Raw genomic sequence first — 228,213 nt, 5'->3', positions numbered from 1 at the left:
GCACTGACATTCATCGACACACTGTTGAGTTCTCAAAGAACACGCACACACCACCACCACCCAAACGAAGCAGGAGGATCCGGGGCAACCGTTCCAGCCTAACCACACCGCAACACCCGAGTCAAACACCAGGCACCACGTTGATCAGGAAGTTGGACTGTACGCTCAGCCTACACGAGGTGCAGACGAACCTTTTCTGTCCGATCGGCCATGCGACTCCGTCCCACCTCGTTCGCCCAGCCCCTGAAGGCCTTCGGTCGGTGTCCGTGTCGCTCTGACTCGAAGAAAGTTACGCCTGCGGACCGCTCCATGCAAATCGGCAGGTGTTCCGCGGTCCACGCGGCGTCGGCCCAGGTCAACGCGTATGTCGGGGCCCGCGCCCGCTCACCCTGGAGCGACAGCCCGACTATGACGCCGCTCACATCGGTGGGGATGTCGCGCCGATCTCGTCCAGATCGGGCGCCGGGACGGGTTCGCCGACCTGCGTCGTCAACGGGAGGACGCCGGCCCACACTCCCCCGGCGGCGATGTCCCCCTCGTCGTCGTTCGGTCCGCCCGACCGTGCCTTCACCGACGCCTCGTACAGCGGCAGTGCCACCACGCGAGTCGCGGCCAGCTCCTTGCGAGTGTTGGCCCTGACCACATCGGTCCGGCCGGGGACCAGCTTGTTCACGATGAGATCGAGTGCGACGGCGCGCTCACCCTCGTCGTCCACGACACGGGGTGTCCCCCGCACCACGGCACTCCGGTAGTTCATCGAGTGATGGAACGCGGAGCGCGCCAGCACCAGACCGTCCAGCACCGTGATGCTCACGCAGACGTCACCGGGAGCGCCCAGGGTCGTCGCGGCCACCGAGCCGTGGAGGTACAACGTCCCCTCGGCATCGGGACCGTCCAGGTCGTAGGCGAACGCAGTCGGAACGACGAGGGGACTTCCCTGCACCACCACTCCGAGGTGACAGAGCTGTGCGGCGTCGAGCACGTCCGTCAGAGCAGCGCGATCCGCCTGGGCGCGAGCTCGGTTGCGTCGCAACGTGGTTCGGGGTGTCGGGGAGAGAGCTGTCGCCGTCGGCGAGGTGTCGGGCCGCCGGCCATGCGCATCGTGCATCGTCATGCGAATCAGTGTGCGGATCACAGTGGTCCGCCGTCACGGTCCACTTCGATACTGTTCGGCTGGACCACTTCGACCAGCGGGAAGGCATCGACGTCATGGCCTCACACGCGTTACCACTCTCCGTGGACCGATCCTCGACGCGTCCACTCCCGTTGCAGATCGCCGACGCACTACGCACCGCCATCGTCGACGGACTTCTGGTCGCCGGCGATCGTCTCCCGTCGACCCGATCGCTGGCCGCAGAGCTGTCGGTCTCCCGCGGCGTCGCCGATCAGGCCTTCGACCAGCTCGCCGCAGAGGGGTGGATCGAGGGCCGCGCCGGATCCGGCACGTTCGTCTCCCCCGACCTGCGGTCCGTCACACCGACCACCGCCGCCGTATCCGACGCGCGTCCACGCGCAGAGGCGGACAGCGCTCCCCCCACGCTCGCGCTTCGACCGGGCATCCCCTGGACACCGCCCTCGGCGACCGCGGCATGGCGGCGGGCGTGGCGTATCGCCGGCACGGAGCCCGCTCCCCCCGGTTACCCCGATCCGGCGGGGCCCGTCCATCTCCGCCGCAGCGTGTGTTCGCTGCTCGGCCGCGCGCGCGGAATGAGCGTCGATCCCGATCGCGTGGTCGTGACGACGGGTGCCACCCATGGGCTGACTCTGGCACTCGCGGCGATGCGCGCGGACCGTCCGGAACCGAGACCTGTTCTGGCGATGGAGGATCCAGGATATCGGACTGCGGCGTCCGCGGCGATCGCGATGGGCTGGGACCTGTACGACGTCCCCGTGGACGCCGGCGGCATGAGGGTCGACACGCTCGCGTCCACGCCCGAGACCACACGCGCCGTGTACGTGACACCGTCTCACCAGTACCCCACCGGCGGAACCCTCGACGTGGGACGTCGTGCCGCTCTCATCGCCCATGCGCAGAGCACCGACACCGTCGTCGTGGAGGACGACTACGACTCCGAGTACCGCTACGACGTCGCGCCGCTCCCCGCCTTGGCGCACCTTGATCCGGATCGCGTCGTCTACCTCGGCACCATCGCCAAGACCCTGGGCGCAGGCGTGCGACTCGGGTGGATGGTGCTGCCGTCGTACCTCGTCCGGCCGGTGCTCGACCACCGCCTGGCCACGGGCGACTTCCCGTCGACACCCCTGTGCTCGGCGATGACGTCACTGCTCGACGACGGCGAGTGGGATCGCACGGTGCGAGCGGCGCGGCGGCGCTACCGCGATCGCGATGCGGCAGTACGGGATTCGCTGTCGCCGTTCGGTGAACTCCGTGGCCTGGGCGCGGGTATGCACACGACACTCGTCCTGTCGCCGAGACGAGCGGAGGCGGTCGCCCGCGGCGCAGCACACCGCGGAATCGAGGTACCGACCGTCGCGCTGTCCACTCGATCGCACACCGACGTGGGCGGGTTGGTGATCGGCTACGGCCGACTGACCGACACGGAGCTCCGAACGGCACTCACCGTTCTGGTCGACGAACTCCGACGCCACGGCGACTGACGTGCAGCGACGCGAGCGTCACTGCACGCGTTCGATGTCTCCGCCGAGATCCTGCAGCTGCTCGACGAACCGCGGGTAACCACGGTCGATGTGATAGACGTCGTGCACCTCGGTGGTGCCGTCGGCCACGAGGCCGGCAAGCACGAGACCAGCGCCGGCGCGGATGTCCGAGGACCAGACCGGTGCACTCGACAGCCGCGACACTCCGCGGACCACCGCGTGGTGGCCGTCCGTTCGCGCGTCGGCACCGAGCCGGATCATCTCCTCGACGAAGCGGAAGCGGGCCTCGAAGACGTTCTCGGTGATCATCGACGTGCCGTTGGCCACCGAGGCGAGGCCGATCGCCATGGGCTGCAGGTCCGTCGGGAACCCGGGGAACGGGAGCGTGGCGAAGTTGACGGCCACCGGTCGTTCCTCCTGCACGACGCGGAATCCGTCCGGGCGCAGGGTGACGGTGCTGCCGGCCGCCTTCAGCTTGTTGAGCACGAGGGTGAGGTGTTTGGGATTGACCCCCGACACCGTGACATCGCCACAGGTCATCGCCGCGGCGATGCCCCACGTCGCGGCCACGATGCGATCACCGATGACGCGGTGTTCGGTGGGCTTCAGGCTGGGGACACCGATGATGGTCAGCGTCGGAGTTCCGGCACCCTCGACGCGAGCACCCATCTTGTTCAGCATCGCGCACAGATCGGCGATGTCCGGCTCGCGGGCAGCGTTGTCGATCACGGTCTCGCCGTCGGCCAGCACCGCCGCCATCAGGATGTTCTCGGTCGCGCCCACGGACGGGAAGGCCAGCCGGATCGTCGCGCCGTGCAGCTTCTCCGCTGTCGCGACCACACACCCGTGCTCGATCTCGCTGTGCGCGCCGAGCAGGCGGAGACCCGACTGGTGCATGTCGAGCGGACGCGAGCCGATGGCGTCGCCGCCGGGCAGTGCCACCACGGCCTTGCGACACCGCGCGACCAGCGGTCCCAGGACGCACACCGACGCACGGAACTGGCGTACCGCCGCGAAGTCGGCGTGATACTTCGGCTCTGCGGGGGTGGTGATGCGCACGGCATCCCCCTCGAGTTCGACGTCGCACCCCAGCCCACGGAGAACGTCGGCCATGAGGGGGACATCGAGAATGTCGGGGCAGTTGGTGAGGGTGGTCGTGCCCTCGGCGAGCAGCGCCGCGGCCATCAACTTCAGCACGCTGTTCTTCGCCCCACCGACCGACACGTCGCCGGAGAGACGACTACCGCCGGTGACCAGGAAACGTTCACTCACGACGTCAACAGTAGAGGCATCGGTCGTCGATCAGAGCATCGGCCGACTGCCAGTAGGGTTGATCCATGGCGGTTCACCTGACCTCGATCTACACCCGTACCGGCGACGACGGGACGACGGGTCTCAGCGACTTCTCCCGCGTCTCGAAGAACGACCCGAGGGTCGTGGCCTACGCGGAGTGCGACGAACTGAACGCTGCTCTCGGACTGGTGTTGGCGGTCGGATCACCGCCCGAGGGCGTGGCGACGGTGTTGCGCCGGATCCAGAACGATCTGTTCGATGCCGGAGCCGACCTGTCGACTCCGATCCAGGAGAACCCGAAGTACCCACCGCTGCGCGTCACGCCGGAGTACGTCACGCGGCTCGAGACGTGGTGCGACGAGTTCAACGACACTCTCGCGCCGCTGACCTCCTTCGTCCTTCCGGGCGGGACGGCTGCTTCCGCGTTTCTGCACCAGGCGCGCACCGTCGCGCGACGGGCGGAGCGGGCGGCGTGGGCCGCTGTCGAGGCACATCCCGAGACGACGGGGCCGCTGCCGGCGACCTATCTCAACCGACTGTCGGATCTGCTGTTCATTCTCGGGCGGGTCACCAACCCGGACGGCGACGTCCTGTGGAAGCCGGGCGGCGAGCGTTCGCGCGACTGACCACGGGCCCGAGCGAGCGACGTGTCAGGCCGGGCCGCTGCCCGGCATGTTGCGCTGCGACCGGTCGGACGGCCTCGACTCGAGCCACGATGTGAATGCAGTGAACGGGCCACGCTCCATGGCGATCTCGTAGCGGCGGTCCCCCGCGTCGAGTTCGACGATCGCGGTCTCGTCACTCATGATGTCGAACTCGGAGCTCTGCGGACTGCGCCGCTCGCCCTGGATCAGAGTCTGGCGGATCATGCGGCGGTCCGGACCCGGACGCAGACTCGACAGCTTGTAGAACACGAGCACGTTCTCGCCGTAACGGACGATGCCGTGACGCCACCCACTTCCCGCTGCGGCGGGAAGACTGCGCAGGATCACGGCAGTGCCCCCGCGGCGGAGAAGCACCAACCGATACAGAAAAGCCGCGGCGAGCCCTCCGAGCAGCACGACCAGAACGACAAGCACTGTCATCCAGGACGTCATCTCTTCGGAACCCGCCGCGGCTTCTTCTCGTGTACCTAGGCCCGCTCGACCGCGCGGACACGCCCGCGTGCGATCGCGAGCGCCTCCTCGTCGTCGGAGCCCTCGGACAGCACGGACCGCGCAGCCTCGACGTCGATGTCCTCCGCGAACTCGGCGGACTCGGCGAGGATGGTGACGGTCCGGCCGGTGACCGACAGGAAACCACCGTGCACGGCGGCGACGCGCCGTTCACCGTCGCCCGTCGTGATGGCCACGGTGCCGCCCTCGATCAACTGACCGAGAACCGGCTCGTGTCCGGCCATGATGCCGATCTCGCCCTCGGTGGTCTGAGCGCTGACCAGCGTGGCCGTTCCCGACCACAGGCGTTCCTCGACTGCGACCAGTTCGACGTCCATCTCAGCCATCTCGGACTACTTTCCGGAGATCTTCTTGGCTGCGGCCTCGACGTCGTCGAGTCCACCGCAGCTGTTGAAGGCCTGCTCGGGAAGGTGGTCGTACTCGCCCTTGGTGACCTTGTCGAACGCCTCGATGGTGTCGGCCAGCGACACGACCGAACCCTCTTCACCGGTGAACTTCTCGGCGACGATGAAGTTCTGGCCGAGGAACTTCTCCAGACGACGGGCACGGGAGACCGTGACCTTGTCCTCCTCGGACAGCTCGTCCATACCGAGGATGGCGATGATGTCCTGCAGCTCCTTGTACTTCTGCAGGATGCGCTTGACCTCGTTGGCGACGCGGAAGTGCTCGTCTCCGACGATCGACGCCTCCAGGATGCGCGAGGTGGACGTCAGCGGATCGACAGCGGGGTAGATGCCCTTCTGCGAGATCGGACGCGACAGCTCGGTGGTGGCATCGAGGTGGGCGAAGGTCGTCGCCGGTGCGGGGTCGGTGTAGTCGTCGGCGGGCACGTAGATCGCCTGCAGAGACGTGATGGAACGACCACGCGTCGAGGTGATGCGCTCCTGGAGCTCACCCATCTCGTCGGCGAGGGTGGGCTGGTAGCCCACGGCGGACGGCATGCGGCCGAGGAGAGTGGAGACCTCGGAGCCTGCCTGCGTGAACCGGAAGATGTTGTCGATGAAGAGCAACACGTCCTGGTTCTGCACGTCGCGGAAGTACTCGGCCATGGTGAGAGCCGAGAGGGCGACGCGCATACGCGTGCCCGGCGGCTCGTCCATCTGACCGAACACCAGGGCGGTGTCCTGCAGAACGCCCATCTCCTCCATCTCGAGGTGGAGGTCGGTGCCCTCACGCGTGCGCTCACCGACGCCGGCGAACACCGACGTGCCGGAGAACTCACGCGCGATACGGGTGATCATCTCCTGGATGAGCACGGTCTTGCCGACGCCTGCGCCGCCGAACAGACCGATCTTTCCGCCCTTGACGTACGGGGTCAGGAGGTCGATGACCTTGATGCCGGTCTCGAGGATCTCGGTCTTGCCCTCGAGCTGATCGAAGGCCGGGGGCTTGCGGTGGATGCCCCACTGCTCGCCGTCACGGCCGAGTCCGGGGCTGTCCAGGCAGTCGCCGAGGGCGTTGAACACGTGGCCCTTGACGACGTCACCGACGGGAACCGAGATCGGCTTGCCGGAGTCGACGACGGGGGTGCCGCGGACGAGGCCGTCGGTGGGCTGCATCGACACGGTGCGCACGAGGTTGTCGCCGAGGTGCTGTGCGACCTCGAGCGTCAGCGTCTTGGCGACGGCCTTCAGCTCGATCTCTGCGTTCAGCGCGTTGAACAGCGCGGGGATGGATCCACGGGGGAACTCGATGTCGACGACGGGACCGATGACGCGCACGACGCGCCCGTTCTCGGACGACTTGGCGCCGGAACCCGTGCTATCGGTTACTGCTGCGGTCATGTTCAGTCTCTTCCTGAGCTCGCGGCAAGCGCGTCGACGCCGCCGACGATCTCGCTGATTTCCTGGGTGATCTGAGCCTGGCGTGCCTGGTTGGCCTGGCGTGACAGGGCATTGACCAGATCGTTGGCATTGTCCGTGGCGGCCTTCATCGCGGTGCGACGAGCGGCCGACTCGGATGCCGCCGCGTCGAGCAGTGCGGCGTAGATGCGGGTGCTCACGTACTTCGGGAGCAGCGCGGACAACAGCGTGTCCGCCTCCGGCTCGAAGTCGTACTGCGCGGTGACCTCCTTCGACGACGGCGAGTCGCTGAGCATGTCTGCACCCAGCTCGATCTCCTCGTCGTCGTAGTCGATCTCCAGAGGAGCCATGCGGCGCACCGTCGGCTTGAGCGACAGCATCGACACGAAGGTGGTGTAGACGATGTGGAGTTCGTCCACACCCTCGACCGTGCCCTCGCCGTTCGGTGCCTCGATCTCCTCGCCGGACCCCGCCATGAACAGCTGGACGAGGTGCTTGGCGGCCTTCGCGGCATCGGTGTACGCCGGCTGCTGCGAGAAGCCCGTCCACGCGCCCTTGACGTCGCGATCACGGAACGTGTAGTACGTCAGGCCCTTTCGGCCCAGAACGTAGATGACCGGCTCCTTGCCCTCGGACTTGAGGAGCTGCTGGAGCTCCTCGGCCTCACGAAGGATGTTGGAGTTGTAGCCACCACACTGGCCCGAGTCGCTGGTCACGACGAGCACGGCGGCCCGCTTGGGCTCCGCACGCTCGGTGAGCAGCGGATGGTCCAGCGAACCCGAGGCACTGGCCAACGCCGAGAGCACCTTGGTGATCTCGGTGGCGTACGGCTTCGACGCCTCGACGCGGGCCTGCGCCTTGGTGATGCGCGAGGTCGCGATCAGTTCCTGCGCCTTGGTGATCTTCTTGATCGAGTTGGTCGACCTGATCCGGGAGCGCAGCTCACGAATGCTGGGCATCTGTCACCTCACTCCCTGTTCGACGTGCCACGGGTCCGCTCATCACTTGCTGACAGTCTTGCGAGTGACGGTGACCTTCTCCTGGTCGACGTCGCCCTTGTCGAGCGCGTCGGCCTCTGCCTCGTTGACGATCCGCTCGCCCGAGGACGTCAGGAAGCCCTGCTTGAACTCGTCGGTCGCCTTCGTGATCGCGTCGGCGGCCTCGTCCTTGAGAACCTTGCCGCCGGCGATCGCCTCGTAGGCGCTCGACGCGTTGCGGTGCAGATCCTCGAGGAGCTCGCGGTTGAAGCGACGAACGTCCTCGACCGGGACCGTGTCGTAGTAGCCGGCGTCGACGAGGTAGATCGAGACGATCTGGTCCTCGACGGACACCGGGGTGTACTGGTCCTGCTTGAGCAGCTCGACCCAGCGGGCACCGCGCTCGAGCTGCGCCTTGGACGCGGCGTCGAGGTCGGACGCGAAGGCGGAGAACGCCTCCAGCTCGCGGAACTGAGCCATCTCCAGACGGAGCGAACCGGCAACCTTCTTCAGACCCTTGGTCTGCGCCGCGCCACCGACTCGGGACACCGAGGTACCGACGTTGATGGCGGGACGGACACCCTTGTTGAAGAGGTCCGACTCGAGGAAGACCTGGCCGTCGGTGATGGAGATGACGTTGGTCGGGATGAAGGCCGAGATGTCGTTGGCCTTGGTCTCGATCAGCGGCAGACCCGTCATCGAACCGCCACCGAGCTCGTCGGACAGCTTCGCGCACCGCTCGAGCAGACGGGAGTGCAGGTAGAAGACGTCACCGGGGTACGCCTCGCGGCCCGGCGGGCGACGCAGCAGCAGCGAGATGGTGCGGTATGCCTCGGCCTGCTTGGTCAGGTCGTCGAACACGATGAGGACGTGCTTGCCCTGGTACATCCAGTGCTGGCCGAGGGCCGAACCGGTGTACGGGGCGAGCCACTTGAAGCCGGCCGAGTCGGACGCGGGAGCGGCGACGATGGTCGTGTACTCCATGGCGCCGTGCTCGTCCAGAGCGGACTTGACGCCCGCGATGGTCGAACCCTTCTGGCCGATGGCGACGTAGATGCAGCGCACCTGCTTGTCGGCGTCGCCGGTCTCCCAGTTGGCCTTCTGGTTGATGATGGCGTCGACGCAGACGGCGGTCTTGCCCGTCTTGCGGTCGCCGATGATCAGCTGACGCTGGCCGCGGCCGATGGCCGTCAGGGCATCGATGGCGGTGATGCCGGTCGCGAGGGGCTCCTCGACGGGCTGGCGCTCGAGCACCGATGCCGCCTGGAGCTCCAGGACACGCTGTTCGTTCGACTCGATGTCACCGAGACCGTCGATGGGCTTGCCCAGCGGGTCGATGACGCGTCCGAGGAAGTTGTCGCCGACGGGGACCGAGAGGACCTCGCCGGTGCGCTTGACTTCCTGGCCTTCCTCGATGTGCTCGTAGTCACCGAGGATGACGGCACCGATCTCACGGTCGTCGAGGTTCAGTGCCACGCCGAGGATGCCGCCGGGGAACTCCAGCAGCTCGTTCGACATCGCGGACGGGAGGCCCGTCACGTGAGCGATTCCATCGCTCGTGTCGGACACCAGACCGACCTCTTCACGAGAGGACTCCGGTGCGTAGTTCGCTGTGTAGCTCTCGATCGCGCTACGGATCTCGTCGGAGGAGATCGTCAACTCCGCCATGTTTTCCTGCTCTCACTGTCTGGTGTTTCGTGGCCGGACCGGCTGTGCGGTCGACGTCCGAAACGCGGGGTGGGGCTTGTTACCGAACTGGGCTTGCTACAGAACTCGGGTGCTGCGATGCGTACCGCTCACCGGAGCGACTTCCTCAGGGAGGCGAGACGACCCGCACCACTGCCGTCGATGACCTCGTCGCCGACACGGACCACCAGTCCGCTCAGCAGTTCCCGGTCCACCTCCACGTGGACGGTCACGGACTTGCCGTAGATACCTTCCAGCCTGGACGTGAGCCGAGAGATCTGATCGTCGCTCAGCTCGGTGCTGCTGCGGACGTGAGCGACCTCCTTGTCACGACGAGTGGCCGCGAGTGCGGACAGTTCGCCGAACACGGATGCCGGTGCAGCACCCTTCAGTCGGCCGACGGCCTGGATCGCCAGGGCCTCGGTGATCGCGGTGACCTTGCCGTAGAGCAACGTCGACAGGAGCGATCCCGACGCCTCGGCGGGCTTGCTTCGATCGGACAGCGCCTGCTCGAGGGCAGGATCGCCGGCGATGATGCGGCCGAGACGGAACAGCTCGTCCTCCACGGTGCCCAACTGATCCTGGTCCTGCGCCGCGCGCAGAAGTGCCTCACGGCCCAGGAGTACGAGCGAGTCGGTGAGGTCACGGGCCGACGACCAGTTCTGTGCGACGGCGGCCTGCAGTGCGGCGGTGGCCGCTGCACCGATCTTGCCGTCGAACAGGCGGCCCGCGAGCGCGCGTCGCGCGTCCGGAGCAGCCGACGCGTCCGCGAGTGCGGCGCGCAGTGGACGCTGTCCGTCGAGCACCGACACGACCCCGAAGAGGTCGGATCCGGCGCCGGCGGCAGCCGACGTCGCATCCGACGCCGCATCGAGCTCGGCCGTCAGGACGGTGCGGGCCTCGGCGAGGGCTTCACGACTCGCTGCGTACATGGTGCTCACTTCCCGCTAGCGGAATCTGCGCCGACAGAATCGAGTTCGTCGAGGAAACGATCGATCGTGCCGGCACGCTTGACGTCGTCGGACAGCTGCTCGCCGATGACCTTCTCGGCCAGCTCGACAGCCGTACGGCCCAGATCGGCACGCAGTTCGGTGACGATCTGCTGACGCTGAGCCGCGAGCTGCTGGTGACCGGAGGCCACGATGCGGTCGCTCTCCGCCTGTGCACTGGTCTTCATCTCCGCGAGGATCTGCTGACCCTGGGTGCGTGCGTCTTCACGGATCTTGGCGGCTTCCTGGCGTGCGTCGGCCAACTGGGCGCGGTACTGCTCGAGCGCCTCCTTGGCTTCGGCCTGTGCCTCTTCGGCGCGCTTGATCCCGCCTTCGATCTTCTCGGACCGCTCGGAGAGCACCGTCTGGAATCGCGGGAGCACGAACTTCCAGAAGAAGAACCCGATGACGGCGATGCAGACCGCAGACCAGACGATGTCGTAGGTCGCGGGGAGGAGAGGATTGATGTCCTCTTCCCCCTCCGCTGCTGCGAGGACTGCGAATGTCGACATGGCGATCAGAAAATGAAGCCGGCGACGAGGCCGATCAGCGCGAGGGCCTCGGTGAATGCGATACCGAGGAACATGTTGGTGCGGATCTGGCCGGCGAGCTCGGGCTGACGCGCGATGCCCTCGATGGCCTTACCGACCACGATGCCCACGCCGATGCCGGGGCCGATGGCCGCGAGGCCGTAGCCGATGGCTCCGTAGCCTGCGCCGGTGACTTCCTGTGCTTCCTGCGCGAGGTAGGTGAGGCTCATTGTGATGTGTTCCCTTTCTGTTGCCCACGACCGGTCGGCAGCGGGTCAGGTCTGTCTGGTGGCTGGAGAGTCGGTGGGTGGGTCAGTGCGAGTCGGCGTGCAGGGCGAGGTCGATGTAGACCGCCGTCAGCAGCGCGAACACGTAGGCCTGCAGGAAGATGACCAGCAGCTCGAACAGCGTGAAGCCGAATCCCGCGACGAGCGAGAACAGGCCGAACACCTTCATGCCGGTCGCCGCCTCGAAGAAGAAGAACTGCGTCGCGCTGAAGAACAGCACCAGCATGATGTGGCCGGCGAGCATATTGGCCATGAGTCGCACGGTCAGCGTGAAGGGCCGCAGGATGAACGTCGAGATGAACTCGATGGGGATCAGCAGCAGGTGCAGCGCGATCGGCACGTTCGGAACGACGATGCTGCTCTTCACGTACTTGAAGAACCCGTACTTCTTGACACCGACGTAGTTGAAGACGACGTACGCGAGGGCTGCCAACACGATCGGCATGCCCACTCGGGCATTCGACGAGATGTTGATGAAGGGGATGACACCCGAGAAGTTGAGGAACAGCACCGCGAAGAAGATGGTCGCGATGACGGGCAGGAAGCGCTTGCCCTGCTCCTTGCCGAGAACCTCGTCTGCGATCTGATCCTTGACGAAGCCCAGTGCGAGCTCACCGACGTTCTGGATACCGCGGGGCACGATCTTCGGGCTGCGCATCGCGAGGCTGAAGAACGCGAGAAGAACGACCGTCATGATGATGCGGACCAGCATCAGCCGGTCGAGCTCGAACGGGGTGCCCTCGAACAGGATGGCCGGTGGGAAAAAGTCGGACAGTGACGGCGGATGGAACTCCGCGGCCAAGTTGGTGACGCTCAGCGGTCTCTCCCGTGTTCGGCCGCAGGCGAAGGACACCCGCGGTTCGATCGGACATATGGCATTCGGGCACGATCGAGCTAGGACGATCTACAAGTCGACTCGGGTCGGCTCGAGTAGTCGTCAGCCGCGTCGGACCGTGCTCACGGTCCCGCGTCTGTCGGGTGTCGGCGACTTCGTCGACTCGGTGACGCGACGTCTCGAAACGGACGCTTCGTCGCGGTACACACTCTCACATGGCGTGGACTACGAGAAACAGCTTCGGTGACGTCGATCACCTGCAAAGACGGTTCCGGGCGGCGCGATGTGTCCGTTACGCCCGGTAAGCCCTCGCTCGAAAGGAACTTTATCAACACAACACGCTGAGTTGTGTCGGGGGTCGCTCCGCGGACGACACTACTACAAAATGTCGTACTACTGAACGTCCGAGTCGGGGTCGCCCGCGGGAGAATCGACGTACGGAACACGCTGCCGGAAGATGCCGTACATCTCGGCGCCCAGGACGATGACCAGGGATGCGAGCACCACGATGCCCAGTGTCGGGCGGTTGTAGAAGTCCATCCCCCGCAGCAGTCCCAGCACGATCACCGCGATCAGCATCTTCACGATCCACCCGCCCAGCAGGACGGCCCCGACCGCGGTCGGCGGCAACTTGGCCGAGAACAGGACGGATGCGGCGGTGGCGAGGATGAACAGACCACCGACCGCGGACCCGAGCAGCGCGCCCCACAGACCCTCGAGGCCGGCGACGAGCACCGCGATGATCGCGGCGACCACGGCGAGGCCGAGCAGGGCGATGACGCCGTACCGGACGGCGGCGCGGAGCGGTGCGGTGGAGGACGGGATCGGTGCGGGCGAGAAGGTCACGACACGCAGGTTACCGGCGGCCCGGATCCCGGAACGACGGCACCGCGGTGACCACCAGGGCGAAGACGAGTCCGCCGGCGAGCAGCAGCACCACGAGGCGGCGATCGAACAGGGACGCGCCGACCGCCCCGAACGCGAGCACACCGACCCACAAGTAGATGAGCAGCACCACGCGGCGATGCGAGTGACCGATCTGGAGCAGACGGTGATGCAGGTGCATCTTGTCCGGGCTGAAGGGGCTGCGGCCTGCACGCGTGCGACGCACGATCGCGAGCAGCAGGTCGAGGATCGGGATGAACATGATCGCGCCCACCAGCAGCAACGGGGTCAGCAGACCCAGGAGGTCCCGCGTGCCGTAGGCACTGAGCCCGATACGTCCGGATGCACTTGTCGCGACGGTGGCGAGCATGAGGCCGATGACCATGGAACCCGAGTCGCCCATGAAGATGCGCGCCGGCTGGAAGTTGTGCGGCAGGAACCCCAGGCACGCACCGGCGAGGGCCGCGGCGATCATCGCGGGCGGGTAGGCGCTGACGTCACCGCCCTGCTCGTGGAGCAGTCCGACGGAGAACAGACAGATGGCCACCGCGGCGATCAGGCCGACGCCCGCGGCGAGGCCGTCGAGACCGTCGATGAAGTTCATCGCGTTGATCATGACCACGGCGATGAGCACGGTGACGAGACCCGCCTGCAGCTGGTCCAGGATCAGCGTCGACCCCTCGCCCCACGGCAGATACAGCAGGTACCAGCTGACGCCCATCAGCACCAGGACACCGGCCGCGGTGACCTGACCGGCGAACTTGGTCAGCGCGTCCAGGCCCCACCGGTCGTCGACCACACCCACGGCCATGATGATGAACCCGGAGACCAGGGCCGCCTGGACGTCCGTGGTGAATTCGAACCCTCGGGTGAGGGCCGGCAACTTCTGCGCGAAGAGCAGCGCGACGAGCAGCCCCAGGTAGATGCCGATACCCCCGAGCCGGGGCGTCGGGGTGACGTGGACGTCGCGCTCACGCGGTACGGCCACCGCGCCGAAACGCAGAGCGCCGAGCCGGACGGCTCCGGTGACCAGGAACGTCACCACCGCTGCCGTGAGCATGACGAGAAGAAGCTCGCGGATGGGGACACCGGCGCCTCCGTCCGACTGCGCCAGGAGCGCACTCGCGTGCGCGGGCACGGCCGTCACCACGGTGACTCCCGCGGCGGAGCCGAGTGCGGCATTCGTCAGGCGCTTCCGGCGACGAGCGACTCGGCGGTCACGCCGAGGACCTCGGCGATCTCGCTCGTCGAGACCGCGCCGACGCGGAGAATGCGCGGGGTGTCCCCCGTCAGGTCGACGATCGTCGACGCGAGCGCATGCTCGGCCGGACCGCCGTCGAGATACACGGCCGCGGACCCGCCGAGCTGTACGCGGGCGTCCTCCGCCGTGACGGCGGGTGGGCGGCCGGAGATGTTCGCACTCGAGACGGCCAGGGGGCCCACCTCGCGCAGCAGTTCGAGAGCCACCGGATGCAGCGGCATGCGGAGCATGACGGTGCCGCGGGCGTCGCCGAGGTCCCACGCGAGCGACGGCGCCTGGTGCACGACGAGACTCAGCGCTCCGGGCCAGAACGCGCGGATGAGATCGCGCGCCGCCTGCCGCACTCCCAGCACGAGGCCGTCGATCGTGTGCCAGGACCCGACGAGCACCGGCACCGGCATGTCGCGGCCGCGCCCCTTCGCGCGGAGCAGATCCGTGACGGCGCTGCTGTCGAAGGCGTCCGCGGCCAGCCCGTACACGGTGTCGGTGGGCATCACGACCAGTCGGCCGGACGACAGCGCACGCTTGGCGGCATCGAGACCTGCCGCGCGAGAGGCGGAATCGGAGCAGTCGTAGACGGTGGACACCCGGCCCATCTTGCCACTGCGTGCACGGCACGCCTGCGCAGCGGTGGCGCGATCTCGCGTCCTAGGTGATCCGGCGCTGCCGACGAGCGACGACGAAGCGTGGGCGGTCCGCGAGATCCCGATGCTGGGACACGTCTCCGAACACCGCTCGCCCCTCCAGGAGGGCGACCACCCGGTCTCCGTGCGAGTCGTCGTGCTCGATGCCCACTCCCCCGTCGATCCGCAACCACCGGGCGATGTTCGCGATCATCGGCTCGATGACGGACAGCCCGTCCGGGCCACCGAACAGCGCGACGTGCGGATCGTGGTCGATCACCTCGGGATCGAGCCGCGCACTCGTCGGCACGTAGGGCGGGTTCGCCACGACCAGGTCGACGGTGCCGTCGAGCTCCGTGAGCACCGTCCTCTCGGTCACGTCACCGTGATGCAGATGCACGGGAGTGTCGCCGTCCGACGCCCGCAGGTCGGCGTTGCGCCGCGCCCACGCCAACGCGTGCGGATCCTTCTCCACCGCGTGCACCACGGCGTCCGGGCGAGCGTGGGCGATCGCGAGGGCGAGTGCGCCGCTTCCGGTGCACAGGTCGAGGACGACGGGCGGATGCCGCCCGGCGGACTCGAGGAACGCGAGTGCCCAGGCGAGCAACAGTTCCGTCTCCGGGCGGGGGACGAACACCCCGGGGCCCACCTCGACGTCGATCTCCCCCAGTGACGACGTTCCGATGATGTGCTGCAACGGAATTCGCTTCGCACGCTGCGCGACGGTCGCACGGTAGGCCTCGGCGACCTCGGGCTCCACCAACGGGGTCAGGCCGAGCCGCCCGCGGGGAACCGACAGCAGATGCGCGGCGAGCAACTCGGCGTCGACCCGCGGGCTGGGGACGCCGGCCTCGGTCAGGACGCGGGTTGCCTCGACGATGGCCAGACGTAGCGGGACGCGACTCACCGACACAGCTTCGCACTGCCGGTCGGCCCGGCGATCACGCGGAGGTCATTCCGCCTGGAGCCGCGCCTGTCGGTCGGCCGCGGCGAGCGCGTCGAGGAGCGCGTCCATGTCACCGTCGAGAACGGCGTCCAGGTTGTGCGACTTGAAGCCGATGCGGTGGTCGGTGATGCGGTTCTCAGGGAAGTTGTACGTGCGGATGCGCTCGGACCGATCGACGGTGCGCACCTGGCTCGCACGCCCGGCCGCCGCCTCCTTGTCGGCCGCTTCCTCGGCCGCCGCCTGCAGCCGCGAGGCGAGCACCTGCATCGCCCTCGCCTTGTTCTGCAGCTGGGAGCGTTCGTTCTGACAGGTGACGACGATGCCCGTGGGCAGATGCGTGATGCGCACCGCGGAGTCCGTGGTGTTGACGCCCTGGCCACCCTTGCCGGACGAGCGGTAGACGTCGATGCGCAGATCGGTCTCGTCGATCTGGACGGCTTCGACCTCGTCCTGCTCCGGGTAGATCAGGACGCCGGCCGCCGACGTGTGCACTCGTCCCTGCGACTCGGTGACGGGAACACGCTGCACCCGATGCACGCCGCCCTCGAACTTGAACCGCGACCACACACCGTCGGCGGTGTCGGTGCGCGCCTTGATGGACAGCGTCGCGTCCTTGTACCCACCCAGATCGGAGACGTTCGCGTCGAGGATCTCGACCCGCCAGCCGTGGCGCTCGGCGTACCGGACGTACATCCGAGCGAGATCGGACGCGAACAGGGCGGACTCCTCGCCGCCCTCACCCGACTTGACCTCCAGCACGACGTCGTCGGCGTCGTGAGGATCACGGGGCGCGAGCAGGTCGGTGAGGGTGGTGTCGAGCTCGGCGACGGTCGCCTCGAGCGCTGGGATCTCCGCGGCGAAGCCGGCGTCGTCGGCAGCGAGCTCGCGGGCCGCCTCGAGATCGTCGCGGGCGGCACTGAGCTTGGAGTACACACTCATGATCGGGGCCAGCTGCGCGAACCGCTTCCCGGCGCGGCGAGCCGCCGCCGGATCGTCGTGCAGCGAGGGATCGGACAGGTCGCGCTCGAGTCCGGCGTGCTCGGCGAGGATGTCGTCGATCGCGGACGGTGTCGCGGAGGCGGCCACGGTGTTCTCCCTGTCGAACCGAAGAATGTCAACGAACAATGGTGCAGAAACGACCGACGCCCGCCCCGAGACGAATCTCGGAACGGGCGTCGGCGGAAGAGCTAGCTGTCGGCGTCGGCCTTCTTGCCTGCGCGCTTGCCGTAGCGAGCCTCGAAGCGAGCCACGCGGCCGCCGGTGTCGAGGATCTTCTGCTTGCCCGTGTAGAACGGGTGGCACTGCGAGCAGACCTCGACGTTGATGCGCTCCGCCGAGTTGGTGCTGCGGGTCTCGAAAGTATGTCCGCAACCACACACGACTGTCGTCGCTGTGTAATCGGGGTGGATTCCTGCCTTCATGGTGTCCCTTTCATGGTCGCCGGGTCGCCTCGACTGTCGAGTGCGTGAACCGGAACCGGACTCGGCCGATCAGTATGCCAGAGCAGCTGTCCGCGCTGGTAATCGTCTCAACATCGGTGCCGAGACGTTTGTTCCGTCGATCCTCGGGGGTCAGTCCTCCGGCGAACCGGGCGCCGTCTTGGAGACCGACATGAGGAACTCGATGTTGTTCTTGCTCTTCTTCAGTCGGTCGATCAGCAGATCGATCGCCTGGTGCGAGTCGAGCCCGGAGAGCACCCGACGCAGCTTGTGCAGCACGGCCGCCTCGTCGGGACTGAGCAGGAGCTCGTCCTTGCGGGTGCCCGACGGATTGACGTCCACCGCCGGGAACACGCGCCGCTCCGCGATCTTGCGATCGAGCTTGAGCTCGGCGTTGCCCGTGCCCTTGAACTCCTCGAAGATCACCGTGTCACCTGTCGAGCCGGTCTCCACCATCGCCGTGGCGATGATGGTGAGCGATCCACCGTTCTCGATGTTGCGCGCGGCACCGAGGAAGCGCTTGGGCGGGTAGAGCGCCGTGGAGTCGACACCACCGGACAGGATGCGACCCGAGGCCGGCGAGCTGTTGTTGTACGCACGGCCCAGACGCGTGATCGAGTCGAGCAGCACCACCACGTCGCGGCCGTCCTCGACCAGCCGCTTGGCGCGCTCGATCGCCAGCTCGGCGACCGAGGTGTGGTCGCCCGGCGGGCGATCGAAGGTGGAGGCGATGACCTCACCCTTCACGCTGCGCTGCATGTCGGTCACTTCTTCGGGACGCTCGTCCACGAGCACGACCATCAGGTAGCACTCGGGGTTGTTCGTCGCGATGGCGTTCGCGATCGCCTGCAACACGCTGGTCTTACCCGCCTTGGGCGGGCTCACGATGAGCGCACGCTGCCCCTTGCCGATCGGCATGACCAGATCGATCACGCGCGTCGTCAGGATGTTCTGCGTGGTCTCGAGGCGCAGCCGCTGATTCGGGTACAGCGGCGTCAGCTTGTTGAACTCCGGCCGCTTGCGGTTGCCGTCCGGCGGCGCACCGTTGACCGTGTCGAGACGGACCAGCGGGTTGAACTTCTGCCGGGAGTTGTTCTGCTCCCCCTCGCGGGCCACTCGCACGGCACCGGTCAGTGCGTCACCGCGACGGAGGCCGTTGCGGCGCACCATGTTCATGGAGACGTACACGTCGTTCGGTCCCGCGAGGTATCCCGAGGTCCGGACGAACGCGTAGTTGTCGAGCACGTCGAGAATGCCGGCGACGGGCTGCACGACGTCGTCGTCGCGCAGTTCGGGCTCGCGCTCACGATCACGCTGGTTGCCGCCGCCCTCGGGAGCACCGTCACGATCGCGCCCACGGCGACGCTCGCGGAAACGACGTCCCCGCCTGCCGCGGCCCTCGCCGTCCTCGTCGTCGCGGGGACCGTTGTCACGAGGCCCGTTGTTGCGGTCACCCTGGTTGCGGTCGCCCTGGTTGCGATCGTTTCGGTCGCCCTGGTTGCGATCGTTACGGTCGCCCTGGTTGCGGTCGCCCTGGTTGCGATCGTTCCGGTCACCCTGATTGCGATCGCCCTGGTTGCGATCGTTGCGATCGCCCTGGTTGCGATCGTTGCGGTCGCCCTGGTTGCGATCGTTCCGGTCGCCCTGATTGCGATCGCCCTGGTTGCGGCCCTGGCGCTCGCGGCGCGGCCGGTCCCCGTTCTGACGATCACCCTCGCCCTGGTCGCGGTCGTCGCCACCGTCGGTGCGGGTGGTCTCGGCCGGAGCCGTCGTGGTGGACGCTGCCGCGTCGGTGGACTGGTGCGCGCGGCCGTCCTGCGTCGGCGCAGCGTCGTTCTGCGACTCGGCGGCGGTGTCGGTCGACTCCGCGGCGCCGGCACGGCGGGTCGCTCCGCGACGGTTCCGCGTGCGACGCGGGCCGTCGGGGTTCGCGCCGTCGGACGCTGCACCGTCGGAACCCGAGGTGTCGGCGCTGGGGGTACCGGCGTCGGAGCTGGAGGCGCCGGCGCTCGCACCGTCGGCTCCGGAATCCCGGGGGGCCACGGCGTCGGACACACCGGCGGACGGTGCGTCCGACGTGGCGGCGGGCGCGGACCGGCTCACGCGGGGTGCGCGCGACGGTGCCTCGGTGGCAGCCGCGGACGCGGGCACCTGCTTGGCCTCGATCGCGGACACGAGGTCGCCCTTACGCATCCCGGAGACACCCTTGATCCCGAGTTCGGACGCGAGTCCGCGCAGCTCGGTGAGCACCATCCCGGAGAGCCCGGCACCGCGGCGCGACGTGCGCGGGCGCGTGTCGGACTGGGTCGCCGGAGCAGCGATAGATTCCGTATCGGTCACGGAGGTCCTTTCCTTCCCTCGCGCGCCTGGTGCGCAGATCGAGGGTTCGTTCCGCCGTTCGACTCTCGTGTCGAACTCGGATGCCGCGTACGTTCGCGTCGTGCAGAAGAGCGAAGGCTGTTCCAGGATGCGACTTCCCTGGCGGCCGTGGCGCGCCGATCGACGACGGCGGCACCGCTGGAGCTCGAGGCCGGGAAGTAATGCCCTGGAGAAATCGGCGCGCTGACTGCGCACGATGTACGGACGCGTACCACAATAGCCGTGATGCGAGGTACGGGCAAGAATGTCCGCGTCAGCGCGTCGTGACGCCGTCCGCGATCTCCAGCTCCAGCACCGTCATCCCGTCGTCCCCGGCGCGGTCGGCCAACTCGCGCGCGATGCTCGCCGTTCCGAGCACGAGCACGGTGGGTCCGGCGCCCGAGACCGTCGCGGCGTGCCCGTGTGCGCGCAGGGTCTCGACCCATCGCGACGTCACCGGCAGGGCGGAGGCCCGGTAGGGCTGGTGCAGGCGATCCTCGGTGGACACCATCAACAGATCGGGTCGCGTCGTCAGGGCCACGACCGCGAGCGCGGATCGGCTCGCGTTGAACGCGGCGTCGCGGTGCGGAACGAGGTCGGGCAACAGTCCGCGCGTGTGCGCCGTGGACGACCGTTCGGTCGGGATGAGCACCGTCGCACCGATGTCCGGGTGCACGTCGAGACGGGCGGCCGCATAGGCCCGCGGCCCCTCCGGCGGGCCGGACTCGCGGCTCCAGGACACCACGGCGCCGCCGAGCACGCTGGCCGACGCGTTGTCCGGATGACCCTCGAACTCGGCGGCCAGCTGCACCATCTGCTCGGGCGACAACGCGAGAGCCGGATCCAGGGACGCCGCGAGGCAGTTGGCCGCGGCGAGCCCACCGACCACTGCCGACGCCGACGAGCCGAGGCCGCGAGAGTGAGGAATCCTGTTGTGGCAGCGTACTTTCAAGCCGTCCGCCCACACGCCGGCCGACTCGAGACCACGCTCGATCGCTCGCACGACGAGATGCGACGGACCCCACGGAACCTCGCGCGCACCCTCACCGTCGACCTCGATGTCGAGCCCGGACTCCGCCACGGTGACGACGACGTCGTCGAACAGACCCAGGGCGAGCCCCAATGTGTCGAACCCGGGTCCGAGGTTGGCACTGGAGGCAGGCACGCGGGCGTGCGCCACCGTCCCGGTGGTGAGTGTCCTCGTCACGTCGGCCGGCCCGGCCACTATGCCGACTCGGTAGCAGCCGGGTTCACCGACGACCCTGGCGCCACAGTCGATCCCGCGATCGAGATCCCGATCATTCGGACGTTCCCTCGAGTCGGAGAACGCTGGTGACGGCGGTGACGATGTCGAGTTCCTTCAGCGCGTCCACGGTGGCCGCCAGAGCCGAGTCCTTGGCGCGGTGCGTGACGACGACGAGACGGGCATGCTTGCTCGCGCCCTCCTGGCGCACCGTGGAGATGCTGACGTCGTTCTTGGCGAACTCGGCCGCGACGGCGGAGAGCACTCCGGCGCGATCCGCGACCTGCATGTTGACGTGGTACCGCGTGGGGGTGTCCCCCATGGGCGCGACGGGGAGCTTGGCGTACGTCGACTCCCCGGGTCCACGGCCGCCGTAGAACTTGTTGCGCGCCGCCATCACCAGGTCGCCCATGACGGCGGACGCGGTGGGAGCGCCGCCCGCACCCTGGCCGTAGAACATGAGCCGTCCCGCGGCCTCGGCTTCGACCACGACGGCGTTGAAGGCACCCGACACCGAGGCGAGCGGGTGCGACAGCGGTACGAGCGACGGGTAGACGCGGACGGAGATGCGGTCGTTGCCGTCGTCGTCACTCACACGCTCGCACAGCGCGAGAAGCTTGACGGTGCAGTCGAACGCACGCGCGGTGGCGATGTCCGCCGCGGTGATCGAGGAGATCCCTTCGCGGTGTACGTCGGCCGAGGTGACCCGCGTGTGGAACGCGAGCGAGGCCAGGATGGCGGCCTTCGCCGCAGCATCGAAGCCCTCGACGTCGGCCGTCGGATCCGCCTCCGCGTATCCCAGCCGTCCCGCCTCCGCGAGCGTGTCCGCGTAGTCCGCACCCGTCTCGTCCATGGCCGAGAGGATGAAGTTCGTCGTGCCGTTGACGATGCCGATGACACGGTTCACCCGGTCGCCGGCGAGAGACTGCATCAGCGGCCGGACCACCGGAATGGCCCCTGCCACAGCGGCTTCGAAGTACAGGTCGGCGCGGTGGCTCTCGGCGGCGTCGGCCAACTCACCGGTGTACTCGGCGAGGAGTGCCTTGTTGGCCGTGACGACCGACTTGCCGGCGTTGAGCGCGGCGAGGATCAGTTCGCGGGCCGGCTCGATGCCGCCGAGCACCTCGACCACCAGGTCGACATCGTCGCGCGCGACGAGTGCGCGCACGTCGGTGGTCAGCAGGTCGGGGTCGATGCCGCGGTCCTTGCCGATGTCGCGCACCGCGACTCCCCGCAGCACGAGCGGCGCACCGACGCGGGCGGTGAGATCGGTGGCGTGATCGAGCAGGATGCGCACGACCTCGCTGCCGACGTTCCCCATACCGAGGACGGCGACGCCGATCGGCTTGTCCACGGGACTGACGAAGGCCGCGGCCTCCGACGACACTGACGATTCTGGAGCGGTCACCGGTCTACCTCCAAGCTGAGCAGGTCGTCGAACGTTTCGCGGCGGAGTACCAGCCGCGCTTGCCCGTCCCGCACGGCGACGACGGCCGGACGGGGCAGAAGGTTGTACCGGGACGACATCGAGTAGCAGTACGCACCCGTCGCGCCCACGGTGAACAGGTCACCGGGACCGAGATCCTCGGGCTGCCACGTGTCGCGGATGACGATGTCGCCACTCTCGCAGTGCTTTCCGACGATCCGGGCCAGAACGGCCGGAGCCTCCGACGTACGCGACGCGAGGCGGCCGACGTACTCGGCCTGATAGAGCGAGGTCCGGATGTTGTCGCTCATGCCCCCGTCGACGCTGATGTAGCGGCGCGTGTGGGTGCTGTCGACGGTGACGTCCTTGACGGTGCCCACCTCGTACAGCGTCACGGTGCCCGGTCCCGCGATCGCGCGTCCGGGCTCCACTGCCAGTGTCGGAGTAGGGATCCCGGCGGCCGCCGACTCGGACTCGACGATGTGGGCGAGCTTGGCGGCCAGATCCTGCACGGGAGGCGGGTTGTCCCCCGGCACGTAGTGGATGCCCATGCCGCCGCCGAGATCGACCACGGTGATCTGCGAGGTCTTCTCGGTGCCGAACTCGGCCTTGATGTCGCGCAGCAACCCGATCACGCGGTGAGCCGCGAGCTCGAACCCGTCGACCTCGAAGATCTGGGATCCGATGTGCGAGTGCAGGCCGACGAGGCGCAGATTGTCGGTCTCGAACACCCGACTGACGGCCCGGAGTGCGCTGCCGTCGGACAGGCTGAAGCCGAACTTCTGGTCCTCGTGGGCGGTGGCGATGAACTCGTGCGTGTGTGCCTCGACCCCGACGGTGATGCGGATCAGGACGTCCTGCACCGTTCCCGCCGCGGCAGCGACCTCGTCGAGCCGGTCGATCTCGATCATCGAGTCCAGCACGACGTGCTCGACACCGGCGCGCACTCCCGCCTCCAGTTCGGCCCGTGACTTGTTGTTGCCGTGCATCGCGATCCGGTTCGCCGGGAAGCCCGCGTTCAGTGCGATCGCCAGCTCGCCGCCCGAGCACACGTCGAGTGACAGACCCTCGTCCGCGACCCAGCGAGCGATCTCCCCACACAGGAAGGCCTTGGACGCGTAGTGCACCCGCTCGGGGGCACCGAACGCCTCCGCCATCTCGCGGCAGCGCGACCGGAAATCGTCCTCGTCGATGACGAACAGCGGCGTGCCGTACGTGGCGGCGAGTTCCGTCACCGGAACTCCGGCCAGCGTCACGACGCCGTCGTCACCACGAGCTGCGTTGCGGGGAAACACCTTCGGATGAAGGTCCGTGAGTGCCGCGCTGTCCGCCGGACGCTCCGGGGTGCCGGGGCCCGACTGCTCAGCGTGCCGCGGCCCGGCGGGATGCGCGCTCACATCTTCTCCGGTGCACTGACACCGAGCATGGCCAGGCCGTTGGCCAGGACCTGCCGGGTGGCGTCGCCCAGGGCGAGCCGCGCTGTGTGGACGGGCATCGGATCCTCGTCTCCTCGGGGAAGTACTCGACACGCTCCGTAGAACCGGTGATAGGCACCCGCCAACTCCTCGAGGTACCGGGCGATCCGGTGGGGTTCGCGCAGCCCCGCCGCACTGGCGACGACGCGGGGGAACTCCCCGACGGTACGGACGAGGTCACCTTCCGCGGCATGGGTCAGCAGCGCGAAGTCGGGATCCGCGGCGGAGACGCCCAGCTCCTCGGCACCGCGGGCGAGAGAACACAACCGGGCGTGAGCGTACTGCACGTAGTACACCGGGTTGTCGTTGCTCCGGCTCGCCCACAGCGCGAGATCGATGTCGATCGACGAGTCGACCGACGACCGCACCATCACGTACCGCGCGGCGTCGATCCCGATGGCCTCCACGAGGTCGTCGAGAGAGATCACCGTGCCCGCACGCTTGCTCATCTTCACGGCGACACCGTCGCGGACGAGGTTGACCATCTGACCGATGAGCACCTCGACGGTCGCCGGATCGTCGCCGAAGGCTGCGGCAGCGGCCTTGAGCCGACCGATGTAGCCGTGGTGGTCCGCGCCGAGCATGTAGATGCACAGGTCGAACCCGCGAGATCGCTTGTCCTGGAAGTACGCGATGTCGCCGGCGATGTACGCGGCGTTGCCGTCGCTCTTGACCACGACACGATCCTTGTCGTCGCCGTACTCGGTGCTGCGGAGCCACCAGGCCCCGTCCTTCTCGTACAGGTTGCCCGAGGATTTCAGCGTCTCCACAGCGCGCTCGACCGCGCCGGACTCGAAGAGCGAGTTCTCGTGGAAGTACACGTCGAAGTCGGTGCCGAACTCGTGCAGGTCCGACTTGATCTTCGTGAACATCGCGTCGACGCCGAGGGCTCGGAACACCTCCTGCCGCTCGTCGTCGGGCAGACCCATCACGTCCGGTCGCTGCGTGACGACGGCCGCGGCGATCTCGGCGATGTACTCGCCCGCGTAGCCGTCCTCCGGAGCGGGCAGACCCAGCGCCGAGGCGACCAGCGAGCGTGCGAACCGATCGATCTGCGCGCCGTGATCGTTGAAGTAGTACTCGCGGGTGACCGCGGCACCCCGCGAGGTGAGGATGCGCCCCAGGGCGTCGCCCACCGCGGCCCAGCGGGCGCCGCCCAGGTGCACGGGACCCGTGGGGTTCGCCGAGACGAACTCCAGGTTGATCGAGGTCCCGGTGAGCTCGTCGGACCAGCCGTAGCGATCGTTCTCGCGCTGCACGCGCTCCACGATGGCGCCCTGAGCGGACTTCGCGAGCCGGATGTTGAGGAATCCGGGACCGGCCACGTCGACGGCCTCGACAGCGTCGGCACCGGCCAGAGCGTCCGCGAGCCAGGTCGCCAGGTCGCGGGGGCTGACGCCCGCCTTCTTGGCCACCTGCATCGCGACGTTGGTCGCGTAGTCGCCGTGCTCGGGATTGCGCGGGCGGTCCACCGTCACCGTCGCGGGCAACACGGCAGGATCGAGTCCGTGCTCGGTGAGCACGGCCGCTGCGGTGGCATGCAGCAGTTCGGCGAGGTCGGCGGGAGTCACGGGGCCTTATCCTATGGTCTCGCTGCACAGCACCCCGACCGCGGTCACCGGTGGGTCCGACGGGAGCGCTTCAGCGAGGGCTCAGACTCCCTCCGTACAGTGGGGCTGCCTCGAGTAGGCGGCCACTCATCTCCTCGATCGAAAGAGCGCTTCGACCATGCCAAGCGGTTCCGACAAGAAGTCAGCCAAGGCCATCAAGGCTGCCAGCAAGACCGGCACCCGGAACAAGGGTGGTGTCCCCTCCAGCGTGGGATCGGGCAAGCGGCGCCAGATCCCGTGGCTGACGGTCGCGGCATCCGTCGTGGTCATCGCGCTGATCGGCGCCCTGGCCTGGAACCTGGTGCCCAAGTACCAGGACCGCGCCGAGGCGCAGCGCTTCGCTCCCACCGAGGAGAACCAGGACCCGTCGACCGGCATCGACGGCGTGGTCATGCAGGACTATCCCGCTGCGCTGCACGTCACCGGCTCGCAGCGTGTCGCCTACGACCAGTCGCCGCCGTTCGGTGGCCCGCACGACCAGGTGTGGGCCAACTGCATGGGCACGGTCTACCCGGACGGTCTGCGCACCGAGAACGCCGTGCACTCGCTCGAGCACGGCGCCGTCTGGATCGCCTACAACCCGGACGACCTGAGCGAGGACCAGATCTCGACGCTGGCCGCCAAGGTCGAGAACCAGCAGTACATGCTCATGTCCGCCTACCCCGGACTCGACTCCCCGATCTCGCTGCAGTCGTGGGGCCACCAGCTCAAGCTCGACAGTGTCGACGACCCCCGGATCGACCACTTCATCGCCGCACTGCGCCTGAACCGCTACGCCTACCCCGAGGTCGGCGCGAGCTGCTCCACGACGCCGGAGACCTTCGACCAGGACAACCCGCCGCCGTTCGACGGCAGTGCACCGGGCCCCGACGCGGTGCCGATGAGCGGCGAGGGCCTGACCCCCGACGCCTCCGAGACGGGTGCGGGTCAGCTCCCGGGCGGGCTGGGCCTCCCCACCGACGGCCTGCCCACCGACGGCGCGGCAGTGCCCACACCGTGAGCGTGACGACGGAGGAGCGGCCCACGGCGCAGCGGAGTCAGCGGTCGGCGCTGCTGGTCCTGGGCGCGGTGGCCCTGCTCGTCATCGGATTCGCCGTCGGCTTCCTCGCGCAGACCCCGTTGCGGGACGATCCGGCACCCACACCGGGCGCCGATTCGGTCGACGTCGGGTTCTCGCAGGACATGACCGTGCACCACAACCAGGCGATCGAGATGGCGACCATCGCGCTCAGTGGCGCCTCCGATCCGCTGGTCAAGAATCTCGCGTACGACATCCTCACGACACAGCAGAACCAGGCCGGGCAGATGCAGGGCTGGCTGGCGCTCTGGGACGCCGCTCCGTTGCCGACGGGCGGCTACATGGGCTGGATGACGGAGGACGGCGGACACTCCATGTCCGGCTCGTCGATGTCGTCCATGTCCGGGTCCGGCTCGTCCACCGGTCCCGTGCAGACCATGCCGGGTATGGCGAGCACGCAGGACATGACGGCGCTGCGCGCCGCCACCGGTCCGGCACTGGACGTGCTGTTTCTCCAGTTGATGCTGCGCCACCACGAGGGTGGTCTGCCGATGATGGAGTACGGCGCGGTGCACGCGGAGACGCCCGCGGTGCGCAATCTCGCGCAGACGATGGTGAACACCCAGACCTCGGAGGCTCAGCTGATGACGCAGATGCTCACCGAGAAGGGTGCTGCTCCGCTCTGATCGCGTGATGCGCTACTGTTGGCACCGCCCGAAACGGCACATCGGAGTTCGCTCCGGTGCGCCCCCGTAGCTCAGGGGATAGAGCGTCCGCCTCCGGAGCGGAAGGCCGCAGGTTCGAATCCTGCCGGGGGCACCCATCACTCGCCCGGTGCGAGCACGTCAGTCGTTCGCCAGGAGCGCCGTCATCACGGCGTCGGCCGTCAGCCGGGCCGTCGGTTTCCTCGCAGGCGCCAGGTCGTGTCCCGCTGCCTCGATAGTCACGATGGTCACCGCTCCCCCGATCCGCGCCGTGTGCTCGCGCAGTTCGTCGCCGGTGGCGAACGGGTCCCGCGAGCCGTGCACGATCACGGTCGGCGCGGCGATGCCCGGGAAGTGCTCGGTCCGCAGGGTGTCCGGCTTCGTCGGCGGGTGCAGCGGATAGGACAGTGCGACAAGAGCGTCCGCGATGTCGGGGTTCTCGGCGAGGAGCATCGAGGCCTGACGGCCGCCGTACGAGTGACCCCCGACGATCACCGGTCCCCGCGCATCCAGCGCCCGCACCGCGGCGGCGATACCGGCACGATCCGCGGCGGCGCCCGCTCGGTTCGGAGGGCCCTTGGGCCGAGCCTGACGAAACGGGAGATCGATCCGCGCCGTCAGTACCCCACGGTCCGCGAGCTCGTTGGCGACGGCCACCAGAATCGCTGCGTCGCAGTTGCTTCCCGCACCGTGGGCGAGCACGGCCGTCGCGACGGGTGCGCCGGCAGGTTCGTGGACGACGCCGTGGATCCCGTCGGCTCGCCACTCCCGCACCGTTCCCTCCGTCATGCCGCGACCGTAACGCAGAACGGGCACCGACCACAGCGGTCGATGCCCGTTCTTCTCGTGCGTCCGGTGTCAGGGAACCTGCGTGAGCCCCACCGTCGGGAAGAACGCGCAGGTCTTGCCGTCGTGCGAGACCTGGCCGAAGATCGCCGACAACACGGTGCCCGAGCCCGTGGCGACGGGTGCCAGGCGCACACCGGCGTTGGGGAACTTCGAGAGGTTGTTCGTCAGCAGGTCGCGTCCGATGGAACGGAACGGCTCACCCAGTGGCTCGATGATCTCCGCGAGGACGACGTCGGTGAGACCACCCATGTCGGCGAAGCCACCCTTCAGCGTGTTGACGTTGAACCACGCCACCTGCATGCCGGACTTGTTCGCACCGTCGTTCACGATGCCGCCGGGCGCCGGAACGAAGGCGTACAGCGTCTCGCCCGGATCGGCGATCGTGGTGTCGATCCCGGGCAGTGTCGGAATGGTGACACCCGGCACCTTCGGCGTGTACGGGCCGGGAGCCGAACCGGCGACCGCGGGCACGATGCCGAGCGGCGCACCCGGGAGCGCGGAGCAGTTGATCGCGGCCGTCGGGTAGAAGAACGGCGTGAGACCGAAGCCGCCGAGCAGTCCGTTCGCAGCGTCCAGCAGCGCCAGCGGGTTCGTACCGGCGGGCTCCGCGACATCGACCGACGGTGCAGCACCCAGCACGGCGCGCGCCGCCTCGAGGGCGACGTCCCCCGGCTCAGCGGATCCCTCGAGAGTGGCCAGCGCCTGCTGGAACGGGTCCGGAGCGGGTGCCGGATCGGCAGAGGCGACGGCCGGCAGCGCGAGCGCTCCGGCGCAGGCGATGGCCAGGGCGGCCACCGTTCGACGAGGCCGACGGAATGTACGCATGCATGCTCCTGAATGGCTCGGGGTCGACGATCTCGGGATCGAGATGCGCGTGCGGTCCCGTGGGAACCGTGTGGTCCGATTCGATCACGGGTTTCGTCAGGTCACGGTCGTCGAGACTGCATTGATACCAAAGTGTCGCATGATGCAGATGTGACGGATGTGGCGATCGACTCGGTCGTGCGCCGAGTCGATCCACCGTGCGAACGTGGGAAGATCGACCCATGTCGTCAGCGCCGAAGCTTCCGCTGGACCCCATCGCGGAAGCTCACCGTCAGTGGATCCGCCACGGATGGTCGGACGCCGCCGACGGCATGGCCGCGGTCACGTCCATCATGCGCGTCCAACAGATCATGATGGCGCGCGTCGAAGAGGTCCTCAAACCCACGGGGCTGACCTTCGCTCGCTACGAGTTGCTCACCCTGCTCACCTTCACGAAGACCGGCGCCCTGCCGATGGCGAAAGCCAGCGCACGCCTGCAGGTCCATCCCACCTCGGTGACCAACGCCGTCGACAGGTTGGAGAAGGCGGACCTGGTCACGCGGGTACCGCACCCCACGGATCGCCGCACCACACTCGTCGAGATCACCGAGGCGGGACGGCAATTGGCGGTCAAGGCGACGGAAGATCTCAACGACCGCGTGTTCGGGCTCCCCGGAGTCGCGGGTGCGGATCTGGACAGACTGGTGTCCATCCTCGCAGGGGTCCGGCGGCGCGCCGGGGACTTCGACGACGAGGACACGTCCGGCTGGTGACAGCAGAGATCCGGTGCCACTCCCCTCGCTCGGGCGAGGAGTGTCGCACCGGATCTCGGTACGGCCGGATCAGCGGTGGCGGAACACCGGCTGACGCTTCTCGGTGAAGGCGGTCATGCCCTCGGTCTGATCGTCGGTGGCGAACGTCGAGTGGAACAAGCGACGTTCGAACCGAACACCCTCCGCCAGAGTCGATTCGAACGCCCGATTCACGGCTTCCTTCGCCATGACAGCGATGGGCAGCGACTTCGCGGCGATCGTCTCGGCCGTCTCCAGCGCATCGGCGAGCAGATCGGCCGCCGGCACGATCCGCGACACGAGCCCTGCTCGCTCCGCCTCCTCGGCGCCCATCTTGCGGCCGGTCAGACACATCTCCATGGCCTTGGCCTTGCCGACGGCACGGGTCAACCGTTGGGAGCCACCGATTCCGGGGATCACCCCCAGAGCGATCTCCGGTTGGCCGAACTGAGCCGTGTCCGCTGCGATCAAGATGTCGCACATCATGGCCAGCTCGCAACCCCCACCGAGGGCGTAACCCGCCACGGCGGCGATGGTCGGTGTGCGCACTGCGGCGAACGCGTCCCACTCGGAGAAGAAGTCCTGCGTGTAGACCTCCATGTAGGTCTTGGACTGCATCTCCTTGATGTCGGCACCGGCCGCGAACGCCTTCTCGGAACCGGTCACCACGATCGCCCCGATCGCCGGATCACGATCGAACGCCACGGCAGCCTCGACCACCTCGGTCATCAGCTGAGAGTTCAACGCGTTCAGCGCCTTCGGCCGGTTCAGCGTGATGACGCCGACGCGGCCCCTGGTCTCGACCGTGATCGTCTCGAATTGCTGCGTCTCCACTGTCGGCGTCCCGACGTCGCTCACGCGGTACCGCCCGAACGCTCACGGATGTCCTGCACGATGCCGGAGAAGTCCCTGTCCCCGTGCTCGGCGGCGTACGCCTCGTACATCGCCGAGGCCAGCATGCCCAGCTGCGCCTCGACACCGTTGGCGCGCACGGCCTCCGACACGAGACCCAGATCCTTGCGCATCAACGCGGCGGCGAATCCCGGCGTGTAGTCGTTGTTCGCGGGACTCGTCGGCACCGGTCCCGGAACGGGACAGTTGGTGGTCAACGCCCAGCACTGTCCCGATGCCGTGCTGGCGACGTCGAACAGTGCCTGATTGGTCAGCCCCAGCTTCTCCCCGAGCACGAAGGCCTCGCTGACGGCGATCATGGAGACCCCGAGAATCATGTTGTTGCACAGCTTGGCCGCCTGGCCGTTGCCGCTCTGTCCGCAGTGCACGATCTTGCGACCCATGATCTCGAGCAGCGGATTCGCCTCGGCGACGGCAGCGTCGTCGCCCCCGACCATGAACGTCAGCGTGCCCGCGGTGGCTCCACCGACGCCGCCCGAGACGGGAGCGTCGACGGCGCGGTGGCCCGCGGCCCGCGCGACGTCGGCCGCCGTACGGGCATCGGCCACGTCGATGGTCGAGGAGTCGATGAACAGCGTGCCGGCGCCGGCAGCGGGGACGACGTCGGCATAGCAGTCGAGGACGTGCTTGCCACTGGGCAACATCGTCACCACCACCGAGGCACCCGCCACGGCGTCGGCGGCCGACTCGGCGACCGTGATGCCCTTCTCCCGCGCCTGGTCGAGCGAGGCGGGAACGAGGTCGAAGCCTCGGACGTCGTGGCCGGCCGCGGCGAGGTTGGCCGCCATCGGCCCGCCCATGTGCCCCAGCCCCAGGAAGGCGATCACGGTGCTCACGATTGTGGTCCTTTCGAGACGGAGTCCGCCGCAGCGGATGTCAGACCCAACTCGGCGTCGCCGAGCGGTGCGAAGAAACGATCGACGTCGGAGGTGGTGACGTCATCGAGATGGGCAGGCCGCCAGCGCGGTCGACGATCCTTGTCCACCACCTGCGCGCGGATGCCCTCGACGAGGTCGGGGCTGTCCAGGCAGGCGATGGACACGCGGTACTCGTCGTCGAGGACCTCGTCCAGCGACGACGCCGCGGCCGCGCGGCGCAGTGAGCGGAGCGTGACCGCCACCGACGTGGGGGACTTCGCCTCGATCGCGTCGGCCGCAGCGACGGCCTCATCACGGCCGTCGGCACGTAACCGAGCGACGATGCTCGCCGCGTCGTCGCCCGTGTAGGCCGCGTCGATCCACTCACGCTGCGCCGCCAGAGCCGACTCGGGAACGGGCGAGACGAGCGACAGCGCGGTGTCGACGGTGCCCGTGTGCAGGGCCTCGACGAACGCCGGCAGATCCTCGGTGGGCACGAAGTGATCGGCGAATCCGGCAGCGACGGCGTCGCCCGCCGTCATGCGCGCGGTGGTCAACGCGAGGTGGGTGCCGATCTCGCCGGGCGTCCGGGCGAGGAGATACGTCCCGCCGACGTCCGGAACGAAGCCGATGCCGACCTCGGGCATCGCGACCTTCGACTTCTCCGTCACTATGCGGACCGTCGCGTGAGCGGAGATTCCCACTCCGCCGCCCATCACCGCACCGTCCATCAGAGCGACGATCGGCTTGCCGTACCGGTTGATCCGCGAGTTCATGACGTACTCGTCCCGCCAGAACTGCGCGGTGGCGGACCCCGTCGGCCAGTTCTCGCCCGCCTTCGCCTTCGCGTCGTCGTGGATCGCGACGATGTCGCCGCCGGCGCACAGTCCGCGCTCCCCGTTGCCGGTGATCAGCACGGCGCGCACCGACGGGTCGTCCTCCCACCGCACGAGAGCCGCGTCGATGTCGCGCACCATCGCGTGGCTGAGCGCGTTGATCGCGCGCGGCCGGTTCAGGGTGACCGTGGCGACCCCGCGGTCGACCGTCAGCAGGACGTCGGAGTTCTCCGCGGCGGTGTCGCTCACGCGGCACCCACCACCGATCGGGCGATGACGATTCGCATGACCTCGTTCGTTCCTTCCAGGATCTGGTGCACTCGGAGATCGCGGACGATCTTCTCCAGACCGTACTCACTGAGATAGCCGTAGCCACCGAGCAACTGGAGCGCGTCGTTGGCCACGGTGAACCCCACGTCGGTGGTGAACTTCTTCGCCATCGCACACAGCTGCACCTTGTCGGGAGCATCGGCGTCGAGAGCACTCGCGGCCCGCAGGAGCAGGACCCGGGCCGCCTCGAGATCTGTCCGCATGTCGGCCAGGCGGAACTGCAGTGCCTGCGCGTCGAGCAGCCGTGATCCGAACGCACGACGGTCGGCGAGGTAGGACACCGCGGCGTCGAACGCCGCCGTCGCGCCGCCCAGCGAACAGGCCGCGATGTTGATGCGACCGCCGTTGAGACCGTTCATCGCGATGCGGAACCCGTTGCCCTCGCCGCCGAGCAGATTCTCGGCCGGCACCGTGACGTCCTCCAGGATCACCTGGCGGGTGGGCTGCGCGTTCCAGCCCATCTTGGCCTCGTTGGCGCCGAACGACAGTCCCGGCGTGTCCTTCTCGACGACGAACGCGGAGATGCCGGACGGGCCGGGCCCGCCGGTGCGTGCCATGACGACGTAGACGGCGGACTCGCCGGCACCCGAGATGAACTGCTTCACGCCGTTCAGGACGTAGGTGTCCCCGTCGCGCACCGCCTTGGTCGACAGCGCGGCCGCGTCGGATCCGGCGCCCGGTTCGGTGAGGCAGTAGCTGCCCAGTGTCTCCATCGAGCACAGAGCCGGAAGCCACTGTCGCCGTTGATCGTCGGAGCCGTAGGTGTCGATCATCCACGCCACCATGTTGTGAATCGACAGGTACGCGGCGATCGACGGATCACCTGCGGCGAGCTTCTCGAAGATCCGCACGGCGTCGACGCGGCGCAGACCGGAGCCGCCGACGTCCTCGGCGATGTAGATCCCGCCCATACCGAGTGCGGCGGCCTTGCGCAGGACGTCGACCGGGAAGTGCTTGGTCCGGTCCCACTCCACGGCGTTCGGAGCGAGGAACTCCGCGGCGAAATCCGCTGCCGTCTCGCTGATCGCGCGCTCGTCCTCGTCGAGCGCGAAGATGTCCGCCACCGTCAGTCCATCGTCGGGATGACGAAGTGGTTCTGCGCCACAGCTTCCTTGCGGCCGCTGGGCCACCGCTGGGTGACCGTCTTGGTCTTGGTGTAGAACCGCACCGAATCCGGGCCGTGCTGATTGAGGTCGCCGAATCCGGACCGCTTCCAGCCACCGAAGGTGTGGTACGCGATCGGCACCGGAATGGGAACGTTGACGCCGACCATGCCGACATTGACCCGCGCGGTGAAGTCGCGCGCCGTGTCACCGTCGCGCGTGAAGATCGCGACACCGTTGCCGTACTCGTGAGCCGACGGCAGGCGCAGGGCCTCCTCGTAGTCGGCCGCACGCACGATCTGCAGCACCGGTCCGAAGATCTCCTCCTTGTAGATGCGCATGGCCGTCGTCACCTTGTCGAACAGCGTTGCGCCGGTGAAGAACCCGTTCTCGTGGCCGGCGAGGGAGAAGCCTCGGCCGTCGACCACCAGGTCCGCTCCCTCGTCGACACCGATCTGCACGTAGTCCGTGACGCGCTGGACGGCCTCGGCCGTGATGAGCGGTCCGAAATCGCTGCCCGCGTCGTCGCTGCGTCCGACGCTGAGCTTCTCGACGCGCTCGACCAGCTTGGCGCGCAGGGCCTCCGCGGTCTCCTCGCCGACGGGCACGGCCACGGAGATGGCCATGCAGCGCTCACCCGCACTGCCGTAGCCGGCACCGATCAGCGCATCGGCCACCTCGTCGAGATCGGCGTCGGGCATGACGATGGCGTGGTTCTTCGCTCCGCCGAAGCACTGGGCGCGCTTGCCGTGCGCCGCCGCCGTCTCGTAGATGTACTGGGCGATGGGCGTGGAGCCGACGAAGCCCACCGCGCTGACGCGGGGGTCGGTCAGGATCGCGTCGACTGCTTCCTTGTCACCGTTGACGACGTTGAAGATTCCGGGAGGGCCACCGGCCTCGAGGAAGAGTTCGGCCAACCGCAGCGGCACGGAGGGGTCCCGCTCGGACGGCTTGAGGATGAACGCGTTGCCGCAGGCGATGGCGGGCGCGGCCTTCCACAGCGGAATCATCGCGGGGAAGTTGAACGGGGTGATGCCGGAGACGACACCGAGAGGCTGACGCATCGAGTACACGTCGATACCCGTTCCGGCACTCGCCGTGAACTCACCCTTGAGCAGATGCGGGATGCCGGTGGCGAACTCGACGACCTCGAGTCCGCGCTGGATGTCGCCCTTGGCGTCGGCCACGGTCTTGCCGTGCTCGGACGAGAGCAACTGGGCGAGCGGCTCCATGTTCTCGTTGATCAGGGCCAGGAAGCGCATCAGGACGCGGGCACGCTTCTGCGGGTTCTGCAGCGCCCACTCGACCTGCGCCTCCTCGGCGTTCGCCACGGCCGCCTCGACCTCCGCCGTACTGGCGAGCGGAACGCGGGCCTGCACCTCGCCGGTGTTCGGGTCGAAGACGTCGGCGAAACGGCCCGACTCCCCCGCCACGTGCTGTCCACCGATGTAGTGCGTCAGTTCTCGGGTCACGGATCCACCTTCGTCGTCGTTGAGTGAGGTGATCCTATAGTCGGACGTCCATGTATGTCCAGGATCACGCCCCGCCCATCCGCCGATAGAGCGCATCGAGCTCTGCCATCGCGGACCGCACCCCGCGCTCGTCGACGTCCGCAGTCCGCAACGCGATGCGCAGCAACGACGCCTCGAGATCGTCCGACGCCGGCGAGAACAGCGGGTCCGGCAGCGCGGGCAGCGTCGTCGCGTCACCGAAGTGATCGTCCGGATCGACCGTCGCCTCCGCGTCCTCGACGAACCCGACCAGGGCATCGAGGTCGACTCCGCGCAGCGCCAGCAGGCGGGTCGGGTCCTCGTCGATCCGCTCCGCGGCGAGATACGTCAGCGCCGCGGCGTGCTTGCAGGGCCACCCGCTGTCGGGGCAGGTGCAGTCGAAATCGAGCTGCGACGCACTCGACAGCAGCAGCCGCGGCCCCAGCGCCCGCGGAACCGAGCCGGAGGCGAGCTCGGTCAGCATGCCGGGCGACTCCTGTACGTCGGACATCAGCGCGTCCATGTCGAACGGATCCAGGACAGCGATGCTCACGGACGCCGAGAACGGCTCCACCTGACTGCCCTGGACGTCGCCGTCGATCCGCCCCGGCCGGAGTTCGAGGGAGATCACCTGCCCGCCGCGGGCGTACGTCCGTCCGCGCGAGAGCCGCCCGGCGTCGGCGATCGACTCGATGGTCTCCACGAACTGCTTGCCCCACCACGTGCGACCGAAGGCGCCCCGAGAGGTCTTCGCCGCGATGCCGTCCGGGATCCGCCGCCGGGGGCCGAACTGGTCGAACTGCGCCATCAGTCGCCCACCGCGTCCTCGGAGAGCGTGAGCAGATCGCGCAACTCCCCCGTCGACAACTCGGTGATCCAACTCTCGCCGGAGCCCACCGCGAGATCGGCCAGATCCTTCTTCGTGGTGAGCATGGTGTCGATGCGCTCCTCCACGGTGCCGACGCACAACAACTTGCGCACCTGGACGTCCTTGCGCTGGCCGATGCGGAACGCGCGATCCGTCGCCTGGTTCTCCACCGCCGGATTCCACCACCGGTCCAGGTGCACCACGTGATTGGCGGCCGTCAGGTTGAGGCCGGTGCCACCCGCCTTGAGCGAGAGCACCATGATCGGAGGACCGCTGGCGGACTGGAACTCCTCGACCATCGCGTCCCGTCGGCCCTTGCTCACACCACCGTGCAGGAACGGGACGGGAACGCCGAACCGGCGTTCGAGGTACGGCGCCACCATCGAGCCGAACGCCGTGAACTGGGTGAACAACAACGCCTTCTCGCCGTCGCCGAGGACCGAGTCGAGGATGTCGTCCACGAGTGCGAGTTTGCCGGAGCGGTGCTTGCCACGACGTAACACCGTCGACCCGTCGTCGAGGAAGTGCGCAGGGTGGTTGCACACCTGCTTGAGCCGGGTCAGTGCGCCGAGCACCGCACCCTTGCGCGCCATGCCCTCGCTCTCGGCGATCTGTCGCATCATCTCGTCGACGACGGCCTGGTACAGGCTCGCCTGCTCGGCGGTGAGGTTCGAGCGCACGGTCATCTCGAACTTGTCGGGCAGATCCGCGATGACCGTCTTGTCGGTCTTCACCCGTCGCAGAACGAACGGTGACGTGAGGGAGCGCAACCTGGCCACGGCGGTCTCCTCCTTCTCGCGTTCGATCGGGATCGCGAAGCGTGCCCGGAACGTGGCGGGGGTGCCCAGGATGCCGGGGTTGCAGAAGTCGAAGATCGACCGGAGCTCGTCCAACCGGTTCTCCACGGGCGTGCCCGTCAGCGCGATCCGGTGCGCCGCGGGAATCGCCCGCGCCGCGCGGGCCTGCGCCGTGCTGCTGTTCTTGACGTGCTGGGCCTCGTCGAGCACCACCCGTCGCCAGGTCTGCGCCGACAGTTCGCCCACGTCGCGGGCCAACAATGCGTACGTCGTGACCACCAGATCGTGCGAGCGCACCGCAGCCGTCAGGTCGTCCCCCGTCGCGCGATCCGGCCCGTGGTGCACCAGCACGCGCAGGGTCGGCACGAACTTCGCCGCCTCGCGCTGCCAGTTGCCCACCACCGACATGGGCGCGACGAGCAACGTCGGTGTCACCGATCGCTCGTGCGCCAGGAGAACCAGCAGCTGCAGCGTCTTTCCCAACCCCATGTCGTCGGCCAGTACCGCCCCGAGGCCGGCCGAACTCATGAAGGCGAGCCACTCCACACCGCGCTGCTGATACGGCCGCAGCGTCGCGTGCACCGAGTCGGGCACCTCCACCGGTTCCGGCCGGCGGTCCGGGTCGAGCAACTTCTGCGCCCAGCCGGTGGCCTCGATCCGCTCGACGGGAACCGGCGGCGGTTTCTCGGCGGACAACTGCCCCAGCACGTCGGCGAGCGGCAGGGCGCGGTCCCGGTTCTGCTTCTTCACGTACTCGATCGCGCGGCTCAGGGCGGTTCCGTCGGCCTGCACCCAGGTGCCGCGCAGTCGCACCAGGTCGCCCTTCGTCGACGCGAGCCGGGTCATCTCCTCCGGCGTCAGTTCCATGTCGCCGATGGCCAGTTGCCAGTCGTACGAGACGATCTCGTCCAACCCCACCGCCCGGTTCTCCGCGGTGGGCGACGGCGGCGAGTCGACCTTCAGCCGCAACGACGCGTCGAGGCGACTCCACGCCCGCGGAAGCAGCACCCCGACCGCCACGGCACGCAGCTTCTCGACCCCGTGCAGTACGAAGTCGGTCACCGCCGCCGTGGGCAACAGCATGTCGAGCGAGCCGGTGTCCGTCGCCATCGAGCGCAGCGGCTCGTACGCGGCCATCGCCTCGCCGAGCTTCGCCACCGCGACCCGGAACAGTTCCGCGTCGCGCACACCCGGCGCTCCGCCGACGTGTGCACCGGGCGCGCCGCCGCCGCGGTGCACCACCACCGGCGTCGGCGCCTCACCGTCCGGACGCAGCAACACCTCGAGCGGCCACAACGGCTCCCCGGTCTCCTCGTCGTCGTCCGGTTCGGTGAGCCGCAGGACCAGCTCGGGCTCGTCGCCGCGCAAGCTCGCCCGCCACTGCTCCAGTGCCGCCTCGGAGCGAGCCGATCCCTCCTCGTACGGCTCCTCCTCGACGAGGGACCACAGGAGCGGATGCTCGACTCCGGGGCGTCCGATGACGCGGCGCACGATCGGATCCGTCACCTCGGCGAGCAGGTCGTCGAGGACGGCGCGCGCACCGCCCTCCGCACTCTGCACCGGCGGCATCGCGGCCGCCAGTTCCGCGCGCCACGCGCGCTGTGGCTCCCCTCCGACCAGTCGCCACCGCACCCACCACTGCGACTCGAACCGCACCTGCACCGGGACCACCCGCGCAGCACGGACCCACCGCTCCACCCCGGCCACCACGAGGGCGAGATAGCGCAGATCACCGGAGATCGCGGGGTGGCGGGGCGGAACGCGCAACAGCAGTTCCGCTGCGTCCGCCGGCGCCAGCGCGATCGACGGCATCGACACCGCCACGTGTCCGCGCGGCGTCGGCAGGGTGACGTCGGCACGGTGCCGCATCCGTCGGGACATCACCTTGGCCAGGTGAGGCGGGAGCTCCGGCGTGTCGGCCGAGTGACGGTCGCCGCTCGGGGCGTCGTCGTCCTCCCACAACATCAGGCCTCGACCGGGGGTCCAGAGGCCGTGGAGCATGGTGCCATCCAATCACTGCGAGGCCTGTGCAGAACGTCCCGCGTCCTGTCGGACCCACCCGGCATACTCGCTCCTCGTGACCTTCTCCTCGACCCGGCCGACGCGGCGTCTCGCGTCCGCGCTCGTCGCCGCGATGGTCCTGGCCGTCCTCACCGGCTGCTCGACGCTGCTGGGCGCGCCCACTCCCGCACCGGGCAGTCCCCCCGCGACGACGATCGAGTCACTGCTCGCGCAGGTCGCCGTCGTGGACTCCCGGCCCGACGTGCCGGGGTACGAGCGCAGTTGCAAGGCCGGGGACGGATGCGTGTTCGGTCCCGCCTGGACCGACGACTACGACGGTCCGGGCGGACACGACGGCTGCGGCACCCGCGACAACGTGCTGCAGCTCGCGCTCACAGACGTGCAGTTCCGGCCGGGAACCAACGACTGCGTCGTCGTGGCGGGATCGTTGAACGATCCGTTCACGGGATCGGTGCTGCCGTTCAGCAAGCAGAGCGCAGGCGACGTGCAGATCGACCACACCTACCCGCTGGCGGCGGCGTGGGACATGGGCGCATGGCAGTGGCCGCTCGATCAGCGTATCCGTTTCGCCAACGACATCACGTACAACCTCATGGCCGTCTCGGGTGCGGAGAACCAGTCGAAGAGCGACAAGACCCCCTCGGACTGGATGCCTCCCAACGGCGCGTACCACTGCTACTACGCGGGGCGGTTCCTCACGGTGGCCGTCCGGTACGGGCTTCCCGTCACGGTGGCCGACCGGGACGTGCTGACCACGGTGTCGAACTCCTGCCCCTGACTCCGTCCGAACCCGAGCCGTCGCCGGAACCGTTACGCTGCCCGTCATGTCGCGTGTGTTCACCAAAGACACCCAGCTCTGCATGTCGTTGTCGGGGCGGCCCAGCAACATCGGGACCCGGTTCCACAACTACCTCTACGACGAGCTGGATCTGAACTTCGTCTACAAGGCGTTCACCACCACCGACCTCCCCGCGGCCGTCGCCGGAATCCGTGCGCTCGGAATCCGCGGCTGCGGAGTGTCCATGCCGTTCAAGGAGGCCTGCATCGAGCACGTCGACGTCATGCACGACTCGGCGTCCGCGATCGACTCGGTGAACACCATCGTCAACGAGGACGGCGTGCTGCACGCCTACAACACGGACTACCAGGCCGTCGCGGACCTCGTCCGGGAGGCCGGTCTCGACCCGTCGTGGTCGGTCGCGGTCACGGGCAGTGGCGGCATGGCCAAGGCCGTCGTCGCCGCGCTGCGGGACACGGGCTTCACCACGGGAACTGTCGTGGCGCGCAACGAGAGAACCGGACCGGCTCTCGCCGAGAAGTACGGCTACGGCTGGTCGGCCACCGCCGACGACGTCTCGGCCGACGTCCTCGTCAACGTGACACCCGTCGGGATGGCCGGCGGTCCGGACTCCGACGCGCTGCCGTTCGCCACCGAGCAGATCGCCGCCGCTCGCGCCGTCGTCGACGTGGTCGCGGTGCCGTCAGAGACACCGCTGATCGTCGCGGCGCGCGCCGCCGGAAAGCCCGTGATCACCGGTGCGCAGGTGGTGGCACTGCAGGCCGCGGAGCAATTCGCGCTGTACACCGGCGTGCGCCTGCGCACCGAGCAGATCCAGCGGGCCTCCGAGTTCAGTCGGCGCTGAGGTCGTTCGACCAGCCGACTACTCACGGAACATTCTGGCGGTGACCTCGAGGGCGGCGCGACGTGGGAGCAACCGCACACCGGCCGACTGCAGCTTGTTGTTCACTCCGGACACCACCGAGGCCGGGGGCCGCTTGGCCGCGAGCGCCGCGAACGTCGTGTCCATGACCTGTTCCGACGTCTGCATCTTCCCGAACGCGGCGTCCTTGCTGCCGAGCACCTCGAAGAACTCGGTCTCGGTGGGACCCGGCGAGACCGCCATGACGGTGACGCCGGTCCCGCGAGTCTCGACGGCCAACGCCTCGGTGAAGCTGAGCACGAACGCCTTGCTCGCCGCGTAGACGGCCATTCCCGGGAGCGGTTGGTACGCCGCCGTGCTCGCGAGCGTGACCAGTACACCCGCGCCGTGCTCGATCATGCCCGGCAGGAACGCACGCGAGAGATCGACGACAGCAGCGATGTTCACGGCGATCTCGTTGCCGAGCGTCACCGGATCCTCCTCGACGAACGGCTGGTGCGTCCCGAATCCCGCATTGTTGATCAGCGAGTGCACCGTGATGCCGCGGTGACCGAGAGTCGCCTTCAGCGCCGATCCCGCACCGGGCACGGCGAGGTCCGCGGCGATCGGGGTGGCGGTGACACCGTGCCGGGAGGAGATCTCCGCAGCCAGCTCCTCGAGGCGATCGAGTCGCCGCGCGACGAGCACGACGTCGCACCCGAGGGACGCGAAGCGTCGTGCGAAATCGGCACCCAGGCCCGAGCTCGCGCCGGTGACGAGGACGGTGGATCCGGTGAGACGCGTACGCAGCGTCGACATGGTCATCCGCTCACTGTAGGGACCGGACGTCCGACGATCAGAAGTGCTGCCATGTGGGTTTCTCCGACAACGCGTACCGGTAGTAGTCACTCGACCCCAGCGCCGACGCCGCGCCCTCGTCGACGACCACGGTCACGTGCGGATGCATCTGGATCACCGACGCCGGACAGGACGCGGCCAGCGGCCCCTCCACCGACGCGGCGAGAGCCTCCGCCTTCCCCTCGCCGAGTGCGACGAGGACCAGATGGCGGGCCTCGAGAATCGTGCCCAGACCCTGGGTCACCACGTGATGCGGTACCTCGTCGGCGGAGTGGAAGAAGCGTGCGTTGTCCTCCCGCGTGCGGCGCGTGAGGGTCTTGACCCGCGTGCGGGAGACGAGCGACGACCCCGGTTCGTTGAAGCCGATGTGGCCGTCGGACCCGATGCCCAACAGTTGCACGTCCACACCGCCCGACGCGGCGATCGCGGCGTCGTAGCGAGCGCACTCGGCCGCGACGTCCGCCGCCTCGCCGTTCGGACCGTCGATGGCATCCGGGTCGATGTCGATCTCCGCAGCGAACTCCGTGGCGATCACCGAACGGTACGACTGCGGATGGGCGGCCGGCAGACCCACGTACTCGTCGAGGAGGAACGCCCGGCAGGACGCGAACGACAACGCCTCCTCGCGATGCCGCCGACCGAGCTCCCGGTACGTCCCCAACGGGGTGGACCCCGTCGCCACGCCCAGCACCGCGGCACCCTGCCGAACCCTGCGTTCGACGATGTCCGCCACGGTGCGGTGCACCGCCGCTGCGTCGTCACGGATGACGATCTCCATCCGGCACACCCACTTCCACTCGTCCGCGCCTCACGACGCTCGTCACGGTCAGATCGGCATCGGTGATCACGATGTCCGCGCGCATCCCGGCCGCCAGGCGCCCCACCGTGTCCTGCAGGCCGAGGAACCGAGCCGGTGTGGTCGCCCCCATGCGCACCGCCGACACCAGGTCGACTCCCGACTCGGCCACCGCCCGTCGCACGATGTCGAGGACTGTCGACGTTCCGCCCGCGATGGCTCCCGGCTCGTCGCCGTCCTGCGTCAGGCGCGCCACCCCGTCCGCGACCGTCACGTCGAGCGAGCCCAATCGGTAAGGGCCGTCGCTCATCCCGGCCGCGGCCATGGCGTCGGAGACGAACACGATGCCGTCGGGTCCGACGAGGTCGACCACCATGGCGACCGTCCAGGAATCGAGATGCACTCCGTCACCGATGAGTTCGAGCACCATCTCGCCGCGTCCCGCCGCCGCGAGACACGCGGCCACCGGTCCGGGCGACCGATGGTGCAGCGGCGGCATCCCGTTGAACAGATGGGTGGCGCTCACCGGCCCGGTCAGCCGCGCCAGCGCTGCCGTGACCGTGGCCGCATCGGCGTCGGTGTGGCCCACGCTCGGACGGATGTCGTTCTCGGCCATCACCCGAGCGAGGGCGTCCAGGTTCGCGGTCTCCGGTGCCAGCGTCATCGACCGCACGGCTCCCCCGCCGGCCGTCACCACGGCCTCGAGGAGACGCGGATCACCCGGAACGATCGCCGCCGGATCCTGTGCACCGCAACGGCTACGGGCGAGGAACGGCCCCTCGAGATGAACGCCCGCGATGTCGCCGCGGCGCCACAGCTCCGCCAGCAGTGTCGTCCTGTCGACGAGCACCTCGCGCGGGGCGGACACGAGGGAGGCGAGCATGCTCGTCGTCCCGCTGCGCACGTGATGCGCGACAGCGGCATCGACGGCGTCGGCCGTGGCATCGGGAAAGCCTGCTCCCCCGCCGCCGTGGCAGTGCACGTCCACCATGCCCGGCAGAATCGTCGAGGACGACGGCGGGACGGCGATGTCCGTCCGCCCGCGGGCCGGGCCCACCCGGACGATCCGATCGTCCTCGAACTCCACCACCCCGTCCTCGAGCACGCCGTCCACCAGGACGACGCGCCCGCGGAGGAGGGTCACGCCGAGCCGCCGCCGGCCGGCTTGTCCGTCGGCGCGGTCGTGGCGTCCGTCGATGCGGTGGTGGCCGCCGGTGCGCCGGTGGTCACCGCCGCGTCGTCGAGGGTCACGTCGTCCTCACGTCCGGGCGTGCGCAGGTTCCACTTCTTGATGACGAAGCTGAACAGCACGTAGTAGATGACGGCGTAGACCAGGCCGATCGGGATGAGAAGCCATGCCTTGGTGGCGATGCCGTAGTTCAGCAGGTAGTCGATACCGCCCGCGGAGAAGAAGAAGCCGTCGTGGATGCCCAGTGCGTTGGTCAACGCCATCGAGGTACCGGTCAGCACCGCGTGCACGATGTAGAGCGGCCAGGCGACGAACATGAACGAGTACTCGAGCGGCTCGGTGATACCGGTGACGAAGGCCGTGAGACCGGTCGAGAGCATGATGCCGCCGACGAGCTTCTTCTGCGACGGCTTCGCGTTGCGGTAGATCGCGAAGGCGGCGGCGGGCAGCGCGAACATCATGATCGGGAAGAAGCCGGTCATGAACACTCCGGCGCTCGGGTCCCCGGCGAAGAAGCGGTTGAGGTCGCCTCGGACGATCTGGCCGCTCGCGTCCGTGTAGTCACCGACGAGGAACCACACGACGGAGTTGAGGATGTGGTGCAGGCCGGTCGGGATGAGCATGCGATTGGCGAAACCGTAGATACCGCTGCCCACGACGGAGTGATCGGCGACGGTGGTGCCCACCCAGTTCAGGGCGCTGTAGAACAGCGGGTACACGAAGGACATCAGGACGCCGACCACGAGACCGGTGATCGCCGTCAGGATCGGGACGAGGCGTCGGCCGCTGAAGAAGCCCAGGTAGTCGGGCAGCTTCTGACGGTAGAAGCGTTGCCAGAGAACGGCGGAGAGCAGACCGATGATGATGCCGGCCAGCACGCCGTAGTCGATGACGGCAGGGTCGCCGTTCGCGTCGACCTCGCCGTCGAGCACCACCGGCGACATGGCCGTGAAGACGCCGTCGACCACCATGTAACCGACCACCGCGGCCAACGCGGTGGAGCCGTCCGACTTCTTCGCCCAGCCGATCGCGATGCCGACTGCGAAGATGAGGGGAAGCCACGTGAAGACCGACTGCCCCGCGGCCGAGATCACCGATGCGGTGGTCTCGAGCGGGGTGAAGCGTCCGAGCAGATCGGGCTGGCCGATGCGGAGCAGGATGCCTGCGGCGGGGAGCACGGCGATGGGCAGCATGAGACTGCGCCCGAATCGCTGCAACCCGGCGAGTGCGCGGGAGTCCTTCTTCTCGGTGGGCGTCTGTGGTGCGGTGTTCCCGGTGGCAGTCGTGCCGGCCATGGCGACCTTCTTCTCGTGTGTGTTGTGGACCGGTTCCATCACGGGTACTGTCCGGTCATAACCAGTTGTAGTTTGACCAGGTGGCAGCCTGATGTCAAACAGAAAATGTGAGCACGCCCACCTGCATCGCATCGCGCCGGGGGCGGGTCACCGAGCGGAAGGAGCACCGCATGTCCAAGGCGGACGCCATCGTCGCCGGGCTCGGAGGAGCCGGGAACATCGTCGAGATCGAAGCCTGCATCACGCGGCTCCGCACCGAGGTGCGAGACGGAGCACTCGTGAACGAGGCCGCTCTCAAGGCCGCCGGAGCACACGGGGTCTTCCACAAGGGGACGGCCGTGCAGGTCATCGTCGGGCCCGAGGCGGACACCCTCGCCGAGGACATCGACGACATCCTGTGACCGACACCGCCGTGGGCAGCCCGCTCGCGGGCACCGTCATCGCACTGGCCGACGTCCCCGACCCGGTGTTCTCCTCGCAGATGGTCGGCGCCGGCGTGGCTGTCAGACCCGCTTCGACGACCGGAATGGTGGACGTCCACTCGCCCGTGTCCGGTCGCATCCTCAAGCTGCACCCTCATGCCTTCGTGGTTCTGACGGAGGACAGGAAGGGAGTGCTGGTGCACGTCGGTATCGACACCGTGACGATGAAGGGCGAGGGTTTCGAACTCGTCGCAGCAGAGAAGGACTCTGTGTCGGCTGGAGACGTCGTCGTGCGCTACGACCCGGCCGCTGTCGCCGCCGCCGGATTCGACGACGTGTGCCCCGTCGTCGTGATGGACTCCGCCGCGGACTCCTTCGCGACGCCGTCGGTCGGGTCGTCCGTCACTGCCGGCGAGCCGCTCTTCGTCCTCTGACGGGCCGGGGTCAGGCCAGCCCGACCAGCTTCTCCGACTCTCTCCACAGCCCGTCGACCACGGCGGGATCGTCGACCTGCCCGTTCGTGCGACCGCGAGCCTTGTGGCGGCTGTAGTAGATGCCGGCGACCTCGGCGTCCGGCCTGTCGACGGCCACCGACACCAACGGCTCGGCGCCCGACTCGGCACTGATCGAGGCCACGTACTTCAGCGGAGTCCGGTAAATCACCCGGAACAGGACGTTGGCGTTGCCGAAGTTGCTGCGCACCGCTCCGGGATGGACGGCCACCGACGTGATGCCGCGGTCGGACCACCGCTCCGTGGCGCCGCGGGTGAAGCCGATGTTCATCAGCTTGCTGGTGCAGTAGGCGCGGAACTCGGCCGGCGAGGAACGGTCGTAGGCGATGTCCTGCAGATCGATTCGTCCACCGAGGTTGCCCACGGACGACGTGTTCACGATGCGACTGCCCGCCGAACCGCCGAGTCGGTCGAGCAGCAGGTGGGTGAGCAGAAACGGCGACAGGTGATTGATCTGGACGTTCGGCTCGTGCCCGTCGGCGGTGCGCTTCGACGGATCGAACGTTCCACCCGCGTTGTTCAACAGGACGTCGATGTGATCGACGGAATCCCGCAGCTCGTCCGCGACCCGTCGCACGTCGTCGAACGAGGCGAAGTCGGCCACGAACGCGCGACCACCGATCTCCGAGGCCGCGGCGGCGGTCTTCTCCGGTGAGCGGCCCACGACGAGCACCTCCGCACCGCGTTCCGCCAGGGTGCGCGCGGCGATGCGCCCGATACCGTCGCTCGCTCCCGTCACGACGATGGTGCGACCGGTGAGCGAACGGGGAGTGGGCACGGAGGAGCCTTTCGATCTGCGGATGGAACGCCTCGACCGAAGTGTACGAGCGAACGGCGTCGGCGACGCTGTCGGCTGTGGACGTCAGCGACGCTGTGGCCGCCGCCCGCCCTGGACCTCCATCGTGAGCTGATACCGATCGCAGCGGTACCAGCTCTCCGTGTGTTCGATCGGCCGGTCACCGCTGAACGACACCCGGTCGAAGTACAGCACCGGCGCCCCACGCTTCGTCCCCAGCAGCGTCGCGGTGTCGTTGTCGGCCGCCGTCGCGCTGACCGTCTGCTCGGCGCGATCGATGGTCTGCCCGTAGTGGGAGGACACCGCGTCGTAGATGGACTTGCTCAGATCGAGATCGACCAGGCCCGGCAGCACGGCGGCGTCGTACCACCCGTCGTCGACGCTGACGGGCTCTCCGTCCGCCAGTCGCAGCCGCTTGATGTGGTACGCCTTGCCGCCCGCGGCGATGTCCAGCGCACGGATGGTGGCCACCGACGGATCCTCGAGCCGCGCGAAGAGAACGACCGTGGTGGGTTCGAGACCCTGAGCGCGCATCTCCTCCGAGAACGACGCCAGGTGGAGCCTCGACTGGACGGGCCGACTGGCGACGAACGTGCCCTTGCCGCGCACCCGCACCAGGTGGCCCTCGTTGACGAGCTGACCGATGGCCTCGCGCACGGTGATCCGACTGACCCCGTAGTCCTCCATGAGGCGCCGTTCGCTCGGCATCAGATCGCCGGGCTGGAGTTCCTTGGTGCACCGGTGCAGCAGGATCGCGCGGAGCTGCTCGTGCTTGGGTACGGCACTGTCGCGAAGGTGGACGGGCATCACCACGGCGTGTACTCCCGAGAATCGGCGCGACCGGAGCGATCTGTGGCGCGAGCGGTACGGACTGGTCCCGTCCAACTTACTACCGTGGCTGCGCCCCGTGCGCCTTTTGCGCACCCTGGGATACGCGAAAGGCGCACGGGGATGGAATCCTCACCCGCATGACCGAGAGCACCGTCCCGTCCGCAGCCGACTGCCCCGTCCTGTGGCCCGTCGCCACCCGCTGGGAGGACAACGACCACTACGGGCACGTCAACAACGTCACGTACTACTCGTACTTCGACACCGCGGTGAACGGGTGGCTCATGCAGAGCACCGGCCTCGACATCCGCACACTCCCGGCCATCGGCGTGGTGGCCGAGACGTCCTGCAGGTTCCTCAGCCAACTGAGCTTTCCCGACGACCTGCAGGTGGGTATCGCCGTCGAGAGGCTCGGCAACACCTCGATCGTGTACGCGCTGAGCATCTTCCGGGTGGACGGCGAAAACTTGACCCCGGCGGCGGCGGGACGGTTCGTGCACGTCTACGTCGACGCCGAGACCCGCCGCCCGACACCGGTCCCCGACGAGATCCGCGCGGTCGTCGAGGCACTCGGACAGTGACAGCCCCCGGCCGGGTGTCCCTCGCCGTGCCGATCGGCGCGGGGGTGGTCACCGCGCTCGTCGGGTTCACCAGCTCGTTCGCGGTGGTCCTCACCGGCCTCCGATCCGTGGGTGCCAGCGAGGCGCAGGCCGCCTCCGGGCTCTTCGCCATGTCTCTGGTGATGGCGCTGGGGATCACGGGTCTCGCACTGCGCTACCGCATTCCGATCACACTGGCCTGGTCCACACCCGGTGCCGCGTTGCTCGCGGGTACCGGAGCGGTGGTCGGCGGATGGCCGGCGGCCGTGGGGGCGTTCGTGACCGTGGGCATCGCAATCGTGCTCACCGGAGTGTGGTCCGGCCTCGGCCGCGTCATCGCGGCGATCCCGGTGTCGTTGGCACAGGCGATGCTCGCCGGCGTCATCCTGCCACTGTGTCTCGAACCCGTGCGGGCCCTCGCGGACAATCCCGCGGCGGTCGCCCCCGTCGTCGTCACATGGGTCGTGCTGCTGCGCTTCTCCCCGCGCTGGGCGGTACCGGCGGCCTTCGCCGTCGCCGCAGTGGTCATCGGCATCTCGCTCACGACGGGCGACACCGAGATCGGCGCCCGATCGCTGCTCCCGAGCCTCGACCTCGTCGCACCCACCTGGACGTGGCAGGCGCTGATCGGCATCGCACTGCCGCTCTACATCGTGACGATGGCGTCGCAGAACATCCCGGGAACGGCCGTCATGGCCTCCTTCGGCTACGCGGTACCGTGGCGAGCCTCGATGACCGTCACCGGTGTCGGCACAGCGATCACCGCACCCGCCGGCGTTCACGCCGTCAACCTCGCTGCCATCAGCGCAGCGCTCGCGGCCGCCCCGGACGCGCACCCGGACAAGGATCGTCGGTGGATCGCGGCGGTGGCTGCCGGGGCGTGCTACCTGGCCCTCGCGCTCGCCTCGGCGGCGCTGGCGACCCTCGTCGCCCTCGCGCCGGCCGGCATCGTGGAAACCGTTGCGGGACTGGCGTTGCTGGCAACCCTCGCGGCATCGCTGGCCGCCGCGTTGAGCACCGAGGCGGACCGGGTGCCGGCGGCCATCACGTTCGTCGTCGCCGCCTCGGGTGTGGCGATCGCGGGGATCGGCTCGGCCTTCTGGGCGCTCGTGCTCGGTCTCGTCGTCCGACTGGGCCTCACCCGACGCGCCTGAGGACCGGCGCTCCTCGTGCGCCTTTCGCGTATCCAGGGGTACGCGAAAGGCGCACGGGGGCGGAGCCCACTCAAAGGATCCCGGCCTCCTCCGCCGTGGCGACGGCGCGGCCGATGATGCCGTCCACCAGATCCGTCGTCGGCGAACCGTCGCGTGCCCGGTTGCGCTCGTCGTCGATGGCCCGGCGCATGACGCCCTCGGCGATGACGGACAGCTTCCACAGCGCGAGGGTGTGCCAGTACCCCACCGCGGAGACGTCGCGGCCGGTGGCGGCGGCATAGAGCTCGACCAGCTCGTTCCTCGTCGGGAAGCCCGGCAACGTGGAGGACATGAACATGCCCGCGTTGTCGTCGTCGGCCTCCGACCAGTAGGCCAGCAGCGCACCGACGTCCGCGAGCGGCTCGCCCAGCGTGCACAGCTCCCAGTCGACCACCGCGACGATCGCGTCGTCGACACTTCCCTCACCGGCTCCGCTGGTGATGATGTTGCTCAGATGGAAGTCGCCGTGCACCAACGAGACCTCGGCCTGCTCCGGAGCCGACGCCGCCAGCGCGGTGGCAAGGCGCTCGATGTCCGGAACGTCCCGCGTCTTCGACTGCGCCCACTGCGACGACCATCGCTTCAGTTGCCGTGCGGCATAGGGCTTGTGGCTGGCGAGATCCACCAGGCCGGTGCTCTCCAGATCCACGGCGTGGATCTTGCCGAGCGTGGCGGGCATGGCCTCACCGATCGTCCGACGACGTGCCTGCGACAGTGTCTCCGCGACAGTCGGGCTGTCGACCACCAACCCGTCGACATGACTCATCAGGACGAGGGGCGCATCGGTGACCGACGGATCGTCCGTCAGTGCGATCGTCGTCGGCACCGGAACGGCGGTGTGCTGCAACGCCGACAGGATGCGGTACTCGCGAGCGACGTCGTGTGCCGACGCCAGCAACGTGCCCAGCGGCGGACGCCGCAGGACCCAGTTGCTGCCCGCGGCGTCGGTCACCGCGAAAGTCAGATTCGACTGCCCGTTACCGATGCGCTCGAAGGTCAGTGGCCCCGAGACCCCGATGTCGAGGCTCTCCATCCACGTCGTGACCGCACCGTCGTCGAGGCCCGGTGTCGTTCCCGTCGTCACTTGTCGATCTTCCGGTAGGGCGCCAGCTCGGTGCGTGCGATGGTCCGCTTGTGCACCTCGTCCGGACCGTCGGCGAGACGCAGGGTCCGCAGGTGGGCGTACATGCTGGCGAGCGGGAAGTCGTCGGAGACACCGCCGCCGCCGTGAACCTGGATGGCGCGGTCGACGATCTTGAGGGCCATCGCGGGCGCGGCGACCTTGATGGCCGCGATCTCCACGCGCGCTTCCTTGTTGCTGAACTCGTCCATCATCCAGGCGGCCTTCAGCGTGAGCAGGCGCGCCATCTCGATGTCGATGCGGGCTTCGGCGATCCAGTCCTGGATGTTGGCCTGCGCCGCGATCGGCTTGCCGAACGCCACGCGGGACGACGCACGGTCACACATGAGTTCCAGTGCGCGCTCGGCCATGCCGATCGCCCGCATGCAGTGGTGGATTCGGCCGGGGCCGAGACGTGCCTGGCCGATCATGAAGCCGGCACCCGGTCCGGCGAGCACGTCCTTGCCGGGGACGCGGACGTTCTCGAACAGGACCTCGGCGTGACCCTCGCGGTCCTGGTACCCGAACACGGGCAGTCCGCGCAGGACGGTGACGCCCGGCGCGTCGATCGGCACGACCATCATCGACTGCTGCTCGTACGTCGACGCCTCGGGCGCGGTCTTGCCCATGACGATCAAGACCTTGCAGTTCTGGTGCAAAGCGTTGGAAGTCCACCACTTCCGACCATTCAGGATCCAGTCCTCGCCGTCGGCCACCATGGACATCGCGATGTTCGTCGCGTCGGAGCTGGCGACATCGGGCTCCGTCATGGCGAAAGCGGAGCGGATGGTGCCCTCGAGCAACGGTGCGAGCCACTTCTCCTTGTGCTCGTCCGTGCCGAAGCGGGTGAACACCTCCATGTTGCCGGTGTCGGGTGCGGCGCAGTTACAGGCCTCGGGCGCGATCGCGGGGCTGCGGCCCATGATCTCCGCGAGCGGCGCGTACTCGGCGTTGGTCAGACCGGGGCCGTAGGCGGGATCCGGATGGAAGAGGTTCCAGAGGCCGCGCGACTTCGCGTCGGCCTTGAGCTCCTCGAGGATCGGCGGCTGGAAGTGCGGATCACCGGACTCCAGGATCTGCTGGGCGTAGACCGCCTCCGCCGGATAGACCTTCTCGTCCATGAACGCCAGCAGGCGCTGCTGGTAGTCCTTGCACCGATCCGAGTACGCGAAATCCATGTCAGCGATCCTGTCCTGGCCGTGCGGCCGTCTCGAGAGATGTTCGGTACCGACGCATCCCGGCGATCCACCGGTCGTAGTCGGCACTCTTGTGCGAGTAGAACGTGAGCACCTCGGGGTGCGGGAGAACGAGGAACTTCTCGGTCTCCATCGCCTCGAGGACGATGCGAGCGACGTCCTCCGGTTCGAGGACGGTGCCGGCGCCGGTCACGGCGGACGCCGCCACCGAGGCACCTTCAGCGTCACTGTCGAAGCCCGAGTTCAGGAGTGCCGTGTTGACGCCCATCGGGCACAGGCAGCTCACCGCGATGCCTCTGTCGCCGTAGGTGACCGACAACCATTCGGCGAAGCCGACGGCGGCGTGCTTGGACACCGAGTAGGTGGCCGATCCGATCTGGGTGAGCAGGCCCGCCGCGGACGCGGTGGACAGGAAGTAGCCGTGCGTTCCGCGCTCGATCCATCGCGGGATCACCACGCGCGCAGCGCGCACATGGGCGAGGACGTTGACCGACAGCGCGGTGTCCCAGGCGGCGTCGGTGCTGTCGAGCCCCATCCCTGCCGTCGTCCCGGCATTGGCGATGTAGATGTCGAGTGGCCCGAACGCCTCCTCGACCCGCTCGATCATCTGGGCGATCACCGCGTCGTCGGCGACGTCGCCGCCGACGGCGATGCACCGCTCCCCCAGTCGCGCGGCGACCGCATCGGCGGCCGCCCCGTCGAGATCGGCGACCAGGACCGAGTTCCCGGCCTCGACCAGTGCAGTGGCGAGGGCGGCGCCGATACCGGCGCCACCTCCCGTGACGATGGCGACCTTGTCTGTGACCCGCATCATTCAGATAGTAGGCATGCGCAGTGGGTGACGGGCTTTCAGGGTCAACGAACTCGAGGTCGACCTCGAGTTCAGAAAGTGGTCCGGTGCCGCTCCTGCTCGACGATCTCGTCGATGTCGCCGAGCCGCTCCATCGAACTGACTGCTCGGCGCGTGCGCATGTTCTTCGCCAGCCGCTCGCGGTGCTTGTGCGTGAACGCCCAGTACCCCGCCGTGAACGGACACGCGTCCTCCCCGACCCGCTTCTTGGGGTCGAACGCGCAGCCCTTGCAGTGGTCGGTCATGCGGTCGATGTACGCGCCGCCGGACGTGTAGGGCTTGGTCGCGATCACTCCCCCGTCGGCGTGCTGACTCATGCCGAAGACGTTGACGGGCATGACCCACTCGTACCCGTCGACGAAGTGCTCGGTGAACCACCGGGTGAGCGCCCGCGGGTCGTACCCCCGTTGCAGCGCATGGTTTCCCAGGATCATCAGGCGCGGGATGTGGTGCACCCACCCCCGATCGTGCACGCCGGCGAGGGCGTCGGACAGGCACGCTGCGGTGACCTCCTCCGCGTCGAGGGTCTGGAACCATCCGGGCAGCGGGGTGTCGGCATCGAGGGCATTGGTGCGCATGTAGTCCTCGCCCAGATGCCAGTAAAGGTGCCACACGTACTCGCGCCACCCGAGGATCTGGCGTACGAACCCCTCGACGCTCGCCAGCGGTGCCGTCCCGTCCCGGTAGGCCTGCTCGGCGGCGCGCGCCGCGTCCAACGGGTGCAGCACACCGAGGTTGAACGGCACCGACAGCAGCGAGTGCGACATGGTCCAGTCCGCCGCCATCACGGCGTCCTCGTAGGGACCGAACGTGGCGAGACGGGTGGCCGCGAAGGTCTCCAGCGCCGACGCCGCCTCGGCTGCGGTGACGGCGAAGAGACGCGGTCCGTCCTCGCCGGACCAGTCGACGTCCATGGCGTCGAGATCCGCGCGCACACCGGCGTCGATGTCGTCCTCCTCGGGCCACCACGGTTCGGGAACACCGAGTGTCGTCCGCTTCTTGGGCGGCTTCTCCCTGTTCTCCGCGTCGAGGTTCCAGGTGCCGCTCACCGGGTTCTCGCCGTCCATCAGGATGTCGAACCGGCGGCGCTGCTCTCGGTAGAAGTTCTCCATCAGGAACGACTTCTTGCCGCCCGCCCACTCGGCGAAGTCCGCACGGGACAGGGCGAACGTCGGGGTCGGCACGATCTCCTCGACCAGACCCTCGTCGGCCAGACGACGGACGAAGGCCTCCGCACGCCGCGACGTCGGTTCGTGCACGACGACCGGGCGCCCGACGCGGGCGAGGCCCTCGCGGTAGGTGTCGGCTCGGATGTACGTGGCACGGTCGCCGAGTTCGTCCGCGAGGTGCCGCATGCCGCTGAGCAACAGATGCGCCTTCTGCCGATGACCCCGTCGACGGCCCAACGCGCGCGCCGACTCGATGATGACGACGTCGCGGTCCACCATCTCCTCGGACGAGTGGACGTGGGGGCCGAGTTGATCAGCGAACACCCAGAGCGGAGCCGGAGAGGACATGCTCTGCTGTTCCCCGTCCTCCGCGGAGCCAACCGGCCGGGAACCGCTACGCGTGACCGTCCGACACCGTCGCCCGATGCCCATCCTGCTCGTTCTGTGCGTGTCGGGGAGGCAATCGCCGAGCGAGTTGCTCACTCTCGTCCGCATCACTTGCGCAATGCGGTCAGGCGAGCATGCTGTGAGGTGAGCCACACCCGGTTCGTCCACACTGTGCGCCCTCCTCTCACGACGAGGTCCGCGCACCGGCGGAGAGGAAGCCCATGACCCGATCGGACACACCGCGGGGCGATCGCATCGCGCATCCCGTGCAGCTCGTCCAGCCCGACGGGCGACGAGTGCACGACCCCGAGCACTGGCGACTCGTCGCCGACGTCGACGCCGCCCACATGCTCGACATGTACCGCGACATGGTGGTCGCTCGCCGCATCGACACCGAGGCGACCGCGCTGCAGCGCCAGGGTGAGCTGGGACTGTGGGCACCGCTGCTGGGTCAGGAAGCAGCCCAGGTGGGCTCGGCCCACGCCGTCACCGCGGACGACTACATCTTCACGAGCTACCGCGAGCACGCGGTGGCGTACTGCCGAGGCGTGCCGGTGGAGAAGCTCACCGCACTGTGGCGCGGTACTGCGCACTCCGGCTGGGACCCCGACGAGTACAACATCACCAACCCGGCGATCATCGTCGGAGCGCAGGGACTGCACGCCACCGGCTACGCCATGGCAGCGCGGCTCGACGGTGCCGAGATCGCCACTGTCGCCTACTTCGGCGACGGCGCCACCAGCGAAGGCGACATCTCGGAGGCGCTGTCGTTCTCAGTCTCTTTCGGGGCCGGCGTCGTGTTCTTCTGCCAGAACAACCACTGGGCCATCAGCGAGCCCGTTGCGCTGCAGAGTCCGCTGCCGCTCGCCTCCCGCGCCGCCGGCTTCGGCATGCCCGCCCTGCGGGTCGACGGCAACGATGCCCTCGCCGTCCTCGCCGTCACCCGTGCCGCCGCGCACCGCGCCCGCACCGGCGGAGGCCCCACGTTCATCGAGGCCATGACCTACCGCATGGGCCCGCACACCACCTCGGACGATCCGACGCGGTACCGCGCCGACGCCGAGCGCGACGTGTGGGCGGCGCGCGATCCGTTGGACCGCCTCGACAGACTGCTCACCCGCGAGGGCGCCCTGACACCCTCCGTGCGCGAGGGCATCGCCGCGACCGCCGACGACGTCGCCGCCCGGCTCCGCTCCGCCACGATCTCCGCCGTCGATCCGGAGTCGTCCACCCTGCTCGACCACGTCTACGCCGAACCCCACGCTGTGGTGGACCGCCAGAAGGAGACACTGCGATGACCACCGGAACCCTCTCCCGCGCCGGCGCGACCACCGCGTCGTCCGATCTCCACGTCAAGGGCACCCTCGGTGGTGCGATCAACGCAGGTCTCCGCGCCTCCCTCGAGGCCGACGACAAAGTCGTGCTGATGGGCCTCGACATCGGCAAGCTCGGCGGTGTGTTCCGCGTGACCGACAGACTGCAGAAGGACTTCGGCGATCAGCGCGTGCTCGACATGCCCCTCGCCGAGTCCGGCATGGTGGGCACCGCGTTCGGCATGGCGCTGCGCGGCTACCGCCCCGTCGTCGAGATCCAGTTCGACGGGTTCGTCTATCCGGCCTTCGACCAGATCGTGTCCCAGGTGGCCAAGATCCGGTACCGCACCGCCGGTCGCATCGGCGCCCCGATGGTCATCCGCATCCCGTTCGGTGGTGGCATCGGAGCCGTCGAACACCATTCGGAATCTCCCGAGGCGTACTTCGCCCACACGGCGGGCCTGCGCGTGGTCAGCCCGAGCACGCCCCACGACGCGTACTGGATGATCCAGCAGGCCGTGCACTCGGAGGACCCCGTCGTCTTCCTCGAGCCCAAGCGTCGGTACTGGGACAAGGGCGAATGGGCCACCGATGCGCCCGATCTGCCGCTGGACGCCGCTCGCGTGTGCCGCACCGGTACCGATGCGACAGTGGTGGCCTACGGGTCGATGGTGCAGACCGCACTGAAGGCAGCCGAGGTGGCGGAGTCCGAGGGCCACAGCCTCGAGGTCATCGATCTCCGGTCCCTCTCACCGCTGGACACCGACACGGTCTGTCGGTCCGTGCGTCGGACCGGGCGCCTCGTCGTCGTGCACGAGGACACGGGCTACCTCGGCATCGCGGCGGAGGTGGCGGCCCAGGTGTCGCAGGAGTGCTTCTACTCGCTGGAGGCACCCGTCCAGCGGGTCACGGGCTTCCACGTTCCGTACCCGCCGGCACGCCTCGAGCGGCACCACCTCCCGGACGTCGATCGGATTCTCACGGGAGTCGACACGGTTCTCGCAGGCTGACGCGCCGCACGGGAATCACTGCGCCGGGTCACAGGATTCTGCCAGCCTCGTGCGCCATCATGGGGACCCGTGAGTACCACGACGACGCAACAGATCGCGCTTCGCGCCCGACGCACCACCCCTCGGTGGTGGGCACTGACCGGAGTGTCCGCGGCGGCACTGGTCGTGCTCTACGCCGTCCTGCCGCTGCTGGGCGTGCGCTACCCACCGGCGTCGGTCGCGCTCGAGGCCCTGTACGCCCCGGCCGACACGGTGCTCGACGTCATCGACGTGACGACCGTGCTGGTGGTGGTCGCCGCGCTGACGGTGGTCGCGGTGGTGCGCAAGTTGCCGTACGGCATCGGCGCGATCCTCATGCTGTGCCTCGGGTCGACCCTGACCGCGGCAGCCGGGTCGGCATGGCTGTCCGATCACATCGCGACGTCGGCACTTCCCGACGGCCGCGTGGTCGCAGCATCCTCGGTGATCGCGTCGGGTGCGCTGGTCGTGCCCGGTCGGCTGCGGCCCGTCGTCCTGGGGCTGGGCTCGGCCCTGGTCGCAGGCGTGGCCCTCGCCGCCGTGGTCACCGCGGGTGCGACAGGCATCGGCATCGTCGGGGCGCTGCTGGTGACCGGGATGTGGTGGGGCGCCGCCGGTGTCGTCATGGCGCACTCCCCCGTCGCCGCTGCCCGCGAGGCAAAGAACCCTCTCGACACCGCGGCCCTGATGCTCCGCCGCCGGTGAGCGGGCGGGGCATCAGGGCCGGGTACACCTAGAGGGCTTTGAGTTCCTCGATGACGGCGTTGACGGACTTCTTCGCGTCCCCGAAGAGCATCGACGTGCGGTCCGCCGTGAACAGCGGATTGTCGATACCGGCGTACCCGGAGCTCATCGACCGCTTGAGCACGATCACCGACCGCGACTCGTCCACGTTCAGGATCGGCATCCCGTGGATCGGCGAACTCGGATCGTTGCGCGCCGCCGGGTTGGTGACGTCGTTCGCGCCGATGACGAGGGTGACATCGGTGCGGGAGAACTCCCCGTTGATGTCGTCCATCTCCTTCATCGCCTCGTACTCCACGTCCGCCTCGGCGAGCAACACGTTCATGTGACCCGGCATGCGCCCGGCCACCGGATGGATCGCGTACTTCACCTCCACGCCCTTGGACTCGAGGATCGACGCCATGTCCTTGACCGCGTGCTGGGCCTGCGCGACCGCGAGACCGTAGCCGGGCACCACGATGACCTGCGAGGCGTACGCCATCTGGATCGCCACGTCCGCCGCCGAGGTGGACTTCACCGTGCCGCCGGCATCGTCCGGGCCACCGACCGCGGACGCGCCGCCGCCACCGAACGACCCGAACACGATCGCCGGGATCGACCGGTTCATCGCCGTCGCCATCAGATTCGTGAGGATGGTACCGGACGCGCCGACGATCATGCCCGCCACGATCATCGCGGTGTTGTTCAGCGCCAACCCCGCCGCCGCAGCCGACAGACCCGTCAACGCGTTCAGCAGCGAGATCACCACCGGCATGTCCGCGCCGCCGATGGGGAACACCACGAACAGGCCCATCAGCGCCGCCGCGACGAGCACCAGCACGATCCACCACTGCGAGGTGCCCTCCCCCGGGGTGGCGCGCAGACCGATGTAGACCGACACCGCCACCGCGAGGAGCAGCAACACGATGTTGGTGAGCTGGAAGATGCGGGCGTTCTTCACGAACGCCTTCTCGACCTTCTTGTTCAGCAGCTCCTGCAGCTTCAGGAACGCCACCAGCGAACCCCAGAACGACACCGAGCCGATGACCGCCGCGAACAGTGACCCGATGACGATGTGCACCGTCGGCTCTTCACCGTGCTGGAACGCGGAGAACCCGTCGGTCTCGATGAACTCCGACCAGGCGATCAATGCGACCGTGCCGCCGCCCACGCCGTTGAACAGCGCCACCAGCTGCGGCATCGCCGTCATCTTCGTGCGCTTGGCCGGCGGGACACCCAGCAGGACACCGATGGCCAGACCGGCGGCGATGAGGATCCAGTTGATCGCCGCCGTGTCACGGACCTCGATCAGAGTCGCCACCACGGCGATACCCATACCGACAGCGGCGATCCAGTTGCCGCGTACCGCCGTCTTCGGGCCGGTCAGACCCATCAGGCCGTAGATGAACATCGCGAACGCGACGATGTAGAGGATGTTGACGAGATTGTTCATCAGGAATCAGCACCCTTCTCGCCGGTTGCCGTCGACACAGCAGCGGGCGCCTTCTTGCCCTTGAACATGCCGAGCATGCGGTCGGTGACCAGGAACCCACCGACGACGTTGAGCGTGCCGAAGATCAACGCGACGAACGCGATGATCCGCACACCCCACGGCGCGTCCTCCGGCAACCGGCCCAACACGATGAGGGCGCCGAGCACGACGATGCCGTGGATGGCGTTGGTACCCGACATCAGCGGCGTGTGCAGCGTGTTCGGCACCTTGGAGATGACAGCGAAACCGACGAACCCGGCCAGGACCAGGATCGCGATGTTCGCGAGCAACGGTGTGTACATCAGGCGTCCGCCTTCACGGTGGTGTCGGCCGTGCGCGTCACGCACGATTTCGCGAGGACCTCGTCGGTGAAATCGGGGGCGAGGGCACCGGCATCGTCGAGCATCAGTTCGATCAGCGCCGAGATGTTCTTGGAGTACAGCTCACTCGCGTGCTCGGGCATCGTCGCCGGCAGATTCAGCGGCGAGGCGATGATGACGTCGTTCTTCACCACCGTGCGACCCGGCTCGGTGAGCTCGCAGTTGCCACCGGTCTCCCCCGCGAGGTCGACGACGACACTGCCCGGTCGCATCCCCGCGGCAGCCGCCGCGGTGACCAACTTCGGCGCCGGACGACCCGGCACCAGAGCGGTGGTGATGACGACGTCGAACGTCGAGATCGCCTTCTCCAGCGCCGCCTGCTGCTGGGCACGCTCGTCCTCGGTGAGCTCACGGGCGTAGCCGCCCTCACCGGCGGCGTCGATCCCCAGATCCAGCCACTGCGCGCCGACCGACCGCACCTGATCGGCGACCTCGGGACGCACGTCGTACCCGGTGGCGCGGCCACCGAGACGCTTCGCCGTCGCCAACGCCTGCAGCCCCGCCACACCCACACCGAGTACCAGCACCGTCGCCGGCTTCACGGTGCCCGCCGCGGTGGTGAGCATCGGGAAGAACCGCGTCGACTCCGACGCCGCGAGCAGCACCGCCTTGTAGCCGGCGACGTTGGCCTGCGAGGACAACGCGTCCATGACCTGCGCGCGAGAAATCCGCGGGATTGCTTCCACCGCGAAGGCCTGCACGCCCGCGGCGGTCAACTCCGGAATGATCGTGTCCGCGTTGCGCGGCGCGAGGAAGCCGATGAGCGTCGATCCGCGGCGCAGCTTGCGCACCTCGGCCGACGACGGCGGCGCCACCTTGACCACCACGTCGGCGCTGTACGGATCGCCGATGCTCGCACCGGCGTCGACGTACAGCTGATCGGGGATCAGAGCGCCCAGACCGGCACCCGCCTCCACCACCACGCGCACACCCTTGCCCGTCAGCGCGGCGACCACCTTGGGGACCAGCGCCACCCGGCGCTCCCCCTCGTTCGTCTCACGCACGACGCCGACCAGCGTCCCTGCTTCTCGAGAATCTTCCACCAGCTGTACTTCCTGTGAATGGCGGCACGTCCGCGTCCCGCGGAGCTGCACTGCCGCCGACTGTCGTCGGTTCCGAGAACGACCTCGTCGACGGTGGCTCATGTTCGCCCGCGTGAGAGGTCCTGGAGTCGGCCGGGTGGGCCCACCGCAAGGTAACGCACGACACAGACATACCGAGCGTCGAGGTCGAATGTGAGGCGGAGGTCATAACGGACCGAGTGTGTCGGTGCGACTTGGCACACTCGCTTCATGACCACCGACAGTGCCGACCCCGCATCCGACGTTCCGCAGCCCGTGCTGGAGGCCGTCCGGTCCGCGTCCCGCGTCGCCGTGCTCACCGGGGCCGGGATGTCCGCGCAGTCGGGCGTGCCGACGTTCCGCGACGCGCAGACCGGGCTGTGGGAGCGGTACTCCCCGGAGGAGCTGGCCAGCCCCGACGCGTTCGTCCGCGATCCGGATCTGGTGTGGGCCTGGTACCGCCGACGAGCGCAGCTCGTGGCCGCCTCGAGCCCGAACGCCGGTCATGTGGCCCTCGCGCAGTGGCAGAGGTCCGCACCGCAGCAGACCGTCGAGATCGCCACGCAGAACGTCGACGACCTGCACGAGCGCGCCGGGTCCACCGTGCTGGCCCACGTCCACGGCACACTGGCCGCGGTGCGGTGCTCGATCTGCGAGGAGCCTTTCGAGGGACCGGTCGACGACGTCGAGGACGGCGCGGAACGCATCGCGCCGCCTGCGTGCGGTCTGTGCGGAAGTCCGGTCCGCCCCGGTGTCGTGTGGTTCGGCGAGCCGCTCCCGGAAGCGGAGTGGGCAGCGGTAGCGGCGTCCGTCGAGGCCGCCGACGCCGTCCTGGTCGTGGGAACGTCCGGCGTGGTCTACCCCTTCGCGGGGCTTCCCGCTCAGGCTCGCAGCGCGGGCGCCGTCGTCATCGAGATCAACCCGGACGAGACCGCGGTCTCCGACATGGCCCACCACGTCTGGCGGGCGACCGCGGCCGACTCCCTGCCTGCACTCGTCGCCGCCGTCACGGAGCAGCAGCGATGACCGAGTGCGTGTTCTGCGACATCGTCGCCCGCCGCGCCCCCGCGACGATCGTCCACGAGACCGACTCGGTGCTCGCGTTCCTCGACATCCGGCCCGTCACCCGCGGGCACACCCTGGTGGTTCCCAAGGTGCACTCCTCGGGGCTCGAGACACTCGACCCGGTCGTGGGTGGGCAGGTCTTCGCCGCCGGCCAGGCCCTGGCCGACGCGATGCGCCGCAGCACCCTGGCGGCGGACGGGGTCAACCTCGCCATGAACGACGGACGCGCCGCCTTCCAGACCGTGTTCCACTCGCACCTGCATGTCGTACCTCGCCACCACGGCGATCGCATCCGCTTCGTCGCCGGCATGATCACGCGGCGTCAGAGCGAGCCCGAGGCGACCGCCCGGGCAATTCGGGCCGCACTCGCCTCCTGAGGTCCGATGCAGCCGCTCAGGCGGCGGCGAAGAACCAGGAGACCACGAGAGCACCGGGGTCGATGACGCCGCGCGCCGCGTCGCCGATGTAGCTGGCGCGGCCACGCTGGGCGACGGTGTCCGTCGTGGACTCGGCACCGCGCGTCGCAGCCTCGGCAGCCGCGGCGAGGGCCGCCGAGAGCTCGACCGATCCGGCGTCCCCCAGAGCTCGCGCCGCCGGGTCCAGCGCGTCCACCATGGTCTTGTCTCCCGGCTGCGCACCGCCGAGATCGGTGATGGCGGCCAGTCCGTCGGCCACTCCCGCGGCGATGCTCGCGGTGCTCGCCCCGGGACCGTCGAAGGCGACCGAGACCCGGTGGAAGAACGCACCGAAGAGAGCGCCGGACGTTCCGCCCGCATTGCCGAGGAATCCACGAGCCAGGATCTCGAACACCGCTGCGGGCGAGGCACTCTCGTCCACCGCGAAGTCGGCCAGACCGATCTGCATGTTCACTCCGAAGTCGCCGTCACCGGCTCGGCGATCGAGGTCGGTGAGCTCGTCGATCGACGACCGGACACGCTCGACGAACGACGAGACCCAGGTGGTGACGAACGGGTCGGCCGCGCCGCCCGGAAGCTCCGACACCGCTGCCGCGTCCGTGTCGTCCACGGCGTCGTCGTGCAGGTCCTGCGCCGGGGAGCGGGGCCACGCGGGCGCCTCGGTCGGGGCGTCCCACAAACCGAGGATCTCGTCGTCGCAGCGGACGGCGGTCAACGACACCCCCGCCATGTCGAACGCCGTCACGAGGCTCCCGACGAGCGTGCGTCGGACGGTGATGCCGCGCCCCTCGAGATACCGCAGCGCGGCACCGAAGACGATGTCGAGTTCGAGCGGATGGGTCGCGCCGAGTCCGTTGACGATGAGCACGACGCCCTCGCCGCCGGACAGTCCCAGCGAATCGGCCACGGGTCCGAGCAGCGCCTCGGCGATCTCGGTGGCGGTGAGCGTCGCGACGCGCGCGGTGCCGCGCTCGCCGTGGATACCGACACCGAGTTCGACCTCGTCGTCGCCGAGCTCGAAGGACGGGGACGACGCGCCCGGAACCGTGCACGGACGGAAGGCCACCGCCATGCTGCGAGCGCCCTCGGCGACCCGCCGCCCCAGCGCGGCGACGGAGGCGAGGTCGTCGCCGCGAGCAGCGGCGGCGCCGCAGATCTTCTCGACGGCCACCGTCGCGGCGGTTCCGCGTCGGCCGGGCCCGTCCTCGCTCTCGGACGCGACGTCGTCGGCCACGAGCACCGTCTCGACCGTGATGCCGTCGGCAGCACACAGATCGGCCGCGATGCGGAAGTTGATGACGTCGCCGGTGTAGTTCTTGACCACGTGGATCACGCCGGCACCGGCCTCGACGGCCCGCGTCGCCGCCTCGATCTGCAGCGCGTTCGGGCTCGTGAACACAGACCCCGGCACCGCCGCGTCCAACATCCCGGCGCCGACGAAGCCGGAGTGGAGCGGTTCGTGGCCGGAACCACCGCCCGACATCACGGCCACGCGCCCGTCCGTCGTGCGGCCGCGGCGCGTGAAGTATCCGGGCCGTTCGACGAAGCGGAGGTCGGCGCTGCGCCGGGCGGCGGCGCGGCAGGCGTCGACGATGACGCGGGACGGATCATCGATCATCTTGTGCAGCGACATGCACCCGACACTAACCACGTCTGCACACCCGACGCGTGCGTACTGACCTACGCTCTCGCCATGCGCCTGTTCCTCGCGTCCTACCGATTCGGGCTCGCCCGTGACCGGTTCCTCGAACTGACCGGACCACCCGGCCGCATCGCCGTCATCGCCAACGCGGCGGACTCCTGGCCCGACGCCGCGCGCGCGTCCGCGGTCACCAGTGAGTTCACCCTCCTGCGCTCGGCGGGTTTCCTCCCTGTCGAGGTCGACCTGCGCGAGTTGATGCCGAGCACGGCGCACGACGTCCTGGCCGCCTTCCCCGCCGTGTGGGTCCGCGGTGGGAACACCTTCGTGCTCCGGCGCAGGATGGCCTCGTCCGGTGCCGACGAGGCGATCGCTCGACTGCTCGCGGAGGATTCCGTCGTGTACGGCGGGTACAGCGCCGGAGCCTGCGTCCTGGGTCCGACACTGCGGGGCGTGGAGTACGCCGACCCGCCTGGCGAGGTGGAGCCGACCACGGGCGAGGACGTGCTGTGGACCGGCCTGGGAATCATCGACGACGTGCTCGTGCCGCACTGGGCGTCGGACACTCTGGATCCCGACGGAGCGTCGGCCGCGATGGCCGCGGCGTGCGACGCGGCGGGAACGCCGTACCGCACGCTCACCGACGACCAGGTCTACGTCGTCGACGGCGGCGATGCCGCGGTGATCTGACTGTCAGCCGCTGTGCGCGATGGGCATCTGGAACGGCGCGAGCCGGTCCATCGCCGACCACGCGAGCCGGCAACGCCGCACGGTCATCTCGTCGGCGTCACGGAGCAACGCATCGAGCAGCAGGCCCGGACGTTCGGACCACTGGGCGGCGAGGGCGTCCATCTCGGCATCGGTGAACAGTCCCGAGCGTCGTAGCGCCGACGTCCACTCGGTCACCTCGCCACGATGGAGCGACTCGAGGGTGTCGTAGTCGACGCCGCTGGAGACGAAGTCGTAGGAGAACAGCGCCGCCGCGCACTCGAACGGGGTGTTCTTCGTCGGTCTGCGCGACGCTGTCGTCGATGGTGCAGATGCCGACCGTGTGATGTCGTGTGACGGTGCCATGAGTGCCTCCTTCTCGCCCCCTCGGTCTCGGCCCACGTGCCGATCTCCGTCATCCGGACGCTAATCCTCCGACGTGCTCTTGTCGGCACCCATCGGGGCACGATCTGGTAACAGAGTTGCTCGTGTGACTGATGTGAACATCGGCCGGACGTCGACCCGGCCACCGTTCGACGCGGTCACCCACTGTCCCGCACCGTGTCTCGTCATTCCGGCGAGGTCACGGGCAGGGCTGGGGGTAGCGTCGAGACGTAGGACCCGCCGGTCGAGGAAGGTGAGCATCATCGACGATCTCGTGACGTCCCTGACAGACGCGGTCGGAGCCGCCATCGTGGTGACCGATCCGGACATCACCGCCGGCTATCGCCAGGACTGGGCCCGCGATCCGAACGCCGGCACTCCCCTCGCCGTCGTGCGCGCCACCAGCACGGCCGACGTCCGCGCCGTCATGCTCTGGGCCACCGAGCATTCCGTCCCGGTGGTGCCGCGCGGCGCGGGATCCGGTCTGTCCGGTGGTGCGACCGCCGTCGACGGCGGCATCGTGCTGACGACCGAGGCGATGCGCGCCGTCACCGTCGACCCGGTGACGCGGACGGTCGTGGTCCAACCCGGTCTGCTCAACGTCGAGGTCAAGGCCGCTGCGGCCGAACACGGCCTGTGGTACCCACCGGATCCGTCGTCGTTCGAGATGTGTTCGATCGGCGGCAACGCCGCCACCAACGCCGGCGGCCTGTGCTGCGTCAAGTACGGGGTGACCACCGACTACATCCTCGGTCTCGAGGTGGTCCTAGCCGACGGCACCGTCGTGAACCTGGGCGGCCCGCGTCTGAAGGACTCGGCCGGCCTGTCGCTGACCAAACTCTTCGTTGGCAGCGAGGGCGTCCTCGGCATCATCACCGAAGTGACGCTGCGACTGATCCCGGCTCAGCCACCCGCGAGCACGGTCGTGGCCACCTTCACCCGCCTGTCCGACGCGACCGACGCCATTCTGGCGATCACCCGCTCGCTGCGGCCCGCCATGCTCGAGTTCATGGACTCCACGTCGATCAACGCCGTGGAGGACGCCATGAAGATGGGCCTCGACCGCACGGCGGCAGCGATGCTCATCGCCCGCTCCGACTCACCCGGCGCGCACCGCACCGAGGAGACCGAGACCATGGCCGCGGCGTGCACGGCCGCCGGCGCCGACGAGGTGTTCGTGACCGACGATCCCGACGAGGGCGAAGCGTTCGCCGCAGCCCGGCGCTTCGCCATCCCCGCCGTCGAACGCACCGGATCCCTCCTGCTCGAGGACGTCGGAGTTCCGCTGCCCGCACTCGCGGACCTGGTGCAGGGAATCGCGAAGATCGCCGATGCCCGCGGCGTCGTCGTCGCCGTCATCGCCCATGCGGGCGACGGGAACACGCACCCGCTGATCGTGTTCGACCCCGAGGACGCGGACATGGAGGAGCGTGCGCACCAGGCATTCGGCGAGATCATGACGCTCGCGATCTCGTTGGGCGGCACCATCACCGGGGAACACGGTGTCGGCCGGCTCAAGAAGGCGTGGTTGCCGGATCAGGTGGGTGAGGACGTCATGGAGCTGACCCGGCGCATCAAGCACGCCCTCGATCCCGCGGGCATTCTGAATCCCGGTGCCGTGCTCTAGTTCCGGGTGTACCCGTCGGCGACCTCGAGCACCTCGTCGAGGATCTCGAGTCCGCGACGGATGTCCTCCTCCGTCGTGACGAGCGGCGGCGCGATCTGCAGCCGATTGCCCGCCACGAACGGCCACAGCCCGCGCTCCTTGGCCGCCTTCGTGACGGCCGCCATGGGAGCTGCGGCGGCGCCGGTGGCGTTGAACGGTGTCAGCGGCTCGCGGGTGCCCTTGTCCGTCACCAGTTCGACGGCCCAGAAGAACCCCATGCCCCGCACGTCACCCACACTCGGATGCGCCTCACCCAGCTTGGTGAGCCCCGGCCCGAGGACGTCCTCCCCCACGGCGCGGACGTGGCCCAGGATGTCGTCGCGCTCGAACACCCGGATCGACGCGATACCGGTGGCGCAGCCGAGCACGTGGCCCGAGTAGGTCAGACCTCCCGGATACGGCGTGTGGTCGTACCGCTGCGCGATCTCCTCGGAGATCACCACTCCGCCGAGCGGGACGTAGCCGGAGTTCACACCCTTCGCGAAGGTGATCAGATCGGGCTCGACGCCCCACGCCTGGCACGCGAACCAGTGCCCGGTCCGGCCGAAGCCCACCATCACCTCGTCGGCGATGTACACGATGCCGTAGCGAGTGCAGAGTTCGCGGACACCGGCCAGATACCCCGGCGGCGGGACCAGTACGCCGTTGGTGCCGACCACCGACTCGAGAATGAGCCCCGCGATGTTCTGCGGTCCCTCCAGCGTGATGACCATCTCGAGGTGGGCCAGCGCCGCGGCCGTCTCCTCCTCGGGGCCGGTCGAATTCCAGGGTGACCGATAGGGATACGGCCCGAAGAACCGGACGACGTCGACGTTGGTCGGCTCGGTTCCCCACCGGCGCGGCTCTCCCGTCAGACCGATGGCCACACCGGTGCCGCCGTGGTACGACCGGTACGCGGCCAGCATCTTGGTCCTCCCGGTGTGCTGGCGAGCGAACCGCACGGCGTGCTCGACGGCCTCGGCCCCGCCCGTGGTGAAGAAGACGCGGTTCAGGTCACCGGGAGCGCGCTCGGCGATCAGTCGAGCGAGTTCGCTGCGCTTGTCGTTCGCGACCGTCGGGGAGATGGTGGTGAGCACACCGGCCTGCTCGACGATCGCCGCCACGATGTCGGGGTGCTGGTGCCCGATGTTGACGTTGACCAGCTGCGAGGAGAAGTCGAGGTACTTCCTGCCCTGGTCGTCCCAGAAGTAGGACCCGGACGCCCCGGTGATGGTGACCGGGTTCAGCTCCGCCTGCGCGGACCAGGAATAGAAGACATGGTCGGTCATGTACCACCTCCGTTATCGGGCGATTCCGGATTCCGTCGCCACCTCTGACGTCATCATGGCAGGAAGAACCGACTCGCCGTAGGCATCCAGCGTCGCGGTCTTCGCATCGTGTTGGAGGTAGACCGCGAACTGGTCCACACCGAGCGACTCGAGCTGCCGGAGTCGCTGCACGTGCTGCTCGGGCGAGCCCAGGATGCAGAACCGGTCGACGATCTCGTCGGGCACGAAGTCGGCGTGCGTGTTGCCGGCTCTGCCGTGTTGGTTGTAGTCGTACCCCTGGCGGCCGGCGATGTAGTCCGTGAGAGCGGCCGGGACACCGGAGGTCGCTCCGTAGCGGGACACGATGTCCGCGACGTGGTTTCCCACCATGCCGCCGAACCACCGGCACTGATCACGGGCATGCGCGGCGGCGGCCGCGGAACCGTCGGTGACATAGGCGGGGGCGGCGACGCAGATGGTCACGGCATCGGGGTCGCGCCCCGCCTTCTCGGCGGCGTCGCGGACGGTGGCCACGGTCCACTCGACGATGTCGGGATCAGCGAGTTGCAGGATGAACCCGTCGGCGACCTGCCCGGTGAGTTCCAGTGCCCGCGGGCCGTATCCGGCGATCCACACCTCGAGCTCGGACCGCGACGCCCACGGCAGCCGCACGGTGGTCTCGCCGATGCGGGCGGACCGCCCGTTGCCGAGTTCGCGGATGATCTCCACCGACTCGGCGAGCCGCGCGATCGTGGTGGGCTTCCCACCCAGAGTGCGCACCGCGGAGTCGCCGCGGCCGATCCCGCACACGGTGCGGTTGCCGTACATCTCGTTGAGTGTGGCGAACGTCGATGCCGTCACCGTGACGTCCCGCGTCGACGGGTTGGTCACCATCGGTCCGACGACCACCGTGCGGGTGCTCGCGAGGATCTGACTGTGGATGACGTAGGGCTCCTGCCACAGCAGGTGTGAATCGAAGGTCCACACGTGGGAGAAGCCGTGCGTCTCGGCGATGCGAGCGAGTTCGACCACCCGCGAACTGGGTGGGGTGCACTGCAGCACCACTCCGAAGTCCATCCTTCACACCAGATTCTGGGACAGGTCGCGGCGCACGAAACGGCCGTGCCCGGCGCGGCCCAGGTACTCGCCGCGGTCGACGACGACGGTTCCGCGGGAGATCACCGTGTCGACGTGGCCGTCCACGGTCATGCCCTCGTAGGCGGAATAGTCCATTCTCATGTGGTGTGTCTCGACTCCGATGGTGGTGCGGCCGTTCGGGTCGTAGACCACCAGATCCGCGTCGGCACCGGGCGACACGATGCCCTTGCGCGGGTACATCCCGAACATGCGGGCCGGCGTCGTGCAGCACACCTCGACCCACTTCTCGAGCGTGATCTTCCCCGACACCACACCCTGGTACATCAGGTCCATCCGATGTTCGACCGACCCGATTCCGTTGGGGATCTTGGAGAAGTCGCCGATTCCCATCTCCTTCTGGTCCTTCATGCAGAAGGGACAGTGATCGGTGCCGACCGTCGAGACGTCGCCCGTGCGGAGGTACCGCCACAGCTCGTCCTGGTGCCCCTCGGCACGGGACCGGAGCGGGGTCGAGCACACCCACTTCGCACCCTCGAAGCCCGGCGCACCGAGTTGCTCCTCGAGCGAGAGGTACAGATACTGCGGACACGTCTCGGCGAAGACGTTCTGCCCCTTGCCTCGTGCCGTCGCGATCTGCTCGAGCGCCTGTTTCGCCGACACGTGGACCACGTACAGCGGCGCTCCAGTCACGTCGGCCAGCATGATCGCGCGATGCGTTGCTTCTTCCTCGAGCTGCCACGGCCGGGACGTGCCGTGGAAGTACGGCGCCGTGTCACCGCGTGCGATCGACTGCTCGACCAGGACGTCGATGGCGATGCCGTTCTCCGCGTGCATCATCAGCAGCGCGCCGGTCTCGGCGGCAGTCTGCATCGCCCGCAGGATCTTCCCGTCGTCCGAGTAGAAGACGCCGGGATAGGCCATGAACAACTTGAAGCTGGTGACACCTTCGGAGACCAACTCGCTCATGGCCTTCAACGAGTCGCTGTCGACGTCTCCGATGATCTGATGGAAGCCGTAGTCGACGGCGCACGAACCGGCGGCCTTGTCGTGCCACGTGGCGAGGGTGTCCTGCACACGCATCCCGGGGTTCTGGATGGCGAAGTCGACGATGGTGGTGGTTCCGCCCCACGCGGCAGCGCGCGTCCCCGTCTCGAACGAGTCGGAGGCGAAGGTGCCGCCGAACGGCATCTCCATGTGGGTGTGGCCGTCGACCCCTCCGGGGATCACGTACTTCCCGGTCGCGTCGACGACGACGTCGCTCGACGACGCGAGGTCGGCGCCCAGCAGCGTCGAACCCGGTTGCAGCACTGCGACGATCGTCTCACCGTCGATCAGGACGTCCAGGGGCTGCGACCCCGTCGGCGAGACGACGATGCCCCCGTGGACGAACGTGGTCGTCACGGTGTCACCAGGGGACCGTAGGCGTCGGGTCTGCGATCGCGGTAGAAAGCCCACCGATCGCGGACGGTCGCGATGAGCGACAGGTCCAGATCGCGGACGATCACTTCGGCCGCGCTGTCCGAGGCGACGTCGCCGACGAACTTCCCCTCGGGATCGACGAAGTAGCTCGTACCGTAGAAGTCGTTGTCGCCCAACTCCTCGACTCCCACTCGGTTGATCGCGCCGATGTAGTACTCGTTGGCCACGGCCGACGCCGGTTGCTCGAGCTTCCACAGGTAGTTCGACAGGCCTCGCGAGGTGGCGGACGGATTGAACACGATCTCCGCACCGGCCAGTCCGAGTGCGCGCCAGCCCTCCGGGAAATGGCGGTCGTAACAGATGTAGACCCCCACCTTGCCGACGGCGGTGTCGAACACGGGCCAGCCCAGGTTGCCGGGGCGGAAGTAGAACTTCTCCCAGAAGCCGTTCAGGTGCGGAATGTGGTGCTTGCGGTACTTGCCCAGGTACGTGCCGTCCGCGTCCACCACGGCAGCGGTGTTGTACAGAATGCCTGGCTGTTCCTTCTCGTAGACCGGCAGCACCATCACCATGCCGAGTTCCTTCGCGAGAGACTGGAAACGCTCGACGGTGGGTCCGGGAACCGATTCGGCGTAGTCGTAGAAGGACGCGTCCTGCACCTGGCAGAAATAGGGGCCGTAGAACAGTTCCTGAAAACAGATCACCTGCGCGCCCTGCTCGGCTGCCTGGCGGGCGTACTCCTCGTGGGCCTGGATCATCGATTCCTTGTCGCCGGTCCAGGTGGTCTGAACCAGTGCTGCTCGAACGACAGTCATGACATGACACCTCCGCGTCGGCCCCGTACCGGTGATCCTGCACCCGATCGGCCGGGTCGTCCACCGGTGGAAATCAGCCGTTCGCCACTTCGGGAGGCAGCGGATCGAGCATGTCCACCGAGGATCCGTTCCACCGGTAGCGAACGAGTGCCGGACCGCCGGAGGCTTCCGCGGTGGCCTCGTCGCCGACGAGCCACCGGTACGAGATCGTCACGGTGTCGTCGGTCTGCGCATACGGGTCGAGATCCGTGAACGCGTACGGACGGGCGGTCGCCGTTCCGAGGTATGCGCCGTCATGGAAGAACAGGACCGTCGTGGGACTCGAACCGGTGGCACCGTCGGGAACGGCCATCGCCCAGGCCAGCGTGGCGCACGGATCGCCCTGGCTGTACAGGCTCCAGTCGCTGTCGGAGAAGGTGGGCAGAGAGTCGATCGCGGAGGCGACCACCGAGTCGTCCAGGCACGGATCGGCAGGAGTCTGCCTGTTGCCGTCCACCACCTCCTGCGGCAGGTCGTCCAGCATCACCACGGACGATCCGTTCCAGGTGTAGCGGACTAACCCGGGTCCGCCGGACTGCTGCGAGGTGGACTCACCCTCCCGGAGCCACCCGTACGACACCGTGACCGTGTCGTCGGTCTGCGAGGCGACGTCGGTGAACGAGTACGGCAACGCGGTGGCGGTACCGAGATAGGTGTCGTCGTGGAAGAACAAGACGGTCCACGGACTCGACCCCGTGCCCCCGTCGAGCGCCGCGAGCGCCCACGACAGCGTCGCGCAGGGATCGCCCTCGCGGACGAGCCGCCACCCACTACCGAAGAACTGGGGCAGCGATTCGATGCCCGCCGCCACGACGGAGTCCTCCACACACGCGGTCGACGGTTCCGGCGCGGCCGACGACGCGGGTTCCGTACCCGGTGCCGGACCCACCGCTGTCGAGGTCGTGGTGGTGGTCGGAGGAGGTGGCGCCGCGGAGCCCTGGCCGGAGTCGGAGCACCCGCTCGCGAACAGCACGGTGACGGCCAGGGTCGCGAGAAGTGTTCGTCTCATGATCTGTCCATCCGAGCGAACAGACCGATCGTTACGTCGTCGACGAATTCGTCATCGATCCGTGACCCGAAAGAATAGGAAACATCATTGTTGTAGAAAGGGTGACCATATCTAGGTCAGCCTGACCTTGCTGGTGGAGACGCTTTTCGCGTATTACCGTCATCGTCATGACTTCCCTCGAAATGCCCCGCGTCAGTGAGTGCAGTGTCAGCGCCTGTTCGTACAACCACGACGGATGCCACGCCTTCGCCATCAATGTCGGAGGCTCGAACGGAACGGCCGATTGCGGCACGTTCATTCCCTTGAGCACCAAGGGCGGTCTCGACACCGTCTCCACCCAGGTCGGTGCGTGCCAGCGCGTCGACTGCTCGTTCAACGACAACCTCGAGTGCAGCGCGACAGCGGTCCGCATCGGCGCCGGCGAGTCGTCGGACACCGCGAACTGCCTCACCTACAGCAAGGCATGACGAACCTCAGCTGAAGCCGAGCACCTTCTCGCCCCAGATCTCGCGCAGCTCACGGTCCGGATCCTCGACCAGAGCATCACGCCCGTCGATGACGAGAGTGCGACGACGCTCGTCGTAGGGCGCCCAGTGCTTCGACCCGTCCAGCGCAGCAGGAACCCCGTGCCACGCGAACGCCACCCAGCGTCGCTGAATTCGCCGGGAGACCTGCTGCGCTGCCTTGCGCCCACCCAGCCAGAAGGTCGGGTCCCGGTCGAAGGTCCCGAAATTGCCGAAGACGTACGGCAACTCGGTGGCGTGACCGGCGCCGATACGCGCCGCGCGCAGCACGGGTGTCGCGTGATCGAAGCGGTAGACGAACGTCGGCGCTCGTCGGCAATGGGCCTCCGCGATCCACAGGCTCGGCATCCGGAACCCTGCGTCGCGCGAGAGGGCCAGCGCGCCCGCACTCTTCGGCAGATCCGGGTACGCGGAGAGGATGTCGGCGATACGAGCCGGTGAGAGATCGGGATGATCGACGGCGATCGCCTCGAACATCGTGCTCACCGTGTCCGAGGTGACGGGCATCAACGGCGACTTCATCAGGCGGAACACCGATGCCTCGTCGTGATTAGACCCGATGATGAGCGGGACGTCGTGCGAGAAGCCCTTCTGGAACGCGGCCACCGGATACCGCGGCACCACGTCACCGTCGACGACGGGTGCGAATCCCAATGTGCCGGGAACCTTCTCGGGAACCTCGTAGACCAGCTTCTCGGCTGCGTCGACCAACCTCTCCACCGGCATCGTCCGCAGCTCCTCGGCACGCTCCGCGGGCAGATCGACGAGTTCGAGGAACCGCTGCGCGACGGTGCGCGCGCGTTCCGGGCCGTACACCGAGGTGGCCGGGGAACTCTGGGCGATCGCCTTGTGGAACAGACCTTCCGCGTGCGGTGACGTCATGAGAGTGGTCACCGACGCGCCACCGGACGACTCACCGAAGACGGTGACGTTGGTCGGGTCGCCGCCGAACGCGGCGATGCAGTCGCGCACCCACGTGAGCGCCGCGATCTGGTCGCGGAGCCCGAGATTGGTCTCGAAGACGCTGCCGTCGGTGTCGAACGACGACAGGTCCAACCACCCCAGCGCGCCCACCCGGTAGTTGACGGTCACGACCACCACCTCACCGAGGCGGGACAGGTTGCGCCCGTTGTAGATCCGTTGCGCAGATGATCCCAGGACGTAGGCACCGCCGTGGATCCACACCATCACCGGACGGGAGATGCCGTCCGGTGTCGGGGCCCAGACGTTGAGAGTCAGGCAGTCCTCGTCCATCGGGATGGACGAGTCCATGGGAATCGGGCCGTCACGGCCCTGCGGTGCCATCGCACCGAAGGTCCTGCCGTCGCGGACCCCGTCCCACGGCTCCGGTGGGCGTGGTGCGCGGAATCGGTGCTCCGCCACGGGTGGCGCCGCGAACGGGATGCCCTTCCAACTGACAACGTCGCCGTGCCCGTAGCCGCGGATCTCACCGTCGCGCGACGAGACGACATGGCTGCTCTCGGTTGCCCCCACGAGGACCGACGTTACAGGGAGTGCGGGGATCGGACCCCGATGGTCGTCACGCTGTCACCAGTCGACCGAGCGCGAACAGGGCCGCTGGAGAGTAGCCGAGGACGAGCGGTGCCAGACCGTCCACGACCAACCACGTCGACGAGCCCGACCCCGCGCTGACGACACCGTGTTCCAGGGTGAGCCCGGCACTCGGAGCGCCGATCCACGCGCGCCACGACCACACCCGTGCGGCCTCGTCCACGGAGTGGACCTCGAAGGACACCCGCACGCCGAGGGGTCCGCGCACCGTGCCGGTCGTGCCGGCGGCGAGACGGTCGGTGGACGCGTCGACCCCCATGATCTGCGGTGCCCACGTCGACCAGAGCGACAGGTCCATGTACCGCTCCCACGCGACGTCGGCGGAGGCGTCGCCGGTGCGTCGCAGAGTCTTCTTCATGACCGGCGGGATTCACCGTTCCGACGCTGCTCAAACTGCCGTCAGGTCGCCGCTCCACAGCGGTCGCGCCGGGCGTAGGGTCCGAACCAAGCGAAACTCCTCCGCCATCGACCGGCGCGGCCGGTGGCCGACATGTAGGTGGACAAGGATGACCACACAGGCATCGGCCAATCACACGGCCAAAGTCATCGGCGTGACCATTGCGGCCGCCGTCGGCGGCTTTCTCTTCGGTTTCGACAGTTCCGTCATCAACGGCGCCGTCGACTCCATCCAGGGCAGATTCGCCCTCGGCGAGTTCCTCACCGGCTTCACCGTCGCGATCGCCCTGCTCGGGTGCGCGGCGGGCGCCTGGTTCGCCGGCGGACTGGCCGACCGGTGGGGACGCAAGAAGGTGATGCTGCTCGGGTCCGCGCTCTTCATCATCTCGTCGGTCGGCTCGGGTCTGGCCTTCAGCGTTCCCGACCTGATGCTGTGGCGTGTGCTCGGCGGTCTCGGCATCGGCATCGCGTCGGTGATCGCCCCCGCGTACATCGCGGAGATCTCGCCGGCCCGGATGCGCGGCAGCCTCGCGTCGCTGCAGCAGCTGGCCATCACCATCGGCATCTTCGCCGCACTGCTCTCGGACGCCGTGCTGGCGGATCGTGCGGACGGTGCGTCCAACGACCTGTGGCTCGGCCTCGAGGCCTGGCGGTGGATGTTCATCGTCGGCGTGATCCCCGCCGTCGTCTACGGCGTCCTCGCGTTGCTCATCCCCGAGTCGCCGCGTTACCTCGTGGGCAAGCACCTCGACGAGGAGGCCGCGCAGATTCTCGCGAACATCACCGGCGAGAAGCACCCCAACGAGCGCATCCACGAGATCCGCCTGACTCTGCGCAAGGAGCAGCGCTCGTCGTTCGCCGACATCCGCGGTCCGCGCTTCGGTCTGCAGCCGCTGGTGTGGGTCGGCATCATCATGGCCGTCCTGCAGCAGTTCGTCGGTATCAACGCGATCTTCTACTACTCCACCACACTGTGGAAGTCGGTGGGCTTCACCGAGAGTCAGTCCTTCACCACGTCGGTCATCACCTCCGTGATCAACGTGGCCATGACGTTCGTGGCCATTCTCTTCGTCGACCGGGTGGGTCGGCGCAACCTGCTCATGGCCGGTTCCATCGGTATGTTCGTCGGTCTCCTCATGGCGGCGATCGCGTTCTCCCAGCAGATCGGCACCGGCGACGAGGTCTCCCTGCCCGATCCCTGGGGCGTCGTGGCGCTGATCGGCGCAAACCTGTTCGTGATCTTCTTCGCGTCGACGTGGGGACCGATCATGTGGGTCCTGCTCGGCGAGATGTTCCCGAACCGTATGCGCGCCATGGCTCTCGGCATCGGTACGGCCGCGAACTGGGTGGCCAACTTCGTCATCTCGCTGCTGTTCCCGTCGCTCACCGAGATGGTCGGACTCTCCATCGTCTACGGCGGCTTCGCACTCTTCGCCGCCCTGTCGTTCTTCTTCGTGAAGTCCAAGATCCCCGAGACCAAGGGCATGGAACTGGAGGACATGAAGTAGCCGCACGACCGCCGGTGCTATGGTCGGCGAGTTCTGACACGGGGTGCTTCGCGTCGCGAGGCTGAGACCACACCCGAGAACCTGATGCAGGTAATTCTGACGAAGGGATGTCACGGCCATGACGCCGTACGACCATGCGGTCGACGCTGCCTCCACCACCAATGCAGCCGACCTCACACGCTTCACCGACCTCCTCTGGGACCGCACGGCAGGCCTGCGGGCCCGGATCGACGACCTCGAGTTCCTCACCCGACTCGGCGACGGCACCCTGCCGACCACGTCGTTCCGGACGTACATCGAGCAGGACGGCCTCTACCTCGAGGGATACGCGAAGGCCTTGGCCCTCCTGTCCTCGCGCGCCGTCGATGCGGAGGCCGGAGCGTTCTGGGCCACGTCGGCGGCCACGGCCGCGACGGTCGAGAAGTCGTTGCACACCGGCCTTCTCGCCGACGTCGCACTCGGCGGTCCGTCGGAGACGCCGGTCGAGCACAGCCAGGCGTGCCTCGGGTACGTCTCGTTCCTCACGGCGACGGCGGCGACCGACACCTACGCCGTCGGCGCCGCGGCCGCGCTCCCCTGTTTCTGGATCTACGCCGAGGTCGGCCGCGGACTCGCGGCCTCGGCCCGCGCCGTGCTCGACGCTGATCCGCACCACCCGTACGCCCGGTGGGTGACGACGTACGACGCCGAGGACTTCCAGACCTCCGCCGCGCGCGCCCGCGAGCTCGTCGACGCGGCTGCCGAGGTGGCCGGCCCGGCCGAACGACAGCGGATGAGTGACGCGTTCGTCGTGGCGATGCGCTACGAACTGCTGTTCTGGGACACCGCCCTGAACACCGTGCCCTGGCCTGCTTCGGGGTCGGACGCATGAGGGCGCGGCACACGAGGGTCGGGCGCGTCGCGGCTCTGCTCACCGTGTCGCTCGTCGCCGCCGCGGGTCTCGCGGGCTGCGCCACGTCCGATGCCTCCGACGCGAACACGATCCGCTTCGCGCTCGACTGGACACCCAACACGAACCACACGGGCCTGTTCGTCGCCCAGCAGGAGGGCTACTTCGCGGACGCCGGGCTGAACGTCGAGATCCTGCCGTACAACTCGACGTCCCCCGACACGCTGATCGACTCCGGCAACGCCGAGTTCGGGATCAGCTTCCACAGCTCCGCCACCTACGCCCGCGCTGCCGGTGCGAAGGTGACCTCGGTGATGGCGCCGCTGCAGCACTGGGCCACCGGCATCGGCGTCCGCGCCGACCGGCAGGACATCCGGAGCCCTCGCGACCTGGACGGGCGGACCTACGCCGGGTTCGGCGATGCGGGCGAGGAGGCCACCCTCCGCAAGGTGATCGAGAACGACGGTGGCACCGGCGATTTCGAGACCGTGGTGCTCGGGACGTCCGCGTACGAGGCGGTCTACTCCGGTACCGCGGACTTCACCGTCTCCTACTTCGCGTGGGAGGGTCTCGAGGCCGAGCGGGCCGGAACCCCGATGACGTACTTCGACTACACCGACTTCGGCTTCCCCGACTCGTACGCGATCGTCGTCGACGGCGGTGACGAGTGGATGGCCGAGCACCCCGAACAGGCGCGACAGTTCGTGCAGGCCTTGCAGAAGGGTTACCAGAAGGCCGCCGACGATCCCGACGCGGGCGCGCGCGATCTGATCGACGCCAACCCGGGAGCATTTCCCGACGAGGACCTGGTCGTCGAGAGTCAGCGCATGCTGGCGGAGGACTACATGCTCGACGAGAACGGCCGCGTCGGGACGCAGACCCTGGAGCGATGGTCCGGGTACTCGAAGTTCCTGTTCGACGCCGGTGTCCTGGCCGGGCCCGACGGCGCACCGCTGACCACCGAGCCCGACTGGTCGACCTACTTCACCGATGAGTACCTCGATCAGGGCTGAGCGCGGCGGACGGGTGGGGCGGTACGCGCCGGCGCTGCTGCTCGCGGCGGGCCTCGTGGCGGCCTGGCAGGTGTACGTGGTCGTCAGCGGCATCTCGCCGCGCGTACTCCCCTCCCCCGCCCGCGTCGTCGATCAGGGCTGGACGAACCGTGCCGTCATCGCGGGTCACGCATCGTCCACCATTCAGGTCACTCTGCTCGGTTTCGCCGTCTCCCTGACGATCTCGTGGATCATCGCCACGGCCGTGGACTTCTCGCCGTGGCTGCGCCGCGCCGTCGTTCCCCTGCTCGTGGTGTCGCAGACACTGCCGGTCATCGCCGTCGCTCCCCTGATGATCATCTGGTTCGGATTCGGCATCCTCCCCAAGCTCCTGGTGATCGCGCTGGTGACGTTCTTCCCGATGACCCTCGGCCTGATCGAGGGATTCGCCTCCGCGGACAAGGAGTCCGACGCACTGCTGCGCAGCATGGGAGCGTCACGGCGACAACAGTTCCGGTACGTCCGGCTCCCGTCCGCGCTGCCGCGCTTCTTCACCGCGCTCCGCATCGGGATCACCTACGCCGTCGTCGGTGCCGTCTTCTCCGAGTACGTCGGCGCCACGTCGGGTCTGGGCATCTACATGGCGCAGCAGAAGAACGCGTTCCGCACGGATCTCGTGCTGGCCGCGGTCGTGGTCACGGCGGTGTGCAGCATCGCACTCTTCCTCCTCACGTTCGTGGCCGAGCGGCTTCTCGCGCCGTGGGCGCTCGCGGCGAAGGAGGGAACGCGATGACGGATCCTGTTCTGGAGCTGACCTCGGTGCGCAAGTCCTACCCGGGGACACCGGTACTGGACGGGATCGACCTCGCCGTCGAGGGAGGACAGTTCGTGTCGATCGTCGGCCCGAGCGGCTGCGGCAAGAGCACGCTGTTGACCCTCCTCGCCGGTCTCGACGACGCGGACAGCGGCACCGTGGTGACACCGCGCTGCGCGTACATGCCGCAGAAGGATCTGTTGTTCCCGTGGCGTTCGGTTCTCGCGAACACCGCACTCGGGCTGGAGGTGCAGGGGGTTCCGAGGGCGCAGGCGCGGCGCCGGGCCCGCGACCTGTTCCCGGTCTTCGGCCTCGACGGCTTCGAGAACGCACGCCCCTCGTCGCTGTCCGGCGGGATGCGGCAGCGGGCCGCACTGCTCCGGACCGTCGTGCAGGGACGCGACGTCCTGCTGCTGGACGAGCCGTTCGGCGCTCTCGACTCGCTGACCAGGACGGCCATGCAGGACTGGTTGCAGGAGGTGTGGCAGCGGTACCGCTGGACGGTCCTGATGATCACCCACGACATCCGGGAGGCGGTGCAGGTGTCGGACCGGGTCGTCGTGCTGTCGCCGCGGCCCGCGCGGGTGGTCGCCGACGTGAGCATCGATCTGCCGCGGCCGCGACGCGCCGAGACCGCCACCACGCGGGAGTTCGCGACCTACGAACGCGCACTGCTGGACGCCCTCGGAAGCACGGGCCCTCGTCCCGGCGCGGGCGAGTAGGTTCGGTCCATGGCAGACACAGACGACACCCGCGTGGAGCACCATCCCGATCGTCAGCGTTTCGAGATCCTCGTCGGTGAGGAGGTCGCCGGCTACGCCGAGTATCGGCAGACCGATCCGACGGTCCGGGACTTCGACCACACCGTGACGCTTCCCGAGTTCCGCGGCCGCGGACTCGCGGCCGTCCTGGTGCGTCACGCACTCGACGACACACGCGCCGCGGGGCTGAAGATCGTCCCGTCGTGCTCCTACGTGCACCACTTCGTCGAGACGCACGAGGAGTACGCCGATCTGACCGTGTGAGCCGGGACTCGCGACACCGTGTCGGTGGGCCGCGTTACGGTCGCCCCATGAACGACCTGAACAGTGTCGACCTCTCGCCCGAGGCCGCCTGGAGCCGGTTCCGCACCCTGCTCGCCGATCACCTCGACGGGATGCCGGCGGGACACTCTCTGGTGCTCGCGTGCCCGCACGCCGACTCCGATCCGGTTCCGCCGTGCCTGCAGTTCTACGGATGGGACGACGAGACGGTCCGGTGCGAGGTGCTGGCGGACGAGTACCTCGCCGAGCACCGCCGGTGGACGTCCGAGGGGCGCGCACTGCTGGAGCAGTTCGGGTTCGCCCCGCCGCCGTCGCTCCCGCACACCGCTCGCCGCGACGACGAGCCGGTGAACTGGTTCGTCGATCGCCCGCGGCGCTACGCCGACCAACTCGCCGACGCCGCTGTCCGCGTCCTGCACTCGGTGTGGGGTGTCCCGCATCCGTCGTTCCTCGAGCTGGACGGTGACCTGTGCGGCCCCGTGATCGAGGACCGGTTCGGCGCGTCGTCCACGGACCCCGAGGACGCGCCGCCGTCCGACCCTGTCCCGTTCGACCCGCTGCGGCCGGTCCGCACGTCCGGTCCCGAGGCCCGTCTCGAGATCATCGAGCAGACGCTCCTGCACATCCTCGGGTTCGTGCCGCACCCCGACGAGGACGGCGACTACCCGTTCCGTCTCGGGCCGGCCTGGCTCTACCTGTGCCCCACCCCGGAGGCACCGTTCGTACAGATCCTCGCGCCGCTCGCGGCCGGCGTCACCGACGAGGCGCGAGCACTGTCGGTCGTCAACGACGTCAATCGCCGGTGGCCGCACGTCAAGGTGCTGCTGGACGAGGATCGCATCGTCGCCACCATCGACGTCACGGTGGTGCCGTTCGTCCCGCAGCACGTGGCCGACATGCTGGCCGTCATGGAGAAGTTCGCCGGCGAGGCCGCCGAGCATCTCCGGGCCGGGCTCGGGGCGCGGCCCTACCTCGACGCGTTCGGTGAACCGACGCCCGAGTACGACGCGGGTGACGGGACGGACGAGCACGGCGGTCCGGCGATTCCCGAGGCACTGCGCGCGATCGCCGAGGCAGTGTGGGAGCGCGGCGCCGACATCGACGTCGAGGAGGTGCTGAACGCGTGCGGACACGATCGCACGCGCGTCGTCCGCTTCCTGGACGTGGCGCGCGAGTGCGAGCTCTCCGCCCTCGATCGCACGCTCGACGACACCGATCCGCGAGTCGCCGCGTCGGCCGGTCTCGATGCGCGGGTCTGGCGCACCACCTCCGCGCTCCTCACGTCCGCGCACCGGCGTCTGGCCGCCGACCGCGTCGACGGACCGACGCGGTCGTCCGGCTCCCAGCTCGACCTGTTCGGGACCGACCTCGCCGGCGGAACCGGTGACAGCCTCTTCGACTGACGATAAGGGTGCTGCCGATAGCCTTCGATGTGTGGTGACCACTCCGCGCTACGGCGGCGACAGCCTGTCCGATCTTCTGCCGTCGGTGCTCGGCGCACTCGGCGTCCCCGGTGAGTCCGACACCGTCGGGCTGGGGTTGTCCGGGGTCCGGCGGGTCTGCGTACTACTGGTCGACGGCCTCGGAGCTCGACAGTTGGCGGCGCACGCCTCGGCAGCGCCGACACTCTCCTCGCTCACCGAGCGGGTCGTCACCGCCACGTTCCCGTCCACCACCGCGACGTCGTTGGCGTCACTGGGCACCGGACGCACGCCCGGTGAGCACGGCATCGTCGGCTACCTCACCGCCGTGCCCGGCTTCGACCGTCCGATGAATCCGCTGCACTGGCGTCTGCACGGTCAGGGACCCCGCGTCGATCTGCTCGCCGAGCTCGTTCCGGAACAGTTCCAACCTCGCGACACCGTGTTCGAGCGCGCCGCGGCGGACGGGGTGTCCGTCACTCGCATCGCGCCGTCCTACCAGCGCGAGTCCGGGCTCACCCGCGCCGTACTGCGCGGCGGGGACTTCTCCGCGTCGGTGTCCGCGGGCGATCTCGTCGCCGAGACCTCGCGCGCGCTGCGGCGCGGCCAGCGGTCACTCGTCTACTCGTACTGGTCCGAACTCGACCTCACCGGCCACGTGCGCGGGCCGGACTCCGACGCGTGGCGCCACGAGCTGACTCAGGTCGACACCATCGTCGCCGGCATCCTCGGCGAGTTGCCCTCCGACGCAGCGCTGCTCGTCACCGCCGATCACGGGATGGTGCAGATCGGCACCCGCGTGGACATCGACGCGACGCCCGCACTCACCGCCGACGTCCGGATGATCTGCGGCGAACCCCGCGCGCGCCACGTCTTCGCCGACGCCGGCGCCGCTGCCACGGTGCTCGATGCCTGGCGGGAGACCCTGGGTCCGGACCACCTGGTGGTGGGCCGCGACGATGCGGTCTCCCGGGGCTGGTTCGGGCCGTCGGTGCGCCCCGACGTCGCGGCGTGCATCGGTGACGTCCTGGCTCTGGCTCTCGGCGACGGCGCCCTGATCCGCCGCGGGGCCGAACCGAACCAGTCGGCGCTGCCCGGCCATCACGGCTCCCTGACCGACGTCGAGATGACCGTTCCCCTCCTCGTGGCACGGGGCTGACACGCCAAGAATCGCCCTGATTCCAACGCTTCGCGGGGCGCCGCGACGGTCCTACGGTGGGACGAGTGACCCTCGACAACTCTTCTCTCGCCCTGCACTGGTTCCTTCCCACCTACGGCGACAGCAGGTCGATCGTCGGCGGCGGACACGGCATGCGAGTCGGCGCCGCGGGCGGAGATCGTCGCGCGAGCATCGGGTACCTGTCGTCCATCGGCCGCGCGGCCGAGGAGTTCGGCTTCACCGGTGCACTCACCCCGGCCGGCGCGTGGTGCGAGGACGCGTGGCTCACCACGGCGATGCTCGCCCGCGAGACCGAGAAGCTCGCATTCCTCATCGCCTTCCGACCGGGTCTGATCAGCCCGACCCTCGCGGCGCAGATGTCGGCGACGTTCAGCAACCATGCGCCCGGCCGACTCCTGCTCAACGTCGTCACCGGGGGCGAGGCTCACGAGCAGCGTCAGTACGGCGATCACCTGTCCAAGGACGAGCGGTACGCCCGCACGGACGAGTTCCTCACCATCGTCCGCGGCCTCTGGCGCGGCGAGTCGGTGACGCACCAGGGCACGCACATCCAGGTCGAGGACGCGTCGCTGCCGTTCCTCCCCGACCCCACGCCTCCGCTGTACTTCGGCGGCTCCTCTCCCGCTGCGGGCCCGGTGGCGGCGGACCACTCCGACGTCTATCTCACGTGGGGTGAGCCGACCACGGCCGTGGCGAAGAAGATCGAGTGGATCCGCGGACTCGCGGCCGAGCGCGGACGCACCGTGCGCTTCGGCATCCGTCTGCACGTGATCACCCGCGATACGTCCGAGGAGGCATGGAAACAGGCGGGCGCGCTCGTCGAGGCGCTCGGCGAGGACGCCGTCGCGACGGCGCAGTCCAACCTGGCGCGGAGCGAGTCGGTGGGCCAGCGCGCGATGCTCGCTCTGCACGAGGGGAGCCGCAGGACCGGGTCCTGGAAGGACCCGCGCGCACTCGAGATCTCCCCCAACCTGTGGGCCGGTGTCGGCCTGGTGCGCGGCGGGGCGGGAACGGCCCTCGTCGGGAGCCACACCGAGGTGGCCGATCGCATCGCGGAGTACGCGGCCATCGGCATCGACGAGTTCGTTCTCTCCGGTTATCCACACCTCGAGGAGCTGTACTGGTTCGGCGAGGGTGTCATCCCCCAGCTGCGCAGCCGCGGACTGTTCTCCGGCGGCGCCGCGGCACGCGCCACCGGCCACACCCCGTTCCTCCCCGCCCGATGACCACCGAACCCGGCCCGAAGACCCTGCCGCCGGTGCTCGACGACGACGCTGCGCTGGCCGTCGCCGCCGCGCTCGGGGCGAAGATCGCCCCGTCCGCGATCGAACGTGACCGCGATCGACGGCTGCCCGGCCCGGAACTGGACCTGCTGTCCGCGTCGGGCCTGCTGGGCATCACCGTGCCCGCGGAGTTCGGCGGCAGGCCGGTCTCGGCGCGCACCCTCGCCTCGGTGTTCCTCTCGCTCGCTCGCGGGGACGCCAGCATCGCGCAGATACCGCAGAGCCACATGACCTTCCTCGACGCGCTGCGGCGACAGGGATCGACGGAGCAACAGCGACGCTTCTTCGCCGAGGCCCTCGCCGGTCGCCGCTTCGCCAACGCCCAGAGCGAGCGCGGCACACCCTCCATCGCGGTCGACCGGACCACGGTGACGTCCCGTCCGGACGGCACCTCGTCGCTGAACGGCACCAAGTACTACTCGACGGGCGCGCTCTTCGCACACTGGTTGGTGGTCCGCGGCGTGCAGGCGGGCCCCGGCGAGCAGGGTGATCAGAGCCGAAAGGTGCTGGCCTACATCCCGGCGGACGCGCCCGGAGTGCTCGTCGAGGACGACTGGGACGGGCTCGGGCAGCGCACGACGGCCAGCGGCACCGTGACTCTGACGGACGTCGTGGTGCCCGCCGACTCCCTCGTGCCGTACTCCGCCCTCTTCGACGACGCGACCACCTACGGGGCGCGCGCTCAGCTGCTGCACGCCGCCATCGATGCCGGCATCGCCCGCGCCGCCGTCGACACCGCTCGCGACGTCGTGGTCGTCGCTCGCCCTCCGGTGGACGCCGACGTGGCGACGGCCGACCGGGATCCGTTGCTGCTGCAGCAGTTCGGCGAGGTGGAGATCGGGGTGCGCGGGGCCGAGGCGCTCGTGCGCGAGGCCGGCGAGGCGATCGACGTGGCCGAGCGCGAGCTCACACCGGACAGCGCCGCGGCGGCCTCCATCGCGACAGCAGCGGCCAAGGTAGCCTCGGCGCGTGCGTCCCTCGACGCCACCACGGCACTGTTCGACGCGGGCGGAACTCGCAGTGCCGCAGCCTCTCTACGGCTGGACAGGCTGTGGCGCGACGCGAGGACCCACACGCTCCACGACCCTGTGCGATGGAAGACTCAACACGTCGGCCGGTACGCGCTCACCGGGGCGCACCCGCCGCGCCACGGACTGATCTAGTCGCGTACCGGTGTCGCGGCGTAGGGACGCCCGAACTGCGTTCGCACACCGTCGGAATACAGCACGGAGTCCGGCGGGCGGGCGGCCAGGTCCCCCACGCCCGCCGCGGCCATGAGCTGGTCGTCGCAGCGCACCAGGGTCGCCGCGCGCAGCGGCCACCGGCGGTGGGTGTTGGGGACGTAGACGGGTCGGCCCGCGACGGACGTGTGCATCCCCCACCGAGCGGTGAGGAACACCGACAGCGGATCGTCGGACATGTCGGTGTCGCCGGGGGACACGGTGAAGTCGGTCGTCGCACCACGGTGCGGCGGTGCCAGTCGCCGAGAGCGGTAGCCGACGACCCGGTTCCGAGGATCACCGTCGTCGACGATGTCGATGTGCGACCAGCGATACGGCACCCCCGCCGCGTTCGTGGCCAGCACCACTGCGGCACGGGTGGCGTCGAGAGAACGGAACACGACCCCTCGGCGATCGTCACCGTCGCGGCTGTAGAGCCGCACGTTGATCTCGCCGAAGGTTCCGAGTCGCGGTACCGGTCGGCCGTACCCCAACCCGGCCCCCACCATCTCGAAGCCGATCAGTCCGACATAGGTGTACCCGTCCATCGTGTCGGGGACGATGCCGCGAGGCAGCAACGGCGCGACGACGTCCGGGGCGACACGCCAGTGCAGGAACACGAGGCGTTCCCACCGCTGGTCCATGATCACGGGGCGCGGCAGCACAGGCGGGCGAGGCCAGAGATCTACGCTCCGATCACGCACCGAAGAGGTTCTTGGCCTTGAGGATCAGCTCGTAGACACCCCAGGCGAAGGGAACCCCGACCCACAGCCAGGACACCACCACGACGGGCACACGCGCGCCCTGCTTCGTCTCGCTCATACCGTCGCCTCGTTCTTGTCGTTCGTACCCTCGTCGGTCGCAGTGCCCGGCGTCGTCGCCTCCGGGTCCGGCTCCGAGTACTTCGGATCCACGGGCTTGATCAGTTCGTTCGCGACGAAGCCGATGGAGAGCAGGACGATCATCGTCACGAACGCGGGAACGTACCGTCCGGTGGTTCCCTCCTCGCCGAGGTCGGCGATCGCGTTGACGATCAGTGGTCCGAGCACGCCCGCGACCGACCAGGCCGTCAACAGTCGTCCGTGGATGGCACCGACCTGATAGGTACCGAACAGGTCACGCAGGTAGGCGGGCGCCGTGGCGAAGCCTGCACCGTAGAACGACAGGATGACCATCGCGCTGACGAGGAACAGGACCTTGTTCGTGTTCGTGAAGAGCGAGATGTACAGATAGAGAAGCGCGCCCACACCGAGGTAGAGACGATAGATGTTCTTGCGACCCACCAGGTCGGACACCGACGACCACACGAACCGGCCGAGCATGTTCGTCAGCGAGAGGAACGCGACGAAGCCCGCGGCCGCTGCCACCACGGATTCCGGGGCAGTGGGGTCGGGAAAGAAGTCGGTGTAGATGCCCGCGGCGCGCTCGAGGATACCGATGCCGGCGGTGACGTTGAAGCACAACACGATCCACAGCAACCAGAACTGCGGGGTCTTGACGGCGTTCGCCGCGGACACGCGTGCGGTGTGCTGACCCGCCGGGGTCTGCGGTGGCGTCCACCCGGCCGGCTTCCAGTCGTCGGCGGGAACCCGGATCAGCACGACGCCGAGCGCCATGAAGACGGCGTAGCCGAGGCCGAGCGTGAGGAACGTCGTGGCGATCGAGGCATCGGTGTTGCCGCCGTACGCGGACAGGAGTTTGGTGGTCAGGGGCGAGGCCACCAGGGCGCCGCCGCCGAATCCCATGATCGCGATACCCGTCGCCATGCCCGGGCGATCGGGGAACCACTTGATCAGCGTGGAGACCGGGGAGATGTACCCGATGCCGAGGCCGATGCCGCCGACGAGTCCGTATCCGACGATCACCAACCAGAACTGGTCGAGGCTCATGCCGAGGGCCGAGATGAGCAGCCCGGAGCAGAAGAAGAGGAGCGACATCGTCATGGCCCACCGCGGACCGTGCGTCTCCACCTTCGTCCCGAGCACGGCTGCGGAGAGGCCGAGCATGACGATGGCCAGCTGGAACGGGATCGCGGTCATCGTCCCGCTCAGTCCCATGGCGGTGTCGGAGGAGATGGCGGCCTTGAACACGCTCCACGCGTAGGCCTGGCCGATCGCGAGATGAATCGCGAGGGCGGCCGGCGGAATGAGCCAGCGGCTCCATCCCGGTGGCGCGACGATACGGGCGCGTTCGAGTACTGCTGGCATGGAGGTCGTCCTTCCGGCGCGGGTCACGCGCTCAGAGGTCGACCGCGTACTACCGTGCTTTCACCGATCCGACTCGTTCCAAACAGGACGAAGGCACGGGCGCACGTCAGAGCGTGTCCCGCGAGATCTGATCGGACACCGAATGGGTGTTGTCGGCCGAGATCTCCCGCGTACCGGACCGGGAGATGAGATCGTCGATGCGCTGGTCGAGGCCCACGGTGCGCTGCACGGCGTCCAGGCTCCGGTGCTCGATCTCCGCCACCGCGATCTCGTCGACCACGCGTGACAACGCTGCGACCCGGTCGATCACCTGATCCCACACCGGGATGAGATCGGCTCGGCGCACGAGCACCTCGCGTCGACCCTCCTCGTCCACCGTGTCCCCCTGCGCCTCGAAGGCCGCGGTGAGTTCCGCGTCCAACTGGGCGAGTGCGACCACGTCCACCGCGATCTGCACCAGTTCGGTTCCCGGGTCGAGCTGCGCCCGGGCCACCGCGAACAGGTCCGAGCGCCAGATCCGCGAGGAGAGGATCCGGTCGTGGTACATCCCGGCGAGGAACAGCAGGGTGTCGTAGCGATCGGCGAACCGATCCGCGTCCGTGCCCGCGAGGGTGCGGACGACGTCGGCGCCCCGCGCGTGCAGCGTGTCGAGGCGCTCCGCCGCGGCGCCGCCGAGGATCCCTCGGGCTCGCGAGAGTGGACCCGGTCCGACACCGAGCGGAGTCGGCGTGTGCCGCAACGCCTCGAAGAGGGCGGTGCGCTGGTCGACGTCGAGGTGGATGCCCTCGCGCCGCTCCCGGCGGATCGCGCGGACCCCCGACGCGTAGTGACCGGAACTCATCACGAACCGCGTGCGGTACGACCCCAGTCGACGTTCGAGCAGCACGTGCCGTTGCAGCAGAGCCAGGCGCGTGGGCCCGGTGCGCAGTACGACCGTGCGACCGTCGATCCAGTGCAGCTCCTCCGTGATCAGCCGCAGGGTGCCGAATCCGCCCAGTGCGGGGAACTTCCGGCCGGCGCGCAGGCGCGCGAGCGCGATGCCGCGCGTCTCCTCGTCGAGACGACCCAGCGCGACGAGCAGCGCGGCGCGGTCGGACAGCGGCTCGTGAGCGCGTCCGGACCGGTCCGACTCGATGCGCGTCGACTCGGCGATGGTCCGCACGGTGTCCGCTCGACGGGCACGCACGTCCGCGGGGTCACTCGTCACCGTTCTCCACCTCCCCCACCGATTCTGCAGGTGCCACCAGTGTTCCAGATCGAGTCGGGACACGGTTCTCACGTCCGCGGCCACCCCCGCGCGGCACTACCATCGAAGCGTGACGAACATCGAACGACTACGCCACCTCGCCGGGCTCCACGGCGTCGCCACGTCGTACGAGGGGTGGGACAAGGCCCGCCGCGACGTCGGTGAATCCACCCTCCGCTCGGTCCTGACGGCGCTCGACGTGCCCGTCGACAGCGACGACGACATCGAGACCGCGATCGTCGATCACGACGAGGCACCCTGGCGGCGCACCGTGCCGGCGGTCGTCGTGGTCACGTCCGGCAAGGACCACCACGTTCCCGTCCACGTGCCGCACGGGACGTCCGTGACGGTCACCGTCGAGCTCGAGGACGGCGGCACGCGCGAGGCGGCTCAGCAGGACGTCTGGGTCGACCCCCGCGAGATCGACGGCGCCCTCGTCGGCCGAGCCACGTTCGCCGTCCCGGTCGATCTCCCGCTCGGATGGCACACGCTGCGCGCGGAGGGGGACGACGGTCTCGAGGCGTCGTGCACGCTGGTCGTCACGCCGGCCCGTCTGTCCACCGCCGAGGCACTGTCCGATCGTCAACGATGGGGCGTGCTGGCGCAGCTCTACTCCATCCGGTCCGCACAGTCGTGGGGCATCGGCGATCTGGCCGATCTGGCCGACATGGCGGCGATCCTGGGCGGCGAGCACGGAGCGGACTACGTCCTGGTCAATCCTTTGCACGCCGCGGCGCCGCGGCCACCGATCGAGGCCTCGCCCTATCTGCCGACCACCCGTCGATTCTTCAATCCGCTCTACATCCGCGTCGAGAACATCCGCGAGACAGCGATGCTGCCGCGCGACAGGTATGCCCGCATCCGCGACACCGCGCGCCGACTGCACCGCGCCGACGGTCGCACGGACGATCTGGACAGGGACAAGTCGCTGCGCGCGAAACTCCGTGCGCTCGAAGCGATCTTCCTCTTTCCGCGGAGCGCGTCCCGCCAGGCCGCGTTCGACGAGTTCCGCGCCGCGGAGGGCGTGGGCCTGCACAACTTCGCCACGTGGTGCGCACTGACGGAGAAGCTGTCGCCGGACGACACGCGATGGCAGACGAAGGCCGCCGCCCCCGGCACGCCGTGGGTCCAGCGGCAGCAGGCGAAGCTCGCGCATCGCATCGAGTTCCACAGCTGGCTCCAGTGGATCTGCGACGAGCAGCTGGCCGAGGCGCAGGCCACCGCGCACCGGGCGGGAATGGCCATCGGTGTCGTGCACGATCTGGCTGTGGGAGTGCAGCTCTCGGGTGCCGACGCCTGGTCCCTGGGTTCCGCACTGGCCGAGGGCGTGACCGTCGGCGCTCCCCCGGACGACTTCAATCAGCAAGGGCAGCAATGGAACCAGCCACCCTGGCGGCCCGACCGGCTGGCCGAACTCGGGTACGCACCGTTCCGCGACATGCTGCGCACCGTGCTCAAGCACGCGGGCGGGCTGCGGGTCGACCACATCCTCGGACTGTTCCGGCTCTGGTGGATCCCCACCGATGCCGAGACTCCCGCGGGCGGCACCTATGTCACGTACGACCACGAGGCGCTCATCGGCATCCTCGCGCTCGAGGCGGAACTGGCCGGCGCCGTGGTCATCGGTGAGGACCTCGGCGTCTTCGAACCCGTCGTCCAGGACTACCTGGCCGAGCGGGGCGTGCTGGGCACGTCCATCCTGTGGTTCGAGCGGGACGACGACGGCCCCATCGCCCCGGAGAAGTACCGCGAGCTGTGCCTGACCTCGGTGACCACCCACGACCTGCCGCCCACCGCCGGGTACCTGGCGGGTGAGCACATCGATCTGCGATCGCGGCTCGGCCTCCTCGAGAGAGCCGTCGACGAGGAGCGTGCGCAGGACGAGAAACAGCGTGAGTCCGTGCTGGACCTCGCGCGCGAGCGTGGCCTGCTCGCGGACGGTGCGTCCACCGGGGAGACGGTCGCGGCGCTGTACCGGCTGATCCAGCGCAGCCCGTCCCTGCTGATCGGAGTGGCACTGGTGGACATGGTCGGCGAGCACCGCATCCAGAACCAGCCGGGAACCAACGAGACCCAGTATCGGAACTGGCGCGTTCCCCTCGCCGACGCCGCGGGCCGCGCGGTCTCGGTGGAGGACCTGCGGCGCGCGGACCCGTTGGTGCAGTACTGAGACGCCCTCACCCCGCCGACGCGGCGGGGTGAGGGTGGTCGTCAGATCGCGCCGTGCAGGGACTCGTCGTCGCGCTTCTCGCCGCTCTTCAGCATCTCGCGCGCGGTGTCGAGTCCTTCCCACACGTTCCACATCAGCACACCGCGGAGCACGGAGTCGTCGTCGAGGTAGTACACGACACCCTCCTTGCCTGGCGTCTTCCAGTCCTCGACCGTCCTGAGGTCGGTGCTCATCGTGCCCACCGCCTGGTAACCGTTGTCGAACACGTCGGAGTAGAAGTACGGCGTGTACGTGTACGGCTCGGTGGAGCCGGCCATGATCTTGCCGACCGTCTTTCCCATGCTGTTGGCATTGTCCACGTGCTCGATGCGACGACGGCCCAGGATCGCGTCGGGGTAGTTGGCGACGTCGCCCGCGGCGTAGACGTGCTCGTCCGCCGTGCGCAGGAACTCGTCGACCACGATGCCGTTGTCGACGTCGAGCCCCGACTGCTCCGCGAGGTCGGTGTTCGGCGTCACGCCGAGCCCGAAGACCACCGCGTCGGCATCGATCGTGGAACCGTCGCTGAGGGTCAGCGACACCGCATTGCCCTGCTGCGCACCGGAGTCGACCTTGACACCCGTGCGGACCGTGACCCCGTGGTCCTCGAAGTCCTGCTGGAACACCGACGCGAGGTCCGCGGGGAACATATGGCCGCCCACCACGTCGTCACTGCTCACCAGGGTGACGGTGACCTTGTTCTGCGCGAGCGCCGCGGCGATCTCGGTGCCGATGTAACCACCGCCCACCACGACGATGTGGGTGCCCTCCGTCGCCAGCGCCCGCAGGCGCCGGTAGTCCGCGAAGGTGCGGAAGTAGACGACCCGCTCGGACGGACGCAGGTCCAGCGTCGTCGGGGTCGCCCCGGTCGCCAGCAACAGCGATCCGTAGTGGTGGGTGTCCCCCTTGTCGGTGGTCACCGTGCGGGCGTCGCGATCGATCGACGTGACCGTCGTCGACAGCACCAGCGTCGCACCCGTCTCCTCGGTGCCCAACGGCACCTCGTCGGTGGTGAACTCCGCGTCGGTCCACAACTTCTTGCTCAGCGCGGGGCGGGTGTAGGGACCGTCGACGTCGGAGCCGACGACGAGGATGGTGCCGTTCTCGTCGTGCTCGCGGATCCCCTTGGCGGCGTTGTCGGCCACCATTCCTCCACCGACGATGACGTAGTCGTACTCGGACACGTTGTACCCCTCTTCATGAGCCGTGCGCGCCGACCGAGTCAGGCCGCGCGTCACCTGCACAGGGAGTAGCCGATGCGGACTCCGCGGAAACCCGACCGTGTCGTACCTGCGTGCTGTGATGAGTTCCGACGCTCGGCCGAGTCACATCCGACGGGCGCATCGTCGTGTCACGTCCGGAAGGGAAGTCTCATGGCCTCACGCAGTTCGGGTGCCACTGCCATCAGCGCGGTCGGCCTCGTCAAACGGTACGGGGGCGTCGACGCACTCGACGGTCTCGATCTCGAGGTGCCCGAGGGCACGGTCATGGCACTGCTCGGGCCCAACGGAGCCGGGAAGACCACCACCATCCGCGTGCTCACCACACTGCTGCGGGCCGACGCCGGCACCGCACGGGTGGCGGGCCTCGACGTCGTCGCCGACGCGGCGGAACTCCGCTCACGCATCGGCGTCTCGGGGCAGTACTCCGCGGTGGACGAGTATCTGACGGGCTTCGAGAACCTCGACATGGTCGGCCGGCTGTACCACCTCGGGAAGAAGCGCAGCCGTGATCGGGCACGTGAACTGCTCGAACGGTTCGACCTCGTCGAGGCGGCCGACCGGCCGGTCAAGGGCTACTCGGGTGGGATGCGCCGACGCCTGGACCTGGCGGGCGCCCTCGTCGCCGATCCACCGGTCCTCTTCCTCGACGAGCCCACCACCGGGCTCGATCCTCGCGCCCGCCTCGAGCTGTGGTCGGTGATCGAGGAACTGGTGCAGGGCGGGACGACCCTGCTCCTCACCACCCAGTACCTCGAGGAAGCGGACCAGCTGGCCGACGAGATCGCGGTGATCGATCGTGGTCGCGTCATCGAGCGCGGCACCGCCGACGAACTGAAGTCGCGAGTGGGCGGAGCCAGGCTGGAGTTCGCCTTCGACACGGACGGCGATCTGACGACGGCGCAGGGCGTCATGGAGCGTTTCGCACCGGGTCAGGTCACCTCCGATGCCGCGTCCCGGCGGCTCACGGTCGGTGCGGACGACGGGACCACCACGTTCGTCGACGCGCTGGTCCTGCTCCGCGAGAACGGCGTCACCCCTGCCGACGCCTCGCTGGGCAAGCCCAGCCTCGACGACGTCTTCCTCACTCTCACCGGCCAGACGTCGACCCGGCCCGACGCGGCCGATCAGCAGCCCAGCGGACAGGAGACGGCCCGATGAACTCACCCACCACGGCGCTGAGCGACGGCGCGACCATCGCCCGACGCAACCTCATCAAGATCAAGCGCGTCCCCGACCTCATCGTCTTCACGCTGCTGTCGCCGATCATGTTCGTCCTGGTCTTCGCGTACATCTTCGGGTCGGCCATCGAGATCCCCGGCATGTCCTACCGCGAGTTCCTCATCGCCGGCATCTTCGCGCAGACCGTCATCTTCGGGTCCACGTGGACCGGCCTCGGGCTCGCGGAGGACATGCAGAAGGGCATCATCGACCGCTTCCGCTCCCTGCCCATGGCTCCGTCCGCGGTGCTCGTCGGACGGACCAGCAGCGACATCGTCATCAACGTCATCAGCCTGGTCGTGATGTCCCTGACCGGTCTGCTGGTCGGCTGGCGCATCCGGTCGTCGTTCTGGGAGGCCGCGGCGGGATTCGGGCTGCTGCTGCTCTTCGCCTACGCACTGTCCTGGGTGATGGCGGTGATCGGACTGTGGATCCGGACGCCCGAGGTGTTCAACAACGCCAGCTTCATCGTCATCTTCCCGCTGACGTTCATCGCCAACACGTTCGTGCAGAGTCAGGATCTGCCCGGGATCCTGCAACCCATCGCCGAGTGGAATCCTGTCTCCGCCATCACGCAGGCGAGCCGGGTGCTGTTCGGGAACACGAACCCGACGATGCCGCCTCCGGACGCGTGGCCACTCCAACACCCGGTGCTCGCGACGGTGGGATGGTCGATCCTCATCCTGGTCGTCTTCGTACCGTTCGCCATCCACCGCTACACCAAGGCGGTGAGCCGCTGACGTGCTGAGCCGGGGCGGCCACACCTCGCGTTCACAGCCTGATCACACGAAGTTCGTGTAGAAATTATCTCCTGTGACGGCAACCAGACCTTCTGCGGAGACTGCAGCGGCCGCCCCGTCCGGCGGGGCGCGCCGACCGCAGGAGATGCTGCGTCGCGCCCGCCGCGCGGACATCGCGGTCCCGGCGATCGCCTTCCTCCTTCTCGCCCCGCTCTACAGCGCACTGTCCGTGGTCGGTCAGCACCAGCTGCGCACCTCCGGTTTCGACCTCGGCATCTTCGTGCAACAGATCGCCTCGTACGCACGCCTCGACGCGCCGACGTCGGATCTGCTGGGCACGGGCTACAACACGCTCGGTGATCACTTCTCTCCGATCACCGCACTGCTCGCGCCCTTCTATCGACTCGCCCCTGTCCCCGAGACCCTGCTGATCGCCCAGGGCGTCCTGTTCGCCGTGGGTGTCGTGCCCCTCTCCCGGTGGGCGTGCCGCAGCCTCGGCACCGTCGCGGGCATCGTGGTGGCCCTCGGCTACGGACTATCGTGGGGCCTGCAGTCGGCACTGAACTTCGACTTCCACGAGATCGCCTTCGGCGTCCCGATGCTGGCCTTCGCCATGGCAGCGCTCGGCCAGGGGCACTGGCGTGCCGCGGTGGCGTGGACGCTCCCGCTCGTCTTCGTCAAGGAGGACATGGGGCTGACCGTCATCGTGATCGGCGCCCTGATCGCCTGGTGGACCACGGGCCGCACACGGATTCTGGGCCTGGCGACGGCCGCGTGGGGCGCGGCGTGGATCGTGCTGGCCATCACGGTGGTCATACCGCTGCTGAGCGCCGACGACGCCTACGGTCAGGGCTCGAAACTTCCGCCCCTCGGTGAGGGCATCGCCGACACCACACACGGTCTCGTCAGCGGGGACTCGCGCGCCGCGACCGTGCTGCTGCTGTTGGCCGTCACCGGCTTCGCAGCACTGCGGTCACCGTTGACGCTGGTGGCAGTACCCACCGTCGCATGGCGGTTCCTCAGCGACAACACCAATTTCTGGAAGCCTATCTTCCATTACAACGCGATCCTGATGCCGATCCTGTTCGCCGCGTTGATCGATGCACTCATCCGCGGTCGGCGTGACATGCACCTGTCACCGCGTGCCCAGAGGGTGGTGCTCGCCGCCGTCGCCGCCGTCGCTCTGGTCGCGCTGCCCTTCCAGCCGCTGGCTCGGCTCGCCGACGCCGAGGGGTGGCGCGTCGACCCGCAGGTGACCACCGCGAGAGCCGTGTCGGCATCCATACCGCCAGGGGACCGCGTGTCGGCCTCCAACAACCTGGTCCCACAGTTCGTGTCCGACCACCCCGTCTCGGTGTTCCCGCAGCGGGAGACCGATTCCACGACACCGGACTGGATCGTCGTGAACATCGGCCGGCCCGCCGGGTGGCCCAAGGACGAGTCGGGCGACAACACGGCGATCAGTGCAGCTCTCGCGGACGGTTACTCGGTCGTCTCCGACGTGAACGGCATTCTCGTACTTCGTCGGTGACGGGTCAGCGTCCGGGAACGGGATTCGTCCAGCCCGGGTCGGGTGCCGCGTGCCGACCTTCTCCGGACGGCTGCACCGACTGCGGCGCGGTGTCGCTCGCCGACGGCGGAGCCGGGTTGCTCACCGACGGCGGAGCCGGGTTGCTCACCGACGGCGGAGCCGGGTTGCTCATCGTCGCAGCTCTCGGCGACGGCTGACGGGGCTCGTCGTCGTCACCGGGAGGCGGCGACGGAGGATCGATCGGGTCGCGATCCGGATCGGGGCCGGTGTGCGGCCCATGACCACCGGACTGCACCTGGGGAGTGGCGGGGAGCGGCGCGGGGCCGGGACCCGGTGTCGGGTCGGGGCGCGACGGTGCGGGGTCCGGCTCGGGAACCGGTGCCGGCGCGGCAGGTGCCGTGACGGCCGGCGTCGGCGCGGGAGCCTCCTCGACCTCGACGACGTCGGCGACGTCGTCGACCACCGGAGCCGGGGCCGTCGCGGGGGGCGGCGGTGCCGTGTCGACCGGCGGCGCGACCGGCTCGGGTGCCGTGACCGCCGGGGCGGGCGGCGTGACGCCGGGGATCTCGAACGGAAGCGGCGGAAGCTGGAAGACGAACGGTGCCGGCGCCGGCGCGGTGCCGTTCTGCACGGCTGCGGCCTGGTCCTCTCGCCGCTCTCTCCGCTCGTCGGCTTCCTGCGCCGCGAGGTCGTCGGCTGCCTGCTTCGCTTCCTTCTCCTGGCGTTCGCGTTCCGCGTCCTCTGCCGCGCGCTCCTTCTGCGACAACTCGTCGCGACGCCTGCTCTCGGCGACCTTCTCCGCCGCCGTGTTCGGTTCGTCGTTCACCGATGTCGGGGCAGCGGACGCCGCGGGTGCGACGAGGACGGACGCGCAGGTCACCAGCCCCCAGGCACCCACCGCCATCGCACTCGCGGCGAGACCGGATCCCACTGTGCGTCGGCGGCGTACGGGCGCGCGGTGCGTCATCGTGTGTCTCTCTCGAGTCGTGGCGGGAGGAGGGCCGGAAGACGGGTCACGGAGCGGGACAGACGCCGGCGCAGTCGATCTTGCGGACGATGGCGAAGCCGTCGTCGTCCTCCCGCACCGTGAACTGCTGGTCGTACCGGAACTCCCGGCCGTCCGGAACCGTGAGTGTCAGGACGGCGTCGAAGACGAGCGGGTCGGAGGTGGGCGCCACGTCGATGCGGTGCCGTATCGCCGGGTCCACCGCGTCGATGGATCGCTGCAGATCGGCCACCGTGGCGTCCACACCGGCCGTGTCGGACAGATCCCAGAGCGCTGCGGCCGCTGCGGCGTCGCGATCTCGGTAGTACAGATCGTCGTAGCGCACGATCACGGCGGGACCACTCGCGCGGGCCGCATCGATCGGCGTCGGCGCCGCCGACGCGGTCTGATCGGCCGCGTCCGCACCGACACCCGCGGTGGCGACCGGCACCGGTGCGGAATCCGCGGGGGCGCGCTGCATCATGACGGCGGTGCCGAGTCCTCCCGCGACGAGAAGGGCACCGAGGGCGGCGAGGGCGGGAAGTCGCCCGTTGCGACGACTCGGCCGGGTGTCGGCAGAGCGCGCGCGCAGTGTCGCCGTCGTGCTGTCGAAGGAGGGTGTGTGGTCGTCGGCGTGCAGACCCGGGTGCGCGTCGGGAACGATCGGGCGTACCGGCCCGCGCGTCCGCATCACGACGGCGGCGACGTGCGACCAGGCGCGGCGAACGTCCGCATCGGAGTCCGACGTGGACGGCACGTCCAGCACGGTGCGGACTCCCGCATCCCCGAGCACGCGTCGCAGATCCGTGGAGCCGGATCGCGAACCGGCATGTACCGCATCGTGTTTGACGACGACGATGCGGTCCGACCAGGTGTCGCGGCCGCTGCCGCGGAGCGAGTCCATCAGCGCCACGACGCGGAGTGCGGCAGCCTCGGAATGGGGAATCGGGACGACGATCGAGTCCGCGTCGTCGATCATCGCGGCGAAGTACGGCTCGTCGCTGCGGGCGTGCACGACGACCGTCTGCCGGTGGTGTGTCAGGACGGTCAGAACGTCCTCGATGGCGTGCGGGTCCTGCAGCGACGCATCCGCTCCGAGAGCATCGTGCCCTTCGGGCCGGGTGTCGACGTAGTGGGACAGTGCTCGCGGATCGCACTCGGGCGCCACCAGGGCCTCGACGTCCTCGGCGATCTGCGCGGCGGCACCGTGCCTGGTGGCCTCACCGGCCAGATCCCAGGCGATCACGCCACCTGGCCGACGCTCGCCGACCGCTGCGGACATCCCGGCCAACGCATCGGTGCCGAGATCCTCGCCGAGACCGATGTCGGCGATCACGATGCGGTGTCGGACGGGGAGAGCGCCGGACAGGACCCGCCGATCCTCGCTCTCGGTGGTCCCGGGGTGCGAGCCGAACAACCCGCGGCGATGCGGTCGCGGTTCGTGTTCGACGCCCGGGGTGAGGAATGTGGACACTAGGCGAGCTCGTCGCGGCTCGGTGCCGAGGTGGACCGGACGTCGGGCAGGTGGTGACGACTCCTCATACCCTGTCCCCCGTCCTGTTTTCACCGCCTGTAACGGTCCCCCCGACCGCAGTCGAGGAGAATATAGCGCACACGCACGACATGCGGGCAGTGCTCGGACAACCGACTGCCACGAGACGCCGCGCGCGCGGTGGATCAGGAGTGACCGAAGGGCACCGGCGAGTCGCGACGTAGTCCGCTGGCCCGCAGCACCCGGCGACGGACACCGGCGCGCACCGACTCCTCGCTGCCGATGATGCGCACGGTGCGGCGGGCGCGCGTGATGGCCGTGTACAGCAGTTCCCTCGTCAACAGCGACGACGTCTCGTCCGGGATGACCACCGAGACGGTGTCGTATTGACTTCCCTGACTGCGGTGAATCGTCATGGCGTACACCGTCTGCACGGCCGACAGCCTGCTGGGATGAACGAGGAACGGAGTCGACCCGCGCGCGAACGCGGCGACCACGCCGCCGTGTCCGTCGTCGACGACCACGCCGGTGTCGCCGTTGTAGATACGGTTGTCGTGGTCGTTCGTCGTCACCAGGAGCGGTTGCCCGAGATACCACTGTGCGGCGTCGAGGAAGGTCGAGGTGTCGGCGCCCACGCGGTCCATCGCCCACCGTGCCCAGTGATCCACACCGGAGGGGCCCTCGCGGTGCGCGCACAACAGGCGGTGCCGCTCGAGAGCGGCGAGGGCCGCGGCCGCATCACCGGACGCGGCGGCCGCGGTCACGGCCCGAGCGGTGGAGACCACATCGCGTTCGAGCGACGACACGTCGGACCGCGGACCGAACTCGAGGGCGGGATCGCCCGAGTTCAGCAGGCGCACCACCTCGTCCTCGTCGCCGTCACGCACAGCGACGGCGAGATCGGCGATGACACCGCCGAACCGACGCCCGCGGCTCAGTCGCACGGCGCCCGCGGCGAGTCGGCGCACCTCGCCCGTCGAGAGACTCTTCTCCGACGAGTCCCCCGCCGCCGGGACGGACCCGAGGTCGGCGCCCACCAGGGCGGTGACCACCTCCGGCAACGCCGCCGTCACCGGCCGCGCGACCAGATCGGCCAACACCGCGCCCGCGTCCACCGAGGTCAGCTGGTCGGGATCGCCGACCAGTACGAGCCTGGTGTCGGCGCGGACCGCCTCCATGAGTCGGCTCATCAGCGTGGACGACACCATGGACGTCTCGTCGACGACGACCACGTCGTACGGGAGCCTGTTGTGTGCGTCGTGACGGAACCGACTGCGGCTGCCGGGCTGCCAGCCCAGCAGCCGATGCACCGTCATCGCCGGGATGTCGTCTCGCAGTCCGAGTTCCGGTGCCTGCTCGGCCACCGACTCCTGCAGTCGCGCAGCCGCTTTCCCGGTCGGCGCGGCGAGCCCGATCCGTAGACCGGGGCCGTGCACTGCGGTGAGCAGAGCGAGAATGCGCGCGACCGTGTGCGTCTTGCCCGTTCCGGGGCCGCCCGCGATGACGGTGGTCCACCCGGTCACCGCGAGTGCCGCCGCGATGCGCTGCCTGTCGGGCACCTCGGTGCTCGGGAAGTAGGTGGCCAGTCCCTGCCGCACCGCCTCCACGTCGACAGCCGGCGCGTCGAGTGCGCGCGCAGCCAGCACGTCCCGGATCACTTTCTCCTGCAGGTAGTACCGCTGTAGATAGAGCAACGGGCCGTCCGCGGTGTCCACCACGAGCACCGGTCGCAGCGGACCGCTCTCCCCACCCAGGACGAGTGGGCTCGCCCGGAGGGCGGCCACGACCGCCGCGTCGTCCGGCCACGGCAGAGCGTCCGTGTCGACCCCGTCGTCGGCCGTGACGTCGCGCAGGCGGGTCAGGTCCAGGCACACCGACCCGACGCGCACCGCGCGCACGGCGAGTGCCACGGCGAACAGCGCCAGTTCGTCCCGTTCCCCGCCGAGCGCGCCGAGTCGGAGGGCGACGTGCACGTCGGCCGCGGTGAGGACGCCGACGTCGTTGAACGCGCGCAGCACTCCCTTGCCGCGCTGCGCGACAGCGCCCGGGTACACCGCGGTCACGACCGGACTCCTGCGAGCAGATCGGACAGCGCCGTCACGAGATCGGGGGACGGCGCCCAGGAGAAGACCCCGCGCCCGGGCGGAGTGTCCGGGCCGATCATGCCTCGGACGAAATGGTACTGCACTCCTCCGAGGTGTACCCGGGGGTCGTATCCCGGTCGACGCCACCGCAGATAGCGATGCAGCGCAACGGAATAGAGCAGTGCCTGCAGCGGATAGTGCGACTCCATCATCTCGCCGGCCATGTCCTCGACCGTGAAGTCGTCGACGGTGAGGTCGCCACTTCTGATGCGATTGGTCTTGTAGTCCACCACCACGTAGCGGGAATCGTCGGACGACCCGACACGCAGGACCGTGTCGACACTGCCGGTGAGGTAGCCCCGGAGCGTCCGGTCGTCGAGTCGGCGCATCCGCTGCGGATAGGCCGCGAGCACGTCGTCCGAAGCGAGGTGGTGCGCCACGAGATCGGCGACGGCGTGCACGGTCACGTGCGCCGTCGCGGCGTGGTCACCGCCCGACAACGGGATCTCGAAGTCCATCTCGGCGAGCCTGTTCGACGGGTGGACCTCGGCGAGCGTGCCGGTGCCCGCCGCGCCGAAGTCCAGGGGCGTGCGCAGGACGGCCGTCAGCGCCCGAGAGAGATGATCCGCGTCGATGTCGGCACCGTGTGCCGAGACGGCCTCGACACACCGGCGCTGCACCTCTGCAGGCAGATCGTCGACGGAGGTGTCGACGTACTCGAGAACCTCGTGCACCAGGGTGCCGAACGCGGCTCCCGCGGGCAGACCGTTCATGAGCGAGGGGGCCCCCGCGCCCACACCTGCCGCGAACGGGTCCTCCACCGGTTCGTCGCCGAGTATCGGGTCCTCGGATTCGACGACCTCGACCGGCTGATCGTGCGCGCCCGCGGTCAGCGCAGAGTAGGACGTTCGCCGCCACGCGGTGTCCAGCCTCCGGTCGAAGTGCGCGACGGCCAGTGCGCCACCGCTTCTCTCGGACGTCCGCGCGGGCCGGGCCACCACCGTCACGTCCTGCACCGCCTCGACGCCGATCGCGCTGCCGCAGCGCGACTGCAGGGTCGTCGTCGCGGAGGCATCGTCCTGCAGGCGCACCGTCGACTCCGGTTCCGCGATGCCGGGCACTCTGCCGAAGAGCAGTCGATGCAACGGGGACGCCGCCGTGATCGCCGTCGGTGCCCACCACAGCACCAGACGGCACTGCGCGCGGGTCAGGGCGACGTAGAGGAGGCGCATCTCCTCGCCCGCCGCCTCCTCGTCGTGGCGCTGCTTGCGTTCGCGGTACCCCGGAGTGGAGGACCCACCGACGTCGCGCACACGCGCACCCTCGTCATCGTGGAAGAGCAGGGTGTCCGGATCGAACGATCCGGCGGCACCCCACGCGAACGGGACGTACACGATCGGGAACTCCAACCCCTTCATCGCGTGCACCGTGGCCACCTGCACGGCCTCGGCATCGCTGTCGAGCCGTCGGCTGCGGTCGGCCACAGCGCCGCTCGTGGGGTCCTGGATCCGGTCGGCCAGCCAGCGGGTCAACGAGGTCACCCCGTGTCCGCCCTCGAGCGACTCGCGCTGGACGAGTTGCGCGACGTGCCGCAGGTCCGTCAGATCGCGTTCACCGGATTCGGTTGCCAACAGACGTTTCTGGAGCTCGGTGGATCCGGTGAGATTCTCGACCATCGCCGCGAAGCCCACCCCTGTGACGAGCGCGGACCACTCGCGGCAGCGCGCACTCAGTGCGGAGGTCGCGGCGTCGCCACCCTCGTCGAGGCTGCGAGCCGACCATCCGAGCAACGGTGTGAGCGCGGCGCGCCGCACGACGTCGGCACGGTGCGGTTGTTCCAGTGCCTGCAGGAGCAGCAGCCAGTGCGCCGCGGACTCGGTGGCGAACACCGACGAGCCGCCGTACAGCACTGACGGCACGCCGGCGCGCTCGAGAGCGGACCGCACCTGCTCGGCCTGTCTGCCCGACCGGACGAGCACGGCGATGTCTCCGGGAGCGACAGGCCGCGGCGACGCGCCGTCGACCGTCAGCATCGCGTCGCCGTCGAGAAGCGCGACGATGTCCTGCGCGACGTCGTCGGCGATACGCAGTCGGACCTTCTCGGTGGCCGGGAGGCCCTTGTTGTTCAGCGGACCGGAGCCCGTTCGACCGAACACGCGCAGGCGCACTGGAGGCAGCGGGTCCCGCGTCGTGGCGGCCAGCAGCCGAGGTTCCCGGTGCGATGCCGTCACCGGAGTGACGACGATGTCGGGATGTCCCAGTGCGGCACCCTCGTACAGGTGCGCGAGCGAGCCGATCACGGCCGCGTCGCTCCGCCAGTTGGTGGTGAGTGCCAGATGCCGGTCCGCCACCGCGACCGCGTCGAGGTAGCTGAGCACCTCGGCGCCGCGGAACGCATAGATGGCCTGCTTGGGATCACCGACGAGAACCAGGGTGCAGTGCCCGTGGAACGCCCTCCGCAGGATGGACCACTGCAGCGGGTCGGTGTCCTGGAACTCGTCGACGAGCACCACCGTGAACTTCTCGCGGACACGCGCGCACGCGGCCGAGCCGTGCGTCTCGTCCGACAGCACGCCGTGCAGGAGTTCGAGGAGGTCGTCGAAGTCACGGACCCCGAGCCGCCGCTTCCGGCGCTCGGTCTCCTCCCGCGCCTCGCGGGCCACCGCGACCCGCTGACCGGCCGCCGTGTCGTCGGGAGCGTCCGGACTGAGCACGGCCCGCCGGTCCGAGACCGCGGCCCGGGCCACCGTGCGCGCCTGCGCGACGGTCAGTGGCGGCGAACCGACCTCTGCGCTGTAGCGACGTAGATACAGGTCGTCGACCACGTCGTCGACGAGATCGTCCACGGACTCGACGAAGGTCGCGTCCGGTTCCCGCTCACCCGCGATCCCGAGTCCGTCGAGCATGCGTTGGCAGAAGCTGTGCGTCGTGGCGATCGTCCCGGCGTCGAACTCCGACAGCGCCGTCAGCAGCCGAGTGCGCCGCAGCACCACCTCGTCGTCGTCGACGTCGGCGAGCAGTGCGATCAGCTCGTCACCGCCCGTACGGGCCGCCGACGGATCCGCCAGGGCGGCCGCGACCTCGGCGAAGCGTGCACGCGTGCGTTCGCGAAGCTCGCGCGTCGCGCCCTTGCTGAACGTCACCAGCAGTACGCCCGCGATGTCGGTGACGCCCTCGGCGACGTAGCGGGCGGCGAGGCCCACGATGGCGTAGGTCTTGCCCGTGCCGGCGCTCGCCTCGAGCACGGTGGTGCCCAGCGGGAGCGGCCCCGTCAGATCGAACGTGCTCATCGCTGCTCCATACCTTCGGGAGCGCTCATCGCTGCTCCATACCTTCGGGAGCGCTCATCGCTGCTCCATGCTCTCGTGGGTGAGCAACGGCTGCCACACTCGTCGCGCGAGCACACCGAAGCGCGTGCCGTCGGCCGACCACGCCGCCTCGTCGGCGGCCGGATGAATCGCTGTCCACTGCCCGAAGTCGACTCCGCTTCCGTGCACCAGAAGTACCGCCGGCTCCGTGACGTCGCCGAACCGATCCGAGAACTGCTGAGCTGCCGCCGTGAGGGCCATCTCCTCGCTGCTTCCCCGAACGACTCTGGCGGCGTACGCCTCCCCGGACTTCAGCGCCAGAGGCAGTGGCTCGCGCAGACCGCGGTCGCGCAGGTCCGCCAGCTCTGCCAGAACCGCGCGGGCGTCCTCGGGTGTCGTGAGGGTCGACCGCGACACGGGCCGTGAGGACCGACCCCGCGCGGTGGTGACCGCCGTCCACCCGTCCGAGCCACTCTGCGCCGCGACCGCCAGCAGGTGGATCCAGGCCTCCAGTCGCCGCTTCGGGGCCATCCTCGAATAGGACGTGCGCGCCACGGTGGTGCCGTGCACCCCGGGAACGGTGCCCGTGAGCCGCCGCCCCCCGTCCAGATCCACGACGACGTCCACACTCTCCGGCGGCCCGACGTGGATCTCGGCCGCCGCGTCGGCGATGGGCACCACGTCGTTCTCGATCTGCTCGAGCAGGCGCGCACCCTGCGCGAAGGGCGGCAGCGTTCCGCGGCGCCATTCCGCGGCCCGGAAGTCGGCCAGTTCCACACCGGTCAGGAGCGCCGACAGCATGCGCTCTCCGATGTCCCAGGCCGACAGCGCGTCCAGCTCCACGGCGAGGGCGTCGACGACGTCGTCGTCCCGCCCCGACAGACCCACCTTCAATCGCTGCCGCACGAATGCGGTGACGGGGCTCTGCACGAACGCCACCAGCTCCGCCAACGCCACGTCCGCGGAGTCTCGCGCTGGAAGCGGACCATCGAGGAACGGCTGCCGCGGAACGAAGGGAGCGCTCGCCGCCACCGCGCCCGCGAGCGCGGCACTGTCGAACCCGGCGGGAGCGCTGCCGTCGAAGATCGACGGATCGAACGGCTGCAGCGGGTGCCGTGTGACCGCGCGGTTGTTCTCGACCCCCGCCGTGGCCGCCACGACCTCGATGACCTCGGACAACGGGATGGCGGGAGGTTCGTGGGCACCCGACACCGGATTCGCCCCGGTGTGGAAGAGAACCAATTTCTCGCCGGCCGACATGAGGGCGTCGAGCAGCAGCTGACGGTCCTCGCTACGGATGTCACGCTCGCCGATCAGCGCACCGCGTGCGAGGACGTCGTCGCCGTCGAGGTGGCCGGCGCGTGGGAAGACGTCGTCGTCGAGCCCGAGCAACACCACCACCCTGTGCGGCACCGACCGCATCGGGACCATGGTGCACACCGTCAGTTCTCCGGTGCGGAAGTTCGATCGCGTCGGGCGCCCGGCCAGGCGATCGCGCAACATCGACCGGATGTCGGCGAGCTGCAGGGAGATGTCGTCACCGTGTTCCAGCGCGGCGGACAGTTCCCGCAGCGCGTCGACCCGATGTCGGACGTCGGCCGGCCCGACCTCGGTGAGCAGGTCGATCGCTCGGATCAGGCTCGCGCGCCACGTCCGGACTGGATGCTCGCCCCGCATACCGCGCAACACGACAGAGACCCGGTCGACCAGTTCTGCGTACCGACCGGCGAGATCGATGTCGTTCCCGTCGACGTCGTCCACGGGAAGGGCCAGGCCCAGCCAGTCCCCCGTGGTCTCGTCGGCAGCGGCGCCCAGCAGCAGTCGGTCCATGGCCGCGGTGAACGTGTTCTGACGAAAGTCGCCCAGGCCGAACAACTCTCGCTGCACAGAGTCGATGCCCCATCGCGCACCGGACACCCGTGTCCACTCGGCGAGCCGTTCGAGATCGTCGTCGGAGAAGCGGAACCGGGTCCGCACAGCCTCGGACGCAGCGAGATCGAGCATCTGCGACGCGGTGACGCGGTCCCCTGCCATCTCGATCATCGCCGCGATCACGTCGAGCACGGGATTGGTGCGCCGGAGCCCCCGATCCGCCAGCCGCACGCGGAGTCCGTGCGCCGGGTGCGCCGAGGGATCGCCCACCGCGCCCTCGTTCCCGAAGGCCGCTCGCACGAGCGGAGCGAAGGTGTCCACGTCCGGGCACATGATCAGGACGTCGCGCGGTTCGAGCGTCGGATCGTCCTGGAAGAGGTGCAGCAAGGTGTCGCGCAGCACGTCGACCTGCCGGGCGGGGCCGTGGCAGGCGTGGATCTGCACGCTGTCGTCCATCCCCGGGACGTCGGGCGCGGCCGGGGCGCGGTCGGCCACGATGTCGTTCTGCATCCGCCTCAGGACGGTCGTCGACGCCTCGACACGCCGCGCGTCGGACCGCTCCGGATCGGGGAGATGGCGGTCCGCATCTGCCGTCGGTTCGAGAAGCGGTTGCAACTCGCGCACGTCGCGGCCGAGGCTCACCAGCAGGGGATGACCCGCCGTCGACACCGGCGGCGCGTCGACACGCCGCACCGACCCGGCGCCCGCACGCCGGGACGTCGCAGCCCACGAGACCGGGCTGGGGTGTGGCAGCCACAGATGGACGTCGCGGTGATAGGCCACCGCCCGCAGCACGCGTCGCTGCAGGGTGGTGAGACGGGTCGCCCCGAACAGGGACAGGCGCGACGGAAGATCGAGCGTCGACCCGTCCTCGGCGAGGGTGTCGCAGACCGGGTCCAGTCTCTCCGCGGGGCCTGGCACCCCGATGCGCTCCCGCACCCGGCGCCACAGCTCCGCCTGCCACAGGAGATCCGGCGCGAGCGGGGCGCCGGCGCCGTCCGTGTCGGCACCGGCCGCCCAGTCGACGATCATCGAGGGCCGTTGTGCGGCATACGAACGGAAGAGCCCGGACACGTGGGACGCGGTGGACCAGCGTCGACCACGGCGGTGATCGTCGGGCGCCGCCGCCGCACCGCCGATGCTCCGGGAGAGAACCGAACACCAGGGTTCGGTCGAACACTCGTCGATCACGCGTAGGACAGTCCACAGCAACGGGCCCGCGGCCCACGGATCCGAGTCGGCGTCCACGCCCGTCACCACGGCCAGGACGTCGTCGACCAGGCGGCCGGGCGACGGGAAGTCGATGTTCGCCGCGATGCCGTCCGACACTCCTGCCGCCCCCAACGAGAGGGAGAGCCGTTGTCGGAGCCACCGCTCCACGCCCTTCGCCGGGACCGCGACGACGTCTGCGGCGAAGGCGTCCGCGAGGGGCTCGGCGAGCAGCGTCGCGAGACCGGTGGCCAACGTGCTCGCGCGTTCGGCGCGGTGGAGCTCGAGCACGTGGCCCTCCTGGAACGTCGTGGTGTCCCACCGACCGTGAGGTCCGGTGTCGACCCGACCGTAGCGCCCGGCTCCGACAGATCACCGTTGACATCCACTGTGCCGTGGTTCACACTCAACCTGTCAGACAGCCTGACAGCAAGCGAAGGAGAACGCCGTGGCCGCCACCCGTACCGAGCACGACCTGCTGGGAGAGCGCGAGGTGCCCGCCGACGTGCTGTGGGGCATCCACACTCTGCGCGCCACCGAGAACTTCCCCATCACCGGACGACCGATCTCGTCGAACACCAAGCTGATCCGCGCGCTCGCCGCCGTGAAGTACGCGGCCGCGGCGGCCAACATCGAACTGGGTCTTCTCGACGAGGTGCGCGGCGACGCGATCCTGCAGGCCGCCCGCGAGATCCTGGACGGCCGGTGGCACGACCAGTTCGTCGTCGACGTGATCCAGGGCGGCGCCGGCACGTCGACCAACATGAACGCCAACGAGGTCATCGCCAACCGCGCGCTGGTGCTGCTCGGCCACCGTCCCGGCGAGTACGCGCACCTGCACCCCAACGAGCACGTCAACCTCGGCCAGTCGACCAACGACGTCTACCCCACCGCCTGCAACATCGCGACGATCCTCGCGGTGGCCGAACTGTCCGAGTCGATGCGCATCCTGCAGGACGCCTTCCGCGCGAAGGCAGAGGAGTTCCGCTCCATCGTCAAGATGGGCAGGACCCAGTTGCAGGACGCCGTGCCGATGACACTGGGCCAGGAGTTCGGCACGTTCGCCGTCATGATCGACGAGGACCGCGCCCGCCTCGAGGAGGCGTCACTGTTGGTGCACGAGATCAACATCGGCGCCACCGCCATCGGCACCGGACTCAACGCCGCCCCCGGCTACCGCGAGGCAGCGGTCCGGCACCTCCGCGAGATCACCGCACTCCCCCTCGTCAGCGCGACGGATCTCGTCGAGGCCACGCAGGACGTCGGTCAGTTCGTGCATCTCTCGGGAGTACTCAAGCGGTGCGCCGTGAAGCTGTCGAAGGTGTGCAACGACCTTCGACTCCTCTCCTCGGGACCGCGTGCAGGGTTCGGCGAGATCGACCTGCCTGCAGTACAGGCTGGCTCGTCGATCATGCCCGGCAAGGTCAACCCCGTCATCCCCGAGGTGCTCAACCAGGTGGCCTTCCAGGTCATCGGCCAGGACGTCACCATCACGATGGCGGCCGAGGCAGGTCAGCTGCAGCTCAACGCCTTCGAGCCCATCATCATGGAGTCGCTCACCTCCGGCATGACGCACCTGGGTGCGGCCTGCCGGACGCTCGCGGACAAGTGCGTCGTGGGGATCACCGCGCACGAGGCCCACCTGCGAGACAGCGTCGAACACTCCATCGGACTGGTCACGGCACTCAACCCGCACATCGGATACCAGGCCGCCACCGAGATCGCCAAGGAGGCACTCGAGAGCGGACGAGGAGTCGCGGAGCTGGTGCTCGAACGCGGCCTCCTGACAGCGACACGTCTCGAAGAACTGCTCCGCCCCGAACATCTCGCGAACCTCCAGAACTGAGGACCCGATGACCACGACCACCGATCAGCACGGCGCCGACGACGCCCTCCACGCCGCCGAGAACGACGGCTATCACAAAGGCCTGAAAACGCGGCAGGTCCAGATGATCGCCATCGGCGGCGCCATCGGAACCGGCCTCTTCATGGGTGCAGGCGGACGTCTGGCGCAGGCCGGCCCGGCACTCGTCATCGCGTACGCGGTATGCGGGTTCTTCGCTTTCCTCATCCTTCGGGCGCTCGGCGAACTGGTGCTGCACCGGCCCACGTCCGGGTCCTTCGTGTCCTACGCTCGCGAGTTCTTCGGGGAGAAGGCCGCCTTCGTCTCCGGGTGGCTGTACTGGCTCAACTGGTCGATGACCGCCGTCGTCGACGTGACCGCCGTGGCGCTCTACATGAACTTCTTCGGCCGCTACTGGGACCCGATCGCGTCGGTACCGCAGTGGGTCTTCGCCCTCGCCGCACTGCTGCTGGTTCTGTCGCTGAACCTGGTGTCGGTCAAGGTCTTCGGCGAGCTGGAGTTCTGGTTCGCCCTGATCAAGGTGCTCGCCCTGGTGGCGTTCCTGTGCATCGGCCTCTACCTCCTCGTCAAGGGGACACCGAACCAGGAGCAGGGCCTGTCGATGATCGCCGACAACGGCGGGCTGATCCCCAACGGTCTGCTGCCCGCCGTCGTCATCATCCAGGGCGTAGTGTTCGCCTACGCCTCCATCGAGCTGGTCGGCACCGCCGCGGGCGAGACGCCGAACCCCGAGAAGGTCATTCCGAAGGCGATCAACACCGTCATCATCCGCATCGCGGTCTTCTACGTCGGGTCCGTGCTGCTGCTGTCGCTCCTGCTGCCGTACTCCGCCTACCGCGCGGGTGAGAGCCCGTTCGTCACGTTCTTCGGCTCGATCGGAGTCGACGGCGCGGACACCGCCATGAACCTCATCGTCCTGACGGCGGCGCTGTCCTCGCTCAATGCCGGGCTCTACTCGACCGGTCGCATCCTCCGATCGATGGCCGCGGCGGGCAGCGCGCCGCGCTTCGCGATGAAGATGAGCAAGGCCGGCGTGCCCTACGGCGGAATCCTGCTCACGGCAGCGGTTACCCTGCTCGGAGTGGTGCTGAACGCGGTGGTGCCCGAGCAGGCGTTCGAGATCGTGCTCAATCTCGCCGCGCTCGGCATCGTCAGCGCCTGGGCCATGATCGTGTTGTGCCAGCTCAAGCTCTGGCACCTGTCGAAGGAGGGCGTGGTGACGCGGCCGTCCTTCCGGTTGTTCGGCGCCCCGTACACCGGCATCGCCACCCTCGTCTTCCTGGTGGTCGTCCTGGTCCTGATGGGCTTCGACTACCCGATCGGCACCTGGACGCTCGCCTCCCTCCTGGTCATCGTTCCCGCGCTGGTCATCGGCTGGCGCGCAGCGCGCCCGGGCATCGAGCGGCTCGCCCGCGAGCGCGCCCGTGCGGGAGGGGGAACGGTCGCCCGATGAGTTCACCCGCACTGCCGACGGTCGTCGTCCTGACCACCGGCGGAACCATCGCCAGCCGCGTCGGCCCCGACGGTGTCAGCACCACGGGCCGTCACGCCCACGACGTCCTGGTGGATGCCGGACTCCGCGTGGGAGTCCGGGTCCGAGTCACCGACGTCCTGTGCGTCGACAGTGCCGCGATGTCGCTCCTCGACATGGACACCGTCCGCGGCGCCGTCACCGCGGCGCTGCGTGACGACGCGGTGAGCGGTGTCGTCGTCCTGCACGGCACCGACTCCCTCGAGGAGACGGCGATGCTGATCGATCTCTCCCACACCGACGTTCGCCCCGTCGTGATCACCGGCGCCCAACGCACCGCGGACCACGTCGAGAGCGACGGCCCGCACAACGTCGAGTCGGCGCTCCGCGTGGCCGCCGATCCCGAGCGACGGGGCCACGGTGTACTCGTCGCCTTCGGCCCGCGCGTTCTCCGGGCCCGCGGGGTACGGAAATCGCACACGACCGCGCTCGATGCCTACTCCGGAACGCCGGCGGTGGACCCGGTTCCGCGGGAGACGCTGCCGGACAGTTCGATCGACGGGATCCGGGTCGACGTGGTCGCGCTCTACCCGGGTGTCGACGGACTCGTCATCGACGCCCTGCGGTCCGCCCGCACCGACGGGATCGTGCTGCAGGCGATGGGCGCGGGCAATGCGAATGCCGCCGTCGTCGACGCTGTGCGCCGGTGTACCGATGCCGGTGTCCCGGTGATGTTGTCGACGCGGGTGCCGTCCGGCGGTGTCGTCACCACCTACGGCGGCGGCGGAGGGGGCGCCGACCTGGTACGTGCCGGTGCGGTGTCCGCGGGCGACCTCAGTCCCGCCCAGGCGCGAATCCTGCTGTGCGCGTTGCTGAGCAACCGCCTGCCGGTCACAGCGGATCTGGCCTCGATCAGTACTGCTCGGTGACCATCACCGCAGTCGTCCCGTTCTCGAGTGCCTCGAACACGTGGGGCACGTCGCCGGGGTACGACAGGTAGTCCCCCGGCCCCAGCTCCTCGGTCGCGTCCACCGGCCCGCACACCGCCCGGCCGGACGACACCACCACGTGTTCGATCACCCCGTGCATGTGCGGATCGGACAGCCGGGGCGTCCCCACCTCGGCGGCGAGCAGGTACAGGTCGCGGCGGGCGGTCGGTGGGCAGGACGACAGCAGTGTCGCGGTGTAGTCCGACGACTCCGCGGCGATCGACGGACCCTCACCGCGTCGTACCAGGCGGACCTCCTGCCGCGGCGGTTCCACCAGGCGCGCGAAGGGCACGTTCAACGTCACGCTCAGAGCCCACAGCGTCTCGACGCTGGGATTGCCCGTTCCCGACTCGAGCTGGGAGAGGGTCGACTTCGCGATACCCGCGCGCCGGGCCACCTCGGCGAGAGACAGGCCCGTACGTCGACGCTCCCGGACGAGCGACGCGGCGATCGCGGCGATGGGTGCGCTGTCGGACATGACTGCATGATGCCACAGTGTTCGTCTCGCACTCCCCTTGTTCGCCTTGACGAACGGCACCGCGACCGTTCACCATGAGCACCATGCGTTCGATATGGCGAACACCCCTGTGGCTCACGCTCCGGGACGACCCCGACGTGGCGGTGCGGGACATTGCCGTGGTGTGCCTGGCCGACGCCCTGGTCGGTGCCTCGCTCGGTGCGATCGCCGTCGCCTCCGATCTGCCGTGGTGGCTCCCCTGCCTCCTGTCGATCGCGGTCTTCGCGGGCGCCTCGCAGTTCGTCTTCGTCGGAGTTCTCACCGGCGGCGGCAGCGTTGTGGCCGCGGTGTCCAGCGCGCTCCTCATCAACGGCAGACTGCTTCCGCTCAGCTTCTCGGTGGCACCGCTGCTCGGTGACCGACCCGCCGCACGACTGCTCGGGGCCCATCTGGTCACCGACGAGTCGGTCGCCTTCTCGATGGCCTCGACCACCAGGCGGGGCAGGACCCTCTCGTTCTGGTTCTGCGGCGCGTTCCTCTTCCTCGCATGGAATCTGGGCGTGCTGGCCGGTGTGGGCCTCGGCGCCGGCGTGGAGAGCGCGGAGTCGCTCGGACTCGACGCCGCCTTTCCTGCCGTCCTGCTCGCACTCGTGATGCCCTCCCTGCACGATCGCGTGACACGCATCGCCGCGGGTGTCGGCGCCGTGGTCGCCGTCGCCGCTGGGGTCGTGGTGCCCGCCGGCGTGTCCGTGGTGCTCGCCCTGATCGCCGTCATGCCGTTCGTGCTCCGACACGGGCGTAGGAACGACGCCTCGTGAGCACCGGGGCCATTCTCGCGGGTGTCGCCGCACTCGCCGTCGGCACGTTCGCGTTCCGCCTGATCGGGATCGCGCTGCGCGGGCGCCGGGAACTGTCCGTGTCGGCCGAGAAGTCGATGACCACGGCGGTCGCCGTCGTGTTCGTCGCCCTCGTCGCGACCTCGACGTTTCCCCGTGACGCGGGCCTCGCACTCCCCGCCGGGGTCCTCGTCGCCGCTGTTCTCGCCTGGCGCAAAGCGCCTTTCGTGCTCGTAGTCGTCGCCGCAGCGGCAGTCACCGCGGGCCTGCGCTGGCTCGGCGTCAGCTGACCCGGGCACGGGCGTAGCATCGTCCGAGTGCCCTTGCTCCTGACCTCGCGTCGCTACGTCGACCTTCGCCTGCAGGCCAGCGCCATCTGTCGATAGACCGTGTTCCTCCCCGGTCCACTCGTCCACCGCGCACCCTTTTTCTCGGCCGTTGTTCTCGGCCGCCCCAGCATTCTCGGAAGGCACCACCATGTCCGCGCCCAGCGCTGCCCCCACCCGTCGACTGCCGCACTGGCTCACGTCGTTCGGGCCCCAGATCGTCGCCGGGTTGATCCTCGGCGTCATCGTCGGACTGATCGCCCGATCCATGCCCGACGCCGCCGACGGCAACCCCAACTGGCTCGTCGAGACGGTGTCGACCATCGGATCGAGCTACGTCAAACTGCTCACCGTCGCCGTGGTGCCCCTCGTGTTCACGGCCATCGTCAGCTCCATCGCCAACCTGCGCGCCGTCACCAACGCGGCACGCCTGGCGGGCCAGACCCTGCTGTGGTTCGCCATCACCGCATTCATCGCCGTGATCGTCGGCATCATCATCGGGCTTGTCGCGCAACCGGGTTCGCGCACCGGCGTCTCGCCAGATCTCGGGAAGGAACCGTCGAGCACAGGGTCGTGGTGGTCGTTCCTCACCGGCCTCGTCCCCAACAACTTCCTGGCGCTCGGCGCCCGCACCAGCGAGACCGAGGGTGCGCTGAGCACCACACTGAACTTCAACATCCTGCAGCTGCTCGTCGTCGCCGCGGCGATCGGTATCGCCGCGCTGAAGGTGGGCAAGGCGGCCGAGCCGTTCCTGACGTTCAACGCCTCTCTGCTCGCGATCGTGCAGAAGGTGCTGTGGTGGATCATCCGGTTGGCCCCCATCGGTACGGCGGCGCTCATCGCCAACGCCGTCGCCACGTACGGCTGGGACGCGATCGGCTCGCTGGGTGTCTTCACGGTCTCGGTGTACGTCGGACTCGCCATCGTGTTCTTCGTCGTCTACCCGATCATCGTTCGGGCGCACGGTCTCTCGATCCGCAACTTCTACTCGGGCGTGTGGCCCGCGACGCAGCTCGGCTTCGTCTCCCGCTCGTCCATCGGCACCCTGCCGCTGACCCAGCGCGTCACCGAGCGCAATCTCGGTGTGCCCCGCGAGTACGCGTCGTTCGCGGTTCCGCTCGGCGCCACCACCAAGATGGACGGGTGCGCGGCCATCTACCCGGCCATCGCCGCGATCTTCGTCGCCCAGTTCTACGGCGTCGACCTCACGATCACCGACTACCTGCTCATCGTGGTCGTCTCCGTGATCGGTTCCGCGGCGACGGCGGGCACCACCGGTGCCACGGTCATGCTGACCCTGACGCTGTCCACGCTCGGCCTGCCGCTCGCCGGTGTCGGTCTGCTGCTCGCGGTCGAGCCGATCGTCGACATGGGTCGCACCGCCGTCAACGTCACCGGCCAGGCGCTGATCCCGGCCATCGTCGCCAAGCGCGAAGGCATCCTGGACCAGGAGCGGTTCGACGCCCCGCGCAACGGCGACCCGTTCGTCGACGACGTGGAGCTCGCGCGCTAACTCACGAACAGCGGCCCGCGCACGAAACCCACGATCAACACCAGTAGTCCGCCGATCTCGGTGGCCGCGAGCGCATACATGAACGCATGCGTTCCCGGCACCGGGCGGACGAACTGGTTGTCGGTGTCGCGCAGGAATCCGTGCACCACGTAGCTGACGATCGCGGCGACGAAGAAGAAGACGACAGCCCCCGACGCCACCAGATTCACCCACGTCGGCCACGCGCCGAAGTGCACCAGAGGCACCAGGACCAGAGTCGCGAACGAGTACATCAGCGCCGCCCGGTGAGCGATGTCCACGTACGGATGCGCCTGCCCGTTCTCGGACGTCGCCATCTGGCGGAATTTCCAGACGCCGAGGATCAACGCGGCCAGCAGGATCAGTGCCGACACCAGGATCAGCAGCGTCGTGTCCCAGTCGACCACGCGTGCGGGAAGGCCGGAGGCCGGTCGGGTCGGGCCGCTACGGAGCGTCACGCGAGCATTGGACCATGGTGGGGCAGAATCTCCACCATGCGCCCCACGTCGTCCCCACCCTCACCGTCAGGGCTGCACAGCTCCGTCGAGGAGTACCGCGCGCGGTGGGATCACTTCGCAGCGGCCACGGCAGCGCTGTCGGCCGCCGTCGAGACGTTCGTCTCCGAGGCGGACATCGACATCGACGCCGTCGAGGCACGTACCAAGTCCGTGGAGTCCGCTGCCGGCAAGTTCGCCCGCCTCCGCGAGGACGGGTCGCTCGAGTTCACCGATCCGCTCGCCGAGGTCACCGATCTCGTCGGGATCCGTGTCATCACGTATCTGACGTCGGACATCGACCGCGTCGCGGACGCCATCTCGAAGCACTTCGTGCTGCTCAAGACCATCGACAAGTCGTCCCTCGCCCAGGAGTCCGGCGTGTTCGGCTATGCCGGACGGCACCTCATCCTCAGTGCGGACGGCGACCGCGTCCCGGCGGGATGCGAGCAGTTCACCGGCCTCGGCTTCGAGGTGCAGATCCGCACCGTGCTGCAGCACGCCTGGGCGGAGATCGAGCACGACATCCGGTTCAAGAACTCCCGCACGCAGGGTTCGCCGACCATCGACCGAGCGTTCACGCTCGCGGCGGGGCTGATCGAACTTGCGGACGCCCAGTTCGAACTCGCCGATCGGCACCACAAGGAGAAGATCACGGAACTGCGCGCGGCCGATGCCGCACGCGGGATGGATCTCCAGCTCACCGCCGATCAGCTGCGCACCATCGTCACCGACCTCCTTCCCGACTACACCCCCAGTCGGAGCGGTCACTACGAGTGGCTGCTGACTCTCGTCAACGCGAACGGGATCACGACGGGCGCGGAACTCGAGGAGGCCCTCGACCCCGCACGAGTCGAGTACGTGACGGCGGCCATGGACTACCAGTACCGCCCCGGTCAGGTGCGGATGGTGGACGACCTCCTGCTGGACCGCTTCGGCGAGGCCCACATCGCGCGCACCTCCTCGCTCACCACCGAGCGTGACCGTCCGGGCAAGCTGCGCTACCGACTGAGCAAGTTGCAGGGCCAGTCCGGCTGACGGGTGTCCGCTCGGTCTGGTATCCCTACGGCGTGACGACGCCACCGAACGACGCTCTGTCCACCATCACCGTGCGCGGCGCGCGGGAGAACAATCTGCGTGACATCGACATCGATCTCCCCAAACGGTCGCTGATCGTGTTCGCCGGGGTCTCGGGGTCCGGGAAGAGCTCGCTCGTGTTCGACACGATCGCCGCGGAGGCGCAGCGGCAGATCAACTCCACGTTCAGCGCGTTCGCCCAGACCTTCCTGCCGTCCTACGGTCGGCCGGACGCCGATCTCATCGCCAACCTGTCGGCCGTCGTCATCGTCGACCAGAAGCGCCTCTTCGGCAGCCCTCGCTCCACCGTCGGCACCATCACCGACATCGGCGACTGGCTCCGCATGCTGTGGTCGCGCGGAGTCACCCCGTCCATCGGCTATGCCAACGCGTTCTCGTTCAACGATCCTGCCGGCATGTGTCCCGAGTGCGAGGGGTTGGGCGAGGCGAAGGTCATCGACATCGACGAGTTGGTGGATCAGTCGAAGTCGTTGCGTGAGGGCCCCGTGAAGCACCCGGACTTCCTGCCCGGCAAGTGGCCCTACCGGCTGTACGCGGACTCGGGACTGTTCGATCTCGACGTTCCCCTCGAGCAGTACTCCCCGCGCGAGCGGCACCTGTTCTTCGACGCGTCGCCCGGCGAGGTCGAGATGGTCAACCCGGACGCCGTGTTCAAGACGTACGAGGGGCTGCTCTCCCGGTTCCGTCGAAGCTATCTCTCCAAGGATGCCGACGCGTTGAAGGGCAAGTCGAAGGAGGCGTACGACCGTATCGTCACGCGGGGAGTGTGCCCGTCCTGCAAGGGAACTCGCCTCAACGAGACGGTGCACGCCGCGACGCTCGAGGGACTCTCGATCCCCGACGCGTTCGCGATGCAGGTCTCCGACCTCGCCGACGTCATGGACACGTGGGCGCTCGGCGACCTGGACGGCCCACGCCGCGAGGTGGTGACACAGCTCCGTCGACTGGTCGATCTCGGACTCGGGTACCTGAGCCTCGATCGTGCGACGTCCTCGCTGTCGGGCGGCGAGTCCCAGCGCATCAAGATGGTGCGCCACCTCGGCGCCACGCTCAACGACATGCTGTACGTCTTCGACGAGCCCACTACCGGGCTGCACCCGCGCGACGTGCACCGACTGAACGACATGCTGATCGCGTTGCGCGACAAGGGGAACACCGTGCTCGTCGTCGAACACGACGCGGAGGTGATGGCCATCGCCGACCGCATCGTCGAGATCGGCCCTGGCGCCGGAAAGCACGGCGGCACGGTGGTCTTCGAGGGCACCTGGCCCGAACTGCGGCAGTCCGAGACGCGTACCGGGACGGCGCTGCGTCGAGACGGTCGATCGCGGCGCACCCCGCGCACTCCGAACGGGTGGATGCGCATCGAGAACGCCGACAGCCACAATCTGAAGAACGTGTCGGTGGACATCCCGCTCGGCGTTCTCGTGGCGGTCACCGGTGTCGCGGGCTCGGGCAAGTCGAGTCTGATCCACGGCCACCTCCGCGACGTCCGGCCCGACGCGGTGGTCATCGACCAGGCACCCATCCGCGGTTCGCGCCGCTCCTCCCCCGCCACCTACACCGGACTGCTCGATCCGATCCGTGCACACTTCGCCAAGCGAACGGGACAACCCGCAGCGCTGTTCTCGCCGAACTCTGACGGAGCCTGCCCCGACTGTCAGGGCACCGGCATGATCTTCACCGACCTCGGCTTCACCGACCCGGTGTCGAGTACGTGCGAGACCTGCCAGGGTCGACGCTTCCGATCCGGCGCGATCAAGCACACCGTCGACGGCGTCTCGATCGCCGACGTCTTCGACATGTCCGTCGACGAGGCCCGCGAGTTCTTCACCGTGAAGAAGGTGCGCGACGTACTCCGGCGGTGCAGTGATGTCGGTCTCGGTTATCTGTCCCTGGGCCAGAACCTGACGTCCCTGTCCGGCGGCGAGCGTCAGCGCCTCAAGCTGGCGACGGAACTGGTGGGCAACTCCCCGGTCCTGGTGCTCGACGAGCCCACCACCGGACTGCACTCGTCCGACGTGGACAACCTGGTCGGACTGCTGTCCGGCATGGTCGACGAGGGCCGATCGGTCATCGTGATCGAGCACAACATGGACGTCGTCGCGGCCGCCGACTGGGTCGTCGACCTCGGTCCCGACGGGGGTCACGACGGCGGCGAGGTGGTGTTCACGGGCACCGTCGACGAGCTCGTTCTGGCCCGGACGCACACCGGCACGCACCTCGCGCGGGCTCTCGCGGAGTAAACCCCCGGTAAAGTGCGGGCATGAGCGACATCGTCACCGCTGCCGCCAGTACGGAACTGGGTGGAATCGCAGGCTGGGCCGTCAGCCTGATGGAGAGCATCGGCGGGCCGGGCGCCGGCATCGCCGTGGCCGCCGAGAACTTCTTCCCACCGCTGCCCAGCGAGATCATCCTCCCGCTGGCCGGGTTCACCGCGTCGCAGGGTGGCTTCTCCCTCGCGAGCGCACTGTTCTGGACCACGCTCGGATCGGTGCTGGGCGCTCTCGGCCTCTACTGGCTGGGCAAGAAGCTGGGCCGCGACCGGATGTACGCCGCCGTGGACAGGATGCCGTTCGTCAGCACGGACGATCTGACCAAGGCCGACGAATGGTTCGTGCGCCACGGCCGCTCCGCCGTCTTCTTCGGTCGGATGATTCCGCTCGTGCGATCCGGCATCTCGGTGCCCGCAGGCGTGTCCGGGATGCCGGTCCTGCAATTCCTGCTCTACACGACGCTCGGCAGCCTCCTGTGGAACACGATCTTCGTGCTCGCGGGCTACTTCCTCGGGGAGAACTGGCACTACGTCGAGGATTACGCCTCGGTGTTCCAGTACGTCGTCATCGGGCTCATCGCGGTGGCGGTGGTGGTGCTGGTGACCAAGCGAGTCCGACGGCGCCGACGGTCGGACGCCTGACCGCACCCTGCACCACCCTCCGCGAGTACGCCGATACGGCCGTGGTGGGAGCCAGGATCACGACAGTTCGGACGTACTCGCGGAGGGTAGTGACGGTCCTACTGCGCGAGCGTGGCCGCAGCCTGAGCCCACAGGAAGTACTTGTTGGTGCCGAGATCGCGCACCGTGGTGATGTTGAAGGCAGCCTTCAACTTCTCCGCATCGCCGTCGCTGACGCCCTTGAGGGCCGCGACCGGCGCGTCGGCCAGTTCCTCGATCGTCTTGTCCGCGTATGCCTTGTCGAACTTGTCGGCGATGCCTGCCATAACGTCCTCCTGACGACCGATGCGCGCTCTGCGCACCCTGGTCGACACTACGACTCGGGACTACTCGTGACCTGAGAGTGCGCTGAAAACACCGGCTGCACCATCATTTACGACGAACCGGACGTACTGCCACGTCAAGGAGACCCGGTAGCGTCGGCGCCATGACCCTCCACACGGCGGTATTGCCGGGCGAACGTCGTCGAGCCACCGTGTTCCTTCATGGTCTCGGGTCGGCGGGTGTCGCTGCCTTCGGGACCGTGGCCGCGGGACTGGACGACCGCCTGCGGTTGCTCCCGGATCTGCTCGGATTCGGCGACAGCGCCGACGTGGCGACCGACGGCTACACCCTGGACGACCACGCGCTCGCCGTCGCCCGGATGCTGGATCAGCACGAACTCGTCGGACTCGACGTCGTCGGACACAGTATGGGTGGATCCATCGCCATCGTCCTGTCGCGGGCACGACCCGACCTCGTACGACGACTGACCGTCCTCGAGCCGAACCTTCTCCCCTTCGACGGCGAGGCGAGTGTCGAGATCGCGGGACAGTCGGAAGAGGACTTCGCAACACAGGGAGTGACGTCACTCATCGCCCGGGCCGACGCCGCGTGGGCGGAGACGCTTCGGCTGGCCGATCCGGTCGCGCTCCACCGCAGTGCTGTCGGCCTCTGTGTGGGCCCGCCGGACACCACCGTTCTCGACATCCTGCTCGCGTCCCACGTGCCGAGAACACTGCTGTACGGATCGAGGACGGGAGAACCCACGCACACCGGCCGGCTTCGTCAGGCCGGTGTCGAGGTCGTCGAGATACCGAACGCCGGGCACGTGATGATGGCGGACGATCCCGCTGCCGTCATCCAGGTGCTCAGGTGATAGATGTGCCGGAGCGAGGTCGGCCGAAGACCGCCCGCACGGACTCCAGATCAGCAGCGACGGCGGCGCAGTCCCGCTCGAACTCGTCGTCGGTCATGCTCAGTTGCCGGACCGTGAACACCACCTCGGCGCCGTCCGGATGGGCGAGCACCCGCAGCGGGTTGTTCACGACGGTGCCGTCGGGCAGCGTCACGTCGTGGTCAAGCACCCCGAAAGCGTTGCGCGGGACGAACCGCACCCGGACCGTGCCCATCGGTGACTCGGCCAGCAAGTCGTCACCGTCGCGGGTGAAGCCCGATGCGAGTCCTGCGGCCCAGGCAGTGAGGTTGTCGACGTCGGCCAGAAAGTCGTACACGGCCTCGGGCGGCGCGGGTATCACCACACTCACATGTCGACTGATCATCGTAGGAGCGTAGCCACGCAGCAGGCTCTCCGCGAGTACGTCCACAGTGTCGTGATCAGCGGCGATGCGACGACACGTCGGACGTACTCGCGAGGCCAGGAAAGCCCGCGAAGCCCTGGAGGCCCGGGATGGCTCGTCAGGCCGGCTCGGCGCGCGTCCAGGTGTTCACGAAGCCCACACCGCTGCGCACGAACAGCTGCGTCACGGGGCAGCGACGCTCGACCTCCGCGACGAAGTGATCGAACGCATCACCGGTCGCGTCGGTCTCCACCGTCGCCTCGACGGTGACGGTGTCGAAGTTCGAGTTGCCGTCGGCGCCCTTGACCAGGACGGCGGTGTCCAGATCACCCTGCACACGGAAGCTGAACTTTCCCAGCGTGATGCCGAGGTCCTTGGCGACGAGGGTGGCGGTGACCTGGTTGCAGGAGGTCAGCGCACCGAGTGCGTAGAACAACGGACTCGGCGCCTCGTCCTTGCCGCCGAAGGCCGGGTACGCGTCGGCGTCGAACTCGTGCCCGGCCGTGCCCTCGACGACGAGGTGCTGGGCGACGCCGGTACCGGACGCCTCCACGACGAAGGGAACGACGGAGGTGCGAATGGTGGAAGTCATGCACCCCACGGTCGAGCACTGTCCACCCCCGGGCCAGGGTTGCGATCACGCAGATTCTCAGACCATCCGGTCATGACACCACGCCGACGTGTCCAGGGCGCGCAGCCCGTATGCGACGTTTCGGCGTTGCGCGTGCCTGCGCCGGACCGGGCAGACTGGGATGACCACAACCCCACCTGAACAGGAGCCACACCGTGCCCTCAGTCGACCGGGACGTCGCCATCGTCGGAGCCGGGCCCTCGGGTCTCGCCGCCGCCACCGCGCTGCGGAAGGCCGGCCTCACCGTGGCCGTCCTGGAGGCACGCGACCGGGTGGGTGGCCGGACCTGGACCAAGGAGATCGACGGCGCCGTGCTCGAGCTGGGCGGCCAGTGGGTCTCGCCCGACCAGACGGCCTTGATCGACCTGCTCGGCGAGTTGGGGCTCGAGACGTTCGACCGGTACCGCGAGGGCGAGTCCGTCTACGTCGACACCGCGGGTGTCGCCACGCGCTACACCGGCGAGGACTTCCCCGTCGCGGAGTCGACCGTGAAGGAGATCGACCGTCTCATCGCGATGCTCGACACTCTGGCCGCGGAGATCGGGCCCGAGGAACCATGGGCCCATCCGCAGGCACGCGAGCTCGACACGGTGTCCTTCGAGGGATGGCTCGCGCAGCAGTCCGACGACGCCGAAGCCACCGCGAACATCGGCATGTTCATCGCGGGCGGGATGCTCACCAAGCCCGCCCATGCATTCTCTGCGCTGCAGGCCGTGCTCATGGCCGCGTCGGCAGGCTCGTTCTCGAACCTCGTCGACGACAGCTTCATTCTCGACAAGCGCGTCGTGCAGGGCATGCAGCAGGTGTCGGTCGCCATGGCCGAGCGCCTCGGTGACGACGTGCACCTGAACGCGCCGGTGCGGACGATCCGCTGGACCGACGACGGCGTCACCGTTCTCGCGGACGGGGAGCTCGAGGTGACGGCGCGCCGGGTGATCGTCGCCGTGCCGCCGAATCTGTACACGCGGATCTCGTACGACCCGCCCCTCCCTCGCCGTCAGCACCAGATGCATCAGCACCAGTCCCTCGGTCTCGTCATCAAGGTGCATGCGGTGTACGACAGTCCGTTCTGGCGGGAGGAAGGGTTGTCGGGCACCGGTTTCGGCGCCACCCAGATCGCCCAGGAGGTGTACGACAACACCAACCACGAGGACTCCCGTGGCACCCTCGTCGCCTTCGTCTCCGACGAGAAGGCGGACGCGATGTTCGAACTCGGCGCCGCGGAGCGCAAGCGCACGATCCTCGAGTCGATCGCCACGTATCTCGGACCGAAGGCGCTCGATCCGGTCGTCTACTACGAGTCCGATTGGGGCACCGAGGAATGGACGCGCGGCGCGTACGCGGCCAGCTTCGATCTCGGCGGTCTGCACCGCTACGGACGCGACGTCCGCACCCCGGTCGGCCCGATCCACTTCTCCTGCTCCGACATCGCGGCCGAGGGATATCAGCACGTCGACGGAGCCGTGCGCATGGGCCACCGCACCGCCGAGGTGATCGTGAGCGCGCTTCGAGGCTGACCGTCAGGTCCCGCGTGCGATGAGGGCGAGCAGCAGCTCGGCGCGCACGCGGGCATCGTCGAGGGAGCACGGCACCGTCGCCTCGATGCGCGAGACCCTGCTGCGCAACGTGTGTCGATGCACCCCGAGGGCCGAGGCCGCCGACTCCCAGTGGCCGTTCGCCTCGAGGAACGCACGCAGGGACGCCACCAGATCGGTCCCGTTGGCGGTGTCGTACTTCTCGAGGGGCGCGATGGTCGCGTCACCGACGGTCGCGAGGGCCTGACGCGTCGAGGCGTGCGCCAACAGGACACCGCCCACCAACGAGCCGAACTCCACGGGATCGGCGCCCGCCGCGGCGGACGACGCCGCCAGCCGACTCTCCTCCACCGCCTGCGCGAGCTGCGGAACAGGATGCGACGCACTGATTCCCACCCGGAGCCGCCGACGTTCCGAGATCTCCAGACCGGCGATCGTCGATGCCGCGAACGTCGAATCGTCCGTTCCGCGCACCACCAGGGTCACCCGCGACGACCATCGTCGAGCGAACAGCTGACGGCCCGCCGCTGCGCTGTGGGTCGCCATCGCGGCCTCGACACGCTGGGCTCGCGAGGGCGTGTCGGCATCGACGGTCACGGCGCGCACGGTGCCGTCGGCCCCCGCGGCCAGGTCGATCTGCGCCCACACGGGTGCCAGGCCGTCGAGATCGGACAGCACGAGGCTCAGTGCCACGGAGTTGAGCTTGTCCTGCGCCGACTGCACCCGCGCCGGCTTCTCGAAGTCGAGCGCCAGGAGTGACGCCGCGTGACCCACGAGAATGTGGTCGACGTTCCCCAGCACCGGCCCCACCACCGCCACGTGGCCGTGCGTCGCCGAGCCGATGGCGATGCGCTGCACACTGATCGAGATGCCCGCCGGGGTCACCGAGACCCGGCTGGACACGGTTCCGCGTTCGGCTGCGAGGGTGCGGATCTCGTCCAGCACACCGGAACCGCCACCGCGCGGATGCTGTTCGAGCACCCGTCCGGTGTCGTCGAGGAGCACCACCGCGGACGACGTGGCCGTCGCCAGCTCCCGGACGATCGCGGCGGCGCCCCCGGCGACCACGGCGCGGGTCATCCGCGGCTGCGCACGGGACGCACGCACGACGGCGTCGTACTGCTGCTCCGCCAACCGATTCATCACGAGAGTCACCACCGCCGCGAACGGCGTGGGCAGGGGGACCTCGAGGACGGGCAGACCCAGCCGATCAGCGGCCTCGACGAGGTCGGACGGCACCTCCGCGAAGGAGAGGCCCGTGCCGAACCCCACCGCCGCCACACCGGCGTCGTGCAGTCCCTCGAGGTACGCCGCCCGCTCCGGTGTCGTCACCGGCAGCCTCAACCCCGTGGTGAGCAGCAGTTCTCCGCCGGAGAGCCACCGGAACGGTTCCGACAGTTCCGTGGTGTGCACGAACGACACCTCGCGGTCCAGCCCGCCCGCGCCGGCTCGCAGTTCGAGGGCGAGCGCCTTCTGCGCCAGAACCCAGCGCACCGACACCGTCACGACGTACCCCTCTCCGGTCGGGAAGCTCCCGACGCAAGAGAACACCCCCGCTACCGCACTGGACAAGTCGGAGTGCCCCACCCCCGGACGATCATCGTTTTGTCCGCTGCCGTTTCGCAGCGTCAGGCGCACACTGATCGAACCACCCAGCCGCCCCGACGGAGAGGTACCTCGTGTCGCACGACGTGCTCCGCAACTACATCGACGGCGAGTTCGTCGCCAGTTCGTCCCCCCTGACTCTCGACCTGATCAGTCCGGTCACCGAGGAGATCGTGGGCGTCTCCCCCATCTCCACCGAGGCCGACGTGAACGACGCCGTGGCCGCCGCGGAGCGCGCCTTCGCCAGTTGGGGCAAGACGACTCCGAAGACCCGGCAGACCGCCCTGCTGAAGCTCGCCGACGCCCTCGAGGCCCACTCGGACGAGCTCGTCGAGGCGCAGAGCCGCAACACCGGCCAGCTGAAGCAGGTCATCGCCGACGAGGAGGTGACCGTCGGAGCCGACCAGCTGCGGTTCTTCGCGGGTGCAGCCCGCATGCTCGAGGGGAAGTCCGCCGGCGAGTACATGGAGGGTTTCACCTCCTACGTCCGCCGCGAGCCCATCGGTGTCGTCGGCCAGGTGACGCCCTGGAACTACCCACTCATGATGGCCATCTGGAAGATCGGGCCGGCGCTCGCGGCCGGCAACACGATCGTCCTCAAGCCGAGCGACACCACGCCCGAGAGCACTCTGGTGCTCGCAAAGCTGTCCAAGGGAGTCCTTCCCGACGGAGTGCTCAACGTGGTGCTCGGTGACGGCGGGACCGGCGCGACACTCGTCGGGCATCGGTCGCTGGGCCTGGTGTCCATCACCGGGTCCGTTCGTGCGGGCATCGAGGTCGCCGTCGCCGCCGCCCGCCAGCTCAAGCGCGCCCATCTCGAGCTCGGCGGCAAGGCTCCGGCCATCGTCTTCGGTGACGTCGACATCGCCTCGGCCGCGAGCGGTATCGCCGAGGCGGCCTTCTTCAACGCCGGTCAGGACTGCACCGCGGCGACCCGCGTGCTGGTGCACGAGTCGATTCACGATCAACTCGTCGACGCGCTCGCGGCCAAGGCCCGCGAGCTGACACCGGGCAGCCCGGACGACGCGGACGCGTTCTACGGACCGCTGAACAACAGTCGTCACTACGCGAGCGTCACCGACAAGCTCGCGAACCTCCCGGCCTCCGCGACGATCGTCACCGGTGGCAACCGAGTGGGAGACAAGGGCTTCTACCTCGAGCCCACCGTGATCACCGGAGTCGACCAGCGGGACGACATAGTCCAGGAGGAGACGTTCGGACCGGTGCTGACGGTGCAACCGTTCGCCGACGAGGCCGAGGCGATCGAGAAGGCCAACGACGTTCGGTTCGGGCTGGCCTCGAGCATCTGGACCAAGGACCACGGCGTCACCCAACGCGTGAGTGCGGCGCTGGACTTCGGCGCCGTCTGGATCAACTGCCACATCCCACTCGTCGCCGAGATGCCGCACGGCGGCTTCAAGTACTCCGGCTACGGCAAGGACCTCTCGGCCTACGGCGTCGAGGACTACACCCGCCTCAAGCACGTCATGAGCTCCCACGACTGACATTCCCTGCTCTGCGAAGGACTTCACCATGGACATCAGCTACCGCCTTCCTCAAAAGCGCGCTCTCCTCACCGAACTTCCCGGACCGCGTTCACAGGAACTGACGGCCCGACGACGCGCCACCGTCGCCGCCGGCGTCGGTTCCAGCGTTCCCGTCTACGCGGCCGATGCCGATGGCGGCGTGATCGTCGACGTCGACGGCAACTCGATGATCGACCTCGGCGCCGGCATCGCCGTCACGAGTGTCGGCGCCTCCGATCCCGCTGTCGCGGAGGCCGTCCGGGAGCAGGTCGGCCACTTCACGCACACCTGTTTCATGGTGACGCCGTACGAGGGCTACATCGCCGTCGCGGAGAAACTCGCCGAGCTGACCCCGGGTGACCACGAGAAGCGCAGCGTCCTGTTCAACTCGGGCGCGGAAGCCGTCGAGAACGCGATCAAGGTCGCGCGACTGGCGACCGGCCGCGACGCCGTCGTGGCCTTCGACCACGCGTACCACGGCCGGACGAACCTGACGATGGCACTGACGGCGAAGACCATGCCGTACAAGACGAACTTCGGGCCCTTCGCACCGGAGATCTACCGGATGCCGATGTCGTACCCCTACCGCGACCAGCCGGGGCTGACCGGTGAGCAGGCCGCGCTGACGTCGATCGACCGCATCGAGAAGCAGATCGGCGCCGACGCGGTGGCCGCCGTCATCATCGAGCCCATTCAGGGCGAGGGCGGGTTCATCGTTCCCGCACCCGGATTCCTGCCGACTCTGCAAGCCTGGGCGCGGGAGAACGGCGTCGTGTTCATCGCCGACGAGGTACAGACCGGGTTCTGTCGAACCGGGTCGTGGTTCGCGAGCGACGACGAGGGAATCGTCCCCGACATCATCACGATGGCGAAGGGAATGGCAGGCGGAATGCCGTTGTCGGCCATCACCGGTCGCGCGGATCTCCTCGACCTCGTCCACGCGGGCGGGCTCGGCGGAACGTACGGAGGCAACCCGGTGGCCTGCGCGGCTGCCCTCGCTGCCATCGAGACCATGACCGCTCTCGACCTGTCCGGACGCGCCCGTCACATCGAGTCCCTCGCCATGCCGCGCCTACGCGCCCTCGCCGAGGAGACCTCCGTGATCGGCGACGTCCGCGGACGCGGTGCGATGCTCGCCATCGAGCTCGTCCAGCCGGGCACCGACACCCCGGATCCCGTCATCACCAAGGCCATCGCGGCGCATGCTCTCGCGGAGGGCGTCGTACTGCTCACCTGCGGGACGTACGGCAACGTCATCCGGTTGCTGCCTCCCCTCGTGATCAGCGACGAGCTTCTCGACGACGCGATGACGGTGCTGGAGAACACGGTTCGAACGCTGGCGGCACAGTGACCGACTCTGCTGCCCTGCTCGCCTCCGTCCCCACCGGTCTGTGGATCGACGGCGCGTTCGTCGACGCCGCGGACGGCGGCACGTTCGCGGTGCACGATCCCGCCACCGGTGACGTGCTGGCCCGCGTCGCCGATGCCGGTGAGAAGGACGCACTGCGGGCGCTCGACAGCGCCGTCGCCGTGCAGGACGAGTGGGCGGCGACCGCACCTCGGACACGGTCGACGATCCTGCGCGCAGCGTGGGAGGCGGTGATCGAGCGCACGGAGGATCTCGCGCTCCTCATGACTCTCGAGATGGGCAAGGCCCTCCCGGAGAGCCGCGGCGAGGTGACGTACGGCGCCGAGTTCCTCCGCTGGTTCAGCGAGGAGGCGGTGCGCATCCAGGGCCGCTACACGCAATCTCCATCCGGCGCGGGGCGCATCCTCGTCACGAAGGTTCCGGTGGGTCCCGTTCTCGCGGTGACTCCGTGGAACTTCCCGCTGGCCATGGGAACCCGCAAGATCGGCCCCGCCCTGGCGGCCGGGTGCACGGTACTGGTGAAGCCGGCCGAGGACACGCCGCTGACGATGCTGCTGCTCGCCGAGATCATGGCGGGCGCCGGGTTGCCGGCCGGGGTCCTGTCGGTACTTCCCGCGTCGAACGCTCCCGCGGTCACCGAGCCCCTGCTCGCCGACGGGCGACTCCGCAAGGTCACCTTCACCGGTTCCACGCGGGTGGGCAAGATCCTCATCGAGCAGTCGGCGCGCAACGTTCTGCGTACGTCGATGGAACTCGGTGGTAACGCACCGTTCGTAGTCTTCGACGATGCCGACATCGATGCCGCCGTCGACGGCGCCATGGCGGCGAAGATGCGCAACGGCGGAGAGGCCTGCACGGCTGCCAACCGCCTCATCGTCGCCGAGAGCGTCCGCGAGGAGTTCACGGAGAAGCTCACCGCACGGATCGCGGCGCTCACCGTCGGGCCCGGCTCGAGCGACGGGACGAACGTGGGGCCGCTGGTGAACGAGAAGCAGCGCACCAACGTCGGATCCCTCGTCGACGATGCGGTCGCCGCCGGCGCCCGCGTGCGCACGGGTGGTCACGTCATCGACGGCCCGGGCTGGTTCTTCGAACCCACCGTGCTCGACGAGGTTCCGGCGTCCGCACGCATCGTGCGCGAGGAGATCTTCGGACCCGTCGCGGCCATCACGAGTTTCGTGGACGAGCAGGACGCCGTCGATGCCGCCAACGACACCGAGTTCGGACTCGCCGCATACATCTACACCCGCGATCTCGATCGGGCACTCCGTGTCTCGGACAGGATCGCGAGCGGCATGGTCGGTGTGAACCGGGGCGTCGTGTCCGATGTCGCAGCCCCGTTCGGCGGAGTCAAGCAGTCCGGTCTCGGCAGTGAGGGTGGCACCGAGGGCATCGACGAGTACCTCGACACGAAGTACGTGGCTTTCCAGTAGGTCCGGTTCCACCGAAGCTTCCCGAAGGGACGCACCATGCGGTTGATCGTCGGTTATCTCGCCACTCCCACAGGAGAGGACGGGCTCGTCCTGGGTGTGCAGCTGGCCCGCAGTCTGGGTGCGGCGTTGGACATCTGCATGGTGGTGCCGCCCGACCGCGCCGTCCCGGCCGAGGCCAGGTTCGCCGAACTGCTCGCCCAGCGCGGCCGGGCGTGGCTCGACCAGGCAGCCGCGTCGGTGCCCGACGACATCGAGACCGCGGTGCATCTGAGCTTCTCGGAGTCGTTCTCGTCCGGCCTCATGGACGAGGCGGCGCGGCTCGGGTCGGACGCCATCGTCGTCGGTGGCGCCAAGGACGGCCTGCTCGGACGCCACACTCTGGGCACCGTGTCGACCGAGCTGCTGCACTCCGCCCCGATCCCGTTGGCCCTGGCGCCGTTCGGGTATCGCACGTCGACAGCCGACCGGATCCGCGAGGTGACGTGTGCCATGGGCACCCGCACGGGCGCCGACCTCGTGCTGCGCACCGCGGTCCGGTCGTGCGAGCGGATGCACACGTCGCTGCGACTGCTCTCGCTCGTTCCGCTCGACGACACCTCCGACGTCGAGTCCCTGCGCGACCCGGACCGAGAGGCGCGCGCCATCGACCACGCACAGCAGATGCTCGACGCCGCCCGGTCCGGTCTGCCCGAGAGTCTGACGGTGACGTCCTCGGTTGCCGACGGCTCGACGGTCGAGGCCGCGGCGTCCGGTCTGACGTGGGAGGACGGCGACGTGGTCGTCGTCGGGTCCAGCCGACTGGCACAACCGCGCCGCCTGTTCCTCGGCTCGACCGCGTCGAAGATGTTGCGGGCACTGCCCGTTCCCATGGTGGTGGTGCCCAGCACCGAGTTCCGTTCCGACATGCCCAGCAGCACCGATCCGACGGAGGCTTCCCGATGAGCAGTGAACTCACGTCGTCCAAGGGACTGGCCGTCGGACGGATCGGCACGTTGTCCGGCGCCGTTCTCGGCATCTCCTCCGTCGCACCCGGATACACGCTCACCGCCAGCATCGGGTTGATCGTCGCCGCGGTGGGCCTGAAGATGCCGGCCATCTTCATCGCCGGGTTCATCCCCATGTTCCTCACCGCCTACGCGTACCGGGAGTTGAACTCCGACTCTCCCGACTGCGGCGCCTCGTTCACCTGGTCCACCAAGGCCTTCGGGCCCTACGTGGGCTGGATGTGCGGCTGGGGCATGGTCATCGCGACCATCATCGTGCTCTCCAACCTCGCGGCCATCGCCGTGCAGTTCTTCTATCTGTTCATCGCGAAGCTGTTCGACACTCCCTCCATCGCCGACCTGCCGGGCAACAAACTGGTCAACGTCGGTACGACGGTCGTGTTCATCGCTCTCGCCACGTGGGTGGCCAGCCGGGGGATCACGACGAGCGAGAAGCTCCAGTTCGCGCTCGTCGGCTTCCAGATGGTGCTGTTGATCGCGTTCGCCGTCGTCGCGCTGGTCCACGTCGGCGCGGGGGACGCACCGGCCGGGTTGTCGTTCGACATCGGCTGGTTCGATCCGTTCAGCGGACTCACCATGGGCGCCTTCGTCATCGGCGTCACCGGCTCGATCTTCGCGTTCTGGGGATGGGACACGTGCCTGACGCTGGGCGAGGAGTCCAAGAACCCCACGAAGACACCGGGGCGCGCAGGGTTGCTGTGCGTCGCGACCATCCTGCTGACCTACCTGCTCGTCGCGGTCGCCGCGATGATGTACGCCGGTGTCGGCGAGGAGGGTCTGGGGCTCGGCAATCCCGACAACGCGGAGAACGTCTTCGGTGCCCTGGCCGATCCGGTACTCGGCAGCTGGGGCGGCATGCTGCTCTACCTCGCGGTCTTCGTCTCCTCGATCGCCAGCCTGCAGACCACGTTCCTGCCGGCGGCGCGGACGTCGCTCGCGATGGCGGCCTACGGCGCCTTCCCCAAGAAGCTCGCCGAGGTGAGCCCGCGGTTCCTCGTCCCCTCCGCCGCCACCGTCGCGGCCGGTGTGATCACCGCGGTCTTCTACACGGCGGTGACCTTCCTGTCGGAGAACACCCTGATCGACACCATCGCGGCACTCGGCATCATGATCTGCTGGTACTACGGCATCACCGCATTCGCCTGCGTGTGGCACTTCCGTCGAACCCTGTTCGCCAGCGTTCGGAACACGGTGTTCCGGTTGATCTTCCCGTTGCTCGGTGGCCTGGTCCTGTTGGCGGTGTTCGTCGTCTCGGTCGAGGAGAGCATGGACCCGGAGAACGGCAGCGGCGCCGAGATCGGCGGCATCGGACTGGTGTTCTTCCTGGGCTTCGGCATCCTCATCGTGGGTGCGGTTCTCATGATGGTCATGCGCTTCGTGACGCCGGCGTTCTTCCGCGGCGAGACGCTCACCGTCGACACCGAGGCTCTGAAGGACGAAGCCGACCTGGTGGGGTGAGAGGCTCGTCAGCCGCGGGGCTCGTCAGCTGAGAGGCGAGCGTGCCTGCAGCCCCGCGATGAGCACTGCGAGCCCGAACTCGAACGCCGCGTCCGCGCGGCCGGCGCCCGAGGTCTCCAGCGCCGCGCGCATGGCGTCGTTCGCTTCGTCGGCCGAGGCCCAGACCTGTTCGGGCGCTGCGAGATCGAGCGCTGACCCGAGGACGAAACTGTCGACGGCGGTGATCGCGTGCAGCACCTCGGCGGGCGCGAAGCCGCCGTCGGACAGGGCCGTCGCCAACGCGTTGTACATGTCGAACGCCACGGCGGAGCGCACCGTGTGCGCCGTGAACAGGGGGATGGCGCGCGGATGTCGGGCGTAGTGGCGGCGGTACTCCTGCGCGATGCGCGAGACCGCCTCACTCCAGTCGCGGAAGTCGGCCGGGATCTCGATGCCCGCCATCATGCGCGTACGCATCAACTCCACGATCTCGGCCCGCCCCGCCACGTGGTTGTACAACGACGACGGCCGCACCGACAGCCGCTCGGCGAGTCCCGGCATCGTGAAGTCGCCGTGCCGATCGACCAGCGCGAGTGCGGCATCGGTGATCAGGTCGGTGGACAGCAACCGTGTCGACGGACGCGGCATCGCCGACTCCTTCCTCTTGCGTTCGGGCCGTCGTCACACCATACTTAACGAATCACATTCGTTTTACGGACGAGGACACCCGATGCTGACCATCACCGCCACCACCCCGCCGCCGTCGCCCGCCCGCACGCGCGAGCCCGGCCGCCCACCGGTACGAGTGGCGCTGGTGCAGCATCGGTGGCACGAGGATCCGAGCGTGGTGCACGCCGAACTGGAGGACGGGATCGCCACTGCAGCAGGGGAAGGCGCTCGCATCGTCTTCCTCCCGGAGCTGACCCTCAGCCGCTACCCGGCGTTCGTGCCGGGCGGCGAGAACCCGGGCCGCAGCGCGGAGGACCTGGCCACCGGGCCGACGGTCACCTTCGCCGCCGAGGTCGCCGCGCGTCACGGCATCATCGTGCACGCGTCGCTGTACGAACGCGACGACACCGTCGGCGACGGCCTCGGGTACAACACCGCCGTCCTGGTCTCGCCCGACGGCGAGGTGACGGCCCGGACTCGGAAACTGCACATTCCCGTCACCGCCGGCTACCACGAGGACACGTACTTCCGCCCCGGGCCTGCCGACGACCCGTACCCCGTGCACCGTGCGGCGGACCTCGCACTGGGAATGCCGACGTGCTGGGACGAGTGGTTCCCCGAGGTCGCGCGGGCCTACTCGGTGGCCGGCGCGGAGGTCCTGGTCTATCCGACGGCCATCGGCTCGGAGCCGGATCATCCCGACTTCGACACCCAACCTCTCTGGCAGCAGGTCATCGTCGGCAACGGCATCGCGAACGGCACGTTCATGGTGGTACCCAACCGCCACGGTGACGAGGGCGCCATCACGTTCTACGGTTCCTCGTTCATCTCCGACCCGTACGGCCGCGTTCTCGTGTCGGCTCCCCGCGACCGCTCGGCCGTCCTGGTCGCCGATCTCGACCTCGACCAGCGTGGCGACTGGCTGACGCTGTTCCCGTTCCTCGACACCCGACGTCCGGACACGTACGGCACCCTCACCCAGCCCGTGGCGGGTACCCGGTGACGTGGCGCATGCCCGCCGAGGGCGAACCGCACGAGCGCACCTGGATGGCGTTCCCCAGCCCTGGTTACTCGCTCGGCGACACCGAGGAGGAGCGCCACGAGGCTCGCACGACGTGGGCCGCCGTCGCCCGCGCCGTGGCCGAGTTCGAGCCGGTGACCGTCCTGGTGGATCCCCGTGAGGCCCGCGTCGCCGCGGAGTACCTGGGATCGGGCATCACGATCCTCGAGGCACCTCTCGACGACGCGTGGATGCGCGACATCGGGCCGACCTTCGTGGTCTCGGACGACGGAACCGTCGGCGCGGTGGACTGGGTCTTCAACGGGTGGGGCGCGCAGGAGTGGGCGACGTGGGAGAACGACGCCCGGATCGGTGCACTGGTGGCGCGGGCGGCCGGCGTTCCCGTCGTCGCAACCGACATGGTCAACGAGGGCGGCGGCATCCAGGTCGACGGCGCCGGAACCGTCCTCCTCACCGATACGGTGCAGCTCGACAGCGGACGCAACCCCACCTGGTCGAAACAGGACGTCGAGGCAGAGCTGTCCCGCATTCTCGGTGTCGATCGCGCGATCTGGTTGCCGCGCGGCCTGACTCGGGACTCGGAGACCTACGGCACCCGCGGCCACGTGGACATCGTCGCCGCGATGCCGACGCCGGGCGTCGCCCTCGTGCACGACCAGCGCGACCCCACGCATCCGGACCACGAGATCAGCCGCGACGTCATGGATCTCCTCACCCGGGAGGGACTCCGTGTCGTTCCGGTTCCCGCACCGACCGTGCTGCGGGACGACGAGGGCGTCGTCGACTACAGCTACATCAACCACTACGTGGTCAACGGCGGGGTCATCGCCTGCCGCTTCGACGATCCGAACGACGACGAGGCGGTGCGCATCCTGTCCGAGGCCTATCCCGGCCGACGCGTCGTGAGCGTCGACGCCCGGCCGCTGTTCACCCGGGGCGGCGGCATCCACTGCATCACTCAACATCAGCCGGCGCCTGTCGTACCCCTCCCCTAGCGTGACGCCACCGACAACGGGGGGACGGACATGGGCGGACATCGCCGGGGGCAGCGCAGACGCAGCGAGCAGAGGACGGTGCACGAGGTCGCCGCACTCGTCGCGGAGCCGGGGTCGCAGTACGGCAGCCGCTGGAACGCGGAGCCGTACAGGTTCTGCGACTGCGACGACGAGGAGTGCGTCGGCGGCGCCGTCTACTGCGAGAACAGGGTCTACGCGCACGAGGAGCTGGGCCGCGTTCTCGGCCGACCGGACCGGCAGCGCGGCGCCTCGTAGGGTGGCAGGCATGACCACGCGCCCCGCCCCTGCGACCGTGCCTCGTATCGTCGGGCGGCTCGTCCTCGGCGCGTTCCTGGTGTTCGCCGGACTGAGCCACCTGTTCTGGGCCCGGCAGGAGTTCGCCGCGCAGGTACCGACGTGGATGCCGCTCGACACCGATCTCGTGGTGGTCGCATCGGGTGTCGTCGAGGTGGTGCTGGGCCTGGCTCTCGTCGCCCTGACGCGGTACCGGGTGGCGGTGGGGTGGGTCACGGCGCTGTTCTTCGTCGCCGTGTTCCCGGGCAACATCTCTCAGTTCGTCACGCACACAGACGCTTTCGGGCTGGACACCGATCGGGCACGAGGTATCCGGCTGCTGTTCCAGCCATTGCTGGTGATCTGGGCTCTGTGGGCCACCGGCGCCTGGTCGGCGTGGCGAGCACGTCGGCGATGACCGGTCAGCCGACGGCCCGCGTCGTCATGCGGTGCACCTCGGCCGAGTAGGCCACCAGGGTCACGAGATCCACGGACACGGGCGCCGACGTCACCGCGCGCACCTGTTCGGCGACCGCCAGCTCCACCGGCCATCCGTACGCACCGCCCGAGATGAGCGGGAACGCGATCGAGGATGCTCCGAGCGAGTGAGCCAGGAGAAGGGAGCGCTCGTACGCTGCGCGCAGGATCGGCGAGCGGTCCTCGCGCGCCGAGTACCGCGGCCCCACGGTGTGGACGACCCACCTCGCCGGCAGGCGGCCTGCGGGCGTCGCGACGGCGGCACCCGTGTCGAGTCCGTTCGGGAGGGTCGTCGCCCGCAGAATCTTGCAGGCGTCGAGGATCTCGCGTCCGCCTGCGCGGTGGATGGCGCCGTCCACCCCGCCTCCACCGAGGAGGGTCGAGTTGGCGGCATTGACGATCACGTCCGCGCGCACGGTGGTGATGTCTCCGGTGACCACATCGATGACACTCATGCTGCCGCTCCTTCTGCGAGGCGACGTCCCAGATCCGCGAGGTCCGCGGCTCGTCGTCCGGGGTACCCGTGCAGGATCGTGGTCCACGCCTCGGGGATCACCGAGGCGCCCCAGCGTGCGCCGAGAAGCCCACCGGCTATGGCCGCGGTGGTGTCGGTGTCGCCGCCCGCGCGGACACACGCCTCCAGCGCCGCTGTCAGCTGGTCCCCGTTCTCCTCGGTGGCCGTGATGGCCGACCAGGCCGTCTGGAGCGCGTGCACCACCCACCCGTTCCTGTCGAAGTCCGACGGGCGCCCCTTCTCCGCGGCGTCGAGCAACGGCGCCCAGGTGTCGCGCACCGACGGCTCCGCCGCGTCGAGGTACAGCGAGATGCCGTCGTAGTTGCCGTGCAGGACGGCGTGCCGGATGCCGGCACTCCAGATCTGGCATGCCTCCCCCGCCTGCGGATCACTGTGCGTCAGGGCGCTGATCTGCGCAGCGGCCACCGAGAGCTGAACCGGGTCGTCGAGATACGCCAGCGCCACCGGGGCAGTTCTCATCAGCGAACCGTTGCCGCCTGTCCTGCCGGACAGTCCTGCGGCGACGGCGGTCATCTCGGCAGCCGACCTGCTGCGCCGGGACAGCACCGTGCGCGTCTGGATACCGACGTCCGCCGGGTTCGTGTCGATCCAGGCCACGAAGTTCGCCGCGACGCCGTCGAGTCCCCGGCCCTCCACCAGCGCCTCGGCGATACAGAGGGCCATCGACGTGTCGTCCGTCCACTCGCCGGGCGCCCAGTCGAAGGTGCCGCCGCCGATCATGTCGATCACCGTCTCGGGCGTCGGGTAGCCGAACTCGTATCCGGCACCCAGTGCGTCACCGGCTGCGGTGCCGAGCACGACGCCCTCGGCGCGGTTCTTCTGTTCGTCGGTCAGCTTCATGTCGTCCCCTTTGCTCGTTTGTGCGTTAACCATAACGCACCACTGCGCTAAGCTGCAACCCATGCCCTCCGATCTGACGTCGTACCCACGACCGTCCGTCGCTGTCGACGTCGCCGTTCTCACCGTCCACGGCGGAACGCTGAACGTGGTGACGGTGGAATCACCCTGGGGAGCTGCACTTCCCGGCACATTCCTGCATCCGGGCGAGACGCTCGCAGATGCGGCGAGGCGCGCGTTGAGCACCAAGGCCGGCATCGACGGCGTCGAGTTCCATCAGATCCGGATGTTCGACGCTCCCGACCGCGACGATCGAGGATGGGTCCTGTCGATGGCGCACTGCGCGGAGGCGCCCACCGAGTCCCTGCCTTCCGGCACCGATCTCCTGGCCGTCGAGGCGGATCGGCCTGTGGAACCGATGGCCTTCGACCATGCCGACATGGTGTCGGCCGCCGTGGGCGACCTGCGGTCTCGCTACCTCACCCGTCCTGATCCGTCGCACCTGCTGGGGACCACCTTCACACTGCTCGACCTGCGCACCCTGTACGAGACCGTGTTCGACCGCCCGCTGCGCAAGGACACCTTCCGCCGTCATGTGATCGGGGCGCTAGTCGGTACGGGCGCCACCACGTCGGCTGCGGGCGGACGCCCCGCCGAGCTCTACGAACGCAGGCCCGACGAGACGTTTCCCGGGTCCATCGCCGCGCTGCTCGTGTGAGTTCAGTTGGGGTTCGGGCGCCGTGTTGCCGGGATCCACCACGCCAGCGCAGAACCCGCCTGCACCACCACCAACGGCCACACCATCGGAGAGTGCACCAGCGCCACCGCCCACACGAGGGCCACTGCCGTCACGACGACGCGTGCCGAACGTCGGCGTTGCACGATCATCGTCGCGAGCACCCCGTGCCCCACCGCAGCGATGACGAGAACGAACGCCCACGCATCGGCGAGTGAGCCCACGAACATCGCGCCGGGCGACTCGTCCGCACTCGCGAAGGCGGCGAGGGCACTGACGACGACGGCGCCGAATCCCGCGATCGCGGCGACACACGCCACCGCACACTGGGTCGCGAACGCGACGAGCACCGCCAATGATGTTGCGTTGATTAGACTCCCGATGCCGCTGGAAGGAACGGGCAGAGTGGTCGAGTGCATGGTGAAGGCCTTCCGATCGTCCGCCGTGGCGCGGTACAGCCTTCGACGCCGCAACCACCCGCTCGGTTCCCGGCGCGCATTTCTGCACACAGAACGGTTCCGGATGGTCGGATGTGCCCGTGGGGACACCGTTGTGTGCAGTGGGAGCACGGAACCGCAGGAGCGGAGCGTGCGTCCAACGACGTGTGCGCAGGAACTGTGGGGTACTCGCTGTCGCGGCAGTCGTCGCGTCACTCACCGGGTGCGGTGGGATGAGAGGCACCGCCGAGCCGGTCGCGATGGAACTCTTCGACCCCTGCACCGTGGTACCCGACGAGGCCATCCGGGCGGCGGGGGCAGATCCGGCGAGCCTTGAGCAAGGACCCTCTACAGAGTCGGGCAAGTGGAAACACTGCACATGGACGGCGCCTGACTACTACCTCAACATTTCTGTCACGACGCGGAGGATCGGCGAATTGGAAAGCAATCCGAACTACGTAGACGTGGTCGGGACGGAAGTACCCGGCAGGCGTGGGTCGCTGGAGTACAGCATCGCGCCGGATTCGCGCGACCAGATGTGCGTAGTCGCGTCACCGTGGTCGGGCGGCTCCATCACCGTGATGATCAATAGAAAACAGTCTGCAGCCGCTACCCGACAACCGTGTCTGCTGGCTGGGCAAGCTGCGCGCATCGTCTCACCGACGCTGCCGAACTGAGGAGGCAGATATGTCGGATGATCGTTCAACGCAGAGTCCGCTGCGCGTCGACCACGGGCACGCGAGAGCGTGCGCCGATGCATGTCAGATCTTTATCGATGGGATCCAGTCGACGAAGAACATGGTGGCGGCGATCAGAATGGAATCCGGCTTCGGGACTCTGCCCTCCGGACTCGCGTTGGAGCGCAAGTACTCCGACCTCACCCACGGCCCGGAGGGTTCACTGAGCTCCGTGCTCGCGGCCCACATCACCGCCGTCACCAACCTCCGCGAGGCCTTCCTCGAAGCGGGTCGCGGGTACCAGGAAACGGAGGACGACTCGACGTCCCGCATCGCCAACACCGGCCCTCGCTGACCGACCCGCACTACTTCCAGCCGCCCACACCCCGCTCCGCCGGCGGAAAGGGGTGTGCGCGCCACGCAACCCGCGCACACCACCGCCACGAGCCGCCAACCACCGGCGCGCACGCACCGACCGACCTACCGACCGACCGACCGACCGCACCTCACGCAACCAGCGCACACCCCAAGCCCGACCCCTACCGCTCAGGCACACCGACCACGGTGAAGGGCTCCACCGGAGTGCCCCCACGCTTGTCGAACTGGCTGTTGACCACCAGCAGCTGATCGTCGACGTCGGCGACGGTGGTGGGGTAGGCAAAGCTGGGGTCGGTGATCTCACCGGTCACCCGCCCACGGTTGCCGTCGTCGTCGAGATCGACTGTGGCGATGAGGCTGTCGCGGTTGCGAACCACGTAGAGCGTGTCGTCCTCCATCTCCATGCCATCGCCGTTCTGAAGTGTCGCGCCGCCGAGGTCCACCTGCGTGACGGCCTTGGAGTCGCGGGCCACGCGGTACAGGTTGCCGGTGCTGGACTGCACGATCACCAATGCGTTGTCGTCGTCCACCTCGACGATGCCGTTGGCGTTGAAGCCCTCGCCGTACGCGAACGGGGATCCGGTGAAGTCGACGAACGGCTCCAACTGGCCCTCACCGGTGGCGTTCGCCGGGATGCGCCACAGCGTGGGGTTGCGCGAGTCGGTGATGAAGGCGTCGCCGTTGTCGGCGATGACGACGTCGTTGAGAAAGGTGGCGTCCTGGCCGAGCCCGTTGGTGAACTTCCCGCGCAGTGCGCCGGACTCGGCGTCGTAGATCCAGACGGTGCCGGTCGCACCGCCCGCCACGACAAGGGTGTTCTCGTCGTCGTCGTCCCCGTCGACGTCCAGTCCCGCCGCGCCGGTGCGACCGTCCTGTCCACCGGGCAGGAACGGTTCGACGGTGGTGTTGCCGACCGTGCCGCGGAAGATCGCACCGTCGGAGGTCGACGAGACGTAGAAGGTGTCGTCGTCGGCGGTGATGCCCTCGGGGAACACGCCGGTTCCCGGCAACGTGTAGACGGTGGCGTTCGAGGACGTACTCGCCGCCGACGACGACGGAGCAGTGCTGGACGACGACGGAGCAGCGCTGGAGGACGCCGGCGTCGCCTGCCCCTCCTCGCTCGACGACGAGCAACTGGTCAGAACGAGGGCGGTGGCGCCGGCGAGGGCGACAGCGGCGGACAGTCTGGTGCGGTTCATGACTCCACCATGCCCCATTGGTCCGAAAAGCGAGGTCAGGCTGTGTGACGGTCCGAACGAGAGGTGTTGTCGATGGCGACCTCGAGGTACTCGCCGAGCTGCTCCTGCAGGTTGCGGTCGAGTGTGCGGCCGAGCAACGAATGCACGGAATCGACTGCGAGAGTGCGCATGATCTGCAACATCTCGGTGGCTCGGAGGACGTCGTCACCCTCGGGAATCCAACCCTCGCCGTAGCGGTCGACGATGTGACTCTTCACAGTCGAGATCATGTCCTTGGACATTCCGTCGACGGCCGCATGGAGCCGTTCGTGGATGTCCATGACCTCGCGGATCCCGAAGCCGTAGGTCGCGAGGGAGGTGAAGCCCTGCAACAGCTTCGGATCGGTGAATATGCACCGGTCACCGTCGACACGCGCGAGTCCGTACTCCACGAGCCTGGACAGCTGGACGCCGCCGGGGTCGCCGAGCATCTGCCGCGCCTCGTCGACGGAGACCGACTGCACCTCGCCGGTCGTCGACCACGGCTCGGTGAGGGCGCGCTGCAGACCGAGAACCTCGGTGAGGTCCTTGCCGCTCTCCCAGCCATCGATGAAGTCGCTGATGTGTGTGGTCGTGTAGCCGCGCTGGAGCAGGATGTCGATCAGTCGCAGCCGGGCGAGGTGCGAGTCGTCGTAGATGCCGACTCGCCCCCGCTTACGCGGGGGCGGGAGCAGTCCACGCTCACGGTAGGCCCGGACGTTGCGCGAGGTCGTGCCCGCGGCATGAGCCAGTTCGTCGATGCGGTACTCGGTCATCGACTCACTCCTCCACTCGGCCGGACCTCCAGACTAACGCTCGGTCACACCGCGGCGACGACCTCGTGGACCGGTGCCGTCGCTGCCGCCGTCACCGAGTAGTCCGGCAACAGCACCGTCTCGAGCTGCTTGACGTACTGCGTGGCGAAGCCCGGGAACATCGTGGCGTTGAAACCGTCCTCGGTGAGGTACCAGCTCGAGCACCCCGAGTTCCACGTCGTCTTGGTCAGCCGCTGCTGCAGGTCCGCGTTGTACTCGGCCTGCACCGAGGCGCGGACGTCGAGCACGAAGTTCTGGTTCACGGCGGTGGCGATGGCATCGACCAGGTAGTCGATCTGCGCCTCCATGTAGACCAGGGCGGAGCTGTGGCCGGGTCCGGAGTTGGGCCCGAACGTGAAGTACATGTTCGGGTACCCGGACACCGCGATCGACTTGTAGGCGTGCGCTCCCCGGCTCCACTCGTCGGCGAGGACGCGCCCGTCGCGCCCGGTGATGGGGATCGGCGACCCGGTCTTGGAGACGTCGAACCCGGTGGCGAAGACGATCGCGTCGAACTGATGCTCGACTCCCTCGACCGTGCGGATTCCCTTCTCGGAGATCTGTGCGATGGGCCAGGTGACGAGCGTGCAGTTGTCCTTCTGCAGCGCCGGGTAGTACTTGCTGGTCATCAGCAGGCGCTTGCAGCCGGCGCGGAACTCCGGCGTCAGCTGGCGCCGCAGCCACGGATCCGGAACCTGACTGCGGAGGTGCAGCTTCGACACTCCCTCCACCACGCGCGTGAGAGGCGAGTTCCAGACGACCCCGAGGGCGACCGACTCGTGGCCCCAGAACCAGGCCTTGCGCGCGACGCTCTGACTGAAGGGCACGCGGCGGTAGATCTCGCGAGTCAGTCCGCGGGTGCGGAAGTTGGTGCGGGGCAGCACCCACCCCGGCGTGCGCTGGAAGACCTTGACCGACTCGGCGACCTTCACCAGCTCGGGAACGATCTGCACGCCGCTGGCTCCGGTGCCGACGACGGCGACCTTCTTGCCGGCGAAGTCGTAGTCGTGGTCCCACCGGGCGCTGTGGATCTTCGCTCCCGCGAAGGTCTCGACGCCGCGGATCTTGGGCAGGCTGACGTTCGCCAGCGGTCCCGACGCCATCACGACGGTGCGGGCGAGGACGGGTTCCCGGTCCTGGACCGAGATCTCCCAGAGCGACCGGGACTCGTGCCAGGTGACGTCCACGACGGTGTGACCGAACCGGAGGTAGCGGCTCAGCTCGAACTTCTCGACCATCGAGTCGATGTAGCCCAGGATCTCCGCACTCCCGGAGTAGGTGTGCGACCAGTCCGGATTGGGGGCGAAGCTGTACGAGTACAGGCGGGACGGAATGTCGCAGGCTGCACCGGGATACGTGTTGTCACGCCAGGTCCCACCGGCACGTGTGCCGCGTTCGAGGATGGCGATGTCGCGAATCCCCCGTTGCTGCAGCCGGATCGCGGCACCGATGCCGGCGAATCCGCCTCCGATGATGGCGGTGGAGAGAATCTCGGTCATGCGACGGGCTCGTACGTGAGTTCCTTGGACCACGTGGGCTGCGGGCGCAGCAGCCGCTTCGGGTACTTGGCCGTCAGCGTCACCATCGAGTCGGCGAACTTGTGGTACGGGTGGTCGCGGTTGATGACGACGCTCCCGTGCCAGCTGATGAAGCGGTACATCGGCAGACGCTTCGGAAACTCGCTGCGTTCGCCCACCTTCTTGAAGCGCTTCATCGCGGTGTAGAGGCGCTCCTCGTCGACACCCATCTCGACGATGTTGTCCCGCATCTTGTTCAGCAGTGGGATGTACCGCAGGGTGCCGATGATGAGCGACGGATGCATCCAGGCGCCGATCGTCTCGACGAGAATGCGGCGCATCTTCGCGTGGCCCAGCAGATCGATGACCTCGAAGTCGACGGCGAGGTGCCGCGACTCGTCCGCGTTGATGCGCTTGAACACTTCCTGGCAGACCGGGTCATCGATCTCGTCGACGATGAACTTGACCAGCGCACCGTCGAGCGCGACCTCGAGCATCGGGATGACGGTGCCCAGCACGGCGAGCGGCGTCTGATCCGAGTACTTGTCGAGCCAGTCGATGATCAGCTTGACGTTGACGTTCGGCTGCGGGATCTCGTCGTTCTCGAGCATGCCCCACCGACGCATCAGTGCCAGTTCGGCATTCGCGTGCTTCTGCTCCTCCGCGTGGAAGTAACGGTAGATCTCGCGCAGCGTCTCGGTGGGCGCCTTGCGTGCCATCGCGGCGAATCCGCGCGCGCCGACGTTCTCGATCCACATGAGATCGGACAGGAACGGCTTGAGCTTGGCGTGCTGCTCGGGCGGGATCATCTCGGCGCCGGGGGCGTCCCAGTCGATGTCCGCGAGGGACCACTGGCGGTCCTTGATCTTGTCCAGCATGGCGTCGAAGTCGAAGGCCATCGTCATACTCCTGTCGAGGCGGAAACAGTGGGAAGGGACTGTGGGGCGGGCTCGCCGGGGAGCAGGCGGTCGAGCAGCCCTGCTCCGCGGGTGTAGAGGGTGGGGAGGAGCCGTTTCGTCAGCCAGATGGCTTTCGCGTCGAGCTGGGGCACGACGTAGAGGCGGTTCCTGTCGTGTGCGTTCAGCGTGGTGACGGCGATCCGCTCGGGTGAGAAGCCGGTCCACCGCATCAACTTCTGCGCGAGTTCCGTGGAGCGTTCGGTGATGCGACCGTCGACCGCGACGTTGGTCTTGACGAAGGTCGGGCACAGCACGGTCACGTGGACACCCGACCCGGACAGTTCCGCCGCCAGAGTCTCGGACAGCGACATGACGCCCGCCTTGCCGACGTTGTACGGCCCCATCGTCGGTGCCGCCGCGAATCCCGCGGCGGAAGCCACGTTGATGATGCCGCCGCGACCCGCGGTACGGAGCAGCGGAACGAACGTCTCGCAGCCGTGGACCACTCCCCACAGGTTGATGCCGAGCGCCCAGTTCCAGTCCTCGAACCCGATGTCGCCCACCGGCTTGCCACCGATGCCGACGCCGGCGTTGTTGATCACGAGCGTCGGCGCGCCACCGAACTCGAGTTCGGCGAACAGCGCGAGATCCTCGACCTGCGACTGCACGGCGACGTCGCACTGGACGGCGAAGCCGGGGCCGTCGAGCATCCGCACCGTCTCCTCGGCGCGTTCGAGCGAGATGTCCGCGCAGACGACGCGGCCACCGCGGCGGGCGATCTCGAGCGCGAAGGCGCGGCCGATGCCACTGCCGGCGCCGGTGACCACGGCGTCCGCCCCGTGAGTGAGGCGTGGTCTGGATCGAGAGAACATCAGTGTCTCGTCTCTGTTCGATGGAGGGCTGTCAGGGCATGTGCGGCGCGGGCGAGTGCCCGGTCCGCTTCCGGGCTGATGCGCGGCAGAGCCTGGAACACGTGCATCTGGTCGGGCCAGATCTCGAGCGTGCAGGTGCCACCGGCATCGACCACCAGATCGCGCAGGTGCTCGGCGTCGGCGACGAGCATCTCCGCACCGCCGGCCTGAACCACGAAGTGCGGCAGTGCCGTTCCCGCCTCGACCGCGAGTCGTAGGCGCCGCCCGTCGGGATCCTCGCCGCGTGTGTAGAGCGCGGTGAGTGCCCGCGCCGCCGCTGCGGAGATCATCGGGTCGCGACGGATGCGCTCCCGGTTCTGCGCGAGGGTGAAGGTCAGATCGATCAACGGCGAGAACAGGAGGACCGCACTCGGCTGCGGAACCGATCGTCGGGCGTTGTCCAGCACCAGGTCCAGCGCGAGGTGACCGCCCGCCGAGTCACCGGCCACGACGACCGACTCGGGTGCGTGGCCGCTCGACAGCAGCCACCGGTAAGCCCGCTCGACGTCGTCGGCTGCGGCGGGGAAAGGGAACTCCGGGGCGAGTCGGTAGTCGACCACGAAGACCGGACGCTGCATCGCGCGGGAGAGCCGCGACGCCAGGCCGCGGTGCGTCCGTGCGGAACAGATCGCATACGCGCTGCCGTGCAGATAGAGGATCGGGCCGGCGGTGTCCACGGAACCGTCCCCACCCTCGACCGGCCTCCGGCCTGCCCCATCTTCGACCGGCCTCCGGCCTGCCCCATCTTCGACCGGCCTCCGGCCTGCCCGCGCGTCGACCCACTCCCCGACCACACCGTCCTCGCGCACGGTGCGGACGACCGTGCCGGGTGCGATTCCGCCGCAGGCACGCATGGCCACCTCGACGAGGACGCGGGCGACGCGTTCGCCGCCGCGTCCGAACGGCAGTCGGGACGCGATGGGTCGCAACGTCGACTGCGTGGCTCGGGCCGCGGCGCGGGACCGCAGGGACCCCCGCTCGGGGATCGGACGCGTCGATGTCATGCCGGAAGCGTCACGGATGACTGTGCCATTTGTCAATGGCCTATAGTTCAATGAAACAATCTTCGGTGTAGTCCGGAGTGCCGGACACACCCGGCCGACGAGGGGAAGACATCGTGGCGATCGACTCCGCGGACACCGCCGTCCGCACACTCCGACTGCAGGTCGACGAGGTGATCCGCGAGACGGCGGACGCGGTGACGTTGGTCCTGTCCACTGCCGACGGCGAGGCTCTGCGCTACCGCCCGGGCCAGTTCCTCACGGTCGAAATTCCTCTGAGCGACGGCGGTTCCGCCGCACGGTGCTACTCGTTGTCGAGCAGTCCCGACACCGGCGAGCGCCCCGCGATCTCCGTCAAGCGCACCGCGGGCGGCCTCGGGTCCACCTGGTTGTGCGACACCGCGACGGCAGGATCCGCACTGACGACACTGGCTCCCGCGGGCACCTTCGTTCCCGCGCGATGGGATCGCCCGCTCGTCCTGGTCGCCGCCGGCAGCGGCATCACGCCCGTGATGTCCATCCTCAAGACCGCGTTGGCGTCGCACGACGGACGGGTCGTGTTGTTCTACGCGAACAGAGATCCGGACTCGGTCATGTTCGCCGCCACCCTCGACGATCTGCAGCAGCAGCATCCGGACCGCCTCACGGTGCGGCACTGGCACGAGTCGGCGTCGGGCCTGCCCACTGCCACCGGTCTCACCGACGCCGTCTCCGGCATCGCCGACGCCGACGCGTACCTCTGCGGGCCGGGGCCGTTCATGGAGGTGGCGCAGCAGGGGCTCCTCGCGGCGGGGGTGTCGCCCGAGAACATCCACCGTGAGGTGTTCACGTCGATCACCACCGACCCGTTCCACACCACCCTGGTCGAGACGTCCTCGGCCACGGGCGTTCCCGTGTCCGCGGAGGTCGAGGGCGACGATCACTCGTTCCACTGCGCACCCGACACCGTGCTGCTCGACGCCATGCTCGCCGAGGGAATCGACGCCCCGTTCGTGTGCCGCGAGGGCAACTGCGGCGCCTGCGCGTTCACTCTCGTCAGCGGTGACGTGCACATGCGCGTCAACGACACGCTGGATCAGTACGAGCTCGACCGGGGAGTGCGCCTGGCCTGCCAGTCGGTGCCCGTGTCCGACGCTCTCACCATCCGCATCGACTGACCGACCGAATCCCTGACACCACAGCCGCACCAGGAGACCTCATGCCCGTCATCACCAAGCACGTCGAGATCGCCGCACCGGCGTCGGCGACCTTCGACTACCTGTCCTCGTACGAGAACGTGCCGGACTGGATGTTCGGCGTCACCTCGTTCGTCCCCGTCGGACCGGTGTCGCGCGGCACCGGTGACCGCTTCGACGCCGAGATGAAGCTGGGACCCAAAGCTCTGCACTCCACGGTGGACATCGTCGAGTGGGTCGACGGTTCCGTCATCGCGTTGTCGTCGGTGAAGGGTTTCGAGACCAGTTCTCGCTGGGTGGTCACCCCCGTGGACGACGGACACTGCGTCGCCGACGTCGAGTTCCGCTACGAGTTCCCCGGCGGGTTCACGGGCAAGGCACTCGCGAAGGTGGTCGAACCCTTCATCAACCAGGGGATCTCCGTCACCGATCGGACCCTGCGCTCCCGGTTGGAGTCGCCGCGCAGCACCTAGACTCACCCGGTGACCACGAAGGACCAGCGAGGACGCATCGCCACCGCACTGTGGCGGTGGTGTTCCCGCTTCGAGCCGATCGGCCTCGTCGTCGGACTGGTCTTCTACTGCTGGTCGATGTCCCCGTCGCTTCTCCCCCGACCGTGGTACCTGCAGGCCGTCGCCACGGGCCTCTCGGTCGCGTGCGGTTACGGCGTCGGCGTTCTCGTCGTGTGGGGCGTCCGGCGGATGGAGCTCACTCGCGAGTGGCCCGAACGACTGAGGCGGTGGGGCTGGTACGCGATCGCCGCCGCCGCAGTCGTCGTGCTCCCGCTGTTCCTCGTCCTCGGGGCGTGGTGGCAGAACATCTCCCGCGAACTCGTGGGCATCGAACCCAGCCAGTCGTGGGACTACGCCGGAGTCTTCGTCGTCGCCGCGATCGTCGTCGTCCTGGTGATCACGCTGGCACGCGGAATCCGCCGCGTCACAGACCTTCTCATCGCGCTGATCGGTCGTGTTCTCCCGCCGCCCGTCTCGCGCGGTCTCGCCGTCGTCGCCGTCGGTGTGGTGCTGGTGTTCGCCGTCGAGGGGCTCCTTGCCACCGGGATCTCACGCATCTCCAACGGGTCCGCCGCTGCGGCCGACACCGGGAGCGCCGAGGGCGTGGAACGACCGTCGGCTCCCGAACGCTCGGGCTCGCCCGAGTCGAACGAGGAGTGGGACACGTTGGGCCGCGAGGGGCGCACCTTCGTCGCGGGCGGCCCGACGTCGGGCGAGATCGCATCCGTGACGGGACGGCCCGCCCTCACCCCGATCCGGGTCTATGCGGGACGCAAGTCCGTCGACGCCGACGGGCTCGGCCTCGGCCGGGACACCGTCGACTCGCTCGCCGACCGACTCGTCGCCGAACTGGACCGAACCGGCGCCTTCGATCGCGAGTACCTGGCGATCGCGACGACCACCGGTCGAGGGTGGGTCAACGCGTCCGTCGCGTCCTCACTCGAGTACCTCGCCGGCGGCGACACGGCGATCGCGGCGGTCCAGTACTCGTACCTGCCCAGTCCGTTGGCGTTCCTCGCCGATCGCGACACCCCGCTCATCGCGGGCCGCGCCGTCTTCGAGGCCGTCTACCAGCGCGTGCAGGACCGTCCCGAGAGCGATCGCCCGAAGCTCCTCACCTTCGGTGAATCGCTCGGGTCGTACGGCGGCCAGGACGCCTTCTCCGGAGTGCAGGACATGCTGGCTCGCACCGACGGCGCGCTGTGGGTGGGGACGCCCAACTTCTCCGAGCAGTGGTCGCGTGTCACCGACTCACGGGACCCGGGCAGCCCCGAGATCCTGCCCGTGATCTACGGCGGGCAGAACGTCCGCTTCGCCGCGGAGCCGTCCGATCTCGACGCACCCGGTCTGGTGGACTGGGAGAGCCCGCGCATCGTGTACTGGCAGCACCCCAGCGATCCGATCGTCTGGTGGTCGTTCGACCTGCTGTTCGGCAAGCCGGACTGGCTCCGGGAACCGCGCGGCGTCGACGTCGACAAGGGGATGACGTGGATCCCTCTGGTCACCTTCTGGCAGGTGACGCTCGACATGGCGCTCGCCGCCGAGGTGCCGGAAGGCCACGGTCACGCCTACGGCGCCGATGCGGCCTCCATGTGGGCGCCCATTCTGAACGTCGACGGCTCAGAGCTGGTGGACCGCGTCACCGACGCGATGCGGTGACTCCCTGAGCGCGCTCGCGCGGACCCACGACGCGAGCGAGATCAGCGCGATCACCTCCACGACGACGAGGATCCGTTCGACGTGGCCGAGGGTGACGACGCGGTACCACGGTGTCGAGGTGGTCATGCCGACGAGCAACGCGTACCCGATGGGCGCGATGGCCACGACGGACAGCACACCCAGCACGAACGTCCGTCGGGCGTGACGGGCCCACTCGCTCGACCGGATCCACGGCGCGGCGAGGGCGATCACTGCCACCGGGATGCTGACGAACGCGACCGCGGCGCCCGCGCGGTGCACCGCGCCGCCGAGTCCGAGCGTCGCGTCGTTGCTCCAGTCCTGCTTGGGAACCGCGACCACGGCGACGAGTCCCACCGTCCACAGTGTCATCGCCACCGCGGCGACCGACGACGCGCGCAGCAACGACTGCCGGACGGCAGCGACGAGAACGGCTCCGGATCCGACGGCGAGGAGCAGCACCCCGGCCGTGAACACCCACTGCTGCGCGCCCAGCCCGTACTCGCTGATGGTGCGGCGCAGATGGGCGGGCGACCCGAGTGCGGTGACGACGTCGAGGACGACGACCGTCGCGGCACCGAGCAGGATGGAGAGAAGCCCGAGGGAGGCGAGGCGGGTCTGCACAGGGTCCTTTCGGCAGCGGAACTACGACTCCACTGTGCCTGACGGTGAGCCGGACACGGCGAGTGTCGGGAGACGCCTACGCGCGCGGTCGATCTGGTCGAGGCAGGAATCCCGCCCGGCCGGATCCGTCATCTCCCGTCGGCACGCCTCGCCGAGGAGGTCGAGGTGGTACCGGACGCGGTCGATCGACGCGGTCGCGGTCGCTGCCACACCGAGCCGTTCCGCCATCCGGATACCGGCAGCGACCACCATGGGGCTCGCCATCGCGTAGATCCGTACCGCGCCGAGTGCGTGGTCGATCAGGTCGACCACGGGCACCCGACGCAGAACGATCCGTACCGTCCCGGCATCGTCGGTCCGGGCACCGCACGGCGGCGGACGGCCGACGAGAGTCGCCATCCCGACGGACAGATCGTCGAGAGCGTTGCGAGCCGTGTACGGATCGTTCGTACCCGAGGACAGAGCCCGCACCGCCATCTCGGCCAGCTGCTCGACGGCGAACTCGATGTCGTGCTGCGGAGTCCGCTCGTCGCCGATCTCGACCGCGGACTCGATCTCGCGCAGGTGCGACGCGGAGGCGGATCCGCTCCACCGTCGTGACTCCGCGATGGCGTCTCCCTCGATCACGTGCTCGCCCGGTCTGCAGAGCAGCACCACGACGGCATCGGCGTCGACGGCCGAGGACAACGCCGCGTCCTCGTCCACGTCGACGACGACACCGGAACGCGGAGCACGCACCGAGTCGACGTGGTCGGGCAGCGTCACCTCGGAATCCGACGCCGCGTCGGCCGGCGGCTCCGTCGGGTAGAGCTCGTCGACGGCTGCGGAGAGTTCGTCCCGCACGCGCGAGGACAGCGTCGCCACCTGAATCGACTGGGCGATGTGGTGGATGAAGTACACCAGCACGCCGACATCGAGCACCGCGAGGAGCACGGCGACGTTCACCGCGATGTCGGGTACGAAGACGTCGCCGTCCGAGTCGAGCGACCGGATGGAGCGCAGCACCATCAGTGCGTAGAGGAAGGTCGCTCCGAAGATGCCGAGCACCACCTGGTTCCCGCGGTCCGCCATGAAGTTGCGCACCAGTCGCGGGCCGTAGGTCGAACTGGCCGTCGCGAGGACCGAGATGGTGATGGAGAAGGACGTCGCCGCGACTCCGAGCATCGACCCGCCGATGGCGCCGAGGATGTCCCGGCTGCCACTCGCACCCACGTGGTACAGCAGCGACCCACCGATCCCGATGCCCCGATCGAGGAGCCACCGGTCCAGGGCGACCAGGAGTTGAGCCAGGACGACGGCGACGACGCCCAGGACCGCGGGAACGAACCAGAACGTGCCCTGCAGCCGTACCCACCGTCGTCTCATGGGTTCATGGTGCCCTGACGGTGGGTCGACGTGTCAGACCACCGCGATCGCGTCGATCTCGACGAGCATCTCCTCGCGCGGGAGTCCTGTGAAGACCGTTGTGCGACTGGGCAGGACGTCACCCTTCGTGTGCTCGAGCACGAAGGCGCCGTACGCCTCGTTCATGACGGCGAAGTCCTCACGCTTCGTCAGGTACACCCGCAGCATCACGACGTCGTCGAACGTTGCACCGCTCGCCTCGACGATGGCCTTGACGTTGGTCAGCGTCCGCGTGGTCTGCGCCGCGACGTCGCCGGGGTACAGGTACTCGTTGGTCGCCGGGTCGACGGGTCCCTGCCCGGACACCTGGACGAACGGGCCCTTGCGCACGCCCTGCGAGAAGGTGTGGGCGGGTGCAGGCGCATCGGTGGTGAGAACGGCGATCTTGTCGGTCATGCGGGCTCCTTCGTCGGGGTCGGACTCCAGCCGAGTTCGGCGGAGATGGTCTCGGCCACCGCGCGCACCTGCGGCAGGGTGCCGAGGACGCGGGCGTGGTCGAGCAGCATGTCGGGCACGGACATCGACACCGCGGCGACGATCGAGCCGGTTCCGTCGCGCACCGGCACGCCGATGCAGTTGACGAACGACTCGTGTTCCTCGTGGTCCTCGGCGTATCCCTGACGGGCCACGAGGGCCAGTTCCTCGAGGTAGCGCTCGGGCGTGTCGATGGTGCGGTCGGTGAAGCGGGTGTACTCGATGCGATGGGCGACGCGGAGCTGCTCGTCCGCAGGCAGCCCGGAGATCAGGATCTTTCCGACGGCGGTGCAGTGCAACGGTGCCGGGCGTCCGACACGCGAGTACATCCGCACGCTCTGGGTGGCGTCGAACTTGTCGATGTAGACGGCCTCCCCCGACTCGTAGGTCGCGAGGTGGATCGTCTGCCTGGTGTCGGCGTTCAGCGCAGCCAGATGCGGCCGCGCCAACGTCCGGATGTCCCGCTGCTCCAACGACCGATTGGACAGTTCGAAGAGCGTCGACCCCAGGCGATACCGGTGTTCGTGGTCGTGCTGGACGAAACGCTCCGCCTCCATCGCGCGCAGCAGTCGCAGGACCGTGGTCTTGTGCACATCGAGGTGGGCGGCCAACTCGTCCAACGATCGCGGACCGTCGGCCAGCACCCGGAGCAGGCTGAGCGCGCGGGACACACTCTGACTCATACGGCGATTCCCCTCTCGGCGTCGTAGTCGATGGTCGACCACTCCTCGTCCGAGGATGTCACCAGTGCATCGAGACGTTGCAGCGGAAGCAGATGGGCGGCGTCGCCGTGCGCGGTGAGGGCGCCGGCGGCGCACAGGTGCCCCAGCCTGATCGCACGCTGCTGGTCGTCGCCGCGGAGGACACCGGCCAGGTAGCCACCGGCGAATGCGTCTCCCGCACCGATCTTCTCGACCACCGACAACCGCAGGGCCGGGACGTCGACACGCTCGGCGCCGTCGAATCCCACGACCACGTGGGCGTCGTTCTTGATCACCAGGCGGCGCGGCTCGGGGAACAGGCCACGCAGCGCGTCGGGGTCTCCGGTGCCGAACACCGCGTGTGCTTCGTCGGCGCCCATCAGCACGATGTCACTGCGTCGGACCTGCTCTGCAAGAACCACATCGGCGCTCTCGGCGGTCCAGAGTCGGGGACGGTGGTTGAGGTCGAAACTCAGCAGACCGGGCGACGACGCCAGCGCGGCCGCAGCGTCGCGCGCGGTGTCCGACAGGGCGAGCGTGATGCCGCTGACGTGCACGAGGTCGGCCGCCGCGAGCATCTGCGTCGCACCGACGACATCGTCGACACACAGCGCACTGGCGGCGGAACCGCTGCGGAAGTACGTCATTCGGCTCTCCCCGGCGGGTAGGTCGGACGCGTGACCGCTGCCCGAACCACGCTCCTTGACGTACATTCCGGTGGTGCGGGTCTGGTCGACGATCACCGCCGACGTGTCCACCCCACTCGCGCGCAGCGTTTCCGTCAGGTAGCGGCCGAAGCCGTCGTCACCGACGCGCGAGAGCCAGGACGCCTCGACGTCCAACTGGGCTAAGACCCGCGCGACGTTCGCCTCGGCTCCCCCGGCCGACCGCTCGAACGTGTCCGAGTGTTCGAGGGGGCCGGGCTGAGCGACCATGACCACGAGTCCCTCACCGACACACACCACCCGTGGAGTCGCCGCGCCGGGTGATCTCACATCAATTCCCTTCGATGTCTTGCGAGTTGTCCCTGTTCGTTGCAGACTAACGACACCGAACACGCTTTGCAATCAGCGTTGCACCATACGCAACGCTACAGCGCCGCATCCGGCGCAGGAGGATTCGATGATCGACAAGGCCGCCGTCGAGGCGCTGCACGACCGCACTCTCGGCCCCGAGTACAAGTCCGTCCCACCCGCCGCGTGGGGCCTCACCGTGCGCGACTATCTGGCGACGGCGCCCACTCTCGCCGAGTTCGCGACCCCGGTCGTCACGCTGGACCGCCGACACCTCACGTCGAACATCGATGTGATGACGCGGTGGGCCGATGCGGCCGGCATGCGTCTGGCACCGCACGGCAAGACCACGATGGCGCCGCAGCTCTGGGCCGAGCAGCTCGAGGCGGGCAGTTGGGGAATCACCCTCGCCACCGGGTGGCAGGTGCAGCTGGCGCGCGGATTCGGCGTGCAGCGCATCCTTCTCGCCAACGCACTGATCGACCCGGTGACACTCCGCTGGATCTCGGCGGACCTCGACGCCCTCGACGACGTCGAATTCGTCTGCTGGGCAGACAGTGTCGACACCGTGACACGCATGACGGAGATCCTGGGTGCCGTGACACGACCGATCCCGGTGATCGTCGAACTCGGTGGGCCGCACGGCCGCACCGGGGCACGCAGCGTGGACGAGGCACGACGCGTCGCGGCCGCGATCTCCTCGTCGCCGTCGGTGACCCTCGCCGGCGTGGGCGGATACGAAGGCGCGCTGGCCCACGACCGCACACCCGCAGGACTGGACGCCGTGCGCGCCTACCTCGACGAGGTCGCCGCCCTGCACGCCGGTCTCGCCGCCGACGGCCTGTACGAGGGACGGGCGATCGTCACCGCGGGTGGGAGCGCGTACCAGGACCTGGTGGTCGAGCGGCTCTCGTCGGTCGTCGACGACGACACGGCCGTCGTGCTGCGCTCGGGCGCCTACGTGGTGCACGACGACGGCTTCTACGCCGACATCTCCCCGCTCATCGCCTCCCGCGTCGGCGAGCAGCACCTGTCCTCCGCGATGCACGGCTGGGCGCGGGTGGTGTCGCGTCCGGAACCCGAACTTGCACTGCTCGATGCGGGCAAGCGCGACTTCCCGTTCGACGAGGGGCTGCCGACACCGCAGCGCATCGGCGGCCGGGACGCGGAGGCGGGGCACCATATCTCGGCGCTCAACGATCAGCACGCCTTCCTCCGGACGCCGGGCACGGCCCGCGACGACGTTCCCGTCGGGACGGTCGCACGGCTCGGCCTGTCGCATCCCTGCACGGCGTTCGACAAGTGGCGTCTGCTTCCGGTCGTCGACGACGCCGACGCGGCGAACCCGCGCATCGTCGACCTGATCCACACCTTCTTCTGATCATGGCGGACATCCTCTTTCGCGGCGGTGACGTCGTCGACGGCACCGGGTCCGACCGAGTCCGCGCCGACGTTCTCGTCGACGACGGACGCATCACGCGGGTCGCGGCACCGGGCACCGTCGCCGACGCGCGGATCGTCGTCGACGTGCCTCGGGGCCACGTCGTCGCACCGGGTTTCATCGACATGCACGCCCACTCCGACCTCGGACTGCTGACCGCGCCCGGACACGTTCCGAAGATCACCCAGGGCGTCACCACCGAGGTGCTGGGTCAGGACGGGCTCTCCTACGCACCCGTCACCGACGAGACGCTCGCGGTCATCCGCCGTCAGATCTCCGGATGGAATGGCAATCCCACCGATCTCGACATCACGTGGCGCTCGGTCGCCGAGTATCTGGACCGGCTCGACCGGGGCATCACCCCCAACGCCGCGTACCTGGTGCCGCAGGGAACGTTGCGCTATCTGGCCGTCGGAGCGGATCAGCGTCCCGCCACCGCTGCCGAGATCGAGCACATGCGAGAGCTGGTGGCACAAGGCATATCCGAGGGCGCAGTCGGCATGTCCAGCGGACTGACCTACACGCCCGGGATGTACGCCGACACGGGCGAACTGCGCGCGCTGTGCGAGGTCGTCGCTGAGTTCGGTGGCTTCTACGCTCCGCACACCCGCTCCTACGGCAAGAACGCTCTCGGCGCATACCGGGAGATGATCGAGCTCTCCCGTGAGACCGGCTGCGCCCTGCACCTGACCCACGCCACCATGAACTTCGGCGAGAACAAGGGCCGCGCCGGCGAATTCCTCGACATGGTCGACGCCGCGATCGCCGACGGGTGCGACATCACGCTCGACACCTATCCCTACCTGCCCGGCGCCACCACCCTGTCCGCGCTGCTGCCCAGCTGGGCGATGTCCGGCGGACCCGATGCGGCGCTGGGCCGTCTCGACGATCCCGACGTGCGGCGCCGCATCACCGACGACGTGAATCGCTACGGCTCGGACGGCTGCCACGGCGTCACGGTGGAATGGGAGACGATCCAGCTCAGCGGCGTCGCGAACGCGGATCTCGACCGCTACGTCGGGAAGACCGTCCTCGACATCGCGACCGAGGAGGGCCGCGCACCCGTCGACGTGTTCTTCGACGTGCTCCAGCGAGATGCGTTGAGCACCACCATCCTGCAGCACGTCGGGCACGAGGAGAACGTGCGCGCCATCATGGTGCATCCCCACCACATGGGCGGCAGCGACGCCATCCTGGTGGGCGAGCGTCCGCATCCGCGGGCCTGGGGCACGTTCCCGCGCTACCTCGGTCACTACGTCCGCGACGAGGGCCTGATGTCGCTCGAGGACTGCGTCCATCACCTCACGGGACGGCCCGGCGCACGACTCGGTCTCACCGATCGTGGTCTCGTCCGCGAGGGCCACGCAGCAGATCTCGTGGTCTTCGATCCGGCCACCGTCCGGGACACCGCCACTTTCGACCACCCCAAGCAGCAGGCCGTCGGCATCGCGCACGTTCTCGTCAACGGCTCCTTCGCCGTGCGCGACGGCGTCCCCACCGGGACACTCGCCGGCCGTTCCCTCCGCCGCACCTCTCACGGAAGAACCTCATGACGACCCGTTTCGATGACGCACTTGCGACGATTCTCGAGGACCGCGCGCTGGTGGTGGTCCGCGCCCCGTCCATTCCCGACCCCGCCGCATTGGCCGACGCCCTCGTCGCCGGCGGACTGCGCGCAGTCGAACTGACCTTCACCACACCGAACGTGCTGGACTGCCTGCGCGCCGCGTCGTCGTCCGGTGCCGTGATGGGTGCGGGCACCGTGATGACGGGTGATCAGGCTCGCGCCGCCATCGACGCGGGTGCACGCTTCCTCGTCACTCCCGGACTGCGTCCCGACGTCGCCGCGGTGGCGCACGAACGGGACGTGCCCGTCATGATGGGCGCGCTCACGCCCACCGAGATCATGGCGGCGCTCGATCTGGGCGCCGCCGCGGTGAAGGTTTTCCCCGCGAAGCTGTTCGGCCCCAGCTACTTCGGTGATCTCCGCGGACCGTTCCCCGACGTCCCCCTCGTTCCGTCCGGCGGCGTCAATGCCGACAATGCCGCCGACTACCTCGCCCGCGGCGCCGTCGCCGTCACCGCGGGCACCGACGTCGTTCCACCGGCCGCGGTCGCGGCCGGGCTCTGGGACGACATCACCGCTCGCGCCACCTCGTTCGTCCACTCACTCTCCCGCTGACTCTCCACACACTTCGAAAGGCAACCTCATGGGTTCCGTCGTCGACTGGTTGAGGACGTCCACTCCCGGACTCCTCGTTCTGTGCGGTATCGCGATCGCGGTCCTGCTCGTCGTCATCATCAAGGTCAAGCTCGAACCGTTCATCGCCCTCCTCATCGTCGGCCTGGGACTCGCTGTCGCAGCAGGTCTCCCGGTGTCGCAGATCGTGGGTACCGCCATCAAGAGCGGCGACTCGATTCTCGAGACGGGCTTCGGTGGCATCCTCGGCCACATCGCCGTGATCATCGGACTGGGCACCGTTCTCGGCGCCATCCTCGAGAGGTCCGGTGGTGCGCAGGCACTCACCGCCAAGCTTCTCGGCGTCTTCGGTGATCGCGGCGCACCCATCGCGATGGGTCTGCTCGGCCTCATCTTCGGCATCCCCGTCTTCTTCGACATCGGCATCTTCGTTCTCGCCCCGCTCGTCTACGTCGCGGCGCGACAGGGCGGAAAGTCGTTGGTGTTGTATGCACTTCCGATGCTCGCGGGCCTGTCGATGACGCACGCGTTCCTGCCTCCGCACCCCGGCCCCGTCGCTCTGGGCGGCCTGCTCGAGGTCAACCTGGGCTGGCTGATCCTCATGGGCTTCATCTGCGGCATACCCGGTTTCATCGCGGCCGGTCTCGTGTGGGGCAGCTACATCGGCAAGCGCATCATCGTCGAGGTTCCCGAGGACTTCGTCAACGATGCCGACGACAACGGACCGCACACGTCGGGCGGCACCGCCGTCGAGACGAAGCGGCCCGTGGTCACCACTCCCCCGTCCGTCGCGACCATCGGCGCCATCATCGCCGTGCCCTTGGTGCTCATCCTCGGCGCCACGTTCGGCACCATCCTGCTCGACGAGGGCAACCTGCTCCAGGTCCTCACGTTCTTCGGCACCCCCGCGGTCGCTCTGCTCATCGCGGTGCTCATCGCGTTCTACGTCCTGGGCATCCGGCGCGGTTCGACGGTGCAGGAATTGTCCACTCTCACCGGCGAATCGCTCCGCCCCGTCGGCATGCTGCTGCTCGTCGTCGGAGCGGGCGCGTTCTTCGGCAAGGTCATCTCGGCCACCGGAATCGGTACCGCACTCGCGGACACCATGTCCGCGGCGGGACTGCCGATCATCGTGCTCGCGTACATCATCAGCTGTGCACTGCGCATCGCTCAGGGATCGGCGACCGTCGCCATCGTCACGACCGGTGGCATCGTCGGACCGCTCGTCGCGGCGCAGGACTACTCGCAGATGTCGGTCGCGCTCATCGCCATGGCGATCGCGGCGGGCTCCATCATCCTCAGCCACGTGAACGACGGTGGGTTCTGGATCATCGCCAAGTTCTTCAACCTCACCGTCAAGCAGACGCTGCAGACGTGGACCGTGTTGGAGACCGTGCTGTCGGTCGTCAGCTTCGCCGTGGCAGGGGTGTTGTTCGCGATCGTAAGCTGACGATCATGCCCACTTTCGTGACGGACGACGACGTGACCCTGAGCTACCTCGACGAGGGCAGCGGTCCCGTCGTCGTCCTGGTCGCCGGGTTCGGCGCTCCGGCGACCACGTGGGTGTTCCAACAGGATGCGCTCGTGCGGGCCGGGTATCGCGTGCTCGCGCTCGACCGGCGCGGCCACGGCGACTCCGAGGCACCCGATCACGGCGCCACCATGGCGCGGCACGGCCGGGACCTCGACAACTTCCTCACCGCGGTGGGCGTCGAGACTGCCGTGCTGATGGGTGGCTCCATGGGCGCGAGCACCGTCTGGTCCTACATCCGTACGACCGGGACGTCGAGGGTCCGCGGTGTCGTCTCGGTCGATCAGACGCCGAAGATGATCAACGACGCGTCGTGGCCGCACGGCTTCTACGGTCTGACCGACGCCACCGTCGACGGGTTCTTCGCGAAGGGCATTCCCGCCACGGGACACGGACCCTCGACATTCGCCTCGCTCCTCCCCGTCGCGAAACTGATTCTGCGCCTGCGGTCGATGCCCAGAATGGTGTCGTCCGAGACACCGCCCATGAGAGCACTTCTCGACGACCACGCCCGCCAGGACTGGCGCACGGACATCCGGGCCGCGGACGTACCGATCCTCATGATCGCGGGACGGAACAGTCAGTTCTGGCCCTCGGATCACGCAGTGGTCACCGCGCGCGACACCGCGCAGGGTCAGGTCGCGCTGATCGACAGCGGCCACGCCGCGAACATGGACCGTCCACGTGAGGTGAACGAGGCCGTGCTGACCTTCCTGCGCGGCATCGGGTACTGACTGTCGTCTGCGCGACGGACGGTGGAGATGCCCGTCGTCTGATTGCATGGACCGGTCACAGTCCGCAGATGGTGAGCTCTGCGAAGCATGCCCCCGACGTCGGGGTCCCCCGAAGTCGTGGCTACCGAGCTGCCCGGAACAAAACGTACGGTCCTCCCATAACAGCAGCGCAGCGCTGCTGCGCCGAGCAGGGGGACCGATACAGATGCAGGCAATGATGACCGACGACGACATCGTGAGACCGGCCCTCAGCGTGCGGGAGGTGGAGGTCCTGCGGGCGTGGATCATCAGCGACTCGAAGGGCACCGTCGCACGGTCGCTCTTCATCTCCCCCGCCACGGTCAACACCCACATCGCGCGCATTCGCGAGAAGTACGAGGCGGTAGGCCGCTCGGCCGGGTCGAAGGCTGCACTCGTCGCCAGAGCGCTGCAGGACGGGCACGTGGGGTTGGACGAGCTATAGGCCTGGCGCATCTGCTCCGCTCACTCCACCTATCGGCGGGATCCCGCGCGACAGAGTGCCGAGGGGGGCAGAACCTCCAAGCTGTGACAGTCGACGACCACGAGTCGAGTTCAGTCGCAGGTGCCCGACGGCAAAGCACCGAGGTTGTCGGCCAACCATTCCGCCACCACGTCGAGTGCTCTGATGCCATCGTCGAACGTCCCACTGACCGGCTCAGCTGCGATCGCGACCGCAACTCGACCATTGTCGGTCGTGAGGATTCCGAACTGCCTGACGAGGTAATCTCCGTCCGTCCCCGGACCCCACCCGCCTTTGAATGCGGAGCCAGACAAGGCGCCAATTCCCCATTGCTGCGAGTCGTCGACTCGAGTCATCAGATCGATGGTCTGCGAGGCGCTCGGGTCGCACGCCGCATGTGCTGCGAACCGCGCTTGATCCGCCAGCGACCACTGGGTCTGGCCGAAAATCGAATACTCGCTGCGCGACCGGATCGTCGGCACTGTCGTCTTGGAGTCGCCTGACTCTTCCAGAACCGCTTCGATCGACGCGGCTGCCTGCTCGGGCGGCCCGAGCTGTTGCCACAGGTCTTCTGCGGCCTCGTTGTCCGAGTTGACGATGGCCGCGGTCTGTTGCTCCGCCGAATCGACCACCAGCCGTTGCGCCGCCATCACCATTGGCACTTTGATTGTCGACCACGCGGGCCCACCCTGTACGGGGCCCCATTCCGATACCTCGGCGCCATCGACCGGCGTTACGGCAACACCGACTTCTGCCATCACGGTCGACGCCATGTTGGTGAATGCCCGGTCCAGCGGTTCTGCGTTGGGGACCGGGAGAGTCGATGCCGGGAAAACTGGTGCAGGGAACGTCAGGGCCGGCTCTTGTTGCTGTTGAGACGTAGTCACCGATTCCGGCGTCGACTCGGCTGAGCGCACGGGAATGGTACAGGCGGTGGCCACAACCACTGCGCCGGCCGCAATCGCGAGACGCCACCAAACGGAGTCAGTAGACATACACAACGGCGTTGTCGCCGCCAGCGCAGGTCACGACGCGTGCGTTGGCGACGCAGTTCATGTCGTACACGGTGCCCGTCACCGGACTGACAGCGGTCACCAGGCGGGACAATCCGCGAGGGCCTGTCGAGGCGTAGGCAAAACGCACCTCTTCTGCGAACGGGCATGACGTGACAGACGACCCGACCGCAGATGTCGTGTAGCCGTTCAAACTTCCGTATACGGAGCCGCACGATTGTGCGGTCGAAGGAAGCGCAGCAGCCGGCGCGGGCGCAGGCGCAGGTATGGGTGCTGGTGCTTCGACGGAACCCGGCTGCTCAGAGGCAGCGGTTGCAGCCGATGGCGAGGCCGACGACGCTGGGCCAGCAGTGGAACGTCCGAGGAGGAGCCAGGTAACCAGTCCGATGACAGCGAGTAAAGCTATCCCGGCCACGACCGCGAGAGTGACGATCAGTCCCTTGTTGGAAGAGTTCTGTGGCTGCGGGTAACGGTTGAAGCCCGGCTGGGATGTCGGGTACTGATTCGGAGGGAAGCTCTCGGTCGGATACTGCCCGCCGCTGGAGTAGTCGCTGAAGGCCCGGCGAGAGGGGTCATCAGGGGAAGTCATGTAGTGGGTCCTCACAGGGGCGCGCAGAGAGTGTCCGAACTGTTCGGTTCGCGACCTTACGACCGGTTGTCGTCACGAACGTCTCACTCGTTACACAGCTTCTTGTGACGAGTCACCACTGACAAGTTTCCTGCACTGGGTCCCTCACGCCCACGACGCAATCGCGGGTACGAGGGACCGGAGTGAACGACCTTCTATCTCATTCGCTTGTCTCAGCTGCGCTAGCTGAGGATGAAACTTCCTGCAGAAGCACATCGCTGTGATAGCGGGCCCATGGCGACTTGCTGGTACGGATTGTGTCGATGAGAACGGATGCGGCGGCGCGCCACGGGAGTGCGTCGAGCATTGCAAGGGCGGCGTCGTCGAAGGCGAAGTCGACCGTCACGTCATCACCATGTGCAGCGGCGTAACCACGACGGTGGAAACCCAACAACGGGTATTTCTCCTCGAGCGCTGCGATGGATTCTCCCGCTCTCGCTTCGAGTTCGGAGGCTGACACCACCACGCCACCAAGCAAAGGCGGGTCTTCCGCCCGCGTGGAACGGACGGCCCAGGCAACTTCCATCTGACCGACATTGAGGGTGTAAAGCCTCTTCTTTCCCTTCCCCGCAGACGTACCGGGCATCAGAGAGAGACCCCAGCTCACGCCTACATCGGAGCGATCTCCCAGTGTGTGATCCAACAGCGACCTGAGGTGGTCGCGTACGAGCCGCTGAGGATCTGCTGTCACGAATCTGCCGAACTTCTTCTCGTCCCCCGAGTTGGCCGGCTCTTCCCGGTCGGTGAGCGGAGGCTCTTCGAAGGCCGCATCATCGCCCATCGGGGTAGCTGAGTCCTGCACATCCGCATCCTCGAGCCCGAGGCGCATGCCTGCCGCCGTGGCCAGCTGAGGTGAGTGTGAGGTCTTGTAGCCCGACTGCTTCTTCCTCATCACTGCAAGCGCGTGGCTTCCGGCTGATCGAGCGACACCAGGGATGTCGAACGCGTCCCCGAGGTCACCGATGTCGTCGACTTCTACCGTCTGCTCGAAGACTCCAGCGGACAGGTGCCCTCGTGGACCGACCCGTACGTGCTTGGAGAGAGATCGCCACGGCTTCCTCAGGGCAAGCTTGCGACGCTTGGGGAGATGTCGCCCATCGACGAACATTCGCACGGTCAGCTTCTTCGTGTCCGGGTTCTCCCAGATGAAGAAGGTCTCGAGCATCGCCATCGACACACGCAGCAGGAGTGTGTTCGACGATCCCGGATAGCAGCTGACCGTCCAGAACGTGGCCTCCGTGCGAGCTGGGAATGGTACACATCGATCCAGGTACATTCCCAACGCCGCAATTACTTCCGCATGACGCGGGTGCTTGAGCAACTTGTCGTAAGACCGCTCGTGTGCGGCGAGTTGAGACTCCGTGTACTCGGGGCCGAGCGATCCATCTCGACGATTGACCTCAACAGGATCAACCTCCCACTCTCTCTGCTCGCCGGGTGTCACGATGGAGTCGAGTTGGGTTTCGCCGACGATGACGGCGGAGTGTTCGCGGTTGAGAAGCACCAGACCGTCTCGTTGCGCGGAATGGACCAACGCTCGTTCCACGACCCGCAGGCTGACATCATCGCGAGCCTCCGGTCGAAGCCGAAACGACAGAACGTCGCCGTAGGTCCTGCGGTGCTGCGCCAGTCGAGCCGCGATATCGATGGAAATTCCGATGTACGCCTTGCCGTCGGGGAACTCCAAGAGATAGAGGCCGCGAGTCCGCGGCTTGATTTTCTTCAGCGCCTTCGTATCGAACTCGATCGGGGACCCGTAGCCGTTCTTGTCGGCCCATCGCGCTATCGCGGGGTCGTGCACTGGAACCATCTGCGTCATCCTTGCTGCTGTGCGGTCCTGACAGCGTCGGAACATACCCCGAGTGGCCGACAAAAATCGCTCATGGATGACCTTTACACATGGCGCAGAACAACACTGACGACGTGTCACATCCGATCGTGGCGCTTTCGCTCCGCTCACGCCACCTATCGTCGGGATCCCGCGCGACAGGGCGCCGAGAGGAGCAGAAACTCCACCGCTCAGACGACGACGACCGTGACCCCGGCGTCGCGGAAGGGCTGCACCTGCTCCTCGGTCGCGCCGGCATCCGTGACCAAGGTGACGCCCTCGGGGAGGGGTGCCCAGGCGTGGAACGGACGCTGACCCAGCTTCGCCGCGTGCGCGAGCACGTAGACCGTGCCGGCCCGCTCGATCATCAACTCCTTGAGCCGGGTCTGCTCCAGCTCGGCCTCGCAGATGCCGCGGTCGGCGGTCACCGCGTCGGCACCGAGAAAGGCGCGGTCGAAGGACACGCGAGCCAACGACGCCTCGGCGAGCGGCCCGACGAAGCCCTGCGACAGGTGACGCAACGTACCGCCCAGGCACTCGACGCGGACGTCGTCGGCATCCGCCAGCGCCTCGAGCGCAGTGAGACCCGCGGCGATGACCGTGAGGCCCGTCGAGTCACGGAGGTACTCCCCCATGGCACCGACGGTGGTGCCGGCGTCGAGAAGCACCGTCTCGCCCGGGCGCACCTCTCCCGCAGCCCACTTCGCGATCGAACGCTTGGCGTCGAAGCCCTCGACCGCACGCTGTCGCAGCGACGACTCGGGGTGTGGGTCGAGCGCGATCGCGCCACCGTAGGTGCGCGCGAGAAGTCCCTCGGCGGTCAGCTGCGACAGGTCCCGACGAATGGTCGAGGCCGTCACGCCGAACTGCACGGACAGGTCCTCCACACTCGCCAGACCACTCGTCTTGGCCAGGCGGACGATCTCCGCGCGCCGCGCCTGTGACTCCCTGAGCGCCATACCCGAAACCTAGCCGACGTCGGCAGTGCTGGTCGCCAGTTCGGCGGCCTGTCGCAGGGCTTCCACCATGCTGCCGGCCTCGGCGATGCCCTTGCCCGCGATGTCGAACGCGGTGCCGTGATCCACGGAGGTACGGATGACGGGGAGTCCCACGGTGATGTTCACGCCGGCCTCGATGCCGAGAACCTTGACCGGTCCGTGGCCCTGGTCGTGGTACATAGCGACGATGAGGTCGTAGTCACCGCGACCCGCGAGGAAGAAGGCGGTGTCGGCGGGCAGCGGTCCGACGGCGTCGATTCCGTCGGCCTGCAGCTTCTCGACGGCCGGCACGATCTTCTGATCCTCCTCGCCGTACCCGAACAGGCCGTTCTCGCCGGCATGCGGGTTGATACCGCACAGGCCGATCTTCGGGTTGCTGTTGCCCGATCGCACCAGCGCCTCGTACCCGCGGCGGACGGTCCGCTCGACGAGACCCGGCTCGATCTTCGCGACGGCGTCGAGCAGTCCGATGTGGGTGGTCACGTGGATGACCTTGAGCTTGGGCGTCGAGAGCATCATCGACACCTCCTCGGTACCGGTGAGGTGCGCGAGCAGCTCGGTGTGACCGGGGAAGATGTGTCCGGCGGCGTGCAGCGCCTCCTTGTTGAGCGGCGCGGTGCAGATCGCCTGGACGTCACCGGCGACGGCCAGTTCGGCTGCGACACGGATGTATTCGTAGGCAGCATGTCCCGCCACTGCGGACAGCTCGCCCCAGGCCAGATCCGCGGGCAGCAACCCGAGGTCGATGACGTTGATGCGCCCGCTGGTGAACTCGGCATCGGCGATGCGCTCGATCGAGACGATGTCGCACTGCACACCCAGCACGTCGGCCGCGAGTCGCAGACGCGCGGCGTCACCGATGACGACGGGCTTGCACCACCCCGCCACCTTCGCGTCGAGCACGGCGGGGACGATGACCTCGGGGCCGATGCCCGCGCCGTCGCCCATCGTCAGGGCCACGACGGGCAGGTCGAGGGTCTGGAGATCGGTCGATGTCATGGCTGTGTCCTTCGGTCGGAGCGTGGTGTCCGGCGAGCCGCCGGTGAGGTAGGAGTGGATGGCGGACAGGCTCTCTCGGTCTCCGAAACTGCCCGGCCGCGTGACGACGCGTCGGCCCCGCGGGTCGACGGACACGACAGCGCCGTAGTGCACGTGTCCTAGCGGGCGCAGGGTGTCGATACCGAGCGCGGTGATGACGGCCCGTGCCGTCTCACCGCCGGTGAGGGCGAGGTCGACCGACAGTCCGTCGGCCCCCGCTCGGACGTACTCGGCCAGGGCGACGGACAGGTCACGGGTACGCGCGACATCCACGGACCCGGTCACGGTGAGCGCGACCGAGCCGTCACGCAGGGCGGAGGAGAGCTCCCGTGCGTCGGCGAGGCCGGCAAGCACGTCACCCGCGTCCACGGTGAGCAGCCGCACCCCGTCCTCGACGAGACGACGAACCTGCTCGACGGCGACCGAGGAGGCGGTGCCCACGACGACGAGGACGGGATCGCCTGTGCAAGCAACGGTCCGAGGCTCGGCCGACCCGTCGAGACCGCGGGCGACGGCGGCAGCGAGGGCAGAGGTACCCACCAGGATCACGTCGGGTCGCTCCGCCACTGCCGCCACCACCGCGTCGAGATCGGCGTCGGACTCGATGTCGCACACGACGACCCCGGCCGCGGCGGAGAGCGTGTCGATGGTGACGAGCGGAGCATCGAGCATGTGCGGCAACGACTCCGGGGGCTCGTCGAACTCGGCGTGCCACAGGTCGGTGTCGACCAGGGGCGCTCTGTCGACGTGGAGCACGCCGCCACGGACGACGCGGTCCAGCAGTGGCAGACCGCCCGCGACGACCACCGGCCCGCGGGCCGACAACGCGCGCACCGTGGCGGCGACGTTCCCGCGCAGAAGCGAGTCGATCTTCGCGAGCACGCGTGCGCCTGCGGGTACGGAACGCAGTGCAGAGGACACCAACGATTCCGCCTGCTCGGCAGCCAACGCTCGGGTATCGAGGTCCACGACAGACACTGTGGCGGAACCGATCACGGCATCGAGGGTCAGAGACACATCGGACGTGCGGTCGAGGAACACCCCGGCGACCTCCGCGGCGCCCGAGAGGTCGTCGGCCAGTACGACGAGTGAGGTCATCCTCGTACCACCCTTCCCCTTGTTGCGCGAATCACGCAGACAACTGTAGCCCAATTGCGTGTTTCGCGCAGGTGGTTCACAACGACGCTCCCGCGCACTGCACGATCGCCTGGCCGGTGATGTTGCGGCCGAGAGGGCCGAGCAGGAAGCGGATGAGCCCCGCGACCTCCGACGGGTCGATGAAGGCTCCGAGAGGCGGGAGCTTGGGCGGAGTGTGCGCGCGCGACGGATCCCCCAGCATGGCGGTGTCCGTGGGACCGGGCGCAACGACGTTGACGGTGATGCCGCGGGACACCAGTTCCATGGCCCACGACCGTGCCATGCCCGTCAGCGCGGACTTCGTGGCGACGTACTGGCTCTTGCCGGCATTGCCGGTCATGGTGCGACTTCCGACGAGAACGACTCGGGCACCGGGTTCCAGAGCGTCGACCACGCCGTTCACCAGGACCTCGGCCGCGGCGACATGGACCTGCCACATGTCGCGGAGGTCGTCGACGTTCAGCGACCCGAGCGGAGCCGAACGCTGCAGTCCCGCAGCGTGAACGACGGCGTCGACCGCGGACAGACCCGACGCGATCTCCGCCACCGAGTCCAGATCACCCAGGTCGGACTCGACCCACGTCAGGTTCTCGTGCTCGATCTCCGGTTGCCGACGACTCAGCCCGGTGACACGCCACCCGTCGTCGAGAAGCGAGAGGGCCGTCGCCGCACCGATTCCGGAGCTGACGCCCGTGACGACGGCGTGCTTCACGACAGCCACTCCGGCTGCACCTCGCAGTACTCGATGGCCTGACGGAAGCGCGTGAAGGCCACGTGCAGCGTCGGACCGTCGGCCACGATGGACGGGTACGAGAACTCGCGGTTCAATCCGTCGCGGGAGTTGTTCGACAGGCAGTACCCGTCGCCCTCCTCCAGGTTTCGGCGCACCGGCCAGGTGACACCGCGATCGGATGAGATCGCCAGGGCCATCGGCGCTCGGGGTGCGCCCCAGAAGGCGTGCCGCGGGTCGCCGTCGTCCAGAGGCGAGTCTTCCTCGACCGTTTCCTGCTTGTCCGCGATGCCGTGATCGTCGATCTCGTCGTACAGCGACAGTCGGCGCGCCGTGGCGTCCTCACGACTGGACTCGTTGTACACCAGGGCGAGTCGATCGTCGGCCAGCACGACGAACTGCACCGACGAATTGTTGTTGGGCAGCTCGGTGGGGACGGGAGCGCTCCACGTGTCACCGTCGTCGTCCGAGACAGAACGGTAGACGTGGTCCGCCCAGCGGCTGCGGTAGAGGGCGACGAGCTGATCGTCGGACACCCGGCCGATGTTCATGTGGACGCACCCGATGCTGTCGGGAACGACCACCTCGCGCCAGGTGACGCCGTCGTCGTCCGACACCATGACGCCGGAGTAGTCGCGGTCGCCCACCCACTTGCGGCCTTCGATGCGGACGCAGTGGAAGACAGGCAACAGGATCCGGCCGGAGGGCAGCGTGACCATGGGCTGGCGTACGAACACGCCACCGGCCTCGGTCTCCGGGATGAGGACGCCGGTGTCACCCCAGGTGCGCCCGCCGTCGGGCGAGATCCGCCGAAGCACCCGTGCGGTGTCCTGGTTGCCGGCGTGTTGCGAGGTCCACAGCAGCCAGATCTCGCCGGACTCACGCACGTTCAGCACGGGATTCTGCTCCGACCGCGTCCCGTCGTCCGACAGACGAATCGGCTGCGACCACTCGTCGCCGTCCCGTCGGGAGAACCACACGCTGATGTCCGGAACACCTTCCTGTGTGCCGGCGAACCAGACGCAGGCAAGCGAACCGTCAGGCAGCACAGCCAGATTGGCCGCGTGGTTCTGCACCTCGGGCGGGGTCAACAGCGCATCACGGCGCCCGGGCTCGGCGGTGGGGCGCACGATGCCGTCGGCATCCAGGGTGGTGGTCACGGGGATCTCCTCGATCAACTGACGAGTGTCGCGGCGGACAGGTTGTAGGAGTTGGTGGGACGCAGGGTCACGTCCTGGATGCGTTCGCGACGCGCCATCACCGACTTGGGAACGAAGGACCACAGGCAGGGCACGGTGTCCCAGATCTGGCGCTGTGCATCGGCGAGAAGCTGAGTGCGTCGGGTCTCGTCGACCTCCTCGGACGCACGCGCGATGGCCGCGGCGATGTCGGGGAACATGTACCCGTGGTAGGTGTCTCGGGTCTGCTCCTTCTCCGGGGTGCCGGCGTACATGCCCTGCATGATGGTGATCGCGAGCCCGGTCGGACTCGGGAATCCGTTGCCCAGGATGTCCCAGTCGCCCGCCTTGCCCTGACGCCACTGCATGATGTCGCCGCCCGGCTCGAACTGCTGCAACGTGGTGCGGACGCCGATCGCCGAGAACATCTGGACGACGGACTCCATGATGTCGGTGTCGGCCGCGAACTCGCCCGACTCCCAGATGATCTTGAGTTCCAGATCGGAGATGCCGAGCGCGTCGAGCTCGCCACGCGCCCGTGCCGGGTCGTACGTGTACTCCCCGGTCTCGATGGCGCCGTCGAGGATCGCCGGAATGACACCCTTGGACGCGGTTGCCGATCCCTGCATGACCTGGTCGATCAGCGCCAAACCGTTGATGGCGTACGTCAGCGCGCGGCGTACCCGAGCATCGGCGAGCGGATGGTCGGCAGGCTTGCGGAAGTTGTAGAAGAGCTGATTCAGCCGGACGCCGTCGACCCGGTCCACCACCACGTTCGACAGGCCCTCGAGCTGGTCCGCCGCGTCGGGCGTGATGGAGTCGATGACGTCCACCTCGCCGCTGCGCAGCGTGACGACGCGCGAGGACTCCTCGGGGACGAAGCGCACGCGCACCGTCTCGATGTTCGGCGCAGTGCCCCAGTACTTCGTGTTGCGTTCGAGCGTGTAGTTGCCGGTACCGCGATCGGCCGACGTCACGACGTACGGGCCCGAGCCGAGACCGGTCTGCAGTTCCTCGGGCTTGTTGTCCGCGGCCGGCGTGATGAGGATGTTGGACATCAGGTAATCGAGCACGGGGACGGGCTTGGTGGTCAGCAACGAGAAGCTGGTGTCGTCCATCTGCTCGACCGTCGGCCACTCGGGGAAGAAGCCGCCGACGAACGATCCGTCGACCTCGCTGTACATCCGGATGGCCGTCGCGACGTCCTGCACCTGCACGGGCGAGCCGTCGGAATACACCGCGCCCTGACGCAGGTGCACGAACCAGCGGGTGGGCTCGACCAGATCGAAGCGGTCGGCGAGGACGAGCTGCGGCTTCAGGTTGGCGTCGATCTCGGTGAGGGCCTGACGCACGCCGCGCTGCACGGTGAGGGCGGCGTCGAACTGGTTGAGCTTGTTGTCCAGGCTCACCAGCGACCGGTTGAGCGCCAGGCTCACCGTGGTCGGGCCCGGTGTGCCGGTAGGCGTGGCGCACGCACTGGCACCCGCGCCCAACACCACGCCACCACCGAGCAGCATCCCGCCGCGCAGGAGATTGCGGCGGGAGAACTGCTGGTTGAACGGCGATCTGGTCATCGTCGACCTCTCTTCGAACTTCGAGCGTCATGAGGGGCTGCGGGTCAGGAGCGGAGCTGCACTGTGACCGCAAGCACACCTGGACTGTACGCAGGTCTGCACACAACACGCAACTATGAAGTACTACTTGCGTGATCCGCGCACAAGTGCCATTGTGAGCTGAGTTACATCGAAGCCCGCGCTCGTGACCAGCCAGCGCAGAGGCATCTCCCGAAAGGTCGTTCGATGCACACCACGAACACATGCGCAGTCCGACGGACGGTGACCCGGTGACCGCCGGCATGATCGCGCCCGCCGACGCGCCGGCCGCCGAACCCGCGAAGACGAAGTCGAAGTCCGCGGGCACTGCGCGCTACATCGTCAAGCGGCTCGGTCAGAGCGCGCTCGCGATCTTCCTGACGCTCACTACGGTGTTCGTGCTGATCCGCCTCGCACCCGGCGACCCCGCCTACGCGATGGCGGGCCCGCTGGCTTCCAGCGAGGACATCGAGCGGATCCGTCAGAGCATGGGGCTGGACCAGTCGATCATCACGCAGTACCTGAAGTACCTGCAGGGACTGCTGCAGCTCGACCTCGGGACGTCGTACTCGTTCCAGGCGCCCGCCTTCGACGTGGTGCTCGATCGACTGCCCTACACACTGACGCTCACGGTCGCCTCGATCGGCTTGACGACGCTTCTGGCCATCCCGCTCGGTGTCTGGATGGCACGCCGCGCGGACACCCGCCGCGAACTGGGCGCCAACGTCGTCACGATCGCAGGACAGTCGATGCCCGACTTCTGGACGGGCCTGATGCTCATCACCATCTTCGCCGTGGTGATCCCGATCTTCCCGGCCGCCGGCTTCGCCACGTGGTCGTCGCTCGTCCTGCCCATGGTCACCGTCGCCATCCTGCAGATCGCCCTGATCTCCCGCATGGTGCGTCGGGAGATGTTCGGCGCCTTCGGGTCCCAGTACGCGACGGTCGCCCGCGCTCGCGGTGTGTCGGAGCGGAAGTTGATCTGGCGCTACGCATTGCGCAATTCGTCCATCCCCGTTCTCACCGCCCTCGGCACGCGCTTCGCGTCGATGCTCAACGGTGTCGTGGTGGTCGAGGTCGTGTTCGCCTGGCCCGGTGTCGGATCGCTCGTCGTCCGCGCGCTCGAGACCCGCGACTACCCCCTCATCCAGGCCACCGTGCTCGTCACCGCGGTGCTCGCCGTCCTCGTCCAGCTCCTCGTCGACCTCTGCTACCCGCTTCTGGACCCCCGCGTCCGCCTGGGGAAGGGAACGTCCTAGATGACCACAACACTCGAGCCCCCGCAGGCGGAGCGCCCGTCGGCGGTCACCGCGAAGGACATCGCCAAGGCAGGCTCCACTCGGCGCGCCCGCGACAGCCGACTGAAGATCTGGGTGGGCAGCGTCTGCGCACTCGTCGTGATCCTCCCCGTCGCGTTCGCTCGCCTACTGCCGCTGCAGGATCCGGACGCCACCGATCTCGGTGCCCGCCGTCTCGCACCGCTCACCGACGGCCACCTGTTCGGAACAGACCAGCTCGGACGCGACCTTCTCGCCCGCGTTCTGTACGGCGGCCAGGTATCACTGCTCGTCGGCATCCTCGCCGTGCTGGTCTCCGGACTCATCGGCCTGACCCTCGGCTCCGTGGCCGGCTACTTCGGCGGCTGGGTAGACACCGTCATCAGCCGGTTGCTCGAAGCGCAGCTGTCCCTCCCGCTGCTCATGATGCTGCTCCTCGTGGTCGCCCTCTTCGGGCCGTCCATCCCGGTCATCACGTTCGTCATCGCGATCGCCCAGTGGCCCGAGATCGCCCGTCTGACACGCTCTCTGGTGCTCGTGGAGCGCGAGAAGCCCTACGTCGCCGCGTCGCGGGTGCTCGGCCTCGGCAAGGTCGCCATCCTCACGCGCCACATCATCCCGAACGTCATCAAGCAGACCTCACTGGTGGTGCTGCTCCTGCTCGCCCAGGCGGTGCTCCTCGAGTCCGCGCTGAGCTACCTGGGCGCCGGACCGCAGCGACCGTTCGCCACGTGGGGCCGCATCATCTCCGACGGACAGGACTACATCACGACGTCGTGGTGGCTGGTCACCCTGCCGGGCCTCGTCATCGTGCTCCTCGTCATCGGCGTCAACCTCCTCGGCGACGGTCTGCGCGACCGTCCCGCCGGCTCGGGCCTGAAGGCTCTGCTGGGGCGCTTCGCCATCTCGGGAAAGAAGGCCTGACATGACCGAGTCACTGCTCACCGTCGACGAACTGCAGATCGAGCTGGTCACCGACAACGGCATCGTCCGCGCCGTCGACGGGGTCTCCTTCGACATCGCGCCGGGCGAGACCGTCTGCATCATCGGCGAATCCGGCTCCGGCAAGTCGACCACCGCGATGGGGATCCTGGGGCTGCTGCCCGACGATCTCGCGGTCCTCTCCGGCCGCGCACGCTGGAAGGGCACCGACATCCTCGGCGACGACAAGGCGCTGCGAAAGATCCGGGGCGCGGACATCGCCCTGATTCCCCAGGACCCGATGACGGCCCTCTCCCCTGTCCACACGGTGGGGTCGCAGCTGCGAGAGGCCATCCACCACAGCGGTGTCCGCGGCAAGTCCGCGCAGACCACCCGCGCAGTCGAGCTGCTCGATCAGGTCCACATCGTCAACCCGGCGGACCAGCTGAACAGGTACCCACACCAGTTGTCGGGCGGCATGTTGCAGCGTGTCCTCATCGCATGCGCCCTGGCCGCCGATCCCGACCTCATCGTCGCCGACGAGCCCACCAGTGCACTCGACGTCACCGTCCAGGCCAGCATCCTCGACCTCATGCTCGAACTGCAGGAGCGCACCGGCATCGGCATGCTGCTCATCACCCACGACCTGGGTGTGGCCCGGCTGATGTCCGACCGGATCCACGTCATGAAGTCGGGCCGCTTCGTCGAGAGCGGCGACGCCCAGTCGATGGTCCGCAATCCCCAGAACGCCTACACCAAGAAGCTTCTCGACGCGGTTCCCCAGCTGGGCACCTGGTCGGGCGCACCCGCCGATCAAGGAGTCCCGGCATGAGCCTGTTGACCGTCGACGACCTGGTCGTCGAGTATCCCGTCGCCACCGGCACCTTCCGCGCTGTCGACGGTGTCAGCTTCAGCGTCGACAAGGGCGAGACCCTCGCGATCGTCGGCGAGTCCGGCTGCGGGAAGTCGACCATCGCCAAGGCCATCGTCCGGCTGCTGACACCGACGTCGGGACGGATCCTCGTCGACGGGGTCGACATCGCCGGGATGAAGGAGCGGGCCCTCAAGCCCTTCCGCTCGCGCGTGCAGATGGTCTTCCAGGACCCGTACGGCTCGCTGGATCCGCATCTCACGGCCGTCGACATCGTCGGTGAGCCGCTGCGCCTCAAAGGTGTTCGCTCCAAGGCGGACCGGGCCCGACGTGCCGCCGAGCTGATCGACCAGGTCCAGCTGCCGGCGTCGTCTTTGCACCGCCGACCGGGCGAGTTCTCGGGGGGCCAGCGTCAGCGCATCGGCATCGCGCGTGCGCTGGCGTCCGAACCCGAGATCCTCGTGTGCGACGAGGCCACCAGTGCGCTCGACGTGTCGGTGCAGGCGCAGGTGCTCGACCTGCTGCGCACCATCCAGCACGACACCGGCATCACGTACGTCTTCATCTCGCACAACCTCGGCGTGGTGCGGGAGATCAGCGACAACGTCGTCGTCATGCGCAAGGGCGGCGTGGTCGAGAGCGGCCCCACCACAGACGTTCTGACCACCCCGCAGCACCCGTACACGGCAGCCCTGCGCGCCGCGGCACTCGACCCCTCCACGATGGAGGGCGTCAAGCCGCGCTACGTTCTGTCGGGTCGACCGGCACCTACCTCTGGAGTTCCCGCATGATGTTCGGCTCCCTGCCTTTCGGCCCGATGGTGTTGGGCACCATGACCTTCGGTGACACTGTCGATCTCGACGGGTCGCGCGCTCTGCTCGACACGGCACTCGACGCCGGCATCACCCACATCGACACCGCCAACGGGTACGCGGGCGGCGAGTCCGAACGCATCCTGGCGCAGTTGCTCGCCGGTCGACGCGACGAGGTCACCCTCGCCACCAAGGGCGGCATGTTCCTCGGCGACGCCGACGGCCACTCACCCCTCTCGCCCGAGGGGCTGCGGCTCGGACTCGAGGCCAGCCTGCGCCGGCTCGGAACCGACCACGTCGACCTCTTCTACCTGCACCAGCCCGACCGCGCGTCGTCGCTCGAGGACACCCTCGGGACCGTCGCGAAGCTCGTGGCCGAGGGCAAGGTGGGAGCGCTCGGCGTCTCGAATTTCGCCGCCTGGCAGATCGCCGAAGTGAATCGCGTGTGCGACGAGGTGGGTGCGCCGCGACCCGTCGTCGCGCAGCAGCTCTACAACCTGCTGGCCCGCCGCGTCGAGGAGGAGTACGCCGAGTTCGCCGCCGTCAGCGGCATCACCACGATGGTCTACAACCCGTTGGGCGGGGGCCTCCTCACCGGCAAGCACTCGTTCGACGAAGCGCCCGGCGAAGGACGATTCGGCGACTCGCGTCTGGCCGAGATGTACCGCGAGCGGTACTGGAACACCCAGATCTTCGACGCGATCACGCGCCTGTCCGCGGTGGCGTCGGACGCCGGCATGCCACTCACCGAGCTCGCCCTGCGGTGGCTCCGATCGAAGCCTCTCACCGGACCGATCCTGTTGGGCGGCTCCAAGACCAGCCACCTGCAGGCCAACATCGACGCACTGGGCCGCGGTCCGCTCTCCGACGACGTCGTCGCCGCGTGCGACGAGGTCGGTGCGGCACTACGCGGTCCGATGCCTGCCTACAACCGATAGGAAACCTTTCATGTCTGCCGCCGATTTCGCCCGTCGCATCCGTTCCCGTGAACGGGCACTGGGCTACTGGTCCGTCATCGACTCCCCCGTCTCCACCGAGTGGCTCGCCCACGTCGGGTGGGACTACATCTGCCTCGATCTGCAGCATGGCCTCATCGGTTACGACGGAATGCTGCGCGGACTCACCGCCATCGACGCGGCTCAAGGCCCGGCCGGACTGGTACGGGTCGAGTCCAACGACCAGACCTACATCGGCAAAGCACTCGACGCCGGTGCGCGCGGCGTCATCGTGCCGCTGATCGACACCGCCGAGGACGCCGCCCGCGCCGTCTCCTACGTGCGCTATCCCCCTGCCGGCGTGCGCTCGTACGGTCCGATGCGCTCACAGCTGCGCGTCGGACCGCTTCCCGCCGAGGCGAACGACAGTGTCGTCGTGCTCGCGATGATCGAGACCCCCGACGGCCTCGAGAACGTCGAGGCCATCTGCGCTGTGCCCGGACTCGACGGCGTGTACGTCGGGCCGTCGGACCTGCGCATCGCCGTCGGTGGCGCCTCCCCCTCGGACAGCTCCGTGGACGACGTGTTCGACGCTGCTGTGGTGCAAGTGCAGGAAGCTGCCGCCGCGGCAGGGATCGCGGCCGGCATCCACACCCCCTCCGGCGAGGTCGCGGCGCAGCGCCTGGCGCAGGGCTACACCTTCGCGACCGTGGCCTCGGACCTCACCCACCTCAAAGCTGTGTCCGAGGGGCACCTGAAGGCTGCGCGGAGGTAGGGGTTCCGGTCGAGCGATCCGCGCCGAGAGGAGCGCGAGTGGGCCTGGTGTTCCACTCGTGAGCCGTGCGGGCGGGATCCCGCGCGCAGGACACGCAAGTGGAACACCACGACCAGAGCTGCACCGCCTGTCGTACCGCCGCGTTACCTTCCTCCTCCGCATCGACTTCCGGGGGGAAACTATGTGCAGAGGGTGCGTCTCAGTGCCGGACATCAAGAGGAAGATCGCGCGCCACGGGTGGGCGGTGACTGCCGTGGCCGGGTCGGATCACGAGGTACCCGACGTCGCGTACACGACGGGCCTCACCAGCAGGTCGTTGCCCGAACTGATCGTCTACGGACTGCCGTTCCATCTGTCGGGGAGCCTGCTCCACGACATGGCGTCGCAGATGGTCGCCGGTCTCGCACTGTCGTCCGGGATCACGATCCGCAGTGCGACCGGCGACGAACCGGACATCGTGGTCATTCAGGCCGTCAATACCGCGGACATGGTGGTCACCGGTGCGCTGTACTCGGACTTCACTGCGCTGCAACTGGTGTGGCCGGACGTCGACGGCCACTTCCCGTGGGAGCCCGAGTACTCCATCTGTGCCCACCACCAGCCACTGATGGGCGTGGGGTGGGTGTGACGGTTCGGGCCTGACCCGGGCGTGGTGTTCCACTGTCCGCCCTGTCGAGCGGGTTCCCGCGTCCGACATCGGAGGAAAGGGACACCACGCCCAGCGCGGAAGAACAACGAAATGGTCACAAACCATTCGGCCGAGTAACGAGTCGCCCGGAGATGCAGACACACTGAGGACACCAGACCACCCGAGAGGATCCTCATGCGCTCGCTCACGAAGCTCGCCGGAGCCGCGTTCGTCGGCATCACCGCCGCGACGATGTCCATCGTCGGTGCCGGCACCGCGTCCGCGGTCGACTATCCCGCACCGGTGCCCGTCGATCCGGCGGCCTTCCTGCAGGGCGATGTCGCTTACTTCTCCACCGGCGCCGCCAACTGTTCCATCACCCCGGCGGGGGTCGTGGGTTGCGATCTTCCGGGCGGCGAGTACCTCACCCAGATCCCCTTCGCCCCCGTGGTCTACGACGTGGCGATCGACGTGCCGTGGTTCCCGGCTCACCCGACCTTCGGGATCGGCGGCCCGCGTGGGCGTGCTGGGAGCACTCCCCTCGGTGGCTCGCTCAGCTACGGCGGGGCCACCTGCTACATCGGCTTCAAGGGATCGCTGAACTGTTCCTCGATGGGTCACTCGTTCACGGTGTGGACGCCGTACATGACGTTGAGCTGACCTGAACGCAGCGAGTCACTTCGGATCGGAGCCGCCGTTCTGCTGTGATCGCGCAGTGGACGGAGGAGCAGCCATGGAACCGAGTGCCGAGATCGACGGCCTGATCGCCCGACACCCCGACTGGCGCGGTGCCGCCCTGGCGGAAGCACGACGGGTGATCCTGTCGGTGGACGACGGCATCGTCGAGGGCTGGAAGTACATGGGCTCCCCCGCCCGGGATCTCGACGGGCCGCTCATCGTCGGCGACATCTTCAAAGCGAAAGTGAAGCTCGGCTTCCAGTACGGGGCATCGCTCGACGACCCGGAGGGCATCTTCAACGGTGAGCAGCGGCGCTTGTACGAACTCCTCGAAGGTGACGTCGTCGACGAGGAGGCCCTTGCGGGGCTGGTCCGAGCAGCGATCGAGCGGAACCGGAACACGAAGGCTGAGTCGCGCACGAAGTAGCTCGGCCGCGATCGAGCATGCCTGGCACCAACGCCGAGTCGTGGGCATCTCGGTGCGCGCAGGTGCCCGAAACGTGTCGGTGCCCTGCTGTAAACAGTGAGTAGGCAGACGGATGATTCCTGCCGGCGACGCTCGGTTCTCCGACGTCGAGCTAGCTGTTCGCACAGAATCGAGAACCCATGGACCACGACAGTCGCGGCTTGGGCGGTATCCCCGCCGGCAATCCCGGTTTCACTATCGCAGTCGAGATCGACCGACCCTTCGACCAGATCGAACCGGACGAATACCTCCGGCTACTGCACTTGGTCGGTGACGACGCGGCCAGGATCGACCGATCCCGACTCGGTCACGCACGCGTCGTCCTCGACGTACCCGGCAGCGGATGGTGGGTCTCCGGACAGGCCGCCCTCCACGCCGTCGACAGGCTCGCAAAGGAGTGGACCGTCCTCGGTGTCGAGACGAGCCGATCGGACCTCTGGTCCACCAGCCCTCACATGGCCGAAAGTCGCCTCCCCCGCACTCGCCGACTGCCGGCGAGTGGGGGCACGCGGTACACCGTCATCATCGAGATCGAGCCGTACGACGAGCTCGTCGATGACGTGGAGCTGTCCGACTACTTCCGGTCCAGGGAACGCGCGGACGTCGTCGTCGCCGACAACGGGCGTCGGCACATCATCGTGTCGAGGCGCGACTGGGACGTCTCCTGGGCCTGCCAACTCACCGCCAAATCCCTCCATGTCATCAGCAACGCGTGGTCCATCACACGCATCAGGACGGTCGAGACCGCGGTATGGAAACGAGAGCACTCTCGTCCGCGCGCCGACAATCGGCCGACGGCAATCCCGGAGTGGCAGTACGCACTCCGCATCGACGGCACCAGATGCGTCGTCGTCACCGACAAGGATGTCGACCTGGACAACTGGTACGCGAAGTACACCAACTCGGACGGCATGTCGGGCGTCGAGCAGTTCTTCCACGGCCCCGCCTGGTTGACCGACGACGGCGTTGCGAACCTTCGGAGGAACGGCGACGCCATCGACGCATGGATCGCTCCCCTGCCCCGCGGTGGACTCCTCGACAACATCACCGACGGATACGGCCGAGTTCTGCCCGTCGACGACTCCGAGGGCACCGCAGCATGGTTGATGGAATCGATGTTCGACAAGCCCGCCGGCCTGATCATCGAACTCGGTCCCAGCGACTACGACCCCGACGACGAGAGGGACGTGTTCAACGCGCAGATCCACGTCCTCGACGACGGCGTGTACATGGTGCGCCGATCGCGAGCCGTTCTCCAGCGACTCCGACTGGTCGACCACGGTGTCGAGGGGTTGGAGCTGGACCACTGGCATCACGACGACCACTTCGACGACTGCACGGACGGTTATCTGTTCAGCCGCGACACCCAGCTCATCGCCAACGCGTGCGTCGCGTGGTTCCGGCAGAACGGCGTGACCGACGAGCGCAGTGCGCTGGGCTGCTCCTACGAGTTCGTCGACGAACTCCCCCGCACCTCCTGACAGTCCCACGAGAGGACCCCATGACATCGACGTCCGACGCCCTCACTCGCGCACTGAATGACGTGCCGTTGAAGGAGATGGACCCGTCACTGCTCGCCCACGCCATCCGGTACGAGGCGCGCGGTCGAGGACTCGAGACCTCACCGCTCGAGGATGCTCTCGCCGTGGCGTCCTACGCCCATCTGATGCAGCGCCGCACCACTCGCGGCGATCAGATCAACGATCCGTACATCACGCACCCATCTCGAAACGTGCTGCGTCTCATGAGGTACGGATGTGCTGATCTCGACGCACTCGTGGCCACGGCCCTGCACGACACCGTCGAGGATCAGTCCGACCGCATCGTCGATCTACTTGGCGGGAGCCAGGCTCTCGGCGCACTCGAGGCACACTTCGGTGCGGAGGTCGCACGCCTCGTCGCGGCTGTCACCACCCCGCCGCGCACCGGCGAGGACCGTGTTGCGCAGTACGTCGAACACGTGACGGCGGTGATCCGCGATCCAAAGGTGTTTCTGGTGAAGGTGTCCGACTTCGTCGACAACGCCGGCAGCCTGAAGTATCTGGTCGACGAAGCCAAGCGGACGAAGCTGCTTCGCAAGTACGCACCCCTCGTGACCATCTTCGAGGCGGCCGCCACCGAGCACGGCGAGGCGCTCGGACTGACGGCGGACGGGATGGCGAATCTGCGCGGACACCTGGCGTCGATCAGGGGGCAGACCAGGGGCTGATGATCACGCGTCGACGAGAAACCCGGCGACAGATTCGCACACAGTACGCACCTCTGTAACGGTGGGCGACAACTCGTAGGCGTGGTGGTGGCACGCCTGAGACAGACGGCCCCAGGCATAGTCGAGTGTGCGTACCGACTCGTCGTTCGGCGCGAGCGCATACAACACGATCAGCCTTACTTTCATGCTGGCGTGAACGACACCCTCGCCGACCGCTGCGCAGCGCGCCTCGACCACCGACTCGAGTGCCTGCCGGGCGAGTACGGCTGCGAGACGGGCATTCTGGCCGGTCACCGGTTCCTCCTCGAGAAGTCGCCGGGCGTATCCGAGCAACTCCGCGGGCGTCGTCACGGCGCCGCCAAGAGTTCGTCGACAAGTTTGTTCAGATCGCTCGCGTGAGACTTGGTCGGGATGGAGCCGGCACCGTGCACACCCTTGTTGGCGTAGTTCAGCGAGCCGCCTCTCCATTCTCGATAGGACAACCACGCGCCGATCTCCTGGTCGGACTTTCCCATTGCCAGCGCGATCCGGGCCCTGGTCCTCTGAGTCTCGGACCACGTGCGCTCCAGGTCGACCCATGCCGTGCCGTCTGCAGTCTGGGTCCGGACGTAGCGATCCCAGGCTGCTGCTTCGATCGCCAAGCGGAAGATCGCTTGCACTGCCCGACGCTTGACCTCGTCGGGTAGGAGCTCGTCTCGAACCGTGGCATGAACGTCGGTGACGTAACGCTGAGCAGGCGTGTCGGCCTCGGCCAGCCGAACCGAGGATCCAGCCTCGCGCGTCACCTCGACGAGTCGGGCTCCGATGGACCGTCGGCGCAGTGCGGCCGGCAGTCGATCGTCGTGCGAGAAGACCACGACCTGTCGGGTGGCTGCGAGATCGACGAGAACGTCGACGAATCCGTCGATCTTGGCCGGGTCCATCGCCTGGATGGGATCGTCGAGAACGAGGAATCGGAACGGGCTTCCCTCGGTGGTCGCACGCGGAATGAACAGCGCCAATGTCAGTGCGTGCAGCTCGCCCTGACTCATCACGGACAGGGCCCCCGTCGGCTGACCGTCGACCGACGCCTCGATGCTGGCTTTACGGCGAGTCGCGCGGCCCTCCAGAGTGATTCGACCGATGTCGACGTTGGACTCCTGCCTCAGCATCGACCAGATGCGACGGGCCTGGTCACCGATGGGCGCCAACCGCTCGTCGCGCAGGACATCGATGTGCCCGGAAAGCCACGTCCGCGCGGCGTCGACGCGGGTGAGCTGTTCCTCGACCGCTCGCGCCTCGCGTTCGAGGTCGACCCATCGGGCGAGCTGTTCCGCGAGTGGCGTCCACTCGGTCTCCAACTGGGCGAGTGCCTGCGCTGCCTGCTCTCGCACTCCGGCTGCGGCGTCGATGAGCACCGGCAGCGATGCTGTGACGTGGTCGCCCAGAGACATCGTGTCCGAGGGCACGGCCCGCGCTGTGTCACGAGCGGCCCGGTAGACCTCGAGGTCCAGTCCACCGGTGTCATCGACGGCAAGCGGTGCTGAGAGAGCGAGGTCTCGCAGGGAGCGCGCTGCCGCATCGAACTCCGACTTCGCGTCGCGGTAGCGCTGGGTGTCCGTTCGACCCGCCTCGAGCGCGAGTCGCGAACGTTCGGCCCAGACGTCGTCCAAGATCCCCTCACCACACACGGGGCACGGTCGACCGTCACCGCCGGAATGCAGTTCCAGAGCGCTGGCCAACAGGTCGAGCAACCGTTCCTGTTCGTCTGCCACCACGCCGGTCACAGCTGACAGAGCGTCTCGGGCGCGTTCGAACCGCGACACCGTCCGGTCAATGTCGCTGATCTCAGCCGTCCGCAGTGTGGCCAGACGCCGCAGGGCCGCCACGACCGTCGACGACGCCGCCTCGGAACCTGTCGCGATGCCCGCGACGACGTCGAGGTCGGGCTTGTGCTTGCGGAGCTGTTGGAATGCCGCAGCGGCACGTTGATCGCTCGACGCTTCGACTGCCGCCTTGACCGACTTCTTCGACTGGGTCGCCGCGGTGCGCGGCTTCTTCAGCTCGCCGTGCCTCTCGGCCAAGCGCTTCTCTGCAGCCGCCACCGCGTCGAGACCCAGTAGTTTCGCAATGGCGTCGTAGAGGGCCGACGGTTCTTGTTCGAACATCCGGCCGACCTCGTCGTACGACAGAATCGGTCGATGGGAATCGAGTGCGTCGCGCCACCCCAGGGTGTCCGTTCCGGTCGACCTCGCCGCCTTCTTCTCCTGAACCCAGAATGCGGCATCGTCGAGCTCCGCCCCAGCGGACCAGTCGACACCGACCGTGGTCTCGGGTCGCCCGTCGATGGTCAGCCCCACACGGATCGACGCCTCGCCGTCGTAGTGCATGTTGCGCCAGGACGACGCCCACACGACGCTCTTCTTGTTCGCACTCCAGCGGTACGACTTGCTGGTGAGAGCGAACTCCAGTGCTTCCGCGAAACTCGACTTGCCGGATCCGTTCCGTCCCGACACCACCGTGATGCCAGGCCCGGGTACCAGGGACAATCTCGACGTCGGACCGATGCCCCTGAACCCGGTCACCTCGATGGAGGACACGAATGCCCCGACGGGACCGTCCTGGGACGCGGGTGAGTCCGGCTGCAGCGCCTCGTGTTCCACGGTTCCGTGAAGTTCGCTGGCGAGCTCGGCGTCGCCCTCCAGCGCCGCGAGAACGACATACGCGATCTCGTCGGTGACAGACGCGTCGTCCGTCAGGGCCTGAGTCACTGTGTTGATCAGTTCTGTGTCCGTCACGGTCACGATCTGTGGCACTCCCTCGTACGTTCGACGCCGCCGGTCGAGCGCGACGAATCAGAACGTACCTGCCGGTTCCGACAGCGCGAGTCGTTTCCGATCGGACGGGCCGGGACGTGCCGAGGCCCCTCCTCAGTCGGCCGGCGCAGCCGTGCTCGCTCGGGTGACCAGGCTGGGGGCGATGCTGAAGCGTCGGGTGCTCGACTTCCCGGACTCGATCTGCTCGAGCAGGATCTCGACGCTCCGGACGCCCACCTCGCTGAACTCCTGGCGGATCGTCGTGAGCGGCGGTGAGTAGAACTCGGCGTCCGGAACATCGTCGAAACCGACCAGGCTGATGTCCTCGGGAACCCGCCGCCCGTGGGCGTCGAGCGCGCGCAGCACTCCGAGCGCCATGGAGTCGTTGCCTGCGAACACGGCGGTGACACCTTTTATTTGCGCGAGGACGGTGCCGGCCGCGTAGCCCGACCGGGCGGTCCAGTCCCCGTTCATCATCGGCGGCGGATCGATCCCCCGCTCCTCCTGCACCGACCGCCACCCACTCACCCGGTCCGCGGCCTCGTACCATCCCAGAGGCCCGGCCACGTGCCACACCTCTCGGTGCCCGAGTTCCAGGAGATGCGACGTGGCGTCCCTTGCTCCGAGGACCTGGTCGACGGACACCACCGCGAGATCTCCGGCGGGCGATCCCTCGACCGCGACGAGCGGCAGTTCGCCGGCCAGCCCCGCGATGTCGCCGTTGTCGGTGCGCAGCGGCGCGACCACCACCACACCGTCGACACCCTGCTTGTGCAGACTCCGAACGCACGCGTTGATGGCGTCCTCCTCCAGCGAGGTCGGAACCCCCACCAGCACCGAGTAGCCGGCGTGCCGGGCGGCCCGCTCGACGCTGTACAGCGTCGAGACCGGTCCGTGCAGAGCAACTCCCGTCGCGACGATGCCGATGGTGCGGTTGCTTCCGGTGACCAGAGCCCGAGCCGCGGTGTTGGGCCGATAGCCCAGCTGGGTGATGGCCTGCGTGACCCGCGCCCTGGTCGCGTCGGTGACGTGGGGATGACCGTTGATCACCCGCGAGACGGTCTGATGGGACACCCCGGCAAGTTTGGCCACGTCCGTCATGGCCGGCCCTCGAATCGGCGTCACAGTCCCCCCAGTTCACTCGTCCGTCGTCCAGGATCGCAGGTTCGGCCCCGCCGCGCCGATCTACCTCGACACGGGCGGCGACGCGGTGGCCGCGGGGGCAGCTTTCGTGTCGGTGGAACCGCCCAACATCTCGGCCGGAACCGGGAGACCCATGTAAGTGGACGGTGCCGGTTTCTCGGCCTTGTCGGGTCCACCCCCGCGTCCGCTGGCGGCTCGGCGCTTCGTCCAGATGTCGAAGGCGACGGCCGCGAGGAGGACGAGACCCTTCACCAACTGGACTCGCTCGCTGGGTGATCCGATGAGGGACATCCCGCTGTTGATGACGGCGATGATCAGTCCGCCGGTGAGTGCGCCGACGATGCGCCCGACGCCACCCTGCACGGCTGCGCCACCGATGAACGCGGCCGCGATGGCGTCGAGTTCGAATCCGTTGCCCGCAGTGGGTCCGGCCTGGTTCAGTCGGCCGGCGAAGATGATTCCCGCCAGGGCCGACAGGACACCCATGTTCACGAACAGCCAGAACGTGACCGGCTTGACCTTGATGCCGGAGAGCGACGCGGCGTGGATGTTGCCGCCGATGGCGTAGACGTGCCGACCGAACACGGTCTTGCCCGCCAGTGTCGAGTACCCCATCACCAGTACCGCGAGGAGGATCAACACGTACGGCAGGTTCTTGAAGCGCGCCAGCTGAACAGCAATGGCGAGCACGAGAAGTCCGGCGAAGGTGAGCTTGGCGATGAACAGCGGCAACGCATCGACGACCTGACCGTACTTCTGCCGGCCGATGCGGGTCCGCCACTGGCTGAACACGATTCCGACGATGGCAGCGATGGCGACCAGCAGCGTGAAGATGTCGGCTCCGCCCAGGGGTCCGAGGCCGACGTTGCCGAGGAATCCGGGGAGGAAGCCGTTGGACAGTGTCCGCACCGGTCCGGGGAACGGCCCGATGCCCTGGTTGCCCAGCACGATGAGGGTGACGGCGCGGAAGACGAGCATGCCGGCCAGCGTGACGATGAACGCGGGGATGCCGAAGTACGCGACCCAGTAGCCCTGCCACGCTCCGATCAGTCCGCCCACGACCAGCGTGATCAGCACTGCCAGCGGCCATGGCACGTTCTGTTGAACCATGAGGACACCCGCGATGGCGCCGGTGGCCGCGACCACCGATCCCACGGACAGGTCGATGTGGCCGGCGATGATGATCACGACCATGCCGATGGCCAGGATCAGGATGTAGGAGTTCTGCACCACCATGTTGCTGATGTTCTGCGGCACCAGAAGTTGTCCACCGGTGAGCGCGGTGAAGAGCAGGATGATCAACGCGAAGGCGATGAAAATTCCGCTCTGGCGGAGGTTTCGCGTGAGCAGCCCCCGGACGGTCGACAGCTGATTCATCGAAGTACTCCTGTTCCACGGGTCATGAGATGCATGAGAGATTCCTGCGTCGCGTCCTCCCGAGTCACCTCACCGGTGATGCGGCCTGCGGACAGCGCGTAGATCCGATCGCACAGCCCCAACAGTTCGGGCAGCTCGGACGAGATCACGAGAACGGCCTTGCCTGCATCGGCGAGGCTGTTGATGATCGAATAGATTTCGAACTTGGCGCCGACGTCGATTCCTCGCGTCGGCTCGTCGAGAATGAGCACGTCCGGATCACTGAAGATCCACTTGCTCAACACGACCTTCTGCTGGTTGCCGCCGGACAGCTTGCCGACGACGGCCTCCACGTTGGGAGCCTTGATGTTCATGCTCTTGCGGAAGCCCTCGGCAACCTCGTACTCGTGGTTGTCGTCGACGAATCCGTGTGCGACCAACTTGTCCAGGGCCGCGGTGGAGATGTTGCGCTTGATGTCGTCGATCAGATTGAGGCCGTAACGCTTGCGATCTTCGGTCGCGTACGCGAGTCCGTGCTCGATCGCGTCGTTGACGGACTTGACGTGAATCTCTGTGCCGTACTTGTACAACCGTCCGGAAATGTCCGTGCCGTAGCTGCGCCCGAAGACGCTCATGGCCAGTTCCGTGCGGCCGGCACCCATCAGCCCGGCGAGACCGACGATCTCCCCGCGACGGAGCGTCAGATTCGCCTTGTCCACGACGGTCCGACCGTGCTGGGTGGGGCTGTGCACGGTCCAGTCCTCGATCCGCAGCACCTCCTCTCCCACCGTGGATTCGTGCGGCGGGAAGCGGTGCTCGAGATCGCGGCCGACCATGAGCGAGATGATGCGATCCTCGGTGACATCCGGGTTGCGCATGTCCAGCGTCTCGATGGTCCGACCGTCCCGGATGATCGTGGTCCGGTCGGCGATGGCCGCGATCTCGTTGAGCTTGTGCGAGATGATCACGCACGTGATGCCCTCGTCCCGCAGACCGCGCAGCAATTCGAGGAGGTGGGTGGAATCCGAATCGTTCAGTGCTGCGGTCGGTTCGTCGAGAATCAGCAGCGTCACGTCCTTGGACAGTGCCTTCGCGATCTCCACGAGTTGCTGCTTTCCGACACCGAGGTCGTTGACGACGGTGACCGGGTTCTCCCGCAGCCCTACACGGTTCAGTAGGGCTGCGGCCTCGGAGTTGGTGCGGTTCCAGTCGATGAACCCACGCTTGGACCGCTCGTTGCCGAGGAAGATGTTCTCGGCGATCGACAGATACGGACTGAGCGCGAGTTCCTGGTGGATGATGACGATGCCCTTGGCTTCGCTGCTCCGGATGTCGGAGAACTCGCAGGCCTGACCGTCGAACACGATGTCGCCGTCGAATGTGTCATGGGGATACACACCCGACAGAACCTTCATGAGCGTGGACTTTCCCGCGCCGTTCTCGCCGCAGATCGCGTGTATTTCGCCGCGCTCCACCGTCAAGGTGACATCCTGCAGTGCTTTCACGCCCGGGAACGTCTTGGTGATCCCGCGCATTTCCAAGATCTGAGTCGTCATCGCCGAACTCACTTCAATTGATCCTCGGTGTAGTAGCCGCCGTCGACGAGGAGCTTCTCGTAGTTGTCCTTGTAGACGATCTCGGGCTGCAGCAGGTAGGCGGGAACGACCTTCTCACCGTTGTCGTAATCGGTCGTGTTGTTGGTCTCGGGGGTCTGGCCCTCGAGAACTGCCTGTGCCATCTGGATGGTGACCGCCGCCAATTCGCGGGTGTCCTTGTAGATGGTGGCGTACTGCTCACCGGCGATGATCGACTTGACCGACGGAACCTCGGCGTCCTGGCCGGTGACGATCGGGTACGGCTGTCCGGCGGTTCCGTAGCCGTTGCTCTTCAGCGCGGACAGGATTCCGATCGACAGGCCGTCGTACGGGGACAGCACGCCCTGCACCTTCTGGCCCGACGAGTACGTCTTGGTCAGCAGGTCTTCCATGCGCTTCTGAGCGGTCGCCGGGTCCCACCGAAGGGTTGCGGCCGTCTCGAAGTCGGACTCGCCGCTGCCGATCTTCAGGGTTCCCTTGTCCAGGTACGGCTTCAGGGTCTCCATGGCACCGTCGAAGAAGAAGGTGGCGTTGTTGTCGTCGGGCGAACCGGCGAAGACCTCGATGTTGAACGGGCCGGCGGGGGCATCGGCCTTGTCGGTGCCGTCCTCGTTCTTCAGGCCCAGGCCGACCAGCAGCGAGGTGGCCTGGTCGACGCCGACCTTGTAGTTGTCGAAGGTGGCGTAGTAGTCGACGTTCGGCGAGTTGCGGATCAGGCGGTCGTACGCGATGACGCCGATGCCGTTGTCCTTGGCTTCCTGCAGCTGCGTGGTGATGGCGGTGCCGTCCACGGAGGCGACGATCAGCAGCTTCGCGCCCTGGGTGATCTGGTTCTCGATCTGGTTGACCTGGGTGGGGATGTCGTTCTCCGCGTACTGCAGATCGACCTTGTAGCCCTTCGACTCCAGCGCGCTCTTCAGGTTGTCGCCGTCGGCGATCCACCGGGCGGACGACTTCGTCGGCATCGTGACGCCGATCAGAGCGCCGGCCGTGTCGCCTCCCGCCGAGGGGGCGACGTCGGCAGTCTTCGTGCTGGACCCGCACGCGGTCACCGTGATCGCTATCGCCACCGCGGCCGCAGCCACCGGTAGGTGTCGGAACTTCATCGTGTCTCCTCGGGTGGTGGCTGGTCGGCAGGGACGGCATTCGATTCGCCGTGCTGCGGATCATGCTGCTGTCGAGTGGTGTGAATCACACCGCCCAGCGAGTGTGAGCGATAACATCGACGATGTCAACGTGTCCTCCTAACTGGACTTTGCGACGTGTTAGCGCTAACAGAATCCGCCGGTGGATCTGGAGTGTCGCCACCCCGCTCAGACCACCGTTATGCTTCGGTGCATACAACTACCGAATCAGGACGACTCATGACTCACCCCGGATCGCACGCCTTCGACGATGGCCTCACCCTCGAGCCTCTGGGCGACGGTCGCTACCGCGGCCGGACCTCCGCGCCGTACAACAACATGGTCGGCCCCTTCGGCGGGCTCACCGCCGCGACGCTGGTCCGGGCCGTCGAGCTTCATCCCGATCGGCTGGGCGACCCGGTGACGCTGACCGTGAACTTCGCGGGGCCCATCGCCGAGGGCGAGTTCGAGATCTTCACTCGCGCCGTGCGGACGAATCGCAGCAACCAGCACTGGTACCTGGAGCTGAGCCAGGACGGCACGGTCGCCACCACCGCGACCGCGGTCTTCGGTACGCGCCGCACCACCTGGGACGCCCTCGAGTCGTCGCCGCCCGCGATGCCCGACCCCGCGGACGTCGACACGGTCGACTTCCCCGAGTTCATCGCCTGGGCGAACAACTACGAGATGCGGTTCACCGCCGGTGCATTGACCGAGACGGAGTCCGCCGATTCCGTTGCGACGCTGTGGGTCCGGGACTCTCCCCCGCGCCCGATGGACTTCGCGTCCCTGACGTCGATGAGCGACATCTTCTACCCGCGGGTCTTCCAGCGGCGCGGGAAGTACGTCGCCGCCGGAACCATCTCGCTCACCGTGCACTACTTCGCGACGGCGGAGGATCTCGCGGCTCAATACGACGGGTACGTCCTCGGGACCGCGCACGCACGACGATTCCATCAGGGCTACTTCGACCAGACCGCCGAGCTGTGGAGCACCAGCGGCACTCTCCTCGCCACCGGACACCAGGTCGTCTACTACAAGGACTGATATCGGGTCCCTGCCGAGCCGCAGTGTGCACAATGTGACACAGGGCACGTAGGTCGTGCGCCTCGCGGATCGACCGGCAGGAGAGTCATGAAGAGCACCATGCAGGACACCCCGTTGTCCATCGCCCAGCTCGTTCGATACGGCACGTCGATGCACGCATCGGCGACGATCACCACGTGGAGCGAGGCGGGGCCGTCGAACATCACCTTCGCCGAGCTCGGTCGACGCGCCGCCAGACTCGCCCACGGTCTTCGAGCGCTCGGGATCGACGGGGACCAGCGCGTCGCCACCTTCATGTGGAACAACTCGCAGCACATGGAGGCCTACATGGCCGTGCCGGCCATGGGTGCCGTGCTGCACACGCTGAACATCCGCCTGTTCCCCGAGCAGCTCACGTACATCGTCGAGCACGCCGAGGACAGCGTCATCATCGCCGACGCCAGCCTGCTCCCCCTGCTGACGCCGCTCCTGCCGACCATGACGACCGTGCGGCACCTCGTCGTCGTGGGCGCCGACCCCGCACAGGTGCAGGCACCGGACCACATCGAGGTGTTGGGCTACGAGGACGTGCTCGCAGGCCACCCCGACGAGTACGACTGGCCCGAGCTCGACGAACGATCCGCTGCGGCAATGTGTTACACCTCGGGTACGACCGGTGACCCGAAGGGCGTCGTCTACTCGCACCGATCGATTTGGCTGCACTCGATGCAGGTCTGCATGACCGATGCCATGGCGCTCGCGCAGTCGGACACCGTGCTCGCCATCGTGCCGATGTTCCACGCCATGTCCTGGGGACTGCCGTACGCCGCGCTGATGGTGGGGGCGTCGCTCATCATGCCGGACCGCTTCCTGCAGCCTGCGCCGCTCGCGGAGATGATGACGACCCTGCGACCCACCGCGGCCGCCGCTGTCCCCACCATCTGGCAGGCACTGCTCGCCCACCTCGAGGACCACCCGGCGGACCTGTCGAGCCTGCGCGACGTCACCGTGGGCGGCAGCGCGTGCCCGCCGAGCCTGATGCGGGCGTTCCACGAGAAGTACGGCGTTCCCATCTCCCAGGCGTGGGGCATGACGGAGACGTCGCCGCTCGGCACGTCCGGGCGCCCCGACGTCGGACTGTCTCCGGAAGACGAGTTCGACTTGCGTTGCACTCAGGGACGTTTCGTGTCCGCTGTCCGCGCTCGCCTGGTCGACGATTCGGGCACCGTCTTGCCGTGGGACGGCACGCACGTCGGCGAACTCGAGGTGCGCGGGCCGTGGATCACGGGCAGCTACTACCGCAGCGACGCGTCCGACAAGTTCGACGACGGGTGGCTGCGGACGGGCGATGTCGGCACCATCTCCGAGGGCGGATACCTGACGCTGACCGACCGGTCGAAGGACATCATCAAGTCCGGTGGGGAATGGATCTCGTCCGTCGAGCTCGAGAATCACGTCATGGAGCATTCCGCGGTGCGCGAGGCCGCGGTCATCGGTGTCCCCGACGAGAAATGGGACGAGCGACCACTCGTTGCCGTCGTCGTGCGCGAGGGTCAGACCGTGACCGCGGAGGAGCTCTGCGACTTCCTCGACGGCCGAGTTGCGCACTGGCAGTTGCCGGAACGCTGGACCTTCATCGACGAGGTGCCGAAGACGAGTGTCGGCAAGTTCGACAAGAAGCGGCTGCGCGGGTCGCATGCAGACGGTGCGTTGGAGGTCGTCGAGGTCGGCTGACGCAACAACGTCAGACGCGGGACACGAGCACTTCCGTCGACCCGTCGAAGGCGCTTCCCGGTGGAGCTGTGGGTGGGGCGTAGTTGAAGCGGTACCGGGTCGGCTCACTCAGTCGAGTCCGCGCCCACTCCTGCGTCAAGGGCTGGACCGGGAAGGTCGAGACGATCTGGGTCCTCGAGCTCGTCACCAGTCCGTACACGACTGCGGTGGAACCGCTTCCAGGATCGGCGACGTAGACGGTGCGCATCGCGTTGGCGGTGTCGACCACCTCGTCGAAGGCGAGGACGACGCGTGTGGTTCCGACCGGATCGCTGAGCGCCGGCAGGACCGTGGATGCGACGCGCTCCATCAGAGGGGTCTCGGATGCCGTCGGCTGAAGGTGAGTGGGCTCCTTGCCGAAGGCGACGGCCAGGTCGTTCGTGAGCCACCTCTGACGCTTCAGTCCGTACGGGGTGATCACCGTCGACAGCAGGTAGCCGTAGGTGTGCATGAGTCCCCCATGGCCGATGGGGAATTCGTAAGCACCGGGTAGGCCCCGGTGAAGCCAGGCGAAGGTTGCCCTGTCGAACACTGGTGCCTGCACGTTGTCGTCGATTACGGTCGACGCCGTCCAGTGGGCCAAATGCTCGTCATCGTGCTGCGATGCCAGCACCTGCCTCACCAGCCAGGGGGCCGGTGCGCTCGGCTCGTCGAGGTCGCCCGTCGAGGTCAGAAGTTCAGCAGTCGCCGACAGGCCCGTCGATAAGTCGTCCACGTCGCTCACTCTCCACTCATGCAGCTGACCCGGCACTCACCGGCGAGCGTACGGCGGCGACACGGGGCCACGCCGGCGGAGAGTCGCCGTGACACTCCACATCACCCGTGGGTACGTAGCGGGCCCTCGACAGAACGACACTACGATCCGCTGTATGCACCGACCACCGACTGATGGTTCACACGCAGCGCCGACAGAAGGCCGACGCGACGGCGGGTCCGACGGACACGTGTTCGTGGTCAAAGGGACCCTGGAATCGGCGGCCTCCGATGTCCTGATCGTCCCGGCGAGCAGCCGGTTCGTCCCGAGGCATACTTGGTGGCGCGCCCTCGGTATCGACACAGAACCGCCGGTCGCAGCGGGAACGGGCCGTGCCCGTAGGTTCCCCGACGAGGTGGGCTTCGATCGACCGGCGTGGATTCTCAATGTCGCTCATGACGGACGACCATCGGTTCCGTGGCTGATCGACGGGTTGGGCGATGCCCTGCGGAAGATCAGTGCTGACCCACCTCCGGCAGGGGACGGCCGCGTAAGGCCCTTGATTGCGATGCCCACTCTCGGTGTCGGTCTCGGTGGGTACGACGGCGTCCGCGGCGCGGTCATCAAGGCCCTGCTCGAGCGGACCGCCGAGTTCGTCCGCTCGTCGGCATTCGACATCGTGATCGTCGCTGAGAACGCTGCCGACTATGCAGCCTTCCAATCCATGAGGCGCGAGGGACCGCCGCCCCAGCACTGGAGTCAGGCGGCCGAAGACTTGGCATCCGCCGTACGTCGAAATGACGTCGCGTTGTTGCTAGGCGCCGGAGTGAGCGTTCCGGCCGGACTACCCACCTGGGACCAACTGCTGTCTCAACTCAAGAGCGACACGCTACCCGACTTGGACGACACCAAGTTCGCAGAACTTAACGTCCTGGATCGGGCGCAACTACTGTCAAAAGCCAGCGGAGCAACGACTTTGGGGGCCCGGACTGCCCGGGCCATTAGCGCAGTGACACAGAAGTCGCCGACTCTAGCCCACTGTCTACTGGCATCGTTGGGCGTGGAAAGGGCTGTGACCACCAACTACGACACATTGTACGAAGATGCATACGAGTCTGCTCACGGATCCGATTCGATCTCTGTCCTGCCACGGCAGGAGGTGCACGGCGACCGTTCCTGGCTCCTGAAGTTGCACGGCGACGTGGCGGCCCCCGACAGCATCGTCCTGAGCCGCCGCGACTTCGTCCGGTACGACTCCGAGCGTCGACCGCTCGCCTCTATCGTGCAGTCGTTGATGGCCACGAACCACGTCGTCGTGATCGGCGCGTCGATGACAGATGACAACGTCCTCCGACTCGCACACGAAGTTTTGGCCATGAACGCCGTGAACAAGCACGAACGTCCTCTGGGTACGGTCGTGACGTTGCGGCCGGATCCAGTTCGGGCCGCGTTGTGGGAGGGCGACTTCCGTTTCGTGTCTGCGTCGGACTCACCGGACGATGCGGTCGCTGCCCGTGACTTGGAAATCATGCTGGACCGCGTCGCGATGTATGCGAGCGACCACACGCCCTTCCTTGTCGACAGCCGATACGGCGAGCTTCTGGATATCGAGGAAAAGCAGCTGGCTCAGGATCTACGGGACATCGCCGACAGAGTCCGAGCACTCGATTCAACGAAGCGAGATCGCTGGGCGCCTTTGGGAAAAACACTGAAGTCGATGGGTGACGCTGGGCCGATGACCTGAGTCAGCTTCGAGTGCCCGACGGTGAATCGAAGCGATCACGCTCTCGGTAGCAGATAATTCGTGACGTCGGCCCAGGTCTTGAAGTCGTCCGAGCCGAACGGGATCAGCTCACCCTCGAATTGATCCGCACCGTTGGCACCTCGATCGTCCACCAGAAAGTCTCCTCGGTTCAAGTTCTTATGGTGAGAGAGGATTAGGCGCTTGTAGGCCACCGACCCCGACTCGTACCCCAAGTGCCACTGCACCCACTTGACCTTGTCATGCCACGCCTGGGCGTTCTTCCACGGGGCAGTGGACAAGATGTAGGTATCGAAATGCTCAGCCAGCAGTTTGTAGGAATCCAACGCACCCTTGATCGGATCCATCAGCGAGAAGATGCGCGGAACCTCGTCCAGGTCTTTCTCGAAGCCGACGATTTCCGACGGATGCAGTCGGTCGATCCCGGATTGGAAATCGACCAGCGTGTTGTCGAGGTCGACGTACAGAATCTTCTTTTCAGGCATGCGACTCCCAGTGAGAAAATGAGGTGGTTGCCGTCCGAGTGGAGGCAATTTCAACATAGCAGATCACGCTGACACACCACGTTCCCGAAAGCAGGTGAACTCACCTGTGCACTAATTGACTAATTGCATCGATTGTCAGACGCCGAAGAAGCGGGGCCGGGGTCTGGAGGCGATGCATCGACTCGTGGCCGAGCGTCGTAAAGAGCACGAGTGGTATGAATGAGCGTCCATCACACAGCCGAGTGAGAAACGAGCCATGGACGAGAAGACGCCGCCGCGCCACGACACGCTGATGTCCACCTTCGTCGTCGTGTCCATCGTGGCGCTCGGTGTTGTCGTCGCCGGCCTGACTGCGCCTCCGGAGGAACCCGCCTTGACGGTGCAACCAGTGACCCCGGTCGAGACCACACCGCCGCCGCCTGCTCACGAGTACGACATCGTGACACCCGAGATTTCCTACCCCACCACCATTCCGGGCTGCGAGACGGTCGATCCTCCCGTCGAGAGCAGTTATTTCGGAGTGACCGGGATCAGCGAGTCGTCATACGACAATCCCGATGCTCCGTGGTTCACCGGGCCGAAAGCGCACCTCATGTCGCAAGCCCTCGTTCGCGCGCTCCCTGCCGACATCGCGTTCGCACGCGGCATGCTCCCGTACTTCGATCCGATACCGGTGTACGAGAACCTCCCCGAGGAGGACCAGTTCGACAGCACGTCGGCACTGGCTGATGTCACTCGGGGTGATCGTTCCGGATTCATCAGCATCGGTGTCGCGCAGCAGACCGACGGTGTGCCGCCCTGTGTTGCCGGGGTTCTCGACAGCCGCGAGTCGATGAGCGACGGCACTGTCGTCGACAGGCAGGACACGTGGCAGGAAGTCGACGGCGCTCGGACATCGACCCGGATCGCCACTGCGTATCGCACCGACGGATCGCAGATCAGCGCTTACTCGTCAGCGACCGGTGGCGAGGACCGACTGCCGTTCTCGATGCCCGAACTCGTCCGCATCGCGATCGACCCAGCGTTCGTGACGTCCACACCCGCACCCCCGGGGACGCCGGGCAACATCTCCGAGTGCACGTCGTACCCGGGCACGGACGGAGTCGCAACAGAATTCACCGCGCCCGTCGTGGACTCACTGAACGCGGCGCTGGCCCGGGCAGACTCCGGAGCTCTCGCCCCGGTTCCACCCCTGGGAGCGTTACGTTCCAGTCCTTACGGAGACGGAGTCTGTCAGGTCGTGAACAGCGCTGCCGGCCGACTGACCGTCACTGCCGGGAGCCCGGTTCGGCCGGAGCCACTTCAGGAAGAACCGCAGGTGCTCAGTCCCGTCCCGATCGAGACCGGAACGGTAGTGTCGATCACCACCGCGTCGGGCCTGGGCATCACACTCGCCACCGAGAACCCCTGGGACACCGCGGAGCTCGAGCGCATCGCCCGCACGCCGGAGTTGATCTCCCAGTGATGCAGACACGCTTGATCGTCGCGGGAACCGTCGCTGCAGTCTCGGTCGCCGCCGCCGTCGTGGTGGTCACCCAGGATCGAACGACGACCGTCAAGCGCATCACCGACGCGTCACCCTCGGCACCGGGAGTCGCGTGGACCGTGGATGCGGCGGACAGCGGACTGGACGGTGCCCGCTTCGCCGACCCACGAGCGGGGTCGATGTATCCCTACGTCGCCGGGTCGATCCGAATCGATGACCACCTTCTGACCATCGCCGCCGTCGTGGACTCCCAGGGGCCCTCGACGGAGGCGCGACTGATGTCGATCGACACCGCGTCGGGCGCACTGGAGTGGTCGGTGCCGGCGACGGATCTGCAGTCGTGTGCGGAACAGCCCATCGATAACCAGTTAGTCTGCATCACGCCGAGTTACGCAGAGGATCCCACCCTCCGCACCTTCGATCTCACGACCGGTGAGTCCACGAACCACGGGGATACGTCGGATACGTTCGCCATGACAGTCTCGGACGGACACGTCTATACGACCAGCGGCAACCTGGAAGACGCGGACGTCACCTTGCAACGCGGAACTGTGGACGATCTGTCCGCCGACTGGACGACCCCTTTGCAGGCGTGGGCCGGCTGGGAGGACCAGTATGCGGATCAGCTCACAGTCGCCGACGGCACCGGACACTTCGATGTCGGCGGCGGCTTCTCGACATTCGATCCCGAGACGGGCGAGCAGATCTGGGCCTCCGACGTACTCGACGATTGCTTCTCCGGCGGCTACAGAACGGTCGGCGACGTCGTTGTCGGCTCACGGCTGGACTGCGATTCCTACGAGCCGGTGGGCGGCATCGCCTACTCACGTGCGGGAGACGTACTCGTCGAGTCGGCGAGCCAGGTGTCGACTTACCCGACCATCGACGAGCCGGCGGACGAGTCCGTACCCTTCGTTCTCGGTGACACCGCCTATGACCGCACGACCGGCGAGAAGCGTTGGAGCAGTGAACAGCTCATCATCGATCGTCCCGCGGACGAATACAACGTAGCGAGCACGTACAGCGCGCTGCAGTCGGTGGTCGGTGATGTCGGGGTCCTGTCCGGCGAGCGATCCATGATCGGACTGGACATGACCACCGGTGAACAGCTGTGGGAGATCGAGTCCTTCTCGCCGGTCGGAACGGACGGTGACGTGATGATCGCAGTGCGCGAGAGCAATCTCGTGGCCGTCGACCTGCACTCGGGCGACGAGGTCTGGACCGCCCCTCTGGAGAACTTCCGGGAGGGTGAGCGTCTCAGCCCCGAAACGATGGTCGGTGGAGTGGGCGGTGCTCAGATCCTGCAGTCCGGAGCGGAGATCGTCAGTCTGGTCCCTCTCCCGAGCTGACTCGGCTCGCCGGTAGCGATTCGGCCATATCCACCCTTATGGCCACAAGGTTGGATATGGCGCGGTCGTATCCAACCTTGTCGACGGTGTCGGACGTTGATGCCACTCTCGGCAGTGCCTGGTTCCCACGGCACAGGACCCCACTCCCGCCGACGACCCTTGTCGTGACCACCAGTTGCGATCGGAGAGGATGTTCCCGATGCCACCACGTAGACGCTCCACCACGACTCGCACCGTGAAGGCCGGGCAGAGCAGCGCAGCCCGGAAGTTCGCCGGAACTGCGAAGAAGCCGACCAAGCGCCGCGCACCGGCGAAGAAGACCGCAGCTCCCGACCTGCGCGTGCCCGACGCCGGCGAGCGCGTGTGGGTGCTGGATGTTCCCTTCGAGGACCGCTCCGCAGCCAGCGCTGCGGGGGCGCGCTGGTACCCCGGCCCACGAGTGTTCGCGTACTACGGCACCGAGTTGCCCGAGTACCTGCAGCCGTACGAGTCGATGCCGTACAGCCTGCAGCGGTGGCTCGAGGATGATGCCAACGAGACCTGGCGCCCGGAAACCGTGCATGCCCGTTCCCTGATCCCTCGCGACACCCAGCTCGAATCGGTCCGTCGGCACCTCACTGCCCTCGACGAGGGCTTCCCGTACTTCGCGCAGATGGACTCCACCGGCTTGGGAAAGACCCTGTCGGTGTGCGAGGCCGTGCGGCAGATGTCTGCCGCCGAGATCGGCACCGTCCTGGTCGTCGCACCGAAGGGTGCGCTGCCCGGATGGCGTCGCACGATCGCGGACAGTGAAGCCGACATCGAGCCCTCCGACCGTAAGCGCTGGCTCCTGGTCACCTACCAGTCGACGAAGAAGCTGCTGTCCGTCCCACCCGACACCGATCTGGGCAAACGCAAACGGACACAGAACAAGCGAACCATCACGCTCGGCGAACTGCGATTCGAGATCGACGTGGTTATCGCCGACGAGTGCCATGCGTTGATGAACATCGAATCGCAGCAGTCGCAGATCGTGTGGCGCTATCAGGAAGCCGCGCGGTCGGTGGTGTGGATGTCCGCGACCCCCGGTTACCAGCCGCTGCACTTCGCGTACATGGCGCGCGCGATCGAGCAGTCCCACGGCGTCGAGATCGTGGGCGACGACGATCAGCTCGGCTACGCCCTCACCGTGAAGTGGGCGAACTTCCTCGAAGAGTCCGGCTTCGCGATCAAGGCCGGCAAGGCGTCGACCGGGCTGGCCACGTGGCGCTGGGAGCCAGAAGACGCTGCCCGTCGCGAGCGCGATATCGCCGCCGTGCACGGGTGGCTGTCGGGAGGTGCTGTGCCGTGGTCGATCTCGCGACCGTCCCCGCCCACGCCCCGTGAACCGCTCGGGCAGGAGCTGACCGCCGCTCAGAAGCGGCTCTACAACTCCGCGTGGGTCGACTATCGCAAGGAGGTCGGTCTGCCGATGTGGAAGGTGTCCGGCGGCAAACGAGTGCTGCAGAAGAATCCGAGTGTGCGGGCCGCGACACTGCGGTTCCGCCAGAAGTGTTCGTATCTCCGCATTCCCGCGTCCGCCGACCAAGTCCGCACATGGGTCAAGGCCGGCAACCAGGTGTTCGTGTCGATGTTCTACCGCGAGTCCGTCGCCGCTCTCGCCGAGGACTTGCGCGAGGGCGGACTTGCCGTTGCGGTGGTCGACGGAAGCATGAGCAGTCCGGAGCAGGAGGCCGAGATCCGGCGCTTCCAAACCGCGGACGCGACCGTCATTCTGTCCACCACAACGAGCGCCATCAACCTGCACACCAACGAGATGCTGCTGCCCGAAGGCACGACGTCCACTCTCGCGCCCCGGGTGACGCTGATCCACGACCCTCGGTGGACACCCATCGACATCCGCCAGATCGAGGGCCGCGCCAACCGCATCGACAAGGACCACAACCACACGACCTCCACCTGCTATTACGGCTACGCCGAGGGGACCGTCGAGGAGGAGATGGTGCTGACCGGAGTAGAGCGAATCGCCGACCTGGGATCGATCGTCGGGCAGGCTGACCTGATCGATCCGGAAGCGTTCCTCGCGGCGCGGGTTACTGCCGACAGCTAGTCATCATCCGGCAGTACATAGCTGTGGCAGATTGCTACACTAGGTGCACGACAACGAACGGAGCAGCTCATGGGTACGACGTCATCGCTACGGGTCGACGATGAACTGTATGCATCGGCGAAGCTGGTCGGCAGTGCGTCGAGCCGGAGCGCAGCCCAACAAATTGCACACTGGGCACTGGTCGGGCGTGAGATCGAGGCCTCACATCACATAGCCTCACGCGACATCGCCGGGGTATTGGCAGGTCGGCAGAACTACGACGCGCTCACCCCGCGAGAGCAGGCAGTCGTACGCGCGGAATGGTCCGAGCGAATCGACGCGATGTCAGAAGGCCTGGATCTGCGCAGCGAATTCGAGGCAGAAGGACGGGCCTTCGTCGAATGCGACGAAGACGGCGCTGTGATCGAGCATCGTCCCTGACGGAATGACCCGCGACCCGGTCCTGCACCTGCTTGCCGGCCCGAACGGCGCCGGCAAGAGCACCTTCTTTGCTCGGGTGCTGGCGCCCGTCACTCATCTTCCCTTCGTCAACGCCGACGAGATCGCTACCGAGAACTGGCCCGGTGACGAACAAGCGCACGCGTACGACGCATCGAGGTTGGCCGCCGAACAGCGGGTGGCCTTACTCGCACAGGCCGCGTCGTTCGTCACCGAGACAGTCTTCTCGCATCCGTCGAAGCTCGATCTGATCGAGACGGCGAACGAGGCCGCGTACCTCGTCACACTTCATATCGTCGCCATTCCGGTCGACCTGGCCGTAGCCCGCGTCGTCAACCGCGTCGAGATCGGCGGTCATTCCGTGCCCGAGGCAAAGGTCCTTGAGCGATACGTGCGCCTGTGGCCCTTGGTTCGATCCGCGATCGATGTCGTCGACAATGCCCGCGTCTACGACAATACCAACGCAAGCAACCCCTTTCGCGTTATCGCTCGTTACGACCATGGTCGACTGGTTGGGGACCCGTCATGGCCGTCGTGGGCTCCCGCCGCACTGATGACCTGACACCTCAGCCACGCAGCGACACGTGCAGACCATGCTCGGATGCCGTGTGGATCGGATAGGCGTTGTCCGGGTGCGTCGTGCCCACCGCGGCGTCCGGGTGCGCCTGAAGGAAGTCGTGCACGAACACCGCGATCATCGACGACGCGAACGACTTGCCAGGGCACGATCTCGGACCCTTGCCGAAGGGGATCACCAGCGGGGCGACGTGATCCGTCGCGTGGGCGTTCAGTATCCGGTTCGGATCGAATGTCGGACCGTGAACCGCGTGCGCGGCATGAATGTTCGGCATCACCAGCGTATTACGGTGCAGATCGACACTGCCGTCACCGAGCGCGATGCGGCAGTCGTCGATCACCCGCTCGTTGAACACGGACCCGGGGGTGTCGATGCGCAACGCTTCCATCACGCACGCACGAACCACTGCAGAATCACCCAGCGACTCGACGGGCACAGCTGAGAAGGCGTACTTCCACTGCGTGTTGGCGGGATCGAGCAGATGCTTCAGCGTGGCGAGAATGGCCGTGCGCGTCGTGTCGACGCCGGCGATGAAGGACGTCGTGGTGTCGTCACGGACCATGTTCGACGAGAACCCCGAGATGCCGTGCAACCGCCTGATGTGGCCGGCGATGGTGTCGTCGAGCGGCATATCCGCCAGAACCGAGGCGTGCTGCAGAAGCATCCGAGTGTTGATCCGCATCCACCGCTGCTCTTGCGAGAACGTCCACCGTTGCAGCCGTGGCTCGACTCTCATGGCGTAGGTGTTCGCACAGCGTCGAAGGCGTAAGAAGTTGTCGTACATCGCATCTGCCAACGGCAGCGCCCCATGGGCGCCGCTCTCGTCGACGTAGTCGATCAACGTCGACGCCGCGTCACCCCACACCGCCTCTGCCACAGCCGTGCGCACGCACTCGGTGACGATCGGCCGCAGGTCCATGCTGTCGTCACCCGCACGAACATGCGTCGGCAGCGCGCGCGTCATCGCTGCACGGGCGGACCCCGCGCTCGTCGCCACGATCATGTTGCGTTTGCGGTCACGGAAACGAGGCTGTTGCGCCGACGAGAACGTCAGCGCGTCGGGGCTCAGCTGACCGAACGAATACTGCGCGGCGGTGTCACGATCGATGTGCACACCGGCGATCTTCGGGTTGACGATTGCTTCGATTGCCCGGCGACACCGCGTACAGCTGCACTCGACTGCCACGCCAGGTACCGATGAAGTCGGACTCCCGATCGTCGACGAACAGGTAGTCGCGCGACAACTTCTTGCCGAACGCGTCGGACACCCTCCGTTCCGATGACAACGGCAACGGTCCGCCGACGAAACGGATCCCCTGCCGTTGGTAGCTGGCGCGCTGAGCGAATACTGACGCCACGCCACCACGCTCCTCGACAGGGCCGGCTCTGCCACGAACCGGACTCAGCGTGACAGTAGTGCCCAGCAGTTCACTGCGCTTGGGATGGTTCACAACAAGCGGCGGTCAACCTCACGGGACTGTCAGAAGACCGAGCCCCGGGAACAATGTCTCGGAGAACGGCGCGGGGAACTGGCGGCTCTGCGTCACCACAACGGCGACCTGACCGGGTCCGGTATCTGCTACGACGTCGAGCGGGAGCCCTCGGGCGCCGGCATTCGGATCGACAGCCGAGAGGTCCTCGGAGGCCCAGTGGCGGAAGTCGACGGCGCCGGCCGCTCCCGTCGAGAGATTGCGCCACTGCACCGTCATCCACCGGTAGTTGTACTGGTAGTAGTACGGCTTGATGTCGGCGGCGGAGAACCGGACCGAGCCCGGTCTCTCCCCCACCGTCGCCTTGATCGGCGTGGTCTGGATGAGTCCGCCTGGCACGCTGACCGGGCCGATCTCCAGACCCGTCACGACGGGCACCTGCAAGATCGAGGTCTGGGGTGCAGCGGATGCCGTTCCCGCACCCACCCCCAGGAACACCGGGATCGCGAGTGCCAAGGCCACTGCCGCTCGACGCGTTGTCTGTCGCATGGTCATCACTCTGGCACCGTCAGGCAGAAAAAGACCGATCGTTTTGTGACTGTTACCGAGTCTTGATGGCTCATCCCAATCGGGGGTGTACGAGTTGGGGTCTGAAGCCGCCGGTCTCGAGCAGGCTTCGGGCGATGTAGTTGGTCAGGTTGCGGAACCCGAGTGCGGAGCCGCGCAGGTGTTCGAGCCGTCCGTTGAGCGCCTCGGTCGGCCCGTTGCTGGTGCCGGGTCGTTCGAAGTAGGCGAGCACGTCGGCGGCTCGCTTCTTCAGGGTCCGGCCCAGGGTGGTGAGCTCGGTGAGCACCTTGGGGACGCCGGCGCTGAGGTCGGTGATCAGCTTCTCCATGAGCTCGCGGCCACGTTGCCGGTCCTCGTGGCGATAGGCGGCGATCATGCGCTGGTAGACACCCCAGGTCGCCTCGACCTCGACGTGAGCGTCATCAACGAACAGCGCGCGTAGCCTGTCGCTCTGCCTGTCGGTAAGCAGGTCCGCGCCGGTGTGCAGCGTGCGCCGCGACTTGTAGAGCGGGTCGTCCCTGAACCCACGGTGCCCGTGGATCGCGAGTTGGACCCGCCGCCGACACCTGTCGAGGGTGTCACCGGCCAGGCGCACGACGTGGAAGGGATCCATCATCGTGACCGCGTCCGGGATCTCCTCTGGCCTCCTCGTGATCGGCCCGTCGGGGATCGTCAACGTGGTGCGGGTGTCGAGGCGATCGGGTCCGACGGCTCGGCGGGGCGCGATCGTCTCGTGTGTTGGCGGACTACGGGAGCTTGGACGCGAGGACGTCGGCCGCCAGGATCTCGGGTGCTGCGCCGAGGAGGTGCTGGTTGGCCATCAGGGCTGCGACGATGGCGCCGTTGGCGTGGGCGTCGCGAGCGGCCTCGTCGGGGAATGCATCGAAGATCCAGAAGGTGTCGGCGTGGGTCCTAGCCGCGAACCAGACAATCGTTCCTACTTCTTCGTTGGCGAGTGCGACAGCGCCGGCGAGCAGATCGGCGAGCGCGTCGTGCTGTCCATCGGCCGCGACGATCTTGGCGACGAAGGCATACGGAAGTGATGCGGGTGTGGACATGAGGGGTTCTCCTTGAAGTCGGGGTTCTTCGTGAGGCGAGTTCAGCGTATGACGAGCGAGGGCCGGTGGGGAGTGGCGTATACGACAGTATTGCTATTGTTCGCGCCATGCGTATCGGACTAATCGCGATCGACGGCTGCTTCGGTTCGGCTGTCGCGTCGGTCATCGACATCGTGCGGGTGGCCGACGGAGCCCGCGGCGATGTCGACCCGCGGATCGACCCGATCGAACTCGCCATCCTCGGACCGAAACGGCGAGTGACCACGACGGCATCGATGACCCTGTCGGTAGACCACCCGCTGTCGGAGTCCGGAGAGTTCGACGTGGTCGTCGTCCCTGCGCTTGGAACCCTCACGGCCGCCGCTACCAACGACGCCCTCCAGAGCCGAGATGCACGTTCGGTCATCGCCTCACTCGGGCGCCTCGACGACGCGACCACCCGGATCGCCGCGGCGTGCACCGGCGTGTTCGCCGTCGCCGAGACTGGACGGATGCATCATCGGCGGGCGACGACCAGCTGGTTCCTGGGGCCGGAGTTCCTGAAGCGCTATCCGACCGTCGCCCTCGATCTCGACACCATGGTCGTGGTCGACGGGAACCTCGTCACCGCCGGCGCCGCGTTCGCCCACATCGACCTCGCGCTCTCACTCGTGCGATCGATCAGCCCCGACCTGGCCCAACATGTCGCCAAGCTCCTCATCATCGACGAGCGTCCGTCGCAGGCGGCCTTCGTCGCCTACGAACATATCCGGCACGAGGACCCGATCGTCGTCGAGTTCGAACGCTTCGTGCGCGCCCGCCTGGACGAACCGTTCAACGTCGCCTTCGTCGCGCAGTCGCTCGGCACCAGCCGGCGCACCCTCGAACGACGAGTCCGTGCGGCGCTCAACCTCACTCCGCTCGGCTTCGTCCAACGGCTTCGCATCGAACGAGCTCGGCACCTCTCAGCAACCACGGACCTCACCTCCGCCGAGATCGCGCTACGGGTCGGCTACGCGAACGCCGAGACTCTGCGCTCCCTCCTGCGCAGGGAGCGACGCCGTTCCTGACCTATCGCCATGCCTGTAGCCGGTGTCCTAGCGCTCTGTTGGAACCACCTCTCAGCACGTCGCGTCGACGCTCCTGCGTCGCCCCTGGACGACCCACTCGACACGCCCGCAGCACAGGCCATGTGACGTGCCCCGGCTTCCCGGACGGTCGGGGTTGGGTGGCTGGGATGTCGCTGCGTTCTCGTCGAGGGGGTCAGCAGACCCGATCAGGGTCGATTGGGATGAGCCGCGAAGGCGGTCAGGTCAGGGCGGCCGAAGCCGGCCGGCGGGGTAGCGTCGGACACGTCGAGGTCTTTCGGATGGATGGCGTAGGAACCTCCATCGTCGGGAGACCTCGACGTCTATCTGCGGACCGACGCGCCCGGCCGACCTACACCGTCATCTGGGAAGAGCCGTCTTGATGTCTGCCGACCGCTTGCGGGCGACTGCTTGGATTGGAGTTCCCTGATGAAACAGCAGCGTCCACCCAGCATCTACCCTGCGCCACCACGAGCTTCGGCGCGCGTGACGACCCTCATGCCAGGTCTCGTAGGTCACGTGAACTATGTCGTCGGCGATCCTCCGGCCGTTGAAGTTCGCGCTCTTGATGGGCTCGGACTCGGGCGCGTCGATCAGCGCCGCAATCATCTCGCGCCGCGTCCACAGCCGACCCGACGCGCCGATCTCCTCGAACGACGGGTCGAGCAGTCGGTCGAGTTCAGTTTGCGATGAGCGCGTCGCCGGATCGAGTAGTGCCTTCTCCAGACCGATCACGTGCTCGATCGCCATGTCTCTCATCACATGATCGTGGACTATCGACCCCGGTTTCCGGGGGCAGATTTCCACTGTCAGGTCCTGTCGTACGCCGGCCCTACTCTCCGAGCACACGATCCTGGGGGGACCTGATGAGCAAGAGTCAACGCAGGGCCAAGGCCGAGAAGCGCACCGCGCGGAGACGGCCGGCATTGTGCTGGCACGACGTGCTGAAACAATTTGCGGAGTGGTTGGTGCGGTCAGGCTGCACCACAGACCCGTTGGCGGCATATTCGACGGCGATGGCAGTCGACCGATCCAGGCGCGAACACGACATCCTGGTCGCGGGATCTGACATACCACTGGAGTTGTTCGACACAGACGTGCACGCCGACGACTGCGGACACACACCGTGGTCACCCGACGACACTGTCGATGCGCTCGATCTCTTCGCGCGATTCATTGTCGAAGAACGTGTTTCGCCGACACAGACAAACGACCTCGCGGAGATGGTCGGGGTTTCCCCGCCACGCATGGCACCGGTCCCGCGACGTCGCTCGGCACCCCTCGGTCCGACCGCCCTGACGTCTCACGTCCGGCGGGTTGCTGCCTGGTGCGAAGACAACGGCATCGTTCCCGACCCCTGCTTCGCACACCCGCGCTCGAGCAGGCAGCTTCGAGACGCCCTCGGCCCGACCGGTGAAGGCGATACCATCAGCGAACTGCTGTCGACGGTGACGTACAAGGTGGTTATCGCGACCGCGGTGGGAGTGGGCGTCCTGCGCAACGAGGATCGAACACTTCGAGCAGGAGACGCATTCGATCACTGGCTCTCGGCACCGAGCGAGGAGTGGCGACGCAGAAGTCTCGTCGAGGCCTACATCGCGTGCTTGGAACCCGTTGTCGCACTGAACGCCTCGCCGCAGCGGGAGATAGCCGCAGCATGCGCCGCACTATGGTTCATCCTCGTTCGTTCCCTGGTCGACGACCCGGCACATGACGGCGAAGCTTTCGACACGGGCATCGACACCGACGTCGAGAAAGTCAGCGCGTGGCTGTCCGTGCGACTGGCCACCATGGTCGACCTCGGGCTGATCGTCCCGGTGAACGGACAGTTGTGCGTCCCGGACTCCCACGCGCCGGCTCTCCTGGAGGCGCTCGATCGTCGTCGTCTCGAAGGGTCGACGCCGGCGAATCTCGAGCGCCGATCCTGATCGTGGAATCTGGACCCCGGTTTCCGGGGTCCATAGTCCACACATGACTCTGGCCCATGCACGCCGCGCGTGCATGGGCCAGAAGGTCGAGAATTACTTGGTCGCAGACTCCAGAGCCTGATTGAACGTCTTGCTCGGACGCATGATCGAGGTCGCCTTCTCGGGATCCGGGTAGTAGTACCCGCCGATGTCGACGGGCTCACCCTGCGCGTCGCCGAGCTCCTTGACGATGGCCTCTTCCTGATCGGCCAGCGTCTTGGCGAGCGGCGCGAAGTGCTTGGCCAGCTCCTCGTCCTCGGTCTGGCTCGCCAGCTCCTGCGCCCAGAACTTTGCCAGGTAGAACTGGCTGCCGCGGTTGTCGAGCTCGCCGGTGGTGCGCGACGGACCCTTGTTTTCCTCGAGCAGCTTGCCGGTCGCGGCGTCGAGGGCCTTGCCCAGGACGTTCGCCTTGCCGCCGGTCTTCTTGCCCAGGTCCTCGAGGCTCACGGCCAGCGCGAGGAATTCGCCGAGCGAGTCCCAGCGGAGGTGATTCTCTTCGATGAGCTGCTTGACGTGCTTCGGCGCGGAACCGCCGGCGCCCGTCTCGTACAGTCCGCCGCCGGCCATCAAGGGAACGATGGACAGCATCTTGGCGCTGGTGCCGAGCTCGAGGATCGGGAACAGGTCCGTGAGGTAGTCACGGAGGATGTTGCCGGTCGCGGAGATGGTGTCCAGGCCGCGGACAACGCGCTCGAGCGTGTACCGCATCGCGCGGACCTGCGACATGATCTGGATGTCGAGGCCCTCGGTGTCGTGATCCTTCAGGTACGTCCGCACCTTCTTGATCAGCTCGTTCTCGTGGGGGCGGTATGGGTCGAGCCAGAAGAGCACCGGCATTCCCGAGTCGCGCGCACGGTTCACCGCGAGCTTGACCCAGTCCTGGATCGGCGCGTCCTTGACGATGCAGAGGCGCCAGATGTCGCCCTTTTCCACGTTCTGCGTGAGCATGACCTCGCCGGTCGCCACGTCGACGATGTTCGCGACGGCGTCCTCTTCGATCTCGAAGGTCTTGTCGTGCGAGCCGTACTCCTCGGCCTTCTGCGCCATGAGGCCGACGTTGGGAACGGTGCCCATGGTCGTCGGGTCGAACTGGCCGTTCGTCTTACAGAAGTTCACCATCTCCTGGTAGATGCGGGAGAAGGTCGACTCCGGGTTGACGGCCTTGGTGTCCTTGGGACGACCGTCGGCTCCCCACATCTTGCCGCCGGCGCGAATCATCGCGGGCATGGAGGCGTCGACGATGACGTCGCTGGGAGAGTGGAAGTTCGAGATGCCGCGTGCCGAGTCGACCATGGCCAGCTCGGGCCGGTGCTCGTGGCACTTGTGCAGATCCTCGACGATCTCGTCGCGCTTCGACGCCGGAAGGGTGTCGATCTTGCTGTACAGATCGGAGAGGCCGTTGTTGACGTTGACGCCGAGCTCCTCGAAGAGCTCGTTGTGCTTGGCGAAGGCGTCCTTGTAGAAGACGCGCACCGCGTGGCCGAAGACGATGGGGTGCGAGACCCGCATCATCGTGGCCTTGACGTGCAGGGAGAACATGACGCCGGTCTCGTAGGCGTCCTGCATCTGCTCTTCGTAGAACTTGTCCAGCGCCTTCGCGCTCATGAACATGCTGTCGATGACGTCGCCGTCGGTCAGCGAGACCTTCGGCTTGAGGACGACGGTCTTGCCGCTCTTCGTCTCGAGTTCCATCTTGACCTCGCGGTCGCCCTCGACGGTCATCGACTTCTCGCCGTGGTAGAAATCGCCCTCGCGCATGTGCGCGACATGCGTGCGCGACGCCGGTGACCACTCGGTCATGCTGTGCGGGTGCTTGCGCGCGTACTCCTTGACGGCCTTCGGCGCGCGGCGGTCGGAGTTGCCCTCACGGAGGACGGGGTTGACGGCGCTACCGAGGCACTTGGTGTAGCGGTCGCGGATCTCCCGCTCCTCGTCCGTCTTCGGGTTGCCCGGGAAGTCGGGGATCTTGTAGCCCTTGTCCTGCAGTTCCTTGATCGCGGCGTGCAGCTGCGGTACCGAGGCACTGATGTTGGGGAGCTTGATGATGTTCGTGTCGGGCAGCTGGGTCAGCTTGCCCAGCTCGGCCAAGTTGTCCGGCACCCGCTGGTCCTCGTCCAGATAATCGGGGAACTCGGCGAGGATGCGACTGGCAACGGAGATGTCGCTCGACTCCACCTCGATCCCGGCTGCGCTGGCGAAAGTGCGGATGACCGGCAGGAACGCGTGAGTCGCCAGCATGGGCGCCTCGTCGGTCAGGGTGTAGATGATGGTCGGCTTTTTCTCAGTCATTGCAGGTCTTGCCTCGTTTTCCGTCTGCTCGACGTCGTCTGTCCTTGTGGGCTCGGAGACAACTTTAGTCGTGCAGGGCCGTGTTGTGGCGACCCCGGTCCAGCGGGCTCGATGTGTCTCGAGACATAACCTGACCTGCGCCGACGATCTTCAACCGAAGGTCCGGGAGGCTACCGGTGAGTAACCTGCCGTGACCGGCGGCGGAGGTCGGGCGCCGGTGACTCACAGCATTCGACTGAGGAACTGCTTCGTGCGTTCGTTGCGCGGATTGTCGAAGAATTCATTCGGCGCTGCATCCTCGACGATGCGCCCGTCGCTCATGAACACCACACGATCGGCGGCCGCTCGCGCGAACCCCATCTCGTGACTCACCACGACCATCGTCATCCCCTCGTCGCGCAGTCGCAGCATGACGTCGAGAACCTCCTTGACCATCTCGGGATCCAACGCCGAGGTCGGCTCGTCGAACAGCATCACCTCGGGCTTCATCGCCAGCGCTCGCGCGCTCTCCATCCGCTGCTGGCCGCTCGCTAGTTGCGACGGGTCTATGCCGGGTTTCCCAATGAGCACTAGAAAACCAACGAGCCTCCATACCTTCAGCTGGGTCTCCTGCTCGACGAAGCCTGCTCTTGCGCGAAACTTGACGAGGACTTAGCGGCCGAGTCCTCAGTCGGACGGCAAGTCGATCAGCGCCCGGTATCCCCGGCTTAGCACCTTGAAGCAGACGTACAGGAATAACAGGGCAGTAGCGATGGAAGAGAATACAGAAAGAGGTTCACGACCAGAGAAAGAGCCTCCCACCGCAGGAGTAATCGTCGCGGAAGCTATTCGTACGGCAATCGCTAATATGAAGATAGATAAAGCAATAAACATGGTCGTGTACACAGGGTGCGAATTCCATACACGTTTCAAAGTTCTTCCGACTCCGCGTCGTCGTGACTGTGTAACCCGATCGATGCGACCAAGTTCAAAATCCAAGGCGGCCTCGAGAATTTTGCGGCGCTTCAGTTCGGCGGTTGGGCCAAGAAGCTCCTGTAGTTCGAAAATTTGCTTTAGTTGCTCGTGCGGCGTCTTCTTAGCGTTTCTCCAAGAAATAACCGAGGTTAGAATACCCAGGAACAGCGTGATCGACGCTGCGAATATCGCCATGCGCGTATCGTAAACATCGTACAGCTTTCTGTCTAGGTGCTAGCGCCGGCTGATCTAAGCACTCATTCTCCGAGACAGAATGATTACCTTTGTCAGCGGGGCGACGTCGCAGAATATCTGTTTCGACCGCTGAAAGTACCACGGGAGATCGCTGCGGCCGGTTACGCGGCAGGGCGCCCGCAGATACGCCAGACTTCCACCGTGTCGACGACCGACAGAGCACGCGTCCCCCGTTCCGGCATCGTCGGCGGCACGTTCGCCTTGCTCGGCGCCCTCTACTTCGCGCAGGGGTTACCCTTCGGCTTCTTCACCCAGGCACTGCCCGTGGTGTTGCGGCAGTCCGGCTACTCCCTGGTCGCGATCAGCGCGAGCGGGGTTCTTTTCGCGCCATGGGCACTGAAGTTCCTGTGGGCGCCCTATGTCGACAGGTACGGAAGTCGACGACGGTGGTTGCTCTCACTGCAACTCGGTGCGGCGGCAGTCGCGTTGGTACTGGCCTGCCTCGACCTCGCGTCCGGCCTGCAGTGGCTGTTCGTCGGCATCGCGGTGGTGAACGTTCTGTCCGCGACGCAGGACGTCGTCACCGACGGACTCGCCGTGCGACTACTCGATGCACGCGACCGAGGTGTGGGCAACGGGATCCAACTCGGGGCGTACCGCATCGGCATGATCGTCGGCGGCGGCGTACTGCTGTGGCTGTTCTCATTCGCGGGATGGCGAGCTTTGTTCGTCGCGATGGCCGTGTTGATCGTCGCGACCACGATTCCGGTCCTCCTTCTCCGTACTCAACTCGACAGGGCGGACGCGCGACCGGCGGAGTCGACGACCGCAGTCCGCCTCGCCGGAACGTGGTGGGTTCGTCTGCGCCGACCAGGTGTCCTGGCGTTCATCGGCCTGATCGCCGCCTACAAGTTCGGCAACTCGATGGGGTCGGCCCTCGTCGGTCCGTTCCTCTCCGACCTCGGACTTTCCCTGGGACAGATCGCGCTCCTCGAAGGCGGTGTCGCCTCGGGCTCCGCGCTCGCCGGTGCCGCCCTAGGCGCTTGGTACGCAACACGCTTCGGCCGACGACGTGCCCTGCTCGTCGCGGGCATCACTCAGACCCTCGCGCTCGGCTTCTACGTCGCCGCGGCACTCGACATCGGCGGGCTCGCGCTCGTGGTGACCGCCAGCGTCAGCGAGCACGTCTTCGGCGGCGCCGCGACCGTCGTCTTGTTCGCCCTCATGATGGATGCCTCTGAACGTGTTTAAGCAGGAACCGATTACACCCTTCTCGCCTGCGCCGTCGTCTTCTCCCAAGGGATCGCCGGACTCGCTGCAGGCGTGGTGGGCCAAGCCTTCGGTTATGCCGCCATGTTCGGGACGGGACTCGTTCTGTCAGGGCTGGGATGCGCGCTCCTGCTCTGGGCGCTGAAGAGAGGCATCGGACCCGTGCAGTTGGGCGAGTCGTGCGTCATGGCCCCCAACCGGACCTGACCGCGGCCGCCGTAGTGTCGAACCATGGCAGTGCGCGCGGGTGTGGTGGTCACGGGTAGCGAAGTTCTGGCCGGGCGGGTCAGCGACCGCAACGGCCCCTGGGTGGCGCGGCAACTCCTGCAGATGGGAGTCGACGTCGCCCACCTGACGGTGTGCGGTGACCGGCCGGCCGATCTGACGGCTCAGGTCCAGTTCCTCGCCGACCAGCACGTCGACCTCATCATCACGACCGGCGGCCTCGGCCCGACAGCGGACGACCTCACCGTCGAGACCGTCGCGGCACTGTACGGCCGGGAGCTGCACCTCGACGTCGAACTCGAAGGCCGGATCACGGCCATCGTCGAGCGCTGGCGCAGTCGGCTCGGCAGCGTCGCCGACTCGGAACCACTGCGAGCCGGCGTACGCAAGCAGGCGATGGTTCCCGCCGGAGCGCAGTCGATCTCGCCGACAGGCACGGCACCGGGTGTGGCGATGGCCGACGACTCGGGCACCCTCCCCACGGTCCTCATCCTTCCGGGCCCGCCCTCCGAACTACAGTCGATGTGGCCGGAAGCGATCGAGAGCGCACCCGTCGCCGCAGTGCTCGCGCGGAGGACGTCGGTCACCGAGGACACCATCCGGGCCTACGGATTGTCGGAGGCCGACCTCGCCGCGACCTTGCGCACCGCAGAGAGCTCGATTGCTGGGTTCGGCGATCTAGCGATCACCACCTGCCTGTCGCGCGGTGAACTCGAGATGGTCACTCGCTACGAGGAGTCCGCGGCCGCCGCGTACGCCGACGTGCTGGCACTCATCGAGAAACACCATGGCGCGCAGATCTTCTCGACCGACGGATCCACCATCGATGACATCGTGGCGACTCTATCCGGTGGCCGCCGCATCGCGACGGCGGAATCGTGTACCGGCGGCATGATCGCCGCCCGGCTCACCGATCGGGCCGGCTCGTCGGCTTACGTGGTGGGCGGCGTGGTGTCCTACGCCAACGAGGTGAAGATCGGCTCACTCGATGTCCCCGCCGCCATGATCGAGGAGCACGGCGCCGTCAGTGAACCCGTGGCCGCCCGAATGGCCGAAGGAGCGCTGCACCGCGTCGGTGCTGATGTCGCCGTCTCGACCAGCGGAGTCGCGGGGCCTGGCGGCGGTACGGAGAGCAAGCCCGTCGGAACCGTGTGCTTCGGCATCGCTGTCGCGGGCCGACCGACCGTCACGCGGACGCTGCGGCTACCCGGTGATCGTGCGAGTGTCCGCGCACTCTCGGTCACCGTCGCGATGCACATGCTTGCGGATGCACTGAGCGACGCCTAAGCAATCGAAACCGTCTGGGTGAAACGGCGACGCCCTAGACGACGCGTTCGATGCAGTGCTCTTCGATGTGCTCGCGCAAGGCTTGGTGCAGACCCATTCCCCAGCCGCTTGCGCTGTCGAAGATTGCCTCCTCGAGCTCCTGCTTGGTGTTGAACAGCCGGCCCGCGTGGGTGATGAGAATTTGAAGCATCTCCCCGAGCTCGAGCGCAAGATTCCATGTATCGACGTAGTTGCGATGAACCTCGCCATACAGGTAGGCGCGACCGAACTCCGACTGCGGCATCAGTTCCTTGTAGGCATCCAGGCGAATGAGATAGCGACGTGGCGGCACCCCGCAATCATTCCACGGCAGCGCCCGACCGACAGCTTTGCAAGCGGGACAGGATGGACTTCATGATTCCTAGTTTCGATCCTGCCCTCCCCGGCTGGCTGTTCGCGTCGGATGATCTCCTTACGCGCTACGTCGTGGTCACCGACGAGGACATGAGCGGCTGGTCCATCCACACCCACCATGTCGACGGCACACCTGACACGTCTCCGTTCAACGAGCAGCCGGGGCTTGTCGACGACACCGGTCGAGTGTTCTTTCACGACGACGGGCCCACGCAGGTGTGGGCCTCAAAGATCGATGCCGCAGCTTTGCTGATCAGTCTCGAAACGCCGACGGGCGTCTTACTCGAGGTCGACCAGTGGGACGCGATGACCGCATGGCTCGTCGAGTCGATGCAGGACGAACCCGCCGGGCTCGTCATCGATCTCGGACCCAACACCGACATTCCCGACGATGAGCTCGACGACATCGAGCTCATCACCGCGCAGCTGCACCGCCTCGACGACGGGGTAGTGATGGTGCGCCGGTCGCGTCGCATCCTGCACACGCTCCGCTTCGCGGACCATTCCGTGCAGGGACTGGTTCTCGACCGATGGCACCACAACGCGCACTTCGACGACTGCACCGACGGGTACCTGTTCAGCCGCGATCTCGCTCTGGCCGCCGGCGCGTGCGTTGCCTGGGTGCGCGATGCTGGTGGCATTGAAGCCGCCGATCGGCTCGGGTGTTCGTTCGACTTCGCGGACGAGCTACCCGGGCAGGCATGACGTCCTGCGATCACATCGCGCTCGGGGTCACGTGGTTCGCGGACAGGTGGGCGGAGCCAGGCTCCGTTAGAGGAGTTCTCAGAGGGGGAAACGTGGTTGTCGCGAGATCCTGTCGCTACGGCGACCGTCATCCACGTCCTGTGATGCGCAGTCCCCGCCACCCAGCCGCAGCGGACGCCAGGGCCCCGGCTGCTCCCCCGATCACCGGATAACTCCACCAGGGAACCGGAAGCGCGTTCCACCATCCAGAGGCGGCGTGGTCGAGCGTCAGGGTGGTCGAGTAGCTCCTCGTCATCTCGACACCGCGCAACGGCACGTAGGCGCCGTCGTAGATCACCTCGCTCTGATCACGATAAAGTGCAAACCCTTCGACACCCAGGAACACCAAGCCGATCACGACGCCCGCAAGGGTGACCCACAGAACGAGAATGCGCACGCAGCACCCTAACCGGCGTCACGCCGCGCGCGGCTTCTCTACGCGCAGCGGTCGTACCTCGACAGTAGGAACGGCTCGAGTCAGCCCATGTGAACCGGGGTGTCGCCGGCCGGCAGGTCTGTCTTGCGGGCACGAACCAACACCAGCACGATCGGCGTGATCAGGATGACCATGATTGCCGCTGCCGCGAACGCGTGCGCGTATCCGGAGACCTCCGCGGAGAACATGTAGTCGATCGTGGAGTTGATGAAATTGCGGATCGGTTCCGGCAGGGCAGCGAGCTCGGAATCGGACGGCAGGGTCTGCGACGCCAGGGCCTCTGGGGGCACTCCGGCGGGCGGCACTGGCGCGATGTTCGACGACAGGTAGGACGACTTGGCGGACGTGTAGATCGTGGTGAAGACGGCGGTTCCCAAGGCGCCACCGATCTGCAGGGCCGCGTTGACGAGTGCGCTGGCAGCGCCGGCGTCGTGATCGGCGACCCCGATGAGGGCCACGTTCTGCATCGGCACCATGAGCAGACCCAACCCGAGCCCGAGGAGCACCACTCCGGGAAGCACGTGCGTCCAGTACGAGGTGTCGACGCCGATCTGAGTGAGCAGGACCAGACCGATGGCCGAGATGACGGGGCCGGCAGCCATCAACGGCTTCGGTCCCACGCGAGGCATCAATGCGGACGCTGCGGCAGCGGTGATCATGATGCCGCCGGTCATGGGGAGGGAGGCGACTCCGGCGACGACGGGGCTGAAGCCGAGCACGATCTGGAAGTAGAAGGTCAGGTACAAGGTGCCACCGAGAAGGGCGGCGCCGATGATTGCCGAACCGAGGTAGGCGGACCCACGGTCTCGATCCAGCAGGACGCCCAGCGGCAGAAGCGGATTGGCCGAGCGGGACTCGACGACGACGAACGCGGCCAGTAGAACGATGCCCAGCGCGATGAAGCTGAGGGTTGAGACGTTGGACCAGCCGTCTTCAGCCTCGGTGAACCCGTAAACCAGTGAGCCGAGCCCGAGGGCGACCAGGATCGCGCCGGGAACGTCGTACCGCGTGTCGCCCTCTGCCTTGCTCTCTTTGACCAAAGGGATAGCGGCGGCGGCCGCGAAGATCGCGACGGGAACATTGACCAGCAGGCACCAGCGCCAGTTGGCGTACTCGGTGAGCACGCCGCCGAGCAGCAGGCCTACGGCAGCGCCACCACCGGCGATGGCACCGAAGACACCGAACGCCTTGGCTCGTTCCTTCTCGTCGGTGAACGTGGTGGTCAGGATGGCCAGCGCAGCGGGGGCGAGCAGGGCGGCGAAGACGCCCTGGCCGGCGCGGGCGATGAAGAGCTGGTAGCCCTCCTGCGCCAGGCCACCGATGGCCGAGGCGATCGCAAATCCCGCCATGCCGACGAGGAAGGACCGCTTGCGGCCCCAGTAGTCGGCGATGCGGCCACCGAGCAGCAGCAACGCACCGAACGCGAGCGCGTAGGCGGTGATGACCCACGCGCGGCTGCTGTCGCTGATGCCCAGGTCTTCCTGCGCCTGCGGCAGAGCGATGTTGACGATGGTCGCGTCCAGCACGATCGTCAGCTGAGTGATGGCGACGATGCACAGCACGAGCCAACGACGCTCGTAGTTCGGATTGGCGTCGTTCTCTGACGACACGATGTCGGGCGTGCTGGTCACGGGCGTGCCTCGGTCCTGGGAAAGGTAAGCGGTGGAATGTCTGTTCGACGATTCGAAAATGTACCGTCGCGGTCCGACACGGTCAAACGAACTAGTTGGTTGGCGTAGGATTCGCCCTGTGAAGTCGGACACCCCCATCTCCCCCGCCGCCTCTGACACGCGTGAACGAATCCTCGATGCCGCACGCCGCGAGTTCGCCGAGCACGGCCTCGCCGGCGCTCGCGTCGACCGGATCGCACTGGCGTCTCGCGCCAGCAAAGAGCGCCTGTACGCGTACTACGGCGACAAGGAGCGGCTGTTCGGCGCGGTACTGGACCTTGGTTTCCGGCGGTTCGTGGAGTCCGTGCACTTCACCCCACGCGATCTACCCGGGTACTCGATGGATGCCTTCACCCGCCTCGCGAGTGAGAAGGACGAGCACCGGATGCTGCTCTGGGCGCAGTTGCAGGGCCATCTCCCCGCGAGCGAACACTCCGAGGTGATGAGTGAGCGTGTTCGCGAGGTCGAGCAGGCTCAGCGCGACGGATACGTCGACTCCCATTGGAGTGCAACCGATCTGATGACGTTGATTTTCGGTGTGCTGTTCAGCTGGTTCACCACACCGGACCTCGACCAGCGAGCCCATCGGCGGTGGGACGACGACGAGATCGCGCGGCATCGTCTCGTCGTCGGCGAGGCGGTCAGGAGATTGGCGGAGCCGCGGGTAGAACGGTGATCACCCGATCGAAATAGCCCCATGACCGCGACCGATATACGCCGCCTGATAGCTATTGCCGCAGTGGCCGGTATCGCCCAGAACGCCATCGCGATCCCCCACGTCCGAGAGCGCGGCACTCGCTCGGTGGCAGACTTCTTCGTCGGCAAGATCTAGTCGACGGTGCCCGGCAAGTTCGCGATGGTCGATCTGAGTCTCGTCGTCGTCGCGTTCCACGCGTGGGCGCTGCCGGAGTCGGGTCGACTCGGAATCCGCTGATGGTGGTGGGCAACGCTATTCATGTCCGTTACCGTGGGGATCGGCACCGCGATCCCCTTCTTCCTCGCTGCACGGGCTCGGGCGTTCCGACTGGCGACCTGACGGGGTTCCCGCGCGGGAACACCGTGCCCCCGCTGCACAGCATTCCGCGTAGAGACTTGTTCTCGACAGCCGACACCAGCTACCCGCGTATCGACCACTGCATTGACGTTCGGTCACCTGGATCCGACATTCGACCGCCCGATCGGTCGATGCCGACGGTGCAACCGACCTCGACGACGACGACAGCCTCACCCGGTCCGAGTACCGGTAAGGCATCGCGGGCGACCGGGGCGGGTCACGTTCCGAGTGATTAGGCCGCTTCTTCTGAGGATGTGATGCGTAGGGGCGGGACCGTCGTCACCTGCCGGTAGAAGAAAATGTAGAGCCTTCCGGTCGAGCGGAAAACCTGTCGTACCCCTCGGGTAGACAGGGGGTGAGCGATGAAGTGGTCTCGCTCGTCGTGGCCCCAGCAAGCGGGCCGTAGGAGAATCACATGAGCACATCCCCTTTCGGTCCGTACGGCATCCCCGACGGTGATCCCGGCTTCACTGTGTCGGTCGAGATCGACACCATGCTGGACGATCTCACCGAGGACGACTGCGCACGACTGCTGGCGAGCGCCGGTGTCCCCCGAGCCCGCATCGACGAGTCCGCGCTGCTGCAGGCGCGCGTGGTGTTCGAACTCCCTCACACCGGCTGGATCGTCTCCGCACAGGAGGCACTCGACACCGCGGAACGCGTCGCTCGGGAGTTCGTCGTCGTGGGAGCGGAAACCTGTCGATCCGATCTGTGGGCCCGCGAACCGTGGTTTCCGACGCAGCCCGACAACGCCGAGTTCCGGTACGAGGAGCCCGAGACGCCCGCCTTCACGGTGACCGTCGAGATCGAGACGACCGCGCCGAACACCGACCGAGGTCTGGGCGAGACCATCTTCTCGTGCTTCGACGAATACCTCTCGGTCCGCAGAACTCCCTCACCGGCGGGCAGACAGCATCTCGTGGTGGACCCGCGCTCAGCCCACCTCGACGGCGCCGCCCAACGATGCCTGAAAGCGTTGTGGTGCTTGAGTGGCAGCTGGTCCATCACTCGCCTGCGTGTGGTCGCTGACGATGTCTATCGCCTCGAATGCAGCGATCGTCTGCCCCGAGTGCCCGAGACGTTGCCGGAGTGGCAGTACGCCGCCACGGACGACGGCAATCGTGTCGTCGCGGTGCCGGATCTGCAGACGGATCTCACCGGGTGGTCGATCGAGGCGTTGTCGCAGGACGGGCATGAGCATCCTGCACCGTTCGTCCTAGGCAGGGTGTGGCAGGACGACGACGGCATCGTGAATCTGCGGGGCGTGGGCCGGCGCTGCCCGGCCTGGACCGCGACGATCGAACACGGCCACCATCTCGACTGCGTCATCACGACTCGCGGAACCACTTTTCCGGTGGACGCGTGGGATGCCACTGCGAACTGGCTCGTCGAATCGATGATCGGCAACCCGGTGGGTCTGATCGTCGATCTGGGCCCCAGCAACTACGACCCGGATGTTGACGACGAGGTGATCAACGCCCAACTCCACAAACTCGACGACGGGGTTGTGATGGTGCGCCGCTCCCGCACGGTGCTGGAGCAGCGGCGCCTGCTCGACCATTCGGTCGACGGCCTCACACTCGACACCTGGCACCACGACGACCTGTTCGACGACTGCACCGACGGGTACCTGTTCACCGCGGATCTGCGATTGGCCGCGCAGGCCTGTACGGCGTGGTTCCGCGACCACGGTGGAGTGGACAGCCTCGATCACCTGGGCTGCTCCTACTCGATGCCCGACACCTTGCCCCATACTCGCTGACCGGAAGGACACATGACCACCACCGACGCCATCACATCAGCACTTCGCAGCACCGCTCTGAAGGACATGGACCCGTCGTTGCTCGCGCACGCGATCCACTACGAGGCACGCGGAAGCGGCATCGACACAGCGAAGATCGATGAGGCCCTCGCTGTCGCCTCGTTCGCACATCTCGAGCAACGCCGCACCGCCCGCGGTGACCAGACCGCCGACCCGTACATCACCCACCCGTCGCGGAATACGTTGCGGTTGATCAGATACGGCGTAGTCGACGACGCCGTGCTGGTGGCCACGGTCCTGCACGACACCGTCGAGGATCAACCCGAGCGAATCGTCCGGATCCTCGGCGGCACCGACGCGAGCGACGCGATCCGCAGTCATTTCGGTGACGACGTGCAATCCCTCGTGCAAGCCGTCACCAATCCGCCCAAGGATCCGACCCGCGATAAGGCCGAGCAGTACGCGGAGCACGTCACCGAGATCATCCAGGATCCGCGGGTGTTCCTGGTCAAGGTGTCCGACTTCGTCGACAATGCCGGCAGCCTCAAGTACCTCGCCGACGAGACCAGGCGGACCAAGCTCCTCGGGAAATACGCACCGCTGGTGCCGATCTTCCAACAGGCCGCGGCTTCCCACGGTGATGCGCTACGTCTGACGCCGGCGGGCACAGCGGAACTGGACAAGCACCTGCGATCGATTCTCGAGCAGACGACGTAGTGACGGGGCCAAGAGATTCATGGCGGTCGGAGAACAGGACATGATAAACGAGGAAAACGGTCCGGCAGTCGGATCCGACCTGACAGCAACCTTCGACGTCAGCGGTAGGTACGAGAGCGGAGCAGCGGCCGTCGTCCAGGCCGAGTTCACGTCCAATCAGATGAACGGCTTGTTTCCTTTCGTCGTCGAGCGGAGCGCCGATTTCGCCGGCGACGTACTGCAGCTGATACCTGGGGGCCTCCAGATATCGCGGCATGTGGAGACGGCCGGTGTGCGTTCCACCATTCTCGCGGGCGACGAGAGGTGCTCGATGCTGATCAAGGAGAACGGCTGGAGCAAGGTGTCCCTTGCGGTAGCAGCTTCCTCGTTGGACTACGCCCGTGACGTCGCGAATGTCGCGATGGCAGGGGTTCCGAAACCGGCTCCCGACGACCGGACAGAGTTTGCGATGTGGCATATGGACGGCACGAGCCCCGTGAATCGCAACGTCCGGATCGACGCGGCACCGTGGGCTGAGATCTCGCGCAACTATCCGTCGTCGGTACGGAACGCATTGACCCGCTTAGCCGATCTGACGGGACCGACAGCGGGTGGTCGCCTGATTCTCTGGCACGGCGCGCCCGGCACGGGTAAGACCACCGCCATCAGGACGCTTGCTCGACAGTGGTCGAATTGGTGCCGCGCGGTCTACATTGCAGACCCCGAAAGGCTCTTCGCCGACTCCGCATACCTGGCGGATGTTATTACCAAGTCACCTCGAGTGAACGGTCCTTTCCACGATGATCGATGGCAGATCATCATCGCCGAGGACACGGACGAGTACCTTCGGTCCTCGGCGCGTCGCGTCGCGGGGGCTGCGCTGGGTCGACTCCTGAACGTAACCGACGGCATCCTCGGCCACGGGTCGAAGACGCTGCTGTTGCTCACGACCAACGAGCGGATCGACCGCCTTCACCCCGCTCTCACCCGACCGGGCCGGTGTATGGCGAACATCGAGTTCACCGCATTCGGAATCGACGAAGCGTCACATTGGCTGCCACGAGGTACCGCCGCGCCGTCGGGGCCGGTGACTCTCGCCGAACTGTTCGAACTCTCAGGTGGTTCCGCCACCATCAGCACCCAGGCACCACCTCCGGAGCATTCCGGCGCGTATCTGTGACATCCTCGGGTCCGGCCAGCCGCTTATCAGCACCCGGTCGGGAGCACCGCCGGCAGGTGGCGCTTCGGTGTTGCTGTCGCGGTGCGCGCACCAGCGGAGGCATTCCACAGAACCCGAGCTCAGCCGAACCCTGTCATAGCGACAGAGATCGACCCGCATTTCTCAGACCGGCTGAAGGTGTGGCTGGATGAATAATAGCTCAGGACCGGATACATGGTGGAACGCGCACGCAGACCCAAAGAGTGAGAAGACTCTGCTACCGAGCCGTCGCACGCTCCCTACTGATCACCGTCGCCCTGCCTGGCCGGCAGAAGATCAACTCGAGCCGGCACACCTCGTCACCAACAGCTTTGCCCAACAACGACGCATAGATTGCGAGCTGCACCCAATACTCCGCAATCGTCGGGTCAGTGACACCCACATCCGTCTTGTAGTCCGCGATCACCAGACCCCCCGAAGTATCGCGATAGACCAGGTCCGCGACACCGTCGACCACTGTGCGGCCATCCGGTGCCAGACCGATCAGCGGCACCTCCCGCCAGTGCTCCGACTCCGCGGCCCGGCGTACCGGTTCCGACTCCAGGGCCGACTGCGCCAGCAGCACAAAGCGATCCGGGTCCTCGAGACCGGCCAGCGACGCCGCCGCCCGCGCCTTCACTTCGTAATCGGGGTCTGTCAACTCGACGGCTTCCATCAGTGCGTGCAAAGCAACGCCGAGTTCCGGGCCGTGATCGACAGCCCCCACCGACGGCGGCACTATCTCTGCTGAAGTACGAACGGTGAAACTGTGATCGCGATAACCGGCCAGCACTTCGCGCGCGACGTCGGTGGCGGCGTGCGCGATTGTGGTCGGCGACATCGACGCCACTATCGACGACGTCTCTTTGACACGAGCGCTGATGGCCTGCCACTGATCCCACGCCTCCGACTCACCCGTCTCAGGACTACCTCGATCTTCGATTCGAACCACATCGAGCAGCGCAGGCGCTCCGGAATCGGCGATGTCGAGCACCTTGCCCCAGGCCCGACCCGTCGGTGCGTAACCCGAGAACGCGAGGAGGCTCTCGGCGCGAGTGCAGGCCACATACAGCAGACGGACTCGCTCAGCCTCGGTGTGCTTTTTCTCTACGACGTTGGCTGCCGAGAAGCCCACTGTCTGGGTGGCCGCGCCGATATTGGCGTGCAGCTCGCCATCGTCGTCCCAGATCACCGCCTCTGATCCTTGGCGGAAGCCACCGCTCATTCCGGCGACGATCACGAACGGAAACTGCAGTCCTTTGGCTGCGTGAATGGTCATGATCCGCACCGCGTTGACACCGATCTCCGGCAGCACCGCCTCGGCCACACGCGCGTCCTCCTCACTCTGCGTCGCCGCCCAATCGAGGTAGTCCCGCAGATCACCGCGGTCGTCGTCGTACCACGCGTGCGCCTGGTCGATAACGAACCGCAGGCGGCGCCACACATCTCGGTGCCGAGGTGAATCCATCGACACTTCGAACACCCGGCGATCAGTCGCCAAACGGCTGAGCAACGCACCGGGGTTCATGGTGCCGAGGTCGAACCACACTGCTTTGAAATACGCGAGAGCGTGGGCAACCGGCGATTCCTCCAGACCCGCGGGCGCAATACCGAACCAGTTCCACCTACCGTCGGCGCTTTTCCACCGCAGCAGATCATCGTCACCGCAGCCGAACAGCGGAGTTCGCAAGGCCGCAACCAGTGCTGCTTCGTCCGCGGTGTTCGCGAGAGCTCGACACGCGAGCAGCAAATCGTGCACTTCCTGCGTCGAGTACACCAGTGACGATGCTTCGGAGCGGAATTCGATACCCGCGTTGTCCAAGGACTTTTCGAGGTAAGGCAGCACCCCACGGGACGGGATCAGAATGCAGATGTCGCGCAACATGATCGGCTCGTGGGTGTACGCGCCGTAGCCGCCAACTTCCTTCTGCCAACCTTCCGTCGTCGCGGTGTAGATGATCTTGGCGACGTCGCGCGCTTCCCGTGCCCGCAGTGCGTTGGACTTCGTCATCAATTCTTCGCCGTCGACCGGCGTGGTCGGGTCCATGAACACGAACGGCTTCGGGCCGGTATCGGAAGTCCATGCAGGGCGCCCGGGCGCGGGGTCGAGTGCTGTGTAACTTGGCTGCACATGGCCGTCGGCGACGATGGCGCGACTGAACACCTCGTTGATCCAGTCGAGCACAGCTTTTGTCGAGCGAAAGTTGGTCGACAACGTGGCGATGCCGTCGCCGGCGAGGTCGCGTGCGGCCATGTAGGCCGCGATATCGGCGCGGCGGAAACGGTAGATCGACTGCTTGGGGTCACCGACGGTGAACAGTCGGCCGGGTTTGCCGTCGACGATCAGTCGGGCCAGCTCGAGCTGCAACGGGTCGGTGTCCTGGAACTCGTCGAGCATGACACGTTGATAGGCGGCATGGACGGCTGCTTGCACATCCGAGTTCTCGAGCACGTCACGGGCATACACCAGAAGGTCGTGGAACTCGAGACGGCCTTCGCGGCGGCGGTGAGCCGCCTCGTCGACGATGACGACCGCGAGGTGGTGCAGCAACACCTCGATGGCGCTGGACACGTAGCGGGTCCGCACCTCGGAAGCGGACGCCTTCAGGTCGTTGATCAGATCTTTGACCTCCTGCATCCCTCCGCCCCAACTGCCGGCTCTGCCTCCACGTCCCGAGCTGGGACACAACAACGCGACGGCGAGCCACGCGGCACTCCCCCTGCTGTCGGCCAGGTCTTTGCGCCACGCCGCGACCTTGTCAAGGTGGAGAAAGAGCTTGTCGTCGGGATCGGAGCACGCCGACTTGTTGTCGACCACCAGATCAGCCTGACGCAGCAGATCATCGATATCGGGAATGGCCATGACAGGAGCGACCTCTGCGACGACCAGTCGATCCCAGCTTCGGTCCAGAGCATCGGCGAACGTGCGAACCTGGTCGAGCGAAGCACCGGACGCGACGATCACTTTCATCGCATCGGCCAGCTCCGCGGGCGTGGTCGAGGAGTCACCGAACAGGTGCGACTGAATCCGGCGCCAGCGACGCTCGAACGACAGTTGCGAGCCCATTGCGTCGACCACTTGAAGTCGCGGCGGTACCCCCGCTTCGAGGGGATGCTCACTGACGATGCGGGCCGCGAAGGCGTGCAACGTGCCTATAGCGGCGGTGTCGACCTGCATCAACGCGCGTTCGGCCAGACCGCCTGCGTGCTTCGCCAGCTCGACGCGAACCCGCTCCCGCAATTCGGCAGCGGCCTTCTCGGTGAAGGTGATGGCGGCAATGCGATCGAGTTTGATGCCGTCCTCGAGCACGAGGTGACAGATGCGTCGGACCAGTGAGTGCGTCTTGCCGCTACCAGCGCCCGCTTCGACAAACAACGTTGCTGCAGTATCGGTTTCAATACGATCGCGTTCGGTCGAGTCGACCAGGTCTCGGGATGTCATGAACGCTCGTATTTCCGCCGGTAGCTGTCGATTTCGGGCACGTCCTCGAGGCTCGCCCAGGCACGTTCGAGGCCGCGTTTGCCGACAAGAGCAAGCAGATCGTCGGTGAAATACGACTCGGTTGTGCGCGGCGGAAAGTAGCCGGAGGTTATCGCGGTGTGAATCAGGGAGACATCGTCGATCAGGACGTCGAGCACCCCGTCGGTCAGCGGGTATCCGACGTCAGCGAACTCACCCTTGCTGGTGATGAACCAGTAGCGGGTAGTGACGTTGGTTCCGAGAGTCCGCGCGAAGAGTCCGTAGACGGGCAGCTGGAACTTGACACCGCTATCGGTCGGCGAACTACTGGTGAGTTTGCTGAAGTACTTGGCCTGTCCCGACTTGTAGTCGGTGACGCGAACGCGGCCGTCACTGTGGATGTCTACGCGGTCGACCGATCCGTTGAACTTGACTACTCCCCCGTCAACAGTGATGACCGCGTCGTTGTCCGCGAACGTCTTCTCGACCATCATGGGCGACCATCCGTTGGCGTGATCGGCGGCATCGTGCGCGAACCACACCGTGAGATCGTCGCGGATCAGAGCGCGGTCCTTGTCCCACAGCTGCGGCAACCATCCCGGGGCGCTTTCCTGTGCTGTGACCAGCTCCCGGTCGGCTATGGTGAGGAGACGGTCGAGAGACGGCTCCTCACCGTCGATCACCGTCCGGATGTAATGCTCGAGAATCGCGTGGATCAGCGTTCCCTTTGCGAGTGCATCGATCTGCGCGGACGCATCAGGATCAACCAGCGCCCGAACTTTCAGCACATGGGAAAGAAAGAACTTGTACGGGCTCGCGACCCACTCTTCCAGGCCGGTGGGCGCCACTGAACCATCGAAGTAGCGCAGCAGCTCTCGCACATTCGAGACGTTTCCGTTGAACCGCGTGAAACGGCCCTCGAGTCGGTCACTGCGTAGGGCCATGCCGTTGGTGATGACGGGGTCGATTAATACGCTCCGTCTGCCACGAGCATCCACAGCCGCTAGGGCACGTTGGCGCCATTCGGTAGCCGACCCAGAGCTTACTCCGATGCGGATGTCCACCTTCTGGATTGCCGAGTCGAACGACTCGATGGTGACAACCCCGGGTACGCTGGCCGTGTCCTTCTGCCAATCAACAACACCCACTGGGTTCCCAGCAAGATACTCCATTGTCGGTAGTAGCCAGCGTGACGGAACCTTCTCGGCGCCGCCGCGCAGACTGCCGCGCGGGAACGTGGCGATGCGATGGGAGCGGCCCGCCGCGAGCGCTAGGTTCCATAGCCGACGGTCGTGCGCGATGTCGTCAGCGGTGGTACGGCCTGTGAGTTCGGGCGGCAGTAGCGGATCGGCGCGCCGACGGGCAGGAATGATGCCTTCGGCGGCGCCGACGATGATCGACACCTCCAGATCCCGGCCGGCTGCTGCCGACAGCGGGCCGACGGTGACCGCGGCGGCGGCGTCTCCCACGGTGCGGTTGATGGCGTCGATGCGGCTGGCAAGCGCGTCGGCGATACGGTTGCTCGACGGCTTCGGCGCGATGCCGTCGAGATAGGCCATGTCACGGACGATGCTCCCGATCAGCGAATTGTCGACGCTCGCCTGCTCAGTGGTCGGCGCGGCGAAATGGTCATCGATCAGGGCCTCGATTGCCGTCGATGCATCCGCCCACGTTGTCGACGATGCGATGGCAGAGAGGGTCTGGCGCAATGTCGTCACGAAACCGTGCATGGCGATGGCTGTGTCGTGGAATTTTGCATCGGGTTCTACGCCTGCGAGGCGGTCCCAGTCGGTGCCGCTGACGATCGGCACCTGCTTGCGGGTCAGGTGCTCCAGCTTCGACTGCGAGATCGGCGCGTCGTTCAGCATTGGTCGTTTCACCGCACGCCCCGCCAGCGCGGCCAGCAGGTCGCGCCGAGGGACTTCTGCGGGCTCCAGCTCGAGCAACGCGATCAGCGATCGAGCAATAGGACGGTCGGCGAGACCGTGACACTCCGGTGCGGTGAAGGCAATGTCGCCGGCGGCGAAGTGTTCGTGCAGCAGCCGCAGGTAAGGATCACGAGAGCCGTAGAAGACGCCGATCCGATGACCAGGTATGCCGTCTGCGAGGTGGGCACGGACGATGCGCGCGAGGGCCCGCACTTCGTCGTCGGCGTCGGAGGCGTGAACGACCAGCGAACCGTGGACAGTATCGGTGGCGTCGACGGTGATTCCCCGCTTCTGCATCACGTCGAGGAGGTGCGCAGACGCTGCGTCGACCGGGGTGGGCAGGTAGACGATGATCGCGCCGAGTTGATCGAGGTTGGCGAGCGCAGCCGCATACGCCTCGTGGCGCAAGTAATAGGAATCGCTGTGCACGGCGATCGCGAGACGGTGGATGCGCAGCATCTCGTCGACAAGTGTGGTCGACTCAGCCTGCGGGTTGGCGTACCCAGTCAAAGCAAATGACGCGGTGGCCAAGGCTTGGGCGGTGATGGGTTGGTCCGCAACGTGGTCGAATCGACCCGGCTCGGCGTCGAGGATTCGCTCGATGGACGCCTCGAGCAACGGATAAGGCAGTGGGAGTCGCGGTGTCAGCGCTGGCGCCGCGAGAACGTCGACAGCAGCATCGAGGGTCACGATGCGGGTGTTGGCAGATCCGCCGCTGAGCGCTAGTGCTCGGGTGACGTCTCGCCGGGCGGCGGGGCTGGGGACGACCACTGTCAACGCGCGCAGTGGGTCAGCAGACTTCGACGCCACGACTGCCGCGACGAGCCGCGTTGCTGCTGATTCGTCCACAGTGACCACCATGCCTCAACTGCGCGACATTCGTAGAAAATTGGTCACGGCCCGGACTGTTGGTAGCCCAATTGCACGGGTACTTTCGGTACGGTATCGGCGTGACTTTCGGCCGGGTTGCGTTCGAGCTCAGAGTGTCTTGTCACCGGCGGGGAAGTCGCGCCGGGTCGCGAACTTTCGGTGACACGACGTGGTCGCAGCTCGGCGTAAGGGAATTAAGAACGCAAAGATGGTGCGAAGCGAAGCGGGGCAGATGCGCGGCTCGTCGTGAGGGCGACCAAGTTTGCCTCGACCTAGTTGCGGGATGCGTCGACCAAATCCCGATACCTCTCCACCATCATCGCGATCACCTGATCCCCATCTGCCGCCCAGATCGTCGCGTTGAAGATCTCCACCTCCACATCACCGCGGTAGCCGGCCTCCTCGACCCACCGCCCGATGGTCGCGAAGTCGACCACCCCGTCGCCCATCATCCCGCGGGACAGGAGGGGGTCGGCTTCCATCGGCACCACCAGTCGCACACCTGGTGCGAGCTGATGCGGCCACGCTCCCCCGCGGTTTTGATCAGCGCCTCAAGGTCGGGGTCCCACCACACATGGAACGTGTCGATGACGACGCCCACCGCTTTCACCGGATGGGGCTCCGCCATGGCCAGTGCCTGACCCAGCGTCGAGATCACCGCTCTATCGGCCACGAACATCGGGTGCAACGGCTCCAGCGCGATCCGCACACCTCGCTCCAGCGCGTACGGCACCAGTTCGGCGAGCCTCTCGGGCACCCGTGCCCGCGCACCGATCAGATCGCGATCCGGTATACCGAACCAGGTGCAGCAGCTCGACCTGACCACTCTGTCGCCAGTCACGTAGCTTCCCGCCCTGCAGCGGTGGATCGTTGGCGAAGTCTGGAGACATATCTAATCAGTCCACCAGCTGCGATTCAATCGAAGCTCAGCTTCGTCGCATCTCAGCGCACCGTCTTGCTGGGGTGGCACACCGTCCGCGCAAGCGATCGGTTGATGGTCGAGATGCGCCGCAAGTTCCAATCGGTTAATCCGCAATTGCCTTAAGGAGCGCATCACGGGGATCACTGTAAAACAGGAATGAAATTTTAGTAGCGACGTCGTCACTGACGTCGAAGACTTGTTTCCGCGCTGAGATTGGCAGGAGAAGAGTGTCAGCTCCTTTCTCCATTGCAAGGTCCGCGAGCTCAGCAGCGTTCGGTAAATTCTCTACACCGCCACCCAAGGTGAGACCTCCGACCGCAATCAGACCGCCCCTTATGCTTTTCTGCAGCAATCCACTGCATAGGGCGAGCAACGTAGGCATGCCTAGTAGCGCACCAGATTTTGCTCCATCCATTGCTCGAACCTGCACCGTCAACTCATGCTCACGCGGCGACCTGTCACCGACAAGCCCCCTCGCACCACCGATCAAGACCTGCTCAGCCAAATGAACACTTTCTCGAAGCGCAGCCGGCGTTGGACGATTCACTATCCTGACTCCACTGCCGGGAGCTTCCGTGACCTCGATTCGATATAGTCCCGCATGCTCCTCCGCCCCCCCCGGACTCAGCCCCCAAACCTGTCCCGGCGGCAGGGGGTCTAAACCAATAGTGTCAGGGCTCTGCAACTCTGGAGTCACAACAAATTGCTCGACACCCTCGTTGCCAATACGGTAACTGAACTGAGTATTTCGAAACTCCGCTGCACCGATACGACGCTGCTGCTCCTTGACGCGGCGCCGGCACTCTAGAGCAAGCCTTACCGCCCACTCAAGGTCTTCGTCCGGAATTGCTAGGTCTCCGTTCGGGTATAACAGCTTAAGAAGACCGTCGACAGTCTTATTGACAGCAGTGAGGTCACGCCCGCTTAGCGCGTCTCCGAATTGAACGCGTCCTTGGATGGCGGCGAGCCGGCTCTGCCCCCTTAAGCGTGACCAACATTCCGATAGAAAATCGCTAACCAATCCGAAGTGCTGCGTGAAATACGTTGGGTCCAGCTTCGGGACATCCCAACCCGGCAGATATGCATGTAGGCGGTCCATGAAAGCAGTATCATCCCGCATCTCGACTGGCAAAGGAGACAGTAAGTGCCCGACGCGTTGCTGGTGCTGAACGTCGACTTCGAAATTTCCGACAAGGACTATTCCACCCTCGGCTCTGATGCTTTCCCTGCCACGACTGAACTCCCCCGACTCCATGTAACCCTTCATTATGTTGACGCCATCCTTCTGATCGAAAGAGACGCCCGATACCTCGTCGAAACACACTACGTCGTATTGAGCAACAAGACCGCGCTGGCCACTTGCGTTATTGACGAACATTCGTGCGACAGTTGCCTTGCCTCCCGAAATTAGGTGCGAGTAAGGGGACACCTGCTGATAAAGATGAGACTTTCCCGTTCCCCGAGGACCCAATTCGACCATGTTATAGTTCCTCACCACAAAAGGAACCATGCGGAAGATAAGAATATCCTGAGCACGTTCAGACAGCTTCTTCGTTTCGAAGCCGACACTTCGCAGCAGCAAAGTTTTCCACTCTGCGGTAGTGAATCTAGAACGTGCTTGGGCTAAGTCATCAAGTGCAGTGCGAGTTGACAACTGGATTGGCCTAAGAGCCTGGACTCCAAATGGCCTGCCGGAACTTTCCCCTGCGATTGACGAATCATACTCCAGTTCCACCTCTGCGTAAAAACCACCGGTCAGCATCCGCTCGTTTTGGGCGACCAATGTGTCGTCGATCCGAACGTCTTTCAATTGCACGCTGGGTAGGCTGGCAAAATAGGAGTTGCTCTTACTGTCTAGACGCGCTTGCACCAGATCAATAAGCCTGATAGAGCCTAACTCTCGCGCACGCGACTTGAAAAGCTCTTCCTCACCTGCGCGTACGGCACGGTCACGCAGCAAACGTTCGACGATATCCAATCCCTCTTGTATCTCCGATTCATCGATAGTCGCGCAGTACCGACCCAACAAAAACTCGCCGACATACGTAGGAACGGGATATGCGCCCTTAAACTTCTGCGCCAAGTCCTTCCGAACCACGTACCCTTCGTAGACCTCGGCGGCGAGCCGGTCTAGGTCGTCGAGCTCGGCCACTCTCTATCCCCTCACTCGTGTCGACACCTGCGCGAGAATTTCACCCTGCGCCGACAGCAGAACCGCGAAGCAATCGGTGCCCTCTAGCTCATTGTCGTGAACAAGCAACTTAACTTCCTCGTCACCGGCAACAGCCTTTGGTTGAGCCACAAGTGATGAAGTAGCATCTCCGGGATTGCGACGCAGGTCGAGGGTACAGCCCGCCGGCGCTCCAACGACGTCTACTCGGCAGCGCATTCCAATCCATTTTACTAGCTCGATCCGGCCGAAGGCCACAGAAGAAGAGCCGGTCGCAACCGTTAGCATAGGAGTAACACATTCCTGCGGACTCAGACCGCCATGAACATATTCCTCGCCAAGGTCGAATACACCAGCACCACGCGGTGACGCCATGCGAACGCTCCTATCCCAGGACCAAGGTACGACGGGTTGAGAGACATCAAGCGCTCCGCTAGCCAACCGGGCGCAGCGTCGCTGGCGTGGTTCTGTCAGGTGCTGAGGCAGCTCGATTTTCGGAAGCCCGCCCGGCATAAGAAGCCAGCCGTGATCCGTCACAATCAGCACTCGCTTCCAACCTGCTGTGAGCAGGTCGTGGACCCTCGACGCAAGGTCTGAAATCTCCCGGGGAATGCTGTCGACGAGCTTAAGACCGAGCTTATGGCCCGTTGCATCCAGGTCCGCGGCCTCAGTCCAACCCCGCCCAGTGGGTTCGCCGTTTTCGCCGTCGGGAAACGGTTTGACACCCGAACTCCGCATCAGCGCTCGCAGCACTTCTGCGCTCACAGCCTTCCCCGCAGACGTTTTTACAGACATACCTTCCCCGCCGACTAATGAACCCGTCATGGGCATCACCGCAGGTTTGCCAGTGCTAGTGACAGTGGGAAACGGAGCTAGCCGAGAGGTAACGTGCGCGTCAAGTCCCCTCTGCGCCAATTCCAAGCGCAGGCCTTCCCCAACGTCGTATCGAAGCCCATCCACGAAGAGTACACAGTCGCCGTCGCGGACTGATAGACCCACGTCAGGGTCGTAGCCCGCCGTGGTTGCTACATCCTGAAATCTTCGCGCAACGTCGTCGAGCCAGGGTAGATACAGGGCACGGACGGCCTCCGTCACCGCCGCCCGGTCTGACGGCCCGGTTGCAGCGGCAAGCGCAGCGACGGCTAGAGCGTCAACTTTCCAACCAGAATTGCGGTACCACGTCGCGAATTCGTCAACTGACGCGGCAACCGGAAGGGAATCAGTTGAAGCTGCAAGGCGCGCCAACAATTCAACAGCTGCTGCTAACGGGGCCTGTCCTAACGCGGCCCATACTGACCCGAGACGGGAACGGTTCTCCTCGGCCAGCTCATAGATAAGCGTGCGCGTACCCGCTGCGGCTTCGCTAGAGATTGCTCGTAGGGACGTCCGCAACCTGCCCTCGGCAGCTTCGTTGTCCTGAGGCCACGAATCAACGGGCCCTACAAAAAGTGCGTCAGGGCGGGCGCGACGGAGCAGCTCAGGCAAACGAGGATACATTCTCGGAGAATCGGCGTATCGCGTCCAAACTCGCTTCCATTCTCCATCACTCATACCCAACTTTTCGGCTACAACTAGCTCGCCGTCCGCTTCGAGGTCTACGCCGAACATTTCCCTGACTTGGGAAACCAAGGATTCCCACTCATATTGCGACAAGCAGTCTCGAGTGACCGACGGCGCGTCAAGCCACTGTAATAAGAGTTTTACCTCATCTGAATTCACAAGTGAATTGAGAAATGAAGCATCGATACGTCCACGTCGTTTGAGATCCTCTAACGGTACATCCGCAAGCGAAATCAACGATCTCGATAATGCCTGAGTCGTGGCATCATCGCGTCCTACCTCGAGACCCAGGCCCTCTCTGCTGCGCAGGAATGCTGCCGGTGTCCAGGGCATCCCGTTTGGTTGCTGCCACCAAGTGGCCCGGAACTGCAGCTCGACGATTGCGCGCAGTCTGGGATCGCACCCTTCGACAGCCCTCATTGCTGAGCGATCCACTCCTGGCAAATATATTACTGGAGTGCCAACCTCCTCCGGTGATTTAAAGATGTCATCCACCAGATAACGCAGGTAAATCCCGGGTCCAGTTCTCAGCTCTGCATCGTAGTCACCAAGGACGGCAACGGGCGCGATACTTCGAAGCGAGAGCAACAGTGGTGCCCAAGCATTATCCGGATCGGGCCAAATTATAGCGACAGGGGCAACCTTATCGTTTCTATTGTATTTTCCTGCGGTGGCCAACGCCAATGCTACGGCCTCGGCGAACGTTGTCGGATCGTCGGCGCTCATAGCTGTCCTCGCGCGAGCCGCTTGTCAGCTAGTGATATATGCACATCA

Annotated in this window: 208 protein-coding genes, 1 tRNA gene, 3 pseudogenes and 1 riboswitch; of the genes and pseudogenes, 95 read left to right on the top strand and 117 right to left on the bottom strand. The window is 67.4% G+C overall.

Translation table 11 applies throughout. From position 1 onward, the window contains the following. Positions 1-418: 418 nt before the first annotated feature. On the bottom strand, positions 419-1,114 hold the full coding sequence (locus ASG69_RS13570) for a pyridoxamine 5'-phosphate oxidase family protein (protein WP_235578957.1): 696 nt from the start codon (positions 1,112-1,114) through the stop codon (positions 419-421). 95 nt (positions 1,115-1,209) lie between these two features. On the opposite strand from ASG69_RS13570, the gene pdxR reads away from it, so the two are divergent. Beyond that, the gene (pdxR, locus tag ASG69_RS13565; protein ID WP_056448494.1) at positions 1,210-2,619 is read left to right on the top strand and encodes a MocR-like pyridoxine biosynthesis transcription factor PdxR; all 1,410 of its coding nucleotides are present in this window, start codon (positions 1,210-1,212) and stop codon (positions 2,617-2,619) included. Between the two features lie 18 nt (positions 2,620-2,637). Here pdxR and murA read toward each other — a convergent pair whose 3' ends face one another. Next, positions 2,638-3,891 carry a UDP-N-acetylglucosamine 1-carboxyvinyltransferase gene (gene murA / locus ASG69_RS13560; protein WP_027507211.1) on the bottom strand — a complete coding sequence of 418 codons (1,254 nt, stop codon included), beginning with the start codon at positions 3,889-3,891 and terminating at the stop codon, positions 2,638-2,640. Between the two features lie 65 nt (positions 3,892-3,956). On the opposite strand from murA, the gene ASG69_RS13555 reads away from it, so the two are divergent. After that, a complete protein-coding gene (locus ASG69_RS13555; protein ID WP_027507212.1) occupies positions 3,957-4,538 on the top strand; it encodes a cob(I)yrinic acid a,c-diamide adenosyltransferase in 582 nt (193 codons plus the stop codon). A gap of 24 nt (positions 4,539-4,562) precedes the next feature. On the opposite strand, the gene ASG69_RS13550 is transcribed toward ASG69_RS13555, so the two are convergent. From ASG69_RS13550 to argS, 20 genes are all read right to left on the bottom strand, one after another. Beyond that, the gene (locus ASG69_RS13550) at positions 4,563-4,997 is read right to left on the bottom strand and encodes a DUF2550 domain-containing protein (protein ID WP_231476479.1); all 435 of its coding nucleotides are present in this window, start codon (positions 4,995-4,997) and stop codon (positions 4,563-4,565) included. A gap of 47 nt (positions 4,998-5,044) precedes the next feature. Then, on the bottom strand, positions 5,045-5,413 hold the full coding sequence (locus ASG69_RS13545) for a F0F1 ATP synthase subunit epsilon (RefSeq protein WP_027507214.1): 369 nt from the start codon (positions 5,411-5,413) through the stop codon (positions 5,045-5,047). A gap of 6 nt (positions 5,414-5,419) precedes the next feature. Then, positions 5,420-6,871 (bottom strand): F0F1 ATP synthase subunit beta, encoded by a 1,452-nt coding sequence (gene atpD / locus ASG69_RS13540; RefSeq protein ID WP_027507215.1) that lies wholly within the window; start codon positions 6,869-6,871, stop codon positions 5,420-5,422. A gap of 2 nt (positions 6,872-6,873) precedes the next feature. Beyond that, positions 6,874-7,848, bottom strand: a complete 975-nt coding sequence (locus ASG69_RS13535) for a F0F1 ATP synthase subunit gamma (RefSeq protein WP_027507216.1) — start codon at positions 7,846-7,848, stop codon at positions 6,874-6,876. A 42-nt stretch (positions 7,849-7,890) separates the two neighbouring features. After that, on the bottom strand, positions 7,891-9,534 hold the full coding sequence (atpA, locus tag ASG69_RS13530) for a F0F1 ATP synthase subunit alpha (protein ID WP_027507217.1): 1,644 nt from the start codon (positions 9,532-9,534) through the stop codon (positions 7,891-7,893). A 128-nt stretch (positions 9,535-9,662) separates the two neighbouring features. After that, the gene (locus ASG69_RS13525) at positions 9,663-10,493 is read right to left on the bottom strand and encodes a F0F1 ATP synthase subunit delta (RefSeq protein ID WP_200933823.1); all 831 of its coding nucleotides are present in this window, start codon (positions 10,491-10,493) and stop codon (positions 9,663-9,665) included. Then, on the bottom strand, positions 10,490-11,053 hold the full coding sequence (locus tag ASG69_RS13520; RefSeq protein ID WP_027507219.1) for a F0F1 ATP synthase subunit B: 564 nt from the start codon (positions 11,051-11,053) through the stop codon (positions 10,490-10,492). The genes ASG69_RS13525 and ASG69_RS13520 overlap by 4 nt, the downstream gene beginning before the upstream one ends. A 5-nt stretch (positions 11,054-11,058) precedes the next feature. Further along, the gene (locus tag ASG69_RS13515) at positions 11,059-11,301 is read right to left on the bottom strand and encodes an ATP synthase F0 subunit C (RefSeq protein WP_027507220.1); all 243 of its coding nucleotides are present in this window, start codon (positions 11,299-11,301) and stop codon (positions 11,059-11,061) included. Positions 11,302-11,383: 82 nt separating this feature from the next. Further along, positions 11,384-12,109: a F0F1 ATP synthase subunit A gene (gene atpB / locus ASG69_RS13510; protein ID WP_056448598.1), complete on the bottom strand. Its 726-nt coding sequence runs from the start codon at positions 12,107-12,109 to the stop codon at positions 11,384-11,386. 477 nt (positions 12,110-12,586) lie between these two features. Continuing rightward, positions 12,587-13,048, bottom strand: coding sequence for a hypothetical protein (locus tag ASG69_RS13505; RefSeq protein WP_197027871.1), 462 nt, complete (start codon positions 13,046-13,048; stop codon positions 12,587-12,589). Between the two features lies 1 nt (position 13,049). Then, a complete protein-coding gene (locus tag ASG69_RS13500; RefSeq protein ID WP_081821490.1) occupies positions 13,050-14,138 on the bottom strand; it encodes a glycosyltransferase family 4 protein in 1,089 nt (362 codons plus the stop codon). Positions 14,139-14,263: 125 nt separating this feature from the next. Continuing rightward, complete coding sequence (locus ASG69_RS13495) at positions 14,264-14,926, bottom strand: L-threonylcarbamoyladenylate synthase (RefSeq protein WP_027507224.1); 663 nt, start codon at positions 14,924-14,926, stop codon at positions 14,264-14,266. Between the two features lie 61 nt (positions 14,927-14,987). Next, complete coding sequence (gene prmC / locus ASG69_RS13490) at positions 14,988-15,869, bottom strand: peptide chain release factor N(5)-glutamine methyltransferase (RefSeq protein ID WP_056448594.1); 882 nt, start codon at positions 15,867-15,869, stop codon at positions 14,988-14,990. A 45-nt stretch (positions 15,870-15,914) separates the two neighbouring features. Continuing rightward, entirely contained in the window at positions 15,915-16,994 is a 1,080-nt protein-coding gene (prfA, locus tag ASG69_RS13485; RefSeq protein ID WP_056448490.1) for a peptide chain release factor 1, read from the bottom strand. 101 nt (positions 16,995-17,095) lie between these two features. Further along, positions 17,096-17,329 carry a 50S ribosomal protein L31 gene (gene rpmE / locus ASG69_RS13480; protein ID WP_027507227.1) on the bottom strand — a complete coding sequence of 78 codons (234 nt, stop codon included), beginning with the start codon at positions 17,327-17,329 and terminating at the stop codon, positions 17,096-17,098. A 150-nt stretch (positions 17,330-17,479) separates the two neighbouring features. After that, on the bottom strand, positions 17,480-19,687 hold the full coding sequence (rho, locus tag ASG69_RS13475) for a transcription termination factor Rho (protein WP_082544675.1): 2,208 nt from the start codon (positions 19,685-19,687) through the stop codon (positions 17,480-17,482). A 292-nt stretch (positions 19,688-19,979) separates the two neighbouring features. After that, positions 19,980-20,912: a homoserine kinase gene (thrB, locus tag ASG69_RS13470; protein ID WP_056448591.1), complete on the bottom strand. Its 933-nt coding sequence runs from the start codon at positions 20,910-20,912 to the stop codon at positions 19,980-19,982. Positions 20,913-21,003: 91 nt separating this feature from the next. Further along, positions 21,004-22,356: a homoserine dehydrogenase gene (locus ASG69_RS13465; RefSeq protein ID WP_155957165.1), complete on the bottom strand. Its 1,353-nt coding sequence runs from the start codon at positions 22,354-22,356 to the stop codon at positions 21,004-21,006. Continuing rightward, positions 22,353-23,771, bottom strand: coding sequence for a diaminopimelate decarboxylase (gene lysA / locus ASG69_RS13460; RefSeq protein ID WP_056448484.1), 1,419 nt, complete (start codon positions 23,769-23,771; stop codon positions 22,353-22,355). Before lysA ends, ASG69_RS13465 begins: the two co-directional genes overlap by 4 nt. Further along, the gene (argS, locus tag ASG69_RS13455) at positions 23,768-25,420 is read right to left on the bottom strand and encodes an arginine--tRNA ligase (RefSeq protein ID WP_027507232.1); all 1,653 of its coding nucleotides are present in this window, start codon (positions 25,418-25,420) and stop codon (positions 23,768-23,770) included. Before argS ends, lysA begins: the two co-directional genes overlap by 4 nt. A gap of 157 nt (positions 25,421-25,577) precedes the next feature. Between argS and ASG69_RS13450 the strand changes: the two genes are divergently transcribed. From ASG69_RS13450 to ASG69_RS13440, 3 genes are all read left to right on the top strand, one after another. Next, positions 25,578-26,459 carry a DUF3105 domain-containing protein gene (locus tag ASG69_RS13450; RefSeq protein WP_056448481.1) on the top strand — a complete coding sequence of 294 codons (882 nt, stop codon included), beginning with the start codon at positions 25,578-25,580 and terminating at the stop codon, positions 26,457-26,459. A gap of 2 nt (positions 26,460-26,461) precedes the next feature. Beyond that, entirely contained in the window at positions 26,462-27,163 is a 702-nt protein-coding gene (locus tag ASG69_RS13445) for a DUF305 domain-containing protein (RefSeq protein WP_027507234.1), read from the top strand. 60 nt (positions 27,164-27,223) lie between these two features. Further along, positions 27,224-27,296: transfer RNA gene (locus ASG69_RS13440), tRNA-Arg, on the top strand. A gap of 26 nt (positions 27,297-27,322) precedes the next feature. Here ASG69_RS13440 and ASG69_RS13435 read toward each other — a convergent pair. Then, a complete protein-coding gene (locus tag ASG69_RS13435; protein WP_056448589.1) occupies positions 27,323-27,970 on the bottom strand; it encodes an alpha/beta hydrolase family protein in 648 nt (215 codons plus the stop codon). Between the two features lie 69 nt (positions 27,971-28,039). Further along, the gene (locus ASG69_RS13430) at positions 28,040-28,855 is read right to left on the bottom strand and encodes a hypothetical protein (RefSeq protein WP_056448478.1); all 816 of its coding nucleotides are present in this window, start codon (positions 28,853-28,855) and stop codon (positions 28,040-28,042) included. A gap of 221 nt (positions 28,856-29,076) precedes the next feature. On the opposite strand from ASG69_RS13430, the gene ASG69_RS13425 reads away from it, so the two are divergent. Continuing rightward, entirely contained in the window at positions 29,077-29,607 is a 531-nt protein-coding gene (locus tag ASG69_RS13425; RefSeq protein ID WP_027507237.1) for a MarR family winged helix-turn-helix transcriptional regulator, read from the top strand. A gap of 69 nt (positions 29,608-29,676) precedes the next feature. On the opposite strand, the gene ASG69_RS13420 is transcribed toward ASG69_RS13425, so the two are convergent. The 7 genes from ASG69_RS13420 to ASG69_RS13390 all read right to left on the bottom strand — a co-directional run bounded on the left by ASG69_RS13420 (position 29,677) and on the right by ASG69_RS13390 (position 38,819). Beyond that, positions 29,677-30,459, bottom strand: a complete 783-nt coding sequence (locus ASG69_RS13420) for an enoyl-CoA hydratase (RefSeq protein WP_027507238.1) — start codon at positions 30,457-30,459, stop codon at positions 29,677-29,679. 20 nt (positions 30,460-30,479) lie between these two features. Then, a complete protein-coding gene (gene mmsB / locus ASG69_RS13415) occupies positions 30,480-31,373 on the bottom strand; it encodes a 3-hydroxyisobutyrate dehydrogenase (protein ID WP_056448476.1) in 894 nt (297 codons plus the stop codon). Beyond that, on the bottom strand, positions 31,370-32,479 hold the full coding sequence (locus tag ASG69_RS13410; protein ID WP_037187413.1) for an enoyl-CoA hydratase/isomerase family protein: 1,110 nt from the start codon (positions 32,477-32,479) through the stop codon (positions 31,370-31,372). The genes mmsB (ASG69_RS13415) and ASG69_RS13410 overlap by 4 nt, the downstream gene beginning before the upstream one ends. Beyond that, complete coding sequence (locus tag ASG69_RS13405; protein WP_027507241.1) at positions 32,476-33,615, bottom strand: acyl-CoA dehydrogenase family protein; 1,140 nt, start codon at positions 33,613-33,615, stop codon at positions 32,476-32,478. Before ASG69_RS13405 ends, ASG69_RS13410 begins: the two co-directional genes overlap by 4 nt. 11 nt (positions 33,616-33,626) lie before the next feature. Continuing rightward, positions 33,627-35,135, bottom strand: a complete 1,509-nt coding sequence (locus ASG69_RS13400; protein ID WP_056448473.1) for a CoA-acylating methylmalonate-semialdehyde dehydrogenase — start codon at positions 35,133-35,135, stop codon at positions 33,627-33,629. 64 nt (positions 35,136-35,199) lie between these two features. Further along, positions 35,200-35,961, bottom strand: coding sequence for an SWIM zinc finger family protein (locus tag ASG69_RS13395; protein WP_037187418.1), 762 nt, complete (start codon positions 35,959-35,961; stop codon positions 35,200-35,202). Further along, a complete protein-coding gene (locus tag ASG69_RS13390; RefSeq protein ID WP_056448470.1) occupies positions 35,961-38,819 on the bottom strand; it encodes a DEAD/DEAH box helicase in 2,859 nt (952 codons plus the stop codon). The genes ASG69_RS13395 and ASG69_RS13390 overlap by 1 nt, the downstream gene beginning before the upstream one ends. Positions 38,820-38,952: 133 nt before the next feature. On the opposite strand from ASG69_RS13390, the gene ASG69_RS13385 reads away from it, so the two are divergent. Further along, on the top strand, positions 38,953-39,618 hold the full coding sequence (locus tag ASG69_RS13385) for an HNH endonuclease family protein (protein ID WP_056448586.1): 666 nt from the start codon (positions 38,953-38,955) through the stop codon (positions 39,616-39,618). 46 nt (positions 39,619-39,664) lie between these two features. Further along, positions 39,665-40,483 (top strand): shikimate 5-dehydrogenase, encoded by an 819-nt coding sequence (locus ASG69_RS13380; RefSeq protein ID WP_027507246.1) that lies wholly within the window; start codon positions 39,665-39,667, stop codon positions 40,481-40,483. Between the two features lie 18 nt (positions 40,484-40,501). Here ASG69_RS13380 and ASG69_RS13375 read toward each other — a convergent pair whose 3' ends face one another. The 4 genes from ASG69_RS13375 to ASG69_RS13360 are packed head-to-tail and all read right to left on the bottom strand — an operon-like array spanning position 40,502 to position 44,516. Then, the gene (locus ASG69_RS13375; protein WP_027507247.1) at positions 40,502-41,305 is read right to left on the bottom strand and encodes an SDR family NAD(P)-dependent oxidoreductase; all 804 of its coding nucleotides are present in this window, start codon (positions 41,303-41,305) and stop codon (positions 40,502-40,504) included. A gap of 31 nt (positions 41,306-41,336) precedes the next feature. Continuing rightward, on the bottom strand, positions 41,337-42,116 hold the full coding sequence (nagB, locus tag ASG69_RS13370) for a glucosamine-6-phosphate deaminase (protein ID WP_056448467.1): 780 nt from the start codon (positions 42,114-42,116) through the stop codon (positions 41,337-41,339). After that, on the bottom strand, positions 42,097-43,278 hold the full coding sequence (locus ASG69_RS13365) for an N-acetylglucosamine-6-phosphate deacetylase (RefSeq protein ID WP_056448464.1): 1,182 nt from the start codon (positions 43,276-43,278) through the stop codon (positions 42,097-42,099). The genes nagB and ASG69_RS13365 overlap by 20 nt, the downstream gene beginning before the upstream one ends. After that, positions 43,275-44,516, bottom strand: coding sequence for a PTS transporter subunit EIIC (locus tag ASG69_RS13360; protein WP_373425274.1), 1,242 nt, complete (start codon positions 44,514-44,516; stop codon positions 43,275-43,277). The genes ASG69_RS13365 and ASG69_RS13360 overlap by 4 nt, the downstream gene beginning before the upstream one ends. A gap of 272 nt (positions 44,517-44,788) precedes the next feature. Here ASG69_RS13360 and ASG69_RS13355 point away from each other — a divergent pair, with 272 nt between their 5' ends. Continuing rightward, a complete protein-coding gene (locus tag ASG69_RS13355; protein WP_027507251.1) occupies positions 44,789-45,019 on the top strand; it encodes a glucose PTS transporter subunit EIIB in 231 nt (76 codons plus the stop codon). Then, positions 45,016-45,474 carry a PTS sugar transporter subunit IIA gene (locus ASG69_RS13350; RefSeq protein ID WP_056448462.1) on the top strand — a complete coding sequence of 153 codons (459 nt, stop codon included), beginning with the start codon at positions 45,016-45,018 and terminating at the stop codon, positions 45,472-45,474. The genes ASG69_RS13355 and ASG69_RS13350 overlap by 4 nt, the downstream gene beginning before the upstream one ends. Positions 45,475-45,484: 10 nt before the next feature. Here ASG69_RS13350 and ASG69_RS13345 read toward each other — a convergent pair whose 3' ends face one another. Both ASG69_RS13345 and ASG69_RS13340 read right to left on the bottom strand, forming a co-directional pair. Then, entirely contained in the window at positions 45,485-46,330 is an 846-nt protein-coding gene (locus ASG69_RS13345; RefSeq protein WP_056448459.1) for an SDR family NAD(P)-dependent oxidoreductase, read from the bottom strand. Between the two features lie 84 nt (positions 46,331-46,414). Then, a complete protein-coding gene (locus ASG69_RS13340; protein WP_056448583.1) occupies positions 46,415-47,158 on the bottom strand; it encodes a GntR family transcriptional regulator in 744 nt (247 codons plus the stop codon). Between the two features lie 158 nt (positions 47,159-47,316). Here ASG69_RS13340 and ASG69_RS13335 point away from each other — a divergent pair, with 158 nt between their 5' ends. Then, a complete protein-coding gene (locus tag ASG69_RS13335; protein WP_027507255.1) occupies positions 47,317-47,757 on the top strand; it encodes an acyl-CoA thioesterase in 441 nt (146 codons plus the stop codon). After that, on the top strand, positions 47,754-48,929 hold the full coding sequence (locus tag ASG69_RS13330; RefSeq protein ID WP_056448456.1) for a benzoate/H(+) symporter BenE family transporter: 1,176 nt from the start codon (positions 47,754-47,756) through the stop codon (positions 48,927-48,929). Before ASG69_RS13335 ends, ASG69_RS13330 begins: the two co-directional genes overlap by 4 nt. Positions 48,930-48,999: 70 nt before the next feature. Here the strand turns inward: ASG69_RS13330 and ASG69_RS13325 are convergent, their stop codons facing one another. The 4 genes from ASG69_RS13325 to ASG69_RS13310 form a co-directional block, all read right to left on the bottom strand. After that, positions 49,000-50,001: a phosphotransferase family protein gene (locus ASG69_RS13325; RefSeq protein WP_056448581.1), complete on the bottom strand. Its 1,002-nt coding sequence runs from the start codon at positions 49,999-50,001 to the stop codon at positions 49,000-49,002. A gap of 47 nt (positions 50,002-50,048) precedes the next feature. Continuing rightward, entirely contained in the window at positions 50,049-51,266 is a 1,218-nt protein-coding gene (locus ASG69_RS13320) for an acyl-CoA dehydrogenase family protein (RefSeq protein WP_027507258.1), read from the bottom strand. Between the two features lies 1 nt (position 51,267). Continuing rightward, positions 51,268-52,095 (bottom strand): SDR family oxidoreductase, encoded by an 828-nt coding sequence (locus tag ASG69_RS13315; RefSeq protein WP_056448579.1) that lies wholly within the window; start codon positions 52,093-52,095, stop codon positions 51,268-51,270. Positions 52,096-52,166: 71 nt separating this feature from the next. Further along, the gene (locus ASG69_RS13310) at positions 52,167-53,651 is read right to left on the bottom strand and encodes a cryptochrome/photolyase family protein (protein ID WP_056448453.1); all 1,485 of its coding nucleotides are present in this window, start codon (positions 53,649-53,651) and stop codon (positions 52,167-52,169) included. Between the two features lie 260 nt (positions 53,652-53,911). Between ASG69_RS13310 and pdhA the strand changes: the two genes are divergently transcribed. The 3 genes from pdhA to ASG69_RS13295 all read left to right on the top strand — a co-directional run bounded on the left by pdhA (position 53,912) and on the right by ASG69_RS13295 (position 56,736). Next, the gene (gene pdhA / locus ASG69_RS13305; RefSeq protein WP_056448450.1) at positions 53,912-54,988 is read left to right on the top strand and encodes a pyruvate dehydrogenase (acetyl-transferring) E1 component subunit alpha; all 1,077 of its coding nucleotides are present in this window, start codon (positions 53,912-53,914) and stop codon (positions 54,986-54,988) included. Next, complete coding sequence (locus ASG69_RS13300) at positions 54,985-56,013, top strand: alpha-ketoacid dehydrogenase subunit beta (protein WP_082544673.1); 1,029 nt, start codon at positions 54,985-54,987, stop codon at positions 56,011-56,013. The genes pdhA and ASG69_RS13300 overlap by 4 nt, the downstream gene beginning before the upstream one ends. A 69-nt stretch (positions 56,014-56,082) precedes the next feature. Continuing rightward, on the top strand, positions 56,083-56,736 hold the full coding sequence (locus ASG69_RS13295; RefSeq protein WP_056448448.1) for a hypothetical protein: 654 nt from the start codon (positions 56,083-56,085) through the stop codon (positions 56,734-56,736). A gap of 28 nt (positions 56,737-56,764) precedes the next feature. Here ASG69_RS13295 and ASG69_RS13290 read toward each other — a convergent pair whose 3' ends face one another. The 3 genes from ASG69_RS13290 to ASG69_RS13280 are packed head-to-tail and all read right to left on the bottom strand — an operon-like array spanning position 56,765 to position 59,672. Further along, positions 56,765-58,207 carry an NAD(P)(+) transhydrogenase (Re/Si-specific) subunit beta gene (locus ASG69_RS13290; protein ID WP_056448445.1) on the bottom strand — a complete coding sequence of 481 codons (1,443 nt, stop codon included), beginning with the start codon at positions 58,205-58,207 and terminating at the stop codon, positions 56,765-56,767. Next, a complete protein-coding gene (locus ASG69_RS13285) occupies positions 58,207-58,548 on the bottom strand; it encodes an NAD(P) transhydrogenase subunit alpha (RefSeq protein WP_056448442.1) in 342 nt (113 codons plus the stop codon). Before ASG69_RS13285 ends, ASG69_RS13290 begins: the two co-directional genes overlap by 1 nt. After that, positions 58,548-59,672 carry an NAD(P) transhydrogenase subunit alpha gene (locus ASG69_RS13280; RefSeq protein WP_261775823.1) on the bottom strand — a complete coding sequence of 375 codons (1,125 nt, stop codon included), beginning with the start codon at positions 59,670-59,672 and terminating at the stop codon, positions 58,548-58,550. Before ASG69_RS13280 ends, ASG69_RS13285 begins: the two co-directional genes overlap by 1 nt. Before the next feature lie 246 nt (positions 59,673-59,918). Here ASG69_RS13280 and ASG69_RS13275 point away from each other — a divergent pair, with 246 nt between their 5' ends. Both ASG69_RS13275 and ASG69_RS13270 read left to right on the top strand, forming a co-directional pair. Next, entirely contained in the window at positions 59,919-60,713 is a 795-nt protein-coding gene (locus ASG69_RS13275; RefSeq protein ID WP_027504970.1) for an SIR2 family NAD-dependent protein deacylase, read from the top strand. Further along, entirely contained in the window at positions 60,710-61,129 is a 420-nt protein-coding gene (locus tag ASG69_RS13270; protein ID WP_056448436.1) for an HIT family protein, read from the top strand. The genes ASG69_RS13275 and ASG69_RS13270 overlap by 4 nt, the downstream gene beginning before the upstream one ends. A gap of 16 nt (positions 61,130-61,145) precedes the next feature. On the opposite strand, the gene dhaL is transcribed toward ASG69_RS13270, so the two are convergent. Continuing rightward, positions 61,146-62,801 carry a dihydroxyacetone kinase subunit DhaL gene (dhaL, locus tag ASG69_RS13265; RefSeq protein ID WP_082544671.1) on the bottom strand — a complete coding sequence of 552 codons (1,656 nt, stop codon included), beginning with the start codon at positions 62,799-62,801 and terminating at the stop codon, positions 61,146-61,148. 60 nt (positions 62,802-62,861) lie between these two features. Between dhaL and ASG69_RS13260 the strand changes: the two genes are divergently transcribed. Beyond that, a complete protein-coding gene (locus ASG69_RS13260) occupies positions 62,862-63,497 on the top strand; it encodes a Type 1 glutamine amidotransferase-like domain-containing protein (protein WP_027504967.1) in 636 nt (211 codons plus the stop codon). Between the two features lie 3 nt (positions 63,498-63,500). Here ASG69_RS13260 and ASG69_RS13255 read toward each other — a convergent pair whose 3' ends face one another. Then, positions 63,501-63,881, bottom strand: a complete 381-nt coding sequence (locus tag ASG69_RS13255; protein ID WP_235578956.1) for a hypothetical protein — start codon at positions 63,879-63,881, stop codon at positions 63,501-63,503. Between the two features lie 271 nt (positions 63,882-64,152). Between ASG69_RS13255 and ASG69_RS13250 the strand changes: the two genes are divergently transcribed. Beyond that, positions 64,153-65,526: an FAD-binding oxidoreductase gene (locus tag ASG69_RS13250; protein ID WP_156380527.1), complete on the top strand. Its 1,374-nt coding sequence runs from the start codon at positions 64,153-64,155 to the stop codon at positions 65,524-65,526. Here the strand turns inward: ASG69_RS13250 and ASG69_RS13245 are convergent. The 5 genes from ASG69_RS13245 to ASG69_RS13225 form a co-directional block, all read right to left on the bottom strand. Next, positions 65,523-66,833: an aspartate aminotransferase family protein gene (locus ASG69_RS13245; protein WP_056448433.1), complete on the bottom strand. Its 1,311-nt coding sequence runs from the start codon at positions 66,831-66,833 to the stop codon at positions 65,523-65,525. The genes ASG69_RS13250 and ASG69_RS13245 overlap by 4 nt on opposite strands. 12 nt (positions 66,834-66,845) lie before the next feature. Further along, a complete protein-coding gene (locus ASG69_RS13240; RefSeq protein WP_056448430.1) occupies positions 66,846-67,889 on the bottom strand; it encodes a TIGR03842 family LLM class F420-dependent oxidoreductase in 1,044 nt (347 codons plus the stop codon). Between the two features lie 3 nt (positions 67,890-67,892). After that, complete coding sequence (hydA, locus tag ASG69_RS13235; RefSeq protein ID WP_027504963.1) at positions 67,893-69,311, bottom strand: dihydropyrimidinase; 1,419 nt, start codon at positions 69,309-69,311, stop codon at positions 67,893-67,895. After that, complete coding sequence (locus ASG69_RS13230) at positions 69,308-70,144, bottom strand: nitrilase-related carbon-nitrogen hydrolase (RefSeq protein WP_056448423.1); 837 nt, start codon at positions 70,142-70,144, stop codon at positions 69,308-69,310. Before ASG69_RS13230 ends, hydA begins: the two co-directional genes overlap by 4 nt. Before the next feature lie 73 nt (positions 70,145-70,217). Beyond that, positions 70,218-71,192, bottom strand: coding sequence for an LppP/LprE family lipoprotein (locus tag ASG69_RS13225; protein ID WP_056448420.1), 975 nt, complete (start codon positions 71,190-71,192; stop codon positions 70,218-70,220). A gap of 167 nt (positions 71,193-71,359) precedes the next feature. Here ASG69_RS13225 and ASG69_RS13220 point away from each other — a divergent pair, with 167 nt between their 5' ends. Further along, positions 71,360-71,659 (top strand): DUF1540 domain-containing protein, encoded by a 300-nt coding sequence (locus tag ASG69_RS13220; RefSeq protein WP_056448418.1) that lies wholly within the window; start codon positions 71,360-71,362, stop codon positions 71,657-71,659. Between the two features lie 6 nt (positions 71,660-71,665). Here the strand turns inward: ASG69_RS13220 and ASG69_RS13215 are convergent, their stop codons facing one another. Together ASG69_RS13215 and ASG69_RS13210 are read right to left on the bottom strand one after the other, a co-directional pair. Further along, positions 71,666-73,210, bottom strand: a complete 1,545-nt coding sequence (locus ASG69_RS13215) for a carboxylesterase/lipase family protein (protein ID WP_056448415.1) — start codon at positions 73,208-73,210, stop codon at positions 71,666-71,668. Positions 73,211-73,256: 46 nt separating this feature from the next. Further along, positions 73,257-73,646, bottom strand: a complete 390-nt coding sequence (locus ASG69_RS13210; RefSeq protein WP_027504959.1) for an SRPBCC family protein — start codon at positions 73,644-73,646, stop codon at positions 73,257-73,259. A 148-nt stretch (positions 73,647-73,794) separates the two neighbouring features. Between ASG69_RS13210 and ASG69_RS13205 the strand changes: the two genes are divergently transcribed. From ASG69_RS13205 to ASG69_RS13160, 10 genes are all read left to right on the top strand, one after another. Continuing rightward, on the top strand, positions 73,795-75,192 hold the full coding sequence (locus tag ASG69_RS13205; protein ID WP_027504958.1) for a sugar porter family MFS transporter: 1,398 nt from the start codon (positions 73,795-73,797) through the stop codon (positions 75,190-75,192). Positions 75,193-75,221: 29 nt separating this feature from the next. Continuing rightward, positions 75,222-75,317, top strand: a riboswitch (TPP riboswitch). Then, the gene (locus ASG69_RS13200; protein ID WP_056448412.1) at positions 75,311-76,063 is read left to right on the top strand and encodes a TenA family protein; all 753 of its coding nucleotides are present in this window, start codon (positions 75,311-75,313) and stop codon (positions 76,061-76,063) included. It overlaps the preceding riboswitch by 7 nt. Further along, positions 76,060-77,094 (top strand): ABC transporter substrate-binding protein, encoded by a 1,035-nt coding sequence (locus ASG69_RS13195; protein WP_056448409.1) that lies wholly within the window; start codon positions 76,060-76,062, stop codon positions 77,092-77,094. Before ASG69_RS13200 ends, ASG69_RS13195 begins: the two co-directional genes overlap by 4 nt. Next, positions 77,072-77,866, top strand: a complete 795-nt coding sequence (locus tag ASG69_RS13190) for an ABC transporter permease (protein ID WP_056448406.1) — start codon at positions 77,072-77,074, stop codon at positions 77,864-77,866. Before ASG69_RS13195 ends, ASG69_RS13190 begins: the two co-directional genes overlap by 23 nt. Then, on the top strand, positions 77,863-78,609 hold the full coding sequence (locus tag ASG69_RS13185) for an ABC transporter ATP-binding protein (RefSeq protein WP_056448563.1): 747 nt from the start codon (positions 77,863-77,865) through the stop codon (positions 78,607-78,609). Before ASG69_RS13190 ends, ASG69_RS13185 begins: the two co-directional genes overlap by 4 nt. Positions 78,610-78,618: 9 nt before the next feature. Then, positions 78,619-78,912 carry a GNAT family N-acetyltransferase gene (locus ASG69_RS13180; RefSeq protein WP_027504953.1) on the top strand — a complete coding sequence of 98 codons (294 nt, stop codon included), beginning with the start codon at positions 78,619-78,621 and terminating at the stop codon, positions 78,910-78,912. Positions 78,913-78,959: 47 nt separating this feature from the next. After that, complete coding sequence (locus tag ASG69_RS23085) at positions 78,960-80,333, top strand: T3SS (YopN, CesT) and YbjN peptide-binding chaperone 1 (protein ID WP_056448399.1); 1,374 nt, start codon at positions 78,960-78,962, stop codon at positions 80,331-80,333. A 31-nt stretch (positions 80,334-80,364) separates the two neighbouring features. Beyond that, complete coding sequence (locus ASG69_RS13170) at positions 80,365-81,510, top strand: alkaline phosphatase family protein (RefSeq protein WP_235578955.1); 1,146 nt, start codon at positions 80,365-80,367, stop codon at positions 81,508-81,510. A 65-nt stretch (positions 81,511-81,575) separates the two neighbouring features. After that, positions 81,576-82,757: an LLM class flavin-dependent oxidoreductase gene (locus tag ASG69_RS13165; RefSeq protein WP_056448397.1), complete on the top strand. Its 1,182-nt coding sequence runs from the start codon at positions 81,576-81,578 to the stop codon at positions 82,755-82,757. Next, positions 82,754-83,977 (top strand): SfnB family sulfur acquisition oxidoreductase, encoded by a 1,224-nt coding sequence (locus tag ASG69_RS13160; RefSeq protein WP_056448395.1) that lies wholly within the window; start codon positions 82,754-82,756, stop codon positions 83,975-83,977. The genes ASG69_RS13165 and ASG69_RS13160 overlap by 4 nt, the downstream gene beginning before the upstream one ends. On the opposite strand, the gene ASG69_RS13155 is transcribed toward ASG69_RS13160, so the two are convergent. The 4 genes from ASG69_RS13155 to ASG69_RS13145 form a co-directional block, all read right to left on the bottom strand. After that, complete coding sequence (locus ASG69_RS13155; RefSeq protein WP_056448558.1) at positions 83,974-84,678, bottom strand: YqjF family protein; 705 nt, start codon at positions 84,676-84,678, stop codon at positions 83,974-83,976. The genes ASG69_RS13160 and ASG69_RS13155 overlap by 4 nt on opposite strands. Positions 84,679-84,730: 52 nt before the next feature. Beyond that, positions 84,731-84,856: an MFS transporter small subunit gene (locus ASG69_RS23260; protein WP_261770158.1), complete on the bottom strand. Its 126-nt coding sequence runs from the start codon at positions 84,854-84,856 to the stop codon at positions 84,731-84,733. Then, entirely contained in the window at positions 84,853-86,241 is a 1,389-nt protein-coding gene (locus ASG69_RS13150) for an OFA family MFS transporter (protein ID WP_051613185.1), read from the bottom strand. The genes ASG69_RS23260 and ASG69_RS13150 overlap by 4 nt, the downstream gene beginning before the upstream one ends. A 106-nt stretch (positions 86,242-86,347) precedes the next feature. Beyond that, positions 86,348-87,448 (bottom strand): hypothetical protein, encoded by a 1,101-nt coding sequence (locus ASG69_RS13145; protein WP_156380525.1) that lies wholly within the window; start codon positions 87,446-87,448, stop codon positions 86,348-86,350. A 109-nt stretch (positions 87,449-87,557) separates the two neighbouring features. Here ASG69_RS13145 and malQ point away from each other — a divergent pair, with 109 nt between their 5' ends. Beyond that, on the top strand, positions 87,558-89,657 hold the full coding sequence (malQ, locus tag ASG69_RS13140) for a 4-alpha-glucanotransferase (RefSeq protein WP_056448386.1): 2,100 nt from the start codon (positions 87,558-87,560) through the stop codon (positions 89,655-89,657). Between the two features lie 41 nt (positions 89,658-89,698). On the opposite strand, the gene ASG69_RS13135 is transcribed toward malQ, so the two are convergent. After that, positions 89,699-90,880, bottom strand: coding sequence for an NAD(P)/FAD-dependent oxidoreductase (locus ASG69_RS13135; protein ID WP_082544681.1), 1,182 nt, complete (start codon positions 90,878-90,880; stop codon positions 89,699-89,701). A 189-nt stretch (positions 90,881-91,069) separates the two neighbouring features. Here ASG69_RS13135 and ASG69_RS13130 point away from each other — a divergent pair, with 189 nt between their 5' ends. From ASG69_RS13130 to ASG69_RS13120, 3 genes are all read left to right on the top strand, one after another. Next, on the top strand, positions 91,070-92,077 hold the full coding sequence (locus ASG69_RS13130) for a daunorubicin resistance protein DrrA family ABC transporter ATP-binding protein (protein ID WP_027504945.1): 1,008 nt from the start codon (positions 91,070-91,072) through the stop codon (positions 92,075-92,077). Then, complete coding sequence (locus ASG69_RS13125; protein WP_056448383.1) at positions 92,074-92,877, top strand: ABC transporter permease; 804 nt, start codon at positions 92,074-92,076, stop codon at positions 92,875-92,877. Before ASG69_RS13130 ends, ASG69_RS13125 begins: the two co-directional genes overlap by 4 nt. A 73-nt stretch (positions 92,878-92,950) precedes the next feature. Beyond that, positions 92,951-94,408 carry a DUF2079 domain-containing protein gene (locus tag ASG69_RS13120; RefSeq protein ID WP_056448380.1) on the top strand — a complete coding sequence of 486 codons (1,458 nt, stop codon included), beginning with the start codon at positions 92,951-92,953 and terminating at the stop codon, positions 94,406-94,408. Between the two features lie 4 nt (positions 94,409-94,412). Here the strand turns inward: ASG69_RS13120 and ASG69_RS13115 are convergent, their stop codons facing one another. The 5 genes from ASG69_RS13115 to recC form a co-directional block, all read right to left on the bottom strand. Then, on the bottom strand, positions 94,413-95,375 hold the full coding sequence (locus ASG69_RS13115; protein WP_156380524.1) for a hypothetical protein: 963 nt from the start codon (positions 95,373-95,375) through the stop codon (positions 94,413-94,415). 46 nt (positions 95,376-95,421) lie between these two features. Then, entirely contained in the window at positions 95,422-96,867 is a 1,446-nt protein-coding gene (locus ASG69_RS13110) for a hypothetical protein (protein ID WP_056448372.1), read from the bottom strand. Positions 96,868-97,070: 203 nt separating this feature from the next. Then, positions 97,071-98,939 carry an exodeoxyribonuclease V subunit alpha gene (recD, locus tag ASG69_RS13105; protein ID WP_056448551.1) on the bottom strand — a complete coding sequence of 623 codons (1,869 nt, stop codon included), beginning with the start codon at positions 98,937-98,939 and terminating at the stop codon, positions 97,071-97,073. Positions 98,940-98,944: 5 nt separating this feature from the next. Then, a complete protein-coding gene (locus ASG69_RS13100; RefSeq protein ID WP_056448367.1) occupies positions 98,945-102,259 on the bottom strand; it encodes a UvrD-helicase domain-containing protein in 3,315 nt (1,104 codons plus the stop codon). A gap of 54 nt (positions 102,260-102,313) precedes the next feature. Then, a complete protein-coding gene (recC, locus tag ASG69_RS13095; RefSeq protein WP_056448364.1) occupies positions 102,314-105,649 on the bottom strand; it encodes an exodeoxyribonuclease V subunit gamma in 3,336 nt (1,111 codons plus the stop codon). Between the two features lie 157 nt (positions 105,650-105,806). Between recC and ASG69_RS13090 the strand changes: the two genes are divergently transcribed. Genes ASG69_RS13090 through ASG69_RS13080 form a run of 3 tightly spaced genes read left to right on the top strand, consistent with a single transcriptional unit; the run spans position 105,807 to position 109,622 of the window. Continuing rightward, positions 105,807-107,204 (top strand): aspartate ammonia-lyase, encoded by a 1,398-nt coding sequence (locus tag ASG69_RS13090; RefSeq protein WP_056448361.1) that lies wholly within the window; start codon positions 105,807-105,809, stop codon positions 107,202-107,204. A gap of 7 nt (positions 107,205-107,211) precedes the next feature. Then, positions 107,212-108,675 (top strand): amino acid permease, encoded by a 1,464-nt coding sequence (locus ASG69_RS13085; protein WP_056448359.1) that lies wholly within the window; start codon positions 107,212-107,214, stop codon positions 108,673-108,675. Further along, the gene (locus tag ASG69_RS13080; protein WP_056448354.1) at positions 108,672-109,622 is read left to right on the top strand and encodes an asparaginase; all 951 of its coding nucleotides are present in this window, start codon (positions 108,672-108,674) and stop codon (positions 109,620-109,622) included. Before ASG69_RS13085 ends, ASG69_RS13080 begins: the two co-directional genes overlap by 4 nt. Here ASG69_RS13080 and ASG69_RS13075 read toward each other — a convergent pair. Beyond that, positions 109,606-110,160 carry a helix-turn-helix domain-containing protein gene (locus tag ASG69_RS13075; RefSeq protein ID WP_056448549.1) on the bottom strand — a complete coding sequence of 185 codons (555 nt, stop codon included), beginning with the start codon at positions 110,158-110,160 and terminating at the stop codon, positions 109,606-109,608. The two genes, ASG69_RS13080 and ASG69_RS13075, sit on opposite strands and share 17 nt — an antisense overlap. 83 nt (positions 110,161-110,243) lie before the next feature. Between ASG69_RS13075 and ASG69_RS13070 the strand changes: the two genes are divergently transcribed. The 3 genes from ASG69_RS13070 (at position 110,244) to ASG69_RS13060 (ending at position 112,814) form a co-directional block, all read left to right on the top strand. Further along, complete coding sequence (locus ASG69_RS13070) at positions 110,244-110,957, top strand: AzlC family ABC transporter permease (protein ID WP_056448547.1); 714 nt, start codon at positions 110,244-110,246, stop codon at positions 110,955-110,957. Then, complete coding sequence (locus tag ASG69_RS13065) at positions 110,954-111,265, top strand: AzlD domain-containing protein (RefSeq protein ID WP_082544669.1); 312 nt, start codon at positions 110,954-110,956, stop codon at positions 111,263-111,265. The genes ASG69_RS13070 and ASG69_RS13065 overlap by 4 nt, the downstream gene beginning before the upstream one ends. 187 nt (positions 111,266-111,452) lie before the next feature. Beyond that, entirely contained in the window at positions 111,453-112,814 is a 1,362-nt protein-coding gene (locus ASG69_RS13060; protein WP_056448351.1) for a dicarboxylate/amino acid:cation symporter, read from the top strand. Here ASG69_RS13060 and ASG69_RS13055 read toward each other — a convergent pair. Continuing rightward, positions 112,811-113,239 carry a hypothetical protein gene (locus ASG69_RS13055; protein WP_056448349.1) on the bottom strand — a complete coding sequence of 143 codons (429 nt, stop codon included), beginning with the start codon at positions 113,237-113,239 and terminating at the stop codon, positions 112,811-112,813. The two genes, ASG69_RS13060 and ASG69_RS13055, sit on opposite strands and share 4 nt — an antisense overlap. Before the next feature lie 87 nt (positions 113,240-113,326). Between ASG69_RS13055 and ASG69_RS13050 the strand changes: the two genes are divergently transcribed. From ASG69_RS13050 to ASG69_RS13040, 3 genes are read left to right on the top strand one after another with little or no spacing between them, the layout of a single operon-like run. Beyond that, entirely contained in the window at positions 113,327-114,364 is a 1,038-nt protein-coding gene (locus tag ASG69_RS13050; protein WP_056448346.1) for a GTP pyrophosphokinase, read from the top strand. 32 nt (positions 114,365-114,396) lie between these two features. Further along, positions 114,397-116,670 (top strand): ATP-binding cassette domain-containing protein, encoded by a 2,274-nt coding sequence (locus ASG69_RS13045; protein WP_056448343.1) that lies wholly within the window; start codon positions 114,397-114,399, stop codon positions 116,668-116,670. Between the two features lie 20 nt (positions 116,671-116,690). Next, the gene (locus ASG69_RS13040) at positions 116,691-117,341 is read left to right on the top strand and encodes a DedA family protein (RefSeq protein WP_056448340.1); all 651 of its coding nucleotides are present in this window, start codon (positions 116,691-116,693) and stop codon (positions 117,339-117,341) included. 98 nt (positions 117,342-117,439) lie between these two features. Here ASG69_RS13040 and ASG69_RS13035 read toward each other — a convergent pair whose 3' ends face one another. Further along, positions 117,440-117,646 carry a hypothetical protein gene (locus ASG69_RS13035; protein ID WP_027504928.1) on the bottom strand — a complete coding sequence of 69 codons (207 nt, stop codon included), beginning with the start codon at positions 117,644-117,646 and terminating at the stop codon, positions 117,440-117,442. A gap of 161 nt (positions 117,647-117,807) precedes the next feature. On the opposite strand from ASG69_RS13035, the gene ASG69_RS13030 reads away from it, so the two are divergent. Continuing rightward, positions 117,808-118,518 carry an alpha/beta fold hydrolase gene (locus tag ASG69_RS13030; RefSeq protein WP_056695798.1) on the top strand — a complete coding sequence of 237 codons (711 nt, stop codon included), beginning with the start codon at positions 117,808-117,810 and terminating at the stop codon, positions 118,516-118,518. Here the strand turns inward: ASG69_RS13030 and ASG69_RS13025 are convergent. Both ASG69_RS13025 and ASG69_RS13020 read right to left on the bottom strand, forming a co-directional pair. Then, positions 118,511-118,921 (bottom strand): SRPBCC family protein, encoded by a 411-nt coding sequence (locus ASG69_RS13025; protein ID WP_200933821.1) that lies wholly within the window; start codon positions 118,919-118,921, stop codon positions 118,511-118,513. The genes ASG69_RS13030 and ASG69_RS13025 overlap by 8 nt on opposite strands. Positions 118,922-119,057: 136 nt before the next feature. Further along, on the bottom strand, positions 119,058-119,531 hold the full coding sequence (locus tag ASG69_RS13020) for an OsmC family protein (RefSeq protein ID WP_056448330.1): 474 nt from the start codon (positions 119,529-119,531) through the stop codon (positions 119,058-119,060). A 194-nt stretch (positions 119,532-119,725) separates the two neighbouring features. Here ASG69_RS13020 and ASG69_RS13015 point away from each other — a divergent pair, with 194 nt between their 5' ends. Beyond that, the gene (locus ASG69_RS13015; protein ID WP_056448326.1) at positions 119,726-121,087 is read left to right on the top strand and encodes a flavin monoamine oxidase family protein; all 1,362 of its coding nucleotides are present in this window, start codon (positions 119,726-119,728) and stop codon (positions 121,085-121,087) included. A gap of 3 nt (positions 121,088-121,090) precedes the next feature. On the opposite strand, the gene ASG69_RS13010 is transcribed toward ASG69_RS13015, so the two are convergent. Continuing rightward, a complete protein-coding gene (locus ASG69_RS13010; protein ID WP_056448319.1) occupies positions 121,091-122,611 on the bottom strand; it encodes a PucR family transcriptional regulator in 1,521 nt (506 codons plus the stop codon). Between the two features lie 173 nt (positions 122,612-122,784). On the opposite strand from ASG69_RS13010, the gene ASG69_RS13005 reads away from it, so the two are divergent. The 5 genes from ASG69_RS13005 to ASG69_RS12985 are packed head-to-tail and all read left to right on the top strand — an operon-like array spanning position 122,785 to position 129,500. Next, positions 122,785-124,215 (top strand): gamma-aminobutyraldehyde dehydrogenase, encoded by a 1,431-nt coding sequence (locus tag ASG69_RS13005; protein ID WP_056448316.1) that lies wholly within the window; start codon positions 122,785-122,787, stop codon positions 124,213-124,215. Positions 124,216-124,243: 28 nt separating this feature from the next. After that, positions 124,244-125,587: a 4-aminobutyrate--2-oxoglutarate transaminase gene (gene gabT, locus ASG69_RS13000; RefSeq protein ID WP_056448313.1), complete on the top strand. Its 1,344-nt coding sequence runs from the start codon at positions 124,244-124,246 to the stop codon at positions 125,585-125,587. Next, positions 125,584-127,038 carry an NAD-dependent succinate-semialdehyde dehydrogenase gene (locus ASG69_RS12995; protein ID WP_056448310.1) on the top strand — a complete coding sequence of 485 codons (1,455 nt, stop codon included), beginning with the start codon at positions 125,584-125,586 and terminating at the stop codon, positions 127,036-127,038. The genes gabT and ASG69_RS12995 overlap by 4 nt, the downstream gene beginning before the upstream one ends. Before the next feature lie 36 nt (positions 127,039-127,074). Continuing rightward, positions 127,075-127,980, top strand: coding sequence for a universal stress protein (locus ASG69_RS12990; protein WP_056448308.1), 906 nt, complete (start codon positions 127,075-127,077; stop codon positions 127,978-127,980). Beyond that, entirely contained in the window at positions 127,977-129,500 is a 1,524-nt protein-coding gene (locus ASG69_RS12985; protein ID WP_056448305.1) for an APC family permease, read from the top strand. The genes ASG69_RS12990 and ASG69_RS12985 overlap by 4 nt, the downstream gene beginning before the upstream one ends. A 24-nt stretch (positions 129,501-129,524) precedes the next feature. On the opposite strand, the gene ASG69_RS12980 is transcribed toward ASG69_RS12985, so the two are convergent. Then, positions 129,525-130,127, bottom strand: coding sequence for a TetR/AcrR family transcriptional regulator (locus tag ASG69_RS12980; protein ID WP_056448301.1), 603 nt, complete (start codon positions 130,125-130,127; stop codon positions 129,525-129,527). 82 nt (positions 130,128-130,209) lie between these two features. On the opposite strand from ASG69_RS12980, the gene ASG69_RS12975 reads away from it, so the two are divergent. Genes ASG69_RS12975 through ASG69_RS12960 form a run of 4 tightly spaced genes read left to right on the top strand, consistent with a single transcriptional unit; the run spans position 130,210 to position 132,876 of the window. Beyond that, positions 130,210-131,151, top strand: a complete 942-nt coding sequence (locus ASG69_RS12975; RefSeq protein WP_056448299.1) for a nitrilase-related carbon-nitrogen hydrolase — start codon at positions 130,210-130,212, stop codon at positions 131,149-131,151. Further along, positions 131,148-132,164, top strand: coding sequence for an agmatine deiminase family protein (locus tag ASG69_RS12970; protein ID WP_056448296.1), 1,017 nt, complete (start codon positions 131,148-131,150; stop codon positions 132,162-132,164). Before ASG69_RS12975 ends, ASG69_RS12970 begins: the two co-directional genes overlap by 4 nt. Positions 132,165-132,194: 30 nt before the next feature. Next, positions 132,195-132,440: a hypothetical protein gene (locus ASG69_RS12965; protein WP_056448293.1), complete on the top strand. Its 246-nt coding sequence runs from the start codon at positions 132,195-132,197 to the stop codon at positions 132,438-132,440. A 10-nt stretch (positions 132,441-132,450) separates the two neighbouring features. Next, positions 132,451-132,876 carry a DoxX family protein gene (locus ASG69_RS12960; protein WP_056448542.1) on the top strand — a complete coding sequence of 142 codons (426 nt, stop codon included), beginning with the start codon at positions 132,451-132,453 and terminating at the stop codon, positions 132,874-132,876. 4 nt (positions 132,877-132,880) lie between these two features. Here ASG69_RS12960 and ASG69_RS12955 read toward each other — a convergent pair whose 3' ends face one another. After that, the gene (locus ASG69_RS12955; RefSeq protein ID WP_056448287.1) at positions 132,881-133,390 is read right to left on the bottom strand and encodes an O-acetyl-ADP-ribose deacetylase; all 510 of its coding nucleotides are present in this window, start codon (positions 133,388-133,390) and stop codon (positions 132,881-132,883) included. Continuing rightward, on the bottom strand, positions 133,387-134,310 hold the full coding sequence (locus ASG69_RS12950) for an ADP-ribosylglycohydrolase family protein (protein WP_056448284.1): 924 nt from the start codon (positions 134,308-134,310) through the stop codon (positions 133,387-133,389). Before ASG69_RS12950 ends, ASG69_RS12955 begins: the two co-directional genes overlap by 4 nt. Before the next feature lie 61 nt (positions 134,311-134,371). Here ASG69_RS12950 and ASG69_RS12945 point away from each other — a divergent pair, with 61 nt between their 5' ends. After that, complete coding sequence (locus ASG69_RS12945; RefSeq protein ID WP_056448281.1) at positions 134,372-135,025, top strand: NUDIX hydrolase; 654 nt, start codon at positions 134,372-134,374, stop codon at positions 135,023-135,025. A gap of 2 nt (positions 135,026-135,027) precedes the next feature. Here the strand turns inward: ASG69_RS12945 and ASG69_RS12940 are convergent, their stop codons facing one another. Continuing rightward, a complete protein-coding gene (locus tag ASG69_RS12940) occupies positions 135,028-135,462 on the bottom strand; it encodes a hypothetical protein (RefSeq protein ID WP_156380522.1) in 435 nt (144 codons plus the stop codon). A 251-nt stretch (positions 135,463-135,713) separates the two neighbouring features. Here ASG69_RS12940 and ASG69_RS12935 point away from each other — a divergent pair, with 251 nt between their 5' ends. Beyond that, the gene (locus ASG69_RS12935; protein ID WP_056695794.1) at positions 135,714-136,157 is read left to right on the top strand and encodes a DUF3558 domain-containing protein; all 444 of its coding nucleotides are present in this window, start codon (positions 135,714-135,716) and stop codon (positions 136,155-136,157) included. 139 nt (positions 136,158-136,296) lie between these two features. Continuing rightward, positions 136,297-136,512 carry a hypothetical protein gene (locus tag ASG69_RS12930; protein WP_156382975.1) on the top strand — a complete coding sequence of 72 codons (216 nt, stop codon included), beginning with the start codon at positions 136,297-136,299 and terminating at the stop codon, positions 136,510-136,512. Positions 136,513-136,696: 184 nt separating this feature from the next. Here ASG69_RS12930 and ASG69_RS12925 read toward each other — a convergent pair whose 3' ends face one another. Genes ASG69_RS12925 through ASG69_RS12900 form a run of 6 tightly spaced genes read right to left on the bottom strand, consistent with a single transcriptional unit; the run spans position 136,697 to position 142,898 of the window. After that, positions 136,697-137,734 carry an SMP-30/gluconolactonase/LRE family protein gene (locus tag ASG69_RS12925; RefSeq protein WP_056448272.1) on the bottom strand — a complete coding sequence of 346 codons (1,038 nt, stop codon included), beginning with the start codon at positions 137,732-137,734 and terminating at the stop codon, positions 136,697-136,699. 35 nt (positions 137,735-137,769) lie between these two features. Beyond that, positions 137,770-138,528: a MerR family transcriptional regulator gene (locus ASG69_RS12920; protein ID WP_056448269.1), complete on the bottom strand. Its 759-nt coding sequence runs from the start codon at positions 138,526-138,528 to the stop codon at positions 137,770-137,772. A gap of 44 nt (positions 138,529-138,572) precedes the next feature. Next, complete coding sequence (locus ASG69_RS12915; protein ID WP_056448266.1) at positions 138,573-140,066, bottom strand: flavin-containing monooxygenase; 1,494 nt, start codon at positions 140,064-140,066, stop codon at positions 138,573-138,575. Then, a complete protein-coding gene (locus ASG69_RS12910) occupies positions 140,063-140,983 on the bottom strand; it encodes a hypothetical protein (protein ID WP_027504905.1) in 921 nt (306 codons plus the stop codon). Before ASG69_RS12910 ends, ASG69_RS12915 begins: the two co-directional genes overlap by 4 nt. A 2-nt stretch (positions 140,984-140,985) precedes the next feature. Further along, positions 140,986-141,855, bottom strand: coding sequence for an SDR family NAD(P)-dependent oxidoreductase (locus tag ASG69_RS12905; RefSeq protein ID WP_056448262.1), 870 nt, complete (start codon positions 141,853-141,855; stop codon positions 140,986-140,988). Further along, complete coding sequence (locus ASG69_RS12900; protein WP_056448259.1) at positions 141,855-142,898, bottom strand: alpha/beta hydrolase fold domain-containing protein; 1,044 nt, start codon at positions 142,896-142,898, stop codon at positions 141,855-141,857. The genes ASG69_RS12905 and ASG69_RS12900 overlap by 1 nt, the downstream gene beginning before the upstream one ends. A 113-nt stretch (positions 142,899-143,011) precedes the next feature. On the opposite strand from ASG69_RS12900, the gene ASG69_RS12895 reads away from it, so the two are divergent. The 3 genes from ASG69_RS12895 to ASG69_RS12885 all read left to right on the top strand — a co-directional run bounded on the left by ASG69_RS12895 (position 143,012) and on the right by ASG69_RS12885 (position 146,241). Beyond that, entirely contained in the window at positions 143,012-144,052 is a 1,041-nt protein-coding gene (locus tag ASG69_RS12895) for a ferredoxin--NADP reductase (RefSeq protein WP_235578954.1), read from the top strand. A 41-nt stretch (positions 144,053-144,093) separates the two neighbouring features. Further along, positions 144,094-144,543: an SRPBCC family protein gene (locus ASG69_RS12890; protein WP_051613146.1), complete on the top strand. Its 450-nt coding sequence runs from the start codon at positions 144,094-144,096 to the stop codon at positions 144,541-144,543. A gap of 117 nt (positions 144,544-144,660) precedes the next feature. Continuing rightward, positions 144,661-146,241 (top strand): alpha/beta hydrolase, encoded by a 1,581-nt coding sequence (locus ASG69_RS12885; RefSeq protein WP_082544680.1) that lies wholly within the window; start codon positions 144,661-144,663, stop codon positions 146,239-146,241. Here the strand turns inward: ASG69_RS12885 and ASG69_RS12880 are convergent. From ASG69_RS12880 to ASG69_RS12860, 5 genes are read right to left on the bottom strand one after another with little or no spacing between them, the layout of a single operon-like run. Then, positions 146,203-146,883, bottom strand: a complete 681-nt coding sequence (locus tag ASG69_RS12880; RefSeq protein WP_056448253.1) for a DUF998 domain-containing protein — start codon at positions 146,881-146,883, stop codon at positions 146,203-146,205. The genes ASG69_RS12885 and ASG69_RS12880 overlap by 39 nt on opposite strands. 21 nt (positions 146,884-146,904) lie before the next feature. Continuing rightward, on the bottom strand, positions 146,905-148,248 hold the full coding sequence (locus ASG69_RS12875; RefSeq protein ID WP_056448250.1) for a DUF2254 domain-containing protein: 1,344 nt from the start codon (positions 148,246-148,248) through the stop codon (positions 146,905-146,907). Between the two features lie 33 nt (positions 148,249-148,281). Further along, positions 148,282-148,683, bottom strand: coding sequence for a RidA family protein (locus ASG69_RS12870; protein ID WP_027504901.1), 402 nt, complete (start codon positions 148,681-148,683; stop codon positions 148,282-148,284). Continuing rightward, complete coding sequence (locus ASG69_RS12865; RefSeq protein WP_056448247.1) at positions 148,680-149,444, bottom strand: IclR family transcriptional regulator; 765 nt, start codon at positions 149,442-149,444, stop codon at positions 148,680-148,682. Before ASG69_RS12865 ends, ASG69_RS12870 begins: the two co-directional genes overlap by 4 nt. Continuing rightward, positions 149,441-150,457, bottom strand: coding sequence for a sugar kinase (locus ASG69_RS12860; protein WP_235578953.1), 1,017 nt, complete (start codon positions 150,455-150,457; stop codon positions 149,441-149,443). Before ASG69_RS12860 ends, ASG69_RS12865 begins: the two co-directional genes overlap by 4 nt. A 127-nt stretch (positions 150,458-150,584) precedes the next feature. Between ASG69_RS12860 and ASG69_RS12855 the strand changes: the two genes are divergently transcribed. The 6 genes from ASG69_RS12855 (at position 150,585) to ASG69_RS23080 (ending at position 156,844) form a co-directional block, all read left to right on the top strand. Then, on the top strand, positions 150,585-151,856 hold the full coding sequence (locus ASG69_RS12855; RefSeq protein ID WP_056448245.1) for an alanine racemase: 1,272 nt from the start codon (positions 150,585-150,587) through the stop codon (positions 151,854-151,856). A gap of 2 nt (positions 151,857-151,858) precedes the next feature. Continuing rightward, the gene (locus tag ASG69_RS12850) at positions 151,859-153,469 is read left to right on the top strand and encodes an N-acyl-D-amino-acid deacylase family protein (RefSeq protein WP_056448242.1); all 1,611 of its coding nucleotides are present in this window, start codon (positions 151,859-151,861) and stop codon (positions 153,467-153,469) included. Further along, positions 153,466-154,098 carry a bifunctional 4-hydroxy-2-oxoglutarate aldolase/2-dehydro-3-deoxy-phosphogluconate aldolase gene (locus ASG69_RS12845; protein WP_056448239.1) on the top strand — a complete coding sequence of 211 codons (633 nt, stop codon included), beginning with the start codon at positions 153,466-153,468 and terminating at the stop codon, positions 154,096-154,098. The genes ASG69_RS12850 and ASG69_RS12845 overlap by 4 nt, the downstream gene beginning before the upstream one ends. A gap of 28 nt (positions 154,099-154,126) precedes the next feature. Beyond that, on the top strand, positions 154,127-155,566 hold the full coding sequence (locus ASG69_RS12840; RefSeq protein WP_042575601.1) for a GntP family permease: 1,440 nt from the start codon (positions 154,127-154,129) through the stop codon (positions 155,564-155,566). A gap of 5 nt (positions 155,567-155,571) precedes the next feature. Then, on the top strand, positions 155,572-156,381 hold the full coding sequence (locus ASG69_RS12835; RefSeq protein ID WP_056448236.1) for an alpha/beta fold hydrolase: 810 nt from the start codon (positions 155,572-155,574) through the stop codon (positions 156,379-156,381). A 214-nt stretch (positions 156,382-156,595) separates the two neighbouring features. Further along, complete coding sequence (locus ASG69_RS23080; protein WP_235578952.1) at positions 156,596-156,844, top strand: LuxR C-terminal-related transcriptional regulator; 249 nt, start codon at positions 156,596-156,598, stop codon at positions 156,842-156,844. Positions 156,845-156,954: 110 nt separating this feature from the next. Here the strand turns inward: ASG69_RS23080 and ASG69_RS12825 are convergent, their stop codons facing one another. The 7 genes from ASG69_RS12825 to ASG69_RS12795 all read right to left on the bottom strand — a co-directional run bounded on the left by ASG69_RS12825 (position 156,955) and on the right by ASG69_RS12795 (position 166,986). Continuing rightward, positions 156,955-157,779, bottom strand: coding sequence for a hypothetical protein (locus ASG69_RS12825; RefSeq protein WP_156380520.1), 825 nt, complete (start codon positions 157,777-157,779; stop codon positions 156,955-156,957). Positions 157,780-158,663: 884 nt separating this feature from the next. Beyond that, positions 158,664-160,313 (bottom strand): GIY-YIG nuclease family protein, encoded by a 1,650-nt coding sequence (locus tag ASG69_RS12820; RefSeq protein WP_235578951.1) that lies wholly within the window; start codon positions 160,311-160,313, stop codon positions 158,664-158,666. A 209-nt stretch (positions 160,314-160,522) separates the two neighbouring features. Then, a complete protein-coding gene (locus tag ASG69_RS12815) occupies positions 160,523-161,290 on the bottom strand; it encodes a DeoR/GlpR family DNA-binding transcription regulator (RefSeq protein WP_056448224.1) in 768 nt (255 codons plus the stop codon). A gap of 9 nt (positions 161,291-161,299) precedes the next feature. Then, complete coding sequence (pdxA, locus tag ASG69_RS12810; RefSeq protein ID WP_056448221.1) at positions 161,300-163,465, bottom strand: 4-hydroxythreonine-4-phosphate dehydrogenase PdxA; 2,166 nt, start codon at positions 163,463-163,465, stop codon at positions 161,300-161,302. Positions 163,466-163,541: 76 nt separating this feature from the next. Continuing rightward, on the bottom strand, positions 163,542-164,225 hold the full coding sequence (locus tag ASG69_RS12805) for an SDR family NAD(P)-dependent oxidoreductase (RefSeq protein WP_056448218.1): 684 nt from the start codon (positions 164,223-164,225) through the stop codon (positions 163,542-163,544). After that, a complete protein-coding gene (locus tag ASG69_RS12800) occupies positions 164,213-165,394 on the bottom strand; it encodes a sialidase family protein (protein WP_056448533.1) in 1,182 nt (393 codons plus the stop codon). The genes ASG69_RS12805 and ASG69_RS12800 overlap by 13 nt, the downstream gene beginning before the upstream one ends. A 14-nt stretch (positions 165,395-165,408) precedes the next feature. Continuing rightward, the gene (locus ASG69_RS12795) at positions 165,409-166,986 is read right to left on the bottom strand and encodes an ABC transporter substrate-binding protein (RefSeq protein WP_056448216.1); all 1,578 of its coding nucleotides are present in this window, start codon (positions 166,984-166,986) and stop codon (positions 165,409-165,411) included. A gap of 242 nt (positions 166,987-167,228) precedes the next feature. Between ASG69_RS12795 and ASG69_RS12790 the strand changes: the two genes are divergently transcribed. The 11 genes from ASG69_RS12790 to ASG69_RS12740 all read left to right on the top strand — a co-directional run bounded on the left by ASG69_RS12790 (position 167,229) and on the right by ASG69_RS12740 (position 176,576). Then, positions 167,229-168,263 carry an ABC transporter permease gene (locus ASG69_RS12790; RefSeq protein ID WP_235578950.1) on the top strand — a complete coding sequence of 345 codons (1,035 nt, stop codon included), beginning with the start codon at positions 167,229-167,231 and terminating at the stop codon, positions 168,261-168,263. Continuing rightward, the gene (locus ASG69_RS12785; protein ID WP_056448213.1) at positions 168,264-169,205 is read left to right on the top strand and encodes an ABC transporter permease; all 942 of its coding nucleotides are present in this window, start codon (positions 168,264-168,266) and stop codon (positions 169,203-169,205) included. A gap of 1 nt (position 169,206) precedes the next feature. Continuing rightward, a complete protein-coding gene (locus ASG69_RS12780) occupies positions 169,207-170,034 on the top strand; it encodes an ABC transporter ATP-binding protein (RefSeq protein WP_051613142.1) in 828 nt (275 codons plus the stop codon). Next, positions 170,031-170,864, top strand: coding sequence for an ATP-binding cassette domain-containing protein (locus ASG69_RS12775; protein WP_056448210.1), 834 nt, complete (start codon positions 170,031-170,033; stop codon positions 170,862-170,864). The genes ASG69_RS12780 and ASG69_RS12775 overlap by 4 nt, the downstream gene beginning before the upstream one ends. Continuing rightward, the gene (locus tag ASG69_RS12770; protein ID WP_235578949.1) at positions 170,861-171,823 is read left to right on the top strand and encodes an aldo/keto reductase; all 963 of its coding nucleotides are present in this window, start codon (positions 170,861-170,863) and stop codon (positions 171,821-171,823) included. Before ASG69_RS12775 ends, ASG69_RS12770 begins: the two co-directional genes overlap by 4 nt. Before the next feature lie 10 nt (positions 171,824-171,833). Beyond that, positions 171,834-172,595, top strand: a complete 762-nt coding sequence (locus ASG69_RS12765; protein ID WP_056448207.1) for an HpcH/HpaI aldolase family protein — start codon at positions 171,834-171,836, stop codon at positions 172,593-172,595. 202 nt (positions 172,596-172,797) lie between these two features. Beyond that, positions 172,798-173,223, top strand: coding sequence for a DUF4262 domain-containing protein (locus ASG69_RS12760; RefSeq protein ID WP_056695792.1), 426 nt, complete (start codon positions 172,798-172,800; stop codon positions 173,221-173,223). Positions 173,224-173,418: 195 nt separating this feature from the next. Continuing rightward, entirely contained in the window at positions 173,419-173,883 is a 465-nt protein-coding gene (locus ASG69_RS12755; protein WP_056448204.1) for a hypothetical protein, read from the top strand. Positions 173,884-173,956: 73 nt separating this feature from the next. Next, complete coding sequence (locus tag ASG69_RS12750; RefSeq protein WP_056448201.1) at positions 173,957-174,328, top strand: DUF1801 domain-containing protein; 372 nt, start codon at positions 173,957-173,959, stop codon at positions 174,326-174,328. A gap of 179 nt (positions 174,329-174,507) precedes the next feature. Then, positions 174,508-175,848, top strand: coding sequence for a hypothetical protein (locus ASG69_RS23325; RefSeq protein ID WP_321163728.1), 1,341 nt, complete (start codon positions 174,508-174,510; stop codon positions 175,846-175,848). A 20-nt stretch (positions 175,849-175,868) separates the two neighbouring features. Beyond that, positions 175,869-176,576, top strand: coding sequence for an HD domain-containing protein (locus ASG69_RS12740; protein ID WP_056448198.1), 708 nt, complete (start codon positions 175,869-175,871; stop codon positions 176,574-176,576). A 3-nt stretch (positions 176,577-176,579) separates the two neighbouring features. Here ASG69_RS12740 and ASG69_RS12735 read toward each other — a convergent pair whose 3' ends face one another. The 6 genes from ASG69_RS12735 to chvE form a co-directional block, all read right to left on the bottom strand. Next, complete coding sequence (locus ASG69_RS12735) at positions 176,580-176,927, bottom strand: hypothetical protein (protein ID WP_235578948.1); 348 nt, start codon at positions 176,925-176,927, stop codon at positions 176,580-176,582. After that, on the bottom strand, positions 176,924-179,353 hold the full coding sequence (locus ASG69_RS12730) for an ATP-binding protein (protein WP_162246785.1): 2,430 nt from the start codon (positions 179,351-179,353) through the stop codon (positions 176,924-176,926). Before ASG69_RS12730 ends, ASG69_RS12735 begins: the two co-directional genes overlap by 4 nt. A gap of 132 nt (positions 179,354-179,485) precedes the next feature. Continuing rightward, positions 179,486-180,472, bottom strand: coding sequence for a LacI family DNA-binding transcriptional regulator (locus ASG69_RS12725; protein WP_082544668.1), 987 nt, complete (start codon positions 180,470-180,472; stop codon positions 179,486-179,488). A gap of 84 nt (positions 180,473-180,556) precedes the next feature. Continuing rightward, positions 180,557-181,891, bottom strand: coding sequence for a multiple monosaccharide ABC transporter permease (mmsB, locus tag ASG69_RS12720; RefSeq protein ID WP_056448192.1), 1,335 nt, complete (start codon positions 181,889-181,891; stop codon positions 180,557-180,559). Then, the gene (mmsA, locus tag ASG69_RS12715; RefSeq protein WP_056448515.1) at positions 181,888-183,426 is read right to left on the bottom strand and encodes a multiple monosaccharide ABC transporter ATP-binding protein; all 1,539 of its coding nucleotides are present in this window, start codon (positions 183,424-183,426) and stop codon (positions 181,888-181,890) included. The genes mmsB (ASG69_RS12720) and mmsA overlap by 4 nt, the downstream gene beginning before the upstream one ends. An 8-nt stretch (positions 183,427-183,434) precedes the next feature. Next, on the bottom strand, positions 183,435-184,571 hold the full coding sequence (gene chvE, locus ASG69_RS12710; RefSeq protein WP_056448189.1) for a multiple monosaccharide ABC transporter substrate-binding protein: 1,137 nt from the start codon (positions 184,569-184,571) through the stop codon (positions 183,435-183,437). A 258-nt stretch (positions 184,572-184,829) separates the two neighbouring features. Between chvE and ASG69_RS12705 the strand changes: the two genes are divergently transcribed. Together ASG69_RS12705 and ASG69_RS12700 are read left to right on the top strand one after the other, a co-directional pair. Beyond that, positions 184,830-185,636 carry an acyl-CoA thioesterase gene (locus ASG69_RS12705; RefSeq protein ID WP_056448186.1) on the top strand — a complete coding sequence of 269 codons (807 nt, stop codon included), beginning with the start codon at positions 184,830-184,832 and terminating at the stop codon, positions 185,634-185,636. 87 nt (positions 185,637-185,723) lie between these two features. Then, entirely contained in the window at positions 185,724-187,349 is a 1,626-nt protein-coding gene (locus ASG69_RS12700) for a long-chain fatty acid--CoA ligase (RefSeq protein WP_056448183.1), read from the top strand. 10 nt (positions 187,350-187,359) lie between these two features. Here ASG69_RS12700 and ASG69_RS22500 read toward each other — a convergent pair whose 3' ends face one another. Next, positions 187,360-187,839: a hypothetical protein gene (locus ASG69_RS22500; protein WP_156380519.1), complete on the bottom strand. Its 480-nt coding sequence runs from the start codon at positions 187,837-187,839 to the stop codon at positions 187,360-187,362. A gap of 493 nt (positions 187,840-188,332) precedes the next feature. Here ASG69_RS22500 and ASG69_RS12690 point away from each other — a divergent pair, with 493 nt between their 5' ends. Then, the gene (locus ASG69_RS12690) at positions 188,333-189,826 is read left to right on the top strand and encodes an SIR2 family protein (RefSeq protein ID WP_056448177.1); all 1,494 of its coding nucleotides are present in this window, start codon (positions 188,333-188,335) and stop codon (positions 189,824-189,826) included. 35 nt (positions 189,827-189,861) lie between these two features. Here the strand turns inward: ASG69_RS12690 and ASG69_RS12685 are convergent, their stop codons facing one another. Further along, the gene (locus ASG69_RS12685) at positions 189,862-190,329 is read right to left on the bottom strand and encodes a 5' nucleotidase, NT5C type (RefSeq protein WP_056448174.1); all 468 of its coding nucleotides are present in this window, start codon (positions 190,327-190,329) and stop codon (positions 189,862-189,864) included. A gap of 256 nt (positions 190,330-190,585) precedes the next feature. On the opposite strand from ASG69_RS12685, the gene ASG69_RS12680 reads away from it, so the two are divergent. The 5 genes from ASG69_RS12680 (at position 190,586) to ASG69_RS12665 (ending at position 196,253) form a co-directional block, all read left to right on the top strand. After that, the gene (locus ASG69_RS12680; protein WP_056448171.1) at positions 190,586-191,794 is read left to right on the top strand and encodes a hypothetical protein; all 1,209 of its coding nucleotides are present in this window, start codon (positions 190,586-190,588) and stop codon (positions 191,792-191,794) included. Then, entirely contained in the window at positions 191,794-193,164 is a 1,371-nt protein-coding gene (locus tag ASG69_RS12675) for an outer membrane protein assembly factor BamB family protein (RefSeq protein ID WP_156380518.1), read from the top strand. The genes ASG69_RS12680 and ASG69_RS12675 overlap by 1 nt, the downstream gene beginning before the upstream one ends. A 199-nt stretch (positions 193,165-193,363) precedes the next feature. Continuing rightward, entirely contained in the window at positions 193,364-195,253 is a 1,890-nt protein-coding gene (locus tag ASG69_RS12670; RefSeq protein WP_235578947.1) for a DEAD/DEAH box helicase family protein, read from the top strand. Between the two features lie 69 nt (positions 195,254-195,322). Then, entirely contained in the window at positions 195,323-195,673 is a 351-nt protein-coding gene (locus ASG69_RS22170; protein WP_052493090.1) for a TA system antitoxin ParD family protein, read from the top strand. Positions 195,674-195,677: 4 nt separating this feature from the next. Then, the gene (locus ASG69_RS12665) at positions 195,678-196,253 is read left to right on the top strand and encodes a zeta toxin family protein (protein WP_056448162.1); all 576 of its coding nucleotides are present in this window, start codon (positions 195,678-195,680) and stop codon (positions 196,251-196,253) included. A gap of 4 nt (positions 196,254-196,257) precedes the next feature. Here ASG69_RS12665 and ASG69_RS12660 read toward each other — a convergent pair whose 3' ends face one another. The 5 genes and pseudogenes from ASG69_RS12660 to ASG69_RS12645 all read right to left on the bottom strand — a co-directional run bounded on the left by ASG69_RS12660 (position 196,258) and on the right by ASG69_RS12645 (position 199,323). Next, positions 196,258-197,382 carry a cytochrome P450 gene (locus ASG69_RS12660; RefSeq protein WP_056448160.1) on the bottom strand — a complete coding sequence of 375 codons (1,125 nt, stop codon included), beginning with the start codon at positions 197,380-197,382 and terminating at the stop codon, positions 196,258-196,260. Next, positions 197,366-197,626, bottom strand: coding sequence for a hypothetical protein (locus tag ASG69_RS22495; RefSeq protein WP_156380517.1), 261 nt, complete (start codon positions 197,624-197,626; stop codon positions 197,366-197,368). Before ASG69_RS22495 ends, ASG69_RS12660 begins: the two co-directional genes overlap by 17 nt. A 111-nt stretch (positions 197,627-197,737) precedes the next feature. Then, positions 197,738-198,247 carry a hypothetical protein gene (locus ASG69_RS12655; RefSeq protein ID WP_235578946.1) on the bottom strand — a complete coding sequence of 170 codons (510 nt, stop codon included), beginning with the start codon at positions 198,245-198,247 and terminating at the stop codon, positions 197,738-197,740. 70 nt (positions 198,248-198,317) lie between these two features. After that, positions 198,318-198,917, bottom strand: a pseudogene (locus tag ASG69_RS12650) (transposase); the annotation flags it as partial. Between the two features lie 94 nt (positions 198,918-199,011). Continuing rightward, the gene (locus ASG69_RS12645; RefSeq protein ID WP_006247389.1) at positions 199,012-199,323 is read right to left on the bottom strand and encodes a putative quinol monooxygenase; all 312 of its coding nucleotides are present in this window, start codon (positions 199,321-199,323) and stop codon (positions 199,012-199,014) included. A gap of 107 nt (positions 199,324-199,430) precedes the next feature. On the opposite strand from ASG69_RS12645, the gene ASG69_RS12640 reads away from it, so the two are divergent. Beyond that, a complete protein-coding gene (locus ASG69_RS12640; protein ID WP_056448158.1) occupies positions 199,431-200,372 on the top strand; it encodes a GlxA family transcriptional regulator in 942 nt (313 codons plus the stop codon). Between the two features lie 378 nt (positions 200,373-200,750). Here ASG69_RS12640 and ASG69_RS12635 read toward each other — a convergent pair whose 3' ends face one another. Continuing rightward, entirely contained in the window at positions 200,751-201,140 is a 390-nt protein-coding gene (locus ASG69_RS12635; RefSeq protein WP_200933818.1) for a nuclear transport factor 2 family protein, read from the bottom strand. A 698-nt stretch (positions 201,141-201,838) separates the two neighbouring features. Here ASG69_RS12635 and ASG69_RS22490 point away from each other — a divergent pair. Continuing rightward, positions 201,839-202,318: a hypothetical protein gene (locus ASG69_RS22490; protein WP_156380516.1), complete on the top strand. Its 480-nt coding sequence runs from the start codon at positions 201,839-201,841 to the stop codon at positions 202,316-202,318. Positions 202,319-202,411: 93 nt separating this feature from the next. On the opposite strand, the gene ASG69_RS12625 is transcribed toward ASG69_RS22490, so the two are convergent. From ASG69_RS12625 to ASG69_RS22485, 3 genes and pseudogenes are all read right to left on the bottom strand, one after another. Continuing rightward, positions 202,412-204,646 carry an NADP-dependent isocitrate dehydrogenase gene (locus ASG69_RS12625; RefSeq protein ID WP_056448144.1) on the bottom strand — a complete coding sequence of 745 codons (2,235 nt, stop codon included), beginning with the start codon at positions 204,644-204,646 and terminating at the stop codon, positions 202,412-202,414. A gap of 222 nt (positions 204,647-204,868) precedes the next feature. Further along, positions 204,869-205,189 (bottom strand): annotated as a pseudogene (locus ASG69_RS12620) (ectoine/hydroxyectoine ABC transporter ATP-binding protein EhuA); the annotation flags it as partial. Positions 205,190-205,312: 123 nt separating this feature from the next. Beyond that, positions 205,313-205,795 (bottom strand): hypothetical protein, encoded by a 483-nt coding sequence (locus ASG69_RS22485; protein WP_156380515.1) that lies wholly within the window; start codon positions 205,793-205,795, stop codon positions 205,313-205,315. Positions 205,796-205,996: 201 nt separating this feature from the next. Between ASG69_RS22485 and ASG69_RS12615 the strand changes: the two are divergent. Together ASG69_RS12615 and ASG69_RS12610 are read left to right on the top strand one after the other, a co-directional pair. Next, positions 205,997-207,271: pseudogene (locus ASG69_RS12615) on the top strand (MFS transporter). 24 nt (positions 207,272-207,295) lie between these two features. Next, the gene (locus ASG69_RS12610) at positions 207,296-208,576 is read left to right on the top strand and encodes a competence/damage-inducible protein A (RefSeq protein ID WP_056448140.1); all 1,281 of its coding nucleotides are present in this window, start codon (positions 207,296-207,298) and stop codon (positions 208,574-208,576) included. 34 nt (positions 208,577-208,610) lie between these two features. Here the strand turns inward: ASG69_RS12610 and ASG69_RS12605 are convergent, their stop codons facing one another. Continuing rightward, positions 208,611-208,907 carry a hypothetical protein gene (locus ASG69_RS12605; RefSeq protein WP_056448138.1) on the bottom strand — a complete coding sequence of 99 codons (297 nt, stop codon included), beginning with the start codon at positions 208,905-208,907 and terminating at the stop codon, positions 208,611-208,613. A 62-nt stretch (positions 208,908-208,969) separates the two neighbouring features. On the opposite strand from ASG69_RS12605, the gene ASG69_RS23320 reads away from it, so the two are divergent. Beyond that, a complete protein-coding gene (locus ASG69_RS23320; protein WP_321163727.1) occupies positions 208,970-209,674 on the top strand; it encodes a hypothetical protein in 705 nt (234 codons plus the stop codon). Between the two features lie 127 nt (positions 209,675-209,801). Here the strand turns inward: ASG69_RS23320 and ASG69_RS12595 are convergent, their stop codons facing one another. Together ASG69_RS12595 and ASG69_RS12590 are read right to left on the bottom strand one after the other, a co-directional pair. Further along, positions 209,802-210,110 (bottom strand): hypothetical protein, encoded by a 309-nt coding sequence (locus ASG69_RS12595; protein ID WP_056448136.1) that lies wholly within the window; start codon positions 210,108-210,110, stop codon positions 209,802-209,804. Between the two features lie 80 nt (positions 210,111-210,190). Then, positions 210,191-211,780: an MFS transporter gene (locus ASG69_RS12590; protein WP_056448132.1), complete on the bottom strand. Its 1,590-nt coding sequence runs from the start codon at positions 211,778-211,780 to the stop codon at positions 210,191-210,193. 118 nt (positions 211,781-211,898) lie between these two features. Between ASG69_RS12590 and ASG69_RS12585 the strand changes: the two genes are divergently transcribed. The 5 genes from ASG69_RS12585 to ASG69_RS12565 all read left to right on the top strand — a co-directional run bounded on the left by ASG69_RS12585 (position 211,899) and on the right by ASG69_RS12565 (position 216,511). Beyond that, complete coding sequence (locus tag ASG69_RS12585; protein ID WP_056448129.1) at positions 211,899-212,495, top strand: TetR family transcriptional regulator; 597 nt, start codon at positions 211,899-211,901, stop codon at positions 212,493-212,495. Positions 212,496-212,516: 21 nt separating this feature from the next. Continuing rightward, positions 212,517-212,651: a hypothetical protein gene (locus tag ASG69_RS23255; RefSeq protein ID WP_268788567.1), complete on the top strand. Its 135-nt coding sequence runs from the start codon at positions 212,517-212,519 to the stop codon at positions 212,649-212,651. Between the two features lie 637 nt (positions 212,652-213,288). Beyond that, on the top strand, positions 213,289-214,635 hold the full coding sequence (locus ASG69_RS23075; protein ID WP_235578945.1) for a hypothetical protein: 1,347 nt from the start codon (positions 213,289-213,291) through the stop codon (positions 214,633-214,635). A 12-nt stretch (positions 214,636-214,647) separates the two neighbouring features. Then, positions 214,648-215,352: an HD domain-containing protein gene (locus ASG69_RS12570; RefSeq protein ID WP_056448126.1), complete on the top strand. Its 705-nt coding sequence runs from the start codon at positions 214,648-214,650 to the stop codon at positions 215,350-215,352. 19 nt (positions 215,353-215,371) lie between these two features. Further along, positions 215,372-216,511 (top strand): DUF5925 domain-containing protein, encoded by a 1,140-nt coding sequence (locus ASG69_RS12565; protein ID WP_056448123.1) that lies wholly within the window; start codon positions 215,372-215,374, stop codon positions 216,509-216,511. A gap of 256 nt (positions 216,512-216,767) precedes the next feature. On the opposite strand, the gene ASG69_RS12560 is transcribed toward ASG69_RS12565, so the two are convergent. From ASG69_RS12560 to pglZ, 6 genes are all read right to left on the bottom strand, one after another. Further along, the gene (locus tag ASG69_RS12560; protein ID WP_056448120.1) at positions 216,768-219,971 is read right to left on the bottom strand and encodes a UvrD-helicase domain-containing protein; all 3,204 of its coding nucleotides are present in this window, start codon (positions 219,969-219,971) and stop codon (positions 216,768-216,770) included. Further along, the gene (locus tag ASG69_RS12555; RefSeq protein ID WP_235578944.1) at positions 219,968-222,766 is read right to left on the bottom strand and encodes a PD-(D/E)XK nuclease family protein; all 2,799 of its coding nucleotides are present in this window, start codon (positions 222,764-222,766) and stop codon (positions 219,968-219,970) included. The genes ASG69_RS12560 and ASG69_RS12555 overlap by 4 nt, the downstream gene beginning before the upstream one ends. A 293-nt stretch (positions 222,767-223,059) precedes the next feature. Further along, the gene (locus ASG69_RS23070; RefSeq protein WP_235578943.1) at positions 223,060-223,269 is read right to left on the bottom strand and encodes a hypothetical protein; all 210 of its coding nucleotides are present in this window, start codon (positions 223,267-223,269) and stop codon (positions 223,060-223,062) included. After that, on the bottom strand, positions 223,236-223,628 hold the full coding sequence (locus tag ASG69_RS23065; protein WP_235578942.1) for a sugar phosphate isomerase/epimerase family protein: 393 nt from the start codon (positions 223,626-223,628) through the stop codon (positions 223,236-223,238). Before ASG69_RS23065 ends, ASG69_RS23070 begins: the two co-directional genes overlap by 34 nt. A gap of 184 nt (positions 223,629-223,812) precedes the next feature. Further along, positions 223,813-225,861 (bottom strand): protease Lon-related BREX system protein BrxL, encoded by a 2,049-nt coding sequence (brxL, locus tag ASG69_RS22160; protein ID WP_082544664.1) that lies wholly within the window; start codon positions 225,859-225,861, stop codon positions 223,813-223,815. 3 nt (positions 225,862-225,864) lie between these two features. Then, entirely contained in the window at positions 225,865-228,165 is a 2,301-nt protein-coding gene (gene pglZ, locus ASG69_RS22480; RefSeq protein ID WP_156380514.1) for a BREX-1 system phosphatase PglZ type B, read from the bottom strand. Positions 228,166-228,213 lie beyond the last annotated feature (48 nt).

Source organism: Rhodococcus sp. Leaf225 (genome assembly GCF_001426145.1).
In the GTDB taxonomy this organism is placed as follows: Bacteria; Actinomycetota; Actinomycetes; order Mycobacteriales; family Mycobacteriaceae; genus Rhodococcoides.
The sequence above is the reverse complement of the archived record's forward strand: the minus strand, read 5'-3'. Positions and strand labels throughout refer to the sequence as shown.

What these genes read in the sequence shown, in the direction of transcription:
- rpmE (WP_027507227.1), bottom strand. Translation starts at nt 17,329, where the DNA reads ATGAAGGCAGGAATCCACCCCGATTACACAGCGACGACAGTCGTGTGT.
- ASG69_RS13080 (WP_056448354.1), top strand. Translation starts at nt 108,672, where the DNA reads ATGAGTTCACCCGCACTGCCGACGGTCGTCGTCCTGACCACCGGCGGA.
- ASG69_RS12655 (WP_235578946.1), bottom strand. Translation starts at nt 198,247, where the DNA reads ATGCGACAGACAACGCGTCGAGCGGCAGTGGCCTTGGCACTCGCGATC.
- ASG69_RS13520 (WP_027507219.1), bottom strand. Translation starts at nt 11,053, where the DNA reads ATGTCGACATTCGCAGTCCTCGCAGCAGCGGAGGGGGAAGAGGACATC.
- ASG69_RS13285 (WP_056448442.1), bottom strand. Translation starts at nt 58,548, where the DNA reads ATGTACACACCGTTGCTCGCGAACATCGCGATCCTGGTCCTGGCCGGG.
- pdxR (WP_056448494.1), top strand. Translation starts at nt 1,210, where the DNA reads ATGGCCTCACACGCGTTACCACTCTCCGTGGACCGATCCTCGACGCGT.
- ASG69_RS13155 (WP_056448558.1), bottom strand. Translation starts at nt 84,678, where the DNA reads ATGGACCAGCGGTGGGAACGCCTCGTGTTCCTGCACTGGCGTGTCGCC.
- ASG69_RS12960 (WP_056448542.1), top strand. Translation starts at nt 132,451, where the DNA reads ATGACCACGCGCCCCGCCCCTGCGACCGTGCCTCGTATCGTCGGGCGG.
- ASG69_RS22500 (WP_156380519.1), bottom strand. Translation starts at nt 187,839, where the DNA reads ATGCACACCTACGGCTACCTGCTGTCGACGGTGATCACCCCGTACGGA.
- ASG69_RS13375 (WP_027507247.1), bottom strand. Translation starts at nt 41,305, where the DNA reads ATGACCATGTCGACGCTGCGTACGCGTCTCACCGGATCCACCGTCCTC.
- ASG69_RS12965 (WP_056448293.1), top strand. Translation starts at nt 132,195, where the DNA reads ATGGGCGGACATCGCCGGGGGCAGCGCAGACGCAGCGAGCAGAGGACG.
- ASG69_RS13290 (WP_056448445.1), bottom strand. Translation starts at nt 58,207, where the DNA reads ATGAACAATCTCGTCAACATCCTCTACATCGTCGCGTTCGCGATGTTC.
- ASG69_RS23070 (WP_235578943.1), bottom strand. Translation starts at nt 223,269, where the DNA reads ATGGAAGCCGACCCCCTCCTGTCCCGCGGGATGATGGGCGACGGGGTG.
- ASG69_RS13535 (WP_027507216.1), bottom strand. Translation starts at nt 7,848, where the DNA reads ATGCCCAGCATTCGTGAGCTGCGCTCCCGGATCAGGTCGACCAACTCG.
- ASG69_RS13205 (WP_027504958.1), top strand. Translation starts at nt 73,795, where the DNA reads ATGACCACACAGGCATCGGCCAATCACACGGCCAAAGTCATCGGCGTG.
- ASG69_RS12890 (WP_051613146.1), top strand. Translation starts at nt 144,094, where the DNA reads ATGCCCGTCATCACCAAGCACGTCGAGATCGCCGCACCGGCGTCGGCG.
- ASG69_RS12850 (WP_056448242.1), top strand. Translation starts at nt 151,859, where the DNA reads ATGGCGGACATCCTCTTTCGCGGCGGTGACGTCGTCGACGGCACCGGG.
- ASG69_RS13380 (WP_027507246.1), top strand. Translation starts at nt 39,665, where the DNA reads ATGTCGCGTGTGTTCACCAAAGACACCCAGCTCTGCATGTCGTTGTCG.
- ASG69_RS12740 (WP_056448198.1), top strand. Translation starts at nt 175,869, where the DNA reads ATGACATCGACGTCCGACGCCCTCACTCGCGCACTGAATGACGTGCCG.
- ASG69_RS12955 (WP_056448287.1), bottom strand. Translation starts at nt 133,390, where the DNA reads ATGAGTGTCATCGATGTGGTCACCGGAGACATCACCACCGTGCGCGCG.
- ASG69_RS13515 (WP_027507220.1), bottom strand. Translation starts at nt 11,301, where the DNA reads ATGAGCCTCACCTACCTCGCGCAGGAAGCACAGGAAGTCACCGGCGCA.
- ASG69_RS13550 (WP_231476479.1), bottom strand. Translation starts at nt 4,997, where the DNA reads ATGACAGTGCTTGTCGTTCTGGTCGTGCTGCTCGGAGGGCTCGCCGCG.
- ASG69_RS13125 (WP_056448383.1), top strand. Translation starts at nt 92,074, where the DNA reads ATGAACTCACCCACCACGGCGCTGAGCGACGGCGCGACCATCGCCCGA.
- ASG69_RS13100 (WP_056448367.1), bottom strand. Translation starts at nt 102,259, where the DNA reads ATGAGCACGTTCGATCTGACGGGGCCGCTCCCGCTGGGCACCACCGTG.
- ASG69_RS12750 (WP_056448201.1), top strand. Translation starts at nt 173,957, where the DNA reads ATGGAACCGAGTGCCGAGATCGACGGCCTGATCGCCCGACACCCCGAC.
- ASG69_RS12915 (WP_056448266.1), bottom strand. Translation starts at nt 140,066, where the DNA reads ATGACCGAGATTCTCTCCACCGCCATCATCGGAGGCGGATTCGCCGGC.
- ASG69_RS13270 (WP_056448436.1), top strand. Translation starts at nt 60,710, where the DNA reads ATGACCGAGTGCGTGTTCTGCGACATCGTCGCCCGCCGCGCCCCCGCG.
- ASG69_RS13325 (WP_056448581.1), bottom strand. Translation starts at nt 50,001, where the DNA reads ATGGAGAGCCTCGACATCGGGGTCTCGGGGCCACTGACCTTCGAGCGC.
- ASG69_RS12910 (WP_027504905.1), bottom strand. Translation starts at nt 140,983, where the DNA reads ATGGCCTTCGACTTCGACGCCATGCTGGACAAGATCAAGGACCGCCAG.
- ASG69_RS12950 (WP_056448284.1), bottom strand. Translation starts at nt 134,310, where the DNA reads ATGAAGCTGACCGACGAACAGAAGAACCGCGCCGAGGGCGTCGTGCTC.
- ASG69_RS12610 (WP_056448140.1), top strand. Translation starts at nt 207,296, where the DNA reads ATGGCAGTGCGCGCGGGTGTGGTGGTCACGGGTAGCGAAGTTCTGGCC.
- ASG69_RS13060 (WP_056448351.1), top strand. Translation starts at nt 111,453, where the DNA reads ATGTCCGCGCCCAGCGCTGCCCCCACCCGTCGACTGCCGCACTGGCTC.
- ASG69_RS13245 (WP_056448433.1), bottom strand. Translation starts at nt 66,833, where the DNA reads ATGACCGACCATGTCTTCTATTCCTGGTCCGCGCAGGCGGAGCTGAAC.
- ASG69_RS12990 (WP_056448308.1), top strand. Translation starts at nt 127,075, where the DNA reads ATGCGGTTGATCGTCGGTTATCTCGCCACTCCCACAGGAGAGGACGGG.
- ASG69_RS22485 (WP_156380515.1), bottom strand. Translation starts at nt 205,795, where the DNA reads ATGGCGATATTCGCAGCGTCGATCACGCTGTTCCTGGGTATTCTAACC.
- ASG69_RS13040 (WP_056448340.1), top strand. Translation starts at nt 116,691, where the DNA reads ATGAGCGACATCGTCACCGCTGCCGCCAGTACGGAACTGGGTGGAATC.
- ASG69_RS13320 (WP_027507258.1), bottom strand. Translation starts at nt 51,266, where the DNA reads ATGGATTTCGCGTACTCGGATCGGTGCAAGGACTACCAGCAGCGCCTG.
- ASG69_RS12670 (WP_235578947.1), top strand. Translation starts at nt 193,364, where the DNA reads ATGCCACCACGTAGACGCTCCACCACGACTCGCACCGTGAAGGCCGGG.
- ASG69_RS13385 (WP_056448586.1), top strand. Translation starts at nt 38,953, where the DNA reads ATGGTCCTGGCCGTCCTCACCGGCTGCTCGACGCTGCTGGGCGCGCCC.
- ASG69_RS12920 (WP_056448269.1), bottom strand. Translation starts at nt 138,528, where the DNA reads ATGACCGAGTACCGCATCGACGAACTGGCTCATGCCGCGGGCACGACC.
- ASG69_RS13390 (WP_056448470.1), bottom strand. Translation starts at nt 38,819, where the DNA reads ATGCTCCACGGCCTCTGGACCCCCGGTCGAGGCCTGATGTTGTGGGAG.
- ASG69_RS23075 (WP_235578945.1), top strand. Translation starts at nt 213,289, where the DNA reads ATGAGCACATCCCCTTTCGGTCCGTACGGCATCCCCGACGGTGATCCC.
- ASG69_RS13315 (WP_056448579.1), bottom strand. Translation starts at nt 52,095, where the DNA reads ATGCGGGTCACAGACAAGGTCGCCATCGTCACGGGAGGTGGCGCCGGT.
- ASG69_RS13035 (WP_027504928.1), bottom strand. Translation starts at nt 117,646, where the DNA reads ATGGCAGGCATCGCCGACAAGTTCGACAAGGCATACGCGGACAAGACG.
- ASG69_RS13030 (WP_056695798.1), top strand. Translation starts at nt 117,808, where the DNA reads ATGACCCTCCACACGGCGGTATTGCCGGGCGAACGTCGTCGAGCCACC.
- ASG69_RS12820 (WP_235578951.1), bottom strand. Translation starts at nt 160,313, where the DNA reads ATGGTTCCAGTGCACGACCCCGCGATAGCGCGATGGGCCGACAAGAAC.
- ASG69_RS13225 (WP_056448420.1), bottom strand. Translation starts at nt 71,192, where the DNA reads ATGAGACGAACACTTCTCGCGACCCTGGCCGTCACCGTGCTGTTCGCG.
- ASG69_RS12795 (WP_056448216.1), bottom strand. Translation starts at nt 166,986, where the DNA reads ATGACCAGATCGCCGTTCAACCAGCAGTTCTCCCGCCGCAATCTCCTG.
- ASG69_RS13020 (WP_056448330.1), bottom strand. Translation starts at nt 119,531, where the DNA reads ATGACTTCCACCATTCGCACCTCCGTCGTTCCCTTCGTCGTGGAGGCG.
- ASG69_RS13260 (WP_027504967.1), top strand. Translation starts at nt 62,862, where the DNA reads ATGCGCCTGTTCCTCGCGTCCTACCGATTCGGGCTCGCCCGTGACCGG.
- atpD (WP_027507215.1), bottom strand. Translation starts at nt 6,871, where the DNA reads ATGACCGCAGCAGTAACCGATAGCACGGGTTCCGGCGCCAAGTCGTCC.
- ASG69_RS12765 (WP_056448207.1), top strand. Translation starts at nt 171,834, where the DNA reads ATGTCTGCCGCCGATTTCGCCCGTCGCATCCGTTCCCGTGAACGGGCA.
- ASG69_RS13115 (WP_156380524.1), bottom strand. Translation starts at nt 95,375, where the DNA reads ATGACGCACCGCGCGCCCGTACGCCGCCGACGCACAGTGGGATCCGGT.
- ASG69_RS12785 (WP_056448213.1), top strand. Translation starts at nt 168,264, where the DNA reads ATGACCACAACACTCGAGCCCCCGCAGGCGGAGCGCCCGTCGGCGGTC.
- ASG69_RS13310 (WP_056448453.1), bottom strand. Translation starts at nt 53,651, where the DNA reads ATGTCCTCTCCGGCTCCGCTCTGGGTGTTCGCTGATCAACTCGGCCCC.
- ASG69_RS12770 (WP_235578949.1), top strand. Translation starts at nt 170,861, where the DNA reads ATGATGTTCGGCTCCCTGCCTTTCGGCCCGATGGTGTTGGGCACCATG.
- ASG69_RS12635 (WP_200933818.1), bottom strand. Translation starts at nt 201,140, where the DNA reads ATGGCGATCGAGCACGTGATCGGTCTGGAGAAGGCACTACTCGATCCG.
- ASG69_RS13255 (WP_235578956.1), bottom strand. Translation starts at nt 63,881, where the DNA reads ATGGCACCGTCACACGACATCACACGGTCGGCATCTGCACCATCGACG.
- ASG69_RS13545 (WP_027507214.1), bottom strand. Translation starts at nt 5,413, where the DNA reads ATGGCTGAGATGGACGTCGAACTGGTCGCAGTCGAGGAACGCCTGTGG.
- ASG69_RS13395 (WP_037187418.1), bottom strand. Translation starts at nt 35,961, where the DNA reads ATGGCGCAGTTCGACCAGTTCGGCCCCCGGCGGCGGATCCCGGACGGC.
- ASG69_RS23325 (WP_321163728.1), top strand. Translation starts at nt 174,508, where the DNA reads ATGGACCACGACAGTCGCGGCTTGGGCGGTATCCCCGCCGGCAATCCC.
- ASG69_RS13130 (WP_027504945.1), top strand. Translation starts at nt 91,070, where the DNA reads ATGGCCTCACGCAGTTCGGGTGCCACTGCCATCAGCGCGGTCGGCCTC.
- ASG69_RS13570 (WP_235578957.1), bottom strand. Translation starts at nt 1,114, where the DNA reads ATGACGATGCACGATGCGCATGGCCGGCGGCCCGACACCTCGCCGACG.
- ASG69_RS12725 (WP_082544668.1), bottom strand. Translation starts at nt 180,472, where the DNA reads ATGACGGACGTGGCCAAACTTGCCGGGGTGTCCCATCAGACCGTCTCG.
- pdhA (WP_056448450.1), top strand. Translation starts at nt 53,912, where the DNA reads ATGACCCGATCGGACACACCGCGGGGCGATCGCATCGCGCATCCCGTG.
- ASG69_RS12940 (WP_156380522.1), bottom strand. Translation starts at nt 135,462, where the DNA reads ATGCACTCGACCACTCTGCCCGTTCCTTCCAGCGGCATCGGGAGTCTA.
- ASG69_RS12645 (WP_006247389.1), bottom strand. Translation starts at nt 199,323, where the DNA reads ATGTCCACACCCGCATCACTTCCGTATGCCTTCGTCGCCAAGATCGTC.
- ASG69_RS13230 (WP_056448423.1), bottom strand. Translation starts at nt 70,144, where the DNA reads ATGACTGTCGTTCGAGCAGCACTGGTTCAGACCACCTGGACCGGCGAC.
- dhaL (WP_082544671.1), bottom strand. Translation starts at nt 62,801, where the DNA reads ATGTCGCTGCACAAGATGATCGATGATCCGTCCCGCGTCATCGTCGAC.
- ASG69_RS13200 (WP_056448412.1), top strand. Translation starts at nt 75,311, where the DNA reads ATGACGCCGTACGACCATGCGGTCGACGCTGCCTCCACCACCAATGCA.
- ASG69_RS13075 (WP_056448549.1), bottom strand. Translation starts at nt 110,160, where the DNA reads ATGTCCGACAGCGCACCCATCGCCGCGATCGCCGCGTCGCTCGTCCGG.
- ASG69_RS12865 (WP_056448247.1), bottom strand. Translation starts at nt 149,444, where the DNA reads ATGAGTCAGAGTGTGTCCCGCGCGCTCAGCCTGCTCCGGGTGCTGGCC.
- ASG69_RS23085 (WP_056448399.1), top strand. Translation starts at nt 78,960, where the DNA reads ATGAACGACCTGAACAGTGTCGACCTCTCGCCCGAGGCCGCCTGGAGC.
- ASG69_RS12780 (WP_051613142.1), top strand. Translation starts at nt 169,207, where the DNA reads ATGACCGAGTCACTGCTCACCGTCGACGAACTGCAGATCGAGCTGGTC.
- ASG69_RS12855 (WP_056448245.1), top strand. Translation starts at nt 150,585, where the DNA reads ATGATCGACAAGGCCGCCGTCGAGGCGCTGCACGACCGCACTCTCGGC.
- ASG69_RS12985 (WP_056448305.1), top strand. Translation starts at nt 127,977, where the DNA reads ATGAGCAGTGAACTCACGTCGTCCAAGGGACTGGCCGTCGGACGGATC.
- ASG69_RS13425 (WP_027507237.1), top strand. Translation starts at nt 29,077, where the DNA reads ATGTCGTCAGCGCCGAAGCTTCCGCTGGACCCCATCGCGGAAGCTCAC.
- ASG69_RS12840 (WP_042575601.1), top strand. Translation starts at nt 154,127, where the DNA reads ATGGGTTCCGTCGTCGACTGGTTGAGGACGTCCACTCCCGGACTCCTC.
- ASG69_RS12640 (WP_056448158.1), top strand. Translation starts at nt 199,431, where the DNA reads ATGCGTATCGGACTAATCGCGATCGACGGCTGCTTCGGTTCGGCTGTC.
- ASG69_RS12885 (WP_082544680.1), top strand. Translation starts at nt 144,661, where the DNA reads ATGTCCCCGTCGCTTCTCCCCCGACCGTGGTACCTGCAGGCCGTCGCC.
- ASG69_RS13435 (WP_056448589.1), bottom strand. Translation starts at nt 27,970, where the DNA reads ATGACGGAGGGAACGGTGCGGGAGTGGCGAGCCGACGGGATCCACGGC.
- ASG69_RS13085 (WP_056448359.1), top strand. Translation starts at nt 107,212, where the DNA reads ATGACCACGACCACCGATCAGCACGGCGCCGACGACGCCCTCCACGCC.
- ASG69_RS12665 (WP_056448162.1), top strand. Translation starts at nt 195,678, where the DNA reads ATGACCCGCGACCCGGTCCTGCACCTGCTTGCCGGCCCGAACGGCGCC.
- ASG69_RS12560 (WP_056448120.1), bottom strand. Translation starts at nt 219,971, where the DNA reads ATGACATCCCGAGACCTGGTCGACTCGACCGAACGCGATCGTATTGAA.
- pglZ (WP_156380514.1), bottom strand. Translation starts at nt 228,165, where the DNA reads ATGAGCGCCGACGATCCGACAACGTTCGCCGAGGCCGTAGCATTGGCG.
- ASG69_RS13335 (WP_027507255.1), top strand. Translation starts at nt 47,317, where the DNA reads ATGACCGAGAGCACCGTCCCGTCCGCAGCCGACTGCCCCGTCCTGTGG.
- ASG69_RS12845 (WP_056448239.1), top strand. Translation starts at nt 153,466, where the DNA reads ATGACGACCCGTTTCGATGACGCACTTGCGACGATTCTCGAGGACCGC.
- ASG69_RS13555 (WP_027507212.1), top strand. Translation starts at nt 3,957, where the DNA reads ATGGCGGTTCACCTGACCTCGATCTACACCCGTACCGGCGACGACGGG.
- ASG69_RS12685 (WP_056448174.1), bottom strand. Translation starts at nt 190,329, where the DNA reads ATGCCTGAAAAGAAGATTCTGTACGTCGACCTCGACAACACGCTGGTC.
- ASG69_RS13450 (WP_056448481.1), top strand. Translation starts at nt 25,578, where the DNA reads ATGCCAAGCGGTTCCGACAAGAAGTCAGCCAAGGCCATCAAGGCTGCC.
- ASG69_RS12700 (WP_056448183.1), top strand. Translation starts at nt 185,724, where the DNA reads ATGAAGAGCACCATGCAGGACACCCCGTTGTCCATCGCCCAGCTCGTT.
- ASG69_RS23255 (WP_268788567.1), top strand. Translation starts at nt 212,517, where the DNA reads ATGACCGCGACCGATATACGCCGCCTGATAGCTATTGCCGCAGTGGCC.
- ASG69_RS23260 (WP_261770158.1), bottom strand. Translation starts at nt 84,856, where the DNA reads ATGAGCGAGACGAAGCAGGGCGCGCGTGTGCCCGTCGTGGTGGTGTCC.
- ASG69_RS12815 (WP_056448224.1), bottom strand. Translation starts at nt 161,290, where the DNA reads ATGGCGCTCAGGGAGTCACAGGCGCGGCGCGCGGAGATCGTCCGCCTG.
- ASG69_RS13500 (WP_081821490.1), bottom strand. Translation starts at nt 14,138, where the DNA reads ATGCTCACGGCAGCGGTGGTGACGTTCCTGGTCACCGGAGCCGTCCGG.
- ASG69_RS13160 (WP_056448395.1), top strand. Translation starts at nt 82,754, where the DNA reads ATGACCACCGAACCCGGCCCGAAGACCCTGCCGCCGGTGCTCGACGAC.
- ASG69_RS12755 (WP_056448204.1), top strand. Translation starts at nt 173,419, where the DNA reads ATGCGCTCGCTCACGAAGCTCGCCGGAGCCGCGTTCGTCGGCATCACC.
- ASG69_RS12790 (WP_235578950.1), top strand. Translation starts at nt 167,229, where the DNA reads ATGCGCAGTCCGACGGACGGTGACCCGGTGACCGCCGGCATGATCGCG.
- ASG69_RS13070 (WP_056448547.1), top strand. Translation starts at nt 110,244, where the DNA reads ATGCGTTCGATATGGCGAACACCCCTGTGGCTCACGCTCCGGGACGAC.
- ASG69_RS13300 (WP_082544673.1), top strand. Translation starts at nt 54,985, where the DNA reads ATGACCACCGGAACCCTCTCCCGCGCCGGCGCGACCACCGCGTCGTCC.
- ASG69_RS12705 (WP_056448186.1), top strand. Translation starts at nt 184,830, where the DNA reads ATGACTCACCCCGGATCGCACGCCTTCGACGATGGCCTCACCCTCGAG.
- atpA (WP_027507217.1), bottom strand. Translation starts at nt 9,534, where the DNA reads ATGGCGGAGTTGACGATCTCCTCCGACGAGATCCGTAGCGCGATCGAG.
- ASG69_RS13220 (WP_056448418.1), top strand. Translation starts at nt 71,360, where the DNA reads ATGACTTCCCTCGAAATGCCCCGCGTCAGTGAGTGCAGTGTCAGCGCC.
- ASG69_RS13360 (WP_373425274.1), bottom strand. Translation starts at nt 44,516, where the DNA reads ATGCTGCCCATCGCCGTGCTCCCCGCCGCAGGCATCCTGCTCCGCATC.
- ASG69_RS13180 (WP_027504953.1), top strand. Translation starts at nt 78,619, where the DNA reads ATGGCAGACACAGACGACACCCGCGTGGAGCACCATCCCGATCGTCAG.
- ASG69_RS13355 (WP_027507251.1), top strand. Translation starts at nt 44,789, where the DNA reads ATGTCCAAGGCGGACGCCATCGTCGCCGGGCTCGGAGGAGCCGGGAAC.
- ASG69_RS23080 (WP_235578952.1), top strand. Translation starts at nt 156,596, where the DNA reads ATGATGACCGACGACGACATCGTGAGACCGGCCCTCAGCGTGCGGGAG.
- ASG69_RS12930 (WP_156382975.1), top strand. Translation starts at nt 136,297, where the DNA reads ATGGAATCCGGCTTCGGGACTCTGCCCTCCGGACTCGCGTTGGAGCGC.
- ASG69_RS12935 (WP_056695794.1), top strand. Translation starts at nt 135,714, where the DNA reads ATGAGAGGCACCGCCGAGCCGGTCGCGATGGAACTCTTCGACCCCTGC.
- ASG69_RS12625 (WP_056448144.1), bottom strand. Translation starts at nt 204,646, where the DNA reads ATGACTGAGAAAAAGCCGACCATCATCTACACCCTGACCGACGAGGCG.
- ASG69_RS13275 (WP_027504970.1), top strand. Translation starts at nt 59,919, where the DNA reads ATGACCACCGACAGTGCCGACCCCGCATCCGACGTTCCGCAGCCCGTG.
- mmsB (WP_056448192.1), bottom strand. Translation starts at nt 181,891, where the DNA reads ATGAATCAGCTGTCGACCGTCCGGGGGCTGCTCACGCGAAACCTCCGC.
- ASG69_RS12875 (WP_056448250.1), bottom strand. Translation starts at nt 148,248, where the DNA reads ATGAGACGACGGTGGGTACGGCTGCAGGGCACGTTCTGGTTCGTTCCC.
- chvE (WP_056448189.1), bottom strand. Translation starts at nt 184,571, where the DNA reads ATGAAGTTCCGACACCTACCGGTGGCTGCGGCCGCGGTGGCGATAGCG.
- ASG69_RS13210 (WP_027504959.1), bottom strand. Translation starts at nt 73,646, where the DNA reads ATGAAGAAGACTCTGCGACGCACCGGCGACGCCTCCGCCGACGTCGCG.
- ASG69_RS12980 (WP_056448301.1), bottom strand. Translation starts at nt 130,127, where the DNA reads ATGCCGCGTCCGTCGACACGGTTGCTGTCCACCGACCTGATCACCGAT.
- ASG69_RS13430 (WP_056448478.1), bottom strand. Translation starts at nt 28,855, where the DNA reads ATGCGTACATTCCGTCGGCCTCGTCGAACGGTGGCCGCCCTGGCCATC.
- ASG69_RS23320 (WP_321163727.1), top strand. Translation starts at nt 208,970, where the DNA reads ATGATTCCTAGTTTCGATCCTGCCCTCCCCGGCTGGCTGTTCGCGTCG.
- ASG69_RS12565 (WP_056448123.1), top strand. Translation starts at nt 215,372, where the DNA reads ATGGCGGTCGGAGAACAGGACATGATAAACGAGGAAAACGGTCCGGCA.
- ASG69_RS12975 (WP_056448299.1), top strand. Translation starts at nt 130,210, where the DNA reads ATGCTGACCATCACCGCCACCACCCCGCCGCCGTCGCCCGCCCGCACG.
- ASG69_RS13185 (WP_056448563.1), top strand. Translation starts at nt 77,863, where the DNA reads ATGACGGATCCTGTTCTGGAGCTGACCTCGGTGCGCAAGTCCTACCCG.
- ASG69_RS13195 (WP_056448409.1), top strand. Translation starts at nt 76,060, where the DNA reads ATGAGGGCGCGGCACACGAGGGTCGGGCGCGTCGCGGCTCTGCTCACC.
- ASG69_RS12775 (WP_056448210.1), top strand. Translation starts at nt 170,031, where the DNA reads ATGAGCCTGTTGACCGTCGACGACCTGGTCGTCGAGTATCCCGTCGCC.
- ASG69_RS12870 (WP_027504901.1), bottom strand. Translation starts at nt 148,683, where the DNA reads ATGACCGACAAGATCGCCGTTCTCACCACCGATGCGCCTGCACCCGCC.
- gabT (WP_056448313.1), top strand. Translation starts at nt 124,244, where the DNA reads ATGGACATCAGCTACCGCCTTCCTCAAAAGCGCGCTCTCCTCACCGAA.
- ASG69_RS22170 (WP_052493090.1), top strand. Translation starts at nt 195,323, where the DNA reads ATGGGTACGACGTCATCGCTACGGGTCGACGATGAACTGTATGCATCG.
- ASG69_RS13150 (WP_051613185.1), bottom strand. Translation starts at nt 86,241, where the DNA reads ATGCCAGCAGTACTCGAACGCGCCCGTATCGTCGCGCCACCGGGATGG.
- mmsA (WP_056448515.1), bottom strand. Translation starts at nt 183,426, where the DNA reads ATGACGACTCAGATCTTGGAAATGCGCGGGATCACCAAGACGTTCCCG.
- ASG69_RS12680 (WP_056448171.1), top strand. Translation starts at nt 190,586, where the DNA reads ATGGACGAGAAGACGCCGCCGCGCCACGACACGCTGATGTCCACCTTC.
- ASG69_RS12905 (WP_056448262.1), bottom strand. Translation starts at nt 141,855, where the DNA reads ATGTTCTCTCGATCCAGACCACGCCTCACTCACGGGGCGGACGCCGTG.
- ASG69_RS13050 (WP_056448346.1), top strand. Translation starts at nt 113,327, where the DNA reads ATGCGCCCCACGTCGTCCCCACCCTCACCGTCAGGGCTGCACAGCTCC.
- ASG69_RS12925 (WP_056448272.1), bottom strand. Translation starts at nt 137,734, where the DNA reads ATGAACCGCACCAGACTGTCCGCCGCTGTCGCCCTCGCCGGCGCCACC.
- pdxA (WP_056448221.1), bottom strand. Translation starts at nt 163,465, where the DNA reads ATGACCTCACTCGTCGTACTGGCCGACGACCTCTCGGGCGCCGCGGAG.
- ASG69_RS12945 (WP_056448281.1), top strand. Translation starts at nt 134,372, where the DNA reads ATGCCCTCCGATCTGACGTCGTACCCACGACCGTCCGTCGCTGTCGAC.
- ASG69_RS13025 (WP_200933821.1), bottom strand. Translation starts at nt 118,921, where the DNA reads ATGATCAGTCGACATGTGAGTGTGGTGATACCCGCGCCGCCCGAGGCC.
- ASG69_RS13190 (WP_056448406.1), top strand. Translation starts at nt 77,072, where the DNA reads ATGAGTACCTCGATCAGGGCTGAGCGCGGCGGACGGGTGGGGCGGTAC.
- nagB (WP_056448467.1), bottom strand. Translation starts at nt 42,116, where the DNA reads ATGGAGATCGTCATCCGTGACGACGCAGCGGCGGTGCACCGCACCGTG.
- ASG69_RS12675 (WP_156380518.1), top strand. Translation starts at nt 191,794, where the DNA reads ATGCAGACACGCTTGATCGTCGCGGGAACCGTCGCTGCAGTCTCGGTC.
- ASG69_RS12900 (WP_056448259.1), bottom strand. Translation starts at nt 142,898, where the DNA reads ATGACATCGACGCGTCCGATCCCCGAGCGGGGGTCCCTGCGGTCCCGC.
- ASG69_RS12570 (WP_056448126.1), top strand. Translation starts at nt 214,648, where the DNA reads ATGACCACCACCGACGCCATCACATCAGCACTTCGCAGCACCGCTCTG.
- ASG69_RS13240 (WP_056448430.1), bottom strand. Translation starts at nt 67,889, where the DNA reads ATGGACTTCGGAGTGGTGCTGCAGTGCACCCCACCCAGTTCGCGGGTG.
- ASG69_RS12835 (WP_056448236.1), top strand. Translation starts at nt 155,572, where the DNA reads ATGCCCACTTTCGTGACGGACGACGACGTGACCCTGAGCTACCTCGAC.